Genomic DNA, 230,686 nt, shown 5'->3' on the forward strand with positions numbered 1-230,686 from the left:
TTTTGGTTGGCTGGATAACGAATCAAGCAGAACTTGCTATTCAATTGGTCAGCGCAGTTCTTTTGGTTAATGGACTTCTGTTTGGTGTTATCGTGATGTTGTTGGTCCGGCATGGTCGACGCCGTCATCACGTGTCACAAACATCTCGAAATATCGATTCGGCACTTCAGCTTTACGAAACAGGAATCTATTTTGAGGGCCGCATCAAGAATCCGGATCGTCAGCGGGAAAAGAACCCATTATTCCTCTATTGGCACCCTATTTACATTTTTATCTGTGCTGTTGCTTTTACTGGTGTAAGTCTTTTGATCGCCAGTATCTATCTGGTTTGACGGTGATTTATCGTTTCCCCTATATAAGAGATAATGGTTTCCTTCGCGGTCGACCTTTTTCGCACTAATATTGTTTTTCTATAATAGCGTGTGTCGTATAGTATGATTTTGTGAAGGTCAGTCCCTTCTGGCCAAGGCCCTTGCCAGTCTGGGATCAGGGATATGCCAAGGCCAGAGTTCACGAGTACGGTAATCGCTTCCAAGGCATCAAGCTCGCAAAACTCTTGAACCGTGATCTTGCTGTCGCGCAAAAATTTAGTAACAAGTTTTCCTCCCCAGGCATTGTGGTCATACCGGATAAAGGGTTTTTGCCGAAGTTGCTTAAGAAGATCGGATGAGAATTTTGTTGCCTTCTTATTTTCCGCTTTAAAGCAATCCTCTGGTAAAAGGTCTTTTGTAGAAATCAGGCAGAGTGGCTCCTGACTTATGATTTCAAATTTGAGCTCTTTTGGTAAAGAGAAAGGAGGTGCACTGATGATGACTGCATCGAGATCATCTGAGAGCATGCGGTTATATAACTGCTTTGATGTTCCCGGATGTAACTTTACTTCCAAGTCGTGTTTATCCTTCTGAAGGAAGCTCAGGGTTTTGGGGATTATGCCCGTCATTGCCGTTGAGATGGCTCCTAGCTCTAAACGACCAGACACCTGCCCCTTGTTTAAAGTACTTAACAGGTCGCGTTCAACTTCCAGCAATTGCTTTGCTTGGGGTAGAATGCGGTGTCCAGCTTCAGTTAAATGAACCGTTTTCCCTGACCGTATAGTCAGGGAAAACCCAACCTGTTCTTCCAGCGCTTTTATGCGTTGGCTTACTGCTGTGGCTGTCAGTCCTTGTGATTGTGCTGCCCGCGCAATCGAGCCTTCTTTGGATAAAGCGATTAGGCTTTTGAGAAAATCACTATTCAAAGCAAAGATATTCCTATGTCTAAAGTAACAATAATAAAGTAATTGTTATTTATTGTTTGTGCTAGAGAGTTCTCAAGACCATGATTTTATAAGTTTTTATCAGGAGTGTTTTCGATGAAAAGCCTTTTTCACCTAGCCTACAATGTACGCAACTTGTCCGACGCACGTTCTTTTTATGGTGAGATACTTGGTTGTGAAGAGGGGCGATCATCTGACAGTTGGGTCGATTATAATTTTTTTGGGCACGAAATTTCTCTGCACCTTGGCACGCCTTTTGAGGTTCAAGCTACGGGCAAGGTCGGGGGACATATGGTGCCGATGCCGCATTTAGGGGTAATTCTTGAATATGAGGATTGGATTGGTGTCGCAGAGAAACTCAAAGCGGCCAAAGTTGAGTTTGTGTTAGAGCCCATGGTGCGATTCGAAGGCGAACCTGGCGAGCAATGGACAATGTTTTTCTTTGATCCATCTGGAAATCCGATAGAGATTAAAGGCTTTAAATCAATGGATAGGGTTTTTGCATCATGAGCATTCTTTTGCTGACATCAGTTTCAACTGAAGAAGAAACTATGTGGTTAAAACAGCTCAGATCTGCATTGCCAGAAGAAGATATTAGGTTGTTGGCTGATCTCGATGACATAACAGATGTCGATATAGCGATTGTAGCTAATCCCCCACAAGAGGTGTTGCGTACTCTACCAAAGTTAAAATTGATTCAAAGTTTATGGGCTGGTGTTGATGCGTTGTTGGGGGATCCAACCTTACCTGAAAACGTTCCTCTTGTTCGTTTGATTGATCCAACCTTATCTGCGTCTATGGCTGAAGCAACCGCAACGCATGTTCTGGCCCTGCATCGTGATTTACCTCGTTATGCCCAACAACAACAACGTCAGGAATGGCAGCAGCATGAATTACTGCGGTCGTCTGATCGTACGGTTGGTATTCTCGGTTTGGGGGAGATGGGGATTGCCTCTGCTCAACAGCTACGGGCCTTGGGTTTTAACGTTCGTGGGTGGAGCCGATCATTAAAAGAGGTGGACGGCGTTGAGTGTTTTGCTGGGCAAGGCGGTCTCGAGACGTTTCTTAAGGGGCTTGATATGTTGGTAAACCTTCTACCTCTGACATTTGAAACAAAGGGAATTCTATCAGAGAACTTATTCTCTCAGCTTCCAAAAAGGACAGGATTGATCAACTTTGGACGTGGCGGTCACCAGATTGAGGGAGATGTGATCACTGCGTTGGATGACGGGCAGTTATCCCATGCGGTGTTGGACGTCTTTTCACAAGAACCGCTTTCGGCTGATAATCCGTTGTGGCGTCATCCGAAGATCACGCTTTTGCCGCATGTCGCGGCGCCGACTAATCCCGGAACGGCTGTTGAGATTGTTGCTGGCAATATTAGAAAATACAGAAAAACAGGACAGCTACCAAAACAGGTCGAGAGATCTGTCGGGTATTAATGATGATCTAAACGGCTTGGCCCGCTGCGTGGCCTGATGCCCATGCCCATTGAAAATTAAAACCGCCCAGATGTCCGGTTACATCGACCACCTCGCCGATGAAGAAGATACCTGGATGGGTTTTACTTTCCATAGTGTTGGATGAAAGGTTCTTTGTGTTTACCCCACCAAGTGTGACTTCGGCCTTGGCGTATCCTTCATCCCCCGATGGTGTAATGACCCATTTGTGGATTACCTCGGCCACAGCACGTAATTTTTTGCTGCCCATATCTGCGGGCGTTCTGTTTTCGCTGAATCTATCGACCCATTCCTGCGCAAAGCGTTTGCTCATAAAGGGGGCCAGAACATTGGTCAGGGTCTTTTTTTTGTTTGCGTCTGCGGTGAGCTCTTCTTCAATGTTCTGGCCAGGTAACAAGTCAATGGAAAGTGATTTTCCCGGTTCCAGATAGGACGAGATTTGTAGTATCGCTGGGCCACTAAGACCGCGATGGGTGAACAGCAAGTTTTCGCGAAAGCCCTGCTTTTTAACTGAGGCGATACAGTTCTGTGAAACACCACTAAGTGTTTTGCAAAAGGCTTTGTCACCAGCGTTGAGGGTCAGAGGGACAAGCGCAGGCCGGATTGGTGTAACGGGAATATCGAACTGTCGGGCAATTCTATGGCCGAAATCTGTAGCCCCGATCTTTGGTATGGAAAGCCCCCCCGTTGCAATGACCAACGATTGACATGTGACAGCACCCTTACTGGTTTCGAGAGTAAACTTAAGGCCATTGGGGCTTTCTGGTATAGGGCGAACACCATTAACGGATACTGGATTGTGAATCTCGACGCCTGCGTCACGGCATTCTGCTAGCAGCATATCAATAATATCCTGTGCAGAGTTGTCGCAGAAAAGCTGTCCAAGTGTTTTTTCATGATACTTGATTTCGTGTTTGGCCATCAAATCAAGAAAATCATAGGGGGTGTAGCGTGCCAATGCAGATTTGCAGAAGTGTTTGTTCCCGGAAATAAAGTCGTTAGATGTGGTGTGTATATTGGTGAAATTACAACGCCCGCCGCCTGATATACGAATTTTCTCGCAGAGTTTTTTTGCATGGTCGATGACCTGAACGCGCCGCCCTCTTTTCCCAGCCTCAATTGCACACATAAGGCCCGCAGCACCTGCGCCAACAATAATGACATCCCACTTTTCTGGTTCTTTATATGGGGAGGTATTTTGCATGGATCTCTCTTTTGTCCGTGTACCGGTTCATGTGCAACAACTTTGTCGGAACTTTAAACGGGGTAATACCCGAATTGAGAAAAAACGCCAAGCTGTAACAATATTTTGAAATAGCTTTGAATAAGATGTCAGGCATGACCAATCTATATAAAGCTTTAATTTGCAAAGCAGTGAGCGATTAGTGAACGATGCTCTTCGGTGTTGCAATCATGATACTAGAGGAATAGGGCTTGAAGCAGGGCGCTGGATAAATGGGGATGAAATGGCGATTTATATGATTATTGGCGGGCTTGGCCTGTTTTCTTTGTTACATTTGCTAACAGCGACACGAAAGGTAAGATCGGCAATAGTCACGCAGATAGGGGAGTTGCAATATAAGGGGCTTTTTTCTTTTGCGTCTTTGGTGGTCTTCGGTACCGCTGTTTATGGCTATGTCCAAGGTTCTTATGTTGAATACTGGGTGGCAGGAAGTGCGGTTATCCTCCTGCAAAGTTTTCTTTTGATGCCCGTGGCAATCATTTTGATTGTTAGCTCGTATATTTCAAAAGGGACACAAAGATTGACCCGACACCCAATGCTGATGGGGGTAACAATTGCCTGTTTCAGCCATGTGCTTGTGAACGGGGATCTTGCCTTTATTCTCTTTTTTGGCGGATTAGGGGGGTATGGGGTTCTTGCAATGCTTTGGTCTGATCATCAGCGCCGTATTTCCAGGGATACAGAGGATCAGTTATTTCTAGAGCAGACAGGGTACTTTCCTGTTTCTGGACGGTTACATCAAAATAATGGCGATCTCTTGCCTAGATTAGGAACCTTGGGGCCTGTTATCGGCACGGCGTGCTATGGGCTTGCCATTACATATCATGGACAGCTTTTGGGCGTATCGCCCCTTTCTTCCATACTGACGCCTTAGGATGAGGGGTGGTTCGTGAACGGGAACTTCGTGGCTTTCATTTGAGTGGAGTTGATAATGCCTTTTATTCAGGAAAACCTTTCAAGTCTCCCTGAACTGCTTGTTGCTATCGGTTTCTTGCTGACGTTTGTTGCTTTTGTTGTCAGTGATATTTTATGGCTTCGAATTTTTACCATTGTAGCTAAGCTCGCGATGGCGATTGCTGCTCTCTTGCCTGAGAATGGTCCGGTGTGGCTATCTTTTTCTGGAAATATGATTCTTATTACCGTGAACTTGTTTCACTCGACGGTTCTTATTTTGGAAAAACGTCGCTCTAACTTATCAGATCAAGAGCAATCTCTGAAAGATAAAGCATTTCCGATGATGGATAGAGTTCTTGTTAAGCGACTTTTTCGGGCGGCATGTTGGTCTGAATTTGAGCAAGGTGAAACAATTCTTTTCGAAGGGGAGTGCCCGGATAGATTATTTCTTTTGTTTGAGGGAAAAGCTTTTGTATCTGTCGGTCATAAGCGTGTTGGTGAAATTGAGGCCGGACAATTTGCCGGCGAAATGTCTTTTTTGACAATGGAAAAAGCCGGCGCGACAGTAACGACGCGCGAAAGGACCAAGTGTCTGGTTTGGGAACGGTCTGATTTGGAAAAGCTCTATCATAAAGACAGGGATCTTCAGTCTGTTCTGGTGGCAGCGATAGGGGCAGATTTGGTGACAAAAATCCTTTCGCAAAATAGAAGAGTTACGAAATTCGCTTAGGTGCTATGTTTAGTAGAATTGACAACTATGCTTGCATTTCGTGATCAGAAGGTTACCTAGGTGCCAGAATTTATTTAAGAACGGAAAGATTGATGATCAAAGTCTACGGTATTAAGAACTGCGATACATGCAGAAAGGCACTCAAAACATTGTCTGCTGCAGGTCTCGATCATCAGTATCATGATTTCCGTGCGGACGGTTTGTCTGCAGAAGACCTTGATAAATGGATCGCTGTGGCGGGATGGGAAAAGCTTCTTAATAAGCGAGGCACGACGTGGCGAAATTTATCAGATGATATTAAAGAGTCGGTGAATGAGGCTGTGGCCCGGAACTTGATGATGGAAAATCCTACGCTCATTAAACGCCCGGTTTTTGATGCGCCACAAGGTGTCATCGTTGGGTTTACAAAAAAGGAACAAGCCCTTTTGGGGCTTTAGGAGCGTATCGTGGCTGATCAATTTAATGATAAAAAATCTGCTGACGGTAAGTCTGGCGCTGGAAAACAACAGGTGCGCAAGGAAAGATTCCTCGCGCAAAAACACGGAAAAGATGCAGAGCAGACACGCTACGTCGATCATCAAAATAAGCGACAGCATGGTAGAACGCGCGATGATCGTGTGAACGATCGAAATTCCTCAGGTGAGGACAATTTTTATACAAAGCGATCAGATGTCGAGCCTGTTAAAAGTGGGGCACGGCTGGCGCGTGGCGCAGAACGTGTTGACTTGCCTATGGGACGTTTATTGTTTCATGTTCTGGCGGTTCTGGAAGAAGCAACGAATTCCGACAGCCCCATAGATCGGGCGTTGGCAGCCCACTTTTCAAACATAAAGGGGCGTTTGACCCCGCGTGATCATACACGTATTCGCGATATGGTGTGGGGCGTTGTCCGTCGTTATCGCCGTTTGTTATGGTGGCTGGAAATCAATGGTCAGACACCACAAGTACGTAAACTTCTTCTTGCGGATCTCGTTCTTACCCATGGCAAGAACGTTCAGGATATTACGCACTTTTGCAAAGGCGGCGGCGGTTATCTTAAGCGACTAACTGATTCAGAAGCGCGTGTGTTGAGCGCGATGGATGGAAAGCAACTTGCTGATGAAACCATGCCCGAGGCTGTGACGTTGGAGTGCCCATCTTGGGCGGAAAAAGGGTTGCGCGAAGTCTTTGGAGATCGTTTTCCTGAAGAAGTCGATGCTTTGCGCGAAGCAGCACCGTTGGATATCCGGGTTAATCCGTTTAAAGGTAATCGCGACGACCTGATTCCAAGATTGGAAAAGGCGGGGTGTAAGGTTGAAAAGCTAGATTGGCTGCCGCATGGCCTGAGGATTACGGACGCAGGTCGTAAAGCGCATTTACCTTTCTACGAGCGTGGTGAATTTGAAATTCAAGATGCCGGATCACAAGTTTTGGCGGCAATGGTTGCGGTTGAACCCGGACAACGGGTTATTGATTTTTGTGCAGGGGCAGGTGGTAAAACGCTTGCTCTGGCTGCTGACATGGATAATCGCGGGCAGCTGATCGCGGCGGATGTTCACAACAAGCGTTTGAACCGTGCGGCACAGCGATTGAAGCGAGCCGGTGTTTTTAATGCCGAACGAAAAGTCTTGGAGAGTGAACGTGATCCTTGGGTTAAAAAGAACAAAGGCAAGTTTGATCGTGTTCTCGTCGATGCCCCATGTAGTGGTACTGGTTCTTGGCGCCGAGCGCCTGATTCGAAATGGCGCAGAGATGAAAAGGATTTAGAGGAACTGGTCGCATTACAGGAAAATATTCTGACGTCTGCTGCACGTTTGGTGAAGCCAGGTGGACGTTTGGTTTATGCTACTTGTTCTCTCTTGCCTGTTGAAAACGAAGATCAGGTGGCTAAATTGCTTCGTTCCCGTCCTGATTTCAAATTGGTGCCAGTCAAAGATGTTTGGGAAGAAAGAATGCCGTCGTCTATGCCAGAGACAATAGGCGACATGCTTCGTTTAAGTCCGGCAACAAATGATACGGATGGTTTTTTTGCTGCAGTTCTCGAAAGAGAAGCGGAATAGGACGCTGGCTTATTAATTTACCCAGACCAGCTTGCTCAGGCCAGTTTTCTCAGACCAACTGACCAGGCCGCATTTGTGGTGGTTTTTGTTCTAAAGGTCTTATTTGTAGAATAACCTGTTCTGGGTTTTGGGGATTACGACAGCTTGCCGCCTAATTTGGACTTTGCTCTGGGGGCAGAAGTTTTTGTCCTTGAATCTCTTTCAGAGCCTCGGGTTCGGGAACTTCTTTGATTGCGTGATAGCTGCGGATGACTGATGTCGTGCCGTAAGCCTTGAAAAATCGGGATTCTCCGGGCTTTATGAGTATTAAAACCGGTTTGTCAATATCAGACGAAATCTTGATCTCATAGTTACCCGGCTGTGCGTCGCGGTACAGAACCTGATTGATTTTAGCAGATCCCACAGACTTGCCATTCACAAGGAACTCAGGCTCGATAGCTGCGAGAAAAGGAACCTGAGAACGATAAAAATATATACGGGCACCTTCTGGCGAAATGGAGGGCAGGTTGCCAGTTATTGGTTTTGCCTGCTTATTTGCCCCACAAGCTGTGAGCATCAGCAGAGCGGAGATAATGGCAAACGTTTTTGGGAATGAGAGCACTGGATCAGCCTTTATATAAAACGAACTCCTAATCTTAAATCACTTTTCAAAAAATGCCAAAGATGGTTTGTCGGGTATATCAGTGTATGCTGCGGTGCAAAATAACACTTGTTTGCAGATGCGAAACAACGTAATTTTCGTGAAGTTATCCAAAAATTGATTTTTGAGAAAGAATAATACAAATCTCGGGATCATCTAAATAATAATAAACTGAAAAAATAAATCTGCGGCGGAGGGAAGAGCTTATGTTCGGGCAACAAGGGTATTATATCGAAGATCTGAATGAGGGAATGGAAGCATCATTCTCGAAGACAGTAACCGAAGCCGACATTGTTTTGTTTGCAGGTATTTCAGGTGACACCAATCCTGTACATATTGATGAAGAAGCTGCGAAAAAAAGTGTTTTCGAAGGGCGTATTGCCCATGGCATGCTAACAGCATCCTATCTGTCGACAGTTTTGGGAACGCGACTTCCGGGACCAGGATGCATTTACCTTTCCCAGTCACTGAGGTTTAAAGGGCCTGTACGTATTGGTGATACTGTTACGGCGATCGTGCGGGTGAAGGAAGTTATGTCGTCTAAAAAACGTGTGGTTTTAGAGACACTTTGCCAAGTAAGGGGCAAGGATGTGTTGGATGGCGAGGCAATGGTTATGGTGTCTTCACGAGATCAATAAGTCTCTCATCGTTAAATCTTTTGATAAAAAAGCCATAAGGCTGTTTTCAAGCTGCCTTTGACCTAGTATTCATAGGCCTTTGAGGGTTGTTTTATGATGCGTCTGCTAATATCGGAAACGCATTAAATGTTTTTACAGCCTGACGCATAGAATATTTCAGGAGCTTACAGGCTATAAGCCTAGGTTAATAAATGGCAGTTTTTCATAACTTTACCAATCTACCGGATGACGCACGGGGAGCTGTCGTTGCAATTGGCAACTTTGATGGTGTTCATCTGGGGCATCAGGCCGTGATTCGTCAGGCAAGAGAGATTGCGGAAAAATTGAACCGCCCTTTGGCGGTTTTAACCTTTGAGCCTCATCCCCGATCGCTGTTTAAACCAAATCAACCTTGTTTTCGTTTGACACCAATGATCGCAAAAGCACATGCCTTGAAAAAGGTTGGCGTTGATCATGTTTATATTCAGGATTTCACTCTCGATTTTGCCAAGCAGTCAGCTGAATCATTTGTCCTGGAGACTTTGGTACGTGATCTTGGTGCGAAACATTTAGTTATTGGGGGGGATTTTTGTTTTGGTAAAGACCGCCAGGGCAATGCAAATCTTCTCGAAGCCATGGGAAAAGAGCACGACTTCGGGGTGACGGCAGCTACATTGGTTGAAGATAAAAACGATGTTGTTTTATCGTCATCGCGAATCCGGGAATATCTCAAATCAGGCAAACCAGCTGATGCAGCAAGAATTTTGGGGCGTTACTGGGAAATTGACGGCACAGTCATGCATGGGTTTAAGCGCGGAAGAACGATTGGCTTTCCGACCGCGAATCTATCCATGAAAAATTATCTTGTTCCGAGTCTGGGCGTTTATGCTGTGCGTGTTGCCAAGGCCGGGGTTGAAGGTTTTGGATTAACCCATTGGTACAATGGTGTAGCAAATATTGGTGCACGCCCGACAATGGATGGCGAAGGTGTAAACCTTGAAGTTTTCATCTTTGATTTTGACGAAGATATTTATGATATGGACCTTCGTGTACAAATCGTGGAATATCTGCGCCCTGAAAAGAAATTTGATGGCCTGACGGCTTTGACGGAACAGATCAAAATAGACGGTGACCAAGCACGTAAGTTGTTACTGGAATTATCTGATCATCCAATCGACCCCGTTGTTTCGGCAACAGATGAACACCAAGCATAATTGTTAAAACGACATAATTGTTAAAATGGAAGAGTGGCTCCATGAGCACGGACTATAAAGATACTGTTTTTCTCCCCAAGACTGATTTCCCTATGCGCGCTGGCTTGCCTAAAAAAGAGCCTGAGATTTTGCAGCGTTGGGCAGATATTGGGTTATTTGAAAAACTGCGTGCACAGAGCAAAGGCCGCGAAAAATTTACACTTCATGATGGCCCGCCCTATGCTAACGGTCATCTTCATATGGGACACGCCCTTAATAAGGTACTGAAAGATGTGATCAATCGTTCTCAACAGATGTTGGGTAAAGATGCGCACTATGTACCTGGTTGGGATTGCCACGGCCTGCCGATTGAATGGAAGGTCGAAGAAGGCTATCGCGAGCGCGGTCAGGATAAAGACGAAGTTCCTGTTGTAGAGTTCCGTAAGGAATGTCGTGAGTTTGCCGATAAATGGATCAAAATTCAGATTGAAGAATTCAAGCGTCTTGGAATCGAAGCTGATTGGGAACAACCTTATAAAACCATGAACTATCAATCAGAATCCCTGATTGTGAAGGAAATGGGTAAGTTCTTGATGAATAAAGGTCTCTACATGGGGACCAAAGCCGTTCTGTGGTCGGTTGTAGAGAAGACAGCCTTGGCCGATGCTGAAGTTGAATATCATGAACTTAAGTCACCAACGATATGGGTTCGTTTTCCGATTGCCAGCAGTAATGACAAGCTGCTCGACGGCGCATCGATCATCATCTGGACAACTACACCGTGGACCATTCCTGCTAACAGGGCAGTGGCTTGTGGCGAAGAGTTCGAATATGTGGTTTACGAAGTCACTGAGTTGGGTGAAAACAGCATTGCCAAAGTTGGTGAACGTCTTGTTCTAAACCGTGAATTGTCTGAACAGGTTCGAATCGATGCAAAGATCGAAGCATGGACCGAAGTTGGCGTGGTTTCTGACCTCTCTGATGTTAAGGTCAAACACCCCCTTAACGGGTTAGAGGGTGCTGATGGCGGCTATGATTACGAAGTACCGTTGTTGAACGCAGACTTTGTAACAAACGACGCTGGTACGGGATTTGTTCATATCGCACCAAGTCATGGTGCGGATGATAATGAACTCGGCCGTCAGCGGGGACTGGAAGTCCCTATGATGATTGACGAAGCTGGCGTTTATTACGACCATGTTCCGTTCTTTGCTGGTGCTTGTGTTTATACCCAAGAAGGTAAAGCAGGTGACGCCAATGGTCGTGTGATCAAGGCTCTGATTGAATCAGGCTCTTTGTTGGCCAAAGGATCCATGCGTCATAGTTACCCCCACTCTTGGCGCTCCAAAGCACCATTGGTGTTCCGTGCTACGCCTCAATGGTTTATTTCGATGGAAACCAATGAGCTTAGGGATAAAGCGCTTAAAGCTATCGATGAAACCCGCTTCATTCCCGAGAAGGGATCTACCCGCCTTTACAAGATGATTGAAGGTCGTCCGGATTGGTGTGTATCTCGCCAACGAGTTTGGGGTGTTCCTCTGCCGATCTTTATGGAAAAGAAAACGGGTGAACCCCTTCGTGATCAGAAGGTTCTCGATCGTATTGTTGATGCTTTCGAACAAGAAGGTGGTGATGCCTGGTTTAACAGCCCGCCAGCTCGCTTCCTTGGTAACGAGTATAACCCGGATGATTACGAGCAAATCCAGGACGTTATCGAGGTCTGGTTCGATTCAGGGTCAACTCACAGCTTTGTACTGGAAGCACGTCCAGAATTGAAATGGCCGGCTGATCTTTACCTTGAGGGATCGGACCAGCATCGTGGCTGGTTCCATACTTCACTACTGGAATCTGCCGGGACACGTGGTCGCGCACCATACGATGCCGTTCTGACCCATGGCTTTGTACTTGATAACAAAGGCCGCAAGATGTCCAAATCTTTGGGTAACATCACGGCGCCTGCGGAAATCAATGCCAAATACGGTGCAGATATCCTGCGTCTTTGGGTGGTTGCTTCTGACTACTCGCAAGATTTACGTGTTGGTGATGAAATTTTGAAGTATCAAGCCGATGCTTATCGTCGTTTAAGAAACACGCTACGGTTCTTATTGGGAAGCCTTGATGGATTTAGCGACGCAGAGCGTTTGCCTGTAGAGGAAATGCCTGAGCTCGAGAAGTGGGTTCTGCATCGTTTGACCGAGCTGGATACTATCGTTCGCAAGTCCTGTGACGATTATGATTATCACGCAATGTTCCAAGCTCTACATAATTTCTGTGCGCTTGATCTGTCTGCCTTCTATCTCGATATCCGCAAAGATACACTGTATTGCGACGGTAAAGATACTTTGGAACGTCGTGCATGTCGTACTGTTATCGATACGCTTTTTGATGCCTTGACGGCATGGCTGGCACCAATTTTATGCTTTACGACAGAGGAAGCATGGTTGGCTCGTGGGAAAACAGACGAAGCTGAGTCTGTGCATTTGCGTACCTTCCCTGAAATTCCAGCTGTCTGGAATAATGGCACTCTGGCTGAGCGCTGGGATAATGTGCGTGAAGTTCGTCGTGTTGTTACCGGGGCAATTGAAGTTTTAAGAGCTGAGAAAAAAATTGGTTCTAGCCTTCAGGCGCGGCCAGCAGTGTATATAAACCGTCCAGAGCTACTTTCTGCGATTGGTGATCTTAATATGGCTGATATCTGTATTACATCTCAGATCGAATTGGTCCAAGCTGATGCACCACAAGAAGCTTATCGTTTGAATGATGTTGACGGCGTTGGTGTTGTGGTCGATGGTGCCGAAGGAAATAAGTGCGAGCGGTGCTGGAAAGTACTTCCCGATGTCGGAAGCCATCCGCATGCGGGCACTTGTAGCCGTTGTGCCAGCGTTTTAGCTGCTAGTGCCTAAAGTGTCAGCTAAGCTGCACCTCTAGAGTAAAGGTAATTTGATGGTACTCCGCGCTTTAATACTGGCTTTATTGATTGCCGGGATTGATCAAGCCAGTAAGTGGTATGTACTGCTAGAGATCATGACCCCACCAAAAATTATCGAGGTCACAAGTTTTTTTGATCTCGTTCTGGCTTATAATCCAGGGGTAAGCTTTGGCCTGTTTGGTAGCGCTTCTGAATGGCGCCCCTTCTTATTAGCTGGGGTTGCCATTGCTATTGTGGTGGCTCTGTTTGTCTGGCTTTACAAAGAGCCGGGTAAGCTGATCGCTGTGTCTGTCGGGCTGATAAGTGGCGGTGCGGTCGGAAATGTAATTGATAGATTTATTCACATTGGTGTGGTTGATTTCCTGAGTTTCAGTATCCCGGTCTTGCCGTGGCGGATCTTTAATCCCTGGCCTGCATTTAATCTCGCAGACAGCTTTATTTTTATCGGGGTAATGGTTTTGCTCTATGACGGCTTGTTCTTGACGCCATCTAAGGGTAATAAGTAAGGACCTTGAAAAAGGATGCGGATTGAAAGCATGAATAAGATCAAATTTTTTGGATTAATTGTTGTCGCCTTAGCGGTCACTGGTTGTAGTGATGGCTTGAAAGAACAAATTGGATTAGGAAAGCGTGCTCCCGACGAATTTAAAGTCGTGTCCAGAGCACCTCTTAGCCTTCCACCTGATTACAACCTTGCGCCTCCTCGTCCGGGGGCTTTGCGTCCTCAAGAAGGATCGGCACAGGGGCAAGCGAAGCGTGCTGTGTTTAATCTTGACGGCACTGCTGGACCAGAAAAAAGTTCGTCACTGGATCAAGCTGGACGTAGCGATGGCGAAATGGCGCTCTTACAGTCGGCGGGCGCAAATGAGGCTCCTGATGATATCCGCCTTCTTATTGACCGGGAAACACGTCAGCTTAATTCTGAAAGTGAACAGGTTGTTGATGCGTTGATTTTCTGGAAAGATCAACCTAATCCCAATAGCTTGGTTGATCCGGTAAAAGAGGCAAAACGTATTCAGCAAAATGCTGCCCTCGGTACGCGTGGTCAAGGCGAAACCGAGATTATTGTGATCGAACGGGAAGCACCACTCGAGGGTGTGTTTGATAACTTGTTCTAGGTGTTAATTGATAACATTTTGAAAAAGCTCCGATTTTGTCGGAGCTTTTTTTGTTTTGTTAAGGCGGTTTGAAATTTGGCATCTTGCCCTAGTTTTGCCAGATTAATGGGTCATGAAGAACACGAATGATCATGTGAGCATTGATTGTCGCGATCATGCCGTGTGTAATTTTTAAAACTATCAAGCCAAAATTACGAAGATTGCTTTAAAATGTTTTGTAAATTCAAATCGATTGTTCCCTTATTTACGTTTGTTATCAGCTTTGCCTTACCGTTTTCGCCGTTACAAAGTGCCGTATTTAATCCTGAAGTTTTTACCCTTGATAATGGGCTCGAGGTTGTTGTTATACCCAATAATAGAGCGCCAATTGTAACCCAAATGCTTTGGTATAAAGTTGGAGCCGCCGATGAAGATACTGGTGAATCTGGGAATGCCCATTTTCTTGAGCACTTGATGTTTAAGGGAGCTGAACGTTTCAAGTCGGGCGAATTTTCAGCGTTGGTTGCTAAAAATGGGGGACAGGAAAATGCATTTACGTCTTGGGATTACACGGCCTATCACCAAACAGTAGCCAAAGATCGCCTTGAATTGGTGATGGAACTAGAAGCCGACAGAATGACAGGGCTTGTCCTCGATGATGAAAAGGTTTTGCCAGAACGAGAAGTCGTGCGCGAAGAAAGGCGAAGCCGTGTTGGAAACAGCCCGGGCGCACAGTTGGGTGAAGTTATGAGAGCCAGTCAGTTTCTCAATCATCCTTACCGGATACCAATTATCGGTTGGGATCATGAAATAGAAGCATTGAATACAGAGACAGCTCTGTCTTTTTATCGAAAATGGTATGCGCCGAACAATGCTGTCCTTGTTATTTCAGGCGATGTTACCGTTGACGAAGTAAAGCCTCTTGCTGAGAAATACTATGGCATTATTCCCTACAAGGAAGTGCCCGAGCGAAAGAGGATTTCAGAACCCCCGCAAAATGCTGCACGAAGGGTTGTGAAGGAAAGTCATTTGATCACTAATCCATCTGTTACGATACGATATCTTGCCCCGAGTTATCGGACCGCCGGTAATAATGATCCTTACGCATTACAGGTGTTAGACGAGATTATCGGCTCAGGAGCGACCAGCAAGTTATATAAAAAGTTGGCTATTGAAGAAAAACTGGCAGCATCTGTTGGTACATCCTATAGCCCCAATGCTTATGACCTGAGTACCTTTACTCTCTATATTTCTCCTCGTCCAGGGGTGGGTATTGATGAGGTAGAAAAACGGTTACGGGAAGAACTCTCTGATTTGATAGAGGAGGGGGTAACGCAGGCTGAAGTGGATAAAGCTATAACCCGGATGGTTGATGCTGCCGTTTTTGCTCGTGATTCTCTTGCCGCGGCACCTAATGTGATTGGGCGTGCGATAACTACAGGTGGGAGTGTCGAGGACGTAGAAGCTTGGCCAGACAGGATTTCTGCAGTTACATCAGACAAGATCAACGATCTGTTGAAAAAAACGTTTGTTGATAACCAGTCGGTTACAGGTGTTTTGTTGCCAGAAAAGAGAGCCGAATAATGAAGTCTTTTGCCAAACTCGGACTTGCCATATGGCTGACAATTCTGTTGAGCTTGTATAATCTTTCTTCGGCGTTTGCTGTTGATATTGTTCAGGTTACCAGCCCCGGCGGAATACACGCCTGGCTTATCGAAGATCGTAGTAACCCCATTATTTCGATGAAGTTTGCTTTCTCGGGAGGATCATCTGTCGATCCGGAGGGTAAAGAAGGTCTCGCCAACCTCGTTGCCGCGACAATTGATGAGGGGGCAGGGGATCTTGATTCGCAAGCTTTCCAGGCCAAATTAAATGATTTGTCTATCTCGTTGGGCTTTGATGCCGGGCGTGAATTTTTTAGTGGTGAGCTTGTCACGTTAACAAAAAACAAGGCGATAGCTTTTGAGTTGCTTGGGCTATCTTTGACGGGGCCAAGGTTTGACCGTGAGCCAATTGAACGAATTCGATCACAGATTTCTCTTGCTCTTAAACAGCGAGCGGATGATCCGGGATACAAAGCGCAAAGTACTTTGCGTACCCTTTATTATCCCAACCATGTTTATGGTCGTGCAAACGATGGAACGTTAGAAAGCCTGAAAAACATAACTATTTCTGATTTGAAAAGTTATCTGGCAGAGAACATTGTCCAAAATAACCTGACCATTGCAGTTGTTGGGGATGTGGATGGTGTTGAACTTGGGACATTGTTGGATCAGACCTTTGGTGGTCTTACACAAAAATCAAAACCATTTCGGGTATCTGGTGCGTCACCTGCGATAAAAGGGGGAACGATCATTCTGGACGAGGATATTCCCCAGAGCGAAGTTATAATGGCCCATAGAGGTATTTCCCGGGATGATCCTGATTATTATGCCGCCTTTATTGTGAATCATATTCTAGGCGGAGGAAGCTTTTCTTCTCGGTTGTATCAGGAGGTTCGAGAAAAAAGAGGTTTGACTTATTCTGTAGGTAGCTACCTCTCTTTGTTGGATCAGGCACCGCTTGTGATGGCTTCGGTCGCCACACAAAATGAACGCGTTGCTGAAACAATCCGGATTATGAAAGAGCAATGGTCATTAATGGCTGAAGAAGGACCAAGCGAACAGGAATTGATCGATGCCAAAACCTATTTGACGGGTTCTTTTCCGTTAAGTTTTACCAGCACGGGGCGGGTTGCAAATATCTTGTTGGCGATGCAGTTGAATGATTTGGGGATTGATTACCTAGATCAGCGGAATAAGTACCTTGAGGCCGTGACATTGGAAGACGCAAAACGGGTTGCCAAAGAATTATTTAAGCCAGATTCGTTGACCGTTGTTATTGCTGGGCGCCCGGTCGGGCTTGAGGAAGAAGCACCTTTGCCATTTGAGCAATAACATTTTATCTGCAAGAGAAGAAGCGATTCCCACGGTTTTATGGGATGAAAGCTTTCGTCATCAGCGACAAATCGGTAATACTACAAGTATATTCTTAGATAGATAAAAGAGACAATGTCTTACACACACGATGCAGAGTTTTGCCTTGCCAGTACACTTGGCGAAGGTGGATTGGAACAGAAAATATTTGAAGAACAGCTTCAAGGCTGTAAGTCCAGTCTCGCCCGTCTTAAAGATGATAAAGACAGTGGACGGTTGCCGTTTCTGATGATCCCGAGCGAGCGCGATGACCTCGTTTCTTGCCAAGCGCTAGTGTCTTCTTACCGGGAAAATTGTGACGATATTATTGTTTTGGGGACAGGGGGGTCCTCGCTTGGTGGACGCACGCTGTATGGTCTAGCTACGAGTGCCTTTGGGCCAATTAACGGTGGACCGCATCTTCATTTTATCGACAATATTGACCCACATAGTTTTGATGTTCTCTTAAAGCATCTTGATATTTCTCGTACAGGTCTAATTGTTGTTTCTAAATCAGGATCAACTGCGGAAACTGTTTCTCAGTTTATGGCTTTATTACCAATCTTTCAGAAGGAATACGGCGCGGATAAATTATCAGAACGAGTTACCGTTATTACAGAACCACGTCCTAATCCTCTTCGCAAACTTGCCAGAGATTTAGGGCTTGAATGTCTTGATCAAAATCCGTTGATTGGGGGGCGATTTTGTATTCTTACCTTGGTCGGGTTGCTTCCGGCAATGATTGCTGGTTTGGATGCGGCTGCTTTGAGAGACGGTGCCCAAAAAGTTGTTGATCAGGCTTTTTCGGGTGCCTCAATGGAAGACATTCCCGCGGCAGTTGGCGCAGCCATTGCGACGGGATTACAGCGTCAACGTGGTATCCGGCAAACCGTTATCATGCCCTATGAAGACCGACTTGCTGATCTTGGTCTCTGGTATAACCAGTTATGGGCAGAGAGCTTGGGTAAAGAGGGTAAGGGAACGACGCCAATTCGAGCACTTGGAACCGTTGATCAGCATAGCCAGTTACAACTGTATCTGGATGGACCTCAGGACAAGATGTTCACAATGATTTATCATGATGCCAAAGGCATGGGGTTGCCAGTTGATACAGTGCTTCCAAAAGGTGAAGATTCGCTGAGTTATCTCCGGGGGCGTACTTTGGGGGATCTGCTCACTGTTTCTGCCGAGGCGACAATGCAGACTTTGGCCAAAAATGGCCGTCCGGTGAGAAAGTTCCTATTAGACAAAATCGATGAAGAAACGTTGGGGGCTTTGACCATGCACTTTATGCTGGAGACAGTCATTACGGCTGATCTGTTGGGGGTGAACCCTTATGATCAGCCCGCCGTTGAGCAAGGCAAGGTACTCGCCCGCCGTATGTTAAAAGATCTTTAATCAGGAGCCTTTTAAGTGCTAATTCGCCGTCTACCCAACACCCTTGTTAATCAAATCGCTGCTGGTGAAGTTATCGAACGCCCCGCTGCGGCAATTAAAGAGTTGGTGGAGAACGCACTGGACGCAGGATCGCGTAACATTGACGTTGTCATGCGTGATGGTGGACGCAGCTATATCTCTGTTACCGATGATGGCTGTGGGATGAGCCGTGAAGGACTTGGCATTTGTATCGAACGCCATGCAACTTCAAAGCTCCCCAGTGATGACCTTGTTCATATTAAAACCCTCGGGTTCAGGGGCGAGGCGCTTCCGTCTATCGGGGCGGTGGCTCGTTTGCAGATTACAAGCCGTGAATTAGGGGCTGAAGATGCTTGGACAATTAAGGTAGAAGGCGGTGTTGTAACTGATCCACAGCCTGCAGCATGTAACGCCGGGACGCGGGTTGAAATCAGGGACTTGTTTTTTGCGACACCAGCCCGATTAAAATTTTTGAAAGCAGCCCGAACTGAAGTCAGTCATGCAGAAGATGTTTTAAAACGTCTTGCTATGGCAAATCCGGAAGTGGGTTTTTCACTCTCTGACGAGAAAAGAACTATCCTTCGGTTGCCAGCGAGTAGTGGTGACTTATTTGAAGTGCGCTTGAAACGCCTTTCATCTGTTATGGCCCGAGAATTTGAAGAAAATGCGCTGCCTATTGAAGCCGAACGTGAATATTTGAAGCTTACAGGTTATATAGGATTGCCAACTCTCAATCGTGGGAATGCACAGCACCAGTATCTTTTTGTAAACGGGCGTCCAGTAAAGGATCGGTTGTTACAAGGTGCTGTTAGAGGCGCGTATCAGGATTTTCTTGCACGTGACCGACATCCGCTTCTTGCGTTGTTTTTGGATCTCCCACCTGAAATGGTTGATGTGAATGTGCATCCGGCAAAGACCGAAGTTCGGTTTCGGGATGCCGCCTTGGTGCGTGGCCTAATTGTTGGTGCTTGTAAGCATGCATTGGCAGAGGCAGGGCATCGGGCCTCGACATCTGTTGGAAATGCAGCCTTGGGCATGTTGGAGGCCGCGCGGGCAAGGGGTGAGCAAAACGGTGGGTATACGACGCTACGTCCAAGCACCGATTATACGTGGCAATCAAAGTCCTCGGTTAATTATCCTTCCGGGCGTCTGTCTGACGCAGTGATGGACTATCACGCCCCCTTATCCGATGAGCAAATGAGATCTGCTCAATCTGGTTTACCCGGCGCAGAAAACTTCATTCCACATGCACGGCAAGAACATTTCCCGTCTGGACTTTCGGAGGGTCCGATGGAATGGGGCGGGGAGTCTTCTGTTCCCCAAAGTCACTCTACTGATGCTGATAATTTTGACCACGCATCTCATCCCCTAGGGGCTGCACGGGCACAGTTCCATGAGAACTATATTATTACACAGACTGCAGACGGTATTGTTGTCGTTGATCAACATGCAGCCCATGAGAGACTTGTTCTGGAAAAAATGAAGGCACAAATGGCTGAACAGGGGGTGAAAACCCAGATGCTGCTTTTGCCTGAAGTTGTTGAGCTTGACGAAGATGCGGCACACCGATTGGTGAAACGGGCGGATGAGTTATCAGAACTGGGACTGGTTCTTGAAGGTTTTGGTGCTGGGGCCGTTGTTGTACGCGAGGTTCCCGCAATCTTGGGGGAACGTGCAAATGCAGCCGCGTTGGTAACGGATCTTGCGGATGAACTTGCTGAGTTGGGTGAAACCCTTGCCCTCAAAGAACAAATTGAACGCGTTCTGGGGACGATGGCCTGTCATGGATCGGTCCGGTCTGGACGCCGCCTCAATGGGGAGGAAATGAACGCCCTTTTACGTCAGATGGAAGTGACCCCGCATTCTGGGCAATGTAACCATGGACGCCCGACCTATATTGAATTGAAGCTAGCAGATATAGAAAAGCTCTTTTCCAGAAGATAATCGTTCCTATCTATAAGCTGTGCTATTTTACGACTTAATCGTTCGAGTGTTGATTACTGGGAAGTATTCAAAAGCTTTTCTGGAGCGCATCACACGGGGAGAACTTCTTGAGTTTTGACTTTTTGAGCCTGAAGCCTGCGACACGATTCTTCCATGCCTTTAGTGATGAGTATTATCATGAAGCTCCCGATGACTGGTGGGTAATCGTCACGGATGTTGTCAGCTCTACCAAAGCTATAGAAGCCGGGCGCTATAAAGATATTAACATGCTGGGGGCTGCGTGTATTACAGCGGTTTTTAATACGGTTGGTGGCGCAAAAATTCCCTTTGTTTTTGGTGGAGACGGGGCATCTTTGCTCTGTTCATCAGATGATCTCGATACATTGATTGACGAATTGCTTGCTGTAAAAAGCTTTGGCCAGGATTTTTACGATTTGGAACTAAGGGTCGGGTGTGTGCCCGTTTCACACATCAAAGAGTGTGGTAAAAATATTCAAGTTGCTCGATTAGAGTTATCACCCGGCAATAGTCTCGCATTATTCAATGGTGGCGGATTGGCCTTGGCTGATTCTATTATAAAGGCAGATGAAACCGGGGAGTTTTGTAAGCTGCATGCTGTAACACGCTTACCTAATCTGGAAGGGCTTTCCTGTCACTGGCAACCTTTAAAGTCTGTTAATGGGCAGATTATTACATTGTTAGTGCATGCGGTTCATGATCACGAATATCCATACATTGTTGATAATATAGAACAAATTTTGAACAAGAAAAATTCAGATATAAACCCTGTGAAAATTCAGCATATGAAACTTAGAGGGCTTTTTGAGAACTTTTTTTTGGAAAAATTTGCTGCAAGTAAAGGAAGAGGAACGAACATCTGGCCTACCTTGAAAACGCTCTTTGAAAAAATCTATTTGCGGTTTGCTAATTTTGTAAATTTAAAATCAGGTCCTTATCAACCAGAAACCTATCTGACAGAGTTACGCAATAATTCTGATTTCAGAAAATTTGATGACATGGTTCGGATGGTTTTGGATTGTGATTTGGAAGTTATCCAGGAGCTCCATATGTATTTGGAAAAAGAGCAAGCCGCAGGTAAAATAACTTATGGCACGCATGTTTCTAACGAAGCTTTGATGACTTGCCTACTGCTTGATCTACACCATGCGCAACATATCCACTTTATCGATGGAGCCGACGGTGGTTACGCAATGGCTGCAAAAAGCTTAAAAGCACAGATGAAGTCTCTTTAACCTTCGAGTGATGCCCGTAAAAAAAAGAAAATTCTGGCTTTACCGTATTTACGGTTATCGACTTCTTCGAAGCCAAGGGGAGGCGTGACTTTTTCTTTGGCATCACATTCGGCAGCGATGAGTGCTGTCTCTGCAATCCAGCCTGCTTTGTCCAGTGCCGAGATTGACGGACCTGTTAGGTCCTGATTGTAGGGCGCATCCATAAGAACAAGAGAACAGGCTTCCCGAGCTTTCGGTGGAATTAAAGCGTCGCCTTGAATAACTTGGGTGGTCTGTTGTGCTTTCAGACTTTTGATATTGTCTCGGAGGGCTGAGAGGCTATCCGGGGCTTTTTCTATAAAGGTTACTTTTTGCGCCCCTCTTGAAAGTGCTTCCAGACCTAAAGCGCCAGTCCCGGCAAAAACATCCAGAATATGTTGGCCGATGAGCAAGGATTTTGTCCCTGTTGGCAGCAGGCCTTTACTGACATCGCCTTGCAAAAGAATGTTGAAGAGCGATTCGCGCGTTCTATCAAGTGTTGGACGCGCGGTTTTCCCCGTTGGACAGGTTAAAGGTCGCCCTCTGTGTTTACCGCCGACAATCCTCATACGAACACCATTACCTAGAGATCATTTTAGGAGCGTTTGCCACGTGGACCTAATGTTGATTTTCCACGAGAAGGAACTGTTTTTTTGCCCGTTGACTTCGTCGATGGCTTATCCGTAGGTTTTCGGCTTGTTCTACCTTGTGGTTTTTTTCCGAATGGACCTTGTCTACTCGTTTTGTCTTTTTGTGCACCTGATTTTCCCTCAAGACCGAATTGATCCTGGATAAGTTTTGCAGGTAGTTCTACAATATCACCGGGTTCAATTTCGCCAAGTTGGAAGGGGCCATAGGAAACTCTGATTAGCCGGTTAACGATCAGTCCCAAGTGTTCACAAACACGACGGATCTCACGGTTCTTTCCCTCTTTCAAAGACATCAACATCCATGCGTTTGTCTTGGCTTGATGGGAAATACTGGCTTCGATAGGGGCGTAGTGAACGCCATCAATGGTAATACCTTCGGCAAGGGTTTTGATGTGTCTTTCATCAACCTGACCATGCACCCTGACACGATAGCGTCGGGTCCAGCCTGTGGCTGGCAATTCCATTTTACGCTTCAGTCCACCATCATTGGTGAATAGCAGCAGACCTTCCGAATTATAATCCAGTCGTCCAACAGGCTGAAGACGCGGAAGATCTTTGGGAAGGTGGTCAAAAACAGTGTCTCGACCTTCTGGGTCGCGTGCTGCTGTTATTTGTCCCTTTGGCTTGTGATATTTCCACAGGCGTGGACGTTCCGGTAAAGGAAGTGGTTCGCCATTTACTTCGATAGCATTGTCCGGCCCAACAACAATTGCTGGTGTCTCCAGCACTTTGCCATCAAGTTTGACACGACCTTCTGCAATCCAGCGTTCGGCATCGCGTCTGGAACACAGCCCAGCACGTGCGATCACCTTTGCAATGCGCTCTTTCTTATCCGAAAGTTCGATTGTTTCAACAGCAGGTTTTGTATCTTGCTGAGTGCTTTTCCCAGAAGGCTTCCCTTTGTAAGGGCGATTGACCCCCTTAGCCTTAAAGGCGTTGCCTTTTGTGCTTGGGCCTTTGGCACTCGAACCTTTGGTGTTCGAACTGGGTTTTTGGCGATTTGGTCGTGTCGATTTTGAGTTTGTCATGGCCGGAATGTATGCTCGACTTTGGCTTCTGTCTACTGTGAATAAAACAAACGTCCTATGCAGTGGCGATCTTTAGGTGGTCTTTTGCTCTTCTACTTGACCAATTCATGTTTTCCAATGAGAGTCCCTGGCTATGGAAAAAAAACAGAAATCACAGGTTTGCAAAAAACCGGGCGAAGCTATGGCGCTTGCTTTGAAGGAAGCAAAAAAGGCGGCTGAGGCAGGCGAAGTACCAGTTGGGGCTGTGATTGTGGATCGGGACAGCGGGCGAGTATTGGCACAGGCGCATAACCGCGTCGAACGGGATCGTGACCCGACTGCACATGCTGAAGTACTCGCAATAAGAGCTGTTGGAAAGCTCCAGAACAGTGCCCGGCTGGAAAGCTGCGACCTCTACGTTACGCTAGAGCCATGTCCTATGTGTGCGACGGCAATCTCTTTCGCACGTATCCAACGGGTTTATTACGGTGCATATGATCCCAAGGGTGGCGGTGTGGATCATGGTCCCAGAGTTTACGAGCACCCAACCTGCCATCATGCGCCCGAGGTATATGGTGGTATTCGGGAAGCGGAGTGTGCCGAAATTCTTAAAACCTTCTTTCAGGAGCGTCGATAAACTGTCTAGTCCAAGGACTTTACTGGTACTACCTTAATATTGCCTTGAGGCGTTAATCAGGCGTTACGTGCCAATTCCCGCCACCCGATATCACGACGGCAAAAGCCTTGGTCCCATGTAATTTTATCCACGGCCTGATAGGCTTTGTTCTGTGCTTCTTTGATATCAGATCCCAAAGCGGTTACACCCAGAACCCGTCCTCCGACAGCTTGTAAACTGTCGTCTTCGCCTCTGACTGTGCCAGCATGAAAGATTGTGACCGCTGGGTCGGTACCTGCGTTATCAACACCTTCTATGACAGTATTCTTTTCGTAAGCTGCGGGATAACCTTTTGCAGCCATGACAACCAGTAATGCGGTTTCATCATGCCATTCGAGCTTGATATCCTCTATGCCGCCCTGTGCAGAAGCCAAAAGTGCAGGAAGGATATCAGACTTTAAGCGCAAGCAAAGCGCTTGACATTCCGGATCGCCAAAACGGACATTGTATTCGATCAATCTTGGGCCAGTTTCGGTCAGCATAAGTCCGGCAAACAGAACACCTTTATAAATATGGCCCTCAGATTTCATGCCTTCGATTGTTGGTTTGATGCATTGCTCAAGAACCTGTTGCTCCAACTCTGGCGTCAGGATTGTTGCCGGAGAGTAAACACCCATGCCACCTGTGTTCGGGCCGGTATCACCTTCGCCAACACATTTGTGATCCTGTGCAGATGCCAAGGGAAGATAGCTTTCGCCATCAGTCAAAACAAAGAAGCTGACCTCTTCACCCTGCATAAATTCTTCGATTACAACTTCCGCACCCGCAGCACCAAAGGCGCGCCCGGAAAGGGCTTCTTCAACGGCGGTGTGTGCCTCTTCCAATGTCATGGCGACGGTAACGCCTTTACCCGCGGCAAGACCATCGGTTTTGATAACAATTGGTGCCCCTTGTTCGTCGAGGTATTTTTTTGCAGCGTTAAGGCCCGTGAAGCGCTGATAGCTGGCTGTTGGTACATTGTACTTTGCACAGATATCTTTCATGAAGCCTTTCGAGCCTTCCAATTCTGCTGCGGCAGCTGAAGGACCAAAGGCGGGAATGTTAATGGCGTTCATGCGATCGACGAGACCATCGACAAGCTGAGCTTCTGGGCCAACCACAACAAATCCGATGTCATTCTGTTGTACAAAAGCAACCAGACCATCCAGATCGTCTGCCTTTATGGGCAGGCATTCTGCAACGTCAGAAATTCCGGCGTTGCCCGGGGCACAATAAAGTTTTTCGCACAAGGGAGATTTGACAATAGACCAACACAGGGCGTGTTCACGGCCACCAGATCCAACGACGAGAATTTTCATTTTGTGCTCCCGAATATTAGGGTCAATTAATCTGGCAAGCTTATGCCCTATCCACTCTCAGAATACCAGAACTAGTGCAGAAAAGTTTTGTCAAAAATCTCGTATGTGTCATTGGTTTTATGGAGAAGATTTGTTTTTTGAATAGAAGTAAGAAAATAGCGCGTAAACAGCGATTGGTCTGTCGACTTTGCTGGGACGGATGTTTAGGATGACCGCATGAATGATTTGTTTTCTACACCCCAACCAAAAAAAACAGCGTCTAAATCAGCACCGTCTAAATCTGCTGATACGCGTGGTAATCCGGCAGAAGCACGTGGAAATAACGCGCCAGCACTGAGCGTTAGCGAGATTTCTAACTCTATCAAGCGGGAACTTGAAACCCGGTTTGACCGTGTTCGTGTGCGTGGCGAAATTTCTGGTCTTAAGCGCGCTGCATCAGGGCATATTTATATGTCACTGAAAGATGAAAATGCAGTTTTGAGCGTGATCTGTTGGCGGGGGCAGGCAAGTAAACTGGCTGTTGAGCCTCAAGATGGTCTTGAAGTCATTGTAACGGGGCGCATTACAAGTTATCCGGGGCGATCCAACTATCAAATTGTTATTGATAGTATGGAAATTGCCGGCGAAGGCGCTTTGCTCAAACTTTTGGAAGAGCGTAAAAAGAAGCTTGCTTCAGAAGGATTGTTTTCTGACGAACGTAAGAGAGCTATTCCCTTCCTGCCAGAGGTAATTGGCGTTGTAACGTCGCCTACAGGGGCGGTAATTCGTGATATCATGCATCGATTATCTGATCGATTTCCGCGTCACGTTCTTGTCTGGCCTGTACTGGTCCAGGGTGAAGGCGCGGCAGAGCAAATTGCCAGAGCGATTGATGGCTTTAATGCACTTGATCCGAATGGAGACATTCCCCGACCTGATACGCTGATCGTTGCGCGTGGGGGCGGAAGTCTCGAAGATCTATGGGCCTTTAACGAAGAAGTTGTGGTTCGCGCTGCGGCCAATTCTAAAATTCCACTGATTTCCGCGGTTGGTCATGAAACGGATACAACGTTGATTGATTTTGCCTCTGACAGACGCGCGCCTACACCAACTGCGGCAGCTGAGATGGCAGTACCTGTGCGGGCTGAGCTGATTGGTGAAGTTCAGAATATAGGCCGACGGATTTATGCCGGTGCAAACCGTTTAATGGGCGAGCGTCGGATGCAGATAGAGGCTCTAGCAAGAGGCCTCCCAGATCCTAGACGTTTGATCGAAGAAAAAGCCCAACGGCTGGATGATCGTGTAGAACGCATGCGTAATGCGATGAAGGGTTATTTGCGCCATCAAACATCAGAATTATCTGAACTTTCAGCGCGGTTACCGCATCCTAAGCAACAAATCCTGCTTGCTTCACATCACCTGTCGTCATTAAGTGATCGATTTGAGGGAGTAGGGGAACAGATTGTTCCGGTGCGTCAGTTCGAGATGGATAAACTTGATTCCGGGCGTCGTATGGCATCTGCGGCTGCTTTGCGTTTGGAGCGTACCAAGAATGAGCTGACTTCGTTGGATCGTGTTCTTGAGGGTGTTTCTTATAAAAACGTTTTGAAACGTGGTTTCTCTGTTGTTCGAAGTTCTGATGGTAATGTTCTGACGGCCTCTGAAATCAGAGATGGATCGAAGCTGAATATCGAGTTTGCTGATAATGCATTCATTGAAGCCGTTGTTGGTGGAGACAACGGCGAGGGAGCATTCGGAGATCCGCTGAAGAAAACGCAGAAAAAAAAGAAACTTGATTCCACAAATACTGCCCAAGGAAGTTTACTATGATGAAGCCTTTATTTGTGTGTTTTATCGCGCTTTCGACATTGGTTTCTTCAGCATTGGCAGATGATAATATTTCTGTGCAGGGAGAATTTATTCAAGGCGGGATCATCATCGGTAAAGCGCCAAGCGGAACAAAGGTTTTTCTTAATAAAGAGGTTATAAAACTTTCCGAGCAAGGCGATTTTGTTTTTGGATTTGGGCGTGATGCCGAAGGTGTTATTGAGTTAATTATTCAAAAGCCGGACGGCGAAATTCAAACCCGGAATTATGAAATTAAAAAACGGGTTTATGCAATTCAGCGTATAGAGGGGGTTGCGAAAAAATATGTATCTCCCCCCAAAGAAGTCTCGGATCGTATCAGTCGTGATGCAGCGGTAGTTGCCAAAGCAAGAACATCAAATTTTGATGAACCCATGTATGCGTCTGGTTTTATCTGGCCAGCCCATGGCCGTATCTCCGGCGTATATGGCAGTCAGCGGGTCTTTAATGGGGTTCCTAAACGACCACACTATGGTGTGGATGTAGCGGCACCTGTGGGAACACCTATTCTTGCTCCGGCACCGGGCATTGTCACCTTAGCCGAGCCAGATCTTTATTATTCCGGTGGGACTGTGATTCTTGATCATGGGCACGGCTTGTCATCGACATTCCTGCATATGGATAGAGTGACAGCTAAAGTTGGTGATTTTCTCACTCAAGGGGATCAACTGGGAACACTTGGCGCAACCGGGCGTGTGACCGGTCCGCATTTGGATTGGCGCATGAATTGGTTTAAAGAACGGGTCGATCCGGTAACCCTTGTTGGTCAAATGCCTAAATAAGGTGTTCAGGAGTTTTCTTTGAGGTTTCTATAAGCTTCTTTGGGCCAACGACGATGTAGCCAGAGCCAATCTCCTGGCTTTTCCCTGATCCAGCTCTCTATGATGCTGTTAAGCTCTGTCATGCCCTCTAATCCTGCTTGGTCTCGGCGGACATTATTGGGGAAATCAATTGCAGAATGACACACGAGATGAAAGCTTGCTGGGCCAGTTCTTATACATTGGATAGGGAAAACAACAGCGTTTGGTTTACTCCCAAGTAATGCAGGGGCCGCTGGTGTCATAGAAGGAATGCCAAAAAAGGGTGCTTCAATGCCGTCGTTCATTTTTTGATCGGCAAGAATTCCGATAGCAGACTTATTTTTGATGGCTTTCAGAGATGCTCTGGCACCTTCGACGCCTTTGGCTGCGGAAATATTCCCGGTAGAGGTGCGGATATTATCAATGGCATTGGCAACAAGGGGGTTATTGGGCTGGCGCACAATGATTGTTTGCGGATAACCACGCAGTGCGGCAGTCATCGGAAGAACTTCCCAGTTACCGATATGGGCACCTACAAAAATTAAAGCCTTATCTTTTACTTCTGGCGCTTCGAACCTTTCAATACCTTCGACGGTTATATAGCCACGATCTGTTCGCACGATTTCTTGTAGGTGAGGGTATTCAAAAATAACACGACCTAGATTATCCCACATATCATGGATAATTTGTTTGCGGCCTTTTTTAGACAGCTCGGGCATTGCAAGGCGCAGGTTGAGATCTGCTTTACGTGATATACCAAGTCGGGGGCCAATTGTTCGCCCTAAGAAACCCCCAAAGTTAGAGCAGGCTTTTACAGGAAACAGGCCAACCAGACATAGCAAAAATCGAAAGCCGACGGCTTCAACTTTATGTCGAAAAGAGACATCGCTTGTCATGTGTTTCCTGTTAATTTATGCAAAAGAGAATTTATAAATTGTGGATTATCCCAAACGGCGTGAATGGGCAAGCAGGAGATTTTGTCTTTATATGTTTCAGGAATTTTTACGAAGTCTTTTTCTGTCGTAAAAATAGCATCCGCGTCAGATCCACGGGCAAGAGACATAATCTGTTTTAGATCAGATTCGGTATATTGATGGTGGTCTGGAAAATCCTTGGTTCCGCAGATTTTTGCAGAATAATCTTTCAGTGTGCTGTAAAATTTTTGCGGATACCCAATCCCTGCAAAAGCAAAAATATTCTTCTGTTTCAGTGTTGCCTGAATGGTTTTATCAGCAGGTGTTATTGTTACATTCGAAACGTCTTTCCCGTCGAAAATGTCAGCTAATTCTGGATTGATAGTCTCATCAGGCTGCTTGATGATAAAAATAGCGTCGGCACGCTTTAGGCCATCGGTTATGTTTTCTCGCAGAGGACCAGAAGGGATCAGACGATTGTTAGAAAAACCAATTTTGTTATCTACGACGATAATCGATAAATCTTTTTGAAGGGCAGGGTTCTGAAAACCGTCATCGAGAAGAATGACGTTTGCGCCCTCTTTTATCGCTGCTCTTGCGCCGTCGATCCTTTTTTTACTGACCCAAACCGGTGTTGTTTGTGAATTCGCAAGGGCCATCATCAACGGTTCATCGCCCACTTCACGTGCAGAGTGCTGTGATGGTAATACGCGCAGCGGACCTTCTTGTGAGCCGCCATACCCACTTGAAACGATGTGTGGGTTTTTCCCCATCTGTTGAAGTGTATTAGCTAATGAAAGAGTAATGGGAGTTTTCCCGCTACCACCTGCCGTTAGATTACCAATGCAAATGACGGGAACATCGACCTTCGTCGGAGAGGCTAGTTTTTGGCGTAGGATACTGCCTAGATAATAAAAGCCGGACAAGGGCAGCAGCAAAGTACTGATAAGGCCACGATGGTTCCAAAACTCAGGTGTTCGCATCTGAAGTCTCTGATGCAGGTAGAGGATCTGGTTGGATTAGATCTTGACCAAATGACTGGTCAGCCATGTGCGTTAGTTCGTTTAGCTGATTTTCTAGTTCCAAGCGATATGCTTCCTGTTGTTCTTTAGAAGCATTTCTTTCAACATAAATTGGTGTGCCCCAAATAATAATACCCTTTGTAAAGGGGGCGGGTAAAACAAAACGATCCCAAGAATTAAAGACTTTACGATTTGCGACGGTTCCTGTGACAGGAAGTATCGGTCTTCCGGTCATCTGCGCAGCCTTGATGGCCCCGATTTTTGCACGCATCCTGGGACCTTTGGGGCCGTCTGGGGTTATGCCTATTGCACAGCCTTTTTCTAGGGTACGCTTAAGGTTAACCAATGCAGTTGCGCCACCTCTTCTGCTGGAGCCTTCAACTGTGTTAAAGCCGAGATTTTCAATGGATTTTGCGATAACACGGCCATCTCTATGAGCCGAGATAAGCATATGGAACTTGCTACGGTCACTGTCTTTCCAAGCATTGAACATCATGATCATACGTGCATGCCAGAAGCAGCCGATTATGTTCGAATCGCCATCCAGATATTTTCGGGTTTCGTCAGGAATGACTTCCTGCCAACGAACCGTATTACGTACAAAGGATATGTAGCTAGAAATCAATCTGGCGATAAGGTTTTGGGAAAAGGTTGAGCGGAGTATCCGTTTTGATAGCTTCATAATCTTTTTCGGGCAGATTCCTTTAGTAGCCTTTAAACTGGCTGTGAAGCCTCATTGATTTTTCCGGCTTCTTCGGCAAATTGTAACGCGTACAGCTTTGCATAGGTCCCAGATTTTTTCAGTAGCTGGGTGTGCGTACCTTCTTCGATAATTTTCCCTTTATCCATTACATAGATCATGTCTGCGTCAATCACGGTTGAAAGGCGGTGGGCAATGACAAAGGTGGTTCGACCTTTCATCAAGGTATTGAGTGCGGTTTGAACGTGCCGTTCTGATTCCGTATCCAAAGCGGAAGTTGCTTCGTCCAATAGTAGAACAGGTGCGTCTTTCACCATTGCGCGGGCAATAGCAACACGTTGTCGTTGCCCGCCGGATAGTCTTGATCCCCGGGGACCAACTTGGGTGTCATAACCTTCAGGCAGGGAAAGAATAAAATCATGGGCATGCGCATTTTTGGCTGCTTCGATTATTTCTTCCTCGCTGGCATCAGTTTTCCCATAAGCGATGTTGGATCTGACAGTATCGTCAAATAACTGGATTTCCTGACTAACCAACGCTGTTGCCTGCCTGAGGCTGCTCAAGTTCACATCGCGGATATCTTGACCATCAAAGGTAATTTTACCTTTGGTAACATCATAAAATCTAGGGATGAGGTTGAGAATGGATGTTTTTCCTGCACCTGAAGCCCCGACAAGGGCAATAGTCTTGTTGGCTTTTGCTGTCAGGTTTATGGCTTCGAGCGCTGATGTATTGTCGTCGTAATTGAAATAAACATCTTTAAAAACCACGTCGCCTTTCGTGATTTCAAGCTCTTTGGCGTCAGCGGGATCTTTGATGTTTGGCTGGCTATCAAGGATAGAATAGACCCGATGGGCCGCAGCTAATCCAGTTTGCATGTTTGCATTAAGCTTGGACAGCTTCTTAATTGGCTCATAAGCGAGTAAAAGCGCTGTGATAAAGGCAAAGAAAGAGCCTGGATCTTTGGTGCCCTGAATGACTTCGTTACCGCCGTAGAGAATAACAATCGCAATGGCAATGCCGCCGAGTGTCTCCATGATGGGGGACAAGATAGAACTGGTTCTTGCCGCTTTGAGGTTTAGGCGTAAGACGGTCAAGATTGTTTCGGAAACGCGCTTGGTTTCGTGATCTTCCATATTATAGGCTTTGACGTGACGAATACCTTGGAAGGCTTCGTCCAGTCGTGTTGTTAAAAGCCCCATTGATTCCTGAGTGTTTGTGGAAACCTTACGTATTCTTTTTCCTGTTTTTGCTATCGGCAAAATTGCGGTTGGAAAGGCTGCAAAGGCAATGGTTGCTAAAAACCAGTCCTGATAGAACATCATGCCGATGAGCCCGACAGCAGTTAAGGTGTCTTTACCTATGGATGTCAGGGTATTCGACACCACACCTTTGAGCATGTTGGCATCGTTCATAAATCTGGAAACCAGATTACCTGGGGATTCTTCGTGAAAGTAGGCGAGGTCGGCACGCATCAATTTTCTGAAGAGCTGTTCTTGGATTGTCGCTATAATCTCTAAGCCGACGTGTTGCATCAACATGGATTGGGCGTAGGTCGCAGCACCTTTTACAAAGAAAATGCCTATAACACCCAGCGCGATTGGTAGTAATAAATCTTCCTGTCGTTTCAGAAAGATATCATTGATTATGGGTTCCATCTGTTTGGCAAGCATCACTGTTGAGCCGGCAACAAATGCCATTGCAATCAAAGAGAAGGCTATTTTGACGAGCTGTCCTGAGACATAGTCTTTGAAGAGGCGTTTAATTAGAAATTGTGTGGAGGCATCTCCTAATTTCATTTTGTTCGATTTTGTGCTCGACATTTTCGCCTGTATCAATCTGAGAAGAACATTCTTATGGGGATGGTGATTTGTTAGTTACCTGCGACGGTCATGCCATCAATACGGATTGTTGGGGCATTGCTACCATAGCGGAAAACAAGATCACTTGCGGGGGTAAGGTTCAAGAACATGTCTTTGAGATTACCTGCAATTGTTGCTTCCGATACGGGGTAGGCAATCTCGCCATTCTCAATCCAGTAACCACCTGCACCACGGCTATAATCGCCTGTGAGACCGTTTACACTTGATCCCATCATCTCGGTGACGAAGAAGCCTTGTTTAATATCTTTGATTAACTCTACTGGGGACAGTTTGCCTGCTTCCATATAGAGATTGGTTGGAGAAGGAGACGGATTTCCAGATGTTCCCCGTGATGCATGTCCGGTGCTTTGTAATCCTAGCTGCCTAGCAGAAGAAAGGCTGAGGAGCCAAGTGAGCAGAACACCATCTTCAATGATGTTTTGTTTTCTATTTCCCAGACCTTCGCCATCAAAGGGTTTGGATCTAAGGCCGCGATGAAGATGAGGATCATCAACGATATTGATGCCATCAGCAAAGATTTTTTTGTTTAGAGATTCTTTGAGAAAGCTAGTGCCGCGTGCGATTGCTGGGCCCGTTATGGCACCTATCATATGCCCCATGATGCTGGATGAAACTCGTGGATCATAAACAACACTGATATCATTTAGTGTGTCTGGCTTACGAGGGTTTAGGCGTTTTATTGCTTTGTCGGCTGCATTTTTACCGATCTCTGTGGGGTTGGTCAGATCGCCACCATACACAGCGCTAGAAAAATCATAGTCTCTTTCCATGGTCTCTTTCTCTCCTGCGAGAACAGAGACTGAAATAGAATGTCCTGATGAATTATAGGACCCGGAAAACCCATTGGACGCGGCAAGAACGATTGAGGCTTCTCCCCATGAAGCTTCTGCTCCACCGGAATTTGTAATACCTTCAACACTAAGAGCGGCTTCTTCGCATTCTTTGGCGCGGTTGATGAGTTTATCCGCAGAAGGCTCTACCGAATCATAAATATCGAGTTCAGGAAAAGACTTGGTAATTTGTTCTGCGTCTGCAATTCCGGCATAGGGATCTTCGGGAACGACGCGTGCCATAGAAATAACGCGCTCTACTAACTCATCAATAGCAGCTGGTGACGAATCACTGGACGAAACGACAGCATTTCTTTTTCCAATAAAAACCCGCAAGCCGAGATCATTGCTTTCTTCACGCTCCAGTTTCTCCATCTTCCCAAGTCGCTGAGCATGGGAAACAGATACTGATCTGAACATCAGCGCATCAGCGGAGTCTGCTCCGGCCGCTTTTGCTTTTTTGATCAGATCTTCCAACAGGTTCTGTGAGTCACTGGACGAAGGCATAAATATTCCTAGCTTTGAAAAAGTTACGCTACATATATAGGCTACCAACAAGCAGTGATAAAGCCGCAGAGCTTGGATTATTTCGTTTTAATACTATAAAAATGTTGTCATGTGCTTCGTGCGCAATCTGAAGAAACTCCATTCATCAACAAATAATGGAGTAAAAATAAAAACAGCGCCAGAAAATCTGACGCTGTTTGATGGGGAAACAAACTCTAATAAAGAACTTAATTTTCCAATATTTGATTAGTTGCTGAAACAATGGCCTTGATTGACGCGACTGTTGTATTGGAATCAATTCCAACACCCCATACCGTTTCACCTTCGGAAGTTTTCAGTTCCAGATAAGCGACAGCCTTGGCATCTGATCCATGGGTCAGAGAATGCTGGTGGTAATCTTCGACGCTCAGGCGTACGCCCAGGTTTTCTGCGATGGCATCTGTGAAGCCAGCAATAGGACCATTTCCTTTGCCGGAAATCTCTTTGGCTTCACCAAAATGATTAATCTTTGCCGTGAGATGACGGATCTCGGCGGCATGAGTATCTGGTACCGTTGTGTGGGAAAGAAATTCGACAGGAGATGTCGAGCACAAATATGACTTTTCGAAGCTGTCCCAGATGATTTGAGGTGTGATTTCTTTGCCTGTTGTTTCTGCAATATTTTGGATTTTTTTCGAGAAATTCACTTGCAGATCACGTGGAAGATCCATGTGGTAATCATTCTGCATGATATAGGCGACACCGCCTTTACCTGATTGACTGTTAATTCGGATGATGGCTTCGTAACTCCGACCAATATCCTGAGGATCAATTGGCAAGTAAGGTACTTCCCATTGATCCGAGTTATTTGCTTTTAGAGCCACCATCCCTTTTTTGATTGCGTCCTGATGAGACCCTGAGAAGGCTGTGTAAACCAGCTCACCAACCCAAGGATGTCGCTGGTGAACGGGAAGTTGGTTACAGTATTCTGCGGTTTCTTTGATGTTGTTGATATCAGAAATATCCAGATTTGGATCAACGCCCTGGGTCATCATATTGACGGCAAGTGTGACCAAGTCAACGTTGCCTGTACGCTCTCCATTACCAAAAAGGGTGCCTTCTACGCGATCTGCGCCAGCTAATAAGCCTAATTCAGTAGCCGCAATACCCGTTCCTCTATCGTTATGCGGGTGAAGAGAAATAATGACTGAATCACGATTTTTGACGTTGTTGCAGAACCACTCAATCTGGTCTGCATGGACGTTTGGCGTGGACATTTCCACGGTTGCTGGCAGGTTCAGGATAACTTTATTTTCCGGGCTGGCTTCCCATACGTCCATTACCGCTTCACAGATATCCCGTGCGAAAGGCATTTCTGTGCCGGTAAAGCTTTCGGGTGAGTATTGGTGCGTAATTTTTGTTTCAGGAACTGTTGGGATAAGCTCTTTTATCAACTTGGCACCAGCTACTGCGATATCGATAATTCCCTGTTTGTCTTGCCTGAAGACAACGCGGCGCTGTAGTTCTGATGTGGAGTTATATAAATGTACGATGACATTTTTGGCCCCGCGAATACTTTCAAAGGTTCTGCGAATCAGGTGTTCTCTTGATTGGGTCAAAACCTGAATGCTGACATCATCGGGGATCATGTCTTCTTCGATAAGGGTTCTTAAAAAATCATAATCGGTTTGGGATGCAGAGGGGAAACCAACTTCGATTTCCTTGAATCCCATATCCAAAAGCAGCTTGTACATTTTCAATTTGCGCGTGGTATCCATTGGCTCGATAAGAGCCTGGTTACCGTCACGTAAATCGACAGAGCACCATATTGGTGCTTTTTCAATTGTCTTTCCGGGCCAAGTACGATTGTCCAACTTGACGGTTTCAAAGGGTTGATAACGTTCAAATGGCATCTTGTTCATTGTTTTATTCTTTCTTTTTTTCGGGGCGCTCTCAATTTTGGGCGCAGCATCCGAGTAATTAAGCTCTATAATAATATCGTGATGTTTTTAGCGGCAATAAGTACGATCACCGAGGGCCGCTTAATGGCCGCGATGATCGTCAATAAGTCGTAGGTTGCCGAGGAGTGAGCTGCAGAAATTGCGCTCTAACTGCTTTAGTTGAGATTGTTGTGTTGCAGAATTTACTTGGCCCATGGTTGGGCAGTCTGTTTTATTGTTTGATGAAGTAAACATATTGCGGTTCCAGTTAATTCCGAGCTGCGAATAGCATAAACCCCGGCACTCTCATTCAGGAGGCCGGGTTAATAAGTCGCTCTAGTAGGCTCAGAATTTTTCCGCTTTTTGTCATAGGCATTAAGATGCTTTGCATTTTATCCGGGGTCAAGTGAAGAATTGGAAATCAGCTTGTCAGTGTAACTTGCTGTGGTCTTTCAAAAAATCAACACCGATGAAAAGCATATTGACGTTTTTACTATCAGCAGACAGTGGCAGAATAATATCTTCGATAAATTTAAACTCTTTATATTGCCCAAGATAAGGTGGGTTAGCGATGACGGGATGCTTGTTGGTGGCAGCGTCTTCAAGGAAGCTCCAGAGCTTGCTAGGTTTTTTCTGATGCGGTATTTGCGACATCCAGGTCCCTGTCGGGTTCTGGTTTATATGACGGACAATTTCTGAACCAACCAATCTGTATCTGAAATCCAGAGGCTCGGCCTGAACCTCGTGAATTAGAATGTTTGGCAATAAGTGACTGAGATCAGCGGGGTCCAGATCAGCCCGCGCAGGCATTAACTTGTCGCCTTTTTGTTGGTTCCAGTACTGATAGATTTCAAAATTTTTAACAGATTTTAATTTCTGTGGATCAAACACTTAATTTTCTTTCAGTACGTTATTTTTTCCAGATGGCTTTGCCAGAACCAGGAAGGCCTAGATCGGCCCACATATCATCGACCTTATCGATAACATCTTGATCCATTCTGATCTCTTCGCCCCATTCGCGTTTTGTTTCAGGCTCCCATTTGTCTGTTGCATCCAGACCAATTTTGGATCCCAAGCCGCTTTCAGGTGAGGCAAAGTCGAGATAATCGATTGGAGTTCCTTCGATAACCGTGATGTCCCGCGCAGGGTCCATTTTGGTTGATACCGCCCACATTACATCTTTCCAATCGCGTGCATTAATGTCGTCATCAACAACAATAACCCACTTTGTATACATGAATTGGCGTAGATACGACCAAACACCAAGCATGACACGTTTGGCATGCCCGGGGTATGCTTTCTTCATGGAAACGACGGCAATCCGATAGCTACATCCTTCAGGCGGGAGCCAAAAGTCGGTGATTTCCGGAAATTGTTGCTGAATGAGCGGGATGAAGACTTCGTTCAATGCTTCACCTAAAACAGATGGCTCGTCCGGTGGGCGCCCTGTAAAGGTCGAAAGGTAAATTGGGTTTTTCCGCATGGTGATGGCAGTGACGGTGAAAACGGGGAAGGGTTCCACAGAATTATAATACCCTGTGTGATCACCGTATGGGCCTTCATCTCCGTATTCATCGAGACTAACAAAACCTTCCAGAATTATTTCTGCATTCGCAGGAACCTTCAGGGGAACTGTTTTACAATCGACCAGCTCAACTTTTTTTCCGCGCAACAGACCCGCGAATTGATATTCCGAGAGCGTATCTGGAACAGGCGTTACAGCGGCAATGATTGTTCCGGGATCTGAACCGAGAACAACTGCGGCTGGCAAGGGATCGGGCTTCTGGTTTTTCCAACGAGCATAGTGTTGTGCGCCGCCCCGATGTTTGAGCCAGCGCATAAGTGTTTTGTCTTTGCCCAGAACCTGCATTCTATATATGCCCAGGTTATAGACATCTGTTTTTTCGTCACCGGGGCCTTTTGTTACAACAAGTGGCCAGGTAATCAGCGGCGCGGGTTCCCCGGGCCAACAGGTCTGGATAGGCAATTTTGCGAGATCAATGTCATCGCCAGTGAGAACAACTTCCTGACAAGGGGCGGAAGAAACACTTTTGGGCTTCATTGCCATTACTGTTTTCAGTAGCGGTAAATTGCTCCACGCTTCTTTCAAACTTGCAGGTGGTTCCGGTTGGCGAAGAAAAGCAAGGGTTTCGCCTACTTCTCTTAACTGTTCTGGTGTTCGTTCCATGCCAAGAGCGACACGTTCGACCGTTCCAAAAAGATTGACCAGGACGGGCATGCCATAGGGCGTTCCGTCCTGGTGCACGACGTTTTCAAAAAGGACCGCGGGTCCTTTTTCTGCCAACAACCTTGTTTGTATCTCGGTCATTTCCAGTTCTGGAGATACCGGATGTGAGACTCTGACTAAGCGACCTTGGTTTTCAAGGTGAGAGATAAAATCCCGTAACGAGGCGTATGGCATTAGATGAAATCATGCTTCTTCTGGTTCAACGATTAAGGCTGTGCCTTCAACGCTGGTTATACTCACCTTCGTACCCTCAGGTAAATCCCTACCTTTGATTTTCCAAAGAACACCATTGACTGTTTCCCGACCCATGCCGTTTTTCAGACTGGCTGTAAGGGTGAAGCTGTATCCAATAAGATCTGAACCGCGTTTGTTGAGGTTTGGATTATCTGACGCAGGCGGATTTTTGCGTGCATAGATACGCCAAACGGCAACGGAAACAACGGAAAGAACCGCGAAGATAATAATCTGCTTTTCCCAAAGTAAATCAGGAAAAATGTAGAGTAATCCGCCGACAATCCCCGCTGAGATTCCCATCCACAGCGCAATAGCTCCGGGGGCAAAAACTTCAACGGCCAATAGGAACAGGGCAAACACCCACCAGTACCAGAATTCTACGCCAGATAAATCGACCATCTGATTTATGCTCCGCCTTTGCTGTCAGTGGACCAAGGCGATTTGGATGATGTTGTGCTGTCATCGCCAAGAGCTGCTTTTGCCAGTTCAGCAACACCTGCGATCGAACCAAGAATGCCTGTCGCTTCCATTGGCAAAATCATTGTTTTCTGGTTTGGAGAATCTGCGAACTTGCCAAAGGCCTCGACATATTTTTGGGCGACAAAATAATTGATGGCCTGGATGTCCCCCTCGGCGATTGACCTGGATACTGATTCAGCCGCTTTTGCTTCGGCTTCGGCTTCACGCTCACGGGCTTCGGCATCGCGGAAAGCCGATTCTTTACGCCCTTCAGCCTCCAGAATGGCGGATTGTTTAAGGCCTTCGGCTCGAAGAATTTGTGCCTGACGTACGCCTTCTGCTTCGAGAATGTTAGCCCGTTTGTCACGTTCTGCCTTCATCTGACGGGCCATGGATTCAATCAAATCAGCCGGCGGTGTAATATCTTTGATATCAATACGTGTGACCTTCACGCCCCAAGGCGCGGTTGCTTCGTCGACAACAGTAATTAGCTCGGCGTTGATTTTGTCTCGTTGTGATAAAAGTGCATCGAGGTCCATAGATCCCATAACGGTACGTATGTTTGTCATGGTCAGGTTCAGTATAGCACGCTCAAGATTCCTGACTTCATACGCAGCCATTGCCGCATCGAGAATTTGATAAAAGACAACACCATCAACTTGAACAGAGGCGTTATCCTTGGTGATAACTTCCTGTGATGGAACATCCATAACGGTTTCCATCATGTTAAGTTCGGCACCAACGCGGTCAACGATTGGAACAATCAAATTCAATCCGGGAGATAATGTTTTGGTGTATCTGCCAAATCTTTCAATCGTGTATTCAGTTCCCTGAGGTACGGACTTTACCCCCATAAGAACGAGTATGACCGCGAGCACGACGACTGCGATAGCAAAAATGGAAAAAGCCGAAAGCATGTTAACCCCTTGAATGAATTTTTAAAATTTATACAACCTGTGCGATGAGTATAGCGTAAAAAAACAGAAACTGAATTCTTAAATATTCGTATCGTTTATATTGGTGTTTTAATCTTAAGTTATTGTTTTGCAAGGGTTCTGCTATATGTGTGATTTGTCTTTGATACTTTTTTACGCATTTTTCTGAATTTTTTTCTATTACTCTTTTGTTAAGGGGCCTATAGTACCCAGAAGTGCGTATGTACCGAGACAATTTCGGCGATTAGTATAGAGTAACAGTAATGGCACAACAGTTTTTTGTGGTAGGCGGCGAATATGCAGATACATCTTTCTGCGAAGCCGTTGGGGGGGACGAAGAGTGGATCGGCCCGTTTGCAGATTATGAATCCGCAAAAAAAGAGTGGTCACGTAGAGCGTGGCTGACGGTCGATGAGTGCACAACGCGTTTCCGGATTGAGAGAGTCGATAAAGACGCTCCTCCGCCCTGTACCGACTAAATAATGTAATCTTATGCCTTGGGAACTTCCGCGTGACCAGAGTAGCAGGCTTCGCTTGGCAAAGGGATATCCCTTTATTGCCCCTGAAACGTCATATCTATTTGTAGATGGGCGAAGTGAAGACTTCTCTAAAGTTACTGAGTACGGGATCAAACTTTCAGATCGAAAAGCTGTTATTGCACATGGCTCAAACCGTGCGCCAGAACAGTTGTCGCGAAAGTTTGTTGGGCATCCTTCGGGGCAAGATCCGATTCCCTTAACGGCTATTTGGCTGCATGATCACGATGTGGTCTATTCCGCACATGTTGCGCGCTATGGGGCCGTTGCTGCCGAACTGGTATATTGTCCTGGAACCAGTGTTCAGGTTTTTCTGACATGGTTAACCGATGATCAGCTCGTCCGTATGCATGAAACCGAGCTGCCGGGTGGCAACTATTCTTATGGACATGTTCAATGCCAATGGGAATCGTCAGAAAATCATGATTTGCCGACTGATCCCAATCGTCTCGCCGTTTATCGTAGCTCGTTTGGGGCGTTCAATTTTCATGGCAAGCCTCTTGCCTTAAGTGCCATACCAGCAATAAATCGCAGGTATGATGCTCTTGGGCAGGAAGAAGTATTAAGGTTGGTTCACAAAGGCCATGGGACTGACCAAGATCTTGATGATGCAATCTTGAAATTTATCGAAGCATCGCAATATAGAAGCAAGGTTGTGGAAGCTGTCAGAAAACAATCATTGGATGTTTTTCATCCTTCCTATAGTATATCCCGTTAATATACCTATTCAGTGCAGGTGAGTTTTTTCCTTGCATTTGAAAACGAGGTTCTTTAAGACCGCGCAACATCGTGGCTTTACAGGGGTTTTTTGCATTCGGCATTAAACCGCGATTGAGCCAAAGTCATCTACTGGTTGGGGAGGACGCTAAGTGTCGACTGCACACGCCCTCTTCCAATTGGGGATGGACTTGAATCAAGGTTCAAGCACCACCCAAACGGAAGAAAACGGATCCGCTTGTCGGACTGGTATTGAAACTAAAAATGTCGAAGCTTCGAATGTCGTTGCCTTGGATGAAGAGCAAAAGGATTTCTTCATTGAACGTGATGGCGAGAGGTTTGCCGGCACCCATTTGATCATTGATCTTAAAGGGGCTCGTCGGTTAGATGATTTAAAGTTTGTCGAAAATACCCTTATCGAATGTGTTGAAAGGTCCAAAGCGACCTTGCTGCATATACATTTACATCACTTTACCCCTAACGGCGGCGTTTCTGGTGTCGCGGTTTTGGCTGAATCACATATTTCCATTCATACATGGCCCGAAAAAGGCTATGCGGCATTGGATGTGTTTATGTGTGGTGATTCAGAGCCTCACAATTCAATTGATGTTCTGAAAGAAGCTTTTAGCCCTGACGAAGTTCTGGTTGAAGAAATTCGCCGTGGAAAAGAAATTAGGACTCAAGAAATGGGCAGGACCGAAACAGAATGAAGAACTGGGTGACAGAGGAACTGCACGCAGATATTCATTCGAGTTTTCGTGTCAAAGAAGTTCTTTTCGATAATAAAACAGAACATCAGAACCTCGTTATTTATGAAAACGAGGTCTATGGTCGGGTTATGGCCTTGGATGGTGTAACCCAAATTACGGAACGGGACGAGTTCATATACCATGAAATGCTTGCCCATCTTCCGATCTTCGCCCACGGAGCCGTTAAAAAGGTTCTTATTGTTGGTGGCGGTGACGGGGGCATGCTGGAAGAGGTGCTAAAACATCAAACTGTTGAGAAGGTAACAATGGTCGAGCTTGACCGAACAGTTATCGAACTTAGCAAAAAGCATCTTCCTATGATTTGTGGAAATGCGTTTGAGGATCCGCGATTAGATCTTGTGATCAAAGATGGCTGCCTTTTCATGAAGGAATGTTCGGGAAAATACGATCTTATCATCGTTGATTCGACAGACCCGATTGGCCCCGGCGAGGTTCTCTTTACAGATAACTTCTACACAGATTGCAAATCATGTCTTGAAGAGGGCGGCATTCTTGTCACCCAGAACGGGGTCCCGTTTTTGCAGGCTGATGAGCTGAAATCCACATTGACGTTCTTTAAGCCGATCTTTGCCGAGGCGACATGCTATCTGGCCACAGTGCCAACTTATGTTGGTGGCCCGATGGCTTTTGGTTGGGGAACGGATCAAAAGGGTTTGAAGGATATGTCACTGGATCAATTAGAAGCACGTTATAAGGCAGCTGCTATTGAAACCAGATACTACACGCCAGAGATTCACCGAGCAGCCTTTGCTCTTCCTGGATATGTTCAGAAACTGGTTGCATAATCTAACGGATTAGCCTGTTTCAAGGCGTTCGGTTTATATACGAAGGGAGCTTCTATGCTCCCTTTTCTATTTCCTGCGAAATGCACTGAGCGCGCATTAGATTACGAACCGAATTTCCAAAGAAAACGGTGTCTGCTACTGCAAGATCATCAAGTGTTAGAACTTTTTCTGTGATGTCTTTGTAGCCTGTTTTGAGCAGGTACGTTCTAAATGTACCATTTAAGACGCCACTGGAAATAGGTGGTGTGAACAGCTTGCCATCAATTTCGATAAAGACATTGGTGCGTGCGCCTTCTGTAATCTCACCATGTTCGTTGGTGAATAAGACTTCTGTGCAACCTGTGAGCTGATTTTGTCTGGCAAGTTCGTCTTCGTAAAACTCTCGACGGGTTGTTTTATGGTAAAAGAATATATCACTGCTATCGGCAGTCTTTTCTGAGACGACATAGCCTATAGGCTTTTGAGGATCGGGTTGCTCTATTGATGTGGCTGTGACTGTTGTCGAGCCATCTTTATGCAGTAAAAGCCTGACGCGCTGTGTACCCTTGAGCTCTATGCTTTGCAAAGCCGAACATATATTTTCTTTCTCAAAAGGATAAGCGAAGAAACCTGCAGAATTTTCAAGACGTTCAAGATGTTCTTCAAGAAGGAAATACCCCGTTTCTTCTTCCCATCGTAGTGTTTCTATCAGATCAAAAAGGGGTTTTGCGTATCCAGCCAAATTGCCTGATAGGAACTGTCCTTTGAGAAGGCATTCTTGGTATTCTGCTTCAGGACTGGAATCGTACACAATGCCACTACCAATACCCATTTCACCTTTGCCCATTTTGTCCATCATCAGGGTGCGAATGGCGACATTAAATCTGGTATCGCCGTTGGGTGCGATATGTCCGATACTTCCTGTATAGACGCCACGGGGCTGTTCTTCCAACTCGGAAATGATTTCCATGGTGCGCACTTTGGGGGCGCCGGTTATTGAGCCACAAGGGAAAAGCTGCGTGATAAGGTCAATGGGGCTTACTTCGGATCGAAGCTTCCCGACGATATTCGACGTCATTTGGTGCAGAGAACGATAAGTTTCGACCGTAAAGAGTTCAGTAACCTCTATGGAACCAACTTCGCATACGCGTCCCATATCGTTTCTCAAAAGATCAACAATCATCAGGTTCTCAGCACGTGATTTTTCGTCTTTTGTGAGCCAGACTTTATTTTCGTTGTCTTCTTTGGGGCTTTTTCCGCGCTGGACAGTCCCTTTCATTGGTCGGGTTCGTGCTTTGGGCCCTTGCGTTGACAGGAATATTTCAGGGGATAAAGAGAGAATAGAATGGTGACCTGTTTCAATATAGGCACCATTGCTGACATTCTGTCGCTGCCTGAGTTCCTGAAATAAGGCTATTGGGTCGCCGGATATATCAAAATGATGTTTGAACGTGTAGTTAACCTGATAGGTGTCGCCGGCTGCGATATAATCCTGAACTTTGTGAATGGCGGTGCAATAGCTTTGCTCATCCATTGAAGGCTTCAGGTTTGTAAGATTATAATCACCGGACCGTTGTTTTGCGAGGAACTTATGTGCTTCTGCCGGATTAAGGGAGATTGCTTCTTCGAAGGATCCAAACCACAGTAAAGGAACATTACGGCTTGTGTCCGGTGGTAATAAACACGAAAGCTTGTCTTCGAGAAGGTAGCCTAACTCATAAGATAAAAAGCCAGCTAAGTGCTTTCCAGCTTGTCTTTCCTGGTCCATCAAAGCGAAAGTCGCATTCAGCTTCTCGGGACTATTACAGCTAATGATATTACTTGGATTGATGAACAAAACCGAACCTTTGCCAGAGAGCGTGTCATCCAGCAGTACAAATGGTTTTGTTTGCTTCTGTAAGTACTCGTTCATCAGGCCAACAGTCGGTTCAATTTAACAGGAGAGCTTTAGCGTGCTCTTACACTTAGGTCCAGTTTTAAGCTTACTTGTCAGAGGTTATCGTCAAAAAAACAAGGTGTAATCTTATTCCAAGCTTAGCAGCAGTCAGATAGCGTCTTGTTATAATGAGAAACCGTAGTCAGAAAAAGATTAATGCGCTTTTTATGAAGGTTGTTCATCCCGAGGGAATTCCCAAACACAGGCATTTCGTACATCGGTATCTTCCAAGGCAGAGGATGTCTGTACACCATAAGAGATTAATTTCTTTAATCCAGACTTTGGAAGGTAGGTTCTTCCCGGGTCCCCCATCAGAACGATCACGCCTGTCTTGGAAAGTTGCCAAAGCCAGGATGTGATTTCTTTGGCCATTGGCCCTTCATAACAAACATCACCTGCGAGGATCACGTCCCAACCCTGGTTGTCTTTTCCCACCAAATTCTCTGTCGTCGTTGCGAGACTTACTTTGTTGTTTTCAGCATTCAATTCTGTGGCGGCGATGGCAAAGGGATCAATATCAGTAGCAAGGACTGTCTTTGCCCCTGACATCTTTGCAGCTATGGCTTGTATGCCACATCCACAAGCAAAATCGAGAACGCGTTTGCCTCGGACAATGTCAGGGTTATCTCGAATGTATTGAGATAGAGCTTGGCCGCCAGCCCAAGCAAAAGCCCAGAAGGGCGTGGGAAGTTGTAGTTTATCTAGCTCTTCTTCGCCCAGTTGCCATAGCGGTAGATCCTGACAGGCCAGATAAAGTTCTATTTCATCTCCAAGAAGCGGCGTCCCCGTTGATCGAGTGTTTTGGGTGATGAAATTCTTGGGGTTGGAAATTGGCGTCATTTAAGGTTGGGCTATTTGATTGTAGCGGCAAGGTAGATCCCAGCCAGAAAAATCCATCCAATATTTCTATTGGATTTGAACTTGTTTAAGCAGTCGGCTGGATCATCAATCTGAACGGTGGTTACTTGCCAAAAGAAATGAGAGGCCAAACCTGCAACTCCAAGCCAAAAAGGCCATTGTAATCCCATAATAAATCCTGCTGCGGCAAAGCAGAGCGTACAAATGCTGTAAAAGAGCACGAGCCAATGCTTTGTTTTGTCCCCCAGTTTCAATGCTGTGGATTTTACACCGACCAATGCATCGTCCTCTTTATCCTGATGTGCATAAATAGTGTCGTACCCAAGTGTCCAAGCAATCCCGCCGATATAAATGAGAAGAGGGGGGAGGCTGAGGTCGCCTCGTACAGCGGCCCACCCAACCAAGGCACCCCAGTTGAAGGTCAGGCCAAGCCATGCTTGGGGCCAATAGGTTATACGCTTCATAAAGGGATAGCAGATTACCAGCAATATGGCTGATGCGGCTAAAATAATGGTGTAGGTGTTGAACTGAGATAATACCGCGAGCCCAATGGCAAGTTGAAGGGCAAGGAAGGCCACGGCTTGTTTCATGGATAACTCGCCACTGGCCAGAGGACGTGTGGCAGTGCGCGCTACCTTCTTGTCATACTCTCGATCAGCCATATCGTTTATAGTGCAGCCCGCGCCCCTCATTGTAAGGGCGCCGATTGCAAAGAGTGCCATGAAATAGAGCGGCGCAAAGGGACTGCCGATTTGATAACCGGGCGCACTGGTTGCCAATAACATCGACCACCAGCAGGGAAAGAGTAATAGCCAGGTTCCAATCGGCCTATCCAGTCTTGCCAGACGCAGATATGGTCGGGTCCATGCGGGGGATATTCTAATGATTAAACGATCATTCGCGATGTCACTAGCATTGTCGCTGGCATTATTGGTCATATCGGCGTTGTGTTATCTCTTTTGTGGGTGTTATCTACTTGTTTAATTATGAGTGATACACCTGAAGTACTGCTTTGTGAAGGTAGGTTCGAGAGATGGAACGTGTTGTAACCAGACTCTATGTTGAAGAATGCTTGAGCCAAGGGGCTACTGTTGGCCTTGATGCCGCGGGTGCGCATTACCTGCGGTCTGTCTTGCGACTTAACACGGGCGCACGAATCGGTCTTTTTAATGAGCGAGACGGCGAATGGCTTGGTGTGATCGAGGGATTGGGCAAGGGATGGTGTTCGCTACATATTCAAGAGCAGCGCCGTAAACCTGCACCGGAACCTGATATTTGGCTGGTATTTGCGCCAATTAAGCGTTCGAGGATAGACTTCCTTGCCGAAAAAGCCGGAGAACTTGGTTGTTCACGCATCTTACCTGTTTTTACCCGTTACACAGATGTTAAGCGAATTAACCGTGATCGGCTTGCTGCACATGCAAAGGAATCAGCCGAACAATGTGAACGCTTGTCGGTAACAGAAGTTGATGATGCCGTATCATTGGACAAACTCATCGATAAATGGCCTGATGACAGGCGTTTAATGGTTTGTGCGGAATTTGGGGATGCAAAGCCTATTGCAGAAACCCTAACAGAAATACTGGTTAAAGAACCAGATGCCGGTCAACGCCCTTGGGCAGTATTAATCGGTCCGGAAGGCGGTTTTGCTGAAGAAGAGCTTGAAGCTCTTCGTCGCCTTCCTTATGTGACACCAATAGGTCTTGGTCCAAGGGTACTTCGGGCTGATACCGCTGCTGTTGCAGCCCTGTCATGTTGGCAGGCAATATTAGGAGATGGGGGTATGCGCCCACCAAAAGGTACAACGCCGGTCACGGTTGCCTGAATTCAGGCAATTCTGAGTTTTTATTTTAAACGACGACCGAATAAATGGAATGTAAATATGTCCGACGCTTCTTCCTCATCAACCGTAATTACGGATAAAGCCCAACTGATTTCCTATCTGGAAAGCGGTAATAAACCTAAAGATCAATGGCGCATTGGGACAGAGCATGAAAAGTTCGCTTTTTGTGATGAGACTTTTAAATCGCTGAAATTCGATGGTGAAAAATCAATCAAGATGATCCTTGAAGGTCTTGCCAATCGGTTTGGTTGGACCCCGGGTTATGAAGGCGACAATATTATTGCGCTAACAGATAGCGGCGCTTCGGTCACATTGGAACCCGGTGGACAGCTTGAGCTTTCTGGTGCTCCTTTGGAGACAGTGCACGATACCTGCCGTGAAGTGCACTCTCACCTGCATCAGGTTAAGGAAATTACCGAACCGCTTGGCATTCATATGCTTGGAATGGGGTTCAATCCGAAATGGGGGCAGGAAGGCGTCAACTGGATGCCAAAGGGCCGATACAAGATTATGCGCGAATATATGCCAAAACGCGGTAATCTTGGTCTGGATATGATGACGCTAAGCTGTACTGTTCAGGTTAATCTGGATTTTTCCAGCGAACAGGACATGATCCACAAATTTCGTACCAGCTTGGCATTGCAGCCTATTGCAACGGCCCTTTTTGCGAATTCTCCCTTTAGCTATGGTAAACCCAACGGGTTCTTGAGCTATCGTAGCCATCTGTGGACTGATACTGATCCTGACCGCTGTGGCATGCTTTCTTTTGTGTTCGAAGATGGTATGAGCTTTGAGCGCTATGTGGATTACGTTCTCGATGTGCCAATGTATTTTGTTTATCGCGATGGTAAATATTTGGATGCCAGCGGTGAATCGTTCCGTGATTTTATGCAGGGAAAATTGAAAATACTCCCCGGCGAATTGCCAACGTTAAAAGATTGGGATGACCATATTACGACGGCTTTCCCCGAAGTGCGAATGAAAAAATTCCTGGAAATGCGCGGTGCTGATGGTGGTCCGTGGAAATCTCTGTGTGCTTTACCTGCTTTGTGGGTTGGTCTGCTTTATGATCAATCGGCGTTGGATGCCGCATGGGATCTGGTGAAAGACTGGACCGATGAAGAACGCCAATTGTTGAGAGCGGAAGTCCCGGCCAAGGGTTTGTCTGCGGTCGTCCGTGGCCAGAAACTTCAAGGTTTGGCAGAGGAAGTCGTAAAAATAGCAGCCAGCGGTCTGGAGAACAGAGGACGTATTGATGGCCAAGGACGTGATGAAGTTCACTTCCTTAATACGTTGATGGAGACAGCTGAAAGCGGAGTTACCCCAGCTGAAGAAAAGCTCAAAGCTTATTATGAACGCTGGAACGAGTCCGTTGACCCTGCATTTATTGAGTATGCTTATTAAGTAAGCCCTCACGGCTAAGTGAGGTACTCGACGCAGTTAAGTGACTTAATTTAAAAGCTGATTACTCTTTATGTGGGTGATCAGCTTTTTTTGAAAAGATCGCAAAAAAAGCCCCGGAATTAACCGGGGCATTAAAATATCGATACAAGGGTCGATAGGAGGTTGCATTTAGAATACTACTTTGAATTGAATTAAGGAAGTATTAATTTACAACCCAAATGTTCTTTGGTTTAGGCCGTGCCGCCAACAGTAATGCCATTGATCAAAAGAGTGGGCTGTCCAACACCAACGGGAACGCCTTGGCCGTTTTTGCCGCAAGTGCCAACGCCATCATCCATTTCCATATCATTACCAACCATGGAAATTTTTTGCATGGCATCAGGACCGTTTCCTATCAAAGTGGCACCTTTTACAGCTTCCGCGACAATACCGTCTTTGACTTTATAAGCTTCCGTGCAGGCAAAAACGAATTTACCTGACGTAATGTCGACCTGACCACCGCCAAAATTCACAGCGTAAATGCCATCCTTCACAGATTTAAGCATTTCCTTGGGGTCGTGTTCGCCGTTCAGCATCACTGTGTTTGTCATGCGTGGCATTGGAATGTGGGCATAGCTTTGTCGACGACCGTTGCCTGTAGAATTCTCGCCCATTAGTCGAGCATTTTGACGATCCTGCATGTAGCCAACAAGAATACCGTCTTCAATCAGGGTTGTGCATTGAGACGGCGTGCCTTCATCATCAACCGAGATTGATCCCCGGCGATCCGCGATGGTGCCGTCATCAACAACGGTAACGCCTTTAGAGGCAACGCGTTCACCAATACGATCACTAAAGGTTGATGTTTTTTTACGGTTGAAATCGCCTTCCAGACCATGACCAACGGCTTCGTGCAGTAGAATCCCAGGCCACCCAGGACCAAGAATGACCTGCATTTCACCAGCAGGTGCGGGAACAGCATCCAAATTAACAAGAGCTCGCCGAATGGCCTCGTCAGTTCCCTTTTGCCAATAAGCTGGATCAAGCAGGCTGTCATAAACAAAGCGGCCACCGCCACCATAAGACCCGCTTTCCATTTTGTTGCCCTGTGCAACAGTGACTGAAATGTTTAGGCGTACCAATGGGCGGATATCAGCAACTTTGTGGGCGTCAGCGCGAATAATCTGTACCGCTTGCCATTCGCCGGAAATAGATGCGCTAACCTGAACTACTCGAGAATCCTTTGCGCGGGCATAGGCATCAATATCACTGAGCACTTTGATTTTGGTTTCAAAAGCACAGGCAGATAGGGGGTTGTCTTCGGTGTAAAGCGCTGAGTTTGTTCCCTGTGGTGAACCTGCCATAGTGCCGGAATGTCCGCTGTGAACGGCTTGAACTGTATTCACCGCGCGCTTAATGGCTTCTTCACTAAGATCGCTTGCATGGGCATAGCCTGCACTGTCCCCCGCGATTGCACGAAGTCCAAATCCCTGAGATGTGTCAAAGCTGGCATTTTTCAGACGACCGTCATCGAAAACCATCCCTTCGGATTGGCGGTATTCAAGATAGAGCTCACCATCGTCGGCACCTGTTAGTGCATTATTGACAATGTTTTCCAGCCGTTTTTGATCCAAATTGGTGTGGTTGAAAAAAAGATCGTCGGTTGTGGCAATGTAGCTCATAAATGGATTCCTTCAATATACCTATGAAGACAATATACGTGCTCAAAGTGAGAAGGCCAATGATCTTGGCTTCCAAATTAAAGGGAATCTTGTCAAACTTCATTTTGTCAAAAGGCAAAAAAACGCTTCTACGGAAGAAAGCGGACTAAAAGAGCTCTGTTAAAAAACAGAAATAAGGTCGATATAAGGAACAAAAATGTTGCGCGATCACCCCTTGCGGGTTGAGCTTTGTAATGAATTACATGCAAGGCCATTTACCCAGCTGACTGGTCCAGAAACTATCACTCACATAGGAATGTTATCAGGAGAAAACAAAGCCGAAGAAGAAAGAGCCCATGTTGGGTTGTTATGCCAACGTTTTAACGTGGCAGCACCAGCCCCGGGAACGAAACATTTTATGGCTGACCTAGGTCACTTCTATGTGGTTTGGGAACGTCATACAGAATTTTCCACATACACTTTTTTTCGCAACAGAAAAGACCCGGATCGAAAGCAGTACGATACGGCACCAAGTGTTCAAAAGCCAAAACAGGTATATCATAAACCTTTCTCAAAGACGGCAATAGAGCTGGTACCTGAGGATTGGCTTAATGCTGTACCGGGTCAAAGGCTGGTCGGCGTGCATCTTGAACTCGAAGGTCATGATGCACCGGAGCGCACGATGCAGGAGCAAGTTTCTTTCTTTCCTACGGGGCATCTATCTGCCTGTACACTACGTGGCGGACTTGCCGGTGTTTGGATGGATTTTAGCATTAACGAGGATGGGTATGGCCGCATCCTTATTAAAGATTACGGTTTGAAACCAAGGCAAATAGGGCGTGCTGTTCAGCGGTTGCTCGAAATTGATACCTATCGAATGATGGCCCTTCTCTCTCTTCCTCTGGCACAGCAATATGGTGATCGTCTGGCAAAGGCAGGGCGCGTGCTAAAGGATATTACAACGCGTATGACCGATCGCCGGGATGTGGATAACGAAAAGCAGTTGCTGAGCGAGTTGACAGAGTTGTCTGCTGAAATTGAACAAGCTGCTGCTGCTACCAACTATCGATTTTCTGCTTCAAAGGCGTACCACGAGTTGGTTAAACAACGTATTTTGAAGTTGAAAGAAGGAAACATGGATGGCTTTCAACGGATGGAAAGTTTCTTGGATCGACGTCTGACCCCGGCAATGCGAACCTGTGAGGCAATGGCATTACGTTTGGATACACTGTCCAAAAGGGTTGCCCGGGCGGGGCAGTTATTGAGAACGCGTGTTGATATCCAGTTGGAAGAACAGAACTCTGCACTTCTGAAGTCTATGGATAAAAGAGCAAGTATTCAGCTAAGATTACAGGAGACAGTAGAAGGTCTTTCTGTGGCGGCGATTAGTTACTATGTCGTTAGTTTGATTTACTATTTAGCAAAAGGGGTTAAGACAGCTGGAGTCGATGTAAACGCGTCTATTGTTGCGGCTGTATCTATCCCGTTTGTCGTTACTGCGTTATGGTTAGGTGTACGCCGTGTCCGTAAAATAGTTGAGCAAGAAAGTCAGATTTCACACTAAGAATTAAATGTAAAAGGCGCAGATTTGTGAGGCAAATGGGGTTCTGCGTCATAAGGTCGCAACCAGGGGACGGGCTTCTTAGGAAGGGCTATAGTTCGCTTAATGTTTATCTTTTGGTAGCTTAAAGCATCTACTATACGTAATTCTTGTGTATCTGGGGCTTGTCCTCTCGGGTTTCAATAGGGTAGGTTGCGCCAGAATAACTTTGGAGTCCGGCTAGTGTCAGAATCATCCATTCTGTATATTAGTCTTGGAATCGGGAAAGATACTTTGATCCTGATCAATTCAGGAACAAAAGTTGATATAAAAAAACAGGATGTTGAGTACATGACGTTTCTGAAACGGATTGCCTATCTAATTAGTGCTGTTGCACTGTTCGGCGGTTTGGCTGCTACTGGTCACGCCTCTCAGCCAGTCGAATGGGGTCTTGGTCTCCAAGATGCCGCTTCTCCGACTGCTGTAGCATTGGAAGAATTTCACGAGCTACTGCTTTATATTATTGTCGCGGTTTGTGTCGTTGTTTTGGTTCTGATGCTTTATGTGATGTTCCGTTTTTCTGAAAAACGGAACCCTGTCCCATCAAAGACAAGCCATAACACGCTGCTTGAAATTATCTGGACTGCTGTTCCGGTAATTATTTTGGTGATTATTGCTATACCTTCGTTCAAAATTCTTTATGCGGCGGACAGTAATCCTGATACCGAGATGACGATCAAAGCGATCGGAAAACAGTGGTATTGGTCTTATGAATATCCTGACCAAGGCGATTTCACATTTGACGCTTATATGAAGTCAGAAGATGAATTGGAAGCTGGTGAGCCACGTTTGTTGACAACAGATAACGCGATTGTGGTTCCTGTTAACACGAAAGTTCGTCTCTTGGTGACCGGTGATGACGTTATTCACTCTTTTGCAATGCCTTCTATGGGCTTGAAGCTTGATGGCGTACCTGGGCGTATCAATGAGACTTGGTTCGAAGTGAACGCAGAAGGTACATACTACGGTCAGTGTTCAGAGATTTGTGGCACAGGCCACTCCTATATGCCGATCATGATCAAAGCCGTTTCCAAGGAAGAGTTCGACAAATGGGTTGAATTCGCCAAGGAAGAATTTGCTGCGATTGAAGATGATCGTTCCGTACAGGTTGCTCAGCTTAACTGAGAAGCTTCGATAGATTTCGCCGTTCAATCGGTTATAGCGCCAAGAGAAGCGCTTAAAGAAACGAAATGAGGATTTGAGATATGGGTACTGCTGCTGAAGCCCATCACGACCATGATCACATGCCGGGATTCTTTACCCGTTGGTTCTGTTCAACCAACCATAAAGACATCGGTATTTTGTATCTGGTCTTTTCAGTAATCGCTGCTTTGATCGGTGGCGCATTTTCCGTTTACATGCGTTTGGAGCTTCAAGAGCCAGGCGTACAATACTTTTTGACTGATGGTGAACCAAACGGTCAGTGGTGGAACGTTGTTGTTACGGCACACGGTTTCATCATGGTGTTCTTTGTGGTTATGCCTGCGATGATCGGTGGTTTCGGGAACTACTTTGTTCCTTTGATGATCGGTGCACCGGATATGGCCTTCCCACGTATGAACAACATTTCCTTCTGGTTGATTGTTCCTGCGTTCCTTCTGCTGCTTGGCTCTGCGTTGGTCGGAGAAGGTGCGGGTACCGGGTGGACGGTTTATCCACCGCTCTCATCTTTTGGGCAATCGGGACCGTCGGTTGATATGGCGATTTTTGCCCTCCATCTGGCGGGTGCATCATCCATTCTTGGTGCGGTGAATTTTATCACAACAATCTTTAACATGCGTGCGCCAGGCATGACCCTGCACAAGATGCCTCTTTTTGTATGGTCCATGCTTGTGACGGCTTTCTTGTTGCTTTTGGCGGTTCCTGTTCTTGGTGGTGCGATCACTATGTTGCTGACAGATCGTAACTTCGGAACATCTTTCTTCGATCCGGCCAAAGGTGGTGATCCGATCCTGTATCAGCATCTGTTCTGGTTCTTTGGCCACCCCGAAGTGTACATTATGATCCTGCCTGGATTTGGTATCATTTCTCACATCATTTCGACCTTTAGCCGTAAACCTGTGTTTGGTTATCTCGGCATGGCCTATGCGATGTGTGCGATTGGCTTCGTTGGCTTCGTTGTTTGGGCACACCACATGTACACCGTTGGTTTGGACGTAAATACACGTGCTTACTTTACAACGGCTACGCTGGTTATTGCTGTACCTACCGGGATTAAGATCTTCTCTTGGATTGCTACAATGTGGGGTGGTTCACTCCGCTTCTCTGTACCTATGGTCTGGGCGCTTGGTTTCATCTTCCTCTTTACCGTTGGTGGTGTAACCGGGGTTGTTCTTGCGAACTCTGGTATGGATCTGGCGATGCATGACACCTACTATGTTGTGGCGCACTTCCACTACGTTCTCAGCCTTGGTGCTGTCTTTGGCATTATCGCAGGTATGTATTACTGGATGGGTAAGATGTCTGGGCGTGACTATCCGGCTTGGGCAGGTTATCTGCACTTTGTCCTGACGTTTGTTGGGGTGAACATGATTTTCTTCCCTCAGCACTTCCTCGGGCTACAGGGAATGCCGCGCCGTTATGTTGATTACCCTGATGCCTATGCTGGGTTCAATGCGATTTCATCATATGGTGCGTACATTACCTTTGCTGCGACGATATTCTTTGTTCTACTAACTATCTGGACAATGAAATTCGGTCGTCGTGTTGAAGCTAATCCATGGGGAGAAAGTGCAACGACGCTAGAGTGGACAGTATCTTCTCCTCCACCGTTCCACTGCTTTAACGAGCTGCCAAAAATAAAATAACGGTAGTTAAGTATAGATCCGGCCATTTCATCGCATTATTCGATGTTAATGGCCGGATTTAATCAGGAGTAAATTGTGACCGATACATCTATGGAAAATACAACAACAACAGATACTGCTTCTTTAAGCGGTGTTGCGCAGGTTGCTGACTTCTGGGCTTTGATGAAGCCGGGTGTCATGTATCTTGTTGTGTTCACTGGATTCTCCGGTTTGATGGTTGCTCCGGGCAATATTCATCCCTTCCTTGGAATTATTGCCCTGTTCTGCATTGCGATTGCATCTGGTGGCGCCGGAGCAATTAACATGTGGTATGACCGCGATATTGACGCGATCATGACACGCACGAAAAAACGCCCGATCCCGGCTGGTCGTATGGCACCGGACGTTGCCTTGAGCTTTGGAGTGATCCTCAGCCTGTTTTCAGTGATGATCATGGGCTTAGCGGTTAATTGGACCGCTGCAGCACTTCTGGCTTTAGCCAACGGTTTTTATGTTTTTGTATACACACTGTTCCTGAAACGCCGCACGCCACAAAATATTGTCATTGGTGGGGCTGCGGGTGCGTTTCCTCCGATGATTGGCTGGGCGGCTGTAACAGGAACTGTCTCTATTGAATCTATTGTTCTGTTCTTGGTTATCTTTATGTGGACGCCGCCTCATTTTTGGGCCTTGGCGCTTTATAAAGATGGCGATTACGCTGCTGCTAAAGTGCCGATGTTGCCAGTTGTTTCTGGCCGTGAGAATACTAAGTGGCAAATGCTGGTTTATACCATTGCCCTTTTCCCAGTTGTTTTGGCGCCAGTATACTTCAATGTTGCTGGTCTGCTGTATGGGGCTGTCGCGCTGATCGCGAGTTCGTATTTTCTATGGCTGAACATCAAGGTGCTGCGTTCCGACGAAGATCGTCATGCTCGCAAGATGTTCTTTTATTCTATTCTATATCTCTTTGTTCTCTTTGCCGTTCTTATTATTGATCGAACGCCAGGTATTTTGAGTTTGATTGGTGGTTAATATGTCTGAAGACAAAACAAAAAAATATGAAACTGTGGAAAATTCGGAAGAAATCCATAAACAGAGAAAACGCCGCAACTGGGCTATTTTGGGTGTTTTACTTGGTTTCATTGCACTTGTGTATGCGGTCACTATCGTAAAGATGGGAATGAAGTAGCATGTCTGTCGCTGGCGATAAAAATGCGCGCGTTGCTATCATTCTAGGCGGTGTTGTCTGTGGAATGGTGGCGTTGGCTTTTGCATCCGTGCCACTGTATAAGTTGTTTTGTCAGGTCACGGGCTATGGTGGCACAACACAGGTTTCTGAAGCTGGTGCAACGGACGATCTGGTTGTTAGTGATCGTGATGTGACTATTCGATTTGATTCTTCGGTGAATGGAGATTTGCCTTGGCACTTTAAGCCTGCGCAGCGCGCGGTTGATCTTAAAGTCGGGGAAGAAGGAATTGCGTTTTATCGCGCAAAAAATACGTCTGATGATAAGGTCAAAGGTGTTGCCACATTCAATGTGACACCGCTAAAGGCTGGTCAGTATTTCGTAAAAGTAGATTGTTTCTGTTTTTCAGAGCAGACTTTGTTGCCGGGACAAGAAGTTGACATGCCTGTCACTTTCTATGTTGATCCGGAAATAGAGAATGATCCGAATCTCAGTGACGTAAAAACAATCACTCTGTCATATACTTTCTTCCGGGATACTGAAGAAGAAGATAGTGTGGATGTGGGTGATTTGGGTAATGACACCGGAAATAAACCGGTTGTAGAGGTCAATTAACAATACGCAATAGCGTCTGGTTAAGAGGGATATCATGAGTGCAGGGCACGACGAAGTAAAACATCCGTATCATTTGGTTGATCCAAGCCCTTGGCCTTTGCTGACAGCTTTTGCTGCTGGCTTGATGGCAACAGGTCTTGTTTTGATGATGCACGACTATACAAATATAGTTCTTTTTGCGGGTATCGCATCGGTTCTTATTTGTACGTATGGCTGGTGGCGTGACGTGGTGAACGAAGCTTATGTTCGTCACCTTCATACCCCTGTGGTTCGTATTGGTCTGCGGTACGGGATGGTGCTATTCATCGCTTCTGAAGTAATGTTCTTTGTTGCATTTTTCTGGGCATATTTCACGGCGGCGTTCTATCCGAGTGACGTTATAGGGGGCGTTTGGCCGCCAGCTGATGTTGTGACGTTCGATGCATTTGATCTGCCGTTTTTGAACACGCTGATCCTACTGCTGTCTGGTTGTTCCGTGACTTGGGCGCATCATGCGATTTTGAACAGTCAACAGAAACAAGCGGTACATGCTTTGATGATTACTGTCGGTCTTGGCGTGATTTTTACAGCACTTCAGGCTTTCGAATACAGCCACGCTGCATTTGGTTTCACAGATAATATTTATTCTTCTACCTTCTACATGGCGACTGGTTTCCACGGTTTCCACGTTATCGTTGGTACCATTTTCCTTTTTGTATGTTTGATTCGTACGAAAAAAGGTCACTTCACACCTGAAGCCCATGTTGGCTTTGAGGCGGCTGCTTGGTACTGGCATTTCGTGGACGTTGTCTGGTTGTTCCTATTTGTTGCTGTTTACTGGTGGGGTGGCTAAGTCCAGCCTATCAGGGCAACCTGAAACAGTATCGGTTTGAAAGAAGGCCGTGCCTGAAACGCAAGTGAAATTCACTTTTCACCCGTTAAGGCACGGCCTTCTTCTTTCTATCTTTCCAAATATGCCCTAGGGGATGTCTTCTACATTTTACATTCGCACTATGGTTAAGAGATTTTCTTGTCAGAGGGCCTCAATCGCTTTGCTCTGTTCTTGCAAAGGCCTTATGGTGGCGCTCGAATATTATTAAAAGCAAGCGACACAGGATTTGTCGATTATGACCAAAGGCACTTTACGCCGTTTCCAGCCAACTTTTTGGCCTACGATGTTTACTATTCCCGTAGTTTTGATTGCGATTGCTCTGGGCACTTGGCAGTTATCACGCATGGAATGGAAAAAAGATCAAATTGCGTTACGAACGGATCGCGCTTCTGCTGTGGCTATTTCTTTTTCAGAAACATATCCCGGCGAAGTTGCTGACCCGCAGGCTGATGAGTTTATCAATGTCTGGGTAGAGGGTGAGTTCCTGCATGATAAAGAGCTTATCATGGGGGCACGTTCACTGGATCGGCAGTTAGGCATCCAGATTATTACTCCTTTTGTGATGACGGATGGGCGACAAATTCTGATCAACCGTGGTTTTGTTCCTTCTGAGTTTAAAGCGCCTGCCTCTCGGCCTGAAGGTCAGGTTGATGGGCCCGTTAAAATAGAAGGTCTTCTTCGCGTTGGTGGATGGAAGGGGTATGAATTTGTTCGCCCAGTTAATGATCCCGAAGATAACTTCTGGTTTTATACGGATATCAAAGAAATGAGCCAGAAAACAGATCTGTCTAACCCGGTGATGAGTGTCTATCTTGATGCAGGCCCTGCGGCTAATCCGGGGGGATATCCTCTTGGCGGGCAAACGCGTATAGCTTTGGTGAATAATCATCTGGAATACGTTATTACTTGGTATGCTATGGCTTTGATCCTTGCTGTGATTTATTTCATCTATCATTATCGCCCTGTTGAAAAACGGGAAGACGACTAAATTACAATCGCTCGTCTTGTGAATGGTTTGTTGCCTGATTGGGAATGTAAAATGTCAGCTTATCTTGCTCTTGAAAAAAAATTCCGCCGGATGAACGCTATTGGTGAAGCCAGCGGTGTATTAGGTTGGGATATGTCCACAGTCATGCCTGCCGGCGGTGCCGAAGCCAGAATGGAACAACTTGCTGCTCTTAGTGGTGTTCAGCATGAAATCTTGACCAGCAGTGAAGTGGAAGACTTGTTTGCGCAAGCTCTGGAAAGCAAAGGGGATCTTGGTAGTTGGCAGTTAGCTAATCTGCGCGAGATGCAGCGGATCTGGCGACATGCGACAGCACTTGATGGTGATTTTGTCGAAGCGCAAACCAAAGCTGGTAAACGCTGTGAGATGATCTGGCGTGAAGCACGCCCAAATAATGATTTTGCTTCAATTTTGCCTGCGATGAAAGAAGTGCTTAATCTCACGCAACAAGAAGCCAAGATCAAAGCCGAACTTTTTAAATGTGATACCTATGACGCCCTGTTGGATCATTTCGAACCGGGGGGGAAGTCAATTCGCATTGATGCGATCTTTGATGATCTGGCTGCGTTCTTACCAGACTTTACACAGGCTGTATTGGAAAAGCAGGCATCAGAGCCAGCTGCAGAAATGCCTGGCGGTCCATTTTCTTTAAAAGCACAAGAAACGTTGGGGCGCGAAATGATCAAGGCTGTAGGCTTTGATTTCAATTATGGTCGTCTTGATGTGAGCTTGCATCCTTTCTGTGGCGGTGTGCCGGATGATATCCGGATAACAACACGGTACGATGAAACTGATTTTATGACGTCGCTGATGGGCGTCCTTCATGAAACTGGTCATGCAATGTACGAACGGAATTTGCCTAAGGATTGGCGTCTTCAGCCTGTTGGGGCTGCACGTGGAATGACGATGCATGAGAGCCAATCGCTTATCATCGAGATGCAAGCGAGCCGAAGCGAAGAATTTGTTTCGTTTGTTGCCGAAAAAGCGAAAGCAGCCTTTGGTGGAAAAGGATCTTCTTGGGGCCCCGAGAACATGCAGCGTATCTATAACAAAGTTAAGCCTGATTTTATACGGGTTGATGCCGATGAAGTTACCTATCCATCGCACGTTATTCTGCGCTACCGTCTGGAAAAAGAACTCATTAAAGGATCCATGGGGCTTGAAGATTTACCTCAGGCGTGGAATGACGGGTTAGAAAAGTTGCTGGGTATTCGCCCACCCAACGATACGCTTGGTTGTCTTCAGGATATTCACTGGTATGACGGTGCTTGGGGATATTTCCCGACCTATACTTTGGGTGCCATGGCTGCGGCCCAGTTGTTTGCAGCGGCAAAGGCGGCGGTACCTGAAATTCCATCCGCGTTAGCCCAAGGAAACTTTAAACCACTTATGGGCTGGCTGAATGAGAATGTACACGCTTGGGGATCTTTCCTCTCCACAGATGAATTACTAACAACAGTTACAGGGCATCCTCTTGATCCACAGGTATTCAAAGCGCATTTGAAAGCCCGTTATCTTGACGTTTAATCTTGATGCTTGATCTTGGTACAGGAAAACCATAGTAAAATTGATCTTACTTGCTGCTACGATAAAGGCGCAGTAAGGTTTTTGGCTTTAGCCCGATGGGCTTGTTTCGTTGCAAAAGTGACGGTCTAGGAAATCATGAAATACATCAGCACTCGTGGGCAGGCAGAAGCCCTTAACTTCGACGACGTACTCCTTGCTGGATTGGCCCGGGACGGTGGACTTTATCTTCCGGAAAGCTGGCCCCAGTTTTCTGCAGAAGAAATCCGCGACATGGCTGGTCAGCCCTATACGGAAATTGTCTTTCGCGTTGTGAAGCCATTTGTTGCCGGTGTTATCCCTGATCAGGATCTAAAGACGATCGTCGAAGACAGCTACGCTGACTTCAGACATTCCGCTGTTGCTCCTTTAAAACAGATAAATGGGCGCATCTGGGTCATGGAGCTTTTCCACGGGCCGACGCTTGCGTTTAAAGATTTTGCCTTGCAGATGCTCGGGCGTCTTTTTGATTATGTTCTTAAACAACGTGGTGAGCGTATCACGATTGTTGGGGCGACTTCGGGTGATACGGGTTCTGCGGCGATTGAAGCATGTCGGGATCGGGATCAAATTGATATTTATATTCTGCATCCTCATGGGCGTGTTTCTGAAGTGCAGCGACGCCAGATGACAACTGTCACCTCGCACAACGTAATCAATATCGCCCTTGAGGGAACATTTGATGATTGCCAAGACCATGTGAAGGCAATGTTCAATGATCAGAATTTCCGGGATTCGGTAAATCTATCTGCGGTAAATTCCATTAACTGGGCACGGATTATGTCCCAGATTGCCTATTATTTTGCTGCTGGGGTTGCCCTTGGTGCTCCGGATCGTCCCGTGGGCTTCTCTGTCCCCACAGGTAATTTTGGTAATGTTTTTGCGGCCTATGCTGCAGGACGAATGGGACTCCCGGTATCCCAGTTAATTGTTGGCTCTAACCGCAATGATATTCTCACCCGGTTCTTTGAAACGGGTTCAATGACCATGAACCCTGTTGAACCAAGCCTGTCCCCATCTATGGATATTCAGGTTTCCAGTAATTTTGAACGGCTGTTGTTTGATTTACTTGATCAAGATGGTCCAGCTGTTGAAGCTGCGCTGACATCGTTCCGTGAAAGTGGAAACTTTGATTTGGAACCTGCACGTCATCAACGGGCTCTCAGATTGTTTGATGCCTATCGTCTTGATGACGAGCAAACGCTTGCTGAAATTAAAAAATATTATGAACAGACGGGTGAATTGTTTGACCCACATTCTGTGATTGCTGTGGCTGCTGCGGTAGCCAATGTGCGCGAAGATGTTCCCGCGATGGTTTGTATGGCAACGGCTCATCCTGCTAAATTCCCTGATGCCGTTCATAAAGCTTCTGGTGTTACACCTGAGTTGCCGGAACATATGGCCGATCTTTTTGATCGGGAAGAACAATATAAAGTAATGGAAAACGATTTGGGTAAATTAAAAGACATGGTGCTGTCTCGTCGGAGAAACAGTTAAATAATGACAATTGAAATTTCAACACTGTCAAATGGATTGCGCGTTGCCACAGATCAACAGAACGCAGTAGAATCCGTCTCCTTAGGGGCTTGGATTGGTGTTGGTGCCCGACATGAAGGCGCTAATGTAAATGGTGTCGCCCACTTGCTTGAGCATATGGTGTTCAAAGGGACAGAGAAACGAACGTCATTTGATATTGCAGAAGAGATCGAAGCCGTAGGCGGGCAACTGAATGCCTATACGTCTCGGGAAAATACGGCCTTCTATGCAAAAGTGCTTAAAGATGACGTTCCACTCGCGCTGGATACGGTTGCTGATATTTTGCAGAAGCCTCTGTTTGATGAAAGTGAACTCAAAAAAGAGCGTCATGTTGTCTTGCAGGAAATTGGCCAAGCAAATGATACACCAGATGATATCGTCTTTGACCACTTTCAGGAAACGGCCTTTGCTGCACAAGCACTTGGGCGCCCGGTTCTTGGACGAGGAGAGATTGTCAGCCGATTAAGTGCTGAGGATCTTCGCAGCTACCTTTCTGGTAACTACGGTAGTGATACTATGGTGGTTTGTGCATCTGGGAATGTGGATCACAAGGCCTTCGTTAAGCTTGCCGAAGAGCACTTCAGTGGCCTGGGAAAAGTTAATCTGGCTCCCTTACCACAGTCTGAATATACTGGGGGGGAATTCAGGGAAGATAGAGATCTGGAACAAGTTCACCTACTCCTTGGGTTTAAAGGCGCTGAGTTTGCGAGCGAAGATTATTACGCTGCTAACGTTCTCTCTACCTTGTTTGGCGGGGGGATGTCGTCACGACTATTTCAGGAAATTCGCGAAAAGCGGGGGCTTGTTTATACGATCTATTCTTTTGCATCCAGCTTTATGGATAATGGTCTTTTTGGTATTTATGCAGGAACTGGAGAGAAAGAGATAGATGAACTTGTGCCTGTCGTTTCAGATATGCTGATGGATCTTTCCTCAAGCGTTACCGAGGAAGAAATTGTCAGAGCAAGAACACAGTTAAAAGCGTCTATTCTGATGGGGCGGGAAAGCACTGGCGTCCGCTGTGAACAGCTTGCTCAGCAACTTTTGATTTTTGATCGGGTTATCTCTGTTGAGGAAACGGTTGCGAAGATTGATGCCGTTGATGTGGAGATGGTCCAGGGTTTTGCTCAACAGCTTTTGAAAAGCCCTATGACGCTTGCTGCGATGGGGCCTCTTGGTAATCTGGAAAGCAAAGAACAGCTGCAAAAGAGGTTTGTTGCTTAATGTTTTTAAGTGGGATGAGCCATTGGGATATGCGGAAATTACGCTTGATGAACGAGCGGATTTACCTGCGTGCCCCCCAGTCTGGGGATTGGAAAGAATGGTCTAACCTACGCCGAGAAAGCCGTGATTTTTTATCGCCCTGGGAACCTGCCTGGGGTAGTGATAATCTGACGAGATCGTCGTTTCGGGACAAACTTAGGGCATATAAATTCGATTGGCGTAATGATGCTGGTTATACTTTTTATGCCTTTTCTCGGGATAACCACACAATGCTTGGCGGGATCACCTTGGGGAATATACGCCGTGGCGCGGCCTATATGGGGACGATCGGCTATTGGATGGGCGAAGTACATGCAGGTAAGGGCTACATGACAGAGATCTTATCTGCACTGATTGATTATGCATTTGATGAATTGGGCTTGCATCGTTTGGAAGCGGCCTGTCTGGAACATAATGGTCCAAGCCAGTCAGTATTGAAGAAGGTCGGATTTTTGGAAGAGGGGAAAGCTCGGGGGTATTTGAAGATCAATGCGATGTGGCAGGATCATATAACCTTTGCTCTCTTAGAAAATGACCCGCGCCTTTCTCGCCGTGGGTGGATTAATCTGCCTCCTGTTGCCGAGGTCAAAGCCTAATCAGCAAACGATTAATTTAGGCGTGTCCGGCTTCGCCGGATAGTAAGGCGGGATCTATTCCAATCTTGGACATGGCAAGGTTCCATTTATCCATCAGATTTGACCCGAAAAGTATTTCGTCATCCTGATCGGCGACCAGCCAACCATTCTGGTGCAGTTCGTCATTCAATTGACCGGGACCCCATCCGGCATACCCCAGAGCAAGCAGGCTTTTTTCTGGGCCTCTGTTGTTGGCGAGGTCGCTTAGAATATCAACCGTTGCTGTCATCGAGACTGTTTTTGCAACCAGCATTGTTCCGTCCTGTTGGTAATCATTACTATGTAGAACAAAACCGCGACCAGATTCTACAGGGCCGCCAAAATGTACCTTGATCTGGGATGATACTTCTGTTGATGGTATTTCCAATTGCTCCAAGAGATCGATAAAAGAGAAGCTTTCGATAATCTGGTTCAACACAAGCCCCATTGCGCCATCTTCATTATGAGCACAAATATAAATGACCGACTTTACGAAGCGTGAATCTGTCATCTGTGGCATGGCTATCAGTAACTTTCCGGTCAAATAACCGTTACTCTGAAAGCTTGTCATTGATATTTCATCCCTCCTGAGCAGATATTGATATGTTGATCATTGCGTTGCTTCAAGGTCTTATGGTGATTATAAGCCGAGGCATTCCGTCACATCGTCACAATTCGTTTATAGTATATAGGTTTACATCTTAATATTTAGAAAAGAGTAAGTCTAAAGCAAAAATTACAGCGTCGCTTTGGTGATGTTGGTTAAGGTCAGAAACTAGGAATATATGCGTTTTTTACAGCAAAAGATAAACGGCAATCTGTATCGAGCCCTGCAGGGAATGGTTCTTGTTTTCTTTGGATTGTTTTCTTTGCCTTATACGGCCCTTGGTTCTTCATCCCCTTGGGTTGATGAAGAGTTTTCGCGGGTTCGTCTGGTGACGGGACAAGAAACTCTCGGCGATGCTGGCAAGGTGATGCTTGGGCTTCAGTTTGAACTAAAAGAAGGCTGGAAGACCTATTGGCGCTCACCTGGTGATGCTGGTTTTCCGGTCTCTCTCGATCTGGCTGGAAGCGATAATTTGAAGTCTTGGCAGTTTTTCTGGCCGGTTCCTCATCGTTTTACTCTCTTTGGTTTACAAACATTTGGCTATAGCAATGAGGTTGTTTTTCCGTTTGAAGTTCAGGCGGAAGATCCGACGCGGGATGTAACCTTGAGAGGGACAGCGAGTTATTTGCTTTGTAAGGAAATCTGTATTCCTTTTGATGCCGAAGTGGCTATCCGTATTCCGGCCGGAGACGCGTTTCCTTCTTTGGAAGCCGGTATCATCGATACTTATATTCAACAAGTTCCCGGACTTGGAACTGAAACTAATTTTGGCATTACGGACAGTTTTCTCGAAGGCGAAAATGAAGACCTTATTCTCAAGGTCTATGCAACTGCCAAGAACCACGAATTTCGAAACCCTGATATGATTGTCGAGGGACCTCCTGGTTTTTCGTTCTCTGCACCTGACGTTGTTATCCTTGATGGTGGCGGCAAAGCTGAATTCATCATTCCGGTTTCGATTGCGAAGGAAACCAAGGGTGTTTTAGAAGGCAAGCAGATTACCTTGTCGCTTGTTGAGGGTACTAAGGGCACAGAACTTAAAACCGTTTCCAGATATAAAGAAATTCCAGCAGGGACAAGTATTGGGATCTTGGAATTTTTGCCATTTCTTGGGATAGCGTTATTAGGTGGGTTCATTCTCAACCTAATGCCCTGTGTCCTGCCAGTGCTTTCTTTGAAGCTGATGTCGGTGATCAAGCATGAAAAGACAGATCAACAGGGCATTCGCAAGAGCTTTGTCGCAACAAGTTTGGGTATTCTGACCTCCTTCTGGATATTGGCTGCGGCGGCATCATTGTTGAAGGTTACTGGGTTTTCAGTGGGATGGGGGATACAGTTTCAGCAACCTCTATTTCTCATTGCGATGAGCGGGATTGTTTCCTTGTTCGCAGCAAATCTTTTTGGCTGGTTTGAGTTCCTGGCTCCGGGTGGGGTGATGAACCGCGCGGTGAGTGCAAGTGAAAAGCAGGGGGCCAGTGGCGATTTTCTCAAAGGAATGTTCGCCACGCTTTTGGCTACACCTTGTTCCGCGCCATTCCTTGGGACTGCGGTTGGTTTTGCTTTGGCACGGGGAACCTGGGAAATCTTTGCGATTTTTACCTTCCTCGGAATTGGTATGTCATTGCCTTATTTGATCGTTGCTGCAAAACCAAGGCTTGCCACTTTTCTACCTAAGCCGGGAACTTGGATGGTTTGGTTGAAAGGTGTCCTTGGAATCCTTTTGCTGGGGACAGTTGCGTGGCTTCTATCTGTTCTCTTTGTTCAGGTCGGCTGGCTGGCAACAGTCCTTGTCACAGGGCTTTTAGCTCTTGGTATGGCTGTTTTGGCGGTTAAATCGCTTGCGCTTGGAAAGCGTTTGTTTGCTGTTTCTTTGTTTTCTATTCTCGCCTTGGCAGTTCCCTACAAATTTTCTGTCTCTGCTGATAAGGTATCTATTTCGGATTACTGGATACCCTTTGCTCAGGAACAGATAGCTTCAGAAGTCGGTAACGGTAAAGTGGTCTTTGTTGATGTCACAGCTGACTGGTGTATTACCTGTCAGGTAAACAAGAAGCTTGTTTTGGAACAGGAAGAAATCCAGTCCTTGTTATTAAGGAAAAATGTTTTGGCAATGCAAGCCGATTGGACCCTGCCAAGTGATGTGATTACCGCATATTTAGAAAGCTATAACCGCTATGGTATTCCATTTAATATTATTTATGGTCCCGGTGCACCAGAAGGGATAGTGTTATCCGAGTTGTTGACCATAGATGAAATCTTAGGTGCTTTTGAACAAGCATCGAATAAATAAATTTAACATATTGATTGGAAATAAGATGACGATTTCAGTTGGAGACAAAGTTCCCTCTGCTTCCGTTTGGAATAAGAATGCCGAGGGGATTGATAAAATTGATTTTGCTGAATTTTGCGCGGGTAAAACGGTTGCTTTTTTCGCGGTTCCGGGGGCGTTTACACCGACTTGTCAGGAACAACATTTTCCAAGCTATAAAGAAAACGCACAAAAATTACGTGATAAAGGTGTCGATATTATCGCCTGTATGTCAGTGAATGATCCTTTTGTGATGAAGGCTTGGGGGGATTTGCTTGATCCAGAGGGAGATATCATGATGTTGGCTGATGGATTGGGCGAGCTAGCCGAAGGTGTTGGGTTGACTATCGATGCGTCAGGGGTTGGTCTTGGCCAACGCGCAGCCAGATTTTCCATGCTGATCAAGGATGGTGTCGTGGCATCGCTCCATGTTGAAGATGCCGGCGCTTATGAAGCATCAGCGGCAGAGGTTCTGTTAGAAGATCTCTAAAAAGTATTCTGAACAATGGGCAGGGGGGCTATTTCCCGGACAAGCTTTTTTTGAATGGCATATTCATAGGCCTCGTAAGAATTGGCTTTTATAACAAAGCTTCCCTGTCCACCGATAACAGCATTTCGAAAGTAGTGATGTAGGGTCGGCGTTTCGTTGATGATGGCAAGGCCATTAACTGTTACTCCTTTTTTGATGGCAACATCGCGCAAAAAATGGGCGGGCACACCATCGTTATTCCGTCCATCTCCGGATATATCCAGCACTTTTCTATAAGATCGATAGGGGGTGTTGTTGAACATATGAAGTGACTTGGCAATTACCGCAGAGATAGATGTAGACCCAAGAGCAACGTGTCTGGGGAGTTTACTCACCCGCAAGGCAAGATTGTTTATAGAAATGGGGGAACCTATAACTGTCCAGGGAATTGAAACAATCTGATTATTTGTGCCTGACCATTGAATTAACGCAATAGATATTCTTTTGTAATGTCCTGATTGTATGGCTGTATTCACTGCGGATGAACGAAGGGCGCGTGCCAGCCCGTTCATCTGTAATAGATACTCTGCTTGGCTAACACTATAAGAACAATCCACAGCCAATATGAGTTCCATATCTACTGCTAATCCCTCAGCTTGGCTGGGATTTGATGTTCTCGTTGTTATAACAATGACCATTAGTATCACTGATATTAACGGGAGGAATTTTTTTTGAATTATATTCAAAGGTATATCGCCCCTGTTAAAAGTGTATTTGGCATCTTATCTCAAAATGCACTTTTATGTTTCTTTTTGTGATTTTTTCAACTTTGCGCAGACATATGATGTGTGGCGACTCTGAGGATTTGTGCGAATGAGGAAAAAAATAGGTGGATAGCTTTGGTTGTTGTGATCAAGCAAGTCGCTGAAAAATTGGATTTTTTACAGGTAGCATAAAAACGGTTTAAAATTTTATTTAAATACAAGGTGCTTTGGATACGTAAGTTATTGATTTTTTTTCTTATCAGGCTCAAAATAGGGTCACTAGTAATGGTGCACTGCGCAGGTATGCGCGTAACACTCTCTAAGTATTGGAGACGGTCAAATGCCTACCGTTAATGGCGCGTCGATTAATGCGACGTCACTGCAAAATTCACGTTTGCAGCAAAATAGTATCAATAAATTAGCAAGTGGTTCTAATATTCCAAGGGCTTCCGATGCGGCAGCTTCTTTGGCTATTTCAACTGTTTTGCAATCAGACACGGTTGTTCTCAATCAAAATGCAGCCACTGCTGCGCAAGGCGCAAGTATCGGGCAAATTGCAGATGGAGGACTTGCCAGAATTTCTGATGGCTTGATGCGAATGAAAGAGCTTGCAGCACAAGCTTTGGGTGGGACACAAGATCCTGCCAGTCTTCAGGCGATAAATGCAGAGTTTGTTCAGATTAGAGACGACGTCTCTGAAATAGCAAACCAGACCACTTTTAATGGTCGAGGGCTTCTCGATAACACAGATAGTTCTGATTTTCTTGTTGGAACAGATGTCGGGGATACAATTTCTCTTGATGGTGTCGATGTTACGGGAGCAGCCCTAGGTATATCGGGTTTAACTGTAGATAGCGCAGCGAATGCGACGACAGCAATTGGGGCAATTGATAGTGCGATCAATCAAGTAAGCACTGCCCGAGCAGAAATTGGAGCAACAGTCTCACGTTTTGAAGTTGCAGGTGAAAATATTGCCAGTCAGATAGAAAACGTATCTGCTGCAAATTCAGCTTTGGCTGATGCAGATATTGCTGCGCAGGTAACTAGCCTGGTCACTTCGAAGGTGTTAAATGAAGCTGAACTTGCTGTTCAGGCTCAGGCCAATAAAAACCCACAAGCATTGCTTAAAATCCTAGAAGGCTAGGATTCTCTTTGCTGATCGATTAAAGGCATGGCCCTATTTGAATTCGGCCATGCCTTTACGTGCGAGTTCATCAGCACGCTCATTTTCGGGGTGCCCAGCATGACCTTTCACCCAACGCCACTCTACATCATGAGGTTTCAGGGCTTGAACTAGGTCTTGCCATAGTTCTGCATTTTTCACTGGCTTTTTATTTGCCGTTTTCCAACCGTTCTTTTGCCAGTTAAAAATCCATTTTGTAATGCCGTCTTTTACGTACACGCTGTCAGTTGTCAAAACAATATAGGATGGTTTTTTAAGGGCGTTCAGCGCTGATATCGCACCTTGAAGCTCCATACGGTTATTAGTGGTTTCTGCGTCACCACCACACAGCTCTTTTTCTGTGTCTTTATACCTTAACAAGGCGCCCCAACCACCTGGTCCCGGATTACCTGAACAAGCCCCGTCAGTGAAGATTTCTACAGGTGTTCTTTGGTTCATAGGGTTATTCCATAATCAGAAATGCTTTTAACGGATTGGTGAAACTTCAACTTGTTCAAATATTCGATAGGATCTTTTGGTTTCACAAAGGCGCCTTCAGGATGATTGATCCAGTCATAGAGCCGCGTCAGTAAAAATCGAAGGGATGCGCCACGAGCGAGTATGGGGAGAGCATTAAGTTCTTCATCGTTAAGTGGTCGAACTTCTTGATATGCTCGAAGCATAAGTTGTGCTTTTGTAATGTTAAAGGAATTATCCTGTTCAAAACACCAGGCATTCAAGCAGATCGCGAGTTCATAAGCCAAGATGTCATTACAGGCGAAGTAGAAGTCAATAACTCCTGAGAGCTTTTCATGAATAAAAAAGACATTATCCTGAAACATATCGGCGTGAATAACCCCTTTGGGCAAGTTTGTTGGCCAATGTTTTTCTAAAAATTCGTATTCTTTGTTTAGGATGCCTGTCAGGCCAGCTTTAACCTGGTCACCTTTACCCTCACAAGCGTCCAGTACTTCTTTCCAGCCTTTGACTGATAGAGCATTTGGCCTTTGGATAGCGAAATCCTGTCCTGCGAGATGCATCTCTGCCATGGTTTTACCCAATGCTCGGCAATGAAAGGGCTGGATACGTCTTGGCCACATACCGTCAAGGAAAGTGGTAATAGCAGCTGGGCGTCCGCAGAGTTCTCTCAGATTGTTCCCATCTTTACCTGCAACGGGTACGGGGCATGAAATGCCATTGTTCGCCAAGTGTTGCATATATCCCAGAAAAAAGGGGAGGTCAGCTTTTTCTACCCGTTTTTCATAAAGCGTCAGAATATAATGGCCCGTGGTCGTGTGAAGAATGTAGTTTGAGTTCTCTACGCCTTCCGCAATTCCTTTGAGGGACAGGACCTCACCGATGTCATATTCGGTGAGGAAGCTTTCAACTTCGTCATTTGGAACTTCTGTGTAAACGGCCATTCTTGTCTCAATGAAAATTGGTGTCTTGGAAAAATAATATCTAGATTAGATCAAGTTATTGATGTTCAACGAATATCTTTTGTCGCTGGTGTATCTAGCAGGGTTTTGGGCACTTTAAAAATAACGTTTTCATCCCGGATATTGATCTCTTCGATTGATACATTGTAATGGTCTTTGAATGCATCAATTACTTCTTCTACCAGAATTTCAGGGGCGGATGCCCCGGCTGTTATGCCCAGTGTTTTTACGCCATCAAGTGCATCCCATTTGATGTCTGTTGCCCGTTGTACCAATGCTGCTTTTTCACAGCCTTGTTTGTAAGCGACTTCAACTAAGCGTTTTGAATTTGATGAATTGGGGGCACCGATGACCAGAAGAGCATCGCATCTTGTTGCGATTGCTTTAACGGCTTCTTGCCGATTGGTTGTGGCGTAACAGATATCTTCTTTTTTGGGTTCCAACATATTCGGAAACCGACGCATCAATATTCTGACAATGGAGGCAGTATCATCCACGGATAAAGTTGTCTGAGTGACAAATGCAAGATTATCTGGGTCTTCGACAGTCAAATTCTCAGCATCTTCTTCCGTCTCAACAAGAACAATAGACCCATCGCTGAGCTGCCCCATTGTTCCAATCACTTCTGGATGTCCAGCATGCCCAATGAGAATAACTTGACGGCCGTCTTTTTCGTGACGCTCAGCTTCTCTATGGACTTTGCTTACCAAAGGGCAGGTCGCGTCAAAATATAACAGCTCACGAGCTTGAGCCGCGGCGGGTACCGATTTAGGTACGCCGTGGGCCGAGAAAATGACAGGAAGTCCTTCGGGAACCTGATCCAGTTCTTGAACAAAAACCGCACCTTTTTGTTCAAGAGATTCTACAACGTATCTGTTGTGAACAATTTCATGCCGAACATAAACGGGTGCGCCGTGCTTGACGAGGGCGCGTTCCACAATCTCAATGGCACGATCGACACCGGCGCAAAAGCCCCGCGGGCTGGCAAGTAGTATCGTGAGATCGTTTTTGTTCATATCATCCGTCCGTAAAGCTTTTGATGAGAATAGCCCATCTATATAATAACCGCGAAACTAATACAGTGCGGATGCCGAGAAAAGGGCTAATCAGTGTGATCTTAAACATCGGGTGCTTGCTTCTGCCTTGGTATCTTTGTATTTAGGAATAATCGTATGAAAGATATTCATCTGTGGCTGAACTATGATATCGTGGGTTGGCTAACTTAAGTTATTTTAATCCTTGTCAGATTAAGGGATAGAACATTTTATGGGTCGCCTGTTCTCTAAAGTATTATCGCGCATTTCTTTTCGGTCAGGCGCAGTTGTTTTTCCATCCCCTGTTCTCTCTGGCCTTATTCTCTCTGGCCTTGTTCTTTCCGGGTGCGGTTTGATTGAGCTGGAAAAAGCCCCCCCTGCATGTCCTGAGATTATTGTGCTTAAAGAAGCGGAAGAAATGACGCGCTTCCAAGGGCAGGGACGTGATTTAACTGACGTGACATTTGAAGCTTCGATCAATAATTTTGCGAATGTCTGTGTTCTTGATGAAGAAACAAATAACCTGAGTAATCAAGTTGTTGTTCGGTTTGAATTGACACAGGGACCGGCCAGTGATGGCGCGGCAAAATTCAATTATTTTGTCGCCGTCGCGACACATGATCGCAAGATTTTGAGCCGTGAATCTTTTGATCTTGTTGCCCCATTTGAAGGCAACAGAACGTCAGTTGCTTTGGTGGACAATATTTTCCCGACGATACCATTACGTGATGGTAAAACAGGTGATGATTATATTATTTTCATTGGTTTCGAGCTCACGCGTAGTGAGCTTTATTATAACCGCACAAAAATATAATCGGCTCTATCATTAAAGATTCTCGGGTTTATCACGAGATTAAGCTTTCTTCATAGCGCCGCGGTAATTGTTACCTACAGAATTAACACGGCTGTAACTAAGGGCTATCACCCTTGTACCTGATTATGGGAATCTGTTGGTGGAAAAATTTCCTTTAGGAAATAAGTGATTGTATTTGTTTGATATTTGTCGTGTTCACTGGAATTTGTGTCGTCTGCGGTTGACTTTTTTCCAGAAGAGGGTAAATCTCTAGCTAAGTTAGGTTGTTGTGAGACAATCTGACTATTGCTGAAATACCTCTCGCGGGAGAGATTGTCGTGGAGTTTCTTAAGCGAAACAATACGGACAGCGCCGAAGGAGCAACCGCCCCGGAAACTCTCAGGCACATGGACCGCAAGAGGCAGGCAACTCTGGAAAGTTTTGCGTACCGCGAAACACCGACGGAGTAAGCAAAAAATGCGAAACATTTTTTGTGAATCTCTCAGGTCCTAAGACAGAGGGGGATGCAACGGCTGATAGCTGTTGTGTTTTACCTTTTGTGCTCTGGAGCTTGGTTATGTCGGAAGACCTGAAAAAAACACCTCTTTATGATCTGCATGTAGAACTTGGTGCCAAAATGGTTCCTTTCGCAGGGTATTCTATGCCTGTTCAGTATCCGGCTGGGATTATGACAGAGCATAAACATACGCGTGCGTCTGCAGCGATTTTCGATGTATCCCATATGGGTATTGTGCGCCTCATGGGTGAGAATGCAATTCCCGCACTTGAAAGCCTTCTTCCTGCTGATCTGGAAAATTTGTCAGAAAATTCTATTCGGTATAGCTTTTTCACCAACGATGAAGGCGGTATTCTTGACGACTTGATGATAACAAAGGTTCCTGGTGGACTGAGCTTAGTTATCAATGCAGCTTGTAAAGATGCTGATATCGCACACATTAAATCCAAAATTGGCGATCAAGTTACGGTCGAAGTCGAGTATGACAACGCGCTGATTGCCTTGCAGGGGCCGAAATCCGTTGATGTACTGGCGCGTTTTGATGCCCGTTGTGCTGATATGAAGTTCATGACCTTTATGACGTTGGAAATCGATGGTGTTAACTGCCAAGTTAGCCGTTCAGGCTATACGGGTGAAGATGGTTATGAAATTGCTATTCCGGCGGATAAGGCCGTGGCAATCGTTCGTCGCCTTCTAGATGAACCCGAAGTCGAAGTTTCTGGACTGGGCGCGCGCGATTCTCTACGTATGGAAGCAGGTCTTTGCCTGTATGGAAACGATATCGATACAACAACAACACCAATCGAAGCTGGCTTGTTGTGGGCTATTCAAAAACGCCGCCGCGCTGAAGGTGGCTTTCCGGGTGATGACATTATTCTGAAACAGATAGCTGATGGTGCCCCAAGACGCTTGGTTGGTATCCTCCCCGAAGGACGTGCGCCTTTGCGTCCTGGCGTTGAAATTGCCAATGCTGAAGGTGATGTCGTTGGTAAGGTAACCAGCGGTGGTTTTGGCCCGTCTGTTGGTGGTCCTATAGCGATTGCTTATGTGGCATCTGATTACAAAACACCAGAAACAGCATTGAACGCACTGGTACGTGGCAAGGAAATGCCGTGTAAAGTTGTGAAAATGCCGTTTGAACAAAAGAGTTATTTCCGAGGATAGTTTCGAAAAATCGAAACATTCGGGAAATAAGAATAGTGGGTAGTGCCCACGAGAATGCAGAGCAACGTCCCAATTTCGAGGCTCTGAATAAAAACAATTTATTAGAGGATCAGGATTATGAGCGAACTTAAATTCAGTGAAGACCACGAATGGATTCTAATCGACGGTGATGTCGGCACTGTTGGAATCACAGAATTTGCTCAAGAACAGCTTGGTGATGTTGTGTTCGTTGAAGTTCCAGACGAAGGCAAAGATCTGGAAAAAGGTGATGAAGCAGCTGTTGTCGAATCTGTGAAAGCTGCCAGTGAAGTTTACGCTATCTGTGATGGCGAAGTTATTGCTGGTAACGAAGCTTTGGCTGATGAGCCAAGTTTGGTGAACTCTGACCCAATGGGTGAGGGCTGGTTCTATAAAGCCAAAATTACAGATGCATCACAGCTTGAAGAGTTGATGGACGAAGCCGGATATAAAACCTTTATCGAAGGTCAGGGTTAATCCTCGCTCAAGTACCTGTAAATTCTGAGTCTTTGTAATCTCAGTTAAGTACGTTTGATTGATGCCAGCTTCTGTCAAAGAAGCTGTGCATTGGTTTACCAATTAAGGAATTCGCCATGTCTGATACAAATGTGTCTCTAAAAGACCTAGAACAAAAAACAGATTTTGTTCGCCGTCATATTGGGCCAAATGATGCTGAGCAAACTGAAATGCTTGCGCTCTTGGGTCTTGGTTCTTTGGAAGAGCTTTCTGATAAAACTGTACCAGAGGCCATTCGTGAGACCACCCCGCTTTCTATGGCTGAGAGCCAGACAGAAGTTGATGTGCTAGCACATGCTAAATCACTCGCGTCAAAGAATAAGGTTTTTAAATCATTCATTGGTATGGGCTACTACGGCACCCACGTTCCCAAAGTGATTCTTAGAAACGTGCTGGAAAATCCGGGTTGGTATACATCTTATACACCGTATCAGGCTGAAATTTCTCAAGGTCGCTTGGAAGCTATCCTGAATTACCAGACAATGATCAGTGACCTTACAGGCATGGAACTGGCGAATTCCTCTATGCTTGACGAAGGGACCGCCGCTGCTGAAGCGATGACCTTCTGTCGTCGTGTTGCCAAAAGCAAAGCAGAAGCTTTCTTTGTTGATGAGGATCTTTTGCCGCAAAGTATTTCTGTTATCAAAACGCGTGCAGAGGCTTTGGGCTATGACGTTGTGATCGGTGATCCTCGTAAGGATTTAGATCCTGCGGCTGTTTATGGTGCCCTATTCCAGTATCCCGGTACTTCCGGTCGTATCGAAGATTACAGTGACTTGATTACGGCTGTTCAAGAGAACAAAGGTCTTGCAGGTGTTGCTGCGGATATCCTTGCTCTGACACTCATCAAAAGCCCGGGTGAGCTTGGCGCTGATTTTGCAATTGGTTCTGCACAGCGTTTTGGTGTTCCAATGGGCTTTGGTGGACCGCACGCTGGTTACTTTGCTACACACGATAAATTTAAGCGTTCTATTCCTGCGCGCCTTGTTGGTATGTCTGTTGATTCGCATGGCGAGCCTGCTCTGCGTATGGCACTTCAAACTCGAGAACAGCACATCCGTCGTGAAAAAGCGACGAGTAATATCTGTACTGCACAGGCCCTCTTGGCAAACATGGCTGGCTTCTACGCGACCTATCACGGTCCAGAAGGTCTGAAGACAATTGCACGCAGAGTATCGCGCCTTGCTTCAATTCTGGCAGCGGGGCTGAAAGCTGGTGGTATCGAAGTTGTACACGATGCTTTCTTTGATACCTTGACCCTCAATGTGAAGGGGAAAGCAGAAGCGATTGCTGCGAAAGCACGTGAGCACAAAATGAACCTTCGGGTTGTTGATGCTGACACGTTGGGTGTTTCTATTGATGAAACCACGACACGTGATGATATCGCAACTCTTTGGACTGCTTTTGGTGTTACTGATCAAAATGTAGATAGTCTCGATCAATCTACACCGAGTAACCTTCCGGAAGTTCTTGCTCGACGCACTGACTTCCTGACTCATCCGACTTTCAATAGCTATCATTCTGAAACAGAAATGATGCGCTATCTACGTAAGCTTTGTGACAAGGATATCGGTCTCGATCGTGCGATGATTCCGTTGGGATCTTGTACGATGAAGCTGAATGCCGCGACGGAAATGATTCCCGTTACATGGCCTGAGTTTGGTGAGATTCATCCCTTTGTTCCTCTGGATCAAGCCGAAGGATATCTTGAGCTGATTAAAGATTTGGAAGATATGCTTGTTGAAGTGACCGGATATGATGCGGTTTCTCTACAGCCTAACTCTGGATCTCAAGGGGAGTATGCGGGTCTTCTGGCTATTCGTAAGTACCATGAAAGCCGTGGTGATACACAGCGTGATATCTGTTTGATTCCGGCATCTGCACATGGAACCAATCCTGCTTCTGCGGCTTTGGCTGGTATGAAGGTTGTTGTGGTTAACTGTGATGATGAAGGTTACATTGATAACGAAGATCTGTATGCGAAAGCTGAAAAGCATCAGGAAAACCTTGCTGCGATTATGATTACTTATCCTTCAACACACGGCGTGTTTGAGGAGGAAGTTCGTAAAACCTGTGGCATTGTTCACGACTTTGGTGGGCAGGTTTACGTCGATGGCGCAAACATGAATGCGATGGTTGGTTTGGCTAAGCCGGGCAAGTTCGGTGGTGATGTATCACACCTTAATCTTCATAAAACATTCTGTATCCCACATGGTGGTGGGGGACCGGGTGTTGGACCGATCGGTGTTGGTAAGCATCTTGCGCCTTTCTTGCCAAACCACTCTCTCGTTGCTGAGGCTGGACCAGAAACAGGGCAAGGTGCTGTGACATCTGCACCCTGGGGGTCAGCAAGCATTCTTCCGATTACCTGGACCTATCTGAAGTTGATGGGAGCCTCTGGTCTGAAGAAGGCAACTCAGATGGCTATCTTAAATGCGAACTATCTGGCGAAGCGGCTTTCTGATCATTATCCGGTTCTTTACACTTCAAAGAACGGTATGGTTGCGCATGAATGTATTATTGATGTGCGTCCTCTCAAAGATGACATCGGGGTTACAGTTGATGATATTGCCAAGCGTTTGATCGACTATGGCTTCCACGCGCCGACAATGTCATTCCCTGTACCAGGAACCTTGATGATTGAGCCGACTGAATCTGAATCCAAATATGAAATTGATCGTCTTGCCGACGCTATGATTTCTATCCGGAAAGAAATCGGTCGTGTTGCATCTGGCGAATTACCTTTGGAAGACAACATGCTTTGTAATGCCCCACATACGGCAGCATCAATGTTATCTGAAAGTTGGGATCATCCTTATACCCGTGAAGAAGCAGCTTATCCTGTTGAAGGACTTCGTGATGGTAAATATTGGGCGCCAGTTGGACGGGTTGACAACGTATATGGTGATCGTAACCTAATTTGCTCTTGCCCTTCGGTAGAGAGCTATCGGGATGCGGCTGAATAGGCCGCTAAAGCGGAGAGACCAGATGGGACCATTGCTGGGTGTCTCATTTAATCTGATCTCTCCGTCCTCATAGGGCGTGTATGTTAGGCAAGGGACGGCCTGACATACTTGGGATAGGGCCGCACCCTGTTCCCGTCCAATGCTGGGACTGGAGTTCGTGTGCAAACACGAACTCCTTTTTTTATTTTATTATAAGCAAGATGTCTATTGCTGATGTATTGATTGTGAGTAACATAAGGTACTTCTTTTGATATATTGCCCGTACTCTTTTGGGATTCATAAGAAAATTTGCATAGTCCTTTTTAATTTGGAGCAATTTAATGTGCCGTTGGCTGGCCTATTCCGGACAAGAAATCTTCTTGGAAGAGTTACTTTTTAAACCGCAGCATTCTCTAGTTGAGCAATCTCAGCATGCGACGGAAGCCAAAGTTGCAACGAATGGAGACGGTTTCGGTGTCGGTTGGTATGGGCAAAGGCATGAACCTGGCCTGTATAGGGAAACGATGCCTGCTTGGAATGACTGCAACCTGCAGCATCTTGCATCTCAAATAAGATCATCACATTTTTTTGCTCATGTAAGAGCGTCTACAGGGACAGCAACATCCAGAGCTAACTGCCATCCTTTTTCTTATAAAAACTGGATGGGGATGCATAATGGTCAGGTTGGGGGCTATGAGCAATTCAGACGCGCTCTGGAAACTTACATAACCGATGAACATTATATTAAACGTATGGGGACGACAGACAGTGAAGCACTGTTTTATATGTTGTTTAATTTTGGATTGGAATCTGATCCGGTAAATGCAATTCGAAAAATGGTATCGACAGTCGAAACATTACAGGCAGACAGAAATATTACAGAGCCATTCCGCTGTACAATGGCAATAACGGACGGTGACGATCTTTATTGCCTCAGGCATTCGAATGATCGTTTTGCACCATCTTTGTACTGGCGTCATAAAGATGGCGATCTGGTAGTCGTTTCCGAGCCATTAACGGAAGATCACGAAGGGTGGAACAAGGTTCCTGCATCACATGTCCTTATTGCAAGTAAATCCGAAGTTAAAGAGATTGTTGCTCTAAAGATCTAGTGAGTGTTTATGATGGAAAAAAGTCTTGATACATAGATACAAAAAAACCGGCTCAGATGAGCCGGTTTTTTTGTGCATGATCATAAGAAAGATCAATGAAATTTTTCGCCAAGTGAACTGATGGAATCATCCATCAGTGTTTTGGCTTTTGCCTTGGTCATGCTGCCAGCCAGAATGTTTCTGGTCGCAGTGATTGCAACATCAACGGCCTGATCACGAACTTCGTTCAGTGCGGCGGTTTCTGCCTGAGCAATTTTGTCCATGGCTTGCTGTTCACGACGCTTAAGTGACTCTTCTAAATCAGTAGCAGCATCTTCTTGAACGCGTTTAGCTTCTTGCTTTGCGTGTTCAATGATTGCTTCCGCTTCTTTCAGAGCATCACGTTGTTTGCGTTTGTATTCAGCCAGTGTTTTCTGCGCTTCTTCCCGAAGATTTTGAGCTTCTTCGAGTGTTTTGCGAATGGCTTCACCGCGTGCGTCCAATCCAGCTACAATACCTTTACCGCCTTTAGTGACGACAAGAAGTACAAATATAGCAAAAGCTACGCCAACCCAAAATGTAGGATTTTGAAGTAATTCCATGATTAGTTCTGCTCCCCTAGTGCTTCGTCAACAGCTTTGTTGAGTTTAGCGTCGGTTATATCAGTACCAAGCAATTTACTTGTCGCGGCAGCGGCAACGTCTTTGGCAACATCCTTAATGTGTCCCATAGCTTCGCTACGAGCAGCATTAATTTTGTCTTCGGCAATCTGAACCTTTTCTGAAAGCTGGGTGTCAAACTCAGCCTGGCGCTTGGCGCTTGTGGCTGCGATTTCATCCGCAGATTCTTTCAGAGCGGCAACAGCAGAAGCGCGCGCATCAGCAATAGCTTTCTGATAGTCCGAAAGGACTTCTTCAGCTTCTTGCTTCAAGCGTTCTGCTTTTTCCAGATCACCAGAAACTCTATTTTCGCGCTCTTCCAAAATCGAGGCCAGACGTGGCAAAGCAACCTTGGCCATCAGGAAGTAGAGCACACCGAAGGTAACGACAAGCCAAAAGATTTGGCCTACGAACGTATCGATTTGTTCAAATTGTGGCATCGTGCTACACGCCTTGTTCAGTTATCAAAATCGGATCAGATAAAAGTCTGATAGGCCGACATACCATCCAATACCATAAAGATATTCGAGAACATCGGCCTAACAATCTGTTCCAATTAAGCTACGAACAGAAGGATCAGAGCAACTAGTAGAGAGAACAGTGCGATCGCTTCAGTAACAGCAAAGCCAATCCAGATGTTCGCACCAATTTCGTCTTTAGACGCTGGGTTGCGAGCGATGGACTGGAAGTAGCTAGCCCATACGTTACCAACACCAACACCTGCACCAATCATACCTAGAGTAGCTAGACCAGCACCAATCAGTTTTGCAGCTTCTGCTTCCATAATTCTCGAGCTCCTTGTAACGCTTGTGCGTTAGATAGATAAAAAAGTTACGATTTCCGAAAAGATCTTAGTGCAGATGGATCGCATCATGCAGGTAGATACAAGTCAGAATGGTGAAGACATACGCTTGTAACGCCGCCACCAGGAATTCCAAAGCTGTAATACCAACAAGCACGCCGAGTGGGATAAACCCAAACACACCGAGCATGATGACAAAGCCAGCGATGACCTTCAAAAGAACGTGGCCAACAACCATGTTCGCAAACAAACGAACAGAAAGGCTGATGGGTCGTGAAAGGTAAGAAACCAGTTCGATCGGGATAAGGATCACAGCCGTCCACAATGGCGCACCATGTGGGAAGAAGAGGCGAAGGAAGCCTGCTCCGTGGCGAGCGAACCCGATTACTGTTACCGCCAAGAAAATAATAATTGCCATCGCAAAGGTAACGACAATGTGGCTAGTAAAAGTAAAGGTACCCGGTACGAGACCGATCACGTTTCCAAAGAGGATGAACATGAACAGAGTGAAGACAAACGGGAAGTACTGACGTCCGGCTGAACCGACGTTATCCCGGAGAAGGTTGGCAACCATCTCATAGCTCATCTCTGCCATGCTTTGCCAACGACCGGGAACGAGTGCACGCCCACGTGTTGATCCCACAAGGAAGATTGTTACGAGTAGAACGCTCAGCGACATAAACAGCGCTGAGTTGGTAAAGGAGATATCGTAATTACCTAGTTGGATTGGTAAAAGAGTTGTTACCTCAAACTGGTGCATTGGGTCGATTGAACCACCTGATGCCACGAGCTTTCCCCTCTAATTTTACTCTGCGCGATCTTCGCGATTATCGCGAAAACGCTTTTTGTTTTCTAACTGTTTAGCAACCCTAACCACATTGGCAAAGGCTGCCCCGATACCAAGGAAGAAGAATATAATCATCAACCAAGGTTTAGTCCCCAATAAGTGATCGAGATAGTACCCTATCCCAAACCCCATTATCAGGGCTGCAACTATTTCCACGGATATGCGGAAACCTACCGCCATACCGCTTGCTGCATCAGCTCGGTTACTGGATTCAGGCTTAGTACCCTGATTTTGACGCTCGCGAGCCGCGCGCAGTCTTTTATCCAGGTCCGTCAGAGACGAACGATCTTCAGGTTCCGGCATTTAATTAAGCCTTCCTGATGGCTACCATTTGAGCTGAAGTAGCACCTGTTAAACGCGGGCGCAACATACGTGGAGCATCATAGTTATGTCAAGAAAGAATCAGCCATGATTTTGACCTAATTCCAATGCGTCCCCGTTCTTATCCTCTCAGAGCTAAATGGATCAAGGTTTTTGTTCCCGATTGTGCAGGGGTAATATTTTGAAAGAGAAGTGCTTTATTGTGCGGACGCGAAAGAAGAGAGCATAAGAAAGAGATTTTAACTTTAAGGTTTCTTTTCGATTAGGTCATCTGCAGCTTCCAGATTAACCGATACGAGTTGACTGACGCCGCGTTCGCTCATGGTAACACCAAACAAGCGCCGAACCCGAGCCATGGTCATGCGGTGGTGCGAGATTATGAGAAAACGGGTTGATGTACTGTGAACCAGTTCCTCGACCAATTTGCAAAAACGATCCACGTTGGCGTCATCGAGCGGAGCATCAACTTCATCCAAAACGCAAATGGGAGCCGGATTGGTTAGGAATACAGCGAAAAGCAAAGACAAAGCTGTAAGAGCTTGTTCTCCACCAGACAAAAGTGACATGACCTGCAGTCGCTTTCCCGGGGGGCTGGCCATAATTTCTAGACCAGCCTGCAAAGGGTCTTCTGCTTCTGTAAGCGTCAGGTGTGCGCGGCCACCACCAAAGAGCCTGACGAAAAGATCGGAGAAATGAGCGTTTACGAGATCAAAAGCTTTCAGTAGGCGTTCCCGCCCCTCTTTATTTAAGTTGGCGATGCCCTGCCTTAGTTTACCAATCGCGAGCAAAAGGTCTTCTTTGTCGTTCAACATGCCTTTTATTTGTTTGTCCAGTTCTTCGGCTTCTTGCTCCGCGCGAAGATTAACGGGACCCATATTGTTCCGTTCGTTTGTCAGGCGCTCGTGTTTTCGGGTGACATCATCGCGGGGGGGCAAATCTTCGCCGATTTGAATATCTGCGATAGAAAGTGCTTTTTCCAAAGAGCATCCCAAACGTTCCCGCACGCGATCGATTAAAATCGCCATGGCTTGTTTATTTTGTTCAACAGTAGATTCTGCTCGGATCATGGCTTCTCTTGCTTGGGCGAGAAGTTGTTCTGATTCTCTCAGTTGTCTGTCTGCTTCGGCTTGTTCCAGTTCAGCAGAACGCAGTTTTTCCGAGGCTTGATTCTTCGATGCTTCAGATTGGGTGATAACCGTGGTTAGAGCTTCTTTCTGTTTTTTGATCTCTTCAGGCTTGGTTTTCCATACTTCTATTTCTGCTTCTGTACGTTTTATCCTGATATCAATTTCGCCCAGATACTGTTTGGCTTCTTTCGTACGACGTGACCAAGAATTCAATTCATTCTCGATACTGACGAGGCGCTCGCGTCGGGTTGTGACATCCCGTTTGATTTGTTCAAGCTTGCCGCGCTGCGAGCCCAGGAGGTTTCTTTCTTTAGACAGCTTTTCCTTTAAATCGGCTAGCTGCACTTTTTCCTGTTTTTGATCCGGTAGAGCTTCTATTTCGATTACCGTTGCTTTTTGCTGTTCGTTGGTTTCAAGGTTCTCGCGAATTAACCGTTGTAAATTTTCTTCGGCGGCTGACAGCTGTGATGCGAGCTTGGTGTGTTTTTGGGCTAAAGTTGTATGATAGTTTTTGGCTGCGGAAACGTCGTTGTGGGCATTATTCAGGGTTTGCCGGGCAAGTTTTTCGTCTTCGAGGCTTTTATCAAGTGCCTGCTTTGCTGCGATGAAATACTCTTTTGCTTTTATACTATGTGATTCAATTTTTGCTTTTTCTTTCTCAAGCCCTTTCAGACGGTTTTTATATTCCAGCTTCACGGCTGCTGTTGAGGGTGCATCGTCTCTGACGGTCAGGCCATCCCACCGCCACAAGGTACCTTCTTTTGATACCAGTCTTTGACCCGGAGCCAGTTGGGCGTAGAGTTCTTCGCTAATGGTGCGGGTCTCTACAATGCCGATCTGCGACAGTCTTGCATGAAGGCGGTCGGGCGATTGCACAAAATTGAGAAGAGGGTCTATTCCTTCGGGAAGTGGGGGGAGGTCTGTGCGCATGGGGATATCGTGCCAGTGAGCAACCGCTTCTTCTTGGGACCCTGCATTTAGATCTTCACCCAGGGCAGCCCCCAATGCTTTCTCATAGCCTGACTTAACCGAAAGCTCATCAAGGATTGGGTCCGACACAGAGGAGGGTGCTCCTTTTAAGAGCTCATTCAGGGCGCGAATTTCAGCGTTGATTTGATTGAGTTCACTTTGCGCATCTTGATTAGCGTCACGGGTCTGTTCCTCTACAAGGCGCTTGTTTTGTACATCCTTTTCTAAGGTATTCGAGGTTTCTTTTGCGTTAAGAAGTGCTTTCTCAGCGGTTTCTAATTCTCGTTCTGCTTCGATAAGGCTTGCGCGGCTTTCTTGCTGAGAAACAAGATGTTTGTGCTGGGCCTCTTGTTGGCGCAGTTGTGATGATTGTCGGGTGATCAGGTCTTTTAGCTCGTTTTGACGTCTTCTCAGGGCAGTTGATTGCGCTTCGTTTGCTGCGATTTGGCTGTTGATGTTTGAGATGGCGTGATCAATTTCAGATATCGTTTGTGCGTGCTTTTTACAGACGTTCTCCAGATCTTGTTGATCAGTGTGAACAGTCTTGTTTTTCTCTTTGATGAACTCGCGTTCTTGCTTGAGTCGTTCCTCAGCCTCTAGAGCATCAGCATTAATGTTTATTGCGCGTTCTCTGTCTTTTTTGAGCTGGGATAATAGGTCTGTTGATTTGTTAAGCGCGTCAATCGCTTGTTCTTCTTCTCTTTGCAGGGTTTCTTGGTTGATCAATAATCTTTGATGTTTTGATGACTGCGATGTTTCCGCTTCTCGCAAGGCGGGTAAACTGGCCGTAACCTCGACCTGGGTACGGGATTTTTGTGCCGTGATAGCTGTTTTTTCAGAAACGTCTTTCTGGGTGGCTTTTAAAACATCAAGTGCATCGCTTTGAGCTTTTTTTGCATCTACTGATTCATAGTGTAGTAGGATTGCTTCATGTTGCCGAATAAGCTGAGCAAGATTTCGGTAGCGATTCGCCTGCCTTGCTTGCTTTTTTAAACCTTGAAGCTGGGTGTCGAGCGTTGTGATGACATCTTCAAGCCGTTCAAGGTTTGTTTCGGCAGCCCTTAGTCGCAACTCTGCTTCGTGTCGGCGTGAATGTAAGCCGGTTATCCCTGCGGCTTCTTCCAGTAGACCACGTCTACTCGTGGGTTTTGCATTGATAATCTCGCCAATCCGCCCTTGACTGACCAGTGCGGTGGATTGTGATCCGCTTGCTGCATCGGCAAATAAAAGCTGAACGTCACGTGCGCGTACATCCTTGCCATTCACTTTGTAGTTTGAGCCGCTTCCACGAGATATTCGGCGAACAACTTCGATATCATCGTATTGATTAAAAGCGGCAGGGGCCGTTCTGTCGCGATTATCGAGCAATAGAGAGACTTCGGCGATATTTCTGGCCGGACGAGTGGCTGATCCGGCGAATATGACATCATCCATCTCACTGCCACGCATCCGTTTGGCTGATGTTTCACCCATGACCCAGCGCAGGGCTTCGACCAGATTGGATTTTCCACACCCGTTTGGGCCGACAATTCCGGTCATGCCTGAAGAGATCAGGAGTTCGGTCTGATCAACAAAAGATTTAAATCCGCTGAGGCGTAGCTTATTAAACTGTACCAATGCCCACGAATCCCTGATTTTGTTTGTAGTCCCCCTGCAAGATCAGGTTTGTCGTGGAAATAAATGCCCTGAATCTTTGAGTAAGCACCGTTTTTTCGGATGTCATAGAGAAAACTGTAACTCTATGAATGATCTTCTGCAACAGTATCGGGGCAGCGGTAAAACAAAAGGCCTCATGAAGATCATGAGGCCTTTGTTCTTAAGGAAGCTTATTTCCGATTATAGAGCGTCTTCCAGAATATCGTTCATCGCATCATAGTCGCGGCCACCAGCGAATACCTCGCCATTAATGACAAAGCTTGGTGTTGAACTGATACCAAAAGAGGTTTTGCCTTCTTGCGCCTGAGTCACAATACGACGCAGAGTTGCTTCGTCATTAAAACATTCTTCGAAACGCTCATTATTCATGCCTGCAAGAAGAGCCATTTTCTGAAGACCTTCTTTTGCCGCGCCGCCAAAGGCCCAAGTCTGTTGTTGCTGAAAAAGTAAACCAAGGAAAGAGAAGTATCGATCGCCTTCCAGGCATTCAGCAACGGCTGCGCCGCGCAGAGCAACACCATCCAGCGGCATATGACGATAGACCAAGCGGGCTTTGCCGGTATCAATCCAGTTTTTCTTTACCTCTGGCAAGGTACCGGTGTGGAAATCTGCGCAATGCGGACAGGTGAGGGATGCGTATTCTATTATGGTAATAGGTGCATTTGTATCACCGAGAATGCGGTCATTTTCTGTTACTTCGCCAGCGGCTTGGGCTGAAGAAATGTTGGTAAGAGAAGCGGCAAGCGGAAAGCTGAACGCAAAAGCCGCTGCGTTGCGGATAAAAAGCCGTCTGTTCATAGTCTGTAATATTCCTGAACTGCGAAGTCTGTGTCGAAATCGATATAAATTTGTCCCTACCCTAGTCTAGAGATAACTATGGCGGCAATAGGGCAATGTGTCCTGTTCACTATTTGTTGATCTTGCCTTTAGCTCGTGTTGTTGCGGCCAACCTTTCAAGAGATGTTCTTAGCGCTTCATTTCCAACATTGGAGAACTCTTTCTTTATGTCCTGTTGTTCTTGGAGGGATAGTTTGGGAATTTCTGGCGCCTGTTTTTTATCTGGTTTGTATAAGGGGCCTTGCTGAAGGGATATACGGGAAATCGCGCGATAGCCAAAGTGGCTGTTCACACGTTCGATTATCTGCGGCGTTTGTTGTTGAATTGCCAGCGCAAAAGCCGGGTCCGCTTTAATGAGCAGGGTGCCGTCATTCCTGATACCTTGGCTTGGATAGCGTAGTTTTACTGGCAAGCACTGGTTGGCCAGTTCTTTGCCCACAATTATACCCCAGTCTTCAATAAGCCCAGCTTCGGCAAAACCTCGTTTCCCAGTAATGCGTTTTGTCAGCATGGGCAAGGTGGCTGCTATCGGTTGTATAGATTTGCGCCGACGGCTTGGGATCTCCGGAATTTTAGTGTCTTTAGGCGTTGATTTTTTGTTCTGGGTGCCTTTTGTTTTTCGAGACTTGGTGGTTTTTGCCATGGCTCATCAGGGTGCTTTGCTCTCGGGGTTGTTTGGCTTTCTTGCGAGGGTGCGTTCTTCTTTAGTTGATCTGACTGTATATGGGAAGGAGTATAGCGGGGCGGTCGGTGAAAACAGAACCGATTCGTAAAATTTAAGTTTAAAATCTGTGCTCGGAACATCGTTGACCGAGCGGGAAATGAAGAGAATACAGGTTGCTGTTTTGGTTCAGATGATCGCAGAAGAATTATTATCGTGGTATGATAGGCATGCTCGTGAGTTGCCATGGCGCCTATCTCCTCGGCAAAAACGTAGTAATCCTGATTTACTTTTCGCTGACCCTTACCGTGTATGGTTGAGTGAAATCATGCTCCAGCAGACGACGGTGGCGACGGTTAAAGGTTATTACGAAAAGTTTTTGATGGCCTGGCCATCAGTACATAACCTAGCCTCAGAAGAGCTGGACAATATTCTGAGTGCGTGGGCGGGGTTGGGGTATTACGCTCGAGCACGAAATTTACACAAATGTGCCAAGGTTGTTGCCGAACAGCTGGGCGGAATTTTTCCTGATACAGAAGAAGGCTTACTCAAGCTCCCTGGTGTTGGCCCGTATACTGCCGCTGCGATTGCGGCTATTTCCTTTGATCGTCCGACGACCGTTGTCGATGGTAATGTTGAGCGTGTGATTGCTCGGTACTATGCACTCGAAGATCCATTGCCGGGCGTAAAACCTCAAATGAAAGAGTGTGCCCAAAAACAAACGCCGAATGAACGAGCCGGTGACTATGCGCAAGCGATGATGGATCTGGGGGCAACTATATGTACACCGCGATCACCGGGGTGCGTAATCTGCCCAATTCAAACTGATTGTTTAGGCCGAAAGTCCGGTATTGCTGAAGATTTACCCAAGAAAGCACCAAAAAAAGAAAAGCCTACTCGCCGTGCCTATGCTTATCTTTTCTTGTCAGAGGAAAGAGGCGCCTTATTAAGACGGCGACCGGAAAAGGGGTTGCTGGGGGGGATGACAGAAGTACCAACAGGGAATTGGATCGTGCAGGGAAACGCAGAGCGAGAACCCGGGCTTGACCAGTTGTCACAATGGACCGAGTTAGATGGCATAGTGAAGCATACCTTCACTCATTTTCATTTCGAGATCACGGTTTTGACCGCAAAGGTATCTCGGGATCATGATGAGGTGGCAAAAGCGGTACAAGGAAAGTGGGCGCATAAATCAGATTTTGCAGCGCTGGCCCTGCCAACGGTCATGAAAAAAATCCTCCATCATGCTGGTTATACCTAGCTCTATCTTGCCCTGATCAATGATATTATAGATGGCTCTGGAATTTTATTGTTCTGAAGCAAAGTATTCACTTCAAAAATAACAAAAGCCCATTGAAGAGGGCTTTTGTTATTGTATCGGAATAATGTCTAGTTAGTCATTTCAGCGCGGACTTGTTGGCGGAGGACGTCGATACAGACTTCCCGGCCTTCGGCGTCCATGTGCCAATAGGTCCAGCCGTTACAGGCTGATGCGCCTTGCACCATGGCACCTACTTTGTGGATCGAACCTTGGAATTCATTTGATATCAGGCTACCGTCTGCGCGTACTTTTGCCGAGTATTTCTTTTTCGGGCCGTAAAGTGTTGTACCTGGCTCAAGCAGGCCGCGTTCAATAAGTGTTCCGAAAGGAATACGGGGTTGTTCGCGTTTTTGTTCGATGGAGACAAGGTTGATGTCATCCAACTGCTTAACCTGAGAAATACGTTTTTTCGCAATTTTGACGTATTCCTGATCTTGCTCAATGCCAATGAATTGTCTGCCGAGTTTTTTTGCTACAGCACCTGTCGTACCTGTGCCAAAGAAGGGGTCGAGAATAACATCACCGGGCTTTGTCGAAGAAAGAATAACGCGATGAAGAAGAGATTCTGGCTTCTGAGTAGGATGCGCTTTGTCACCTTCGCTATTTTTCAAGCGTTCGCCGCCATTACAAATTGGCAATAACCAGTCGCTGCGCATTTGAATGTCGTCGTTCAGAGCCTTCATGGATTCATAATTGAAAGTGTATTTTGAACTCTTGTTCTTGGCGACCCAGATCATTGTCTCGTGCGCGTTGGTAAAGCGTCTGCCACGGAAATTCGGCATCGGGTTCGATTTGCGCCAAATCACGTCGTTCAGCATCCAGTAGTCGAGATTTTGGAGGAGCGCACCAACGCGGTATATGTTGTGGTAACTGCCAATAACCCAAAGTGTTCCGTTTTCCTTTAGAACACGACGTGCAGCTTTGAGCCAATTCCACGTGAATTCGTCATAAGCACGAAAACTGTCGAACTTGTCCCAGTCATTGTTGACGGCGTCAACTTTGGAGTTGTCCGGACGTGTTAGCTCACCCGCCAATTGCAGGTTATACGGGGGATCCGCAAAGATCACATCAACAGACTTTTCGGGTAGACTGTTCATGATCTCGACGCACTCACCGAGATGGACAACATTCTTCTTCACTAAAGCAGACTCCTCTTGACTCGAGTCCCCTATCTTGAGTCACTGTGGAGTCGCGGTCAAGTATTTTTTGTCGGAAGAGTCAAGTAAAGAGTCATTGGAGTCAGTCGTTTAGCTCGAGTCGCTCTCTTATTGGACGAAATGTGCGGCGGTGTGCAGGAGTAACCCCAAGATCTAGTAGTGCGGCCCTATGTTGGGCCGTTCCATAGCCCTGATTTTTTTCCCACCCGTAACCCGGGTACTGAATCGATAATTCAAACATCTGATGGTCCCGATTCACTTTTGCGATGACAGATGCGGCCGCAATGGACAGGCTAATACTGTCGCCTTTGATCACCGCTTTTGCAGGGCAGGGGAGTTCTGGAATTTTGTTGCCATCGACCAAAATGGCCTGTGGTGTGATCGTGAGGTTTGCGACAGCTCGTTGCATTGCCAGCATGGATGCCTGAAGGATATTCAGTTTGTCGATTTCTTCACAGCTGGCTTCGCCTAGGGCGAGATTTATGCTGCCTTGTTGATGTAAATCATAAAGCTGGTCATTTATGTCTTCTCGTTTTTTGGCGGAAAGCTTTTTGGAATCGTCGAGCTTTGAAATTAAATCATCCGATACTTTTTGGCGGTCTAACCATGCGGCCCCGGCCACCACTGGGCCGGCCCATGGGCCACGCCCTACTTCATCAACGCCAACGATTATGGCGTTGTTTGTGCCGAACTCTTGATCAAATTCTTGTTCTCTCGAAAAGTCAGGCATGAACGCTTACTTTTTGTTGGTTTGCTTGTTATTGCCTGTTTCGGGCTCGTCTTTTGACGAATCAGGCATGGTTTCAGGTTCTGGTGCCGGAATGCTGTCCTGACTTGGAGTGGGACTTGAAGTTTGGCCATCATCACTGGGCTTTGGGCGGAGTAAGCGTTCTTGAAGCTTAGGAAACCATTTCATCAAAACGCTCTGCCCTGTGCGCAGTAGTATTTTCTCTGCAAGGCTTGATGTCCGAATGATGGCACCAACTTCTGGGCCATATGTTAGGCGCATGGTTTCGGCACCAGAGGTGATTCCAAGCTGGGTGATTCGGTGTAGCCTTCGGGCTGTAAAGAGCCAGAAGGGACTGGTGAAAAGAGAGATCACGGTAACGGAGACAACCAGTCGATAGTTTTCATCATCCAGAACACCAGCGCCGACCCCAAGGGCTGCGAGGATAAATGAGAACTCACCCAATTGTGCAAGGATAGAGCCAGATAGGAAAGCACGTGGCCAGGTTTCGCCAAGGAACCTGATCAAGGTAATGTTGAGGGCGGTTTTAAAGAGCGCAACAAACAGCACGAGGAAGAACACAAGTCCGAGATTGTCCCATATGTATTGGGCATCGAGAAGCATGCCGATGGAGAGGAAAAAGACCATCAACAGGATGCTTTGAATCGGTGCTACCTGTCGGGACATGACTTTTTGGCTCGCCGAATTTCCAAGAATAAGCCCTGCTAAAAATGCCCCATAGGCGGCGGATAACCCAATCAGGCCAGAAAAGGCAGAGGCACCAAAACAAAAGGCCATTCCCGCAAGGGGGGTGAGGTCTTCATTATCGCCAATTGAACGGGCAAAGGGGATTTGTAATCCTCGTTTTTTACTCAAGAAGATAAACAGGAGAATGAGGATTCCTATAGAGACGCCCACCTTTACAAAGACAGAGGTCCCGATACCACCCTCTGAACCAAAAGAGCTAACAAAAAGCATCATGGGAACCACGGCAAGATCCTGTGCAATCAGAATGCCAATGGTTACTTGACCAATTCGGGTACCGTATTCATTGATTTCCTGAAGCATCTTCACGGCAACAGCTGTACTAGAGAGCGCAAAAACAAACCCGAAAAAGAGGATTAGTTCGAAGCTCCATCCCATATACTGACCAAGCAGCCACATCCCGCCGACACCGACGCCGATCTGTGCCGCGGTGGTTATAACGGCGACTTGCCATACTTCTTTGATGCCGCGTAAGGACAGGTTCATGCCGATAACAAAAAGCAGCATTAAAACGCCAAGCTCTGCTAGGGTAGAGATATTATCTCTGTCTTCTACAAGCGCCAGTCCTGAGGGGCCTAAAAAGACACCCGCCAGAATATAACCGAGCACAGGCGGCTGTTTGAATTTTCGCATGGCAATGCCACAGGCAAGTGCCGCAACAACAACTATCGCCAGACCTGTTAAACTACCGCTGTGATGTTCCATGATACTCTTTTATTCTTATGTGCACTTCTGTGTCGGGGATAAACACAGCTTAACATAGGATGTCAGCTTCACTTGATTTGATGTTCCGCCGTTGGACGAAATCAATTCTTAGGGAGCAGGTGTTCTTGTAACCGTGGCATCAATTCAACCAGATTACAGGGGCGATGACGGTTATCCAACTGTGAGCGCAGGATTTCTCCCCAGCCATCTTTACAGGCTGAAGGGGACCCGGGAAGGGCAAAAAGGTACGTACCTTTTGCGACACCGCCAATAGCTCTACTTTGCATTGTTGATGTGCCGATTTTGCTATAGCTGATCCATCGGAACAGTTCGCCAAATCCTTCGATTTCTTTTTCCATAACGGCTTTGAACGCTTCTGGGGTCGTGTCACGCCCTGTTACGCCTGTTCCGCCCGTCGTGATGATAACATCTATTTCTGGGTTGGTAATATGATGTTGAAGTTGTGTCGTAATGGCGTCGATATCATCTTTGATGATAGACCGTGCAGAAACCTTGTGGCCGTCTTCTTTAATCATCTTTTCCAGAATGTCGCCGGAACGATCATCTTCTTTTGTACGGGAATCCGAAATGGTCATGACCGCAATATTAACGGGTAAAAAGGGGCGGGTTTCATCTAACTTTGGCATTCTCTGCTACATCCGATTCAGAGGTTTTGTTGTAAGGGTCTTGAGCTTCATATCTGGGCCATTGACCAGCGGCAAGGGTATCCAGTGATGGCGAGTATTGGTCAAGTCTGGCGCGGTAAATCCAGAGGTTGGTCAGGACTCGTTCAATAAACAGTCGGGTTTCCCGTGACGGAAGGCTTTCTATGAAGAGAAGAGGGTCGTCATTATAGGTGATTTTTCTCTCCCATTTGCCTAGGTTCCCAGGGCCGCCGTTATAGGCTGTCGCTAATTTAAACAGGTCACCCTCGACATAGTTGTGGTTGAGTAGATAACCCAAATACTTCTGCCCCAAAGCCAGATTGAGAGAGGGGTCGAATAATTGATTTCGTGTTTTGCCGCGAAAGCTTTGTTCTTTGGATATATAGCTTGCAGTTTGAGGCATTAATTGCAACAGGCCGCGGGCACCATCAGGACTTTTTGCGTTTGGGTTGAACGAGGATTCTTGTCGCATAAAAGCAAAGACTAATGCGCGATCGATTTCAAAGCCACCTTCCGGCTCCCATTTGGGGATAGGGTAAAGGGCGGCATCTATGACGCCTCTGTTCTCAGCGGGGTTTTGCTTCTCCTGTTTTTCTTCTGCGGCCAATCTGGCGCCAAGGCGAAAGGCGAGTTCAGGCATGCCGGAATGTTCAGTGAGCTGTAGGAAGGCGGGTATTTCATTGCCTTCGATGCTGCCGATCAAACGGCTTAATTCTGATTTTGCTTCTTTCGTTTGTCCCAGTTGTAATAAAGCCAGAGCCCTTTTGCTGGGGGCGTGGCTCTGTAGTGTTTTGGCAGTGATCTCATTTAATTGGTGTGACTGGTAATCAAAGGCTAACTCAAGACCAAGGGCTCTGCGTGCGAGAATACCGTAGAACGTTCTTGGGTATTCTGCAGCTTGATAAAGGTATTTGCTGACATCTTGAGGCTGTTTTAGTTTCAAATTAGCGCGGGCGGCCCAGTAAGCGCCTGATGAACGCATCCAGCTATTACTACGCGAGGCCTTGGCAAGATATGCAAAATGGTCGCGGGCTTCTTTGGTTTTGTTCAAACGCCACGCGGCGAGACCCGCAATCCAGTCAGCAGAGGGGACATATTTTCTGGATTGAGTTGCCTTTTTTGCCAGCTGATAAGCTTTTTTGTCTTTCCCGTAGTAATACCAAGCTGCAGCTAACTGTGCGTAGGTTTCGTTTATTTCTATAGGGTCAAGAAGCCGTTTTGCCTTTGCAGATTTCAGAACGTCCTCGGTAATGGATAGGCGTGTGTTCAGAACATTCCGGCGGAGCTGCTTTTTTAAACGATTGGCTTTGGTCTTGTCAGATTTAGACAGTTTTTTGTTCGAGCGGTAATTGAAGTTTTTTCCGTAAGCGCGATAGGGTGCACTTTTAAAGCGGACGGGTTTTTGAGGGTAATTGTAATTTTTGGGGCGTCTTTGCAGGGCCAGTTTGTAGATGATATCAGCTTGCGGATGATCAGCATAGGTCGCAAGCCATGCTTTGAGTTCTTTGTATTTTGATCTGTAAGCTGTTGGGTGCAAATATCTCTGTGCCTGAACATGGCCGAGTAGAATTTTATTGTCGAGTTTAGTAATTAGTTTGTCAGCACCTTGCCAGCGTCCTTGTTCCTGCCGGGAAAAAATTCTTGTGTAGAGTTTGATGTCTTCGTCACTAAGAATTTCGGGCGCTACGAAATTTGGGGTTGCCTGGATATTGGATTTGGAAAATTGCTCATCAACCTTCGTTGATGCCGCTGCTGCATAGGAAAAGAGTAATAATAGACAACTGAGTTTTGCTGCTTTTACCCCTGTGTTGACTGTCCAGTGTAGTGCGCGCGTGAATATCGTCATAACGAAGTGAATTTCCCCCACTAGCCTCTTACCTCAGTCGATGAAACAGGCTTGGCTTTGCTTAATCGATGTCCCCATTAACCATAATACAAAGTAGTTAATTGTGGCTGTGGGGGCAATAGCTCTCAAATGCGTCGAAAATTTGTCTAGAATCTTATCTACACCAGTTTTTCTTTCGAAATGATGAAGAAATATCGCTTAATTTGTTGTTTTATAAAAGAAGTTGGCGGGGTTTAGGCAAGCTTTGCTTTTATGGCACGTAAATCTTGCCAAGCAAGAGCTTTTTGTCGGGGGGTGTTGAGAAGCATATGCGGCGCAAAAGTCGCTATTGTTGGGACTGCTTGACCATTTGGCGGTGTGTATTCAATCCATTTTCCTCTTTGTCGTAGCAAGCTGGCGTCAGGATCGATGAAGCCTCTTAGTGTGCTTTCCCCCATCAGAACGAGTGCTTTTGGGGCGATGAGTTCTATTTGACGATCGATAAAGGGTTTGCAACAGGCAAGGTCATTAACGGTTGGCTTTTTATCACCTGGAGGGCGCCAGAAAACACAGGAACTAAGGTATACGTCATCTATATTCAGGTCGATGGACTTGAGCATGTTAATTAGAAGCTTGCGGTTTGAGCCTGCAACAGTTTTCCCTTCCCGATCTTCATCGGCCCGGGGCGCCCCCATGATGATCATTAAATCTGCTTGAGAAGGGGTCGAATCAAAAACGGTATTGATAGCTGTTTTTTTCAATGAACAACCATCAAAAGAGGCAAGTGCAGTTGCCAAGTCTTCGATATTTTCTGCGTTACTTGCGAGGTTCTGTGCTTCGCTCAGTGTTTTTTGGAATGATTGAAGAACACGTTTTGCTGCAGCGGCTTTTTTGGGGGGTGGGGGAGCAGCCTGGGCACCAGGTTTTGCCGTTTGGGCTGAGGTCTTTGATGTGGATGTTTTTGGGGCGGTCTGAATTTGTTCCTGACTGAGTTGGTAGCTATCAACGGCAATGTCACTAATCGCCTCATCAGCTCCAGCGTCTAGTTGCCAGGTCAGAGCAGCCAACAATTCGTCACGCGTCCAGTCTTCGGCGGTCATGATTTTAATTAAATATCCCAATATTTTTTGCTCAATGCCTCGCAGGCATCACATACAGACTGACTTTTATTTAAAGCAAAGTTCTGTGTTGATCCATGGATGTTTGTAAAATAGGACACTTTTCTTCTTAGTCAGTCCACATGTTCAATCTATGACGGTGAAGGTTTCAGTTAGGCGATTGTTGAGCACGTCTATGGATTTTTGCAAATCCTTTTCGTAGTTTTTGATTGTTCTGTGTCGTTATTGTTAAATTGCTGCAGCGCGGAAATATCTATAAATTGGTGTTGAAAACGATGTGTGAATGGTAACGTCACAACTAACAAATAAAAATATGTGGTCATTTGTGGATTTTTGTTGAATCATGTGGCTTGTTGTAATTTGAGGGGAAGCGGCAAGATAAGCTGCAAAGCTCACGGCTCGAACTGGAGAGAGGGCTATGGAACGCGAATTTATGGAATATGACGTTGTTATTGTCGGGGCAGGACCAGCAGGGTTGTCCGCCGCAATTAAACTTCGTCAGTTGTCTGCTGAACAAGGGAAAGAAGTCTCAGTCTGTGTTTTGGAAAAAGGCTCAGAAGTTGGAGCGCATATTTTCTCTGGTGCTGTGTTTGAGCCCAGAGCATTGGATGAACTTATTCCAGACTGGAAAGAAAAAGGCGCTCCGCTTAATGCACCTGTTTCTGATGAGAAGTTTATGCTTCTTAGTGAAAAGGGATCTGTAAACCTTCCTGTCGCTCTGCTTCCAAGCCAAATGCATAATGATGGTAATTATGTCATTTCCTTGGGCAATCTATGCCGTTGGCTTGGTGAACGTGCAGAAGAACTTGGTGTGGAAATCTATCCCGGTTTTGCGGCTGCAGAAGTTGTTTATCATGACGATGGTCGTGTGAAAGGCGTTGCAACAGGTGATATGGGCATCAGTAAGGCTGGTGAACAAAAAGATTCCTATATGCCGGGCATGGAACTCCACGGTAAGTACACCTTTTTTGCCGAGGGGTGTCGTGGTTCGCTCAGCAAAGGTCTGATGGAAAAGTTTGATCTGAGAGAAAACTGTGATCCGCAGACTTACGGCATTGGTATGAAAGAGCTATGGGAGCTGGACCCGGCCAAGCATAAGCCTGGAACGGTTGTTCACACCGCTGGGTGGCCGATGAAAAGCGACACTTGGGGTGGATCGTTCATTTATCATCTTGAGAATGGCCAAGCTTATGTCGGGTATGTTGTGGGGCTGGATTATGAAAATCCACATCTGTTCCCGTTTGGTGAGTTTCAGCGTTTCAAAATGCATCCGGCAATCGCAGAAATGCTAGAGGGCGGTAAACGCATCTCATACGGTGCCCGCGCTTTGAACGAAGGCGGTTTGCAATCTGTCCCGGATCTTGCATTCCCTGGCGGAGCCTTGATCGGTTGTTCGGCTGGTTTCCTGAATGTTGCAAAAATTAAAGGAAGCCATAATGCGATGAAGACAGGCATGCTTGCTGCTGAAGCTGCGTTTGATGCGGTAACAGCTGGCGAAGAAACCGCGCCTGTTCTTTCGGCTTATCCCGAAGCATACAAAAAATCTTGGGTATATGAAGAGTTATATCAATCCCGAAACTTCAGACCCGCTTTCACTAAGTTTGGATTGTGGGGATCTATGCTTTATTCGGGTATTGATCTCAAAGTCTTTGGCGGTAAGTTACCATGGACATTCAGCCATAAACATTATGATCATGAATGCCTGAAGCCTGCGGCTGATATGCCTAAAATTGATTATCCGAAACCTGATGGAAAACTTTCCTTTGATCGGCTTTCTTCTGTCTTTGTTTCTGGAACGAATCATGAAGAAGATCAGCCTGTTCACCTGACGTTAAAAGATGCTTCAGTGCCGATTGCACACAATCTTGCGATCTATGATGCACCGGAACAGCGCTTTTGTCCGGCCGGGGTCTACGAAATTGTTCGTGATGACGATGGCAATAATCCTCAGTTGCAAATCAATGCACAAAACTGCGTGCATTGTAAAACCTGTGACATTAAGGATCCGACCCAGAATATTAACTGGGTAACGCCAGAAGGTGCTGGCGGCCCGAACTATCCAAACATGTAAGGGTACTATGCCAACATCTAGCGGATTCTTTCCGGGTGGATGATGAATTAACGAACGAAAAACTGACCGCTTTTATAGAGGAGGCGGTCAGTTTTTTATGTGGTCACTTTATATTGTGCAGCAGATACTTGGCGTTAAGCATTTAGAGAGTTAGACTGCTGGCATTTCTTGTCTGGTGAAGAGGAGGATAATTTGCCTCGCCACGGCTCTATGTTCGTAAAACAATATTTACAACGCTTTATTTTTTCTGCGGGGGCAGCGCTTATTCTAGGCGCGTGTACAGCAGCTCAAAGTGATTCTGAAGGTAAGCGAAGTTCAGCTGATCTCGGAACTGAATCTCCGTTTGTCCGGACAAGTAATTCTGCGTCGGGGTCTTATCTTGCCGGGTTGGTTGCTGGGCATAATCGTGATTATGCGATTGCAACCGAACTGATGCTTCATGCTTTAGAAGCTTCACCAGAAGACCCTCGGCTTCTTGCGCGTTCTTTTTTGCTAACGGCGAGTACCGGGCGAGATGATGAGGCGCTGGCATTGGCAAAGCGTCTGCTTGATATTTCTCCGGAACAGTCTATTGCGCACCTTGTTCTTGTCATTGATGCCGTTGAACGAAAAGATTGGGACGAGGTTCGCGAAAGAATTGAAGCAACGCCTGATGTCGGTGTTAATACAATACTAGAGCCAATGTTCTCTGCCTGGACGGATCTTGCTCAGAACGATCTGGATAAAGCGTTGGAAAATCTGGAACCTCTTTCAAAGAAAGAAGGATTTCAGTCGCTTTATGGAATTCAGATCGCACTTTTAAAAGATTTGGGTGGGCGCCCGGAAGATGCTCGCAAAGATTATTTGTCTTTGCTAGAAGCTTCGGAGCGGCCGACACTTCGGCAAGTAAATATTGTTGCTGATTTTTTAAGTCGCCAAGGTGATGAAGAAGCCGCTCGTGGGTTGATTTCAACATATCTGGAACAGGATCCAGAAAATGCGATTGCCAATCATGCGTTAACACGTCTGGATTCCGACGAGGGTTTGCAAAGAGTTATTTCTAAGCCGGGGGACGCGTTTGCTGAAATTCTCTTTGGGTTTGCCAGCTTGCATGCACAGGAAAAGGCTTATGATACCGGATTGATTTATGCCAATCAGGCTCTGAAGTTGCGACCTGACTATGAAGAAGCAAAAATCCTTGTGGGCGAGATTATGCAAACTCAAGGGCGTAGCCGGGCTGCGATTGAGCTTTATAAAACGATACCGCTGGATTCTCCTTATGCCTGGACGATTGGTCTCAGAATTGCGGATGAACTTGATGCTCAGGGCCTCGAAAACGAAATGTTGGAGACTTTGGCTCAATTGGAAGAACTACGGCCGGAACGCTTTGAGACCCATTTGCGTAAAGGTGATATGTTACGTGGTTCAGAACGTTTTAGCGAAGCAGCGGATGCCTATGGCGAAGCGATCAAAAGGATCGATGAAAACAGCAGCCGTTACTGGGCTTTGTTTTATTATCGTGGGATCGCCTTTGAGCGTCAAAAAAAGTGGCCAAAAGCAGAGGCCGATTTCTTGAAAGCTTTGGAATTGTCTCCTGATCAACCTCATGTGTTGAATTATCTTGCCTATTCTTGGGTTGAGTTGGAAAAAAACCTGGAACAAGCAGAGGAAATGTTGATCAAGGCTGTGGAACTTCGCCCTGATGACGGATATGTGGTCGATAGTCTGGGGTGGGTTTATTATCGCCTTGGTAAGTTTGAAGAGGCCGTAAAATACCTTGAGAGGGCGATTGAGCTTAAAGCTGAAGATCCTGTGATAAATGACCATTTAGGGGATGCATATTGGCAAGTTGGGCGCAAACATGAAGCGCGGTTCCAATGGCGGCGTGCTCTTAGTTTTGAGCCAGAAGAAGAACAGGTCGAATTGATTCGAACCAAGATTGATAAAGGCATTGTTGCTGATAGATCTGAAAGTTAATGGGATAGATCAGTTTCGATGCAACAGATTAGTGAATTCGCCCCTGCAAAGATAAATTTGTCTTTGCAGGTAACTGGGCGACGAAATGATGGGTACCATCTTCTGAAAAGTTTGGTGGTATTCGCCAATGTTGGTGATCGGTTGCTCTTCGAACCTGCGTCTGATTTTTCTCTTAAGGTTACGGGACCTTTTGGTGAATACTTGGTTGGGGCCCCTGATAATCCGGAAGATAATCTTGTGCTCAAAACAGGTCGAAAGTTCCAGAAGCTTTTGGGTGTTGATAAGGCTGCAACCGTTACGCTTGAGAAAAACCTTCCTGTTGCATCCGGTATCGGCGGGGGCTCTGCAGATGCAGCGGCGACACTAAGAGGGCTAATGCGCTTATGGAGAGTAGAGCCTGATCATATTACTGGTTTGCGTGATCTTGCTTTGCAAGTGGGGGCTGATGTTCCTGTCTGTCTTCAGGGAACGTGTTCTTGGATTGAAGGCATTGGTGAGCTTGTAAAGCCAGGGCCGCAGCTACCCGATCTTTACTGTGTTCTTATTAACCCGGGATGCCCAGTCTCTACCCCACACATTTTTCGGACACTGAAGGGGCAGTTCTCTCAAATTTTACCGGGGCCCGGACCAGAATGCAGCATGTCAGATCTGCTTGGATACCTGAATGACAGTGGCAATGATTTGGCCAAACCTGCCATGCAACTGGAACCCGTAATTATAGAGAGCATCAGGGCGTTAAAAGAGCGAACAGGATGTCTATTTGCGAGTATGTCTGGCAGTGGTGCAACTTGCTATGGTCTTTATGAAAGCCGGGATGCTGCTGAAAATGCAGCTGTTGAAATCGGGCAGACCAACAAGGAATGGTGGGTTCAGTTCGCAACCCTTTGCTGAGGGCGCCGATTATAAGAAAGCGGCGCTCTTTTGTTGGAAGAGAGCACCGCTTTTACACTTGACGATTGGCCTTAATTATTGCTGAGCATTTTGTCGACAGCTTTTAGCTCGGCTAGGAGCTCCTGTGTCGGTTTTCCATCTACTTGTAACCCAGAAATTTCTTGAAATAGGCTGATTGCGGCGACTGCCTCGTGATCAATATTGCCGTCGATCCTGCCGGGATCAAAATTCAAACTTGCGAGTAGCCCTTCAATTTCTTTTAGCTGTTCGACCCGCATTCCATAGGGCGAGCTGGCATTTGGATTAGGTTCATCCGTGGCCTGAGTCGCTGTCGCTTGAGAGCTGGTATCATCGACAGATATAATCGATTCATTACCAATCAGAAAAACAGCAAGTACCCCGAGAAATAGCACCGCGGCGACGGTAATCATTTTGGCCAAAGAGTACCCTTTTTTAGGGCGTGCAATCGCATCTTTGGATTCCGCGGATAATGATTTAGTTTTGTCTTTTACTTTTGCAGAGTCTTTCTTTGGTTTTGTGGCCTCAACTTTTTTGTCTGTACTTTTCTCCTGAAGCTTTTCAGATGGATTGGACCTCGTAACCGGCGCCTTTAGGGCGGACTTATTCGCACCTTCGCCTACGGGTTCAGACTTGTTTTTGTCCGTGACTCTTTTTGATGTTGCTGTAACTGTTTTTGCAACTGGCCCCGTCTTTTGGGGGCTGCTCTCGGTTTTCTCTGATGATGATGTATCAGAAGAAACACTGGTTTTACTCACTGCTTTTTTGGTGGTTGTTTTTTTTGCAGGAGTTTTTTTAGGTGTTGTTGAAGTACTCTTTTCTTCAGGTTTTGCCTTGGCAGAAGACTTTTTTGCAGCAGTTTTGCGCGTCGTCGGCTGGCGGGATTTGCGGCTGGTTGGCTTTTCGTCTTCAGACTTGAGCTTATCGTCGCTCATCAATTCCAGTTCCCTGTGTTTCTATATTTGGTGTTTTAGAGCAAGAATTGCCCCGGGTGGATGCCTTAATTGGCGTATTTCGTTTGATTACCACTCATTATTTACACAAGGATAATCAATATCTGGGTTAGGGGTAAAGCATTCAGGTTTAAAAGAGGTAAATATCCTTGAAGAATACTAAAAAAAATAATTAAAAAAATGTGATAAAAATTGCTTTTAAGCCATTGACTTCCTCGGAAGTAACGCTATTTTCTCTCCCACATCTGATGGGACGTCGCCAAGTGGTAAGGCACCGCTTTTTGGTAGCGGCATTCGCAGGTTCGAATCCTGCCGTCCCAGCCAATGAGAGAGGCCCCGAGATTATATCTTGGGGTCTTTTTCGTTTTATCCTGTAAATTAAGAATGACATGACTTCATTGGAATTTATGTTGAGTCTGTTTCTTTTCCCTAACTGTGTTAGCTTTTTCAAAAGTTATATTTCCAAAGAAACGCTCTAAAACACTTCTTGGAAAATAGTGCTAATCGGAATCGTTTCTAGCTCTTTATAAAAATAAGAACAGGGATAGTTGGTCATGTGAGCAGAATTTCGAGTCGTACCTTTTGAAGGATTGCCTAATTATACCGAGGATGAAAGACGCCGACGTTCACATGATTTCCATTGTTTGATGCAGAAGCGCCGAACAATTCGCGACTTTTCTTCGACACCAGTTGATCGGGCTATTATAGAAAATGCCTTACGCACGGCAGGGCTGGCACCTTCTGGAGCAAATAGGTAGCCGTGGTATTTTGCTATTGTATGCAATCCGGTCATCAAAACGAAAAACAGGGAAGCTGCTGAGATCGAAGAGGAAGAGTTCTATGCGGGGAAAGCGGGAGAGGTTTGGTTAAAAGATCTTATTCCTTTGGGGACAGACCCGAAGAAGCCTTTTTGGGAGATGGCCCCTTATCTTATTATCGTTTTTCAACAGAACTACGACACGAATCCCGATACTGGTGAGAAGATCAAACATTATTATATACAAGAATCCGTTGGACTGGCGTGTGGCTTATTTGATTACAGCATTGCACAACGCTGGTCTTGCAACACTGACTCATACGCCAAGCCCAATGGGTTTCTTCAGAAATTTGTAAGGGCGTCCTAAACACGAAAAACCCGTCATGATTATCGTTGCTGGTCACCCATCAAATTCAGCTTCCGTTCCTGAAGAGGTTTATAAACAAAAAAAGCTCTGAGTGTTATCTCTACCTAGTTTGAGTGAACAATAACCCGCTGAATTAGGCAACCAGTTCCTGCCTTATTTTCTGGGTGAAATCTGACAGGCTAGTAATCTGGCTACCGTCAGAGGTGAAGTTGCTTTTATCAAGCCAACGGGAAAACGCCAGTTCCATGACAGGCCATTCAGTATCAAGGATTGAGAACCAAGCCGTATCTCTGTTCCTTCCCTTTACGATACCAGTTTGTCTGAAGGTCCCTTCATAAGTAAAGCCTAGACGTTTTGCTGCTGATTTTGAGCCTTCGTTTAATGCGTTGCATTTCCATTCATATCGTCGATAGCCAAGATCCACAAAAACATGGCGCATCATTAGATACATGGCTTCTGTCGCGATAACAGTTCTTTGCAGGGCAGGTGAAAAATTTATATGGCCGACTTCTATTGAGCCTGCTGCTGGTGTGATACGTAGATAGCTTGCAACGCCGAGTGCCTTTTGTGTTCTTTTGTCAATGACAGCATAAAAAAGAGGGTCAGTTTGTTCAGACATCTCTTCGACCCATTTCTGATAGCTCTCAATCTGGGGAAAAGGACCATAAGGAAGGTATGTCCATATCTCATCTTCGTTGCTTTGAGAATTCGCGACGAAAAGATCTTTTGCGTGGTATTGAGGGTTTAATTTTTCTAATTTGCAATATTGGCCAGCGAGCGTTTTAACATCTGGGTGGCGAGGCTCTGCCCAATTGGGTACGATTGGGCCAATTGGCTGGCCAAGGGAATTCTTACACATTTTTATGTATCCGTATCGTGAGTTCACGCGTAGTTAGTCATAAAATGAGTCTGATTCGTAGGGCCATTTGTCTTATAATGATAGGGCCGCTTTGGTTGAGTTTTTTTCGACATGGTTAGTGAAAATTAATAGATCTCTACGCGTGCCTACTTTTTGATATCTTTCAGGGGTTTTATGGACTCTATGATTGTCCGGCACGGCATGCTTTACTATACATCGCTTATATATTTTTATGAATAGGACAGATCATTGGCAGATAAAATTGATTTTAGTACCTGGTGGCATGAAGATCCAGGCGCAATTGGCTTTACACATGCCATGAAAATGGAGCTTCTGCACAGTGAACAGAGCCCTTTCCAGAAGATTGAAATTTACGACCACAAGGACTTTGGTCGAGTTCTTGTCTTGGATGATCTTATTCAAGCATCCGAAGCAGATGAATTTATCTATCATGAAATGGCTGTTCATGTTCCTGTCCTTGGCCGCAAGCGAGAGAACTTGCGCGCGTTGATTGTGGGTGGTGGCGACGGCGGTCTTCTCAGAGAGCTTTTGGTTCATAACAACATTGAAAAGGTTGTTATGGCAGAGATTGATCGACGTGTTATTGAGCTTAGCAATGAATATCTCGCGATAAACGGAGATTATAATGATCCACGGGTTGAGCTGATTTGTAATGATGCGGCGCGTTACGTCATCGAAGCTTTGGATAGAAAAGAACAATTCGACCTTATCTTTATGGATATCACTGAACCAGTGGGGCCATCGGCTAGTTTATTTACCGAAGAATTTTTAGATAATCTGGTCGCTATCCTAAAAGACGATGGCGTCTGCATTGATTCGGATAGTATTTTTATTGGTAAAGACCGGATCAGGTTCTTGCAGGAAGCTTCCAGTGAAGAAGATCACAGCCTGTTAGAGATTATGCGTAGTGGTCGTTTCTTTCCTCATCTGGATGTCTATCGTTCAATTGTTCCTATGTATCCGGGCGCAGAGTTTGGCTTTTTCCTTTATACCAAGGATGGCTTTGATTATTCTGATCCTTATATAAAACATGATGGCAAACACTATAATGCAGCTGTTCACAAGGCTGCCTTTGCTTTACCGAACTGGTGGAAAAATGAACTTGGGTTCGGTAAAAAGAAGTGATGATTAAAAGAGTTGATCAAGTGGACACCCGCAAAACTGTTTATTTGTGTTGGTCATTGATCACGGGGCATTGATCAGGGCGAACATTCATAATGGAAGTTCAGAATGGAAATTTATGTAGATGGGGATGCTTGTCCGGTGAAGGATGAGGTCGTGAAGGTTGCGGAACGGCATAACCTAAAGGTTCATATGGTTAGTAATACCTGGCTCAGATATGGTCGGCATCCTTTGGTTACGTCTGTGGTCGTTCCCGAAGAGCCTGATGCTGCAGATATCTGGATTGCCGAGAATATAAAGCAGGGAGATATCGCCATCACTGCTGATATTCCGCTGGCGTCTCGCTGTGTGGCTGAAGGGGCGAAAGTTTTGGATCACAAAGGTAAAATTTTCACCGAAGATGCGATGGGTATGACCTTGGCGGTCAGGGACTTAATGACCAATTTACGTGAAAGTGGAGAAGTGAAAAGCTATTCACCTGCCTTCACGAAGCAAGATCGATCTCGATTTTTGTCTTCCTTGGATCAGCTTATACATAAAAAATAATGATAAGACGGTGGTGTCGGATCTGTTGAGCGATATTCCTCATAAAAGTGATGTCTTCGATGCCTAGAATCTCATGGAAAACCTTTTTGCTTTGGCTCAGTGGGCTGGGAGTAGGCATTGCCGTTGTGTACGGAGCTGGATACTGGGTTGGAGTTCTCACCGCACGAGATTTGTCGTTGGTTGGGCAAGAGAGGTTGTCTTTGTATCAAGGCACATTGCGGTCTGCCTTGGAAAAACATCGTTATCTCCCTTTTGTTCTTTCTAGAGATGAAGGAATTAAGAACTTACTGAGCGAAGATGACGGCAAAGAAGGCGTCGCAACTTTGGTCAATCGCTCATTGAGGGCCACAAATCAAAAAGCAGAGTCAGATGTTCTCTATGTTTTGAATAGTGATGGGACAACTCTTGCTGCTTCTAACTGGTTGGAAGAGCGTTCTTTTGTGGGGCACAATTATGCTTTCCGACCGTATTATAAGGATGCCATAGAAGGTCGCGAGTCAGGTTTCTTTGCTGTTGGTGCGACGACAGGTGTTCCCGGTTACTTTATGTCCCACGCTGTTCTGGACAAAGCAGGGATCAAAGGAGTGATCGTTGCCAAGGTCGATATGAGGCCGCTGCAAAAACAATGGCACAATGGCGGTGAGCATGTTTTTGTCACTGATAATAATGGTGTCATCTTTCTGTCCAGTCGAGATGAGTGGCGTTACCGGACTATTCTGCAAATTGATAACGTCGCCATGGCTAGAATCAGGAGTAATCGTCAATTTGGTGGGGCGGATTTGATGCCGCTTAATCTGCAACTTCACACGCTTTTTAGTCGAAATGTTTTTGAAATAGACGGGCAACGATACCTTTCTTTGAAAAGGGATTCCGTAAAGCCCGGCTGGGTAATGCATTTTTTAATCCCACTGAAGCTTGTCGAAGAGAAACAACAGACAGCTTGGATTATCGGTTCTGTTTTGTTGATGCTGTTTTTTCTTGGGGGGCTTTTCCTGCGCGAACGGCGCCAAAAATTACGTTCAGCACAGCGGGCGCGGCAGGCGGGCAGGTTCCAGAAAATTAACAAAAAATTACAGCTGGAGATTGACGAGCGAAAACGCACAGAAACGCAGCTGCTGAAAACACAGGAAGATCTGGTTCAGACGGGCAAACTTGCAGCTTTGGGGCAAATGTCCACAGCGATAGCTCATGAAATCAATCAGCCAATGGCGGCAATAAGGACTTTTGTTGCCAGTGCTCGTTTGTTGCTTGCCAAGGGAAAAAAAGACAGCGTGAAAGAGTCTTTGGTCGAAATATCTTCACTTACGGATCGTATGAGTAATATCACGGGGGAGCTGAATAGCTTTGCGCAAAAAGCTCCTGTTGAGTACGACGTTGTCAATCTCAGAGAAGCCCTGAAAAATGCTATAAACCTGATGGAAACAGTTTGGAAGCCAGGTGAGATCGAACTCCATTTCCAGGATTTGGGTACGCCTGTTTTTGTGAAGGGTGACCTTCTTCGCCTGGAGCAAATTTTTGTGAACTTGTTTCGTAATGCTGCGGATGCCATGGGCGGACAAAGGGAGAAGAAAATTTTCGTTTGCCTTCGTCAGATAGATCAGTGTGCAATTGTTGTTGTCGAAGATAGTGGGTCGGGTATTGATCCGAAGAATCTGGATCAAATTTTTGATCCCTTTTTTACGACAAAAGAGGTTGGTGAAGGTGTTGGGCTGGGATTGTCGATCAGCTATGGAATTATCAAAGATTTTGGGGGAAACATTCGAGTTGAAAACGTCAAAAAGTCCGGGGCCAGATTTGTTATTGAATTCGCGGCTGTTTTTAAACTCGATATTTAGGTTTTATGCGCGGAAAGTTGCCGATCCTAGATTTGCATATAGGCAAAAATTTGCCTTCAATTTTTTGTTTATTTTCTAATATCATTATTTTTCAAGGTGTTGGTGGGGTGCTTTGGTGGCATGTTTTTTGCTAATTTTAGCGGGATATGTTTTTATCTCTACGATGCTTGTTTTAAAAATCCCCGAATGGATACTGGCCTTGTTCCAGTGAAATGAGTAACGTGGAGCCAAATATGCTCAAACACGTAGTCTATAGAAAATAATAAATGTCTTAGGGAGGCTCTTATGAAAATGATGAAAGCAATTAAAGGTGTTGCTGCTGCTGCAACAATCTGTAGTGCATTGTCCGCTGGTGCCGTAGCACAAGCTGCGGAAGCTCGCGATTATCTTATGGCAACGGCCAGTACTGGCGGGACTTACTATCCTGTAGGTGTTGCGATTTCTACTCTTGTTAAAGTTAAATTGCAGCCAAAACAGAAAATTGGTCTCTCAGCAATTAACTCTGCTGGCTCAGGCGAGAATGTAAAACTACTCCGTGAAGACGAAGCGCAGTTTGCTATTCTTCAAGGGCTATACGGGTATTATGCCTGGAACGGTAAAGGTCCTGTAGAAAAAGACGGTCCACAAACAAAAATGCGTTCTGTCTCAATGCTATGGCAGAATGTGGAGCAGTTCACTGTTCTTACAGAACACGCGAAGACAGGTACAGTTGCTGATCTCGCTGCTATGAAGGGCCAGAGCATGGCCTTGGGTAAAAAGAACTCAGGTACCATTGGATCAAATACTGTTTTGCTGAAAAACTTGGGCGTTGATGCAAATGCAGATTACAGCTTGGTCCATGTTGGGTATGGACCATCTGCTGATGCGCTGCAAAACGGGCAGGTTGCTGGTATGGGAACGCCATCAGGTACGCCAACAGGTGCTGTAACCAAAGCGATGGCTGCAATGGGTGATAAAATCACTCTATTGAACTTCACCGCCGAGCAAGCAAAACAAGCTGATGGTGGTTTCGGTCTTTGGACACCATTCACTATTGCTGCTGGTACTTACCCTGGACAGACAAAGGATATTACGACCATTGCTCAGCCAAACTTCCTTGCTGTGCGTGATGACGTAGATGAAGATGCTGTTTATCAGATCACAAAAACGATCTATGAAAATCTTCCTTTCCTTAATGCAATTCACAAAGCAACCAAAGCAATGAGCACAGATGCAGCTCTGGCTGGTTTACCCGTGCCATTGCACCCTGGTGCTGTGCGTTATTACAAAGAAATTGGTATGGATATTCCTGCAAACTTGATTGCGAAATAATCAACCGAAGTCGTAATATTTCAATGCTTTATCGGGCGCTCGACATGTCGGGCGCCCGTCTTATTACTACGCTTTTCTTTCGGGGAAATCATGTCACAAGAAACAAACGCACCAGAAGTTGAATTGGGCGAACACGAAGCGATTGTCCGTGGTGATGAGGGATGGATCGGAAAGGTCGTTTTTGGCCTTGGGGTGATCATTTCTCTGATGCATATCTACTTCAACGTCTTTGCCGTGATACCGGGGCTTTGGCAGAACTCATTGCACTTTGCAGGTTTCGTCCTCATGGGGGCCTTAATTTATCCGATGATCGGGAATGGCAAAAACAGAGGGCTTCTTGTTTTCGATGTGGCCTTGGGTCTCTTGGGGGCTTTTGCTGCGCTTTACATGATCTCTATGGAAGACGCCATCTATGAACGTGGGGTTCGTTTAGAAACGCCAGAGTGGGTATTTGGAACTTTATTAATCATTATCGCCATTGAATTCACCCGCCGGACAACGGGATGGATTATTCCAATTCTTATCGTACTGGCCCTGACTTATATCGGGTGGTGGGGCGCCCTTATTGACGGTGTATTTAAATTTAAAGGCCTAAGTAACGAGACAATCCTTTTCAGAAGTGTTTATGGTGATGATGGGTTGTTTGGAAACATTGCTCGCATATCGTCCACCTTTGTCTTTATGTTTATTCTCTTCGGGGCTTTTCTTGTGCGTTCTGGTGCTGGAGATTTTATTATTGATCTCGCACGTGTCGTTGCAGGAAAAACAGTTGGTGGTCCTGGCTTAGTTGCTGTGTTTGCGTCTGGTCTTACAGGCACTATTTCTGGTTCAGCTGTGGCGAATACAGCATCGACGGGTGTAATAACTATTCCCTTGATGAAAAAGGCAGGATTTCCTGCCCGTTTTGCAGGTGGCGTTGAAGCAGCAGCGTCAACGGGCGGGCAGTTGATGCCGCCCATTATGGGGGCGGGTGCCTTTGTAATGGCAAGCTATACACAAATTCCATACACGACGATTATCGCCGTATCTTTTCTGCCGGCTATTCTCTATTTCGCAACGGTAGCTTTTTTTGTGCGTATGGAAGCAAAACGCAGCAATGTGCACGTTGTTGAAGTGGAAACGGAAAGTGCCTTTGAAGTTCTCAAAAGGGGTGGATTACCATTTCTTGTACCAATAACAGTCCTGATTGGTTTGTTGATCTATGGCTTTACCCCGACCTATGCAGCTGGCTTTTCAATTATCGGGGTCGTTGTCGCTTCGTGGTTGACGCCGAATAAAATGGGTCTACGTGCCATTCTCGATGCTCTGGCACTCGGCGCACGGAATATGGTCATGACAGGGATCTTACTCTGTACGGTCGGTTTGATTGTTAATGTTATTGCGACGGCCGGGATTGGGAATACATTTTCTTTGATGATTACCAATTGGGCAGGGGATAGCCTGATCATTGCGATGGTGCTTATCGGGCTAGCCTCGCTTGTTTTGGGAATGGGCTTGCCTGTTACAGCATCATATATTGTGTTGGGAACGCTTTCTGCCCCGGCTCTCTATTCACTTATTGCGGATGGTTTATTGGTTGAGGCTATTGCCGCGGGTAATCTGGCTGATGATGCCAAAGCCATCTTTATGTTGGCAGCTCCTGAACGTCTTGCCGAAATTGGTTTGCCGATGTCCACAGAGGCCGCAAAAGGAATTCTGGCGTTGGTTCCGCCAGATATGTCCGACACCCTGCGACAAATGGTGTTGGATAAAGATACTCAAATCTATGCGTTGTTATCCGCGCACATGATTATTTTTTGGTTATCACAGGATAGTAATGTAACGCCACCTGTTTGCTTGACTGCTTTCACGGCAGCTGCAATTGCCAAGACTCCGCCCATGGCAACAGGGTTACAGTCCTGGAAAGTAGCCAAAGGCCTTTATATTGTTCCGTTACTTTTTGCCTATACCCCATTCTTGGGTGGTGAGTGGCACGAGGTGCTTATGATATTTGGGTTCTCTCTTGTTGGTCTGTATGCTTTTACAGGGGCGTTGCAGGGGTACTTGGAAGAAAAACTGAGCTGGCTGGAACGAGGTGTCGTTTTTGCTCTCGGGGCTGGGTTGCTGTGGCCGCTGGGATGGCAAATTCATCTTGCTGTTTTAGCTGTTTTTATTGTCTTTTTCTTCTGGAACAAAAAAAGCGTTGCAACTGTCCAAATATAGGGGAAATACCGCTTTTAGGATAGGAAAGGCCGGTATCGGATACCGGCCTTTCGTTGTGGTTGGGGGCTTTGGTTTTGTTTATTGTGTTGTACTTTTCTTAATGATTTCCATCTGTTCGATGGCAATTTTCAATCCACCTTCGTGATGATACCAAACAATACGGCCGTCTTTATCCAGATCCTCCCCCGCAAAGAGTGCTTGGGTTAACTGCTTGAGATTTTGTACCATAGGGGCGGCGGTTTCGGGAGTTTTACTCGAAAGGATTTGCTTTGAAAGTTCGAGAGCTTCTCTGGCGCGGCGGGTTGTATTGCGACCAACTGATGCGACCATAATTCCGGAAACACGGACAATATCACTGGCATCTACTGAATCAGATGCCAGTTCAGCGTGAATTGCCACACCTTCTGATGCTCTTATTAAGCCGTAACCAAGTCCGGGTCCTTTTGCTTCCTGCGTAGGGTCTAAAGCGTGCAGAACATGACGAGTGTGTAGGTGCATAGAACCTAGGTCTGTTAGATTCGATGCCGCTAAACCAGCGTGAGTTCTGGCGACTTTGGCTTCCGCAGTAGCAACGGGAAGTAATCCCTGTTCTTGAGGTGTGTCCGCCCAATGGGTCATGACGTGGTCGACATGCTTTAGGGCTTCGTTTGCAGTCGCTGAAAAGTTTATTGCCGCGGCAAGAATAAAGACCGTCATGTAAAGGGATGAGCATTTTCGTTGAGATTTAAGCATCATTTCGTTCCGGCGTATCCAAAGGTTTCCATATCATTATATGACCCTATAGAAATGATTTGAAATGACGAGCTAACAGTACTCAAATTGTTGTGAGCGTGCACTGTAAATACCTACTGACACAATGCTGTCAGGAGGGGGGATGTAAAAGAAGATGCCAAGCAACCCATGAAAGCAAACAGGATTATTATGGAGCCCTTTAAAGAAGTTTTTAATCTGAAGTCAATATCCAAGATGGCTGAGCATCTTAAGGCACAACAAAGTGATTTTGACCGGGAAGGGTTTATTGCGTTTGCGACGAAAGATCTGAGTAAGCTTGAATTAAAGCAACGATCTGGAAGGATCACTGAGGCACTTTATAAATATCTGCCCGAAGATTTTTCCCGTGCTGCAAATATTTTACTGGGGATTTTGAACCCCGATGAAAATATATCGATAAGTGATCAGGGTACTTCAGATAAAGGTGTGTCCGGCTGGTTGGTTATGCCTATGTGTGATTATGTTGCGTTCTATGGCAAAGAGCATTTTCATCTATCCATGGAATTACTCAAGGAAATGACCAAGCGTTCGAGTTCTGAGTTTGCTATTCGACACTTTTTACTTTCTGCACCCGCGGTAACATTGGCAGAAATCATGAACTGGGCAGATGACAAAAATTATCATGTGCGTCGATTGGCTTCGGAAGGTTCTCGTCCTCGATTGCCTTGGGCGATGCAATTACCAGACTTTATCAAAAATCCTGCCCCTTTATTTCCTCTTCTGGAAAAGCTTCGGGATGATCCAGAAGAATATGTGCGGCGCTCTGTTGCCAATAATCTCAATGATATTGCAAAAGATCATCCTGATCTTGTGGCTGACATTGCGAAGAAATGGATGAAAGGGGCATCTAAAGAGCGGCAGAAACTTATTCGTCATGCCTGTCGTACCCTTATAAAATCAGGACATAAAAAGTGTTTAGAAGCTCTGGGGTATAAAGATGCGCAGGTTGAATTGATTGATTTTAGAGTGCTGACCCCATCCGTAATCTATGGGGAAGGGGTGGAATTTGAAGTGACAATGACCTCTGAAAGTGATGAGGATCAGGCGCTAATTCTTGATTATGTTGTTCACCACCGAAAAGCCAATGGCGGAACGTCTCCCAAGGTTTTTAAATGGAAAACATTTAAACTTGCCGCAGGGGAAAAGCACGAAACCAGAAAGCGTCACAATATTAAACCGATAACCACCCGCAGGTATTATCCGGGACTTCATCAGGTCGAGATCATCGCAAATGGTAAATCACTTGGGCGTAAAGACTTTGAATTGGTTATGGAAGAAGTCAGTGCATAGAAGATAAACTGTGAGTAAAGAAAAAGCCGAGCTTTTGGTAAGCTCGGCTTTTTTACCATTTAAACCCGATTTTGGGTTAATGACCTTTTAGTGATTACTGTGATCTTTGTCCTCACCGTCCATTTTCATCGCGCCACCTTTTTCAATATGCACCATAATATCGACGCTACCAGCTTTTTCAAAAGTCAGTGTTAGAGGAAACATTTTGCCTTCTTTCAATGGTGCTTCAAGCCCCATTAGCATGATGTGAAAACTACCCGGTTTTAGCTCAACCATTGATCCCGCAGTAACAGGAATACCACCTTCAACCTGGCGCATTTTCATGACGCCATCGACCATAGTGTGAGAATGCAGTTCAATACGTTTGGCTGCAGAACCCGCGGCTGCGACCAGTTTGTCATCTTCGGCGCCCATATTGTGTAGTGTCAGGAATGAAGCGCCGTTCTTCATTTGGCCAAGCGTAGCACGCGCCCAAGGTTGTTTAACCATGATGTCGCCGGCTTTAAAATCCTTCGCAGAGGCTAAACCAGAAAGTGTTAGGGCAAGAAGGGCTGTTAGGGTAACGAGAAATTTTTTCATGATAACCTCATGTTGTTTTTCAGGCCCAATGGCCAGAAAATAAAGAAAACATAGATGGAGTTTGTTCTACTTGGTGGGGGCTTTACTAAGCGCGCGGAGGCGCCCTTGAAGAATGGCGCTGATCATCAAGGGGTAGTTTGGCTTGATTTGAGCCTATGACCCGCCACGATAAGGTACTTTGCACCAACAGGGGTGCTGTTCGCTTATCAGTATTACGCTGAAGCGTATAAAAAGCACAGGTCAAACAATGATCACAATGATCCGTCAGAGTTGTTGAACTTGAATCATTTTGCTGGTTTTGATCTATGCCGCTCGAGGTGCAAATAAAGCCCAGAGATTTTTCCAGCGTGACCTGAGCGTCGTTTGAATCGGTAAGGGGAGAAGCCGTCGTTTGAATGGAGATAAAGAAGCTTATAAATATTGGCAGGAATAACTTGAAACAGAGCGCAAATATGGAAAGCGCCGCAATGCTTTGTTTGTCCTGTTTCGCTATCTGTTTATCTTGCCGGGGCATATTATGCTCAAGTATTTTAAAACTAGCCCTTAGAGCAGGGCATTATCATACTTGATCCTTACCTTCTTGGGAAACTCTTGGCAAGTTCTTCACCTTCAAGAACCTCTATCGAAGTCATTTTCGCGCTTATTTGTCGCAGAGATTGAGTGCCATAGGTGTTTCCTTGAAGAGATGAAGTTTTGTACCAAGCATAGGCCTTTATAAGATTTACTTGAAAGCCCCGACCTTTTTCGTAAAAACGTCCCAAGTTTCGCTGGGCAATAGGATGCCCTTGCATTGCTGCTTTGGTATACCAATAGGCTGCTTTGTCGTAATCAACGACGCGTCCAAGGCCATTCTTAAAGATTGCAGCCAAACTGTTTTGTGCCGCAGGGTCGCCTGCGTTTGCTGCTTTTTCTAGCCAGTGGACAGCGAGGTCAAAGTCCTGCCTAACGCCAATACCATCTGTATAGTATAGTCCAATAAAACTTTGGGCTTGGACGTGCCCCTGTTTTGCAGCTTTTAGATACCAGAAAGCTGATTGTCTATAATCCAAGCTCCCCTTAATGCCTTCGCGATAAATATGCCCCATATAGAGCTGCGCTGTTGTATCTCCGTTTGTTGCTGGTTCTCGAAATTCGGATAGGGCTGCTTCCAAGTCACCACGATTATAAGCTTCTAACCCGCGCGATGTCTCAGCAAAGGATTGAGACGTTATAAAGAAGAACAAAGCTGAAATAAAAAAGCGTAGCATTGGATCACTATCGATTTTTAAAGAGGCGAAAGCGGCTGAATATAATCACAGGGCGTAACGATACTTTAGCTTACAGGAAAAAATTAAATTCCGGAATGCTTTAAAGGCTGTTGCGCTTATATGTAAGGTAGAGTGTTTTATACGTCCGGTGCGATGATCAAGATATGATCATTGTCGTGATACAAAGTCATTCCATTTGCAAACTGACTATAGGTCAGCCCACCAACATCTGTGCCAGATGCTGTGATATGTGAATCTTCAACAACACCTGTTTCGATCAAGGGAGTGTTTGATTCGATTTTGAGCGGTTCATCGCGTGCAAACAGAACCACTTCCCCTGCGTCATCAGGAAGAAGGTCGCCTAGTTGCAAGACGAGTTCGTCGTCATTTTTAAAAAAATCGCTCATGCTTTAGTTTTATTCCTTTATGAATGTTGATGCAACGATTTTTTCTAGTGATTCCAGTGGCTTTTCTGTGACGATACCAAAATTAACCATATTGAACGGCGAATTGTAGATTATTATTCAACAGGCTTTTTCTTTTGAGGGGCAAAAATTTATCTAATTAGTTGAAAAAAATAGAATATATTTAATTTGATTATGAACTGATAGAAGAATTCTCTTTGCTAGCTTTGTAACTTTCTCTATATAAGCACAGAAAATTATAAAGTGGTCATATAAAAATCCCCAGCACGACAGACCCGAATTAAATCGGGAAACTAAATATAAAAAAATGACCATGAATTCGAAGGCATGAATGACGATCTAAGTCTGATGTGCCCTAAGTAGTGTCGTGAATGGGAAGGTCAAAATTAATGGCAAAATCTAAAGCCTCTAAAGGGCTCGCTTTGGACGCGTTGTTTTCTCAGGTTAAAGGTGAGAAGCGTTTTACGGAAGCTTGTGCACTGCGTGATGAATTGGAATCTCGCCTGATTACCATGCGGCAACAGACAACCAGCCATCCGCTGGGAAATCCGGTTCTGGAGCTTGCTCACGATCTTTCAGAGCGTCTTGCTGCAGGCGAGCTTTCCGTCGATCTACTTTCCCAGTTGGTGCAATATTTATCTGTCGAAGCCTTTGGAGGCAGAGCAAAGCGCGTTTCAGATTATGTTGGTGTCGAAAGTATTGCTGATAATAAATCCAGGTTGTCGGAGCTTTTCAAAGCGTTGGCTTTTGATGATGAGAATACTCAGCTTTCGTTCGAGGCTTTTAAAGACAAGCTGGAACGCGAGGCATTCGGGATTGTTATCACCGCGCATCCGACCTTTGGTTTGTCTAAAGAGCTATATCAGGCTCTGGCCCAGTTTACGGCGAATGAAAGTTCAGATGGACAAGCGCTTGATACCAAGGCGATTGATACACTTAATCAGCTTGTTATAGGTAACTCTCATGAGCCTGATCAGGCCATTGATTTACTTGCTGAACATGGACAGGCGATGGAGGCTATCGCTTCGATACAGCAAGCCTTAAGAGAAGTATACGACGTTGCTTTGGCCGTTGCAGAAGAACTTTATCCTGAAAAATGGACCGAGCTTTCTCCACGTGTTCTATCCGTGGCAAGTTGGGTCGGGTATGATTTGGATGGCAGGACCGATATTACATGGGCGAATACGCTCCACACCCGAATGAAGGTTCAGGTTGTTCAACTTGGCTACTATATTTCCAAACTGAACGAGATAACTACAGCTCATCAAGGTGAAAAGGATGAACTGGAAACCACGCTTGCCTTGATCAAGAGCCGGGTTACCCTTGCTTTGCATGTGGCTGAAAAAGAAACTGAATTTTTCAGTGATAACAGTGCATCAGAAGAAGCCTTAAAAGAAATATCCCGTTCAATTGTTGCAGACGATGGTGCACGTTTGGTGCATACTGCGGAATTGATTGAAGCAATTAACCGCGCCCTCAACTTAACTGATAATACTGAACTGAAACGCTCTCTGATTATTTTGAGATCTGAAATTGCAAACTATGGGCTGGCAACATCTCATATGCATGTCAGGCTCAATTCTGCACAACTCCATAACGCTATTCGCAAGAATATTGCTATGGAAGGTGAACCGGATGATCCCGGACGCCGCCGAGGGAATTTCCGCGCACTTTCCGGTTTGTTGGATGAGGTGCAACCAATTCGCATAAACTTTGGCTCGTTATCTGCTGAACACACGACCGCAAAACGCATGTTCATGTTGATTGCCCAGATGATCAAGTATGTTGATGCATCGCGCCCAATCCGCTTCTTAATTGCTGAGTGCGACACACCTTTTACCATTTTGACAGCCCTTTATTACGCAAAGCTGTTCGGTGTTGATGATCTGCTGGATATCTCTCCGCTCTTTGAAACGGGAACTGCGCTAGAACGTGGCAGTGAGGTTATTGCCGAGCTTCTGGAGAACGAACATTACCGTGCCTATGTCGAAAAGCGCGGTTGTTTGTGTATTCAAACCGGTTTCTCTGATGCCGGACGCTATTTAGGACAGGTTTCGGCGTCACTTGCTATCGAACGTCTGCATATGAAGCTGGCACGGTTGCTTGCTGATTATAAAGTCAAAGGCGTCGAGGTTGTTATTTTTGATACCCACGGCGAATCAATGGGGCGCGGGGCACATCCGTTGAGCTTTAATGATCGCCTTAAATATGTGTCTTCCCCGATGACACGTTCATTGTTTGCGGCGAACAATATTCCGTTGAAACAGGAAGTCAGCTTTCAGGGCGGGGACGGATATCTCTATTTCGGAACACCCAAGCTGGCCCTGACTACAGTAACCCGCTTGCTGGAGCATGCGCTGGGTAAGCCGACTGTGGATGACGAGGATGCTTTTTATACCAACACAGACTATTCACTAGATTTCTTTTTAACCCTGAAAGACTTCCACGAAAGTACGCTAGAGAACAAAGACTATGCAGCGCTTCTGGGGTCTTTTAGTACGAATCTTTTGTATCAGACAGGATCGCGAAAAAGCAAACGCCAGCACGACAAACATCACGGTATTGATCGGGGGCATCCGTCCCAGATCAGAGCGATCCCGCATAATGCGATCCTTCAGCAACTGGGGTATCTGACTAACACGGCGGGTGGTTTTGGTACGGCGATATCTAGAGACCTGGATGCCTTTGTGAAATTACACGGAGAATCAGATCGGGTTCGACGCTTTATGGATATGGTGTCCTATGCAAAAGGTCTTAGTAGTTTAAACACGCCAGAAGCTTATGCGGCACTTTTCAACCCCCGATACTGGCTTGCGAAGGCTTATGCCGTAAAGCATACAGAACGGGCTCGTGATCAGCTTCGGCTTTCTAATCTTGTTGGTGATACGCAGCGTTATGATGGCATGAACAGGATGTTACAGGTTTTCCGCCAAGATGCGATCCATCTCCACAGTGGGTTGGATGCGCTGGCTGCCGATGGTCAAGAGAAGGTCTTCCCTTTCGATACCCGTCGGCGAATCAATCTGATCATCCTTCATGTCGTTCGTTTGTGTCTCATTCAGGAAATTTTCTTGTTGGCGATGCGCATTCCTACTTTTGCCAACCGCGATGATTTAACGCTTGAGGATTTGATTCAAGATATTATTGCGATGGAAATTCCGGCAGCTTTAGAGGAACTGAAAGCGACTTTCCCCGTGCATGAAGGCAAGACGGTTTTTACCGAGAAAGAGTACGGCGAGCCCAGCGATTATAGCGATGATGAAACCCGCGATTATTCGGATGAACATATAAATATTTTTGAGCCAATCGAAGAGCTGTATGATCTTTGTCGCAGGATCTCGGTCGGTATTTCAAATAGTATTGGTGCGCACGGGTAAAGCATTGGTATAAAAAGGTTCAGAACCTGTGATTATTCATGGTTAGGACGTAGATTACAGGTTCTGTACTTTGATGAGTATAATACCTATTCCTGAGGGGAGTACACCGTGATCGATGATGTTTTGGGTTTTTGGTTAGCTGACGGTATGGACCGGAAGTGGTTCTTTAAAGATCCGGAATTCGATCGTGAAGTTGCCGAGAAACTCGGCCCTCTCTATCAGCAGGCAAGTGCAGGTGAGCTTGATCATTGGGCTGATACAGCCAAGGGCTGTTTGGCTCTTTGTATCTTGCTCGATCAAGCGCCGCGTAATCTGTTCCGAAATGATCCCAAGACCTTTGCGACGGATAAAAAAGCATTGGAGATTGCTAAAAAGGTCGTGAATAAAGGGTGGCACACAGAACTTCCGCAAAGAGAGCGAAATTTTATTCTTTTACCCTTTGAGCATAGCGAAGATCTTGCCATGCAGGAAAAGTCTTTAGAGCTTTATCAGCATATGGATGAAAATCCAGACTGGTTGAGTTATGCGCACAAGCACGAAGTTATTATTCGCCGATTTGGTCGTTTCCCGCATCGGAACGAAGTACTTGGACGAGAAAGTACACCAGAGGAAATTGAGTTTCTGAAGCAACCGGGATCTTCTTTTTAGTTCAGAGTGCTAAAAGGTTTCAATCGGTCGTGTACACCGGCTCTGGATTGAGCCGATATACACGGATGCTCGTTTTAAGCTATCTATTATGAGGCTGGTTGAAATTGATATCAGGTCCAGCAGGAATGACGCCCGTTGGGTTAATGGTCCCGTGGCTGCCGTAATAGTGGGCTTTGATGTGAGGGATGTTGACCGTTTCTGCGACACCTTCGTATTGGTAAAGCTCGCGTGTTAGAGCCCATAGATTTGGGTAGTCAACAAGACGTTTTTTGTTGCATTTGAAATGTCCATAATAGACGGGGTCAAAACGTAACAAGGTGGTGAAAAGACGCCAGTCAGCTTCCGTCAAGCGGTCTCCGGCCAGATATTTCTGTGAATTCAGTCTTTCTTCTAGATCGTCTATCATTTTGAAAAGCTCGAAGTAAGCTTCTTCATAGGCTTTTTGAGTTGTTGCAAAGCCGCTTTTGTAAACGCCATTGTTAATGCTGTGATAGACGAGCTCGTTCACATTATCGATGGCTTCACGCATATCTTCAGGATAAAAATCTGGAACATCATTTGTCGCAAAGGCATCAAAGGAGCTATTGAACATCCTGATGATTTCAGAAGACTCATTTGAGGTAATTGTCTGCTCTTTTTTGTCCCACAACACAGGAACGGTAACCCGGCCCGTATAGTTCGGATCAGCTTTTGTGTAGATTTGATAGAGATACTCAGACCCATAAAGATGATCTTCGGTAGAGCCAAGATCCCCGGGTTTGAATTCCCAGCCGTTTTCTTTCATTTCCCAGTGAACGACAGAGACTGAGATCACTTCTTCCAAACCTTTAAGACTTCTGAAAATCAGGGCTCGGTGTGCCCAAGGGCAAGCTAGATTTACATAGAGATGATAACGCCCGCTTTCGGCAGGATAGCCTTGTTCTCCGTTGGGGCCTTTGGATCCGTCCGCCGTCACCCAGTTTCTGAACTGGGCATCTTTGCGTTGAAATTTACCATTGCTGCTTTTGGTGTCATACCAGACATCATGCCATTGGCCATCTACGAGTTTTCCCATTTATCTGTTCCTTTCCTCTTGTCTTATTGAACCGTATCTGGCAGGTCCGCAAAAATTAACTCTGCGTTCCCGAGGGCTTTGATGTTTAAGTTTTCTTCGTTCGCGATCATTGCACCGTCTCGCTCATTCAGTTGCTGACCATTGAGTTCGATCGAACCTTTTGAAACCACAAGGTAGCCTAGTCGGTCTTTCTCTATGGGTTGGTTTATCTCTTCATTCTCTTTCAGGTGCGTCCCGTAAAGAGTAGCGTTTTGATTTATAGGTAACGCATTGGGATATTTTTTCTCTCCGGACGCCAGTGGTAGAAAACCACTCGCGTAATCAGCTTGGGAAAAGGTTTTTTGATCCCAATGAGGCTTAAGGTAGGTTTCTGAAGGTTGAATCCAGATTTGATAAAGTCCGGTTATTTCAGCTTCGTTATTATATTCGCTGTGAATGATGCCTTTGCCAGCCGTCATCACCTGAATATCGCCTGCGGGTGTTTGTCCTTTGTTTGAGAGGTGATCTTCATGAGAAATAGCACCATATCGTACATAGGTGATGATTTCCATGTTCCGGTGTCCATGCATTGGAAAACCGCCACCGGGTTGGATTTCATCATCATTCCAAACCAATAGAGGGCCAATGCCTGTTCTTTCAGGATTCATATAGTTTGCAAAGCTGAAATGATAATGGGCGTTTAACCATTCATTCTGAAATCGGCCCAAACTATCAAATGGTCTGATGTCAATCATCGGGGTCTCCAATACACTTAAAAATGACTATTAAGCTATAGATAGTTATATCACTTTTGTTTTATAATAGCTGAATTAAGAACAACATTGTTTCTTTGTGGAAACAGTGACTGGTAAGGGCAAGAGATGAATCTGAATGAAATGGCGGTTTTTGCTTCGGTTGTTCAACATGAAAGCTTTACAGCTGCAGCCCAGGCATTGGGCATTAGTAAGTCTGCAGTATCTAAACAGGTGAGCCGCCTTGAAGATCGCTTGGGAATCCGATTATTAAACCGTACAACTCGGCGTCTCTCTCTGACAGAAGCTGGCAGGTTGTTTTTTGAAAAGTGTCAAGCCGTTATGGATGTCGCCGAACAGGCAGAGTATGCAGTTTCTCGATTATCCGCGACACCCAGAGGGTTATTGAAAATCAATGCCCCGATGTCTTTTGGGATCAAGTGTATGGCCCCCATGCTTGCTGGCTTTAGAAAGGACTACCCCGAGATAGAGATAGATCTGGTTCTTAATGATCAAATGGTTGATCTGGTCGAAGATGGTTTTGATGTTGGCATTCGTATCGGGCGGATGATGGACTCAAGGCTGGTTGCCAAGAAAATATCTGATTGTGGAATGAGTATTATTGCTGCCCCATCCTATTTTGAAAAAAGATACAGGTCAGTAATCCCTTCAGAACTGACGGGGTATAACTTTCTGCATTATTCAAACCTGAATAGAATTACAGACTTAAAACTTACAGGAGAACAGGGGACTGTTAGGGTGTCGTTGAAGAGTAATCTGTCGGCGAACAATGGAGATTTTATTCTTTCTGCTGTCGAAGAGGGCATTGGTTTTGCCTGTATGCCAGATTTCATTTCTCGTGAAGCGATAAATCAAAAACGAGTGGTGAAACTATTTCCAGATTGGGAAGTGGATACAGATAACGCAATATATGTTGTCTATCCGATCAATCGCAATCTCTCGCCTAAAGCCCGTGTGTTTATAGACTTTATTGCAAATTTCTATGGGAATAAGTCAAATCTGAATCGTTGATTTTTTATGGGCGATTGTTATGGAAAAAGCATCTGCGATATTTTCTTGCTTTGACACGGTAAAAAATCGTGATATCGAAGATATGCAAATCGTATTTACTTTTTTAAGGCTTGGTCATTTAGATGCCCAACTGTTGTGAACACCTCCGACGACGACGCACCTGCCCTCGAATTTCTGTTCGCAGGGCTGTTAGTCTGTGTGTCGAGATGGACCGTTCAGCGACCTGAGTATCAGGTCAACCTGCACTACCAAAGACAGCAGTTAGCAAAAAAGATGTCTTTGATAAATAAAAGTACAGGCTCTTAGAGCTGGCACTAATGCAGGATGTACCATGTGTGACTATACGATTACCCTTCAAAATTCTACGGATGAAGCACAGATTGATAAACTATTGGATTTGACGTTTGGCACTGAACGTAAATCCCGTCCTTCCTATAACTTTCGGTCTGGTGTGCCTGCAGTAACTGACTTAAGTTTTTCAGTACGTTCTTTTTCTGACAAGCTACTTGGAACGCTTCGCTTCTGGCCTGTTCTTGTTGGCGGCGAAACCGCTCTCCTTTTGGGGCCGTTGGCTGTGCAACCAGATTTACAGGGCAAGGGTATCGGAAAGGCTTTGGTTAAACATGGTCTGAATGAAGCATGTAAAATGGGTTATCGTTTATGCTTTGTTGTGGGGGAGCAGCCTTATTACGCACCTTACGGATTTGAACTCGCTAAACCTCAAGGTTTTGATATGTCAGTTCCTGTAAGCGCGGATAAATTTCAGGTCCTATCACTTCAGAATATACCTCTTGCGGGCCTGCCAAAAGGTGACTTGCTGCCTTGGGAAGATACTTGTGCAGAGCGAATTATTCAAAAAGTTTAGCGGCCTTCGCGATACCAAGCCCCGAATGCGGTTAAAAGTAACAAGGATAAGAAAATCCAGGGCGAAAGGAGAGGATGTCTTGTCGATCCGATCAGCTTCTCGGCTTTTTGTGCCTGCAATCCGGCCCAATCTTTTCCAGTGACAGAGCTCTCTCCCCGAACCAGACGTAGCTTTGGGGTGCTATCAGTCAGGGGATATATTCCCCCTTTGCTGGTTTTTATGATTGGGGAGAGATGTGATGGATCCGCTCGTACTCTTTCATGTTCGGGGCCGCTGAGTGCTTGTTGGGCGACGACCGTATGGATATTATCGTTAATTGTATAGAGGCCAGGTTCAGTTGCCTCTATCCTTGTTGAGGCGTAGCCATGCGTATCGGCTTTGAGTGTGGTCTCAGTTACTTTTCCTGATGGGTTGGTTATAGAAAGTGTGGCTTCTTTCTCTGACATACTCTGGCGGGTGATCGTAAGCTGTTGATCTTTTAACCGGGCCTTTAATATTTCTTCTTCTAATTCAGGTTCTTTCATGAGCCAGTGGACCAAACGTCGAATTAGTTCTGTTTGTGGCCCCCCGCCTTCGATATTTCGTCCCCATAACCAGATGTGGTCACTGGTTATCTGTGCGACACGTCCTGCTTCGTAATGATCCAGAATAAGTAAAGGGAGCTGATTGTTCCCAGTCATAAGGGTTGATCCACCTGTCGTATCTGTTTCAACCTGTCTGAACCAACGTCCCCACTGTGGTTTTTCATCGTGTGAAAGATTGGCTTTAGGCAGGCGTGCTGTTACAGGGTGGCGTAGCCCCATTTGTGTGATCAGCGGCTGAAAAGCTTGTTCAGATACTTTGCCCAGTGGTTCAGCAGGAAGAATGCTGCCCAAAGCTGTGTTGTAGAGCGACGCAGGTGAGGCATAGCCAGGACCGCCAACTTCTAAAAGAGCCCCCCCTTGTTTAACGTATCTTACGATATTGGTCAGGTAATGACTGGGCAGGAAGCCTTGGCGCTGGTATTGATCAAAAATGATCAGGTCGAAGTCTGCCAGCTTCACCTCGAATAGTTCGTGTATCGGAAAGGCAATCAGGGAAAGTTCTCTGATAGGGGTGCCATCTTGTTTGCTGGGGTGTCGTAGAATCGTAAAGTGGATGAGATCGACAGAAGGATCTTCTTTGAGAATATTCCGCCATGCGCGCTCACCGGGGTGGGGCTCACCTGAAATCAAAAGAACTTTTAGTCTGTCTCGAACGCCATTTGCGGTAAAAACAGCCTGATTATTGATCGGGGTGATTTCTTCATCCAAGGTCTCTGCCGTGATATCGAAAGTTGCTTCGCCCCGATTTTCCAGTGTTAGCTCATGCGTAATTGTCTGGTTAATTGGGGTTTCAAACTCTGCAACAACCTCACCATTTTTTCGTAATGTAATTGTTGCTGGGGTACCTGTTTTATTAATATTTTCGTCGATGACTTTAAATGAAAGTTCGGTTTTTTGATTTATAATCCCAAAGGCAGGGGCCTGTTCAATGACAATACGGCGATCCCCTTTGTCGGGATCACCTGTTAAAAACAAATGAAGGGGAATGTCTTGTGGAAACTGTGTTCCTTCCAGTGTTTTTGGAATGTCATGAATTTGCCCGTCCGAGATAATAATAATACCGGCCAGACGTTCTTTATCTTCAGCAGTTAGGTATATTTCTTCGAATAATTTAGTACCGTTTTCAGCGTCACCGTTAATTTGGATCGTTTTAAGGATAAGATCTGACCGTTGATTAACTTGTTCATGCAGCGAGGTTAGCGCATTAGCAGCTTGGCTTTTTCGCTTGCCGTAGCTCATTGATTGACTGTTGTCTACAATGGCGAGAACGAGTTCTGGCAAAGCCTCACTGACTTCTTTGTGCAGGCTGGGATTTGCTAAAAAAACAGTAATAATCGCCAAGAAGAAAGCTCTGAATTCTCCGCCCTTACTTTTGAGGAAAAAGAGGGAAAGTATTGAAAACAGTGCAAAGCCGATGATCACATAGATCATCCAAAGGGGAACGAGAGGCTGCCATTCTATTCCGTAACTAGAGATCATTGACCTAACCTCTCTAGAATATGGGGAATGTGAACCTGATCCTCTTTGTAGTTACCCGTTAATGCGTACATAACCAGATTAATACCAAACCGATAGGCGAGTTCTCGTTGACGTTCCCCGCCTCGTACCATGGCATAGAGAGGGTGCCCCTGCCCATTTATGGCCCAGGCGCGGGACCAGTCATTTGATCCGATCAAAATTCTCGCAACACCGTCATTCCGATAGGGGTCCGTACTTTCCGTCCAAAAATCACGGTTATTATTACGGCCGGGGAAGCTTTCCAGAAGGTAAAAAGAACGTGTGATCACGTGACCAGCAGGCACAGGCTCCATTTGTGGGATATTTATCTCATCCGTCAGCATCTGCAGGTATTGGGCATTCCCCTGTGACCCCAATGCAGAGTTCAGGGTGTTTGAAGCTTCGCGCAGGTCAAACAAAATTAACCCGCCATTGCTGATGTACTCATTCAGTTGTCGTTTGCCCCGCGTAGTCAACGGTTCTTGAAGCGCAGTTATTGGCCAGTAGAGGAAGGGATAAGGTGAGATTTGGTCTCGGTCTAAATCCACGCCTGTAACTCTGACATTTTCAACGGCAGTACGTCTGTGCAATTGGAGTGAGAGACCGGCTAACCCAGAATGACTGTCAGAATCGACTTTGTTATCCCCAGTAATAATATAGGCAAGATAGGTGTTCAGTGTTGCTTCAATACCTTGTCTGTCTAATGGTTCTTTGACGTCTTGTGCTGTCGCCTTATGAGAAGGTGTCAGGATCATGGAAAGCAAAAGAAGCAGAATAACAGCGACAGGTCTGCCGATAGCGATATTTGAGAGCAATCCTCTGAGCCATAGGGTCAGCGCTTGATCTAAAAGGAATAGGGTAAGGGCGATGAAAAGCAAAGGAACTTGGAGCGAACTTTCTTTCCTGGATTCATAAATTTGCCGATCGTCGGCTTGAAAGTCATTTTTTTGAATGTTTGGCAAATTGCCTGCCAAGTTTACAGCTTTTTGCCTTTTGTCTTTGCCATAGTATCCAGGGGGCATTTTCGGACCAATATTCTGTGCTGAGATCTCTTTGTTTTGAGCTGCATCCAGTGTAAAGGAAGAATTTTCTATGGGAATAAGGTTGCCATAGGCATCTAGTATATCATGCATAGGAAGTTTACTGTCTGATGCATTGGTTGCGCCAACACCCTGACCAAACTGTAAGATACGCCTCAGAATATCAACAAATGAGCCCGACAAAGCCAGATTAGACCAGCGCGTGTTTGATGAGGTGTGTACCAATACTATCATGCCTTCCCCATGACTGTCTGCTGTGACAAGTGGAGTGCCATCCTGAAGTCTTGCCCATGTGTGGCTATCCAGTTCCGGCGTAGGTTGAGCTAGCAACTGGCCGGATACCGTTATTTCTGTGTTGTGAGGGAGGCCAAAAAACGGGCTGCTCTTGTCAAACGTTTCAAGGGTAAGTGGCTGTTCCCATGTTAAATTTCCTTCCAGGTTTCTATAGCCACTGCGGAGGGGTACGGGAATAAACTTGTCCCTTTTCTCTGCCAGATTAGGGCCGGAAAATCTTAAAAGAAGTCCGCCTTGGTTAATCCACTGATTGAGTGTTTCTTCGTCATCAGAAGGGATGCTTTCTTTATCTGTTAAAACAATGGTTGAAAGTTCTCGAGACAACAGTTCTTTCACAGATCCGTATCTGACGTCCGTAAACAGGCTTAAAGCCCGTTGAAGATAGTAGTGCTCACCAAGAAGGGATTTGTTATCCTTTTGGCCTGCCGCTGTAAGAATTCCGACAGGGAAACGATAATTACTCTGATCAAGCAAGAAGGTTGTTGCTGCGGTATTCTTTCCCACAATCATTACCTTTTGTGCCTTGTTATAAAGCTCATTGGGCATGTTAATGGTTACTGAAACAGCTTTCTCACTTTTAGCAAACGTAATATTTTCTGAAGCCAGTATTTCATTCTTGTCTGAAAGGACTGCTACCCGTTCTTTGGTTTCTGGACCCTCGAAGCCACGTTCTACGGTTATCTTCAATCCACTTCTGTCGGGGGTTATGTTCGTAATCCATAGTGGAAGATTCTCATCGGGCGGAAGATAAATCTCTGATGTGGCAAAAGGTATGTATCGTTCTAATGTTTCGTTTGTTTGTGATGTAGAGAGCAACCCGTTAGAAAGCCATAAAACTTTGAGAGGATGATAACGTTCAAGTTCTTCTTCGACTTGTTTTAGGGCGCCTTGCAGGTCAGATTGCCAGCTTTGGATTGACGAGAGCTGTTCAAAATTGGTTAAAAGATTTTCGGGATTTTTGAAACCTGAAAAATGATACTGTCCGGTCGTGTCTTTTGCGGTAGTCAAAACAGCTACTTGTTTATTGCTACCATTATTTTGTTCAAGAACAGAGCGCAACGTTGCAAGCTGTTTGGTCCAGCTGTTTGTTGAGGCCCAGTCATTATCCAACAAAACAAGTGTGTTGTAGTTGTTATCGGTTCGCTTTACAGGGGCATATATGGGTTCGGATAGGGCTAGAATAAGAATAACTAAAATCAATATTCTAAGGAGAATAAGCCACCAAGCTGTCTTTTGAGGTTTGGAGGTTGATCCTTGTAAACCCAAGAGAAGTCGCAATGCTGGAAATGTAATTTTTTTTGGCGCAGGTGGCGTTATACGTAGAATCAGCCAAACAACAGGGAGCGTGATGAGGCCAAGTAAGAGCCACGGATTTAAAAATCCTATGATTCCTAAATCAAGCATGCTCTGACCCCACATTTCCTCCGCTTGTTTCTGGTTCACTTTCGGTGTGGTTTGGGCTTTCTCCCCTAGTTTGTGTGGAAGCATTCTGACGCTCAGAGATGCTTCGGTAGAGGGTCAAAAGTGTTGATTCCGGTGATTTATCTGTTGTGTGGAGGATGTGGTTCCACCCCCATTTTTTGACGAGACGGGACAGGTCTTTGTTATGCGCCCTGATACGATCGATATAGAGATCACGGATAGATTCAACATCAGAATGTAAGAGCTCGCCGTCCCCATCCGGTTGTTGAAATTTCACTCGTCCTGTGTAGGGTAGGTTCATTTCTGCAGGGTCGAGAACTTGCACCAGCCAAACACGAAGGTTTTTGTGCGCAAGATTTGCAAAGACTTGCTTCTGTTCGGATAAGGGGGTGAGAAAATCTGAGAAACATACAACAGCAGCGTTTTGAGCAAAACGATGACCTTGAGGGAGTTCATATTCGGGATGCTTACCTTCGTTGTTTTTACGTTCTAAATTTTGATTTTCCAGCTGTTGCGCGATGGTATAAAGATTTTTTCTGGAATTTGAAGGGGGGATGCCCGCGCCGGCCAGTGCGACTTTTTCGCCACCTCGAATGAGAAGCTGTGCAAGTGCTAGGCTAAGAACTGAAGCTCGATGTTTTTTTGTTACCAGTTTTTTGTCAGAAGCCCAATCCATTCCAGGGGCAGTGTTATTCCATAGCCATAAGCTTTGGGCCGATTCCCATTCTTTTTGACGGATAAAAATACCTGCATTTTCAGAATTAGGGTCAGACTTGGCGGAACGACGCCAATCAATTTTACGCGGGGAATCCCCAGGACTATAGTGCCTGTATTGCCAGAACTCATCACCTTGTCCGACATGGCGTCTTCCATGCGCCCCTTGGAAAACTGTTGCGGCAACACGTTCTGCTTCAATCAGAAGAGGGGGAAGTGTTGCAGAAAGCTTCTCTGCAGAAGATTCTATTGATGGAGCCCGTTTGTACATATTAACCCTCTAGTTCAGGGGGGCGATAAGGCGCTTAATAATCTTTGATACGGTTATGCCTTCGGCTCTGGCTGTGAAGTCCAGATGAATTCTGTGTCTTAAAACCGGTGCAGCCAAAGCTATCACATCATCTAGTGAGGGGCTTAATCTTCCTTGTAACAGGCATCGCGCTTTACTGGCCATCATCAAGGCTTGACTGGCACGTGGTCCGGGCCCCCAAGCGACGAACTGTTTTACAAAATCATCTTCTGTTTCTTCAGGGCGGCCATTTCTAACCAGCGATAAAATTCCCTCTAAAACATCTTCGCCGACAGGAATTTCCCTGACCAGCTTTTGTGCCGCAAGAAGCTCACGTGCTGTTAAAATGCCTTCTGCTTGGGGTTCGCTTGTTCCGGTCGTGGCAAGAAGCATCTGTTTTTCAGCTTCTCTGTCAGGATAGCCGACATAGATCTCTAAAAGAAATCTATCAAGCTGCGCTTCTGGGAGAGGGTAGGTTCCTTCCTGCTCTAGGGGGTTCTGTGTTGCCAGAACGTGAAAAGGAGAGGGTAATTTGTGGCTTTGCCCGGCGACGGTGACAGTATGTTCTTGCATTGCTTGTAACAGGGCTGACTGAGTTCTGGGGCTGGCACGGTTGATTTCATCGGCCATTAGAAGTTGAGAGAAAACAGGCCCCTGAATAAAGCGGAAAGATCTTCGACCATCGTCGTCTTCTTCCAGGACCTCTGAACCAATGATATCTGATGGCATTAGGTCGGGTGTACATTGAATACGTTTTTCCTGTAAGCCAAAGACGATACCAAGATTTTCGACCAATCTGGTTTTCGCTAGTCCCGGTGCCCCGACGAGCAGGCCGTGACCTCCGGCTAATAAGGTGATTAAGACTTGCTCAATGACATCTTCTTGCCCGAAGACAACTTTTCCTAGATTTTCATTGAGTTGTGCAAGGCGAGTGCAGAGTTGATCTGCCTGTAAGGTTAGGTCTTCGGATAATGTTGTACTCGGATTTCTATCCGTAGTGTCCATTTTATTTCCTCTTTTGACTTAACTTCAAATATATCGCTGCCTAAGTGTTTGGACGATGCCCGTATCTGTGTTGTTGACCACAATCCTAGGCCATTGCCCAGATGTATCCTATGGTAGTATACATTTGTTCTTTGACGCATTCATTAACACCTTGGTTATAATGAACTTAAAACAAGCGTTTGCATAGTTATATCCGATCAATCAACAGTGATCTCTTGCTTATAGGGCCACAAAAAGATGACAGATTGTAGTGACTCGCCAGATAAAAGCGATTTAGCAGAAGCTGCTCGTAAGTTACCGATAACCAGTGATGTTGATATGCGTATAGACCGTAATGGCACTTGGTTTCATGAAGGCCGGGAAATTGAGCGGAAGGCCTTGGCGCGATTATTTTCGACTGTTCTTAAACGTGATGAGAGGGGCGAATATTGGTTGGTGACGCCAGCAGAAAAAGCCCAGATCGTTGTCGAAGACGTTCCCTTTACGATTGTTGAACTTAAAAATGGTGGTCAGGGTAAGGAACAGGTTCTCTCATTTCGAAGCAATATGGATCAGTGGTTTGATCTGGATAAGGATCATCCGATTCGAATTGATTATAAAGATGAAAGTGGCGAGCCCTCACCCTATATATTGGTAAGGCAGAATCTAGAGGCCCGTATCTTACGTGCCGTTTATTATCAGTTGATGGATTTAGCTGAAATAAAGGGCAGTGAAATCGGCGTATGGAGCTCAGGGGTATTTCATCTGCTGGGGAAGGTTGAATAACCGTACCCAATATCAGTCTATTATTATAGAAAAGGACGGTACAAAGCGTGGGTTTGAATTGGACATCTCAGAGATTGACACAGATTTTTGCACAGCAAAAAGCCGTGCCATCAGGGCAAGATAGCACGCGAGGTGATCATGACTTAAACCCGGGATTTTTTGATCCGACGCGGAATAAAACCGCCGCCGCTGTTGTTGTCCCTCTTGTCGAGAGAGAAGACGGGTTTACAGTTCTCCTAACAAAACGAACAGATCATCTTCATGATCATGCGGGGCAGGTCAGTTTCCCGGGGGGACGTGTTGATCCCACAGACAAAAACCATTGTGATACCGCCTTGCGAGAACTGGAGGAAGAGGTCGGTCTTCCCCGTAAACATGTTAGCATTATTGGGGAGCTGGATACTTATGTGACCCGTACAGGATTTGTGATCACACCTGTCGTTGGTCTTATTAAACCACCTTTTCCTGTTGAGCCGGACAGTTTTGAAGTTGCTGAAGTGTTTGAAGTTCCTTTGAATTTCTTTTTAGCCCCTGAAAGCCGCCAACGCCATTTTCGAGAATTTGAAGGTTATCGTCGATATTATTATGCTTTTCCCTTTAATGACTATTTTATTTGGGGGGCGACGGCGGGCATGTTGGTAAACTTGTGCGAGGTTCTAAGCCTTAATCAGAACAATAATTTTTCTAATAATCATATAACTTGTAATGGGGAATAACAGCAAATGCTGACCAGACTACTTCTAATCCTTTTGCCAATTCTGTTGCCGTTTGCTCTTTATCTTGCCTATTACCTTGTAACAAGAAGAGCCCGCTCTGAATCAGAAGGGGCAATGCGTGAAGAAGATTTGCCCTGGATAGAACGGGGGCCTTGGGCTTGGCTATTTTTAAGCGGTGTTGTTCTTGCAGGTATTGCGATGGGAATTTTCTTTTCAAATTCCGGCCCTGCCCCGGGGGACAATCTTGTGCCGCCGAGTTACCAGCCAAAAGTTCTGGATAATACAGATATTGATTGATGACAGTGACGTACAAGTTAGAGAATCAGCGGTGGATGCTGACAGAAGAAACTCAACAGGTGATGCAAGCCTTATCTGCTAAGGGGCAAGACGTTCGTTTTGTCGGCGGTTGTGTGCGCGATGCCATGCTGGGACGTGAAATCAAGGACATTGACATTGCAACACCTGATCACCCGGAAAGGGTAATCAAGCTATTAGAGGCCGCAAATATCAAAGCGATACCGACGGGGCTTGATCACGGAACGATTACGGCCGTCTGCAATCATCAGGCTTTTGAAATCACAACATTGCGGGTTGATGTCGAAACGGATGGCCGTCATGCAACTGTGGCCTTCACAGATAATTGGGAAGAAGATGCTGCCCGCCGCGATTTGACGATGAATGCCTTGTCTTGCCGCCTGGATGGGACGGTGTTTGACCCTTTTGGCGGGATTGAGGACCTCAAAGAACGTCGCGTTAGATTTGTTGGTGAGGCAGAAACTCGCATCGAAGAAGATGCACTCAGATTACTACGGTTTTTCCGATTTCAAGCGTGGTACGGTACGGATGTTTTTGATGAGGAAGGTGTAACGGCAACCAAGTCAAAAAAACATATGCTCGAAGGTTTGTCTGCGGAACGTATTCATAGCGAGTTAATGAGGCTTCTGTCGGCACCAAACCCCATACCCGTTATAAATGTTATGCTGGAAAATCAGATTTTTTCTCCCTTTCTACCCGAAGTTCTTTCCGGTGATTGTTTGGCACGGTTTATACCGCTGGAAGGTCGTAAAGATCCTCTTGTTCGGTTGGTTGCTTTATTAGAAGGGGGTGAGGTCAAAGATAAAGTTACCATTCCCGATCGGTTACGGTTTTCAACCGCAGAAAAACAACATTTTATCTCTTTGATAAAGCCTGAGTACGAAATTGATTCTGTTACGGATGAAATGCTGTTTAAAGAAGCTCTCTATCGTATTGGTGCTGGGCTGGTCTCGGACCTTCTCCGTTTGCAAATGGCAAGAGATGGCGAAGATTTCAAAAGTGAAAGTGCTCTGTACCGTGCAAAGGTTGTCGAGGGCTGGCGCCCGGTTTTCTTCCCTCTACAAGGGCGCGACCTTATTCAAGCAGGGGTCGAGCCGGGACCAAAAATGGGGCGGCTGCTAAAGACGACGGAAGACTGGTGGATTGGACAATCGTTTCAGCCTGATCAAGACGAGTGTTTGGCTTACGCTTTGAAGGTTTAGCCTAGATTATAAGGTTGTTTTTCTCGATATATAGTATTTGGTTTCCGGCAGGTCTTCAGACACCTTGATTATTTTTTCAAATACCAGACCAATTTTTTCAAGTACTTTGGCTGACCCTACATTATCGGGATTAACGATGCCGACAATTTTCTCTATTCCTAACTGAGTTTGCCCGTACTCTAGAACAGCGCTAGCTGCTTCGACGGCGTACCCTTTTGAGCAATATTCTGGAAGAAGGGCATAGCCAATATCGGGGTCATCGAGCCCATCGCGTTTGACCAGTCCGCACATACCGATTGAAGCTTTGCCCTCTTTCAAGACAACCACGTAGAGGCCAAAGCCGTTTTCGCGATAACTGGTGACGGGGCCTGAATTAATGTAATCGCAAGCTTGGTCCAGTGTTCTGACTTCTTTGTCGACAATGTTTTTAATAAAAGCAGGATCATTCAAAAGACGTAGAATAAACGGAGCGTCAGCTTCGCCAATTTCCCTAACGATCAGACGATCTGTTTCCAATATAATCTTTTGCGGTACCGATAACATAAGAAGGTTCCTTCAAATGATTTGATATTTTCTTTTGGTCTTAATTTCAGGTGGCAGGCTTAGCTATTCCCGGGCTTCAAAGGGGGCGGTACTTCAGAGGATGCTATGGCCAAGCTGCCTCTGGTGGCATAGACATCAGGATTGCTTCGACATTTCCGCCCGTCTTGAGGCCAAACATGGTGCCGCGATCGTAAAGCAGGTTGAATTCTGCATAGCGCCCTCGGCGGAAAAGTTGATGTTTTCGTTGCTCGTCGTTCCAATCCTTATGCATATGACGGCGCACAATCTGTGGATATATATCCAAGAATGCTCGGCCCACATCCTGTGTAAAGGCAAAGTCTGCATCCCAATTTCCGGTATTCAGGTAATCATAGAAAATACCACCGACACCACGGGCTTCATTCCTGTGGGGAATATAGAAATATTCGTCACACCATTCTTTGAATACAGGGAAGAAACCCGGATTGTGTTTGTCACAGGCATCTTTGTAAGCCCTGTGAAAGTCATGGGTGTCATGATCGACGGGATACATAGGATTTAAATCGCCGCCACCGCCAAACCAGCTGGTGGTCGTGACGATATGGCGCGTGTTCATGTGCACTGCTGGCACGAGTGGGGAGTGCATATGGGCAACAAGGGATATACCACTGGCCCAGAATCTCGGATCTTTATCTGCGCCGGGAATACGTTTGGAAAACTCGTCGCTGAATTCCCCCATGACCGTGGATATATTGACGCCGACCTTTTCAAATACGCGCCCATGCATGATGGACATTTCACCACCGCCACCACCGTCGCGATCCCACTGCTTTCTTTCAAAACGGCCTGCATCAGGCTCGCCAAGCTTTGCCAGTACCGTACCGGAGAGTTCGTCCTCCAGCCGTTCGAACTCGGCACAAATGCTATCCCTGAGTTGTCTGAACCAACGCTGAGCCTGCTCTTTATGATCTTCGGGCGCGTTGTGATTCGGGAAAGGACATGTCGGATCTTGCCGTTGGTACATCTGTTGCTCTTACGGTTACGGTGTTTTTGGGCGAGGCTGTAATAAGATAGTAATAACGTTATACGGTGCTTGGGACTGGAAATCCACCTGTCTGTCGCAGAGCTTCACCCAGAACCATCGCAGCCGATACAGCAATGTTCAGGGAACGAACGCCAGTCGCCATCGGGATGAGAACAGAATGGTCAACCGCCTGATGCACATCGTCAGGAACGCCGGCTGATTCTCTGCCAAGCATAAGTATATCGTCGGGTTGGAAGCTAAAATTTGTGTAAGGCTTGGCGGCTTTCGTTGATAGTAGGATCAAACGCTTTGGTTGTGTGCTTTCCAGTCGACTATGATTAAAAGCATCCCAGGATGTGTGGCGAACAAGTTCGGTTTGATCCAGATAGTCCATGCCGGATCGTTTCATGCGTTTGTCATTGAGAACAAAACCACAGGGTTCGATAATGTCGACTGCGACATCAAGGCAGGCAGCCATTCGAAGCATTGTTCCTGTGTTTTGTGGAATGTCCGGTTGGTAAAGAGCAAGACGCATGCTGTTCATCTCTATAATGAGGTAAAGATATAGCTATAAATGTGGGCCATAAATACGGAAGTGACGGAAAAAACGTTATTTTCCTGTCCGACTCACACTTAGAGTCTTTGCCTTTCTATGACAAATCCTTTATATCCCTGTCACTAAATATAGGACTAGTCCTAAGTGCGACAGGATGTCACATCCGTTCTTGCATCCTGCGATGCTTAGATGGGGGCGCAATTAGGGTTGGACAAGGGCAATGGCCCAAAAATCCTGTATCGTATCGCAGCTCTTTGTTTTAGAGTTGTAAGCTTGAGAGATGAAAATAGGGATTACACAAATGGCAGACGGCGCGAATCCTGAAAGTTCCGCCCAAGGGTCCGGTGAGACCCGGCGTGAATTTCTGTACCTGACGGCCGGGGCTATGACCGTTGTCGGGGCTGCTGGTGCAATATGGCCGATGATTGATTCTATGAATCCTTCGGCGGATGTTCTGGCTCTATCTTCTACTGAGGTAGATTTGTCACCGATCGAAGAAGGTCAGTCCGTAACCATTACCTGGCGCGGTAAACCTGTGTTTATCAGACGTCGTGGAGCTGAGGAAATTGCCGGTGCTGAGGAAACTCCGCTAGCTGATCTTCCTGATCCACAGACGGATGAAGATCGTGTGGAAAAACCTGAGTGGCTTATTCTAGTTGGTGTTTGTACGCACCTTGGATGTGTTCCACTTGGTCAGAAGACTGGTGAATCACGGGGTGATTATGGCGGATGGTTCTGTCCTTGCCATGGTTCACACTATGATACATCCGGGCGTATTCGTAAGGGGCCAGCTCCGAAGAACTTGGAAGTGCCGCCTTATGTCTTCTTGACTGACAACTCTATCAAGATCGGCTAGGGGGAACAGGTCATGAGTTTTAAAACAAATAATAAAGTCGTCCAGTGGGTTGAGGATCGTCTGCCTCTAATCTCTATGGGACATCACACCCTTTATGAATACCCAATGCCAAAGAACTTGAATTATCTTTGGAACTTTGGGTCACTAGCCGGATTTGCTCTGGTTACAATGATCGTAACGGGTATCATTCTCGCGATGCAATACACCGCACATGTTGATATGGCGTTCAATTCTGTTGAACGTATCATGCGCGATGTGAATAACGGTTGGTTGATCCGTTATATTCATATGAACATGGCATCGTTTTTCTTTATTGCTGTGTATATCCACATGATGCGTGGACTGTACTACGGATCTTATAAAGCGCCACGCGAACTTCTTTGGCAGCTGGGTGTTGTTATCTTCTTGTTGATGATGGCCACTGCGTTCATGGGATACGTTCTTCCATGGGGGCAAATGAGCTTCTGGGGTGCGACAGTTATTACGAACCTTTTCTCAGCTATTCCGGTTGTTGGTGAAAATATCGTTACCTGGCTTTGGGGTGGTTTCTCTGTTGATAATCCAACACTGAACCGTTTCTTTGCGCTGCATTATCTGTTGCCATTCATTATCGTTGCTGTTGTTGTTCTTCACATTGTTGCCCTTCACACTGTGACATCGAACAACCCGCTCGGTATCGATATGAAAGGTCCACAGGACAGCCTGACATTCCAGCCTTATTACACCATTAAAGATCTGTTCGGTCTTGGTGTTTTCTTGATACTGTTTGCTGGGTTCTTATTCTGGGCACCAAACTATATGGGGCACCCGGATAACTACATTCCTGCGAACCCGCTATCGACACCTGCGCATATTGTTCCAGAATGGTACTTCCTGCCTTTCTACGCAATTTTGCGTGCGGTTCCTGATAAGCTTGGTGGCGTTCTTGCCATGTTCGGTGCGATTGCCGTTCTGTTTGTTTTACCGTGGTTGGATCGTTCCAAAATTCGTAGCTGTAAGTTCCGTCCTGTTGCTCGGGTCTTCTTCTGGATCTTCCTTATCAATGGCCTCTTCCTTGGTTACCTTGGTGGTAAGCCCGCTGAAGGTTGGTACGTTGTTGCAAGTCAGATCGCGACTGCCTACTACTTCTTCCACTTCTTGATATTGCTGCCTGTTATTCTGCCGATGATTGAACGTCCGCGCGAATTACCAAGCTCTATCCATGAAGCTGTATTGAAATCTTGAGAGAGGAACGACTAATGAAGAAAATTCTGTCTGGCCTCTTTGCTGCGGCCCTTGGCTTTGCAACAGTTCCTGCTAATGCAGCAGGAGATGCTGTTCCATTGCCAGATTATGAATGGAGCTTTGATGGTGTTTTTGGCACTTATGACAAAGCTTCGCTGCAACGTGGATTCCAAGTTTACAAAGAAGTTTGCTCTGGATGTCATTCACTTGACTTGATCGCGTTCCGTAACTTGACTGATCTCGGGTACAATGTTGATGAGATCAAAGCAATTGCGTCTGAATATACAGTTGAAGACGGGCCGAATGACGAAGGCGAAATGTTTGAACGCAACGCAATTGCGTCCGATTATTTCCCGTCACCATTCCCTAACGAAAAAGCTGCGGCGGCATCAAACGGCGGTAAAGCCCCACCTGATCTTTCGCTAATGGCAAAAGCTCGTGTCGGCGGTCCAAGTTTTGTGCGTGCGTTGTTGACAGGCTATGAAGATGCGCCAGAAGGTTTCGAGACTGGTGATCTGAGCTACAACAAGTATTTCCCTGGTCATCTGATTGCAATGGCACCGCCACTTTCAGAAGATGCTGTGGAATATGGCGATGGCACTACGGCGACTGTTGATCAAATGGCAGCGGATGTCAGCCACTTCTTGATGTGGGCGGCTGAACCAAAGCTTGAAGCGCGTAAGAATACAGGCGTGAAAGTTATGATCTTTCTGATTATTTTCACACTGGTTATGTATGCTGCAAAGCGTAAGGTATTTGCTAAAGTTCACTAAGACATCGTCTTGGTTTGCAAAAAAGGCTGCTCAGTTAGAGCAGCCTTTTTTGTGTCGTTCCTGGTGTTTCCTTGATGAATGTATCAGTGTGAAAATAACAGATGGAATATATCTGGCAGATAAGGAAGATTCCTATATCGTTGTGAATGGAGTAGGCTAAAGCAGCCGAGTAATACCTGCTGAATAATCTTAAGGAAAATTGAATGCTATTCAGTTCGTCTCTCAAGGGGATTGATCACCTGTTGATTGGTGTGCAGCAGTTGGAAGAGGCACGTCATCATTACCTTCGTCTAGGGTTTCGGCTAACACCCCGGGGGCGTCATATTGGTTGGGGAACGGCCAACTACTGCATTATGTTCCCGGATGATTATCTGGAACTCATTGGTATCGTGGATAAAAATCAGGATACCAATGGACTGGATGTTTTTCTTGAAAATGGTGAGGGTGGATTAGGCCTTGCATTTAGAAGTGAAGATATAGGGCAGACGGCTGCTTGTTTAAAAGAAGAGGGGGTTCCTATTGACGGCCCCAAGGATTTGAAACGCATACTCGAACTTGAACACGGTGATGTCATGCCTGCCTTTGAGATTTTGCGATATGATAATCAGGTTAGTCCTAAAATATCTTCTTTTGTTTGTGACCACAAAACACCAGATGTGGTGTGGCAAAGCCAGTGGCTTTCACATGCAAATGGTGCCCGTGGTATCAAACGGGTGGTTTATGTAACCCCAAACCCGAGCGATGTGATTACCAAGTATTCCGAGTTTTTTGGTGCAGACGCGGTTGTTGTTACAGATGGGTGTATTGATGTTTATGTTGGTGAGCGTAAACAAGTTTTACGGTTTATTGCGCCTGAAGATATTAGCCGCTTTTATCCGGGTGTAGAGCCAAACGATGGCGCAGCTGACGGCTATATGATTGCCTTTCATCTTTGGGCAGAGGATTTAAAGGTCACACAGGCTTATTTTGATCAATATAGGGTAAGTTACCAAAGAGAAGGTGGTTCGCGTGTCAGGCTACAGAAAAATGATGCTTGTGGGGTTGTTCTCGCCTTCGATGCACTCTAATAACATTCTTTCTTTTTAGATTATCGTTTCAATTCGTAAATCTGATGATGCGATAACAATATAAAAATAGAACGATCGGTACACTTTCCTTATATCCAACACTGGATAAAATTTGGGTCTATGTGATGAAAAATTACCTTACGAAGTATCGGGGAAGGGGAGCTGCCGTTCCTGCAATTCCCACTGTTAGTCATATCTGGTGGAGCTGGCTTGGGGCTATGGTTGCAATTGGTGCTATTGCTTGGCTAACTGATCAGGCTGGCGCTTTGTTTTTCATGGCACCATTTGGAGCAAGCTGTGTATTGGTTTTTGGCGTGCCTAATAGCCCTTTGGCTCAACCGCGTAGTCTTATTCTTGGTCATCTGATTGCAGCATTAATAGGGTTGCTTGTTCTTGACGCGCTTGGGGCGAACTGGTTTTCGATGGGAGTCGCTGTTGCAACTGCAATTGCCTTCATGCAGCTAACGCGAACGTTGCACGCTCCAGCTGGTGCAACGCCGCTTGTGATTATGCTTGAAGGGGCCGATTGGTCGTTTGTTTTTACACCAGTACTAAGTGGTGCATTTATAATTCTGTTTGTCGGTTTGATCACTAACAATTTATCGCGAAACAGGTCTTATCCTGAATACTGGTAGTTGCGTGGATGTTATAGGGTGTTTCCAGCAATTTCAGGCATAAAAAAAAGGCGGTATTTTCTACCGCCTTTTTTTATTCATCAATTGCTAAAATAGCAATTAGCTACACGTTAAAACGGAAGTGGAATATATCACCATCTTTAGTGATATATTCTTTTCCTTCAGCGCGCATTTTTCCTGCATCTTTAGCGCCTTGCTCACCATTACAATCAATATAATCGTCATAAGCAATGGTTTCGGCACGAATAAAGCCACGTTCAAAGTCCGTGTGAATAGCGCCTGCTGCATTTGGGGCGGTTGACCCTTCGACAACAGTCCATGCCCGTGCTTCTTTGGGACCAACGGTAAAGAAGGTGAGAAGCCCAAGAAGGCCGTAACCTGCTGCGATAATTCTTTTTAAACCCGTTTCTTCCAAGCCTAGATCTGCGAGAAATTCAGCTTTTTCTTCTGGATCTGCAAGGGAGGCAACTTCAGCTTCAATTGCTGCAGAAATAATAACGCTCACACCGCCAGAGGCAGCGGCCATTTCTTCTACTTTCTTGGAATAATCATTTCCGGTTGCTGCATTTTCTTCTTCTACGTTTGCAACATAGAGAACTGGTTTTGCAGTCAGTAGCTGAAGTTGGTTATAAATGTCGCGTTGATCAGAAGAAATATCTGCTGTTCTTGCCGGGTTACCTTCTTGAAGAACGTCACCAACGATGGTGAGAACTTCAAGCTTGGCTTTGGCTTCTTTATCGCCGCCTTTCGCCCGCTTTGCATTCGATGTGATTTGTTTTTCAACAGATTCAAGATCGGCAATAAGAAGCTCGGTCTCGACTGTTTCGGCATCCCGTACGGGATCAACAGATCCGTCTACGTGGGTTACTTCACCGTCAAAACAGCGCAGAACATGGACAATGGCATCAACCGAACGAATGTTGCCAAGAAACTCATTTCCCATGCCTTCGCCCTTGGATGCCCCTCGAACCAAGCCGGCGATGTCAACAAATTCAAGTTGAGTCGGAATGATTTTTTGGGAACTGGCAATGGTTGCAATCTTATCTAAACGGGGATCAGGTACAGAGACCCGACCGACGTTTGGTTCGATCGTACAGAAAGGATAGTTGGCCGCTTCGGCTGCTGCTGTTTCAGTTAGCGCATTAAAAAGCGTGGATTTGCCTACGTTCGGCAAGCCGACGATGCCGCAGTTGAAACCCATGGGTGTTCCCTTTCAATATGGTTCTCGCGAAGGCGTGGTGTACGATGTCGAGAACAGTTGTTTGTTTAATCAGCCAATGACTAAAAGTATCATTAATCTTGGGGGGTTTTACTATTACTGAACCAGTTAGCCAAGGTCGATTGCCATCCGTCGTTGCTATTTTTGATGTCCGAGTCAGCTTTACTTGTTTCTGGTTTTGCTGTTTTAAGCGTGTTTTGGTCTCTTGTGGTGGATGCAGAAGATGCTTTTTGTGCGGGTATTTTTTTTGATTTCGGTGGTGTAATATCTTGGGCGACCTTTGACATAAATCCTGGGCTGTCACCCTTCACAAGAAGATCTATGTGTCGTGAAATGGCATCAATCTCTTTGCTGAGCCAATCTTGATCAGTCTTTGAAAAGTCGCCAAGGACATGACCGGTAACACGTTCTTTGTGCCCGGGGTGACCAATGCCCATGCGCAAGCGCCAGTATTCTTTACCAATGTGAGCATCTATTGACTTAATGCCATTGTGGCCACCAGATCCACCCGCTTTTTTGATGCGGAGCTTACCCGGTGCAAGATCAAGTTCGTCATAAAAGACAAAGACATCTTCGGGGTTAATTTTGAAGAAGCGGATTGCTTCGCCAACAGCTCGACCAGATTCGTTCATATAGGTTTCTGGTTTGAGAATCAGAACTTTTTCTGTACCGATCCTGCCGTCAGAAGTTTTGCCCTGAAAACGCGAACGCCAGGGCGAAAAATTATGGCGGTGGACAATATCGTCCACCGCCATAAAACCGATATTGTGTCGGTTATTCTCGTACTTCTGACCTGGATTACCGAGACCTACAAACAATAGCATGTCAGTTTAACCTCTAGCTTCAGATCAAAAGAGAGATATCTTACTCTTCAGTAGCTGCTGCAGCTTCTTCATCAGCAACTTCTTCTGCATCGCCTTCGTCATCAGCTTTCGCAGATTTAACAGAGCTAGGTACAGCAATCGTTGCAATTGTGAAGTCACGATCAGAGATTACTGGCTCTGTACCGTCTGGAAGTGTAACGGAAGAAATGTGAACGCTGTCACCCAGTTCAATACCAGCCATATCAACTTCGATATTTTCTGGAATATGATCTGCGCGGCAAGAAAGTTCGATGTCGTAACGTACAACGTTAAGAACGCCGCCCTGCTTAAGGCCAGGACAATTTTCTTCGTTGATAAAGTGTACAGGAATCATAACGTTTACGGACGTCTTCGCAGAAACGCGAAGGAAGTCAACGTGTTCAACCATGTCTGTTACGGGATGCAATTGAATGTCACGTGGAAGTGTACGCTCTTTTTTGCCATTAACTTCGATTTCCCAAAGGCGGGTACCAAAGTGACCAGAGTTGTACTCTTTAGTGATTGGACGAGGGTCCAAGTTGATCATGACAGGGTCTTTTTTTGCACCGTAGATGACGGCAGGAACAAGGCCTGCACGACGAGCGGCACGAGCGGGCCCCTTGCCGGCTCTATCGCGAGCTTCTGCGCTCACTTTTGTGATATCACTCATTTATAAGTCTCCAAAAGTAAAATGACAGCGGCAGAGCATTTGCTCCGCCGTTGCAGTAACTGGCCAGCCTCCAGGGGTGCTGAGCCAGAGAATTCGCCCGTGTTGTATACGGACGAAAGCTATTCGTCAAATCAATCCGCAGTAATCAGCGGTATTCAGTCAAATAGACAGGATACCGATTGCTCATCACTTATACGGCGCATTGCTTCGCCCATAAGTGGAGCAACAGAAATCTGACGCATGTTGTGTGCAACACGAACAGCTTCTGTCGCTTGGATTGAGTCTGTTGTTACAAGTTCTTCAAGTGGAGAAGCCGTAACACGTGCAACGGCACCGCCAGATAGAACTCCATGAGAAATGTAAGCTGATACAGTTGTGGCGCCGGCATCTTTAAGAGCACCAGCAGCATTACAGAGGGTTCCAGCCGAATCCACGATGTCATCGATAAGAATACAACGTTGACCTTTTACATCGCCAATGATGTTCATAACTTCTGAAACGCCAGCTTTTTCACGACGCTTGTCGATGATCGCGAGATCAGCATCAAGGCGTTTGGCAATGGCTCTGGCTCGGACAACACCACCGACATCAGGCGATACAATGGTCAAAGGCCCTTTGGACATACGTTCCTGAATATCTTTTATGAAGACTGGTGCTGCAAAAAGATTATCAGTCGGAATGTCAAAGAAACCTTGAATCTGTCCTGCATGGAGATCCATGGTTAGAACGCGATCCGCGCCGGCAGTTTGAATTAGGTTCGCAACAAGCTTGGCCGAAATCGGTGTACGGGGGCTGGATTTACGATCCTGCCTCGCGTAGCCATAGTATGGCATTACGGCTGTTATACGGCTCGCTGAGCTGCGTTTTAAAGCATCTATCGTTACCAAGAGTTCCATAAGGTTGTCATTGGTGGGATAGGATGTCGGTTGAATAATAAATACATCTTCACCGCGCACGTTTTCATGGATCTCCACAAAAACTTCTTCATCAGAAAACCGTCGCACTGATGCTTTGGTCAGTGGTAGATTTAAATATGCAGAAATGGCCTCGGCCAATGGTCGGTTGCTGTTACCCGTTAAGATCTTCACGCCAAAATCCCCGGCTAGGCTGGACAAGCCATAACATATGACTTGTCGGCAGTTTTCATATTGGACGGGCGGAACTTAGCAATCTCAGTCTTTTCTGTAAACGCCCATAAAGATTCATTTCTTTGTTATTTCAGAACAGTTTGATTTTGAAGACTCTTTTGTTTCAGTAGGTCCTTGATTCCTATGGATGTTCCCTCTGAAATTGCTTCCGAGGCAGGAATTAGTATTCGCGAAAGAGGAATGTTAGGTACCGGGTTCGTTTGGCTTATTTGCCCGATTTCTTCTCCGCTTGTACTATCTTCAAGAATCCAGAGTAAGGACAGTATTCCTTGTTCGGCTTGTTTCGAGAGTTCTATTTCCAAGCTAAGCTTGTAGGCAGAATCTTCTGTTGCCCTGCGGGTTAGATAGAGTTTTCTGAGCTGAAATGATGCTCTTAGTTCATTTTCCAGTATCTTCTTGGTTCTGTCGTCCAGGCGATCGGATAAAGAAAAAAGCTGAATGTGAACATAATCTGTAATTTGAGGCTGAGGGCCTGTTTCCTGATCAAGTTGCGAAATTTTGAGACTGACGTTTTGGGAGGCTCTTTTGATGATTTCCGCCAAAATAGACTTTGAGGCTTTTTTTAGATGTATCGAGGGGATCGTTGTCCGTTCCTCTGACTCTATCAAAAATTGGTTAGGATTGCTAGTTTCTGCAACACCTATTTTTAGACTGATAACAACTTGATCTTCACTGATGGTTTCTGCCTCAAAGCTGCTGTAAAGGTGTAAACTGTTTGAGGCAAAGGCGTAGTTTGCTGCGGGTAGATTTTGATCTCTGAGAGCTTGGCTCAAATTCTCCTGCGCCCAAATGGTTAGGTCTGTTAGCTCAATACCTGTTTCCTGTAATGCAAAAATTGGTGGTTCTACGGCAAGAGGGCGCGTGTTCTCTAATTTCAAAAGCGGATTACTATCTGGCTCCTGTGCCATGAAGGGACGCGGTAAGGGGCCGCAAGCCGTTATCAAGGCAATGAAAAGTAGAGGGAGAAGCTTTATCATATGATTGTGTTATGGGAAAAAAGCATGGATATCAGTGCCAGATAAGTAATCACATAAAGCTGCAAGTCGCGAGGATGCCGAGAATACACATTAAAAAGAAGAGAATAAGATGTGGCATCAGTTTGTTCTTTCCTGAGATATAATGGATATGCCCCTGCCATAGTCAGCTTCTTTTCGGTGGCAGGATCGGCGGTAACTGAAAAAGAGGTTTTCTTCGGAATAGGTGTCATTTTGGGAAATAGACACCTGTTTTACACCGTATTTCTTTAGCCTGTCCCCGACATACTGGCGAAGGTCAAAAAGAAATTTCCCTTCTCTTGGAGAGGGGATGAAGTAGGTCATGTTATCTTCGGTATCTTCAAAGAACCGGTTTGCAAACTCAGCGCCAACTTCATAAGAAGCTTGCGCAATACAGGGGCCAATTGCCGTGTAGATATTTGATTTGGTTGCACCCAGGCTTTCCATTGCATCAATTGTACTGTCGGTTACTCCCTTGATTGCACCCTGCCAGCCTGCATGTGCTGCACCGACAATCTGGGCATCAGGGTCTACAAATAGAACAGGGGCGCAATCTGCTGTCATGATGCCTAATGCGATTTCTGGCTGATCTGTGACCAAGGCATCGACCTGCGGGGCATCTTCGGGGCAATTCCACGGAGCCTTCACAATCTCCACCTTTGCGGAATGAATCTGATAACCCGTGACGAGTTTTGCGTGTGGAGAGCCCATGCGCTCAAGCGCAATGGTTCTGTTCTTCGTTACATTTTCTTTCGCTTCATCTGCACCATACCCACAGTTAAGCGACGAATAGAGGCCTTGGCTGACCCCATCCTGTCGAGTGAGAAAACCATGTTTGATGCCCTTGTATTGATCAAGTGCGGGGCTTTTTATCATGTTGCTTCCTCTGGCTCTGGAAATGCGGCGGGTATTGCTTGATCCGGGTTTGTGAGGGCCATCACTTTAAAGAGGTTCCCCATCTGACTGGGATCAGTCAAACGATGTTCGGCTGCTGTGATATCAATCGCCTGCTTATCATCTGCATTTAGACGCAACATTTCGGCGCGTTGTTCTATTCCAAGGCTTCGTAAAAAATCCCCTTGGCTTATTGTGCCATGGACAGAAGCCCCATTTGCTTCTGCGGACTTTTTCAGTGTAGGAAAATCAACAAAAGCTGAAAGGTCGGCTGTGCCGGGTTCTTGTAAGACATCATGCTTTTTGTGATTACGGACTGCCTGTAAGCTTGGCTTTGCAGTTGGTGTTGCCCAGCCGTAGTCAATAAAAAGGCCTGCCCCGCCGTGTTGGGTAATATGGCTCGATATTTGGGTTGAAATATTGGCGGCTATGGATGAAAGCTCAACAACGGCGCCCTCATGACTATCAATTAACTCTTTGGGGATAATCGTTTCAATGGATTTTGAGGGAGGGGAAAGGGTGAAGACTAGGTCTGTTTCATCTTCGTTCAAGGTTATTAATCGCTCGGACCAACCTTTGGGTGAGCGTTCGAATTGACGAATAGGGAGGGCATCAAAAAATTCATTGGCTATGAATATGCTGGGTCCGTTGGGAAGATCGGTTAAGTCATCATACCAATTGACATCATATCCACTTAAGGCTTCTTTTTGTTTTTTCCGAAGCTTTGGGCTGACTTCAATCAGGTGGATTTTTACCGCTTGCTGAAAACCAGGCACCATTGCAACAGCGCGCATGACATCGCTCATGAGCGTGCCGCGCCCTGGTCCCATCTCAATCAAGTGGATTTTAGTCGGGCCACCCATGTTGTACCAGGTATCTGCGCACCAAAAGCCGATGAGTTCACCGAACATTTGACTTATTTCAGGGGCGGTTATGAAATCTCCGTCTGTGCCAAAGGGCTCATTCGACATATAATACCCATGGGTTGGGGCAATAAGAACATCAGTCATATAGTCGGCAACAGTTATCGCACCTTCGAGTTTTATGCGCCGGCGAAAGCTTTCAAAAAGTGACTTTTTATCTGGTGCTGTACTCATTTTTTATTCGATGAAGCTTTCTTTTTTGCTGCCTTATCCGCTTCTTTAGGGGAAATGTCTTCAGGTTTGAACTCTGGCCCAGTTGGTTGGAAAGGTTGGCGAAGAGCGAAAGCAACAAGACCAATGCCGATTAGTATCATGGGAGAGGATAAAAGCTGACCAATTGTTATTTCAGCAAAGAGAAAGCCGATATGGGCATCTGGTTCTCTAAAGAATTCGACAATTGTTCGTGACAAGCCGTATCCAACTAAGAACAATCCTGCTGTGAGCCCCCGGCGACGAAGACCGCCAGCGCGGGCAACAAGATAGAGAATTAAAAGTAAGGTAAGCCCCTCAAGGCCCGCTTCATAAAGTTGGCTTGGGTGACGAGGTAGAGGTCCTCCGTTCGGAAACACCATGCCAATTTCAGCGGTCGTAACGCGCCCAAAAAGCTCGCCATTGATAAAGTTTGCCAGACGGCCAAAGAACAGACCGATTGGTGTCGCACAGGCAATAATATCGGCAAGGGCAAGGAAATGTACTTTTTCTTTCCGCGCGAACAGTACCATTGCCGTGATGACGCCGAGCAGACCGCCATGAAAGCTCATCCCGCCTTGCCAAACAGCAAAAATTTCAAGCGGATTATAGAGGAAATACGTGAAGTTATAAAAAAGAACGTACCCTAGTCTGCCCCCAAGGATGATGCCGAGTGTTGCCCAGACGATAAAATCATCCATGGCAATTGGCCGTAATTGCCTTGGGGCCTGAAAGCAGAGCCAGCGGCAATAGCGCCAGCCAAGAATGATACCGAATATATAAGCGAGCGAATACCAGCGGATTGCCAAGGGACCCAAGCTGATTGCGATGGGATCTATTTCTGGATAGGTGAGAGCCGCGAAGACCAGTTCTTGTGTCATTTGTAGGCGTCGTCCTGTGCAAGAAATTCTGTGACGTACCGCTGAACGCCGTCTTCTAGTGATGTGAAGGGATGATCGTACCCTGCTTCTTTAAGTTTACTCATGCGAGCTTCGGTAAAGTATTGATACTTATCACGAATATTTTCAGGCGTTGGGACATATTTTATATTTTCATTACGGCCCATGGCCGAAAATACAGCCCGGGCCAAATCTACAAAAGATCTTGCCTGACCCGTTCCAACATTAAACAAGCCGCTTGCTGTTGGGTTGTCTTTTAACCACATCATGACCCGAACACAGTCTTCCACGGCAATAAAATCACGCAATTGGCCGCCATCAGAATAGTCTGGGTGGTGTGATTGAAACAGCTTTGCAGCTTCTCCGGACGTGACTTGATTAAAAAGATGGAAAGCAACGCTTGCTTGCCCGCCTTTATGGTATTCGTTTGGTCCGTAGACATTAAAGAATTTCAGGCCAGCCCATTGTGGCGGTTGTCGGTCTTTATTCGCCACACGGCGGGCAACCCAGCGATCAAAGAGCTGCTTACTCCAACCATAGCCGTTCAGGGGCTGGAGTTTGGCCAGATGCGCGATATCTTCTTCGTCATCAAAACCGTGTTCTCCGCCGCCATAGGTCGCTGCTGATGACGCATATATATAAGGCACGCTATGTTTTGCGCAGACATGCCAAAGATCTTTACTGAGTTTAAAGTTGTTTTCCATAAGGGCATCACCGTCGGTTTCGGTGGTCGCCGAAATGGCTCCCATATGAAAAATACCTTCGAGCTTATCAGCATTTTCAGCTAAAAACGCAGGTAGTGCTTCGGGCTTTATAATATCTTCAAGCTCATGTTTTGCCAGATTACGCCATTTGTCGTCATGACCAAGCCAGTCGCTGACGACAACGGATTTACCTTGTTCGACAAGGGATGCAACGAGGTTTGAACCAATAAAACCAGCGCCGCCAGTAACGAGAAACATGCTTGAAGCCTTTCGTGATATATCTTCTGCCTCCCTATATATGCTTTTGAGAAGGCATAGAGAAGCTTTTGCATCGATATTTTAAGTATATTTTTTGATAACTTTGTTTAAAGGATAATGAACAAGGTTGAAGCCGGACGATCAAAGAGCCATATTAGGCTCAAATAAAGTCAAAAATGTGAGTCGTTTTGAGGTCTTTTGACCTGACTTACAGTATGAAAGGCAGAAACATGCAAACTCAAAATCGTATCCTTGATGATCTGGCCAAAGTTGCTAGTAGCGCTATGGGGGCGGCCGCTGGAATGAGAGGGGAAGTCGAAGCGCGGATTCGTGAACAGTTTGAACGCATTATCTCTCAAATGGATGTTGTGCCCCGCGAAGAATTTGATGTCATGAAAGCCGTTGCTGTCAAGGCACGAGAAGAAAGTGAAGATTTGGCCGAAAAGGTTACGGCACTGGAAGCTCGGTTGGCAAAGTTGGAAGGGGCGACAAAAACGACCCCCAAATCGACGACAGCTAAAAAGGCTGCCCCTAAGAAATTTGATTAACTTCATCGTTATCTAGAATTCTTGGGCCAGAATCTCCTTAGGTCTGAATCTCATGGATCCGGAATAAATATATTTCTGAGTAATCTGTGAGTTCGAATAAAGTATGAGAAAGGCCCGGACAATGTTCGGGCTTTTATTTTATCTTTTTTCTTGATCCCAAGATTCGTTCTGTGTCACACTATATTTGGTAGTATTCTGTCACATTAATTCAATATATGGATTGTGGCGGTAGCTATTGTATCTTGCTCAACTATACTTAGTGAGGGGTTAGTGCAATGAACTCAGAAACTACGAATGAGCGACTACCTTTCAATCCCATTGATGCTATTGAAGAGTGGATCCTAGACTATAACTGGGATTTCGAGCGCGAAAGTGATTTCGAGCTGTTAGCTGTGATTGAAGGACATTGGGGGCCTCTTCATCTTCATTTTCAGTGGCAAAGTGAATTACAGGCGATGTTTTTTGCCTGTCATGGTGAAATTATTATCCCGCAGTTGGCCAAAAGCCGTATTTGCGAGTTGTTGATTTCTGTCAACAATCAATTATGGCTTGGGCATTTTGATCTCGTACCTGAAACTGGGGGGCCTGCGTATCGACATACAGTACCGCTAAGAGGCCAAGATGGTTTCTCTCAGGATCAAACGGAAGATCTGGTCGCGACCGCAGTTGCAGAGTGGGATCGTCTTATCCCTGCGATCCAGTTGGTATCCTCTGGGGGGGATTCCGAACTAAATGCCGTAGATCTTGCCTTGATGGATGCGGCAGGAGAAGCGTAGAGTTCTACTCCTAAAGCTTTATGGAATAGGACGCTTAATATGCTTAACGATGGTACCTTGCTGCTTGTTGGTTGTGGCAAGATGGGTGGGGCAATGCTGCAAGGCTGGTTGGACCGTGGCTTGGTTGGATCTCAAGTTGCTATCATTGACCCTTCGGCAAAGGCCGCTTACATGCAGCCATTTGTCAAACAGGGGGTTCAGGCTGTTGAGACGCTTGAAGAACTTAGTGGATCCTTCAACCCAGATTATATCCTTTTTGCTGTTAAGCCACAGATGATCGACGCGACAATTACGAGCTATCATCCCTATGCAGAACAGGGAGCTGTAATCCTTTCGGTTATTGCCGGAAAACAAATTTCATTTTTTGAGAAACATTTAGGTGCTGATACTGCTATCGTGCGGACGATGCCAAATACGCCAGCTGCCGTATCTCGCGGGATGACAGTGCTTTATGCAAATCAAAATGTCAGTGAAGAACAAGCGATTGTATGCGAACAACTTATGGCAGCTGTAGGTGGAACCGCTTGGCTTGAAGATGAAAGCCAGATTGATGCAGTTACCGGGGTTTCTGGCAGTGGCCCTGCTTATATTTTTTATCTTGCAGAATGCTTGGCGCAAGCTGGTGTTGATGCTGGGTTGCCGAAAGAGTTGGCGCAGAAACTGGCGGATACAACTGTATCTGGCGCAGGAGAACTTCTCAGGCTTTCTAATGATAGCCCTAGTCAGTTACGTATCAATGTCACCAGCCCGAACGGTACAACTCAAGCGGGCCTGAATGTTCTTATGGCTGATGATGGTTTACAACCTGTGATGAGCAAAACTGTAGCTGCTGCTGCAAAAAGAAGTAAAGAGCTGTCTTGAACATTGAAACCTGCCTTTGAGTTCAGGGTTTGCGCTTAGGTCAGCTGCCTTTTAATTTTACCTTTCTTCCCTATATATTAGACGTATCTTCATTGTGGGGAGAGTAGTGATGAAAAAATCAGAAATACCCCAACATATCGTTTCGACAGCGATGTCTTTAGCTGTCGAAACGGGGTGGGCCACGTTATCTCTTGCTGAAATCGCAGTTGTCTCAAAAGTGTCGCTATCTGATCTGCATCAGATTTTTCCTTCGAAGAACTCTATATTGCGGTTTATATCTGAACAGGCAGATCAAGGTGTTCTCGACGAATGCGATACCGACGACTTGCAGCAGCCCGCGAAAGATAGGTTGTTTGAGATTTGTATGAACAGGTTTGATGCACTGGCGCCTTTCAAAGAAGGCATCAAAGCTATTGCCAAAGATAGCCTTAGAGATCCGGTGGCAGCACTGTTGTTCCTTTGTAACCTTCGGCGCTCAATGCCTTTGATGTTGGAAGCCGCGGGGATATCGACATCAGGGATCAGGGGTGTTGTGAGGGTGAAAGCCTTTTCAATCGCCTATCTTACTGCCCTTCAATCCTGGTTACATGACGACAGCGACGACTTGGGCAAAACGATGGTCAAACTAGATAAAGTTCTGGGGCGGCTGGATACGATGGCGAGACGTTGTACAAGATCGGGCGTTTTGAGGAATAAAGAGAAAGCGGCCTAGTGTTTTTTTTACTGAGTCTTTCTTGCTTTTCAATGCGTTGCGTATAATTATTTCTCTCCATCTATTGAGGGAATAAGTTGTATGAGTAACGAATTGACATTTGATGATTTTCTTAAAGTTGATATTCGAGCCGGGACTGTTGTTGATGCCCAGCCTTATCCAGAGGCTCGTCGGCCAGCGATCAAGCTGTGGGTGGATTTTGGGGATGAGATCGGTGTTCGTAAATCATCTGCTCAAATCACTGATCACTATACGCCAGAAACGCTCATTGGGCGGCAGGTTATGGCCGTTGTGAACTTTCCTCCACGCCAGATTGGCAAATTTATGTCGGAAATTCTTGTGCTAGGAGCTTCTGATGACAAGGGAGGCATTGTTTTGCTCGCCCCCGATCACAAGGTGCCAAACGGTAGCCGAATGCACTAAGCATTGTCCTGCTGTGAGAAAAAAGAAAACGGGCTTAAAATGGAAGAGAAATTCTGGCCCGTAGTCCACCACCTGGAGCGTCTTCCAAGGAAAGATCACCGCCGTGGTTACTAATAATGTCGTTGGCGATAGAAAGGCCTAAGCCAACACCGCCTGTTGCCTGATTTCGGGACTGTTCCAGACGAAAGAAGGGCTTGAGAACATCTCTCCTGTGTTCTTCTGGAATTCCCGGGCCGTCATCATCAATTGTTATTTCCAGAAGCTCGTCCGCATCTTTTGATCTTTTCCTGACACAAACCATAACGTGGCTTCCGTAACGTTGTGCGTTTGTGACAAGATTGCTGATGGCGCGTTTAAAGTTTTCTTGGCGGAGCTGAATATTGATTTCCTGTTCAATATGCAGATCGATGGGGTTGTTGCTAAAACTCAGCTGTTGCATCAGTCCTTTTAGAAGGGCTGATACATTACATGAGGCTGTTTGTTCGTGCCCTTCGCCTCTTGCAAAGGCAAGATAGCCTTCGATCATTTTTTCCATTTCGGCAACGTCGGTCTGAAGGTTCTTTGTATCTTCTGATTGCCCGGACATAGCCAACTGTAACTTCATTCTGGTAAGTGGGGTTCGTAGATCATGGCTGACACCGGCCAACATCGCCATGCGGTGTTCGACTTGCCTTTTGATCCGCGATCTCATCCGAATAAAGGCCCCTGATGCCTGTCTGACTTCTGTTGCTCCTTCGGGCTTAAAGCCTTTAACGTCTCTGCCTTTGCCAAAGCTTTCCGCGGCCCGGGCAAGGCGCTGTATCGGCCGAACCTGATTTCGCATGAAGATCACGGCAACACCAAAGGTTATGACAGATGATCCAACCATCCACAGAATCACAAGATAAGTTGTCGATGAGAAAAGGCGTTTACTTGGCACGAGGACCAATAATACTGCGTTTTCAATCTCGATCTGTATTTTTACCTGATCAACTAGACTTGTTGTATCTATGTCGTATCGATAATTTTCATTCAGGTTTTTAAGAAGTTGATCGTGAATAGCCTGATCAAGTCGGCGTTCTAAAACTGACCAGCCAGGTTTCCAATTGACTGGTGGCAGTTCGATACCTTGGTGCAGCGTGAGGGATAGCCCTGCAGTTTTTTGCATAAGCTGAAAAATATTCGCTTTGTCGTAGGGTGTTTCTGTTTCTTTCAATAGAAGGATAGAGGTTGCGATATCACCTGCAATGCCTTGTGCCAGACGTTTCGTTACTGTTTCGTAGTGCCTATCATAAAACACCCAGACCGAAATGGCCTGAACAAGTAGTAGCGGTGTAACAATAATGATTAAAGAACGCCCAAGAAGTGATTTGGGAAGATACCGCTTTAAAAAAAAAGGGCGTTTCTTTTTTTGGGGAAGCGCGTCTTCTTCATCCATATATGATTCTTTGGCGGGCGTACTGGTCATTTAATCCGTTTTCAAAATGTATCCGACACCGCGGATTGTTTGAAGAAACCTCGGGTATTTCGGATCTTGTTCTATTTTTCGCCGTAAGCGGGTTACTTGAACATCGACACTTCGTGTATTGGCAAGTTCGGATCCATCCTCGATAAGCTCATCGCGACCCACAGCTATCCCGGCTTGCTGGGCCAAGGTTTTTAGAAGAGCCGCCTCGACGTCTGTTAGGTGGATGTACTCGTCATTGTTCCACAGCTGAGATTTCCGAACATCAAACCTGAACGATCCAAAAATAACATTTTCTGTCGGGAGTTCTGTGGCCGGCGCAGCGGTTTGTATGCGTTTTAGAATTGCATTTATGCGCAGAACAAGTTCCCTCGGCTCAAAAGGTTTGGAAAGATAGTCGTCGGCCCCGACTTCAAGTCCGCTAATTCTATCGTTTGTTTCGCCCATTGCGGTCAAGAGAAGTATCGGGACATCATCCTTTTTCCTGAGGGATTTTGTAAGTTCTAACCCACTTTCCCCCGGCATCATGATGTCCAGTATCAAGAGGTCGAATGATAAAGATGCCAGCTTTGATCTGGCTTCTTCTGCGCTAGAGGCTGCGGTGACCATAAAACCTTGGTCCGTCAGAAATTTCTGAAGGAGCTCCCGAAGCCGGGTGTCATCATCTACGACCAATAAATGTGGGTTAAAATCATTCATGTATTACAGTATAGCGCGTCGAAATTGTATTCACAGATCTTAATTTGGAGCCAAGTGTATATTGAGATTGAATTATTGGGCAGCCTTTTAGCGTCGGCTAGATGGACGCTTTGGTTTTGGGGTGAAACGAGGGCGATCACTTTCTTCCATCATGTTCATTAGAACTGATCTGAATCCAGCAACAGCTTCTGCACCGGATTCTTTATAAGCTTTGACGATCCGTTGCCGTTGGACATTAAAAAGCTTCTCATCTAATTCGGCCCCTTTTTCCGTCAATTCAAGAAGTCGTTGCCGACGGTCTATTTCCCCAGGTGTTTGTTTGATGAAACCTTCTGCAACCAATTGGGAAAGTACACGGGATAAAGATTGCTTCGTAATTTGAAGAATCGAGAGCAGTTCACTAACGGTTATGCCGGGGTGGCGTCCAACAAAATGTATTACCCTATGGTGGGCACGTCCAAAGCCATATTCTGCAAGTAGTTCATCGGGCTCCCCTGTGAAATCTCTATATGCAAAAAACAGCAATTCAATTGCCTGCATGATTTCATCTGTACGAAGAAAAAGGGGATTAGGTTCGGATTTTATGTCAGTCATGTTGACTTATCTATCGAATTAGTATTATTTGTTTCTCAATATGAATGGTCGAAAATATCGATTATTCATGTTTAATTGTCATAATATTACGTTGATGCCATTGCTTCACTCAACGATATTGCGAGTAAGTAGTGGAAACAACGTAAAAAATGAACTTTATACCACCTTTAACACGAAAGCTATGGCTATGCTTCCATTTGATGATCGCGACGGTTCTATCTGGTACAACGGTGAAATTATTCCTTGGCGGGATGCCAAAGTTCATATTCTAAGCCATGGTCTTCATTATGGTAGCAGTGTCTTTGAGGGGGAGCGTTCTTATAATGGCCGCATCTTCAAACGGCAGGAGCATCATGAACGCCTGATCAATTCAGGAAAACTTCTCGGATTTGATATTCCTTATACCGTTGAAGAGCTTCATCAAGCTGCGCAAGAAGTCATGGATACCAATAATATTGTTGATGGCTACTTCCGTCCTGTTGCATGGCGCGGAAGTGAGATGATGGCTGTTTCAGCCCAAAAATCCCGGATACATGTTGCAATTGCAGCCTGGGAGTGGCCATCTTATTTCTCTCCTGAAGATCGTCTGAAAGGTATTCGTCTGGATTTCGCAGAGTGGCGTCGTCCTGATCCGGTTACCGCACCTATTCATTCCAAAGCTGCTGGCCTTTATATGATTGCAACGCTCTCAAAGCATGCTGCAGAAGAAAAGGGGTACAATGATGCCTTGATGCTTGATTATCGGGGACAAATAGCCGAGGCAACAGGGGCTAATGTTTTTTTGGTACAGGATGGGAAAATTCATACACCAATACCAGATTGTTTCCTTGATGGGATTACGCGACGTACCGTGATCGATCTGGCAAAGCAAAAAGGCTATGACGTTATTGAGCGCGCTATTATGCCGGAAGAGTTGGCGAAAACCCAGGAGGTCTTTTTGACCGGTACGGCGGTTGAAGTGACGCCTGTTTCTGAAATTGGCGGCTATAAATTTACGCCGGGGGATGTCACAAAGGATCTTTTACTGGCTTATGATCAATTGGTTCGTGAGCCTACTGTATAAATCTATCTGATTGACCATAAAAAAACAGTCCTGCGCTTCATTGGCGCGGTGCTGTTTTTTTTGTTACTGAGGTTGAGAATTTATATCTCTATCCAGCGAGATGCTGCTGTGTCATCACTATCACGAGCATCAACCCATTTGCCACCTTCGGATGTTTCTTCTAATTTCCAAAAGGGGGCTTTTGTCTTCAGATAGTCCATCAAAAACTCGCAACTTTCAAAAGCTGCTTTGCGATGCTTGCTACAGGTGATGACCAAGACAATCTGCTCACCGGGTTCCATGCGTCCATAACGATGAATGATCAGGCTCGCATCAAGTTCCCAACGACGATTTGCTTCGGCCTCTATTTCAGCAAGCATTTTCTCTGTCATTCCGGGATAATGCTCAAGAGTCATGGCAGAAATCTCTTCGTTGCTGGCAATATCCCTGACAAGGCCGAGAAAAGAAGCAACACCTCCAATAGCATGATTCTCTTGGGTTAGATTTTTAATCTCTTGCCCAACATCGAAGTCTTCTTCTTGCACTTTGATCATACTATCCACCCGTTACTGGCGGAAAGAGTGCGACTTCATCATCCGGTTTAATTACGTGTTCTGGATCTGCGTATTCCTGATTGATGGCAATCCGAAGCAGGTCTCTTTTTTCAAGGGCAGAAGAATAGTTCTCGCCAAGAGAAGGCATCCAATCAAGTAGGTCGCTCACTGTTTTAACAGTTTCTGGCGGTGTAATCTCTTCGGTGGATTTGCCGATAGTAGTTCTTAACCATGCAAAATAGAGAATTTTCATAACGCGATCTCGTTAAAAGGTAAGTAGGAGATTGTGTCTCCGGGTTTTATAGATAATAGGTCTTCATCAAGAACGGCAAAACCATCTGAATGGCAGACTGATGAAAGAATGCCAGCGCCCTCTTTGGGGTATTTATGTGCTTCCCAATGGCCTTCAAGGTTTTCTTTCAGATGAACCCGCACCCATTCTTTGCGATCCTTCTTTTTTTTATGAGAAAAAGCCACAACAACAGGGAAGGTTTTGGGGGGCGTATTTTCTGCTCCGGACAACAGGTTGATCAAAGGGCGAACAAAGTTTGAGAAAGTGACTATGACAGCCACAGGGTTTCCGGGAAGCCCGACAAATGCCGTTGATCCTATTTGTCCAAGAGCAACTGGCCTGCCGGGTTTGATCGCCAACCGCCAGGCGTGGAGTGAGCCCAAAGATTCGACAACTTGCTTTACATGATCTTCCTCACCCACAGAGACACCGCCTGATGTCAGAACAAGGTCATAGCGGTTCACGGTGCTTTCCAAGGCTTTGTGGATCAGGTCGGCTTTATCCGGAAGTATGCCAAGATCAGTTACGTTGCAGCCAAGATTTTTTAACAAGCCGTTTATTGTATAGCGATTTGAATCATAAACCTGACCGCTGTCTAATGGCGTGCCGGGATTTCTAAGCTCATCCCCCGTCGAGAAAAAGGCAACGCGAAGTAATTCGTGGACCTTGATTTTTGATATGCCAACCGCAGAGATAAGGCCCATGTCTTGGGGGCGCATTGTGCGACCGGCATGAAGAATGACAGAGTTTTTTTCGACATCTTCACCCGCAAAACGCCTGTTCGATCCCGGCTTGATACCAAGGGGTATTGAGACTTCATCGGTTCCTACGAGGCGACAGTCTTCCTGCATCAGTACTGTATCTGCACCCAGCGGCATAGGGGCACCTGTAAAAATTCTTGCTGCGGTGCCTTTGCGAAGTGTTTCCCGAACGTGACTTCCGGCAGTTATCCGATCACTGATTGGTAGGATGGTTTCTGATGTTGTGTTTAAATCATCAAAATACACCGCATAGCCATCAACGGCCGAATTGTCATGTGGTGGTACATTGCAAGGTGAGATAACATCTTCGGCCAATACCCGCCCCAAAGATTCAACAACGGAAATTGTTTCTGTTTCTGTAATACACTGAAGCTTCTCTTCTAACAGGGCGAGAGCATCGGCCGTTGTCATTAACTTGCCGCCGTGAGCAAAACAATCATCCGAGAGTTGGGCCATTAGTTCGCGGCCTTTCTGGCCTTGTGATGAAGGTCGCATGATATGCAGATGAAGTCAGCGATAGCTTCTATATCGTTGAGATTGATTTTGGGCAGAGATGTATCCATTTCGTCGTCATCGGTTGCGACCCCGATAATGTTAGGGTCGTCTTTGTGAAGCATGCGTTTTCCAAGGGCGGGGCGGAAAACTTCTAGCTTTTTATGCCTCTCCTTTTTGAAGCCTTCAATCAAAAGAATGTCCACGGGTGTCATATGAGGGATTAGTTCTTCAAGTGTTGGTTCTTTTTCATCCCGCAACTCATGCATCAAGGCCCACCGGTTCCCAGATGAAATCATCACTTCACTGGCCCCGGCCTCACGATGTTCATAGGAATCTTTACCGGGTTTATCAACGTCAAATTTGTGATGCGCATGCTTTAGTGTCGAGACTTTTAAGCCCCGCTTGACCAAAGTCGGGATCACCTGCTTGAGAAGAGTTGTCTTGCCGCTACCACTCCAACCTGCAAGGCCAAAAACCTTCATGATAAATCCTCTAACGTGTTGGTAAGTTTCTACAAGCTGTATAACGCCCAGATAAGGCTGTTGCTATGTTATAGATCAAATGAGGTGATGGCGACTATGGAATAAAAAGTTGTGGAATAGAAAATTGAGGGACAGAAATCATTCAGTGTTGAAATGATCATAAATTGACTGTGCGACAACGCGGCTGATGCCTTCGACCGCTGCCAAATCTTCAACCCCTGCGCGGGCAACAGCATCTGCTGAACCAAAGCGGAACAACAGCGCCTTTTTACGTTTTGCTCCAATCCCGGGAACACTATCAAGGGCAGATTTTAAACGCGCATTGGTTCGGCCTTTGCGATGTGTCTCAATGGCATAGCGGTGTGCTTCATCCCGTAGCCGTTGGATGAAGTATAAGACAGGATCTTTAGGGTCGACGAGAAAGGAAGGGCGATTGGGAAGAAATATTCTCTCTCGGCCAGCATTTCGGTCTTGCCCTTTCGCAATCGCAACGATGGGAATATCCGTCAGGCCGAGATCTTCAAGTACTTCAATGCCGACTGTTAGCTGTCCTTGCCCCCCGTCGAGAATTAGAAGATCTGGCCATTGATCAGTCTGTCGATCGGGATCTTCCTTTAGGCTTCTTGATAGCCTGCGGGTTAAAACCTCTCGCATCATGGCATAGTCGTCGCCTGCCTGATAAGCTGCTGGTGTTTTCTCTTCTTGACCGTCTTGGGGCTTGTCGCCGCGAATTTTAAACTTTCGATAAGCTTTTTTCATAAAGCCTTCGGGGCCTGCGACGATCATTCCGCCGTAAGCCTCTGATCCTTGGGTGTGAGAGTTATCATAAACCTCAACCCGCTCTGGTGTCGCTTCCAGAAACAACATATCCGACATGCCTTCAAGTAATCGGCGTTGGCTTGCACTTTCAGCCATCCGTCGGGCAAGGGCTTCGCGGGCATTGACGGTCGCATTTTCGACCAGCTTTCTTTTGGCACCTCGTGATGGGTGTGCAACGTCAACGCGTCGCCCTGCTTTTGTTCCCAATGCCTCTGCAAGGACGGGAGCCTCGGGTAGTTTGTGGCTGACCATTACTAACTTTGGAACGGGCTTGTTCGCATAAAACTGGGCAATAAACGAGGTTAGTACGGTCTCAGCCTCAATAGTTTTATCGTGCTTGGGGAAGTAAGAACGATTTCCGTAATTTCGACCGGCCCGAAAGAAAAACACCTGAATACAGGATTGTCCCGCTTTTTCAAAAAGGGCGAATACATCCGCATCATCTAAGTCAGCAATGTTAATTTCCTGTTTGGATTGAATTGCGGTAAGGGCGCGAATGCGATCCCGATAAACTGCTGCTTGTTCATAATCTTGTTCTTCAGCGGCAGTCTGCATCTTTTCAGCCATTTTTTTCTGAAAATTAGACGATGAACCACTTAGGTAACTTTCGGCCTCTTGTACATGAGATGCATAGTTGGACAAAGAGACGCGACCAACACAGGGCGCTGAGCAACGTTTGATTTGGTACATCAGACAAGGGCGGGTACGGTTTGTATACACGCCGTCACTGCAAGAACGGAGCAAGAATGCTTTTTCCAGCGCTGTTATTGTCTGGTTCACAGACCTGGCATCAGCAAATGGGCCGTAATATCTCCCCTCTCTTTTTTGTGCGCCGCGATGTTTCGTTATTTGCGGTGCTTCGTGATCGCTTGTGATCAGAATGTAGGGAAATGATTTATCATCTCTGAGCAATACATTGTAGCGTGGGGCTAAACGCTTGATCAGGTTGCTTTCCAGTAAAAGAGCTTCCGCTTCGGTGTTCGTTCGCACGATTTCCATGGATCGTGTTTCGGAAACCATACGTGTTATCCGATAGGGAAGCTGGTCAACCCGAGTATAAGAGATAACACGTTTTTTGAGGTTTTTTGCTTTTCCGACATAGAGAGGATTTCCCTCACTATCCATCATTCTGTAAACGCCGGGTGAGCCTGGCAGGGTTTTCACGACACTAAGTATTATACCGGTCCCGATTTCGATGTTGCTTGCCCCTGCGGACTGTTGGGTATCTGATTGTGACCCCGCTTCCCAGCTGATGGTGTCTTCGGACAATCCTGAAACAGCATCAAGTTGATTATCAGGGATTGTCAGATCCAAATCTTCACGCGCAGCCATCGCCGATCGTTTTCCGCCTTGCGACGGATCTTTTTTTCTTGCTTTGTGTGAAGGTACTTTTGTCATTTTCTGACTTAAACGGGTCCGGTTTAACTGTTCAAGAGAATTAAAATATTGAGATCTTAATATATCAGGTTACGTCTGCCCTAAGAAGAGTGTCTTGTACCACTTTAGATGACGTTTAATGTGGAACAGGTCAAGAACACTTTCTTAATGTGTAGATGGGACTCTTAAGAAGACATAGGATTCGTCACATCTACTGATTTCTCGCTGTGAAACCGTATAAAATTATATCCACGGATCCTGTGGATAACTTTGTGGCTATCTTGTGAGCCTACGCGTATACCCCTTGAAAACACTAGCATTACAATAAGGTGCTTAAAAAATAGGCATATTTTATAGGGCATTGATATTGCTATTGAATTTAAAGTCAACGTTCTAATGTATAAAAAAAATTCTTTTTTATGGCTTGACGATTACAGAAAGATTTCTCCTGTGTACAAGTTAGGGATTCTCGAAATAAAATTTCTTTGATTCTTAAAGGTTTTATTCGCTCGTCCCTCGATAAAAGATCGAATCTTGGCGATATTTTATCGATAACGAGTCGTTATCAAATATTAAGTTTTGGGGGAATTGTTTATACGAAGAAGGCCAGAGATTACTCTGGCCTTTGGTGCTTGCGGGTGATTAAAAAGGGAGGTTCTTATTAAGCGCGGTGTCTAGTGATTTCGATACCAACCCCAGCCACATCGGGATAACGATCAAGTTTTTCTATGCGCATGTGAACGGTCTTTATCCTATCGTCAAAGAAGCATGTTTCAGAGATGTCATTGGCAAGAGTTTCCAAAAGCTTCACTTTGGTTTGCAGGCAAACGTTTCTGACTTTCTTGACCAATATTCCGTAATTGATTGTTTCATCAATCTCGTCATTAAGAACAGGAAGAGGGCTCAGTGTAAGTTCAAGGTTTACCTTTAACCGCTGTGGGCGAAGTCTCTCTTCTTCAGTCAAGCCAATATTGCAGCTGAGTGTGAGGTCTCGGACCATTAATTTTTGTTCAATTAACTGGCTTCCGGAAATAGCGGATTTTTCGGATGTCATCTCGACATTCCTTTTCTTTTAAACAGTCTTGTTCAAGCCCTGATTAGCTGGGTAACTAATCGGGCGCTAATCTACGCTTTGATCTTGGGAAGGTCAAAAGCATTCCAAAGGTACTTACAGTATTAATCTTTAGGCGACAAAGAGCTTATCTTTGAACTGGTAAAGAATGTAAGCTGCGTAAAGAGCAATAAAGAACACGCCTTTCGAACGGCATATTTGACCAGCGTGAATCATGGTCGGAACGATCAGTAGACTTACGCCTGCCATTACCCACATATCAAATTCGATGACGGCCGGAGAAACTGTGAAAGGCGATACAATTGCGAGCACACCGAGGATCAGGAGCAAGTTGAAGATATTTGACCCCAGCGCGTTGCCAAGCGCAACATCTGTATGCCCTCGAATACCCGCAACTACGGCTGTTGCAAGCTCAGGAAGCGAGGTCCCCAAGGCGACAAGGGTCACACCAATAACTGTTTCTGAGATGCCTGCAGCACGGGCAATTGTTTCAGCACCATCGACCAGAAGCTCAGAGCCGTAGATGAGGCCTGCCACGCCGATGAGAAGGAGTAAGATTGAAACAGGGATAGAGCCGGGTGCTGCTTCTAGTTCTTCTGCCAGTTCTGGGTCGGCTTCTTCCTTTGGATTGCATTTTTTCTCGCGATAATAGCTGCGCCAGATGTAGAAGGTAAGGGTGGTGAGCATGAATACGCCGTGCCAGACGGTAAAAGTACCTAAAAGCGCAAAGGCAATAAAAATTGCAGTAGCAATTAACATGGCGATGGTGTCGCGCATTACATCGCAAGGTTTGGTTGCGAGTGGCGAAATAAGGGCGCCTACACCCAAAATTAAAAGGATATTTGCGATATTTGATCCGATGACATTACCAACACCAATGTCTGTTGCGCCATCAAGTCCAGCAACTAGGGTTACCATTAATTCTGGCATTGATGTTGCGCAGGCCACGATGGTCAGGCCAATAAGCATTGGTGAAATACCAAGCTTCCGAGCAATTCCAAGTGCGCCACGGAGGAGGATTTCACCGCCTACTGCTAATAGGACGAGGCCCCCGCCTGCTGCCAGAAATGCTGTTGCTGTCATATGTATTTCACTCTTTACTGTGTTCGCACCGGGCCTCTCTGTTGTTACAGAGAGAGAATACAGGCCATTAAATGCTCCTCATCGGGGCGTATTTCAATAGCCTATCGGAATGATTGTCAAATTTTGGCCTTATTTTCGAATTTTTGCTGCATTTTAAGTTTTTAAGAGGGGAAATGATAAGGCGTCCTTGGGAATTGATAACGGATCTCTTTATTGTGGGTTCTGTTACTCATTCTTATGAAACTCAAAATTACAAAACTATCTATAATGAGACCGCTTGCTCATATACAAATCATGCTGTGAAAGACGTTATTGCGAAGGTCCTCTTCTTTCTGCATCTTTTGTATGTGAGGTGGGGAAAGGAAAAATCAATTAATTGTTTTCTTGCCGGAGAAAAATTCTGCGTTTTGTTCGATCGCTATCCGAGAACAGACAAAAGGAATCTAATTTCGCTGGACGTTTAAGTCTTCTTTAGGCGGTTATGGGGAATCAAAACCGTCACGTTTGTTCCCTGATTGACTTTGCTTGAGATAGCTAGTGTTCCACCATGGGCGTCGATTAACCGCGATGCTATGTAAAGCCCCAAACCGACACCTTTTCCTGCTGCCCATGAAGAAGAAGCTACTTGTGTGAAGGCTTTGCAAATGTCTGGTAAACGTGTCTCTTCGATACCAATTCCAGTGTCTTGGACTTGGAAAAGCAAATTGTCGTCGTTATCGTAATCAATGAGTAGTGAAACGGTTCCGCCGTCTGGTGTGTATTTAAAAGCATTGCCCAGTAAATTGATCAGTATCTGTCTAAACCGCCTGGAATCACCTTTGATCAGGATATCTTTTGCTTTGTTTTCGACGACAAGCGTTTGGTCCTTTTTCATTGCTTCCAGTTCAAAAGTGGCGTGGCAATAATCAACGATGTCATCGTGTTGGAAATATTCTTCAAACAGTTTTAGTTCGCCACTATCAATAGTAGAGGCATCAAGTAGCTCGTTTATTAACTCCAAAAGATGCTGTGCACTGGAATGTATGTCTCTGATTGCAGCTGTTTGTTTTTCGTTTATTGGACCGTAGATCTGGTGTCCGAGCATGTCCGAAAAGCCAATAATTGCATTCAAAGGGGTTCGGAGTTCGTGGCTCATTGTTGCCAGAAAATTACCTTTGGATTTATTTGCATTCTCGGCTTCCTGTCTGGCGATGGTTAGCTTATGGGTACGTTCCGCGACACGTTGTTCTAGGTTAAGGTTGAGCCGTCTTAATTCTTCCTGGGCTTTGACCCGTTCCGTAATATCTTCCTCTGTTGCAACAATTACTTGTCGGCCTGAAACCGGATCCCGTCCTATTTCGGCTATCAGTGTGTGCCAGCGTTCGCCAAAGGCAGTGTCTACTTTTATGTCTCTTTTGAAGCGTTTCGGTGTGTCGTGTTGGTCCAGAATACGTTTGCGGATTTCAGGGTCATTATAACGATCTTCAATCGTTGTTGATTTCTCTTGAACATTATAAGCATTCGCGGCGGCCGGATTTTGCGCTAATAGGCTACCGTCACCATCAAACGTGGTAATCATCAAAGGAGTATGCCTGACGGCTTCTAAAATCCTTTTGGTTCTGTGGTCCAGTTCGTCTTTTATTTGTGGCGTCGCCTCAATAAGGAGAGCTTTTCTACCACTTTCTATTAAAATTGGTGTGAAGGTGAGAATCGCCATTTGTGGCTGACTATTCGGATAGAGAGTCCAGTTTTCTTCTACCCGATCACCCTGGGCAGACGTTTGGAACATTTCATGGAGGCGTCGTCTTACTGAGCTGGAATCAGTTGAAAAATCTCTTTTTACAAGGTTATCAAGGGTATCGGCGTTCCAGAATTTGAGCGCAGATTCATTTCCCCACCAGATATTATGGTCTTCTATGTCGAAGATCCAGATGGCTGTACTTAGCCTGTTAAAGGCTGATAAATCCTGCCAAAAATGAAACTCTGGCAAGTTTTCAGTCTGAGACGAAGTCATATGTTCTTCCTAGAAGTTAAGCGCAGGATATCATTGAGCGAAGAAGTTGGGAAGTTTAACCCGCATATAAAGTAATGATTACTCTATATCTTGTTTCCGACCTCAAGCTCTTTTCCCCTTGCGATATTTCTTGCTCTTTGACTTGGCTTCAGCCATCGCCATACGGTCAGATAAATTATTGCCAGAATTGTTTGTAAGGCCAAGTTCATCGTCTTGTAGTTTTTTAATCTCATCTCTGATTCTGGCTGCTTCTTCGAATTCCAAATCAGCTGCAGCTTCATGCATGCGTTTGGTCAGATCGTCGATGTAGGATTTGAGATTATGTCCAACACGATGGCTGTCACTTGTGTCTTTGAGATCTACGGTAACATGATCGCTTTCATATACTGAACCGAGTATGTCACCGATTTGCTTGCGGATTGTCTCGGGAGTGATACCGTATTTTTCATTGTATTCCTGTTGTTTTTCTCTGCGGCGGTTGGTTTCATCAAGTGCTCTGGTCAGAGAAGGAGTCATCTTGTCGGCGTAAAGAATAACTTTACCATCCACATTACGCGCTGCGCGACCGATGGTCTGTACCAATGCAGTTGTCGATCGCAAGAAGCCTTCCTTGTCCGCATCCAGAATACAGACAAGACCACATTCGGGAATATCAAGCCCCTCACGTAACAGGTTGATGCCGACAAGGACGTCAAACACACCTTTACGCAGGTCTCGTATAATCTCCATTCTTTCGAGGGTATCGATATCCGAATGAATATATCTGACTTTTAGATGTGCTTCGTGAAGATATTCGGTCAGATCCTCCGCCATACGTTTTGTTAGCGTGGTAACAAGAATACGCATATTGCGGCTGACGACGTCCTTACATTCTTTGATAAGGTCATCAACCTGTGTTTCCGTCGGTCTTATCTCGCAAATGGGATCTAGTAGTCCTGTCGGGCGAATAACCTGTTCGGCAAAGACGCCTCCTGTTTCATTCAATTCCCATGGCCCGGGCGTGGCGGAGACAAAGATGCTTTGCGGACGCATAGCTTCCCACTCTTGGAATTTAAGAGGGCGGTTGTCTATGCATGACGGAAGTCTGAAACCATATTCTGAAAGATTGGACTTTCTTGCAAAGTCACCATTATACATGCCATTAAGCTGCCCGATTGTAACGTGGCTCTCATCCACGAATAAAAGGGCGTTGTCTGGCAAGTATTCAAAAAGTGTGGGAGGTGGCTCACCGGGGGCGCGTCCGGTAAGATATCTGGAATAGTTTTCAATGCCTGCGCAAGCACCCGTAGCTTCGATCATCTCCAGATCAAAAATAGTGCGCTGTTCAAGGCGCTGAGCTTCTAGGAGCTTATTTTCCTGATTGAATTTTTCCAGTTGGACTTTGAGATCTGCTTTAATCCCTTTCGCCGCCTGCAACAAGGTTGGTCGTGGGGTTACATAGTGGCTGTTGGCGTAAACCCTGACACCTTCCAGATCAGCGGTTTTTTCACCAGTTAGCGGATCAAATTCTTGTACTGATTCGATTTCATCGCCAAAGAAAGATATCCGCCAGGCACGGTCTTCGTAGTGTGCTGGGAAAATCTCTAGTGTGTCACCACGTACTCTGAATGTGCCGCGACCAAAAGCAATGTCGTTACGGGTATATTGAAGCTCTACCAAGGATTTCAGGATGTCGCGCATGTCGACGTCCTGTTCGACCTTTAGGCTTAGCGTCATTTGTGCGTAGGTTTCAGGAGAACCAATACCGTATATACAAGAAACTGAAGCAACGATAATCACATCATCCCGTTCGAATAGTGCACGGGTCGCTGAATGTCGCATGCGATCAATCTGCTCATTGATTGAGCTATCTTTTTCTATGTATGTGTCTGTTCGGGCGACATAAGCTTCGGGCTGATAATAGTCATAATAAGAGACAAAGTACTCGACTGCATTATCCGGAAAAAAGCCTTTCATCTCTGAATAGAGCTGGGCGGCGAGTGTTTTGTTGTGGGCTAAGATAAGGGCTGGTCTCTGTAGTTTTTGAATAGTTTGCGCCATTGTAAAGGTTTTACCAGATCCTGTTACGCCCAATAGAACCTGGCTGCGCTCTCCTTGGTTTAATCCATCGCAAAGCTCTTTGATAGCTTGAGGTTGATCCCCTGAGGGCGAGAACTCTGAATCAAGGCGGAAGGGTCTAGAGTCGTCTTTGAAAAAACTGTCTGATGCGCGTTCAATCAATGGAGAGGTCATATGTGTTCTGTGCCCTGAAGATTAAGAAAATTATTGAGGATCAGCTAACTTAGTCTGCAACGACCAACTTTTGGAACAAAGACTGATCCATAATACCTTCGCTATTAATTAGAAGAATACGTGAATCCGGCGATAAGCCAAGGACTTCGCGCGTATCTTCGTGTGTTGCTGTCATGATCAAAGCTGCCAGCCCGGCAATACTTGATTCACCCGCTTTCAAGGCATGGTCATCAAAAGGAGATTCCGCGATCAACTTCATTGTTGGGCCTGTGATCGCATCAGGTATCCTTATAAAGAAATCTGCCCCACGAGATAGTATTTCCCAAGCGATAGGGGATGCTTCCCCACAATCTAATCCGGCCATAATTGTGTGAACATTGCCGGTTTCTTTGTCTCCGCTTGCTTTGGTTAGTTTCCCTTCAGCGGCAGAGGCATATAAGCAGGCTGCGTTCTCAGGTTCTACAATAACGATTTTGGGGCGTCTTTCCCCTAAATGTGCCCAAAAATAACCCGTTAATGCAGCGGCTAATCCGCCCACGCCAGCTTGGATAAATATATGCGACGGGGGGATTGCTTGACGAAAGGGTCGTGTGAAATATTCTTTCAAGGTTTCTTCGGCAATAATGCTATAACCTTGCATTATTTGGGCGGGAATGTCGTGGTAATCATCCCATGATGTATCAGAGATGATCTGATAATTGTTTTCTTCTGCTTCTTTTATGCAATGTCTGACGGTTTCGTCGTAATCCAACGGCATCTGGAGTACTGTTGCGCCGTATTCTTCGATGGCTGCGATACGCGATTGGCTGCAACTGGCAGGAACATAAATAATAGCGTTGCAGCCGAAGATCTGGGCACCCCAAGCGACAGACCGTCCGTGATTGCCATCCGTCGCCGTCGCGACCGTCAATTCCGATGTAATGTCCCTATAGATGCCTTTACGTAAGTCATCTGAATTGATTGCGATCTCTTTTGTTTGTTCTATAAAATTTTTCAGAAATCTAGAAACAGCATAGGCACCGCCGAGTGCTTTAAAGGAGCCGAGATTAAATCTTTCGCTTTCGTCCTTGAAACTGATGTCAACGAGATTAAGTTTCTTTGAAAGATTAGGGAGAGAGACAAGAGGACTGATTTGATATTCGGGCCAAGCCTTTATTTCGTCATAGGCTTTCTGGCAGCTTTCTTTGGAGAGAATGTGTTCGAGTTCTTCTCCATAAGTCAGTGATCTAGATGCATCAGGATTAGGAAGCAGGTTGAATTGTGATCTTTTCCAGATTGAGAAATAGCGGTCCATTTGACTTAATCTTAAGTGTCCTGACGAATGTAACTGTATCCAGTTAAGCTTTTTTTTCGTGTAAGGAAAAGAGGTGAAAAAATTAAAACCAGTTGTTAATTAGAATTATTCTAAAAAAATCTTGACTTCAGGAATTTCTACAGATTAAGTAGGGCCTGAAAATACCTTCTGCGCAGGGCCATGCGCAATTAAATTTCGCAATTAAATTTTGCATTAATACCGGCGCTCACATTGTGGGCATAATTATGAGGACGTGTAAGCATGCTTACGATTGGTGATAAGTTTCCAGAATACGCTTTGACAGCGGTTGTATCTAATAACCCAACGGATGGCTTTGTTGAAATCACAGACAAAAGCTACGAAGGAAAATGGAAAGTTGTTTTCTTCTGGCCAAAAGATTTCACATTTATTTGCCCAACTGAAATTGCTGCTTTTGGCGCAATGAACGAAGAGTTCGAAGATCGCGACGCGCAGATTCTTGGTGTTTCTACGGATAGTGATTTTGTTCACATGGCTTGGCGTAAGGATCACGAAGATCTTAACGATCTTCCTTTCCCAATGGTTTCTGATATCAAGCGTGAGCTTTGCGAAGGTCTAGGTATCCTCGACGCTGAAGCTGGCGTTGCCCTTCGTGCCACGTTTGTCGTTGATCCAGACGGCATCATTCAACATGTTGGCGTAAACGGTTTGAACGTTGGTCGTAATCCACAGGAAACGTTACGTATTCTTGATGCGCTACAGACTGATGAACTGTGCCCATGTAATTGGAACAAAGGCGACGACGTTCTTAAAGTTGCTTAAGAACCAAGAGCTTTGACAAAAGGGCGGGATCGGGAAACTGAACCCGCCCTTTTTCAGTTAAGTGTGTTGTTTGTCAACGTTTGTCATAACCCCTTTGATTTTTTTTCTTCGTTCCACCGTTCTGTTTTCTGGCGTTCTGTGTTGAAGAATAAAAATCTTTTACTAAGCCTGAGATAAAGTGAGAACGAGATAGTGTCTATTAGTGACTTGAAGTCAGCAGTGCCTGATTATGCAAAAGATCTTAAGCTGAATATTACGAATGTTTTGACATCAACATCCCTGAATGATCAGCAAATTTGGGGAACGGCCCTGTCATCCGCCCTTGCAAGTCGAAATGCTTTTGTCATCAAGGCGATTAATGCTGAAGCAAAAGAAAAGCTATCTGCCGAGGCTTATTCAGCGGCTAAGTCCGCTGCGTCGATTATGGGAATGAATAATATTTATTACCGCTTTGCCCATCTCAGCGGAAATGAAGATTACTTAAAGCTACCCGCCAGATTGCGTATGAACATCATTGGTCGACCCGGTGTAGATAAAGTGGATTTCGAATTATGGTCGTTGGCTGTGTCATCTATTAATGGCTGTGGCATGTGCATTGAATCTCACGAAAAGCAAGTTGCCGCAGGTGGAATTTCGAAAGAAGGCATTCAGGATGCAATTCGTATCGCGTCTGTGATGCATGCGCTTGCCGCGACATTTGATGGGGAAGATGCTTTAGCCGATTAGGATAAGTAATCTGACTATTTATGATCTTGTTTAAGTAAGAGGCTCTCGGGCCTCTTACTTAATAACGGCTTTCTTTTGTTCTGTCATCCGTTGAGCAAGGAAGGTTTCCGGGGACAGGATTGCGGCTAGGGAAACGGAAACTGTAGAAAGGGATATTAACAAGACCAAAAGAGCTGTAAGGCTAACGAAACCTGTTTTTGTCTCGCTTTTTTTGTCTGAATTGCGGACATATCCTGTTTGATGCATCTCTCTTATTCCTCGTGTTGGATTGAAACGACCTAACATCGTCAGGAATCGTATCTAATGTTGGCGTTTTATTTAAAAACTCGGCTAGTTAAGCTTTCTAGAGATCAAGTGTGACCGCTATTTAGAAGAAATGCGGCAATTTGGTGTTTTATAAATTTGAGAACTAATAGCCTTCTGGTCTGATGCGACAACGTCTCTCCTTTTCTGGTCTATCTCATTGATTAATTAATCGTATAAAATGGTTTTAAACTGCGATTCACTGTTGCGGTGTCTGTGTTGGTTATATTACGGTGCCCGCTGTGCAACACCCCGTCTTGAAACTCGTAAGCCCGATCAGACTTAATCTTGTTTAGATCCGGCGAAACAACAGGAGCATAAGGTCATGCCGCAACTCGCGGATCGCCTCTCGCGAATCAAACCCTCTCCGACTATTGCTGTAACAACTAAAGCCCGTGAGCTAAAAGCTGCTGGGCGTGACGTCATTGGCCTTGGCGCTGGTGAGCCGGATTTTGACACGCCGGATAACATCAAAGCAGCCGCTATAACCGCCATCAATGGTGGAGACACACGTTATACAGCAGTTGATGGGACGCCAGAACTCAAAGCTGCAATTTGTGAAAAATTCAAACGAGATAATGGTCTGGAGTACAAACCAGAACAGATCACCGTCGGTACTGGTGGAAAACAGATTCTTTACAATGCTTTCATGGCTACATTGAATCCGGGGGATGAAGTTATCATTCCGGCCCCTTTCTGGGTTTCATATCCTGATATGGTTCTTCTTGCTGATGGCGAGCCGGTTGCAGTGCCTTGTATGCAAAGCAACGGGTTTAAGCTACAGGCCGAAGATTTGGAAGAAGCAATCACCGATAAAACTAAATGGGTATTGTTGAACAGTCCTTCAAATCCAACAGGTGCTGCTTATTCTTATGACGAAATGAAAGCGCTGACAGATGTGCTTAAGCGTCATGAGCATGTGATGATCCTGACAGACGATATGTATGAAAAGCTCGTCTACGATGACTTTGAATTCGTCACGCCGGCACAGGTTGAACCATCCCTTTATGATCGTACATTGACCATGAACGGTGTTTCCAAAGCCTATTGTATGACAGGCTGGCGTATTGGTTTTGCTGGTGGTCCTGTGCCGCTTATAAAAGCCATGGCCAAAATTCAGTCTCAAAGCACATCCAATCCCTGTTCTATCAGCCAGGCCGCGGCTGTTGAAGCCCTTCGTGGTGATCAGGGCTTCATCCCCAAGCACAATGAAGTCTTCAAAGCGCGTCGTGACATGGTTGTTGATTTGCTCAACGACTGCCCGGGCATTAATTGTTCTAAGCCCGAAGGCGCTTTTTATGTGTATCCTTCTTGCGAAGGCACCATTGGCAAGACAACTCCGGATGGAAAACAGATTTCATCTGACGGTGATTTTGTGACCTATCTTCTTGAAGGTTTCGATGTTGCTGCGGTGCAGGGTGAGGCTTTTGGCCTGTCTCCTTATTTCCGTATTTCCTATGCGACTTCAACCGAAGCTTTGAAAGAAGCCTGTGAGCGTATCAAGCGTGCTTGTGAGGCCCTGAGCTAGAGCTGAGCTAAAAAATACGATCAATTCGCGGGAGGTATCTGTGTAAGATATCCGGGCGAGAGGATCTGGTGTAAAACTAAAAGGGCGCATCATTAGATGTGCCCTTTTAGTTTGTGCGGTCGTTTTAGCCCCTGTCACACGGGGTGTTAACGCAGCAGTGATTTGTTTGTGAGAAGGACAAGGAGTATCTCTGTAGCTGCAACATGACAGAGGATTTAGAATGTTATTGAAATTTCGCAAACCCTGGGAGCTGAAAGAAAGTCAGTTGACCGAGGAAAGTGTATATTTGAATCGTCGCCATTTTATGAAACGGGCAGCTTTGGGATCAGCTGTTTTGTCTGTTGGTCTTGTAACTGGTTGTGATGAACCCTCTGCAGAAGCAACTGCGCCATCCCAAAGTACGACACAGACATCCGGCCTAGATCCAAGTGCCAAGTATTATCCGGCGAAAAGAAACGATTACTATAAATTGGATCGTGATCTCAGCTTTGAAGAGCTGACGACAACATATAACAATTTTTATGAATTTGGGTCTTCAAAGAATATTCACGAAAAAGCACAGGCATTACCTTTGCGTCCTTGGTCAATCGCCATCGATGGAATGGTTGAAAAAGAGATGCAGTTGGACGTCGATGATCTTTTTGCCAAAATTGAGCTTGAAGAGCGTCTTTATCGCCATCGATGTGTTGAAGCTTGGTCAATGGCTGTTCCCTGGACAGGGTTTCCGCTTCGAAAGCTGGTTGAGCTTGCTCGTCCGCTGTCTAGCGCAAAATATATTCGCATGGAAACTTTTAATCTGCCCGATATCGCAAGTGGACAAAAAGCACATTGGTATCCATGGCCTTATATTGAGGGGCTAACGATTGAAGAGGCGTCCCATGATCTTGCGTTTATCGCGACAGGTATTTATGGCAAGCCGATGCCCAAACAAAACGGGGCACCGCTGCGGTTGGTGACGCCTTGGAAGTATGGTTTTAAGTCGACCAAATCAATTGTGAAATTTACCTTCACAGATAAAAAACCGGTTTCTTTCTGGGAAGAAATTCAAGGGTCTGAATATGGTTTTTGGGCAAATGTGAACCCGGAAGTTGCGCATGCACGTTGGAGCCAAGCCACGGAGCAACCTCTTGGGAAAAGTGAAAGAGTGCCCACTTTGTTGTTCAATGGGTATGCGGATGAGGTGGCTGAGCTTTACAAAGATATAAAGGGTGAACGCCTTTATACCTAAGTAGAAACTTGCTTGATAAAAATTATAAGGCAGAGCGTAAATATAAATCGCTCTGCCTTTATTTGTTCGCAGTGATTAAAGTTGTTAGATCAATAATCCTTAAGTTTACTTCAGTTTTTCTCGAGTAATTTTGGGTATATTAAATTTGACTGAAGCTTTGTTCGAAAGTTACAGTAGTGTTTGTGTGACGACATCAAAAATAAAGAAATACTTCAGTGTCGTTTATCTGTTTGAACTCTATGAAATAGTGCTTGGACTTTCTGCAAAGACATAAATAGATAATAATAATACAAAAATACTTCGGTGTACTCGGTTACACCCGTTTTTGCTTCATATTGTTTTGAGTAATCAGAGTTTTAAAGCTGTTACACAAAGAACGATAATAAAAATCGAAACGGGGAAACATAATGTCAATCAAACCACCATTCACTGATCTTGAGATCAGGACGGCTACGGGCGGCTTTTATGAGGGACACAGCATCCCCATTGCCTTGATCAGTAAAGGCAGTATGACTTTGCTGGTATTGTGGGCGTTGATCTGGCCAGGTAATGCCAATAGCGTCTTATCTGCTCTTAATTCCAATGTTCTGAACAGCTTTAACACCTTTTATATCATCGCTGTTGGTGGCTTTGCTTTTTTCTTGTTTATCATTGCCTTGATACCGGCAACAGGCAGGAAGAAACTAGGGGCAGAAGGTGTCGAACCCGAATTTTCCAACTTCTCTTGGTTCTCTATGATGTTTGGGGCTGGGCTAGGCGTTGGCTTAATGGTCTTTGCGACAGCAGAACCCCTCGGTCTCTGGGGATCTAATCCGGTAATCATCGACGGTACTGTGGCACCAAATACTGAAGAAGCCGTACAATCTGGCTATCGTTACACATTCCTGCATTATGGTTTTCATGCTTGGGCTATTTATGTGACCACAGGTCTGTCTCTGGCTTATTACGCCTATACACGGGATATGCCGTTAACAATCCGTTCTGCCCTTACGCCGCTTTTTGGCAGAATGATCAATGGACCTTTTGGTCATATTGTTGATGTTCTAGGTGTTGTTGCGACCATTCTTGGTGTTTCTGTAACCATTGGTTTTGGTGTTAGTCAGTTTGTTGATGGAGTTTATGCGGTTACCGACATGAGTTGGCTTATGAACGGTGATGCTGAAGCACCGAAACCAAGCGTTGTCGGACTTCTAGCTGCGCTGTTCATCATTATGGGGCTTTCAATTCTGTCTGCGGTTTCTGGTGTTGGTCGGGGTATTAAGTATCTCTCTAACCTCAATCTGGTACTGTCAATCATCTTGCTTTTGACGTTTGTTTTCTCTGGTTCATTTGCCTTTGCAATGACGACTTTTGGTGCAAGTCTGGTTGATTATATCATTCATTTCACTCAAATGTCATTTGGGGCTTATGGGCCGCTATCTGCCGAAGAGTTTGCCATGGCGATTCCTGATGCAGCCAAGGCTCTGTCAGCGGAAGACATAGCCTCTGTTTATGGTAATGCGACCAATGCCTGGGGATCTCTGGATGGATTTAAGGAAACCTTGCCGGCATCTGTGACCGCGTTGGAAAATTCAGACGAGGTCGCTGCCGCTCTTTACGCTGCGGGTACGGAAGGACGTCAGTTTGGGTGGCAAGCTGGGTGGACGACTTTCTACTGGGCATGGTGGATTGCGTTCTCGCCGTTTGTTGGTCTTTTCCTCGCGCGGATTTCAAAAGGTCGCTCTGTTCGTGAGTTTATCTTTGGGTGCGTTATTGCGCCAGCAATCGTGTGTTTCCTTTGGATGACCATTCTTGGTGGCACAGCAATTGATCTGGAGCTAACGGGTGGTGCTGATGGTGCAATTCTTGGTGCAAGTAATACCGCAAAGCTGTTTGTGACCCTTGGTCAGATGCTGTCTGGTGGTGCACTGTCGGGTCTGACGATCATGTGTGTGGTCCTGATTATGACCTTCCTGGTGACATCTGCTGATTCTGGTATTCTGGTAATGAATACAATCATGTCTGGTGGCGAGCAGGAAACTGACATCAAACACCGCATTATTTGGGGTGTCATTCTCACCAGCGTGATTGGTGCTTTGATTATTGCAGGTAACAGTGGCGCAGAAGCAAACCCGTTTGGTGCGCTTCAAAATGCGATGATCATTGGGGCGTTGCCCTTTACAATGGTGATGGTTCTAATGGTGATCTCTCTTGCCAAAGCTCTTTACAGAGATAATCACAGAGAGAAGATTGCAGAGACGGAGGCAGCTAAATAAGTATTTCAGCCTCAAACAAAAAAGCCACGTAGAGATGCGTGGCTTTTTTACTGCGTTGCAAAATATGCGGCAGGTGGTTTACCTAGAGTGCGTTTGAACATGGCGATAAAGGCGCTGGGGCTGTCATACCCAAGATCAATGGCGACAGTCGTCACGGGTTCGCCAAGGGCTAGGCGCTCCAGCGAGGCCATTAAACGGCATTGGCTACGCCACTGTCGAAAGGTCATGCCGAGTTCCTTGGAAAACAGTCTGGCAAGCGTCCGGCTGCTGGCCCCGGCATCACAGGCGAGGTCTTCGAGCCTCCGTGGGTCTGAAGGCGTATGAATCAAAAGCTCGGTAACGCGGCGCAATCTGGCATCTTGTGGGAGAGGGAGATGTAGCGGGACGGTTTTGGCTGCCCGGATTTGATCCATAAGAACCTGCATCAGTCGCCCGTCTGCACCCTGTTCATCATATTCCACCGGTAGGATGGCAGCATGGATTAGCATTTCCCGTAACAGCTTTGAGACAGAGATAACACAACAGCTATCAGGCATGCCTTGGGAAAATTCTTTATCAAGGTGCAGCGCGCGCCATTTAGAGCCATGAGGTGAATAGACCTCATGCTCTGTTTCGTGCGGTATCCAGACGGCACGTTGCGGAGGCACAACCCAACTGCCTTGATTGGTGTAAATGGCAAGAACCCCTTCGGAAGCATAGGCCAGCTGACACCAAGCATGGCTGTGCGGCAAGACACGTCTGCCGGGGCGCATATTGGCAGCACGCACCATGACGGGACGCACCAGTTCCGCAGGGACATCATTTGGCTTTGACACCAGTGGCTGGTTAAGAGGCGGCTCAATTCTCATGATATAATAAATATTTTGTCTGTTTGTCGATATCGTATGGCATGATAACGCAAGACAGTCTTGCTTTCTATCCCTATTGTAGCGACAACCAATAGAAGTCTTGATGGAAAATAACATATGAAACCCTTCGGTCATTATCTTAAACCGGAAGTCTGGCGTACGCCTGAAGGCTGTCTGATCATTCTCTCTGCCGCGATGCCGTTGGCTTTTGCGACATGGATGAGCCTTCTGAATAACTTTGTTGTGGAAAAGGCCGATTTTGGTTTGGCTGAAATTGGTATCTTGCAGTCCGTACGCGAAATTCCAGGGCTGTTGGTGGTCAGTGCTTTATTATTCCTACTCTTTATTAAAGAACGCACCTTCGGTCTGATGGCTTTGATTCTGTTGGGTGTGGGGGTTGCTGTCACGGGGTTTTACCCCAGTGCCTTTGGTCTCTATGTGACCACGGTGATCATGTCGTTCGGGTTTCATTATTACGAAACGGTCCAGATGTCGTTAACCCTGCAATGGGTTGATAAAGAAAGAGCGCCTTTATCAATGGGGCGGCAGCTTTCTGCGCGGTCCATCGCGTCGATCATCGCATACGGTATGATATGGGTGATCTTCACCTTCTTTGGTCTTGATTACAAATGGGTCTATTTGGCGGGTGGTGTTATGACCATTCTAATGGTGCTGTTTGTTGTGCTTGCTTTCCCGTCCTATTCGCCAAAGGAAGTGCAACACAAGAAGATGATTTTGCGCAAGCGTTATTGGCTCTTTTACGCGTTGACCTTTATGGGGGGCGCGCGTCGTCAGATTTTTGTCGCTTTTGCCAGCTTTATGATGGTCGTGAAGTTCGACTTTTCCGTTGCCGAAATCACCATGCTCTATTTGGTGAACCAAGCGATTAACTTCTGGCTTGCGCCCAAGATCGGCAAGTTTATTTCGCGCTGGGGTGAACGTCGCGCCCTGATCTGTGAATATATCGGGCTCATTTTGGTGTTTTCCGGTTATGCCCTCGTCGGAGAGGCTTGGGTTGCTGCTGTTCTATATGTACTCGATCACTTGTTCTTTTCCTTTGCCATTGCTCAAAAAAGCTATTTGCAGAAGATCGCTGACTACAAGGATATCGCCGCGACCTCTGGCGTTAGCTTTTCCATCAACCACATCCCGGCGGTTTTTATCCCGGTGCTGTTCGGGCACGCCTTCCCCGATGAAGCCATGTGGATGGTCTTTGCCGCTGGCGCAGGCATGGCAGTGATATCCCTGATCCTCGCCTTCAACGTGCCGAGAGACCCTAGGCCGGGTAATGAGGTTGTTATCGGAGGAACGAAACCTTTGCCTCAAGCGGCGGAGTAGGTTTTCTCTCAAAGATTAGGATTTAAGAGCGCTGGTATTTACTATCAGCGCTCTTTTCTGTTTGGCTAGAGCTCTCATGCCTCTTGGGTAGTGGATTCAAGTCTCAGTAAAATAAGTCCCAGAGCGTCTTTTAAGAATCGATTAGGCAAAAAAAACCTCCAAGCACGAAGCTTGGAGGCAAGTTGAACAGGGAGGCTTCACGTCTGGGAGACGTGGGGTCCGAAGACCCCCAGGCCGAAGCCTGGAAACAGACCAACCGGAGCAAGCTCAACAGTCAGTCAAAGTAGATATTGCAACGCAACATCTGATGACAACCAATGTAGCATTTTTTTTTAGGTTGTCGATTTACATTATTACAGTGCCGATATGCATTAGGCGCATACCTAGTAAGTTTTTGTAATAAAAGCGTAATCTAGAGTATTTTACTCTAGAATTTTGATTCTGCGACCTTGCGTAATAGGAAATCCCGGAAAATGGCAATTCGCTTGGATGATCGCATTTCTTCGGCATAGGCAAAGTAGGCATCGAACTGTGGGCCTTCAACTTCGGGTAATACCTGTACCAGATCGCTTGATTCCTGTGTCATAAAATCAGGAAGTGCGCCGAGGCCCGCGCCAGAGCGCACAGCCTTCATGATGGCATAGATGTTGTTGATGGCCAGAGATGCACGTCGCAAGCCGGTATTTTCGGTGCCAACGTGCAGTAGCCAGTTGATATCTGGAAGGGGTGGTTTCGTATCATCCCCATATACAACAAGCCTGTGATCAGAAATTTCTTTCACAGAACGTGGCATACCGAATTTTTTGATATAGCCCACAGACGCATAGATATGCATTTGAGCTGTTAGCAGGTGGCGTTGAACCAAATCTGCTTGTCTTGGCGGGTGCAGACGTACGGCGACATCGGCCTCGCGCATGGAAAGATCCAGCTCTTTGTCCGATAGAATAAGCTGTACTTCTACATCAGGATAAAGGTCGATAAATTCGTGCAAGCGTGGAGCAAGCCATGTTGAGCCAAGGGCAACTGTTGTGGTGATTTTAAGGGGGCCTTTGGGACGATCTTTACTTTCAGTCAACTGTGCCTCTGTCATGGCAAGCTTACCAAAAACATCGTGAGCGGTTCTGTAAAGAAGTTCGCCCTGTTCGGTCAGTATCAATCCGCGCGCATGACGGTGGAAAAGAGAGACCTTCAGGCTTTCTTCCAAAGCAGAGATTTGACGACTGACGGCAGATTGACTGAGGTTGAGTTGTTCCCCCGCGTGGGTAAAGCTTCCGGCTTCGGCAACGGCGTGAAAAATACGCAGCTTATCCCAGTCCATGATAGACGCTTTCAGGCCACTCCGGCGTTTTGTGCCCTCTGACAAACCACTTCTCCCTTAGTCTGCGCGTTGAATTCGCGGCAGCGATTCGTAAATTATGGATATCCTACTGTAATTACAGCTTCTTAACAAATTGTGCGTAAGCGTATATTTTTTTGAAAAGCTCAAATCAAATGAAATTTGGTCAAATAAAAAGCGAAGCCCTTACAAGCTTCGCTTTTTATCTTGGTTAGGTGACTGTTCTAGTCATTCATTTCCGTCAGATAGCGTTCGGCTTCCAGTGCTGCCATGCAGCCCATACCTGCTGCTGTCACGGCCTGTCTGTAGATTTTGTCAACGCAGTCACCCGCAGCAAAAACGCCGGGAATGTTGGTTGTAGCTGTGCCGGGTGTCGCCAGAATGTAGTTTTCATCATCCAGATTCAGCTTGCCTTTGAATATTGCTGTTGCGGGGTCGTGTCCAATAGCCACGAACATGCCGCTGGTCTCAAGTTCAGAGAAAGAGCCATCTTGAGTATCTTTTAGTTTTAGGCCAGTAACGCCATCTGTCGGTGTGCCCAAGACATCATCGACAACTTTGTTCCACTGAATGTCGATCTTTTCATTCTTTAACAAACGATCTTCGAGGATTTTTTCACAGCGCAAAGCGTCTCTTCTGTGTACCAGTGTCACCTTAGAGCAGATGTTTGCCAGATAGAGAGCTTCTTCGACAGCTGTGTTACCGCCTCCGATAACTGCAACCTCTTTGCCACGATAGAAGAAACCATCACAGGTCGCACAGGCTGAAACACCACGTCCGTTGTATGTCTCTTCGCCTTTTAGTCCTAACCAGCGTGCCTGGGCGCCTGTGGCTATGATCACTGTGTCGGCAACATAGCTATTGCCGCTGTCGCCTGTACAGACAAAAGGACGTTCATCAAAATTGACTTCGTTGATGATATCAAAATGCATTTTCGTGCCAACGTGTTCGGCTTGCTTTTGCATCTGTTCCATCAACCATGGACCTTGAATGACGTCCGCAAATCCCGGATAGTTTTCGACCTCTGTGGTGATGGTCAGCTGGCCGCCGGGTTGGAGGCCTTGAACCAATATTGGTTCAAGGTTCGCGCGCGCGGCATAGATAGCGGCGGTATAGCCTGCGGGGCCAGAACCGATAATCAGTACTTTGGTACGGTGGGTTTCGGACATGCTCTTTGTATCTTTCTCGTTTGTGTCTTTATCGGATCGACATTATTCCGAGACACCATAACAACACCAAAGTTGATCAATAATTGATCTAAGTGGTGAGAAACGAGGTGGAAATCCCTGTAGTAATCTTGGGGAAATCTCGGTGAAAATCACGATAGAATCGTCTTATGCTTGAGTGAAAAATAGAGTGCCTAGACGTTCTCTACAAGGGGCAGATCAATATCTTTTGGGCTTTATCTAAAGGCTTTTGTGTTTCTGTTATCGACGCCCGGAATTATCAAGCTTTTTCAATATGATCTTGGCTATCCGCTGTGATTCGCAAAGCGGAGGATAGGGCCATGTCTCTAACGTACCGTTAAAGGGGCGGATGATACCGTCATCTCTAAGCTTTTGGTGAAAGCGATCAAATTTTTTGGTGCCCCCTGCCAAATCGACGGTAAAGACTGGCCGGCCAGTACTTGCAGCCTCTGTAACCATATTCACGGAATCACTGGTGACAATGATGGCGTCGGCTGATCCTAAAAAACCAAAATAAGGGTTCGGGGACTGTCCATCCCATACAAAAGCCGGAATGTCTTTCAGGTAGCCGGATAATAAGGCCGCGTTTTTCTGTCCGGTTCGTCTTGATGTTGTTAGCAGAAACCCACATCCAGTTTGTTGATGCAGATTTTGAAGCTGATTGCCAAGTTGATGAATAATGTTTTCTGTTAAATCGTAGGCTTTGCTTTTTCCGCCGATCAAAACAGCAACTAACGGTCTTGGCAGGCCTGAGATGCGTGGGGCGAGTTCTTTTTTACTAACCTCAAGCAGATCTGGTGTGATTTTATTAAGGGCTCCACAGGTGGTTAGGACATTAGAGCCTCTTAATTTATCGTGTTCTGGTGTTACGACCAGATCATAAAGGTCTGGCGATATCTTGGAATCCTGAATCTGAATGGCAAAGGTTTTGCCCTTACTCAGTTTGCGCACCAGTGCGGTAAAAAGCGCGGCTTGCCGTCCACAGCCGATTATAACGTCTGGCCAGCTTTCTTCGTGCGCGTCTTGTGGGGGAAAGAGAGATGCATCGTAAATACCGGTATGCAGCGGGATGAGAGCTGGTGGTAGCCACTTCCAAGGAAATTTCATCTGCACATGGTGAATGACAGGAGCAACCCCCATTGCTGCTGCCAGGCCCAGACAATTGGCTTCTATACCGGCGCGTCCATCGCTAACAGCCCAGCAAACAAGGTTTTTCTTAATTTCTGTCATTGTTCAGGGAATATCGCGCGACAAGAGGATTTAGACAAGGAAAAGACCACTATTGTGACAGTTACCTAATAGAATTTGTTTGTTGGATCTTGAAAAGATGGAGGTCACGAGTAATATTGTTACTCAAAATTACTCGATTCGCTCTAATTGTTTATCATGTGACCGCATGAAGGCTTAGGGTGTTACCGGAAACACTGTACAGGACGTTTGCATGCGCCGCGTAAAGTTAGATCGTATAGATCTTCGTATACTTCAGGATCTTCAGGAAGATGGACGTGTTACGAACGTCGAACTCGCCCGCCGGGCAGGTATTTCTGCACCCCCTTGCCTAAGACGGGTAAGGGCTTTGGAAGAGGCTGGCTTTATCAAGGGGTATCACGCAGAGCTAGAGGCCGAAGCCTTGGGCTATGAAGTGACTTTCTATGCCCTTGTTGGCCTTTCTGGTCAGTCCGAGCAGGTGTTGACTGAATTTGAAAGCTTTATGAATGAGTGGCCGGAAGTGCGCGAAAGCAGCATGACCCGTGGCTCTAATGATTTTGTTTTAAAGCTGGTTGCCCGCAATACCAGTCATGAAAACGAATTAACAGAAAAGCTAACGGCTGCGCCTCATGTGGCGACAGTACAGACCATTCAAGTCATCAGAACCTCCAAGCATATTCCTGGGGTTCCAATTGATGATAATGATGCGCTTCTTTTGGGGGGCGGACAGGAATAAGCCCAGTATTCACTATTAAGCACTGGTAAGATAAATAAAAAGAAGCTCTGTATCTCTTATGAAATCAGAGCTTCTTTTTTTTGGGAAGGGCATTTACATGTCGATCACACAGTTCCTGCCCTTATCTTTTGCTTTGTAAAGGGCACGGTCTGCTTTTTTCATGACATCCATCGGGTCTTCGTGCTTTTCAGTTCGTTCTGACACACCAATGGATACGGTGACTTTAACTTTTTTATTACTGCTACTCTTCTTTGATTTTGACGGTTTTTTCGCGGGTCGATCTGATCCCCTGATAACAAAAACAGTTCCTTGAATACGTTCCCTGACTTCTTCCAGATAGTCGAAAGCTTCGTCAACGGTCTTTCCGGGGAAAAGTAAGGTGAATTCTTCCCCTCCGTATCGGTAGGCGCGGCATCCACCGCCCGTCTGGTTAAGACGGGAAGAGACCATGCGTAAAACCTGGTCGCCGACATCATGCCCGTAGGTATCATTAAATTTTTTAAAGAAATCTATATCGACCATCGCCAGTGTGTAGCGACGCCCCAGTTTTTTCATGTCTGCAAGCAATGCCCGCCGGGCTGGAATACGGGTCAACTCGTCCAGAAAAGCCATACGGTGTGATTCTTGGAAAAGGCTGAGAATAAGTAACAGAGATGCGAGGGTTATAAATATGGGAGTGGCGGGAAAATCTCCAAATCGAAGGGCGGCACCCAATAGTGCGATGAGCCCCCCAAGATAACCTGCATCCATTGGCCTTTGGTAGATGATTAGACGAACGGTCAAAACCAGAGCAGCGAAACTGAATGCGCCAAAGGCCAAAGCAGGCAGAGGCATCCAGAGGCCCCAGGTGGGACGCCATTGCATGGCGTAGTTCAAATCAATCCACAGGTTGGAAAAGATGCCCAGGTCATTGGCTGGATACCCAAGTGTCGCAATCATCCCGGCTGCGGCGAAGAGTGATAATCCTTTCGTGAAACCCGAAGGGGTTAAAAGCCCGCGTTCTTCACTAATCGCTAGCCCCACCCACATAAGGGGGATCAATATAAATGCGGCTGAATACTGTGTCTCAGACATCTCACCACTGAAATAGGAAAGACCAACAGCAATGGCGAAACAAAAAACAGGATTGATTTTTCTAAACCAAAGACAAAGCCCAGCCCCCAAAATCGACAAGGTTGTCGGTGCAATAGCGAGCAGCAGATCTATCGGTGCGGGATAGCTTTGCGGATAGGCCACCAGATAAATAGCTCCTGTGACGAGCAGAATCGGGGGGAGGTATAATTTTAAGTAGTCCGAAATCACGGGTAGGGATGCTTTTCGAATAAGAAAGATGTTTTGATTGGCATTAAAGTAAGGTCATTTCTCGGGAAAATAAAATCGGAATTTTATAGATAAATCTCCCTTTTTTATTCGCTCTGTGAAAGTGCCTGTTTTGAAATGCGCTCCATTATATCTTCGATTTCTGGGGTGCCTGGTTTCTCTTCTTCATCAGCGTTTTCATCTAGGAAACTGTCAATATCGGTGTCTTCGCTCAAAGGGATATCTTCTGCGACTGTTGAGCTTTCGTCTGTGGTACTTTCCTGAGACAGGATTTGGTCTTCGAGAGGGTCTTCCAACCCTTCTAAGGGGGTATCTACGTCGCCTGTGTCAGAGGTCTCCATCCCGGAATCCTCGGTATCTGTGTCATCCATGATTTGTTCTTCAGCACTGTTTTCTTCAGTGGGAAGTACTTCTTCCAGATTGTCTGCGATTTCAGCGATAATATCGTCTTCTGTTGCATCGGCCATTTCTTCTGATGCAGCTTCGTCTTCTGAGCCTGATTCAAGAGAATCGAGGGCACCGTCGGATTCGGAGACATCTTCCATAGAAATGTCGTCTGCTTCATCCTCAGAGCTATCGCACAAATCGTCCGCCGCTAGATCGGCTTCGTCCGCAGGCATGGCATTATTGTCATCATCAGATTCAAGATCAAAGACAAGTTCTTCGATTTCGTCGAGATCGCCTTCTTCGTTGCTTTCTGTTGAGCCAGAGCTATGGAGTTCTGGCGTACCTACCTCTAGGTTGATGGCTTCTTCTTCATCATTGGCCTCTGCCTCGGGGACGGGAAGAGAAAGATCGTCATCTACCGATTTGTTTTCAATTCCAACAACTTCGCTCGTCATTGCTGAGATGCGTACATCCATGTCCTGCAAGGTATTTGTCGTATCTCCCTTTTCGATAGATTGCAAAAGAGAGAACAGCATCGTGCGTAGCTGCTCGTTTTCATATTCGAGTTTGCCGATGGTCTGATCCTTCTGCTCGGTAATATTGAGCAGGGCAATCAAGCGTTGGCTATAACCTTTTTGTTGATCAGCTATAAGACCAAAATGTTCTTCTGCTGCTTCGACCCGGGTGCGAAGTTCTTCTAAATCAGACATGCCTGAATCCTATTTCAAAAGTATTTGAATAAAGTATTTGATGAAAAAGGTTTTAAAATCCCTAATTCTCAATATTAATAAGCGCCATTAACCAATTGTCTGGCACAAATGGAGATCAGAATGGAACAACAATACGCAGGTGATGTCTCGGTAGAGCAAGCTTGGGATGTCTTGGAAAAGGACCCGAATGCTGTTTTACTTGATGTGCGAACAGTTCCGGAATTCCAGTTCGTCGGTGTGCCTGACCTGTCACCATTAGGGAAAGATGCGCAACTCCTTTCTTGGCAGGTTTATCCGCAGATGCAGGTTAATCCTGATTTTGTGACGACGATAAAGCAGTTGGGAATACATGAAGAACAGTCCCTTTATATACTGTGTCGGTCAGGAGTGCGGTCCGTTTCAGCGGCGATCGCGTTAACGTCACTCGGTTATAAATACTGTTTCAACATTTTGCATGGCTTCGAAGGGCCTGTGGATGAAAGCGGCCATCGGGGGAAAGTAGCGGGCTGGAAAGCCGCAGGTATTCCCTGGAAACAAAATTAACCGTAATTAATAAGTGTTCCTTTCGGAGAAATATCCCTCAGGGCATAATAAAGTAAATGGATTAGGAAAGATGACGAACAGCAAATCAAATGCTTCAGCACAAAAGCTTCGCCCCCAGACAGAACTGGTGCGCGGCGGGCTCATGCGTAGCGGCTTTGATGAAACGAGTGAGGCGCTGTATCTGAATTCTGGTTACGTTTACAGCTCTGCTGAAGAGGCAGAAGAAGCCTTTAACGGGGGTCGCGAACGTTATGTCTATTCTCGGTACGCGAATCCAACACTTTCCATGTTTGAAGAACGTATGCGGTTGCTTGAGGGCGCTGAAGTCTGTCGTGGAACAGCAAGTGGTATGGCTGCGGTGAATGCAGCTCTTCTTTGTCAGGTGAAGGCAGGGGATCGCGTTGTCGGTGCCAAAGCACTCTTTGGTTCTTGCCTGTTTATCCTGAACGAGCTTCTGCCTCGGTATGGTGTTGAGACAGAGGTTGTTGATGGAACCGACTTGAAAGCTTGGGAAACAGCACTTGCCAAAGGTGCCAAAGCTGTTTTGTTGGAAACACCGTCAAACCCTGCGCTAGATATTATTGATCTAAAAGCCGTTTGTGAAATGGCGCATGCAGCAGGTGCATTGGTGATTGTCGATAATGTTTTTGCGACACCGATGTTGCAAAAGCCGTTGGAATTTGGCGCAGATATTGTTGTCTATTCAACAACCAAACATATCGACGGACAGGGGCGTTGCATGGGCGGTGCTATTCTCTGTTCCCAGGAATTTGACACTGATCATCTTAAGGATTTCCTCCGTCACACAGGACCATCCATGAGCCCCTTTAACGCTTGGACAATGGTTAAGGGGCTTGAGACGCTTGCCCTGCGCGTTGATCGGATGAGCGATAATGCCTTGGCGCTGGCACACCATATGGAAGGGCTGCCGGATCTGAAGAAAGTGATTTATCCCGGTCTGAAATCGCATCCACAATATGATCTTGCTATGGCACAGATGTCTGGCAAGGGAAGTACGTTGATTGGTCTTGAATTAGAGGGAGGTAAAGAAGCTGCCTTTAAAGTTCTAAACCGTCTTCGTGTTGCGGATATTTCAAATAACCTTGGCGATTCCAAGACTTTGATTACCCACCCCTCCTCGACGACGCATCAACGCTTGAGTGAAGAAGAACGTTTGGCTGTTGGTATTACGCAGGGCTTCTTGAGAATTTCAGTCGGCCTTGAAGATGCGGATGATTTGAAAGAAGATTTGGAACAGGCTATTCGAGCTTTATAATTTTACTGTTCTCGGATGTAAGTATAAAAGGTCACCAATTATGGTGGCCTTTTATGGTTTAAAGGTAATCCTATTTTTGAAAATGGGTTTTTAAAATGGTCGACGTCGATACTTCACTAACTTCTGGATAGTTTGAAACAAGCTCTCTGATCTCGTTGGCTTCTTGGGTGGTTTCCAGAGCAAGCTCTATGACTATATCGATTGAGCCACCCAAAGAATGGCAAGCTGTAACGGATGGAATTCTTTCTAAGCGAGGCGCAATGATTTCGCAGGACGGTAGATGTGTCTTAACCATGAGGTAGAGCCTGATTTTTGTTTTTTTGCTCGCCGGCTTGAGAGTATAACCCGTTATTTCACCATCTTTTTCTAATCGTTTAATTCGCTCTACCAACGCGGTTCTTGATAAATCAATGCCTGCAGCGAGCTCTTTTATTGATGCGCGAGCATTTTGTCTTAGTAGCAGCAAAAGTTTTTGATCTTTGGTGTCCAAAAGGTCCTCATATATCGGTCAATCATAGTTATAATAACAGGCTGTACAACACATCATGCCTATTTAGATATCAGAGGCCAGCTTTAAAATAGTGGCTATGGAATTGATATTTATTAGGAGGTTAAAATGAATTTTCTCAACGCGAGTGATTTTGCCGGAGAAAAGGCTTGGGATGCATTGGACTTGGCAGTTGTCGAAGGGGCATCCATACGTTTGCATTGGACGGATAAGCCTTATAAATGGCACGTAAATGATGGCAAGGAAGTATTTGTTGTTTTAGAGGGGAAGGTGAAGATGTTTTATAGAGAGTGTGGTGAAACGCGCCACTATATGATGGGTGAAGGTTCACTCTTTATTGCAGAAGAAGGGGAAGAACATGTTGCTCATCCTCAGGGGATGGCCAGAGTTTTAGTCATAGAGAAAATGGGAAGTATTTGAAAGACGGTGTAAATTTATTTGGGGCTGACCCATTTATTTTACTGCGCAATACATCCAAAGGTTAACCTATATGTAATTTTTTACTGCAATAGTTGAACGCCAAACTCCGTTATTTAGTTGCTAAGGGCGATTTAGTGGTTGGTTGTTTTAAACGTATAGGCTTTCTCTTTTTTCTGTTTTTTGTATTTTTGGTTAAGTTGCCATCCCTAGGGTATGCGCAAAGTGCACAAGAATATTGGTTGTTGAGTAAATACCTGAAGATACACCCGGATCAGGTCGCGATTTCCGAACAGTTCTTTGAACAGGTACGGGGTATTGCAAAGACTTTCGGAGAGAAGAAATTTCCTCCGGTTAAAGTTTTGATCGTGTATCCAGGTCTTCAATTTTCTGATTACTGGCGGCGTTCTATAGCTTCGTTCGAAGGCAGGATGAAGGAGCTTAATATTTCCTATGAGCTGTCGTCTCATTTTACCAAGGCAGGTACAGAAGTCGCGCTTCAGGGAAAACTGCTTGGGCAAAGTGTTAATGATCCAGCAGATTTTTTAGTTTTTACGCTGGATGCAACGAGACATAAGGGGATGATTGATCGTATAATCTCGGCTGGTAAGACCCGTGTACTGCTGCAAAATATCACATCACCGATTAAAGCATTCGAGAAAAAGCAACCTTTACTCTACGTCGGTTTTGATCATGGTGTCGGGGCACAGATTTTAGCTGATCGCTATAAGAGTGAGTATCCTGATGGCGCCAATTATGCTATTCTTTATGGTACGCAGGGTTATGTAAGCAGCCTACGCGGGGGTGTCTTCCATAGAGAAATGTCTCAACATAAAAGCTCAAAACTTCTGGGGTCTTACTATGTTGATTTTAATCGTGAAAAGGCTTACCGGGCAACAATGGAGCTCTTAAATGAAAATGCGGATCTCGATTTTATCTATGCCTGCTCTACTGATATTGCCATAGGTGTAATTGATGCGTTGAGAGAGACAAAGCGATTGGGGCAGGTCAAGGTCAATGGTTGGGGCGGAGGAAGTAGCGAGCTTGCCGCAATAAGTCGTGGGGAAATGGATTTTACTGTTATGCGTATGAATGACGATAACGGGGTGGCAATGGCCGAAGCCATAAAGTTGGTACTGGCTGGAAAAGAAAAACAGGTTCCGACCGTTTTTTCTGGTGACTTTAAGGTTGTTGATCAGTCAACTACCTCGGAACAGCTTTTGATATGGAAAAAAGATGCCTTCCGGTACTCGGACTAATATTTCAAAAGGAAGGTATGTCTTCAGGCTGTCGACAGTCATTGCCGCAGCATTTTTGTGCTTGATGCTGGCGGTCTCAGGGGTTGTTAGTTTTGCCGGTTATTGGGGGGCCCGTGACGCGGTTCAGACTGATATCAGTAGCTTGGGGGAGAAAAGTAAAACTATTGGCCGACTTCTCTTTGATGCACATTTACAGGTATCCAAAAGTGTTCTGGATTTAACTGTTATTAATGAAAAAGTTACAACGGGTTTGCAGTCGGGGAATCATGAGCTTGTCGCAGAAGCGTTGAACGAGGCGTATTATTCGCAACAAGATGGAGACCTTGATGTCTTGTTTGTCCAAATTGGGCAGGGAACTGAAACGATTGATGTAAGCGCATCCCTCTTTGAAACAGGTCGTTTGTTGGAACAGGCGCTCGCCAACAATCGAATGCGTTTTATTAACGAGATGTTTGTGACGGTTGAACAAGAGCAAACGCTTTATTCTATTCTGCATAAAAAGGAAATCTTGCACCTTAATTCGGGTAAGGTACTGGGGTATTTATATGCCGGGGTTATTCTTAATGACGCGACATCTGTTCTTAATAAAATTAACAATAATGTTGATAGCTCATCTTTGGCTTTAGTGTCTGGGGATATTATTGTTTCTCAACTTAATAATAGATCAACTGAAACTTATGCTGTGTCAGACGCACTGGCGGATTCTGAAGATGTGCTTGCTCTTTCTCTTCCTTTAGATATCGAAAGTTCTGACAGTCAGTTTCTTGAGCTCAAAATATTTTATCCTCAAGAAACGGTAAAAAACTTGGGTCAAAATTATCTCGATATTGTTCTGACAATGGCCGTGATTACTTTTATATTATCGTTGTTGTCTGTTTGGGTTGTTCGTCGGTTTAGCCGGACAGCTATTCATAACTTAAAGGAATATGCTGCGTATATTTCCCTCGGAAAGAACCAAAAACAGTATGCCCCTTCAAGAATTAAGGAATTCAACGAAATAGGCGAAGTTTTGCATCAGGTTGTCCTGGATCTTGAAGAAACGGAAGCTCGTGCAGAAGCTATTCTCGATAACGCAAGTGCCGTAATTTATTATAAGGATGTTGAGGGGCGATATCTTTTTGTAAATAAAAGCTATGAAGATCTTTTTCAGGTCAAAAAAGACCAACTTATTGGTCGAAAAGGTATGGAACATATACCTGCTGATTTCTCAGAAGAAATGACAGGGAATGATCTGGAAGTTCTGAAACAGAATAAAGCGATGACTTTCGAGGAGCAGGCCCGTCACGATGATGGCATTCATACTTATTTGAGTGTGAAGTTTCCGTTAAAGTCAGGGGCTGGTGAAACCGTCGGTATTTGCGGTTTTGCGACTGATATTACGGATCGAATCAAGGCGGAAAAAGCTCTGAGGTCAGCCAAGGAACAGGCTGAATATGCAAATCGTAGCAAACTAGAGTTCCTTGCTAATATGAGCCATGAACTTCGGACGCCGTTGAATGCTGTGATTGGATTTTCTGATCTTCTGTCGATGCAGTTGAAGGAAACGCTGGATGAAAAGAAACTTCAATATATTGAGGATATCAATCAGTCAGGCATTTATTTACTAAGTCTGATTAATGATATTTTGGATGTTTCTCGGCTAGAGCTTCACAAAGTAAATATAGACGAGGACTATTTTGATCTGAACAAAACGCTAAAAGATGCGTGTCGCATGCTCAAGGCGAGAGCTGAAGATGCAAGAGTTGACCTTAAGATAGAGCCTTTTGAGGCTTTACCCGAGATGATCGGGGATCAAAGGCGTGTGAAGCAAATAGTATTGAACCTTGTTAGTAATGCGATAAAGTTTACGCCAGAACTCGGGATGGTACGGGCGAGTACTTTGCTCAATGAGAAGAGTGAAATTGTTCTTCGGGTGTCTGATACAGGGGTGGGTATTGCAGAGGGCGATTTAGCCCGTGTCCTTGACCCATTTGCTCAAGTTGAAAATAGCATGACGCGAACACGAGAAGGATCTGGCTTGGGCTTGTCCTTGGTGCGGTCGCTCACCGATCTGCATAATGGTGATTTACGTATACACAGTGAGCTGGGAAAAGGCACTGAAATAACGATTTCATTCCCAGCTTCCCGAACGACAGGTGATACCGTTTCCAATGGGGATCAGACAACGATCCACTAAAGTTGACCTCCACTAAAACCGGCCCGGAATTATAGGGTTATAGGCTTAGTTTCATGCCCTCGTGGCTAGCTTTGAAGCCTAACTTTTCATAAAAATTGAGGGCTTCAGGGCGTGCCTTGTCTGTTGTTAGCTGGACGAGTTCGCAACCACGCTTTCGACACTCAGTGATGGCCCATTCAAACATTTGTCGACCAAGGCCAGAGCCTCGATGACCGGAAGCAATGCGGACACTTTCTATCTGTCCTCGCCACATGCCAAGGCGAGAAAGGCCGGGGATGAAGGTTAGTTGGAGGCAGCCGATAATCTCATTTGCCTGTTCAACCACGGTAAGGTACTGGTTCTGATCTTTATCAATGGCTTCGAAGGCTGCTCGATATTTTTGATTCACCGGCAGAGAAGCATCTTCGCGTGTTGAGCCGAGGTCGTCATCTGCCAGCATGGAGATGATTACCGGAAGATCATCTTCTTGTACCTGTCTGAAAGTTATATTTGTCATGGGTGCAGAATAGGAGTGATCATATTTCTCCGCAATACGTTAATCCAGAAGTGGCAATAATCTCGTTAGAAAGAGAGCGTTCATTGATATCCCAGCTTTATCTCGACTTCTGCAAGACAGGCATCAATGATATCCATGGCATTTTCCATTTCTTGTTGCGTTGTGACCAGAGAAGGGGTGAAGGTCAGAACATTCCCCATGGTGGTTTTGAAGCTAAGGCCTTTATCTAGAGCTGCATATAAAACCATATCGGCTGCGTCATTGGCTGGTTCTCTCGTGTCTCTGTCTGTCACAAGCTCCGCGCCGAATAGACATCCACGTCCCCGCACGTCACCAATCAGAGGATGACGTTGTTGCATTTCCTGCAGGCGTTCAAGTGCATAAGCGCCAACCTTTGCGGCATTTTCAACCAAGCCTTCGTCTTCGATGATTTGTAAGGTAGTTAGTGCAGCCCGGGTCGTGACGGGGTTTTTTTCGTGTGTGTAATGCCCATAGGCATAGCGATCTGCAATATCCAGTTCTGGCCGACAAATGGTTGCGGCGATAGGAAGAATGCCACCGCCAAGACTTTTGCCAACGACCAGAATATCAGGAATGACATCGTCGTATTCGCAAGAAAACATCTTCCCGGTTTTACCTAGCCCTGTTGGAATTTCATCAAAAATGAGAAGTGCGCCAAAGTCGTTACAGGCTTCGCGAACTTTCTTCCAAAATCCTGGTGGCGCAACATAAGGTACAGCACGTGTTGGCTCGGCAATGACGGCGGCAACATCCCCTTCCTTTTCCAGAACGTAACGAATGGTATTGGCGCAGAGTTCCGCAGAACCTTCTGTTACGCCCCATGCATTGCGATAATCACCGAACGGCGGCACGTGTTCTGTTCCGGGCAACAGAGGGCCTATGGGGCCTGAGCGGAACATCTCTTCGCCGCCGATAGAGCGCGCCCCAAATCCTGCCCCGTGGAATGAGTCCCAGAAAGAAATGGTTTTGAAGCGTCCTGTCTTGGCGCGGGCATAGGCAAGGGCAATTTCGATGGCATCTGATCCTCCGGTTGCGAAGAGAACCTTGTTTAAATCACCGGGGGCGAGACTAGTTATCTTTTCGGCAAGCTCTACGGCAGGATCACAGGTAAAGCGTCGTGGTGCAAAGGACAGATCATCTAGCTGTTGTTTGATTGCTTGTTTTAAACGGGGATGACCATAGCCAATGTGATGCACATTGTTGCCATGAAAATCCATGAATCGATGTCCACGGTTGTCTTCGATCCAAATACCCTCGGCTTTTTTGATGACCGAGAGACAAGGCGTGGAAACGGATTGATGAAGAAAAACTTTCTCATCTCTACGAAGGAGTTCCTCTGCTTCCTTATCAATATTTTTGTCATGCCAGACTTTGCGACGTGGAGAGTGATTAACGTCACCCTCGGCCCCTTGGGGCGTTTTAGCGGAGGATGAGATATGACTGTTCATAGGGCTAAGGCCTTCGCAGGTTTCGTTGATTTGTTCTGAACTATGAAATATATAAAGGCATAAATCTAATTGTATATCTTTATCTTAGGTATAATGAAAAGTTATGAGTGTGTGATGAACTTATCTCAGTTAAGGGCCTTTAACGTTGTCGCGCGCGAAGGAAGTTTGACGAAGGCTGCAGAACATCTGTCCATAAGCCAGCCAGCGGTAACAGCGCATATCAGGGCATTAGAGGAGAGATACGAACTTAGCCTTTTCCGCCGAAACAGCCGCGGCGTGACCTTGACCGAAGTTGGCGAGGATCTCTTAAAAATTTCAGCTCAAATCTTTGCACTTGAAAGCGAGGCAGCAGAGCTTTTGGGCGCGACAAAGGAACTGCGTCGCGGTACATGTCGGATAGCTGCGGGAAGTCCATATTTCATCGTACCAATTATTGCTGCCTTTCAGGAGAGATACCCGGAAGTGCATATCGGTTTGAATATTGGAAATTCGCAAAAAGTAACCGCAGATCTCTTGGCCGAAAAAGTTGATATTGCTTTGCAGACAGGGTGGGAAGAAAATCCGTTGGTTGAAGCAATCCCTTTCTATCTGCATCGCGTAGTGGTTTTCTGTTGCCATACTCATCCTTGGGCGCAATCGGATAAGAAACAAATCAAGCTTTCTGAGTTAAATACGGAGAAAATGATTTGGCGTGAACCCCAATCAATAACGCGTCAGGTTTTTGAAAAAGCCTGTCAGGAAAAATCACTCGATATTAAACCCACCATGGAAATCGCAAGCCGGGAAAGCCTTTTCGAGGCAGTTGCTGCGGGTTTAGGCATTGGGATAGTATCGTCCCATGAGTTGCCGAAAGATCAACGTGTCCACATTTTAAAGGTCGTAGATGCTGATTTGGAAACCACAGAGTATCTCCTGACCCTTAAACGCCGAAGAGAGCTCCGGATTGTTAAAGCTTTTCATGAAATCGCGGAGAGGTTTCGAAGTGGCTTGTGAATAACTAAGATATAATCCTCAGTGATGTCGGTTTATCGTGATGTTGTTATTAAGCGCGTTTGCGTTTATAGAAATATCTTTGTCGCCTTAAAATTGAACTTAGGCTTTGTTCGTTAGAGAAATTCTCAATGAAATTTTACATACTAATTATCTTCACACTGATTATGTCTTCAGGCCAAATGCTTTTTAAAAAGGCATCTCTGGATATTAACTGGGATGAAGGTATCTATGGTCTTGTTAACCCATGGCTAATCGCGGCTGTTGCTCTTTATGCCGCTGCGACATTACTTTGGGTTTGGATTTTACGGAGCGTGCCGCTAAGTTTTGCTTATTCTTTTTCTGCCTTGGCCTTTGTTATCGTCCCTGTTGCCGCGTCTTTTCTTTTTAAGGAAAGTATAGGGTGGCAGAATATTCTTGGCACAATTTTGATTGTCTTAGGGATTTCTATTATTTCTCTGAAAGAGATTTAGGTTGTTAAATTATGACAGAAAAGACAAAAAAAAATTCTATTGCTGTTGTAATCCCCTGTTATCAGGTTCGGGATCATATCGAAGGGGTTCTTGACGCAATTCCTGCTGAAGTTGATGGTATTTTTTGCGTTGATGATGCCTGCCCTGATAAATCGGGAGATTTCATTGAAGAGATTTCTAAAGGAAAAAAAGTAACTGTTCTTAGGCATCGCAATAATAAAGGGGTTGGCGGTGCTATGATTACCGGGTTCGATGCCGCATCCAGGGCTGGGTATGATATAGCGGTAAAGATAGATGGTGATGGTCAGATGGACCCCCAGCTTCTTTGTAAATTTGTCGATCCGATCACTTCCGGTGAAGCGGATTACACAAAAGGGAACCGTTTTTGGGATAGTAGAAGTGTCGCCGAGATGCCTAAAGTTCGTCTTTTTGGAAATGCGATACTTGGATTTATGACAAAATTTTCATCTGGGTATTGGCGGGTTATGGACCCTACAAATGGGTTTTTGGCTATTCATTTGTCCGTTTTTGACCTTTTGGATGCATCTAAGATTGCCCCGAGTTATTTTTTTGAAAGTGATATGCTTTTTCGACTAAATCTAGTGCGTGCAGTTGTTCAAGATATTCCGATGCAAGCAAAATATGGGGATGAAGTTTCTAACTTGAAGATCCACAAAATTTTACTGCCTTTTCTTTTAGGGCATGGAAAGAACGCTTTTAAGCGGTTCGTTTATAACTATTTTTTACGTGATTTTAGTCTTGCGTCATTGGAATTTGTTCTCGGGCCAATATTGATTTGTTTCGGTTCTTTTTTTGGGGCTTGGCATTGGTATTTGTCTGTGGTTGAAGGGCAGCCAGCAACATCAGGACAGGTCATGCTTGCGGCATTGCCAATGATTGTCGGTTTACAATTAATTCTGTCAGCACTTAATTTTGATATTAATAATGAACCTAGAGTTCCTGTTCATCGTTTTATTAAGCGAAGTTCTAGAGATTTTTAACCTTACATCTAATTAATTATGGTGAAATATTTAATGTTTTCATTGTCTAAGAAAACCAATTTATATCTCCTGCCTTTATGTTTTTGTATTTTGGGACTTTTTATTCAAGCATGGCTTGTTGGTTTTCAAGAGCCTGTTTTTGACGCTTTAAGTTATGCAGATCGCGCAACAAGCTTTTCTTTTATTCCTGCAAAAGAAACTCAAGGATCTGGAATTATTTTTGCTCCATTGTATCCTGGGTTTCTTCACTTCATGATGTCAATTGACTCTGGGGTTGAGCAAGCAATGCTTTGTTATGTCGAGCGTCAGGGAGGGTGTGATGTTACCGGGTTGGCTTCTGTCTATGCTGTACAGACGATACTGATAGCTTTGGTCGTGTATTTTTGCTACTTGGCCTGTTATTTTTTCACAAAACGTTTCTGGTTGTCTTTATCAGCGATGATGTTGGTTCTTTTCGCAGGGCGTATGTCAGAATACTCAACCTGGTTAATTACAGAATCGTGGGCTTTTTTTGGTTTTATAAGTTTTGCGGTGTGTTTGGCCTATGCCCTTAAGGTTAAAGATAATTTATGTGTTTTTCTGTTGATGGGAACCGGACTCTCTATTGCTGTCTTAACACGTCCATCATATCTGTACTTGGTGTATTTTCTTATTCTGGTCATCCCTCTTTATTGGCTTCTAATCAAAAAAGAAGGGCTAAAAGAGGCTGTGTTTAAGGCAGGTGCTTTTTTGTTGCCATTTATCTTGTTTGTCCTTCCTTGGATGCTCCGTAACTACTCTTATCATGGCGTATTTGGGGTTAGTGCTGGGTATGGGCCTTATATCCTCTCAGAGAGAGTGGCATACAATATGATGAGTTGGGCAGAATATGCTGTTAGCTTTATTTATTGGTTGCCTGATTTTGGTGATTCTCTTAGTAAGAATCTATTCCCTGTTGAGCTTTATCAAAAACTGGATTTTGGCCATTCTGAGGGTTATTACAGGTATGGTAACTCTGTTATGAGGTCTGAAATCTATGAGCAGGCCACTAGCGAAAAAGCACGTATTAGCCTCTTGCTTAATGGTTACATTCTACCCGATATTGTGAAACATATTATGGTAACATTTTCACTCTCGTTACGAGGAATGTGGGTGGCAAAGTACTTTGGTTTGATTGGCGTATTTGCCTTAATACCAGGGTTTATACAGCTGAAAAAAATAGCTGGTACAGCGCCAATATTATTTTTTGCATTCCCGTTTTTCTTTATGGTCGGATTTAATGCATTCGTTTCTGTTAGTATCCCAAGGTACAATGTTCCACTAGTTATGATCTATTCAATTGCGATTGTTTTGACAGGGTACGCGCTCTGGAAGTTAGTACGGCCCCGTTTAGTATCTGTTGGATTTAATAAAAACTAAGCAGGTGGTTAGCTGAGCTTTTCAAACCGTTTTAAAAAGCCCTCTTTCGCTTTTTGTGGAGGGATGCCAGTGATGCGGATATTTGGCATCGCCCTGAGTTTACCAAATATCTTGCTGGCTTCCTTGTCGCTAAATCCAGCCAGCTGTGTGGCTTCGAGGTACGCCGCCATACGGTCTGCACGTTTAATCAGCGTGTTGATTGTGTCTGGTAAATTGGCGGGCAGTCCAAAGCGGACGTGAATTGCTTGCATCAATCTGTTTTCCAGATCTTTGTAGCCACTGCCAATTGCATATTTAAAAGGGGTAATCAAGTCGCCGATGACGTATTCTGGTGCGTCGTGAAGGAGGGCCGCCAAGCGAATCTCGGGTTTAGTATCCGGCTTAAGCAGAGTGACAATTTCTTCGACTAGAAGGGAATGTTCCGCAATTGTATAGCCCCATTCGCCAATTGTTTGGCCATTCCAGCGGACTTCGCGTGATAGGCCAAGCGCGATATCTTCTATTTCTATGTCGAGGGGGGATGGGTCGAGGAGGTCTAGTCTTCGTCCACTCAACATACGCTGCCATGCGCGAGGGGCGGGTATAGGTTTTTCTTTTTTGTGTGTACTCATAAATCAGGTCTGTTTCTCGTTATGAGCCACAGACCTGATTGGGTAAATCGTCTGCAGCGGGTTAGCGTCTGCGGGCCATCGTTGGAATGACGAGGCGTTCAATCCAGTTTTTAACTTCGGCTTGGCGAATGTCGGCGTTCATGATGTCATGATCAATACCAAGCAACCACCATAGATCTTTTCTGCTGGGATCTTGATGAAGTGCTTCGAGCATGTCCACAAATTTCTGGGCATCTTCAAGGTTTGTAAAAAAGCCTTTATCTACTAGCTTTTGTTTGCGGCAATAACAAAGTCGTGCCATTTCATGAAGGTCATATTCCGGGTGGTATTGAACGGACCAGAATACACCGCCCTTATGGGTTACAGATACGGCTTGAACTGATGTCCAATCGTTAGAAGCCAATATCTGACCATTGGGGGGCAGGTGAGTGATTTCGTCATCATGACTAATAAAAGCATCAAAGACAGATTTTTTGCCCTCGAAAAGGGGATGGGCACGGCCTTCGGGTGTTAGAGAGATTTTTCGAGCAAAACCCATTTCCCTGTCTTTGGGGTTAACTGCGCAGGCACCACCCGCGGCGACGACAGAGATTTGTGCTGCCCAGCAGCTACCAAAACTTGGGACTTGTGCTTCATAGGCAGCTTTCGCAAATTCAATCTGCGGAACAACTTTGGGATCATCAGAGTGAACGGTTAAGCTTGACCCTGTCCAGGCAATGCCATCGTATTGCTCTAGACTTGCGCCCATAGGAAGGGTTGCCCCGGGATCGGCGGGGTAAACGATGTCACACTCCGCGTCTGGGCTTTGCGTTTTCAGCATCTTGACGTAAAGATCGCCCGCAGTAGACGCGCCACCTTCTTTTAGACCATCACGCCCTTCTTTGGCATAGCCATCGACGACGAGGAAACGTGGATTTTTAGACATGTCGTCTTTCTCCGGTTTGATAGAGGTATTATTTACTTATTATTTGTTGGCATCCGCGAGATCATCAATTGCAGTTGGTAAATCTGCGTAGCTGTCGACAATAGCGTCGGCTGTCGTGTGAGCTTTGTCAGCATCGCGGGTTGCGGTGAATAGTATGGCTTTCATTCCCAATGCATGCGGGCCTTTGATGTCGTTGTGGTCACGGTCACCTATATGCAACATTTCTTCGACCTTCACGCCGAGTTGCTCTGCGGCAGTATCAAACATGCTACGGTGCGGTTTGGAATGACCGACTTCATCAGAAAAGGCAAAGCCGCTGAAGTACTGTTTAAGATCATAATCTTCGAGAATTTGTCGAAGGCCTGTTCCCGGTGTGACAATGGCATCGGAAACAATACAGAGTTTATAACGGCTTGAAAGATCAGCTAAAGCCGCCTTCACGCCGTCGATTGCATTTGGGGGAATATTGACCTCCATATCGCCTGTCTCTTTGACAACGCGATCAAAAAGGTCTTTTGGAAGGCTGCGATCCAGACCATTTAAAATAGCGCGAATGCGCTGTTCGACGGTCCAGTTTATAAAGAGTTCTTTCCAGACAACATTGAAAGAAGCATCCGCGACATCGTATGCAAGTGTCACTGCATCCATCTCGATAGGTTCGACTTCGTTCAGGGCTTTCCATACAATGTGGCGACGTTCTTCTTTTTTGCTTCTTAAACCCTGGGCAGCGCGCTTGGGTTCGTCTGAATCGTCATCAACGATTGTATCCCATAGGTCAAAGGTGATGGCCTTGATCATTGTGGGCTTCCTCTTTCAATTAAGTGCGTGGTTTCGAACGCATCGTTAGTAAGGTGTTTGTGTCATTTTTGACTTATGGTCGAGATCATAAAATGGAAAATTATTTTGGACAAGATAAAAGTGGGATAAAAGTGACTATTGGTTGTTTTATGTGGGTTATTTGCGAATAATTTGTCATGCATAGAGGATTGGACTGTGAGAAAAAAGGTTTTTGTGGTGCTTAGTGGTCTGATTCTGTGCGAAAGTAACTCGTCTTTTATTGGTTCTTGTTGATTTAGGAGGGGAGCTTTAGTTTGTATTTAGCCTTAATACTGGTCGCTTGAGGGGGGCAGGTGCTTTCCTCACAGATGCTTTACCGCCAACTATGGTTTGATGTTTGTGCTATAGCTGTTAAAAGCCCTTTGGAATGCTGTTTGGGTATCATTTGTCGAATATACTGGATGGGGCTTACACTAAGTTGATGGAAAAGAAGACGTTGAACAGGAAAGTATGCGTAGCCCCGATGCTCGATTGGACTGATCGACATGAACGGTCTTTTTTGCGTATGATTTCGCAGCATACCGTCCTTTATACGGAAATGGTGACAACGGGTGCCTTGCTTCACGGTAAAGATCCAGAACGGTTTTTACAGTTTGATGAAAAAGAACATCCGATAGCGTTGCAGCTTGGCGGCAGTGACCCTGAAGCGATCAAAACGTGCGCTTTGAAAGCGGCAGAATTTGGGTACGATGAGGTCAATCTTAATGTCGGATGCCCAAGTGATCGTGTCCAGAAAGGGCGATTTGGCGCTTGCTTGATGGCAGAGCCAGATTTGGTTGCAGAATGCGTTTCTGCCATGGCTGCATCCGGATTATTTGCAACGGTTAAAACACGTATCGGCATTGATGATCAGGATTCATATGAGTTTTTGCACGCGCTTGTATCTAAAGTGAAAAACGCAGGCTGCAAAACATTGATTGTTCATGCACGTAAAGCGTGGCTAGAAGGATTGAGCCCGAAACAGAACAGGGAAATTCCGCCTTTGAGGTATGATGTCGTGTATCGGGTTAAACAGGACTTCCCGGATCTGGAGATCATCCTTAATGGCGGTGTGCAAACACTTGAGCAGATTGAGGGCCATCTGGAAAAAGTTGATGGCGTGATGATTGGTCGGGAAGCCTATCAAAATCCTTATATCTTAGCAGAAGTCGATCAGAAGTTTTATGGTGGAATTAAGATCAAAGAGCGTGGTGAAATTGTCGATCAACTCTGCGATTATGCAGCCGTGCAGGTGGCCGAAGGGGTGCCTGTAAAATCAATAACGCGGCATGTCCTCGGGCTTTTTAATGGGTTGCCAGGGGCGCGGGCTTGGCGACGGAGCTTAAGCCAGAATGCATTTAAACCGGGTTCTGATGAGGGTGTTATTCGACGGGCTTATGAAGACTTCTTATTGTCGGGACAGACCCGTGATGTTGCTTGATATGGTTTTCTGGCTTGCAGTGATGTAGGATTGTTCTGGCAAATTGATAAGGGAAGGGGACTTTTTGTGACTGAAACTATTGCTAAGTATCTTACACTGGGAATGTTTATGTGGGGGATAAGTCTTTCTCCTGCACTGTCTAGCCAAGTTGATTGTTCAAGACCTGTTGACCAAAGTCCGTTAGTGAAAAAAATTATTTATTTTGAGGTTGGTCAATCGGGCCTTTCGAAGGAGGCTCAAAAAAAGATAGATGATCTTTTTGATGTTGTTGATGGTCATCCTTCACTAAAGATTTGTGCAATTGGTCAGGCAGATAAACAGGGCGATCCCGAAGCGAATAAAAAGCTCTCTCTTAAACGCGCGCAGAGCGCCAAGAATTACCTGATAGAAAAAGGCATCCCCAATAAAAGAATTGAAACGGTTTTCCGCGGTGAAGCCTATGGAAGTTTTTCTTTGTGGGGGACGGGTGATAAAGCAGATGAAGATCGTCGAGTAGAGGTCATTGCTTATAGCGAATGACGTTGATTTATTTTGCCTTTGTTTGAAGCTCTGGGCGCGTCACGTTTTATTCGGAAGGCCTAAGTAGGAAGAATTAATTGTCGGCTAAATATCAGGGTGGCCACATCCTCTTATATCACGGTGTTTTCGAAAGTATTCCGACGGGGCTGGAGAGCAGGTTACATAATGTCTGTCCAGATGAGTTCAGGCGACAGATAAAGTGGCTGCGTAATCAGTTTGAAATTGTTTCTTTAGATGACTTTGTTAACGCGCAAGACAGGCGTGGCCTAGCAACAATTACCTTTGATGATGCCTATGCCGATTTATTTAACCATGCGATCCCATGGTTGATTGAAGAAAAATTACCATCCACAGTTTTCCTCAATAGTAATCTTGTCGGTGGCCGTATTTTTTGGCGGGATAAGGTGCGTTTTATTCTGTCGCGTCAACTTGAAAAAGATTTTTTGATCTTCTTTGAAAAGGAAGAATGGGCGAAACAAATAAGAGCAGAACGATTTTACAAGGATAGTAAAAGGCCAGGATTAAGTAGTAAGCGTGTAGATCAGGCGTTGGATGTTTTTTTTGCTGCGCAGCAGCTGGACGGGCTGTTAAACTCTTTTACAAAAGTAATCGCTGGTGAATCAGAACTAGTAAATGACGCTCTGGTTTGCTATGGAAACCACAGTGCTTCTCATTACGTTTTATCTTCTTTACCGCCAGAACAACAATGCGAAGAAATCAGATCGTGCCAAACGTGGCTTAGAGAGAGAGAGTATTTTTGTACATCTTCATTTGCAGCTCCTTTTGGGGGGACAAATGATATAGATGAAAGTACTTTTCTCTTTGCAAAGAAAGCAGGTTGTACCGCTGTACTGATGAGCAGACAGGCCGTGAATAAAGTGGTGCAGAAAGATACTGTGACAGCACTCCCTATATTTGAACGGTATATGGCACCACCGACGTTGGAAGAGTTAGTACACCTGTCTCGTGAACTGGATCAGATTGTATAGGGGCTTTATCTATTAAGTGAGATTATCGGTCACTTCGGAAGCTTCTGCAGGATCTCACCAGCTACGTCATTAATTTCCTGTCCGCGATCTTTTACATATGCGGCTGCTTTTTGTGCCAGCTTCTGCTGGAAAGACTTATCACTTAAAAGCACTTCTAGTTGTTCGGTGATGTCTTCTGGCTCTGATAGCTTAACGACGGCATGATTATCAAGCATCTCATTGCAAATTTCTTCAAAATTTTGCATCTCTGGTCCACAGATAATCGCGCAGTTTTGCCTCGCAGGTTCTAAGAGGTTTTGTCCACCTTTACGTAATAGAGAACCGCCGATAATAACAACAGGCGATAGTGCATAAAAAAGGCCGAGTTCACCCAAGGTGTCAGCCAGATATATTGAGGTGTCTTCTGTTATGCCTGTGCCTTCACTTCTGAGGCTAACGGTCAGGTCTTTTCCTTGAAACTCATTGAGAATTTCGGGGCCTCGTTCCGGGTGTCTAGGGGCAATAATGCAAAGAAGATTGGGGAATTTTGATCTAAGCTTTTCGTGGGTCTCTGCAAGAAACGCTTCTTCACCTCGATGTGTCGAGCTTGCGAACCAAACGGGACGCGCGCCTATGGATGAAGATAGCTCTTCAAAATGATCTTGATTGTATGTCAGAGGGGCTGCTGCAAACTTTAAGTTACTTTGTTTCTTGACGTGGGGAGCTCCTAATTCTGAAAACCGTCGTGCGTCTGTAGAAGATTGGGCCAGAATCAGGTCAAATTGTTTGAGAAGATCCCGAATGAAAAATGATGCTCTTGTCCATGATTTAGCTGATTTTTGTGACATTCTACCATTAAGAAGAATCAGGGGGATACCATGAGATTTCGTTCGAAAAATCATATTGGGCCATAGTTCTGATTCAATAATTAAGGCAATATCCGGACGCCAGTTTTTTAAAAAACGTTCAATAGAAAGCGGTAGGTCAAGGGGCACAAACTGATGCATCGCGTATGCTGGAAGCCGTTCTTCCATCAGTCGCGCAGATGTGGCTGTTCCTGTTGTTACAAGGAATTTCAAATCGGGTTGTAATTTGTGAAAAGTTTCGAGTAAGGGTAACATCGACAGAGACTCTCCAACCGATGCCCCGTGTATCCACATCAACTTTTCTTTAGGTTTCGCCAAAGAGGCGTGGCCAAGTTTTTCTGTGTAGCGTGTCGGATGCTCTTTACCGCGGGTTATGCGTTTTGTCAGATGATATTTGACAAGCGGTGTCATAACTGTCGAAACAGAAGAATATAAACCCATAGCTATTTTTGTGCGGAGTGTTGTCATGCACGATGCCCTAACTCAGGTTTAATGTCTTAAGCTGGGTTTTTATTATCTTCTGCTCGTCGTAGAGTGCAAGCGCGCGCTCCCGGCTGGCAGAACCCATTGATTCGCGAAGCTTCGGACTGTTTACTAGCTTGCAGAGCGCGTCCGATAGCTTGGCGGGTTCATTTACTGGCACTAATATGCCGGTTTTCCCATCATCAACTTCTTCTCTTGATCCGCGAATATTTGTTGCCACCACAGGAAGGCCAGTCATCATTGCCTCTATGATCGATCTGGGCATACCCTCACGATGGGATGGAAGGGTGAAGATATCTGCAGCACGCATGATTTGGTTCACGTCATCCCGGTAGCCTAAAAAACGAATGCGTTTTTTTAGTTTCTCATCTGATTTGGCCTGATCCATGGCATCGTCAATGTTGCTAGCATGATCACTTTCAAGTCGGTCACCGACAATCCAGAGGGTTGCGTTGACTTTTTTCATCGCCTCAATCAGTTCAACATAACCTTTTTCCCGGACCAAACGACCAACCATCAGGATAACAGTCTCTTCATCCCTAGCACCAAGTTCTGTTCTAAGGGCTTTTCTGTATGATTTTGGGGCCGCGGGGTAAAACTTGTTTACATCGATACCATTGCCGATGGCGATAATTGTTCCATTCTTACACAGCTTGTGTTTCTTGGCTGTTTCTGCATCTTCCTGTGCTTGTGTGAACAATGTGTCGGTAAAACGGCCAGCCAACCATTCCAGCCCAATGAAGACATTTTTTTTCATCGTTGGCATGTTTTCATGAAAATAAAAACCGTGCGCGGTATAGGCTATTCGAGGAACACCAGCTGCACGGGCTGCAAAGCGAGCTATGAGGGATGCTACTGGTGTGTGTGTGTGAACCAGATCAAAGTTTTCGTTTTTGAAAAAACGAGTCAGATTCTTGAATGATTTTGTGTGTGAGAGCAAATTGAGCGATCGCTCAATTTCTATGGTTTCGACCCTAAAGCCTTCCGCGCGAATTTTTTCAACCAATGGGCCATCGCTGCAGACACCGACAACTTCGTGGCCTGCATCTCGCATTCCCTTCATAAGGGGAAGAAGCATGTGGTAAAGCGAGAAATCGACAGCGCAAATTTGGCAGATTTTCATTCGGTTCCTGCTTATTAATTTCTGAGATAATAGATCCCGGACTAGGGCATCATATAGTTGTCGGGCTCGTACGGAAATGGATTAGTGTAATTATTTCCAAAATTGAGTATCTGACATACCGACTTATTTTAACTGGTGCAATGGTTGAGGGTACTAATTTTGCAAGCTTTTCTTCTTGGGCATTTATAAAAAATTGTTATGTACGACGAGGAATCCTTTAAATTGACACTTTTGCAGGTTTATAAAGACTTACTTAGTTAGGGTGTCTTTTGATCGTCTTACGGGTTTTTGCCATTTAAGATTGTATTGGCAGCTTACTGTATTCCAATATTCTACGGAAGAATTTGCCAGATTTCGTAGAGCAAGGAGCGGTGGTTACTTTGTTTTCGGGCAACTTTTATTGTTTAGGCTTTGTTAATTATGGCATTGTCTAGGCGTTGACCACAAAATAAACACAAGCCTTGCAGGGTTTGTGTCGATAAGGGATAGGCAGCGTTCGCGCTACGAGACAATTATGTTGGGATGTCATCTAGGAATGTACAGGATCGGAGGTTCACTTCGTTATCCATTTTTCTTTGTAACGGCACTTCTTTTAGCTGGATGTAGTAATTTTCCAGGAAAAGACGGGTTCTTTGCAAACAAAAATACTGCGAGCGATACACAGATGCCTGCTGAACCTCAGATTGCTGCGCGCGGCAGTAAAAGGCACGAACCGCAAGTGGTTGCCGAGCTAGAAGTGCCGAAGCCAAACTGGAAGCCGGAAAAAATACCGGATAGACCAGTGCCTTCAGAAAACCTGTTGGCATTGCAAACAGATAGAGATCTCTCTGACAAATCATTATTGGTTACGCCGGAAATTAGCGTCCTACTTGGCATGTCTTTTATTCAGGTTCGTGAAAAATTGGGACAACCCGTATGGATAAGGGACGTCTATCCGGCACGTGTTTGGGGATATGATATCGAAAGCTGTAGTTTACAGATTTTTTTCTATCCGAAACTGGACCAGGCTGGTGATTACAGAGTTCTGGCCTATGAAAGCGGTCTTAATGGTGATGGGTTATCAAAGGTTACGTCGCTCAAAGCCGATGATGAAAAATCGGCTGGTAGCAAGTCCCCTTTGAAGCCGGGTACAATCAGCGAAGAAGATCATGCTGTCGTTCAGGCTTGTTTTCAGAAGATAATGGAAGAAACCAGATCATTAAAAAAAGATGGGGCTGACAATTTGGTGCCTGATTCATGAGGCAGATTGATATCAGCAGAGAAATTTATTTAATGAATTTATGATGTGTGTGACACACTCAAAAGTAATGGAAGTGAAGGCAGGAGATAAAAATGATGGCAGCGACGACGATAGTTGAGACAGCAAGTCCGCGCGTTATTTTGGTTGATGACGACGATCTTTTCCGGGAATCATTGGGATTAAACCTATCTGAAGAGGGATTTAATGTCATTGACTTCGATAACGGTGCTGATGTTCTGAGTTACTTATTAAATGAACCGTCACTTGATCCCATTCTTCTGGATTGGCGTATGCCTGGGTTGGATGGTCTCGCCGTTTTGAGGCGTTTGCGCGAAGCAAGAATGAATAATCCGGTTATTTTCCTCACGATGTTAAGTGATGAAATCTATGAAGAAGCAGCACTTCGTTGGGGCGCGGTTGATTTTATCGATAAATCCAGACGTTTGCCGATCATATTACAGCGTTTGCGATTAATTGCCGAAGGCACAAAGGGGAGTTCATCCTCTCAGGAAGAAGGAAAGGATTCCGGGAACCCATTATCTTCGCGTATCGGTGATCTTGAAATTCGCGAAGACATCATGCGGGCCTATTGGAAAGGTGAACAGCTGGACCTGACGCTAACTGAATTTGCGATTGTTTGTTTCTTGGCAACGGGAATTGGTAACGACGTAAGTTATCGTCAGATATACGATCTTGTGCATGGTAAAGATTTTGTCGCGGGGTATGGTACCGATGGCTACAAGGCTAATGTCCGTTCTTTTATTAAGCGCATACGTAAAAAATTCCGGGAAATAGATGATAGCTTTGAGCATATTGAAAACTATCCCGGTTTTGGTTATCGCTGGCGGAATGATGGTCCGTCAGGTACGGCTTAACTGGTTCGAAGGTTAAATCGTGAAGCACCAAGGCGTGATTATAAACGAAAGCGAACAGAAAGTGCGGCGGTCTGGGGTGAGCCGGGCTGCACATTCCCTGTTTGCGAAATTCGTTATCATGCTTCTGGTGTTTCTTGCTGTTCCGGCCTTATTGTATCAAGAGTTTCGGCAGGCAGATCTTGACCGACAAAATATCGTTCTGACCGCAGTGCGTGAACAAGGGCGGCTTATGGCCGAGAGCTTACGGCCTATGCTGGAAAGCGCCAACCCTTCGATTCTGTTGGATTTACCTGAAGAAATCGAACGTATAGCAACCAAGGGAAATGGCATAAAAGTTTTGTTCCGTCCTGCTGGGGAAGAGGGCGTGCAAGGGGTCTTTTTTGTTGCTTCGGAACCACGCCTCTCGGCAGATGAATTGCGTAAAGAGCGTGAAACGCTGGTTGCTCAGGGTGTCTTTGATAATTTGACGGCCAGCTGTTTGATTGAACGGCCAATGGCGATAAGGCACCTACGGCCCAGTGGTATCGAAGAACTATTGACCTCTATGACAGCGATTAGGACCGATGCCGGATGTTGGGCGGTTATCGCGACGCAATCGGCAGAGGTTTTTCTGGGCTCTTCCATTGGACAACCTTATTGGAAGACACTGGAAGTTCAGATTGCAGCCGCAATTTATTTAGGTATGGCGCTTATTCTTACCATTCTTGTTTTTACCGTTTGGCGTGATTTGATGCGCTTTAGAGATCTTGCTCGTGGAATCCGCGAAGGTAGTGTCGATAAAAGCAGCTTTATGATGAGCAACAAGGTACCTGAACTGGAACCTGTTGCACATGAATTCGATCGGATGACCCATACTTTGCGCGAGTCATCTGATTCTATCCGACGTGCGGCCGAAGACAATGCACATGCTTTTAAGACACCATTGGCGATTATCAGACAAGCGCTTGAGCCCTTGAACAAGACGGTAGAAATAGAAAACAAAAGAGGACGCCGTGCCCTGCAGGTTGTTGAAGAAGCTCTGGATCGCCTGGAAAACCTGGTTTCCACTGCGCGACACCTTGAACATACGTCTGCTGAACTTCTGAATCCGCCCAGAGAAAACATTGATCTTTCCGCACTTCTTCTACGGATGCTTGAGGCTTATAATGTGAGCTTCTCTCAGCAAGGGGTTATCCTGCAAAGCTCAATAGATCATGAAATTTCGGTGCTTGCCGGCGAAGATATGCTGGAAACCATCCTTGAGAATATTATCGATAATGCACTTGAGGTTTCCCCTCGCGGTACGACGGTCACAGTTGATTTGATTAACGGCAAGAAAACGGCTGAACTGGCTGTGCGTGACCGTGGGCCGGGCGTACCTGAAAGTGAGATTGAGCGTATTTTTGAGAGATATGTTTCTTATCGACCGAAAAAAACAGGTCATGATTCTAACAGTGATACAGAGCAGATTAAGGGAGGAAGTTCCTCTCATCACATGGGGATCGGTCTTTGGATCGTCCGTAGAAACGTTGAAGCGATTGGCGGTTATGTTCGGGCTGAAAATCGCCAAGATGGCGGTCTCTCTATTATTGTTTCTCTTCCGCAAAGCGGTGAATAAATAAAGCACCTTCCGAACAAATGTTGCGGCTACTAAGTCGCTTGCTCTATGGATTTTGCCTCACCAGACGTTGCCCCAATGGAATTTGCAAGGGCTGGGTAATATCTGAATAAGGTTAACCCGCGCGTTGCCATATACAGCATCATCGACAACCATAATCCGTGATTTCCCCACATAGGTACTAGAAACCATGCACTGATCAGAAAGATGAGCAGTGATTGTATCATGGCATTCCGTAAAGCAACCGTTCGTGTTGTTCCGATAAATATGCCGTCAAACTGAAATCCTGCCACGCTTATCAGTGGCATAAGTATGGGCCAGTAAATGAACTCTGTGGCGGTTGATCTGACGCTTGATATGTCGGTGAATAAACCGACAATTAACGGCCCAAACAGATAAAAGGTGATAACGAATAGAATGGATGTCAGGAAAGCCATGGCGCTGCTGGCCTTAACTGCGTTTCTGAATTCAATGTTATCGTTTCGCCCTTTTGCGTGCCCGGTTGTGATTTCAGCGGCATGGGCGAAGCCATCTAAGCCATATGCTGAAAAATAGAGGAACTGCATTAACACGGCATTGGCCGCGAGGATCTCATCCCCCATGCCTGCGCCTAATTTTGTGAAATATGCAAACGCAAATATAAGACATAGCGTACGAATAAAGATATCCCGGTTTACGGTGAACAAGGCAAAAATATGAGAACGAAGCCAAACATTCTGCCAGTCAATTTTGTAGGTGAAGAAATTGGACTTCTGTAGAATGATCCACAAACCTACAGTGAAGCCGACACCTTCTGCGATCACTGTTGCTAGCGCGACACCCTCTACCCCCCAGTCAAGTTGTACGACAAAAAACAAATCCAACAGAATGTTCACAGAATTTATTATGACTTGAAGGATAAATGTTAATTTTGGCTCCCCCTTACCAATAAGCCAGCCAATAATGACGTAGTTAGACAGGGCAATAGGCGCACTCCATATCCGTATGGTGCTGTACTGAAAGGCTAGGTTCTGAACCTCTTCACTGCCATCGATCAACGTGATGCACAATTGTAACAGAGGTGTTTGCAAGGCGATGAGGAGGAGCCCAAATAATAACGCAAGGAGTATGGGGCGCAGAAAGGACGCCTGCTGCTCCGGGAAGTTTTGAGCCCCAAAGGCCTGAGATGTAAAACCGACCGTCCCCATTTTCAAAAAGCCAAATCCCCAAAAGAGAAAGCTGAAAATTGTTCCCCCTACGGCCACGCCGCCGATATAAGCAGGGTCTGGTAAATGACCCATAACAGCGGTGTCGACAGCACCCAGTAGGGGGACTGTCAAATTTGATAGAATTAGCGGAACCGCTAAGGCCAGAATGTGTGTGTAATGGGAAGGCAGCTTGGTCAAGAGTTCAGTACTTTGATGTGGAGAGAACGGGATAAAGGAATTGACTTATATCCCATGCTCTATCGTTATCGTACTTTTATTTTAGGCCAAGACAAATTAGTGCATTCAAATATGAGTATTTGAATGGCGGGTTCCCAGACAAATTTTAGACAATCAGGAATGTAATCTGCGCCGGTATTTTGATCCCCGGCGTGTGGTTGCTGCCAGCCGTGATCTTGGAAACTCAGCTGTTTGCTTCAGAAACATAATAGTTTTTGCAGAGCTGTTGTTTGTCTGATCAACAATGTCTTCATAGTGTGACAATAACTGGATGGCTGCTAAAGCAGGGTCGATCTCATTTGGGAGACTCAAAACCCAAGCGAGAATAATGTCTTCGGGTGGCGTGCTGGTTTCTTCATCCATCATAAGCATCTGATGAATGATAGATTTAGGATCATTTGTGGAATTAGAAGGAACTGTCGCAGAAGCGAAAGATAGTGTAGAGGCGTGACTCGTCATTGCATTTTCTCCTCCGGTGCACCCCGCCCGGGTTAATGGTTGATAAATGCGATGGCAGGTCTCCTGGCTCGTGGATCAACGATATCTATCCGTCCTTCCCAGCCTTATCTAGGCCAGTGGGTCATAAGATAATATCTCATCACTTACAGTTGCGGGGGCAGCTTTGGAGTCAGTCTTACAGACTTCACCAAATTCCCTTTTCATCCCATAGGGGGAACCTCGCGATTTAAAGTAAAGCTACTTTACTGGAATGGGGTATGTCAATTGATTGAATTTGGTGTTCCTGTCGCCATTAAGTTTGGCAGGATTTCTATGAATTGGTTTCAAATTTTTTAAAAAGAATCCTCGTGGCTATTGAGCGCCCGATTATTTTTGTTGTAACGGGTTTTTGCGAAGCACTTTCCACATTTTCTGTTAGGGCAAGCTTTTCTGATGAGGGTGCTGCCGAGGTTGTTTTTTTACGCGAACTCGTTTTGGGAAGGTTACCGCCGAGTGTCGGCGTCGATCCTGTTGGCTTCAAATGGGACACTTCAACGCCGCCAGGATTTCTAGCGTGATTTTTTTCGGATTGAGTATTTTTCTTTTGTTGTCGAGCAATCTTTTCTTGAGCTCGTTTTTCAAGAGATGCGAGGCGAAGTTCTTTATTTATACGGTGTTTTTCGTCGCGCCAGGCGGTTAATACCTTGCGGCGATAAGGTGTGCTGTATTTCTGGTTGTAAGAATGATACCTGCCAACAGCTGATGTCCATGACGGGGATTTTCCGCGCAGTTCAACAAGAAACTTGGCCGCGTAGGCAATGTTTGTGGGGGGATCGAAAGCGGCCTCCAATGATTTGAAAGCTTTGGCATGGTGGTACAAATTAACCTGCATGCAGCCGACGTCGATATTCTTGACTCCTTTAGCCTTGAGTTTTTTTACCTCAGCAATCGCGGCTTGTTTGGTCGGAAGATATCGTCCTTTCCCTTCAGCCATAACAGTCCAGGGCCATGCCACTCGGCTACCTTTTTCTTTGTCCCATTTGCCCGATTCAACCAAAGAAATAGCACGTAACAAATGCAGGGGAATTCTTTTTTTGATCTCTGTTTCTGTAATGATATCGGCACAAATATCGCTATTGTTTTTCGCACTCAAGGATTGAGCAAAAGCGTTGGTTGATAGAAGGATACCAACAGCCAAGGCTAGATAGTATAGCGGATTACTTGGCATGATCTTTTGCTCCTTTCCTTGTTTTATTCAATTTGTCTGGTGATCGTTTGCTTTATGCAATTTTCGCCAGGTTCGTTTTTAGTCAGTTTGAATGGGCAGCATTCTCGGTAGAATCTCCCAACGTTCATTTGGAAATTTACGTGTTATGCGATTGATAAATTTACCGACATTCTCTTCTTTCAGGGCCAAAATTTTAACGGGCTCTTGGTTCTTGCGAATTAGAAAGTCCTGACGTCTCTCATGATCGGACATTTTCTCCTCCAGTTTTTATTCCTCTTGGAATTATAATAAGCAATTCTGAGGCCAGTTATGTTTTGACAGGTTGGACCTGACCCAAGTTCATCGCTTGGAAGTGGGGAAACTACTATTTTTCAGGATGAGATAAACTCTGTTATCGGAATTGTATGATATATAACAGTATCTTGGATGGTTCATGGTTGTTCTTGGCCGTGGGGCAAAGTCTTTATTTTTTTAGTGGAGGTCCAGTTCATAAATATATGCTTAACCATACTAACTTACAGAGCGGCAATATTTACCTGAACATTTTTACCTTTGCAGGTATGGCCTTAAGCTACTTTAGAGCTACTGTTATTTGAAAGGTTTCCCGCTTTCAGCGTTGGGATGAAAAATAACAAGTTCTAATAATCAAGTTCGTTCTGTTTGATCGAGCCGACAGCAATAATAAGATCGTCCATTAATGAGGCGATATCATCAAATTCTTGCCTGCGTTCAATCTTCTCTTCGTCCATGTATAGGGTACGGGATATCTCTATCTGAAGACAGTTAATACCCAGAGCAGGTTCGCCATAATGCTGGGTGATGAACCCACCGGGGTAGGGATTGTTATTAAGAACGCGGTATGAATTCTGTTCCAGAATATCCTCAACGGTTTTTGTGATAATTCTTGATCCGGCTTTGCCGAAGCGATCGCCCAGAACAAAATGAACGGATGATGGGCGTGAACTGATTGCATTGGCCTGTGTTGTCAGTTTGGGCATGGAATGGCAATCAATCAGAATGCAGTACCCAAATTTGCGCTTTGTCGCATCCACGAGCTGACGGAGTACCTTATGATAAGGCCAGTAAAATCGTTCTATACGTTCTTTCGCCTCGGCAAAGGTCAGTTTGTCTTTGTAAATTTGTGTTTCGCTGGTGACGTTGCGGGCAATGGTTCCCAATCCAACGGCAACGCGGGGCGAGTTTGTATTTACATAACTGGGTAGCTCATCTTCGAACATATGTGGGTCAAGTTCAAAGGGTTCTCTATTTGCGTCTACGAAAGCACGCGGGAAAAGTGCACAAAGTAACGGCGCCCCGAGTTTAGGGGCGTTTTGAAATAGTTCGTCAACAAAAGAGTCTTCCGAGCGGCGCAGGTTATGAATATCCAGCCTAGAGCCTTCTACAAAAGCTTCCGGATAGTGGTTCCCGCTGTGAGGTGAAGACAAAACGACTGGCAAAGTATGCTGTTTTGGAAGGTGCAAACGATAGGATTCTGTTTCTCTGGTCGAGCCTTGTTCGTCATTCGTAATTCTATTGTTTTGCGGTGTCGAATTTTTGTCACCCATTTCATTCACATCATAGGTCATGATATCGTCGTCAATAGTCCAATGAATAACATGGTTGAAGATTTATTGGTGTGACGGATCGTTCTCATAACGCTCTTTTGATTGTGGGCTGTGAAATGATGTATAAGCTTATACCTATTCTTGATGCTATGATAATGAAGTGTCGAGCATTTTTTTGAACTTTATTCGATTGATTTACCGTTTCTGATGGCTGACATTCTTCTTGCAGAAGATGACGATAACCTACGTTATTACCTGTGCCGCGCATTGGAGCGGGCGGGGCATAATGTAATTTCGGCCTCGAATGGGCAAGAAGCAGAAGAAACATTATCTTTTCATCGGTTTGATTTGGTTTTGACTGATGTTGTCATGCCGGAAAAAGGGGGGGTGGCGCTAGCTAAAATCGCCCGTTACCATCAGCCAGAGATCAAGATTATGTTTATTACAGGTTTTTCTGGAATTTTGATGGAGGAAAAAGACCCTTCATTCAAAAGTGATATTGTTTTGTCCAAGCCATTTCATCTCAGAGATTTGATTGATGAAGTAAATAAAGTGGTTTTGTGAGTGAAAACTTTTGCGAAAGGGCTTGTCAAACATTTGGCAGTTTGATACTTCCCTGTCTCACCGAATATTGCGTATTTATCAAACGATTTTTCGGGTATAGGGCGTATAGCTCAGCGGGAGAGCACTTCGTTGACATCGAAGGGGTCACTGGTTCAATCCCAGTTACGCCCACCATGAAAACCTCAAGGGAAACCTTGGGGTTTTCTTTTGCCTGCTTCTTAAGAGAGCTATTTAAATAACAAAGTTATAGCAGAGAAAACGAGGATAATAGACAGACCATGTTTATATCTTTGGTCTTCAATTTTGCCAATTAGCTTCCTACCTGCCAAAGCTGACAATATGGCGATCATTATCAAGGCTATACCAATAGGATAATGTTCTGGTCGCAGAATGTTATTACTGGAATAGCTGATTAGCTTTATAAGGTTTACCCCTAGGGCGGTCGCCGCCATAACACCGATAAAAGACTGTTTTTCAAATCCCATGCGATCCAGCGCTAACGCTTTGATGGGATTTCCACTGCTAAGTAATCCTGAGATATATCCATAAAAAGCAGCAACGATCAGGGCGATAGATGTTCTTTGTGGAAGGGATAATTTAAGACCAAGAGCGCTAATAATAACGCTTAGGATGATAAAACCAGCGAGAAGAGGCCGCAGAGGTTCCGGATCAATAGAAGAGAGCGTCTCTGCTCCTAGCCAGGAAAAGGGAATGCTTCCGATAGCTATAGTTGCTGAAAGCCGCCAGTTTATATGCTGACGGTACAGGATTGTTTTTGTGAAGGTCGAGGCCATGAACAGGATCGTTGTCAGGGCAATGCAGTCTTTGATGGGAATAAATAGTGAGCCGATGGAAAGGGCAATGAAGCCGCTTCCTAGTCCAAAGACGGCTGATACTAAAGAGCCAGCAAGGGCGATGATAAGAAAGAGATAAAGTTCCATCAGAGAAGTCGTTGTTTGTTTCTCATACCTTATTAGGGGAATGTGCTTGGAAATGCATCGGGTATTTCGTGTTGTATTACGCAGGCTGAAAATAATTGCCGTTGAAATTTAATTTCAAAAAAATTGCTTTTGTTCGGTAGAGGCTTGTTATTATAGAGTTTATTTTTAAATAGAAATAAATCTCAAATTTTATCTAAATTATTGTTTCTTTATAATGGGTTAGCGTTAATCTTTTTTTAATTGTAACTTGGTAGAAGTGCATGGTGAGCTAATTAAATTTTAGTGGAACGAGCGATGGCATCAAAAGAGGTGCAGGTAATCGCACGGGGCTCAAATCATTAGGGTGAGCTAGTAATGACATCTTTTTCAGCGCCAATAATAAGACTTGTGAAGCTTGCTCTGCATATCAAGCAGGTGGTTGGTGCATGCTATGCCTGTGAAAAGGGGTCTATATTTGTAAATTTTGGTGTGGTTGTTGTGCCGCTCATTGCCATGGTTGGTTTGGGGGTAGATGTCGGGCGCGGTTATGTGGTCAAAGCGCGTTTAAGCCAAGCTCTGGATGCGTCAGCATTGGCTGCTGCACCTTACGCAGACAACGTTGTTAAGCTACAAGCTGAATTTACCAAGTACTTTGATGCCAATTTTCCAAGTGATTTTATGAATGTTGATATTACGCTGGCAACACCTATCATTAGTGACAATGGCACCAAAGTGACGGTCTCAGCATCTGCTGTTCTGAATACAACATTAATGAGTGTTCTGGGTGAAGAGACAATGTCTGTGGCAGCCAGTTCAGAGGTCACGCGGCTTATTACGCCTTTGGATGTGGTGGTTTCCATTGACACAACAGGATCAATGGGAAGTTCCGACGGGTCTGGTACCCGGTTGAGCTCGGCTAAGGATGCCGCTGAAATCCTTGTTAATAAGTTATTTGGCAATGAGACCGAGAGTGAGAACCTTCAGGTTGGATTGGTGCCTTGGTCTGCTGCTGTGAATGTAGCAGAACGTGGCGTGAGCTACGATTCTGCTTTGAACACATTTACGGGTGGGTACTGGTATACCAATAACTCTCCCGTTCCATTTATCTCAGAGCCTGACAGTGACTGGCGTGGTTGTGCCTATGCCCGCTATACAGATAACAGCAACGACGATGATGCTGATCACCTTTTATATGATGCTGATGTTGGGGGGGTGACCTGGGAAGCTTGGGAACCAATGCCCCGCAGGGTTGTGAACCCCAGTAATGGTTATTTGTATACTGTCCGCTGTCCTGCGTGGGGTATTTCAAAGCTATCCGGAACAAAAAGTCATGCGATAGCTGCTATTGATGAACTGTCTAGCCCCACAGGCACAACGACAATTGCTCAAGGTCTGGTCTGGGCGTGGCGCGCCTTGATGCCGGGTGAACCTTATAACCAAGCAAGCACAAAAAGTAATCTTCGTCGTGCGATTGTGATTATGACTGACGGTCTGAATACCAGTTCATACCGCGATGCATACAAGGGGGATCTTAATGTATCCGAGATGGATGATCGATTGTCAGCCGTTGCTGCACAGATAAAGGCAACGGGGGTTGATATATATGTGGTCGAATATCACGTTGAAACTAACCTGATGAAAAGTGTCGCGAGTGCTACCACCGCACCCTATTATTTCAAGGCTGATAGTGCCGCTGAGCTGGAAAAAGCTTTTGAAAAAATTGGCACTGAACTATCTGAACTCAGAATATCAAAATGACCCTTATTCGATCTCTTTTTGGGAAATGCCGCTTTAAAAAATTCAGGAGGTGTGACAAGGGCGCAGTTGCTTTGGAATATGCCCTTGGGTTGCCCATTTTCCTGACGCTTGTTTTGGGCGTCTTTGATCTGGGAGGGGTGTATTTTGCAACAATCCTGTTAGAGGGCGGATTACGAGAAGCTGCACGATACGGCGTTACTGGTAATTTAGAACCTGGCGTGACCAAAGAAGAAAAGATACTTGAAACTATCAACATTCATGGCGCTGGTTTTGTTCAGGTGAAAGCGGACGAGCTCACAACCCTAGTTTATGAAGATTTTGACGCGATTGGTGATCCGGAACCTTATGTGGATGCCAATGGTAATAATGCTTATGATGGTGGAGAAATTTTTACTGATTTGAATTGTAATGGGGCTTGGGATTCAGATGCTGGGTTCGACGGCGCAGGAAACGGGTCAGAGGTTGTTCTCTACACTGTTGTTCATGAAACCCAATTGATTACGGGGTATGTCGCTAACTTAATTGGTGAAAACGGCAAGGTTAAATTACGTGCAAGCGTCGCGGTCAGAAACGAGCCCTATGGCGGAGGTGCATCGTGTTGATGTCCTTACGATCAACGTTACTGAATAGTCGTTGCGTTTTTTTTCGATGCTTCAAATTCTTCCGGCGCTTCAAAAAATGTGACGGGGGGGTCGCGCTTGTTGAGCTCGCCCTTATCCTCCCCATTTTATTGTTGATTTTATCCGGCGCCATTGAAATGAGCCGTTATATCTGGATACAGCATAAAGTGCTGAGACTTACTGCGGAAATCAGTGACTTGGTGACGCAGTCCAGAAATATGTCCGCGACTGAGATGGATGTGATTTTTACTGCCGCAGACTATATTATCCATCCATTTGATTTGGGGGCAAACGGAATTATTATCGTTTCCTCTGTCAGCGGAACAGGGGCAAACCCACCTGAGGTGAATTGGAAGCAGTGTGGGGCAGGGAACTTGGCTGTTTCCGGGTCTGTGGGACTTACCGGGACAACAGCAACTGTACCGAACGGGCTGATTGTTGATCCATTGGACAACATTATCATCGCAGAAGTTTTCTATGATTATGAACCGTTGATTTTCGATAATATCGTAGACAGTACTCAGATAACGCGGACTGCTATTCATACACCTCGGATATCGGCTTTGATATCAATTCAACGTGAACCTGGACAAACAGACGGTTGCCCATAATCCAGAAATATTGTTATTAATGTTTACATAAATATTTATTGTAATAATGAATTTCATATAAAGAACGATGCGTGAGCTAATCACGTCAAAAAAACATCTTTGGGGGACGGCCACGAATACGGTGGTTAAATAAGAGATGAGGGTGTTCGCGTTTGTGGTTAAAGTATAAGTACGTTAGTCTTCTGGGCATGAGGAGCGCTGCTTAGATGGCAAAATCAGCCAACACACAGGTCATGAAGGGCCAGATATCATTATTTGATAGGTTGAAGGCTTGGTGGTTTGGGTATGAATTACGTATCGTGCCAAAAGCGCCACCCATGCCTGCCATAAAAGAACATGACGTTCGTGCAGATAGTCATGAGTGGGAAAATTTACGTATTCAGCTTATTCAAGATGTATGGGGGGAAGGAAACGCTACCCCCGGTGATGAAGAATATATTGAAGAACTTATTAAGCCTTTCGGTTTAGACCCATCCAAAAACGTTTTGGATATTGGTGCTGGACTTGGTGGTGTTGGCCGGACAATGTCCGATAAGTTTGGTGTTTGGGTGACCTGCATGGAACGCGAACACGAAATGGTCGAAGCCGGGATGGAAATCTCGACTATGGCAGGGATGGCAAAAAAAGCACCCGTTCTTGCCTTTGATCCTGAGCAGTTTGAGTTCAAGCCAAAGTCTTTTGACTGCATCTTTTCGAAAGAATCTCTCTATACAATTCAAAATAAAGAACAATTTTTTAAAGACACTTGTCGTGCACTGAAAGATGGCGGGCAGTTTCTTTTTACTGATTTTATCGTAGATGATGAACCCGACGAAGAAATCTTGAAGTCCTGGAAGGATGGTGAAGGAAGCGGTCTTCAGGTCTGGACAAAGCTTCAATATGAACAAGGCTTTACGGCGGGTAATGTGCAAAGCCGAATTTTTGAAGATATGACAGACCGTTATCTTGAAATGGTCAAACGCGGTTGGGCTGATTACTTGAGCCAGATGAAAGAAAACGGAGCTGACAGGAAAATGGAAGAAGTCTTGGTCAGCGAAATGGAGCTGTGGGCACGACGTACGCATGCGTTGGAATCGGGTACCATAAGGCTCTATCGTTTTCTCGCAATTAGACAATCCCAAACGCAAATGCTGTCTGATTGGTAAAGAATCCAAAAAAAGAGTCTCTTTTCTCTTTTGTTTATCTGAAAAGTTGCGTATAGAAGCGCTCAGTTTTCACACTGCTTGATCAGGCGGTTGACATCTATGAAGTCCTTACATATTGTCCGGGCTTCTCGACAGCCCGATCAGCGGGCACATTTTTTGCCAAAGGTAGGACCATGAAAGTTGTAAACTCTCTGAAGACTGCCAAGCTGCGCGATAAGAACTGCCGTGTTGTTCGTCGTCGCGGCCGGGTTTATGTCATCAACAAGAAGAACCCTCGCTTTAAAGCGCGTCAGGGCTAATCTTGTTCATTCTGACTATTTGGTCAGAGTGAAGTTAAGAAAAAAAACCGCCTCTCGAAAGAGAGAGCGGTTTTTTCTTTTTTTGATCGCTAAATTTCAAATATTCCGATCTGTCGCAAATATTGTGACGTAAACTCTTTATCTCCAGACTTGTTCTTGACGCAAAGTTAAGCGAGGCTATGGGCCTAATAATAAATCTGGAGAAACCTGATGAAGATGCCTGATCCTGATCAGTCGATCGTGGCGAAAAGAGATGAAATTGCGGAAGCCTTAAGGGAAATAGTTCCCGGCGAAGGCGTGATTTTAAGTGATCGGGAATTACAGGCATACGAATCAGACGGGCTTACGGCCTATCGCCAACCTCCTTTAATGGCTGTTCTGCCGCAAACCGTTGATCAGGTAAGTCAGGTGCTGGCGTATTGTCATGCCGAGGGCATTAAAGTTGTACCACGCGGATCAGGGACCTCTCTGTCTGGGGGGGCTTTGCCTTTGGCTGACGCAATTTTATTGTGTATGGGCAAATTTAATAAAATTGTTGACGTTGATTATGATAACCGTTGTGCAGTGGTTCAGCCGGGGGTCACGAACCTAGGCATTACAAAAGCTGTAGAGGGCAACGGGTTCTATTATGCCCCGGATCCTTCCAGCCAGATTGCCTGTTCTATTGGCGGCAACGTTGCTGAAAATGCTGGCGGCGTCCATTGCTTGAAATACGGACTTACCACCAACAATCTTTTGGGCATTGAAATGGTTTTGATTGACGGAACTGTTTTAAGGTTTGGAGGGAAACATCTGGATAGTCCCGGCTATGATCTCCTTGGGTTAATGACAGGTTCGGAGGGGCTTCTCGGGGTTGTGACGGAAGTAACGGTTCGTATTCTGCCCCAACCTGAAACAGCAAGAGCGCTCTTGCTTGGATTTTCCAGCTCGGAAAGTGCGGGGGATTGCGTTGCAGCCATCATATCTGATGGTATTATTCCTGGCGGCATGGAGATGATGGATAAACCAGCTATTAAAGCCGCGGAAGCATTCGTCAATGCAGGATATCCACTGGACGTTGAAGCGCTGCTTATTGTTGAGCTGGATGGCCCGCAGGCTGAAGTGGATTATTTGATTGATCAGGTATCCGCGATTGCTGAAAAATGCGGGGCGATCACCAGTCGTATTAGCCAGAATGAAGAAGAGCGACAACTCTTCTGGGCGGGTCGTAAAGCCGCTTTCCCAGCGGTGGGGCGTCTGACACCGGATTATTACTGTATGGATGGAACAATCCCCCGTAATAAGCTTCCCCTTGTCTTAAAGCGCATGCGAGAAATGAGTGAGCACTACGATCTACGCGTGGCGAACGTCTTCCATGCAGGAGATGGCAATCTTCACCCCTTAATTATGTACGATGCGAATAATCCTGGAGAGTTGGAAAAAGCCGAAGATTTCGGGTCTGATATTTTAAAACTCTGTGTTGAAGTGGGCGGTGTACTGACAGGTGAACACGGCGTAGGTGTAGAAAAACGGGACCTTATGCCGGAAATGTTTAATGAGATCGACTTGAAACAACAGCTGCGAGTGAAGTGTGCTTTCGACAGTAAGGCGCTTTTGAACCCGGGGAAGGTTTTTCCTGAACTGCACCGTTGTGCTGAACTGGGACGCATGCACATTCATAAAGGAAAGCTACCCTTTCCTGATATCCCACGCTTCTAGAGTTGTTCTGGAGTCATCCTGCTAGAAATAAAATCAGACGATCAGAAACGAATAATAAAAAACGTCACGAGAGTTTTTATGAGTCATATCAAGCCTGAAAATGCAGACCAATTAGAAGAAGCCATTAAATGGGTTTTATCCGAAGAAGAGAGTGTGGAAATCATCGGCTCTGGGAGTAAACAGAGGCTTGGGCGTTCTGTGGAAACCAGCCATCAACTGGATTTGTCTGCCTTAACCGGTATTACACTGTATGAACCAGAAGAACTCGTGTTATCGGCACGGGCAGGGACACCGTTGGTCGAGATTCAAGAAGAGTTGATCAAGAATAAACAGTACATGGCTTTTGAACCAATGGATTATGGCTCTCTTTTGAAGGGAGAACCCGATCCCGGAACGCTCGGTGGAATGGTTTCTTGTAATCTATCTGGCTCGCGTCGGCTAAAGGCCGGTGCTGCGAGAGATCATTTTCTGGGTTTTTCCGGAGTTTCTGGTCGGGGGGAAACATTTAAGTCGGGTGGTCGGGTGGTCAAGAATGTGACAGGCTATGACCTTATGAAGCTCATGGCGGGATCTTATGGGACCCTTGCTGTGATGAGTGATATTACAATTAAGGTATTGCCAGCCCCACCAGAAGAAAAAAGCTATGTCCTTTACGGCCTTACTGACGAGCAGGCAAACTGGGCGATGTCGGCTGCCTTGAACTCTTCGTGCGAGGTCTCTTCGGCAGCACATATTCCGCAGTCTATTTCCTCGAAAATTTCTTTTGAGGCAAAACCCCGAGCGATAACGGTGTTGAGGCTAGAAGGGCATGGACCATCAGTCACCTATAGGGCGGACAAATTGTCATCGCTTTTGGCAGATTTTGACACGGGAAGTTTAATTGCTGAGCGGGAAAGCAAGTCTTTGTGGCAAAAGCTACGTGATGCAGAAGTTTTTACAATTTCACCGGAGAGATCCGTTTGGCGAGTATCCTTGCCGCCTGCACAAGGCAGTATCTTTGTCGACAGTTTAAAACTAAGCGATCAGGCCGAGTACTACTATGACTGGGCTGGTGGGCTTATTTGGTTGTCCCTGACCGGAGATCATAATGCTTCTGTGCTTAGGGATAGATTAAAGAGCATGGGCGGACATGCCACTCTGGTAAGATCGGTTGAGGGAACGGACGACGCTGGATGCCCTCAGGATCCTCTTGCCCCAGGAGAGCATGCCCTAATGAAGCGCATAAAGGATAACTTTGATCCCAAAGCTATTCTAAACCCCGGCCGTTTATACGCAGATCTGTAGGAGAGACAAATGCAAACCAATTTTTCTCTCGCACAGTTGGCAGACCCTAATATTGAAGAAGCCGAAAGCATTCTGCGTAAGTGTGTGCACTGTGGATTTTGCACAGCAACCTGTCCCACTTATGTTCTGCTTGGGGACGAGTTAGATAGTCCTCGTGGGCGGATCTATTTGATTAAGGGTATGTTGGAAAAAGGTGAAGCAGCAACAGCAGAGGTGACAAAACATCTGGATCGTTGCTTATCTTGTCTATCCTGTATGACGACTTGCCCGTCAGGGGTGAACTATATGCATCTGGTGGATCATGCCCGAAACCACGTCGAGCATACCTATAAACGCCCTTTGTTTGAAAAGCTCCTCCGGAATCTTCTCAGCCATCTTATCCCTCGACCCTTTTGGTTTCGCGGGGCGTTGAACATTGCCTCTTTGACAAAACCGCTTGTGAAGAACTTTGTTTCGGGGCGAATAAAAGCATTGATTGACCTTGCGCCCAAAGACTTGCCCGCGGCAAGTGTTGTCGACCAACCTCAGACTTTCAAAGCGATTGCGGCGAAGAAAGGTCGCGTAGCATTGCTATCTGGTTGTGCGCAGACCGTTCTTGCCCCTTCGATCAATGAGGCAACGGTCAGGCTTTTAACAAGGCACGGTATCGAAATTGTCGTCGCCAAAGGCGTAGGTTGTTGCGGCTCACTTGTTCATCATATGGGCAAAGAGGAAATGGCGGAACAGCAGATGAAAGCTGCTATTCAAGGTTGGATGGCCGAAATTGAAAGTGAAGGGCTGGATGCTATTATTACGAATGCGTCTGGGTGCGGAACAACCATAAAAGATTACGGCTTTATGCTTCGGAATGATCCCAATTGGGCAGAGCGTGCAGCGAAGATCTCTGATCTTGCAAAGGATATCACTGAATATCTTGCTGAACTTGAACCTTTGGCGCTGGCGGATAAGGAGGACGATCAACCGGCAAAGATAGTTGCCTACCACGCACCTTGTTCAATTCAGCATGGTCAAAAGATCACCAAGCAACCAAAAGAACTTTTAACCGGGGCGGGTTTTGTCGTGCGCGATGTACCCGAGGGGCATCTGTGCTGTGGGTCGGCTGGGACTTATAATATAATGCAGCCAGAACTGGCTGAGAAGCTCCGTGATCGAAAAGTCAAAAACATCGAAACGCTTGCACCAGATATCATTGCGACGGGCAATATAGGGTGTCAGTGCCAGATTTCTTCGGGAACAGATATTCCCGTTGTTCATAACGTCGAACTCCTTGATTGGGCTACTGGCGGTCCTAAACCGGAAGTTCTGGATTGATAACGCTTAAGGTGACAAAGGGCTGGGTTGTAATTTATCAAGGGTTATCTAGATAAATCGCGAACCGGGAAGACGTGGTCCTCGAAGGGGACATGTCGTCTTCGAAAGCTTGTGCCTTCCAGATATTCCGGTTTGCTGATGCGGTCCATACGAAAATGGCGGAAATCTTCGCGCGCGGGATCCCAGGCTACCAAATACCACAGTGGTGGTAAGATCAGCATAGCTTGAGGTTCAACAATTCGGGTTGTTATGGCCCCTTTTGCATCGCGGTATCGGAAACTTAGTTGCAGCCGTTGAAGAAATGCGGTCTCGAATGCGGGCAACAGCCCAGGTTCTATAGTTTTCATATTTGATATGTCGACTTGGGGTGAAAGCTGTCCGACGTACAAACAATCCAGGAAACGGCGCAAGTCGCGTGCCTTGTCCGATGGCAGGGCTTTTTCTATCTTAGCAAGCCCTGCATCAGCGAGGGCTGAAAAGGGTAAGTTCCCGGCCGCTCGCATGGATGCGACGCTGATAAGAAGGGCAAAAATCTCAGTAACTGAGAGCCGCGCGGTGGTCTGAATTGATTGTGGATCAAGTTGCAAACCACCCCCGCGACCAGGCTCGGAATGAATGACAAAGCCTTCGTCGCGCAGCGCACTGATATCGCGCAATATTGTCCGCCTTGATGCACCAACCTCTTCTGCTAACTCAGCGATTGTCGAGGTGCCGTTGCGGCGAAGGCTACGCACAATGGCATCATGTCTGGGGCGAATATTCATTTTATAAGTTTATCAATAAATAGTGCCAGTATTTGTCACCATTTGGCTTTAGTCAATGATCATTCAAGTCACAAGGAGGTTTGCGATTGTAATGCACATCCCTAAATCTCTGAGACAAAAGCTAAAAGGAAATACAATGTCTATCTCAACCGATTTTCCAAACGCCACCTTTGTTTCCGTCAATGGCGTGGAACTGGAAGTCTTTGAAGCCGGCCAACAAAATACAGGAACCCCGATTGTCCTGTGTCATGGATGGCCAGAGCATGCTTTCTCTTGGCGTTATCAGATGCCCGCGCTTGCGGCAGCTGGTTACCATGTCATTGTTCCTAACCAACGAGGTTATGGCAATTCATCCAGTCCAAGCGAAGTAACAGACTATGACATTGAACACTTATCCGGTGATCTCGTAGCCCTCCTTGATCACTATGGATACGAAGATGCGACCTTTGTTGGTCATGATTGGGGGGCAATGGTCGTCTGGGGGGTGACTTTGTTGCACCCCGATCGAGTAAACAAAGTCATAAACCTGTCCTTGCCTTACCAAGAGCGCGGAGAAAAGCCTTGGATCGAGTTTATGGAAGAGTTTTTTGGTGACGACTTCTATTTTGTCCACTTTAACCGACAGCCGGGTGTTGCGGACGCAGTGTTGGATAAAAACACATCCCGGTTTCTTCGTAATATGTTCCGCAAAAATGTCCTCCCAGCTCCGCCTCAACCAGGTATGATGATGATCAATCTTGCTGAAACAAAAATGCCTCTGGGTGAGCCGATCATGGGTGACAGTGATCTTGCCGTTTTTGTCGCTGCTTTTAAAGGAACAGGTTTCACAGGCAGCATAAATTGGTACAGGAACCTTGATCGTAACTGGCACCAGTTGGCAGATGTAGATCCCGTCATTCAACAGCCTGCACTGATGATTTATGGTGACCGGGACCCCATCGCGAAGTCTGAAAATCTATCCGATTTTGTGCCTAATGTTGACGTGGTTAATCTGGACTGTGGTCATTGGATCCAGCAAGAGAAACCGGAAGAAGTGAACCAAACGATTTTAAACTGGCTGGCACAACAAAATCAGAGCTAATACGAAGAGTGTTGCGATAGGAAAATAAAGAAGTATCTGAGAACATTGGTAATTATTTTATAGCATATTTTATAAAATAATTGAACTTGAGCTGTAATCGGTCTGGCAAAGTTAATTTACCCAGAGTAGTCTGAGTTTCTCTGGTTAGGATTTCCAAAATGACACGTGACACTCTTCAGGGCGTACTTCTGGCTCTGGCCGCATTTTTATGGTGGGGGCTGACACCACTATATTTCAAACAGATAGAGGCGGCTGGACCTCTGGAGGTTCTGAGCCATCGTGTGATTTGGTCTTTAGTTCTTCTTGCTATCTTGCTGTTCGCACGGAAAAGATGGCCTGAGATTAAAGCAGTTTTCAGTTCGCCAAAGATTTGGGTCTGGCTGCTATTGACAGCGGTACTTATTGCGGTGAATTGGCTGGTCTTCATCTGGTCGATTTCAAATGGACACTTGGTCGAAGCAAGTCTTGGGTATTATATCAATCCTTTGGTTAACGTCCTTCTTGGTGTTGTCATACTTGGGGAGCGGCTAAAGTTATTACAGGGAATCGCAGTGGGGTTAGCGGCTGTCGCCGTAGGCTATTTGACTTATATAGGGGGCGAATTTCCCTGGATTTCTTTAATATTAGCAATGTCATTCGGGTTTTACGGGTTGATTAGAAAGCGTTTGCCTGTCGGGGCCCAAGTCGGGCTTTTTGCGGAAACGATAATGGTTACACCGATTGCGTTGGGCTACCTGATCTGGATTGGAGGGCAAAATGAGATGGTCTATATTGCTGGTGGTGTCGATATCAGCTTGTTGTTGATGTTGGCGGGTGTTGTAACAACTGTACCTCTTGTGTGCTTTGCCGCAGCAGCCAGACGTTTGAACTATTCAACAATTGGGATGATTCAATATGTTGGACCCACGGTTAATCTACTCTTGGCAGTATTACTTTTTGGCGAAGCCTTTACAGAAGTGCATGCCATATCTTTCGGATTGATCTGGTTTGCCGTCTTCTTGTTTAGTGCACAGTCATTTATGGATATGAAACGGACAAAAAAGCAGGTTGCACTTTAGGCAACCTGCTTCGTTTCGTGTGTATAGCGCTGTTCGGTGGTCTTAGCCTTTTGGCATAATGACAATTGCACGGAAATCGTTGACGTTTGTCCGTGTCGGTCCGGTGATGATAAGATCATCAAGGGCTTGAAAAAAGCTATACCCGTCATTATTGGCAAGATGTTCTTTCGCGCTGATACCAATTTTTTCAGCACGTTCAAGCGTATCAGGGCTCAAGATAGCGCCAGCATTGTCTTCACTGCCGTCGATCCCGTCTGTGTCACAGGCAAGGGCATAAATATCTGCCATGCCGTTTAATTCTACCGCTAGTGCGAGCAGGAATTCTGCATTCCGGCCCCCGCGACCGTTGCCTTTGACTGTCACGGTTGTCTCACCACCAGATAGCAGAACACAAGGTGCCTGTGCGGGTTGATCGTGGTTTGCGACCTGTCTGGAAATCGCGGCCATAACCTTGGCAACTTCCCGTGCTTCCCCTTCGATTGAATCGCCAAGGATCACAGGGGTAAAACCATGCTTTTCAGCAACAATTTTTGCCGCATTAAGGGAATCCTGAGGACGGGAAATCATGTGCATTGAACAGTTGGCAAAAATCGGGTCGTTTGGCTTGGGCGTTTCGTTAGTCGCCTTTTCCAAATGTGTGGCAACCGATGCAGGTGGTGTAATGTCGTATTTGGCCAGAATAGCGCGGGTATCTGCAAAGGTGCTAGGATCTGGAACTGTTGGGCCGGATGCGATGACATCGGGATCATCACCGGGCACGTCAGAGATCAAAAGACTAACCATCTGTGCCGGGGCCGCAGCGGCGGCAAGTTGACCGCCTTTAATGGCAGACAGGTGTTTACGCACCGTGTTCATTTCGATGATGTTTGCGCCGGATTTCAGCAAGGCTTTGTTGATTGTCTGCTTGGCTTCAAGGGGCAGGCCGTCAGCGGGCAGAGCCAACAAAGATGAGCCTCCGCCGGATATAAGGCAGAGAACAAGGTCATCTTCACTGAGGCCCTGCACCATTTTATAGATCCGCTTTGCTGCTTCACGACCAGCTGCATCCGGTACAGGATGGGCGGCTTCGACGACTTCGATGCGGGTGCATTTTTCGCCCTCGGGCATGTCGTGGTCATAGCGAGTTACGACAAGGCCTTCGATCGGCCCGGCCCAATTTTCTTCGACAGCTTTGGCCATGGCAGCAGCGGCTTTGCCGGCGCCTATCACCACGGTTTTTCCTTTGGGTGGTTTGGGCAAATAATCAGGCACAGCCAATCGGGGATCTGCCGCATCCAGACCAGCCTGAAAGAGATCACGTAGGAACTTTTTAGGGGATATCGCGTTCATCTACAGGGCCTTCGCTTAACAAGTGTCATAAACCAGAGATGCCTTTATGGAAATGAACAGGGGTATTCGTCAAGAGAAGCCTTCGGAATAACTGTTATTCCTGCCTTTCTTTGACGTTGTGATGAAAAAACTGGTCGGTTTTTGTCTTTGATGCTAGATAGCTTACCTAACTTTGCACGCAAAAGCTTTCAGCTGTGATGGGGAAGTAATCTCTGATGTTCGTGGGCTGGTGATGCGATGGCAAAAATTCCTCTGGAAATCACACCAAGCTAATACAATATTGAGGAAGGCATAAAAGCCTTGAGTTCAGTGGTATTGGGCATAGAGTATCGGCGTAAAATCAGGGCCTCATCATAAGGCCTGAATTAAGGTAAAAGTAATAGGAAGATAATGGATATCCAAATTCTGGCTTCGGATGAACCAAGTCCGGTGAGCGTTATTAATGAATATGCTGAAACCCCTTTTGTTTTTCTCTGTGATCACGCGACATCTTTTATTCCAAAATCCCGCAAGAACCTTGGCGTCGAAGATCACCATCTGACCCGGCATGTGGCCTATGATATCGGTATCAAAGGTGTGACCGAGGGGGTCGCTAATCATTTCAAATCTCGGGCAATCTTTAGTAACTTTTCTCGCCTTCTGGTCGATCCGAACCGCAAGCTGGATAACGATGCCCTGATGCCTTTGGTTAGCGACGGATGTCATGTTCCTGCAAATCAGGATATGCCAGAGGCAGAGCGAGAAGCCCGCTTAAACGCTTTTTATTGGCCCTATCACAATCAAATTCAGACGACGCTGGATAACATGATTGAACAAGGGCAGGTGCCAATCATCGTGTCCATGCACAGTATGACCCATGAAATGGCGGGTGTTGCCCGTCCGTGGCCTGTCTGCGTGTTGTGGAACCAAGATCCTCGCATTCCGGTGCCTTTGATTGAAACTTTTACGCAACAAGGCTTTAACTGTGGGGACAACGTGCCCTACACTGGACGGGATGGTCATGGCTATACAATGGAGATGCACGCGGATCGACGGGGACTACCCAATGTCCTGATTGAAATTCGTCAGGATCTAATTTCAGATCAGGCGGGCATAGATCAATGGACGACCCATATGATCAATGCCTTTGAAGAGGTTTTGCATTGCCCGTCGCTTAAAGAAATAAAGTGCTATCTATAAAAATAAGCACAAAAAGAAATACCTTGTTTTGGGAGAAGAAAAATCATGAACGAGCAAACCAAGCTGGAGCTGGAAGCAGCGGCGTTCAGACGCCTTGTTTCGCACTTGCAAGATCGAACAGACGTTCAGAATATTGATATGATGAACCTCGCCGGATTTTGTCGAAACTGTTTGTCTAAATGGTATATGGCCGCCGCCGAAGAAAAAGGCGAGGCCATGGACTACGGGCAGGCGCGCGAAATTGTCTATGGTATGCCTTATGACGAATGGAAATCGAAGCACCAGTTGGAAGCAACGGCTGAACAAAAAGCGGCCTTTGAGAAAAGCAAACCCGCGCACGATTAATCTTGCAAGTCAGTTAAGGCAACCATTAAGCAGACTGTGGTAAGCGAGAGACATCTTGTTAAAAAAGTCTCCTTGGCTACTGCGGGGCATTGCCAAAGTAGAAGCAGGGCGCTAATTTCCGCACAGACAATTTATGAGACAACTCATTACACGTGATTTTATAAAAGGGCCCCGGGCATGAGCGATTTCGAATCAAGCTACGAAGAAAATACTTCTGACGAAAGCCAGTCAGATGATATGGCAACAGAAACAACAAGTTCCTCTAGCGCAGCGCCCGTGCCAGGTGAAATCGCTGGTGTAACGGCGGACCGTCTTCGCGGATTTATCGAGCGCGTTGAGCGTCTGGAAGAAGAGAAAAAAGGCATCGCTGACGACATCAAAGAAGTCTATGCCGAATCTAAAGCGCTTGGTTTCGACACCAAAATTATGCGCAAGATCGTCTCTCTCCGCAAACTGGAACAGCAAGAGCGCATGGAGCAAGAAGAGCTTATTGATGTTTATAAGCATGCTCTTGGTATGGTGTAATCTCACCGCACATCGTTGAAGAAAAAGCCCGCCAATCGGCGGGTTTTTTTGTGAGATTTGAATAGGGGAGCTTTTAGGTTCTACCGATTGTTATACCTGTTCAGAGTAGAAATGCTAATTGTCTCCTAAATGTTGTTGTGCCATACACTTGAGATTACATGTTATGCGTGAGTTTTTTGTATGATTTTAGTGGTGAAATTCTGTGAAAAATATCGGTTATAGTTATTTATTTATGATTGTTTTTAGCTGTTTGGCTGTCCCACTAAGAGCTCATGCAGATTCTGGCTTTACAAACGACATATCAAGAGAAGAGTATTGTCGCGAGTTTAAGAAACTCGTCTTCCCAAATGATGATGCTTATTTTTCGCGTTGGAATAGCCATGAACTTAAGGTTTTTCTTGATGGCGAAGATGCAGAAGTAGCTTATGCAAAAGAACTGTTCGCAAAATTTGAACAGTTAACCAATGTTAAAATTGTTTATACATCGAAAAAAGTAAGTATTGCTCTTGTTTTTTGGGAAGACATATATCGCTATGCGCTGGTTACTGGCGAGAAGTTGTTTAAAAACAGGTATCCTAAAAAATTAGATTTATACGAATACTATAAGGAAAATGCTGAAATAGGTCATTGGAATTTTTTCCTTCAGGATAAAACCCCGACAAGTAAGCAGATGGTTTATAATGTTGGAATATTTGAAACTTCTATTAGTACAAAATCTATAGAAATTTTTGAAGAAAATAAAAAAACTATAGAACTTGCCGTTACTGCATCCTTGTTCCCTTATAATAGCGATGATGTCACTATCAACCTTACCGATGTTGAGGCAGAAGAATTTTCCCCACTAATCAATTCGTCTCATACGCCTTTGATTCAATATTGGTATGGCCTCAATGCGATGGTGCCTGGTATTCAAGAAGAACAAGTTGTTTGTATAGAATGATTTTTACTCAAACCTCCTCAGGCACAAGTGTCTTCTGCAATGTCTGATAATCTGTTTTACCTGTGCCTAGGACGGGGATTTTATCCATAATTTCGATTTCGCGGGGGATCATCAGTTCGCTGATACCTTGTTCTTGTGCTTCTTTTAACAGAATGGCGCGGGTAGCGTCCGGGCATTCTGTGGCGAGGATCAGTTGTTCACCTTTTTTGATATCCGGGCGTGCGATGACGGCGTGCATAAAGCCGGGCCAGATTTTACCCGCGAGATCTTCTGCTGCCGTCAACGAGACCATTTCGCCTGCGATTTTGGCAAAGCGTTTGGCGCGGCCCTGAATGGTGATAAAGCCATCAATGTCCATGACGACAATGTCCCCGGTGTCGTACCAGCCGTCTTCGGGTGGTTGAAGCTGTCCGGGGGCTTCGGCGCGCAGATATCCCTTCATGACGTTGGGGCCTTTGACAAAGAGGCGTCCGCCCGTGGGGATACCGGGAACAGGTTCCAGCCTGCTTTCAATGCCGGGCAAGAAGCGCCCGACGGTGCCCGCTTTGTATTGCAGTGGCGTGTTGGTAGACAGGACCGGAGAGGTCTCTGTCGCGCCGTAGCCTTCCAAAATTCTCAGGCCGAACTTCTCTGACCAGGTTTTTCTGGTGCTGTCCTTAACCTTTTCCGCCCCGGCAAAGATATGCCGTACTGAGTAGAAGTCGTAAGGGTGGGCAACGCGGGCATAACCTGTCAGGAAGGTATCTGTGCCAAAGACAATGGTCGCGTTGGTGTCGTAGACAAGGGCTGGAACGATACGATAGTGGAGCGGCGAGGGATAGAGGAAGGTTTTAATGCCCGAGAGGATCGGCAGCAGAAGACCGCCTGTTAAGCCAAATGAGTGGAAAATGGGTAGGGCATTGAAAACGGTGTCCGTCGAGTTGAAATCGACCACGGCGGCAAGCTGGTTTCTGTTAGAGAGAAGGTTGTTGTGACTGAGCATGACGCCCTTTGGCACACCTTCTGATCCTGATGTGAACAGAAGGACAGCTGCATCGTTACTCTCTGGTACAGATTTATTGTGGAATGATCTGGCGAAGTGGCTTTTTACCCAACCGCAAAGCTTGTTGCCGAGAGAGATTTCCTCTTTGAGATCTTCGAGATAAACAATCTTGTGTTCACGACCCAGCGCATCAGCCAGATCATCAAGCCGTCCGAGTTCAATGAACTTACGGGATGTGATGATGGTTTTGATCTCTGCTGTTTTACAACAGGACAACAGGTTCTTTTCGCCCATGGTAAAGTTGAGCATGGCCCCGACGCGTCCGATAGCCTGTATCGCAAAGAATGATACTGCGGCTGCCGAGGAGTTGGGCAGCAACAGACCAACAATCTCCTGCGGTTTTGTAAGGTTGGCAAACTTGTCGCCGAGAACAAAACTGGATGTGATGAGTTTGTCGTAAGAAAGCGGCGAACGTTGAATGTCTTCGACAACAGCGGCGTCACCACCGTGAATATCACGGGCATCCAACAGGCTCTTGAACAGGCCGCCTTCTGGTGGGCACGAGGTAAACGCGGTTTCGCTCATCAAATCGTGGAGCCCCACGCTGATGGCTGAACGACGTTCTCTGCCGCGAATATCTTCACTGAGGCGAAGTTTTTTGGGTGGATGGATGGTGATAATAACTTTGGGGAACCAGCGTTGGCGTATTTTACCTTTGAGACGTGAGAAGGGGGTGTATTGCGCACCTTCGATATTAACGGGCAACAAAGGGGCATCTGCGTGATCCGCAATCATGCCAGGACCTTCGAATATCTTCATCATGCCCCCGGTGACAGTAATACGTCCTTCGGGGAAGATCACACAGCGCTTGCCAGATTTGACCACATTAATCATGGTCTTGGTTGCCATGGGATTGGTCGGGTCGATCGGATAGGAATCAACGACGGATAGGAAAGGTTTTACCCACCAACGCTGAGCGACATAGGTATCTATCGCAAAGGTGGGACGGCCGGGTAAGAAAGCGGCAAGAAGAATACCATCGAGAAAAGAAACATGGTTGATGACGATAACGGCCTTGGGGCCAAGATCCTTGAGATTTTCTTCGCCTCTGACTTCCACGCGGAAACAGATTTTTAGTATGAGTCTGAAGAAAAGTTTTGTCGGAACTTCGGGCAGGAGTTTGCAGACATAGAGAGCGACGAAAAGGTTGAGTATCCCAACGATCAGGAATATTTCAGGAATAGTAAAGCCAAGCATGAACAGGCCCGTTGCCCCAATGGCTGAGACAACCATAAACAGGGCATTGACGATATTGTTGCTGGCAATATTCCTTGCCCGGTGACTTTCGCTACTTTCATGTTGAAGGATGGCATAGAGCGGCACGATATAGAGGCCACCGCTAATAGAGATAAGCAGCAGATCAATCAGAACTCGGATTAATTCGGGGCGTTGGAAGTATTCTGCGAGGCCAATCAACGAGGATGACGCGGGTGTTATGGTGTTAGATGCGAGATACAGGTCAAAGCTGAAAAGCGATAGCCCCAGAGCGCCAAAGGGAACGTAACGTGCTGTGATTTCACCTTTGAGCAGCTTGTTGCATATTAGCGAGCCGAGAGCGATACCGATAGAAAACATGGTGAGAAAGAGAACGCTGATCAACTCGTTTCCACCAATAATTTGCTTTGCCAATGGCGTGAATAGAGAAAGAAACGTTGCACCAAAAAACCAGAACCAAGAAATTCCCATGATAGAGAGAAAGACCGGGCGATTGCCCGCGCTGTGTTTAACCAGATTATAGGTTTCTGCAAGAAAGTTTGGGTTGATTTTTAGGGAAGGTTCAGAGGCTTCGGCTCTGGGAATGAAGTAGCTCGTGACAAGGCCGATCATGGACAGAGCTATGATGAGGAGGGAGACAGTCATCAAGCCATCCTCTGTCATAATAACAATGCCGCCGATGATTGTGCCGATCAAAATGGATAAGAATGTTCCTGCTTCGACCAGCCCGTTTGCACCGATAAGCTCTTCATCACGCATGTGATCAGGAAGAATACTGTATTTAAGGGGACCAAAGAAGGCTGACTGTGTTCCCATTAAGAACAAGACGACCATCAGATAGACGGGGGAGTTCGTCAAAAAGCCATAACTGGCAAGCCCCATAATGATTATTTCAAGGTACTTTGTAAGGCGAATTAAACGTGATTTTTCAAACTTGTCTGCAATTTGACCTGCGATAGCAGAGAAGAGAAAGAAGGGAAGAATAAAGATGCCCGCAGCCTGGGTGACCATTGCCTTTGCTTCTTCCGGGGACAGGTGGAGCATCTTGTATGTAATCAAGACAACGAGGGCATTTTTAAAGAGGTTATCGTTTAAAGCCCCCAATGCCTGAGTGAGGAAAAGAGGCAGAAAA

The 230,686-nt window shown here is 45.8% G+C and carries 214 protein-coding genes, 2 tRNA genes and 2 riboswitches (2 of these 218 cut by a window edge); of the genes, 115 read left to right on the forward strand and 101 right to left on the reverse strand.

Translation table 11 applies throughout. The features are described 5' to 3' along the window. Positions 1–332 carry the 3' portion of a hypothetical protein gene (locus tag ACN0QW_RS01135; protein ID WP_417428018.1) on the forward strand. The gene continues 127 nt to the left of window position 1, outside the view, so the window shows 332 of its 459 coding nt (coding positions 128–459); the start codon falls outside the window, past its left edge; it ends in the stop codon at positions 330–332. On the opposite strand, the gene ACN0QW_RS01140 is transcribed toward ACN0QW_RS01135, so the two are convergent. Beyond that, entirely contained in the window at positions 320–1,237 is a 918-nt protein-coding gene (locus ACN0QW_RS01140) for a LysR family transcriptional regulator (protein ID WP_417428020.1), read from the reverse strand. The two genes, ACN0QW_RS01135 and ACN0QW_RS01140, sit on opposite strands and share 13 nt — an antisense overlap. A gap of 114 nt (positions 1,238–1,351) precedes the next feature. On the opposite strand from ACN0QW_RS01140, the gene ACN0QW_RS01145 reads away from it, so the two are divergent. Beyond that, the gene (locus tag ACN0QW_RS01145) at positions 1,352–1,765 is read left to right on the forward strand and encodes a VOC family protein (protein WP_299371465.1); all 414 of its coding nucleotides are present in this window, start codon (positions 1,352–1,354) and stop codon (positions 1,763–1,765) included. Further along, positions 1,762–2,697, forward strand: a complete 936-nt coding sequence (locus ACN0QW_RS01150) for a 2-hydroxyacid dehydrogenase (protein WP_417428022.1) — start codon at positions 1,762–1,764, stop codon at positions 2,695–2,697. The genes ACN0QW_RS01145 and ACN0QW_RS01150 overlap by 4 nt, the downstream gene beginning before the upstream one ends. Before the next feature lie 7 nt (positions 2,698–2,704). On the opposite strand, the gene ACN0QW_RS01155 is transcribed toward ACN0QW_RS01150, so the two are convergent. Continuing rightward, entirely contained in the window at positions 2,705–3,919 is a 1,215-nt protein-coding gene (locus ACN0QW_RS01155; protein WP_417428024.1) for an NAD(P)/FAD-dependent oxidoreductase, read from the reverse strand. A gap of 181 nt (positions 3,920–4,100) precedes the next feature. Between ACN0QW_RS01155 and ACN0QW_RS01160 the strand changes: the two genes are divergently transcribed. From ACN0QW_RS01160 to ACN0QW_RS01175, 4 genes are all read left to right on the forward strand, one after another. Further along, on the forward strand, positions 4,101–4,832 hold the full coding sequence (locus ACN0QW_RS01160) for an NnrU family protein (protein WP_417428026.1): 732 nt from the start codon (positions 4,101–4,103) through the stop codon (positions 4,830–4,832). Positions 4,833–4,889: 57 nt separating this feature from the next. Next, complete coding sequence (locus ACN0QW_RS01165; protein ID WP_417428028.1) at positions 4,890–5,582, forward strand: cyclic nucleotide-binding domain-containing protein; 693 nt, start codon at positions 4,890–4,892, stop codon at positions 5,580–5,582. Between the two features lie 92 nt (positions 5,583–5,674). Further along, on the forward strand, positions 5,675–6,019 hold the full coding sequence (locus tag ACN0QW_RS01170) for an ArsC family reductase (protein WP_417428030.1): 345 nt from the start codon (positions 5,675–5,677) through the stop codon (positions 6,017–6,019). 9 nt (positions 6,020–6,028) lie between these two features. Further along, the gene (locus ACN0QW_RS01175; protein WP_417428032.1) at positions 6,029–7,621 is read left to right on the forward strand and encodes an RsmB/NOP family class I SAM-dependent RNA methyltransferase; all 1,593 of its coding nucleotides are present in this window, start codon (positions 6,029–6,031) and stop codon (positions 7,619–7,621) included. A 151-nt stretch (positions 7,622–7,772) separates the two neighbouring features. Here ACN0QW_RS01175 and ACN0QW_RS01180 read toward each other — a convergent pair whose 3' ends face one another. After that, positions 7,773–8,222 carry a DUF2846 domain-containing protein gene (locus ACN0QW_RS01180; protein WP_417428034.1) on the reverse strand — a complete coding sequence of 150 codons (450 nt, stop codon included), beginning with the start codon at positions 8,220–8,222 and terminating at the stop codon, positions 7,773–7,775. A 245-nt stretch (positions 8,223–8,467) separates the two neighbouring features. On the opposite strand from ACN0QW_RS01180, the gene ACN0QW_RS01185 reads away from it, so the two are divergent. From ACN0QW_RS01185 to ACN0QW_RS01230, 10 genes are all read left to right on the forward strand, one after another. After that, entirely contained in the window at positions 8,468–8,899 is a 432-nt protein-coding gene (locus ACN0QW_RS01185; RefSeq protein ID WP_417428036.1) for a MaoC family dehydratase, read from the forward strand. A 191-nt stretch (positions 8,900–9,090) separates the two neighbouring features. Continuing rightward, positions 9,091–10,092: a bifunctional riboflavin kinase/FAD synthetase gene (locus ACN0QW_RS01190; RefSeq protein ID WP_417428038.1), complete on the forward strand. Its 1,002-nt coding sequence runs from the start codon at positions 9,091–9,093 to the stop codon at positions 10,090–10,092. 41 nt (positions 10,093–10,133) lie between these two features. Continuing rightward, complete coding sequence (gene ileS, locus ACN0QW_RS01195) at positions 10,134–12,974, forward strand: isoleucine--tRNA ligase (RefSeq protein WP_417428040.1); 2,841 nt, start codon at positions 10,134–10,136, stop codon at positions 12,972–12,974. 40 nt (positions 12,975–13,014) lie between these two features. Then, a complete protein-coding gene (gene lspA, locus ACN0QW_RS01200) occupies positions 13,015–13,506 on the forward strand; it encodes a signal peptidase II (RefSeq protein WP_417428042.1) in 492 nt (163 codons plus the stop codon). 30 nt (positions 13,507–13,536) lie between these two features. Continuing rightward, the gene (locus ACN0QW_RS01205; protein ID WP_299371503.1) at positions 13,537–14,118 is read left to right on the forward strand and encodes a DUF3035 domain-containing protein; all 582 of its coding nucleotides are present in this window, start codon (positions 13,537–13,539) and stop codon (positions 14,116–14,118) included. A gap of 210 nt (positions 14,119–14,328) precedes the next feature. Continuing rightward, the gene (locus ACN0QW_RS01210) at positions 14,329–15,681 is read left to right on the forward strand and encodes a M16 family metallopeptidase (protein WP_417428045.1); all 1,353 of its coding nucleotides are present in this window, start codon (positions 14,329–14,331) and stop codon (positions 15,679–15,681) included. Continuing rightward, positions 15,681–17,033 carry a M16 family metallopeptidase gene (locus ACN0QW_RS01215; RefSeq protein WP_417428047.1) on the forward strand — a complete coding sequence of 451 codons (1,353 nt, stop codon included), beginning with the start codon at positions 15,681–15,683 and terminating at the stop codon, positions 17,031–17,033. The genes ACN0QW_RS01210 and ACN0QW_RS01215 overlap by 1 nt, the downstream gene beginning before the upstream one ends. 114 nt (positions 17,034–17,147) lie before the next feature. Next, positions 17,148–18,449 carry a glucose-6-phosphate isomerase gene (locus ACN0QW_RS01220; RefSeq protein ID WP_417428049.1) on the forward strand — a complete coding sequence of 434 codons (1,302 nt, stop codon included), beginning with the start codon at positions 17,148–17,150 and terminating at the stop codon, positions 18,447–18,449. 15 nt (positions 18,450–18,464) lie between these two features. Then, positions 18,465–20,411 (forward strand): DNA mismatch repair endonuclease MutL, encoded by a 1,947-nt coding sequence (mutL, locus tag ACN0QW_RS01225; protein WP_417428051.1) that lies wholly within the window; start codon positions 18,465–18,467, stop codon positions 20,409–20,411. 107 nt (positions 20,412–20,518) lie between these two features. Beyond that, a complete protein-coding gene (locus ACN0QW_RS01230; protein ID WP_417428053.1) occupies positions 20,519–21,664 on the forward strand; it encodes a DUF3095 domain-containing protein in 1,146 nt (381 codons plus the stop codon). On the opposite strand, the gene rsmD is transcribed toward ACN0QW_RS01230, so the two are convergent. Then, the gene (rsmD, locus tag ACN0QW_RS01235; protein ID WP_417428055.1) at positions 21,661–22,251 is read right to left on the reverse strand and encodes a 16S rRNA (guanine(966)-N(2))-methyltransferase RsmD; all 591 of its coding nucleotides are present in this window, start codon (positions 22,249–22,251) and stop codon (positions 21,661–21,663) included. The genes ACN0QW_RS01230 and rsmD overlap by 4 nt on opposite strands. A gap of 26 nt (positions 22,252–22,277) precedes the next feature. Continuing rightward, positions 22,278–23,360: a pseudouridine synthase gene (locus tag ACN0QW_RS01240; protein WP_417428057.1), complete on the reverse strand. Its 1,083-nt coding sequence runs from the start codon at positions 23,358–23,360 to the stop codon at positions 22,278–22,280. A gap of 133 nt (positions 23,361–23,493) precedes the next feature. Here ACN0QW_RS01240 and ACN0QW_RS01245 point away from each other — a divergent pair, with 133 nt between their 5' ends. After that, positions 23,494–23,976 carry a nucleoside deaminase gene (locus ACN0QW_RS01245; RefSeq protein WP_417428059.1) on the forward strand — a complete coding sequence of 161 codons (483 nt, stop codon included), beginning with the start codon at positions 23,494–23,496 and terminating at the stop codon, positions 23,974–23,976. 56 nt (positions 23,977–24,032) lie between these two features. Here ACN0QW_RS01245 and purD read toward each other — a convergent pair whose 3' ends face one another. Further along, positions 24,033–25,313 (reverse strand): phosphoribosylamine--glycine ligase, encoded by a 1,281-nt coding sequence (purD, locus tag ACN0QW_RS01250; RefSeq protein WP_417428061.1) that lies wholly within the window; start codon positions 25,311–25,313, stop codon positions 24,033–24,035. 216 nt (positions 25,314–25,529) lie between these two features. Here purD and xseA point away from each other — a divergent pair, with 216 nt between their 5' ends. After that, the gene (gene xseA / locus ACN0QW_RS01255; RefSeq protein ID WP_417428063.1) at positions 25,530–27,122 is read left to right on the forward strand and encodes an exodeoxyribonuclease VII large subunit; all 1,593 of its coding nucleotides are present in this window, start codon (positions 25,530–25,532) and stop codon (positions 27,120–27,122) included. Continuing rightward, positions 27,119–27,940, forward strand: coding sequence for a M23 family metallopeptidase (locus ACN0QW_RS01260; RefSeq protein ID WP_417428065.1), 822 nt, complete (start codon positions 27,119–27,121; stop codon positions 27,938–27,940). The genes xseA and ACN0QW_RS01260 overlap by 4 nt, the downstream gene beginning before the upstream one ends. Before the next feature lie 5 nt (positions 27,941–27,945). Here ACN0QW_RS01260 and ACN0QW_RS01265 read toward each other — a convergent pair whose 3' ends face one another. The 10 genes from ACN0QW_RS01265 to ACN0QW_RS01310 form a co-directional block, all read right to left on the reverse strand. Beyond that, complete coding sequence (locus tag ACN0QW_RS01265; RefSeq protein ID WP_417428067.1) at positions 27,946–28,854, reverse strand: lysophospholipid acyltransferase family protein; 909 nt, start codon at positions 28,852–28,854, stop codon at positions 27,946–27,948. Beyond that, the gene (lpxK, locus tag ACN0QW_RS01270) at positions 28,851–29,855 is read right to left on the reverse strand and encodes a tetraacyldisaccharide 4'-kinase (protein WP_417428069.1); all 1,005 of its coding nucleotides are present in this window, start codon (positions 29,853–29,855) and stop codon (positions 28,851–28,853) included. The genes ACN0QW_RS01265 and lpxK overlap by 4 nt, the downstream gene beginning before the upstream one ends. Beyond that, on the reverse strand, positions 29,842–30,576 hold the full coding sequence (locus ACN0QW_RS01275) for a lysophospholipid acyltransferase family protein (protein ID WP_417428071.1): 735 nt from the start codon (positions 30,574–30,576) through the stop codon (positions 29,842–29,844). The genes lpxK and ACN0QW_RS01275 overlap by 14 nt, the downstream gene beginning before the upstream one ends. A gap of 32 nt (positions 30,577–30,608) precedes the next feature. Continuing rightward, positions 30,609–32,417 carry an ABC transporter ATP-binding protein gene (locus ACN0QW_RS01280; RefSeq protein ID WP_417428073.1) on the reverse strand — a complete coding sequence of 603 codons (1,809 nt, stop codon included), beginning with the start codon at positions 32,415–32,417 and terminating at the stop codon, positions 30,609–30,611. Between the two features lie 50 nt (positions 32,418–32,467). Beyond that, positions 32,468–33,814 (reverse strand): TldD/PmbA family protein, encoded by a 1,347-nt coding sequence (locus ACN0QW_RS01285; protein ID WP_417428075.1) that lies wholly within the window; start codon positions 33,812–33,814, stop codon positions 32,468–32,470. A 227-nt stretch (positions 33,815–34,041) separates the two neighbouring features. Next, positions 34,042–35,715, reverse strand: coding sequence for a 2-isopropylmalate synthase (gene leuA / locus ACN0QW_RS01290; RefSeq protein WP_299378368.1), 1,674 nt, complete (start codon positions 35,713–35,715; stop codon positions 34,042–34,044). A gap of 447 nt (positions 35,716–36,162) precedes the next feature. After that, positions 36,163–36,624, reverse strand: coding sequence for a PAS domain-containing protein (locus ACN0QW_RS01295; protein ID WP_417428077.1), 462 nt, complete (start codon positions 36,622–36,624; stop codon positions 36,163–36,165). A gap of 19 nt (positions 36,625–36,643) precedes the next feature. Then, the gene (locus tag ACN0QW_RS01300; RefSeq protein WP_417428079.1) at positions 36,644–38,155 is read right to left on the reverse strand and encodes a UbiD family decarboxylase; all 1,512 of its coding nucleotides are present in this window, start codon (positions 38,153–38,155) and stop codon (positions 36,644–36,646) included. A 9-nt stretch (positions 38,156–38,164) separates the two neighbouring features. Continuing rightward, positions 38,165–38,614, reverse strand: a complete 450-nt coding sequence (locus ACN0QW_RS01305; RefSeq protein WP_299378364.1) for an NfeD family protein — start codon at positions 38,612–38,614, stop codon at positions 38,165–38,167. Between the two features lie 5 nt (positions 38,615–38,619). Continuing rightward, entirely contained in the window at positions 38,620–39,591 is a 972-nt protein-coding gene (locus ACN0QW_RS01310; protein WP_417428082.1) for an SPFH domain-containing protein, read from the reverse strand. A gap of 299 nt (positions 39,592–39,890) precedes the next feature. Here ACN0QW_RS01310 and ACN0QW_RS01315 point away from each other — a divergent pair, with 299 nt between their 5' ends. The 4 genes from ACN0QW_RS01315 (at position 39,891) to speE (ending at position 42,417) form a co-directional block, all read left to right on the forward strand. Next, on the forward strand, positions 39,891–40,088 hold the full coding sequence (locus ACN0QW_RS01315; RefSeq protein ID WP_162200100.1) for a DUF4170 domain-containing protein: 198 nt from the start codon (positions 39,891–39,893) through the stop codon (positions 40,086–40,088). A 13-nt stretch (positions 40,089–40,101) separates the two neighbouring features. Further along, positions 40,102–40,863: a hypothetical protein gene (locus tag ACN0QW_RS01320; protein WP_417428084.1), complete on the forward strand. Its 762-nt coding sequence runs from the start codon at positions 40,102–40,104 to the stop codon at positions 40,861–40,863. A 151-nt stretch (positions 40,864–41,014) separates the two neighbouring features. Then, complete coding sequence (gene speD / locus ACN0QW_RS01325) at positions 41,015–41,572, forward strand: adenosylmethionine decarboxylase (protein ID WP_417428086.1); 558 nt, start codon at positions 41,015–41,017, stop codon at positions 41,570–41,572. Then, a complete protein-coding gene (gene speE / locus ACN0QW_RS01330) occupies positions 41,569–42,417 on the forward strand; it encodes a polyamine aminopropyltransferase (protein WP_417428088.1) in 849 nt (282 codons plus the stop codon). Before speD ends, speE begins: the two co-directional genes overlap by 4 nt. Positions 42,418–42,469: 52 nt before the next feature. Here the strand turns inward: speE and pabB are convergent, their stop codons facing one another. The 3 genes from pabB to ubiA form a co-directional block, all read right to left on the reverse strand. Beyond that, positions 42,470–44,308, reverse strand: coding sequence for an aminodeoxychorismate synthase component I (gene pabB, locus ACN0QW_RS01335; protein ID WP_417428090.1), 1,839 nt, complete (start codon positions 44,306–44,308; stop codon positions 42,470–42,472). 189 nt (positions 44,309–44,497) lie between these two features. Continuing rightward, complete coding sequence (locus tag ACN0QW_RS01340) at positions 44,498–45,172, reverse strand: class I SAM-dependent methyltransferase (RefSeq protein WP_417428092.1); 675 nt, start codon at positions 45,170–45,172, stop codon at positions 44,498–44,500. 11 nt (positions 45,173–45,183) lie between these two features. Then, a complete protein-coding gene (gene ubiA, locus ACN0QW_RS01345) occupies positions 45,184–46,128 on the reverse strand; it encodes a 4-hydroxybenzoate octaprenyltransferase (protein ID WP_417428094.1) in 945 nt (314 codons plus the stop codon). Between the two features lie 95 nt (positions 46,129–46,223). On the opposite strand from ubiA, the gene ACN0QW_RS01350 reads away from it, so the two are divergent. After that, a complete protein-coding gene (locus ACN0QW_RS01350) occupies positions 46,224–47,015 on the forward strand; it encodes a 16S rRNA (uracil(1498)-N(3))-methyltransferase (RefSeq protein WP_417428096.1) in 792 nt (263 codons plus the stop codon). A 57-nt stretch (positions 47,016–47,072) separates the two neighbouring features. Further along, complete coding sequence (locus ACN0QW_RS01355; RefSeq protein WP_417428098.1) at positions 47,073–48,437, forward strand: glutamate--cysteine ligase; 1,365 nt, start codon at positions 47,073–47,075, stop codon at positions 48,435–48,437. Between the two features lie 230 nt (positions 48,438–48,667). On the opposite strand, the gene tldD is transcribed toward ACN0QW_RS01355, so the two are convergent. Continuing rightward, entirely contained in the window at positions 48,668–50,098 is a 1,431-nt protein-coding gene (gene tldD, locus ACN0QW_RS01360; RefSeq protein ID WP_417428100.1) for a metalloprotease TldD, read from the reverse strand. Positions 50,099–50,294: 196 nt separating this feature from the next. Between tldD and ACN0QW_RS01365 the strand changes: the two genes are divergently transcribed. The 12 genes from ACN0QW_RS01365 to ACN0QW_RS01420 all read left to right on the forward strand — a co-directional run bounded on the left by ACN0QW_RS01365 (position 50,295) and on the right by ACN0QW_RS01420 (position 63,100). Next, a complete protein-coding gene (locus ACN0QW_RS01365; RefSeq protein WP_417428102.1) occupies positions 50,295–51,641 on the forward strand; it encodes a DUF3422 family protein in 1,347 nt (448 codons plus the stop codon). Between the two features lie 219 nt (positions 51,642–51,860). After that, positions 51,861–52,802: a cytochrome c oxidase subunit II gene (coxB, locus tag ACN0QW_RS01370; RefSeq protein WP_417428104.1), complete on the forward strand. Its 942-nt coding sequence runs from the start codon at positions 51,861–51,863 to the stop codon at positions 52,800–52,802. 80 nt (positions 52,803–52,882) lie between these two features. Then, the gene (ctaD, locus tag ACN0QW_RS01375; protein ID WP_299378342.1) at positions 52,883–54,484 is read left to right on the forward strand and encodes a cytochrome c oxidase subunit I; all 1,602 of its coding nucleotides are present in this window, start codon (positions 52,883–52,885) and stop codon (positions 54,482–54,484) included. 90 nt (positions 54,485–54,574) lie between these two features. Then, on the forward strand, positions 54,575–55,495 hold the full coding sequence (gene cyoE / locus ACN0QW_RS01380) for a heme o synthase (protein ID WP_417428714.1): 921 nt from the start codon (positions 54,575–54,577) through the stop codon (positions 55,493–55,495). Between the two features lies 1 nt (position 55,496). After that, positions 55,497–55,652, forward strand: coding sequence for a hypothetical protein (locus ACN0QW_RS01385; protein ID WP_299378340.1), 156 nt, complete (start codon positions 55,497–55,499; stop codon positions 55,650–55,652). A 1-nt stretch (position 55,653) separates the two neighbouring features. Further along, positions 55,654–56,265, forward strand: a complete 612-nt coding sequence (locus ACN0QW_RS01390) for a cytochrome c oxidase assembly protein (protein ID WP_299378337.1) — start codon at positions 55,654–55,656, stop codon at positions 56,263–56,265. A gap of 34 nt (positions 56,266–56,299) precedes the next feature. Then, on the forward strand, positions 56,300–57,097 hold the full coding sequence (locus tag ACN0QW_RS01395; protein WP_417428107.1) for a cytochrome c oxidase subunit 3: 798 nt from the start codon (positions 56,300–56,302) through the stop codon (positions 57,095–57,097). 274 nt (positions 57,098–57,371) lie between these two features. Continuing rightward, positions 57,372–58,124 carry an SURF1 family protein gene (locus tag ACN0QW_RS01400; RefSeq protein ID WP_417428109.1) on the forward strand — a complete coding sequence of 251 codons (753 nt, stop codon included), beginning with the start codon at positions 57,372–57,374 and terminating at the stop codon, positions 58,122–58,124. A gap of 51 nt (positions 58,125–58,175) precedes the next feature. Further along, on the forward strand, positions 58,176–59,669 hold the full coding sequence (locus tag ACN0QW_RS01405; protein ID WP_417428111.1) for a carboxypeptidase M32: 1,494 nt from the start codon (positions 58,176–58,178) through the stop codon (positions 59,667–59,669). A 135-nt stretch (positions 59,670–59,804) separates the two neighbouring features. Next, positions 59,805–61,202 (forward strand): threonine synthase, encoded by a 1,398-nt coding sequence (gene thrC, locus ACN0QW_RS01410; protein ID WP_417428114.1) that lies wholly within the window; start codon positions 59,805–59,807, stop codon positions 61,200–61,202. 3 nt (positions 61,203–61,205) lie between these two features. After that, positions 61,206–62,465 carry a M16 family metallopeptidase gene (locus tag ACN0QW_RS01415; protein WP_417428116.1) on the forward strand — a complete coding sequence of 420 codons (1,260 nt, stop codon included), beginning with the start codon at positions 61,206–61,208 and terminating at the stop codon, positions 62,463–62,465. Continuing rightward, positions 62,465–63,100: a GNAT family N-acetyltransferase gene (locus tag ACN0QW_RS01420; RefSeq protein WP_417428118.1), complete on the forward strand. Its 636-nt coding sequence runs from the start codon at positions 62,465–62,467 to the stop codon at positions 63,098–63,100. The genes ACN0QW_RS01415 and ACN0QW_RS01420 overlap by 1 nt, the downstream gene beginning before the upstream one ends. Positions 63,101–63,116: 16 nt before the next feature. Here ACN0QW_RS01420 and ACN0QW_RS01425 read toward each other — a convergent pair whose 3' ends face one another. Then, the gene (locus ACN0QW_RS01425; RefSeq protein ID WP_417428120.1) at positions 63,117–63,689 is read right to left on the reverse strand and encodes a YqgE/AlgH family protein; all 573 of its coding nucleotides are present in this window, start codon (positions 63,687–63,689) and stop codon (positions 63,117–63,119) included. Positions 63,690–63,903: 214 nt separating this feature from the next. Here ACN0QW_RS01425 and ACN0QW_RS01430 point away from each other — a divergent pair, with 214 nt between their 5' ends. Continuing rightward, the gene (locus ACN0QW_RS01430; protein ID WP_417428122.1) at positions 63,904–66,015 is read left to right on the forward strand and encodes a protein-disulfide reductase DsbD family protein; all 2,112 of its coding nucleotides are present in this window, start codon (positions 63,904–63,906) and stop codon (positions 66,013–66,015) included. 25 nt (positions 66,016–66,040) lie between these two features. After that, a complete protein-coding gene (locus ACN0QW_RS01435; RefSeq protein WP_299374875.1) occupies positions 66,041–66,523 on the forward strand; it encodes a peroxiredoxin in 483 nt (160 codons plus the stop codon). Here ACN0QW_RS01435 and ACN0QW_RS01440 read toward each other — a convergent pair. Continuing rightward, a complete protein-coding gene (locus tag ACN0QW_RS01440; RefSeq protein WP_417428125.1) occupies positions 66,520–67,137 on the reverse strand; it encodes a DUF1194 domain-containing protein in 618 nt (205 codons plus the stop codon). The two genes, ACN0QW_RS01435 and ACN0QW_RS01440, sit on opposite strands and share 4 nt — an antisense overlap. Before the next feature lie 469 nt (positions 67,138–67,606). On the opposite strand from ACN0QW_RS01440, the gene ACN0QW_RS01445 reads away from it, so the two are divergent. Beyond that, complete coding sequence (locus tag ACN0QW_RS01445; protein ID WP_417428127.1) at positions 67,607–68,410, forward strand: flagellin; 804 nt, start codon at positions 67,607–67,609, stop codon at positions 68,408–68,410. A 33-nt stretch (positions 68,411–68,443) separates the two neighbouring features. On the opposite strand, the gene rnhA is transcribed toward ACN0QW_RS01445, so the two are convergent. The 3 genes from rnhA to ispH form a co-directional block, all read right to left on the reverse strand. Beyond that, a complete protein-coding gene (rnhA, locus tag ACN0QW_RS01450; RefSeq protein ID WP_417428129.1) occupies positions 68,444–68,887 on the reverse strand; it encodes a ribonuclease HI in 444 nt (147 codons plus the stop codon). Further along, positions 68,884–69,849, reverse strand: a complete 966-nt coding sequence (locus tag ACN0QW_RS01455; RefSeq protein ID WP_417428131.1) for a homoserine kinase — start codon at positions 69,847–69,849, stop codon at positions 68,884–68,886. Before ACN0QW_RS01455 ends, rnhA begins: the two co-directional genes overlap by 4 nt. Before the next feature lie 65 nt (positions 69,850–69,914). Continuing rightward, a complete protein-coding gene (ispH, locus tag ACN0QW_RS01460) occupies positions 69,915–70,883 on the reverse strand; it encodes a 4-hydroxy-3-methylbut-2-enyl diphosphate reductase (protein WP_417428133.1) in 969 nt (322 codons plus the stop codon). 250 nt (positions 70,884–71,133) lie between these two features. On the opposite strand from ispH, the gene ACN0QW_RS01465 reads away from it, so the two are divergent. From ACN0QW_RS01465 to ACN0QW_RS01485, 5 genes are all read left to right on the forward strand, one after another. Beyond that, positions 71,134–71,715, forward strand: a complete 582-nt coding sequence (locus tag ACN0QW_RS01465) for a hypothetical protein (RefSeq protein ID WP_417428135.1) — start codon at positions 71,134–71,136, stop codon at positions 71,713–71,715. Between the two features lie 293 nt (positions 71,716–72,008). Further along, positions 72,009–72,119: riboswitch (glycine riboswitch) on the forward strand. Positions 72,120–72,271: 152 nt separating this feature from the next. Then, the gene (gene gcvT / locus ACN0QW_RS01470; protein ID WP_299374855.1) at positions 72,272–73,375 is read left to right on the forward strand and encodes a glycine cleavage system aminomethyltransferase GcvT; all 1,104 of its coding nucleotides are present in this window, start codon (positions 72,272–72,274) and stop codon (positions 73,373–73,375) included. 117 nt (positions 73,376–73,492) lie between these two features. Beyond that, positions 73,493–73,870, forward strand: coding sequence for a glycine cleavage system protein GcvH (gcvH, locus tag ACN0QW_RS01475; RefSeq protein ID WP_299374852.1), 378 nt, complete (start codon positions 73,493–73,495; stop codon positions 73,868–73,870). Positions 73,871–73,986: 116 nt separating this feature from the next. Beyond that, a complete protein-coding gene (gcvP, locus tag ACN0QW_RS01480; RefSeq protein WP_417428137.1) occupies positions 73,987–76,875 on the forward strand; it encodes an aminomethyl-transferring glycine dehydrogenase in 2,889 nt (962 codons plus the stop codon). A 320-nt stretch (positions 76,876–77,195) separates the two neighbouring features. Further along, complete coding sequence (locus ACN0QW_RS01485) at positions 77,196–77,966, forward strand: class II glutamine amidotransferase (protein WP_417428139.1); 771 nt, start codon at positions 77,196–77,198, stop codon at positions 77,964–77,966. A 92-nt stretch (positions 77,967–78,058) separates the two neighbouring features. On the opposite strand, the gene ACN0QW_RS01490 is transcribed toward ACN0QW_RS01485, so the two are convergent. The 8 genes from ACN0QW_RS01490 to ACN0QW_RS01525 form a co-directional block, all read right to left on the reverse strand. After that, the gene (locus ACN0QW_RS01490; RefSeq protein WP_417428141.1) at positions 78,059–78,547 is read right to left on the reverse strand and encodes a F0F1 ATP synthase subunit B; all 489 of its coding nucleotides are present in this window, start codon (positions 78,545–78,547) and stop codon (positions 78,059–78,061) included. Between the two features lie 2 nt (positions 78,548–78,549). Further along, entirely contained in the window at positions 78,550–79,044 is a 495-nt protein-coding gene (locus ACN0QW_RS01495) for a F0F1 ATP synthase subunit B' (protein ID WP_417428143.1), read from the reverse strand. A gap of 116 nt (positions 79,045–79,160) precedes the next feature. After that, positions 79,161–79,388: a F0F1 ATP synthase subunit C gene (locus tag ACN0QW_RS01500; RefSeq protein WP_046503712.1), complete on the reverse strand. Its 228-nt coding sequence runs from the start codon at positions 79,386–79,388 to the stop codon at positions 79,161–79,163. Between the two features lie 67 nt (positions 79,389–79,455). Then, positions 79,456–80,166, reverse strand: a complete 711-nt coding sequence (locus ACN0QW_RS01505) for a F0F1 ATP synthase subunit A (protein WP_085901471.1) — start codon at positions 80,164–80,166, stop codon at positions 79,456–79,458. A 45-nt stretch (positions 80,167–80,211) separates the two neighbouring features. Next, positions 80,212–80,556, reverse strand: coding sequence for an AtpZ/AtpI family protein (locus ACN0QW_RS01510; RefSeq protein ID WP_299377718.1), 345 nt, complete (start codon positions 80,554–80,556; stop codon positions 80,212–80,214). 263 nt (positions 80,557–80,819) lie between these two features. Further along, entirely contained in the window at positions 80,820–84,287 is a 3,468-nt protein-coding gene (locus ACN0QW_RS01515) for an AAA family ATPase (protein ID WP_417428146.1), read from the reverse strand. 219 nt (positions 84,288–84,506) lie between these two features. Further along, positions 84,507–85,124: a DsbA family protein gene (locus tag ACN0QW_RS01520; protein ID WP_299379734.1), complete on the reverse strand. Its 618-nt coding sequence runs from the start codon at positions 85,122–85,124 to the stop codon at positions 84,507–84,509. 109 nt (positions 85,125–85,233) lie between these two features. Continuing rightward, positions 85,234–85,806, reverse strand: coding sequence for a DUF721 domain-containing protein (locus tag ACN0QW_RS01525; RefSeq protein ID WP_417428148.1), 573 nt, complete (start codon positions 85,804–85,806; stop codon positions 85,234–85,236). A gap of 178 nt (positions 85,807–85,984) precedes the next feature. Here ACN0QW_RS01525 and mutY point away from each other — a divergent pair, with 178 nt between their 5' ends. Beyond that, positions 85,985–87,085, forward strand: a complete 1,101-nt coding sequence (mutY, locus tag ACN0QW_RS01530; RefSeq protein ID WP_417428150.1) for an A/G-specific adenine glycosylase — start codon at positions 85,985–85,987, stop codon at positions 87,083–87,085. 128 nt (positions 87,086–87,213) lie between these two features. On the opposite strand, the gene ACN0QW_RS01535 is transcribed toward mutY, so the two are convergent. The 6 genes from ACN0QW_RS01535 to ACN0QW_RS01560 all read right to left on the reverse strand — a co-directional run bounded on the left by ACN0QW_RS01535 (position 87,214) and on the right by ACN0QW_RS01560 (position 94,089). Next, positions 87,214–88,242 carry a site-specific DNA-methyltransferase gene (locus tag ACN0QW_RS01535; RefSeq protein WP_299379740.1) on the reverse strand — a complete coding sequence of 343 codons (1,029 nt, stop codon included), beginning with the start codon at positions 88,240–88,242 and terminating at the stop codon, positions 87,214–87,216. Between the two features lie 142 nt (positions 88,243–88,384). Next, positions 88,385–89,032 (reverse strand): ribonuclease HII, encoded by a 648-nt coding sequence (locus tag ACN0QW_RS01540; RefSeq protein WP_417428152.1) that lies wholly within the window; start codon positions 89,030–89,032, stop codon positions 88,385–88,387. Between the two features lie 6 nt (positions 89,033–89,038). Then, positions 89,039–90,499: a cation:proton antiporter gene (locus ACN0QW_RS01545; RefSeq protein ID WP_417428154.1), complete on the reverse strand. Its 1,461-nt coding sequence runs from the start codon at positions 90,497–90,499 to the stop codon at positions 89,039–89,041. A gap of 101 nt (positions 90,500–90,600) precedes the next feature. Beyond that, entirely contained in the window at positions 90,601–91,146 is a 546-nt protein-coding gene (moaB, locus tag ACN0QW_RS01550; protein WP_417428156.1) for a molybdenum cofactor biosynthesis protein B, read from the reverse strand. Next, on the reverse strand, positions 91,130–93,010 hold the full coding sequence (locus ACN0QW_RS01555; protein ID WP_417428158.1) for a lytic transglycosylase domain-containing protein: 1,881 nt from the start codon (positions 93,008–93,010) through the stop codon (positions 91,130–91,132). Before ACN0QW_RS01555 ends, moaB begins: the two co-directional genes overlap by 17 nt. Positions 93,011–93,243: 233 nt before the next feature. Then, entirely contained in the window at positions 93,244–94,089 is an 846-nt protein-coding gene (locus ACN0QW_RS01560; RefSeq protein ID WP_417428160.1) for a uracil-DNA glycosylase, read from the reverse strand. Between the two features lie 436 nt (positions 94,090–94,525). Between ACN0QW_RS01560 and ACN0QW_RS01565 the strand changes: the two genes are divergently transcribed. The 3 genes from ACN0QW_RS01565 (at position 94,526) to ACN0QW_RS01575 (ending at position 99,025) form a co-directional block, all read left to right on the forward strand. Next, positions 94,526–96,178: an electron transfer flavoprotein-ubiquinone oxidoreductase gene (locus ACN0QW_RS01565; protein ID WP_417428162.1), complete on the forward strand. Its 1,653-nt coding sequence runs from the start codon at positions 94,526–94,528 to the stop codon at positions 96,176–96,178. A 192-nt stretch (positions 96,179–96,370) separates the two neighbouring features. Then, a complete protein-coding gene (locus ACN0QW_RS01570) occupies positions 96,371–98,134 on the forward strand; it encodes a tetratricopeptide repeat protein (protein WP_417428164.1) in 1,764 nt (587 codons plus the stop codon). An 18-nt stretch (positions 98,135–98,152) separates the two neighbouring features. Then, on the forward strand, positions 98,153–99,025 hold the full coding sequence (locus ACN0QW_RS01575; protein ID WP_417428166.1) for a 4-(cytidine 5'-diphospho)-2-C-methyl-D-erythritol kinase: 873 nt from the start codon (positions 98,153–98,155) through the stop codon (positions 99,023–99,025). Positions 99,026–99,096: 71 nt separating this feature from the next. Here ACN0QW_RS01575 and ACN0QW_RS01580 read toward each other — a convergent pair whose 3' ends face one another. Next, on the reverse strand, positions 99,097–99,978 hold the full coding sequence (locus tag ACN0QW_RS01580) for a peptidoglycan-binding domain-containing protein (RefSeq protein ID WP_417428168.1): 882 nt from the start codon (positions 99,976–99,978) through the stop codon (positions 99,097–99,099). 267 nt (positions 99,979–100,245) lie between these two features. Here ACN0QW_RS01580 and ACN0QW_RS01585 point away from each other — a divergent pair. Beyond that, positions 100,246–100,320: transfer RNA gene (locus tag ACN0QW_RS01585), tRNA-Gln, on the forward strand. Positions 100,321–100,643: 323 nt separating this feature from the next. After that, complete coding sequence (locus tag ACN0QW_RS01590; protein ID WP_417428170.1) at positions 100,644–100,754, forward strand: nitroreductase family protein; 111 nt, start codon at positions 100,644–100,646, stop codon at positions 100,752–100,754. A gap of 499 nt (positions 100,755–101,253) precedes the next feature. On the opposite strand, the gene ACN0QW_RS01595 is transcribed toward ACN0QW_RS01590, so the two are convergent. Continuing rightward, complete coding sequence (locus tag ACN0QW_RS01595) at positions 101,254–101,979, reverse strand: GNAT family N-acetyltransferase (RefSeq protein WP_417428172.1); 726 nt, start codon at positions 101,977–101,979, stop codon at positions 101,254–101,256. Between the two features lie 249 nt (positions 101,980–102,228). On the opposite strand from ACN0QW_RS01595, the gene ACN0QW_RS01600 reads away from it, so the two are divergent. The 5 genes from ACN0QW_RS01600 to ACN0QW_RS01620 all read left to right on the forward strand — a co-directional run bounded on the left by ACN0QW_RS01600 (position 102,229) and on the right by ACN0QW_RS01620 (position 109,016). Further along, positions 102,229–103,125 carry a fused MFS/spermidine synthase gene (locus ACN0QW_RS01600; protein WP_417428174.1) on the forward strand — a complete coding sequence of 299 codons (897 nt, stop codon included), beginning with the start codon at positions 102,229–102,231 and terminating at the stop codon, positions 103,123–103,125. 105 nt (positions 103,126–103,230) lie between these two features. Next, entirely contained in the window at positions 103,231–103,668 is a 438-nt protein-coding gene (locus tag ACN0QW_RS01605) for a YaiI/YqxD family protein (protein ID WP_299373758.1), read from the forward strand. Between the two features lie 59 nt (positions 103,669–103,727). Further along, positions 103,728–105,503 carry a sensor histidine kinase gene (locus ACN0QW_RS01610; protein ID WP_417428177.1) on the forward strand — a complete coding sequence of 592 codons (1,776 nt, stop codon included), beginning with the start codon at positions 103,728–103,730 and terminating at the stop codon, positions 105,501–105,503. Positions 105,504–105,788: 285 nt separating this feature from the next. Then, a complete protein-coding gene (locus tag ACN0QW_RS01615) occupies positions 105,789–106,814 on the forward strand; it encodes a TAXI family TRAP transporter solute-binding subunit (RefSeq protein WP_417428179.1) in 1,026 nt (341 codons plus the stop codon). A 90-nt stretch (positions 106,815–106,904) separates the two neighbouring features. Beyond that, positions 106,905–109,016 (forward strand): TRAP transporter permease, encoded by a 2,112-nt coding sequence (locus ACN0QW_RS01620; protein WP_417428181.1) that lies wholly within the window; start codon positions 106,905–106,907, stop codon positions 109,014–109,016. A gap of 78 nt (positions 109,017–109,094) precedes the next feature. Here ACN0QW_RS01620 and ACN0QW_RS01625 read toward each other — a convergent pair whose 3' ends face one another. Beyond that, positions 109,095–109,751 (reverse strand): hypothetical protein, encoded by a 657-nt coding sequence (locus ACN0QW_RS01625; RefSeq protein ID WP_417428183.1) that lies wholly within the window; start codon positions 109,749–109,751, stop codon positions 109,095–109,097. 186 nt (positions 109,752–109,937) lie between these two features. Here ACN0QW_RS01625 and ACN0QW_RS01630 point away from each other — a divergent pair, with 186 nt between their 5' ends. Further along, positions 109,938–111,077 carry a DNA alkylation repair protein gene (locus ACN0QW_RS01630; protein ID WP_417428185.1) on the forward strand — a complete coding sequence of 380 codons (1,140 nt, stop codon included), beginning with the start codon at positions 109,938–109,940 and terminating at the stop codon, positions 111,075–111,077. 87 nt (positions 111,078–111,164) lie between these two features. Here ACN0QW_RS01630 and ACN0QW_RS01635 read toward each other — a convergent pair whose 3' ends face one another. From ACN0QW_RS01635 to ACN0QW_RS01650, 4 genes are all read right to left on the reverse strand, one after another. Next, positions 111,165–111,656 carry a copper chaperone PCu(A)C gene (locus ACN0QW_RS01635; protein WP_417428187.1) on the reverse strand — a complete coding sequence of 164 codons (492 nt, stop codon included), beginning with the start codon at positions 111,654–111,656 and terminating at the stop codon, positions 111,165–111,167. Positions 111,657–111,741: 85 nt separating this feature from the next. Beyond that, positions 111,742–112,170, reverse strand: coding sequence for a DUF2946 family protein (locus ACN0QW_RS01640; protein ID WP_417428189.1), 429 nt, complete (start codon positions 112,168–112,170; stop codon positions 111,742–111,744). Between the two features lie 58 nt (positions 112,171–112,228). Further along, complete coding sequence (locus tag ACN0QW_RS01645) at positions 112,229–112,903, reverse strand: tetratricopeptide repeat protein (protein WP_417428191.1); 675 nt, start codon at positions 112,901–112,903, stop codon at positions 112,229–112,231. A 137-nt stretch (positions 112,904–113,040) separates the two neighbouring features. After that, positions 113,041–113,310, reverse strand: a complete 270-nt coding sequence (locus ACN0QW_RS01650) for a hypothetical protein (protein WP_417428192.1) — start codon at positions 113,308–113,310, stop codon at positions 113,041–113,043. Between the two features lie 407 nt (positions 113,311–113,717). Here ACN0QW_RS01650 and ACN0QW_RS01655 point away from each other — a divergent pair, with 407 nt between their 5' ends. Together ACN0QW_RS01655 and ACN0QW_RS01660 are read left to right on the forward strand one after the other, a co-directional pair. Then, the gene (locus ACN0QW_RS01655) at positions 113,718–116,705 is read left to right on the forward strand and encodes a phosphoenolpyruvate carboxylase (protein WP_417428194.1); all 2,988 of its coding nucleotides are present in this window, start codon (positions 113,718–113,720) and stop codon (positions 116,703–116,705) included. A gap of 108 nt (positions 116,706–116,813) precedes the next feature. Next, the gene (locus tag ACN0QW_RS01660; RefSeq protein WP_417428196.1) at positions 116,814–117,353 is read left to right on the forward strand and encodes a DUF924 family protein; all 540 of its coding nucleotides are present in this window, start codon (positions 116,814–116,816) and stop codon (positions 117,351–117,353) included. 79 nt (positions 117,354–117,432) lie between these two features. Here ACN0QW_RS01660 and ACN0QW_RS01665 read toward each other — a convergent pair whose 3' ends face one another. Beyond that, entirely contained in the window at positions 117,433–118,407 is a 975-nt protein-coding gene (locus ACN0QW_RS01665) for a glutathione S-transferase family protein (RefSeq protein WP_417428198.1), read from the reverse strand. Between the two features lie 23 nt (positions 118,408–118,430). Further along, complete coding sequence (locus ACN0QW_RS01670) at positions 118,431–119,141, reverse strand: pirin family protein (protein WP_417428200.1); 711 nt, start codon at positions 119,139–119,141, stop codon at positions 118,431–118,433. 126 nt (positions 119,142–119,267) lie between these two features. Here ACN0QW_RS01670 and ACN0QW_RS01675 point away from each other — a divergent pair, with 126 nt between their 5' ends. Next, positions 119,268–120,170, forward strand: a complete 903-nt coding sequence (locus tag ACN0QW_RS01675; protein WP_299372111.1) for a LysR family transcriptional regulator — start codon at positions 119,268–119,270, stop codon at positions 120,168–120,170. A 331-nt stretch (positions 120,171–120,501) separates the two neighbouring features. Further along, complete coding sequence (locus ACN0QW_RS01680; protein ID WP_417428203.1) at positions 120,502–121,035, forward strand: GNAT family N-acetyltransferase; 534 nt, start codon at positions 120,502–120,504, stop codon at positions 121,033–121,035. Here ACN0QW_RS01680 and ACN0QW_RS01685 read toward each other — a convergent pair. The 4 genes from ACN0QW_RS01685 to ACN0QW_RS01700 are packed head-to-tail and all read right to left on the reverse strand — an operon-like array spanning position 121,032 to position 127,880. Beyond that, entirely contained in the window at positions 121,032–123,098 is a 2,067-nt protein-coding gene (locus tag ACN0QW_RS01685) for a hypothetical protein (RefSeq protein ID WP_417428205.1), read from the reverse strand. The genes ACN0QW_RS01680 and ACN0QW_RS01685 overlap by 4 nt on opposite strands. Next, entirely contained in the window at positions 123,095–125,854 is a 2,760-nt protein-coding gene (locus ACN0QW_RS01690; RefSeq protein WP_417428207.1) for a DUF4159 domain-containing protein, read from the reverse strand. Before ACN0QW_RS01690 ends, ACN0QW_RS01685 begins: the two co-directional genes overlap by 4 nt. Continuing rightward, a complete protein-coding gene (locus ACN0QW_RS01695) occupies positions 125,847–126,857 on the reverse strand; it encodes a DUF58 domain-containing protein (protein ID WP_417428209.1) in 1,011 nt (336 codons plus the stop codon). The genes ACN0QW_RS01690 and ACN0QW_RS01695 overlap by 8 nt, the downstream gene beginning before the upstream one ends. 9 nt (positions 126,858–126,866) lie before the next feature. Continuing rightward, positions 126,867–127,880, reverse strand: coding sequence for an AAA family ATPase (locus ACN0QW_RS01700; RefSeq protein ID WP_299372274.1), 1,014 nt, complete (start codon positions 127,878–127,880; stop codon positions 126,867–126,869). 237 nt (positions 127,881–128,117) lie between these two features. Here ACN0QW_RS01700 and ACN0QW_RS01705 point away from each other — a divergent pair, with 237 nt between their 5' ends. The 4 genes from ACN0QW_RS01705 (at position 128,118) to ACN0QW_RS01720 (ending at position 130,878) form a co-directional block, all read left to right on the forward strand. Continuing rightward, the gene (locus tag ACN0QW_RS01705; protein WP_417428211.1) at positions 128,118–128,645 is read left to right on the forward strand and encodes a DUF1285 domain-containing protein; all 528 of its coding nucleotides are present in this window, start codon (positions 128,118–128,120) and stop codon (positions 128,643–128,645) included. Positions 128,646–128,719: 74 nt separating this feature from the next. Further along, complete coding sequence (locus ACN0QW_RS01710; protein ID WP_299372280.1) at positions 128,720–129,361, forward strand: CoA pyrophosphatase; 642 nt, start codon at positions 128,720–128,722, stop codon at positions 129,359–129,361. A 6-nt stretch (positions 129,362–129,367) separates the two neighbouring features. After that, positions 129,368–129,658 (forward strand): hypothetical protein, encoded by a 291-nt coding sequence (locus ACN0QW_RS01715; RefSeq protein WP_417428213.1) that lies wholly within the window; start codon positions 129,368–129,370, stop codon positions 129,656–129,658. Then, on the forward strand, positions 129,658–130,878 hold the full coding sequence (locus ACN0QW_RS01720; protein WP_417428215.1) for a CCA tRNA nucleotidyltransferase: 1,221 nt from the start codon (positions 129,658–129,660) through the stop codon (positions 130,876–130,878). The genes ACN0QW_RS01715 and ACN0QW_RS01720 overlap by 1 nt, the downstream gene beginning before the upstream one ends. Before the next feature lie 6 nt (positions 130,879–130,884). Here the strand turns inward: ACN0QW_RS01720 and ACN0QW_RS01725 are convergent, their stop codons facing one another. From ACN0QW_RS01725 to ACN0QW_RS01735, 3 genes are all read right to left on the reverse strand, one after another. Beyond that, complete coding sequence (locus ACN0QW_RS01725) at positions 130,885–131,421, reverse strand: GNAT family N-acetyltransferase (protein ID WP_417428217.1); 537 nt, start codon at positions 131,419–131,421, stop codon at positions 130,885–130,887. A 103-nt stretch (positions 131,422–131,524) separates the two neighbouring features. Beyond that, positions 131,525–132,424 (reverse strand): oxygen-dependent coproporphyrinogen oxidase, encoded by a 900-nt coding sequence (hemF, locus tag ACN0QW_RS01730; RefSeq protein WP_299372292.1) that lies wholly within the window; start codon positions 132,422–132,424, stop codon positions 131,525–131,527. 58 nt (positions 132,425–132,482) lie between these two features. Next, the gene (locus tag ACN0QW_RS01735) at positions 132,483–132,959 is read right to left on the reverse strand and encodes a tRNA (cytidine(34)-2'-O)-methyltransferase (RefSeq protein WP_299372295.1); all 477 of its coding nucleotides are present in this window, start codon (positions 132,957–132,959) and stop codon (positions 132,483–132,485) included. Between the two features lie 322 nt (positions 132,960–133,281). On the opposite strand from ACN0QW_RS01735, the gene petA reads away from it, so the two are divergent. The 5 genes from petA to ACN0QW_RS01760 all read left to right on the forward strand — a co-directional run bounded on the left by petA (position 133,282) and on the right by ACN0QW_RS01760 (position 137,535). After that, entirely contained in the window at positions 133,282–133,836 is a 555-nt protein-coding gene (gene petA, locus ACN0QW_RS01740; RefSeq protein ID WP_299372298.1) for a ubiquinol-cytochrome c reductase iron-sulfur subunit, read from the forward strand. A 12-nt stretch (positions 133,837–133,848) separates the two neighbouring features. After that, positions 133,849–135,060, forward strand: coding sequence for a cytochrome b (locus ACN0QW_RS01745; protein ID WP_417428221.1), 1,212 nt, complete (start codon positions 133,849–133,851; stop codon positions 135,058–135,060). A 14-nt stretch (positions 135,061–135,074) separates the two neighbouring features. Beyond that, positions 135,075–135,833: a cytochrome c1 gene (locus ACN0QW_RS01750; protein WP_417428223.1), complete on the forward strand. Its 759-nt coding sequence runs from the start codon at positions 135,075–135,077 to the stop codon at positions 135,831–135,833. 203 nt (positions 135,834–136,036) lie between these two features. Then, positions 136,037–136,900: a VOC family protein gene (locus ACN0QW_RS01755; RefSeq protein WP_417428225.1), complete on the forward strand. Its 864-nt coding sequence runs from the start codon at positions 136,037–136,039 to the stop codon at positions 136,898–136,900. A 125-nt stretch (positions 136,901–137,025) separates the two neighbouring features. Then, positions 137,026–137,535, forward strand: coding sequence for an HPP family protein (locus ACN0QW_RS01760; protein WP_417428227.1), 510 nt, complete (start codon positions 137,026–137,028; stop codon positions 137,533–137,535). A 103-nt stretch (positions 137,536–137,638) separates the two neighbouring features. Here the strand turns inward: ACN0QW_RS01760 and ychF are convergent, their stop codons facing one another. The 9 genes from ychF to rfaD all read right to left on the reverse strand — a co-directional run bounded on the left by ychF (position 137,639) and on the right by rfaD (position 146,276). Further along, positions 137,639–138,736, reverse strand: coding sequence for a redox-regulated ATPase YchF (gene ychF / locus ACN0QW_RS01765; RefSeq protein WP_417428229.1), 1,098 nt, complete (start codon positions 138,734–138,736; stop codon positions 137,639–137,641). Between the two features lie 92 nt (positions 138,737–138,828). Continuing rightward, entirely contained in the window at positions 138,829–139,578 is a 750-nt protein-coding gene (gene pth / locus ACN0QW_RS01770) for an aminoacyl-tRNA hydrolase (RefSeq protein ID WP_417428231.1), read from the reverse strand. Between the two features lie 40 nt (positions 139,579–139,618). Then, positions 139,619–140,266: a 50S ribosomal protein L25/general stress protein Ctc gene (locus tag ACN0QW_RS01775; protein ID WP_417428233.1), complete on the reverse strand. Its 648-nt coding sequence runs from the start codon at positions 140,264–140,266 to the stop codon at positions 139,619–139,621. 155 nt (positions 140,267–140,421) lie between these two features. Next, a complete protein-coding gene (locus ACN0QW_RS01780; protein WP_417428235.1) occupies positions 140,422–141,354 on the reverse strand; it encodes a ribose-phosphate pyrophosphokinase in 933 nt (310 codons plus the stop codon). A 125-nt stretch (positions 141,355–141,479) separates the two neighbouring features. Further along, entirely contained in the window at positions 141,480–142,391 is a 912-nt protein-coding gene (locus tag ACN0QW_RS01785) for a hypothetical protein (RefSeq protein WP_417428237.1), read from the reverse strand. A 117-nt stretch (positions 142,392–142,508) separates the two neighbouring features. Continuing rightward, positions 142,509–143,285, reverse strand: a complete 777-nt coding sequence (pgeF, locus tag ACN0QW_RS01790) for a peptidoglycan editing factor PgeF (RefSeq protein ID WP_417428239.1) — start codon at positions 143,283–143,285, stop codon at positions 142,509–142,511. After that, a complete protein-coding gene (locus ACN0QW_RS01795) occupies positions 143,282–144,400 on the reverse strand; it encodes a class I SAM-dependent methyltransferase (protein ID WP_417428241.1) in 1,119 nt (372 codons plus the stop codon). The genes pgeF and ACN0QW_RS01795 overlap by 4 nt, the downstream gene beginning before the upstream one ends. Beyond that, a complete protein-coding gene (gene lgt, locus ACN0QW_RS01800) occupies positions 144,397–145,296 on the reverse strand; it encodes a prolipoprotein diacylglyceryl transferase (RefSeq protein ID WP_417428243.1) in 900 nt (299 codons plus the stop codon). Before lgt ends, ACN0QW_RS01795 begins: the two co-directional genes overlap by 4 nt. Then, positions 145,293–146,276 (reverse strand): ADP-glyceromanno-heptose 6-epimerase, encoded by a 984-nt coding sequence (rfaD, locus tag ACN0QW_RS01805; RefSeq protein ID WP_417428245.1) that lies wholly within the window; start codon positions 146,274–146,276, stop codon positions 145,293–145,295. The genes lgt and rfaD overlap by 4 nt, the downstream gene beginning before the upstream one ends. A 230-nt stretch (positions 146,277–146,506) precedes the next feature. On the opposite strand from rfaD, the gene ACN0QW_RS01810 reads away from it, so the two are divergent. The 5 genes from ACN0QW_RS01810 to ACN0QW_RS01830 all read left to right on the forward strand — a co-directional run bounded on the left by ACN0QW_RS01810 (position 146,507) and on the right by ACN0QW_RS01830 (position 149,596). Next, positions 146,507–146,824: an accessory factor UbiK family protein gene (locus ACN0QW_RS01810; protein WP_417428247.1), complete on the forward strand. Its 318-nt coding sequence runs from the start codon at positions 146,507–146,509 to the stop codon at positions 146,822–146,824. A gap of 275 nt (positions 146,825–147,099) precedes the next feature. Continuing rightward, positions 147,100–147,600 (forward strand): YbjN domain-containing protein, encoded by a 501-nt coding sequence (locus ACN0QW_RS01815; RefSeq protein WP_417428249.1) that lies wholly within the window; start codon positions 147,100–147,102, stop codon positions 147,598–147,600. A 39-nt stretch (positions 147,601–147,639) separates the two neighbouring features. After that, entirely contained in the window at positions 147,640–148,461 is an 822-nt protein-coding gene (gene proC, locus ACN0QW_RS01820) for a pyrroline-5-carboxylate reductase (protein WP_417428251.1), read from the forward strand. A gap of 109 nt (positions 148,462–148,570) precedes the next feature. Further along, positions 148,571–149,173, forward strand: coding sequence for a hypothetical protein (locus ACN0QW_RS01825; RefSeq protein ID WP_417428253.1), 603 nt, complete (start codon positions 148,571–148,573; stop codon positions 149,171–149,173). 81 nt (positions 149,174–149,254) lie between these two features. Next, positions 149,255–149,596 carry a tRNA-binding protein gene (locus ACN0QW_RS01830; RefSeq protein WP_417428255.1) on the forward strand — a complete coding sequence of 114 codons (342 nt, stop codon included), beginning with the start codon at positions 149,255–149,257 and terminating at the stop codon, positions 149,594–149,596. A gap of 34 nt (positions 149,597–149,630) precedes the next feature. Here ACN0QW_RS01830 and ACN0QW_RS01835 read toward each other — a convergent pair whose 3' ends face one another. The 3 genes from ACN0QW_RS01835 to ACN0QW_RS01845 form a co-directional block, all read right to left on the reverse strand. Continuing rightward, on the reverse strand, positions 149,631–151,043 hold the full coding sequence (locus tag ACN0QW_RS01835; RefSeq protein ID WP_417428257.1) for an ATP-binding protein: 1,413 nt from the start codon (positions 151,041–151,043) through the stop codon (positions 149,631–149,633). Further along, complete coding sequence (locus ACN0QW_RS01840) at positions 151,044–151,739, reverse strand: response regulator (protein WP_299380183.1); 696 nt, start codon at positions 151,737–151,739, stop codon at positions 151,044–151,046. It abuts the gene before it with no gap. An 87-nt stretch (positions 151,740–151,826) separates the two neighbouring features. Next, complete coding sequence (locus tag ACN0QW_RS01845; protein ID WP_417428259.1) at positions 151,827–152,333, reverse strand: MarR family winged helix-turn-helix transcriptional regulator; 507 nt, start codon at positions 152,331–152,333, stop codon at positions 151,827–151,829. Between the two features lie 181 nt (positions 152,334–152,514). Between ACN0QW_RS01845 and ACN0QW_RS01850 the strand changes: the two genes are divergently transcribed. Continuing rightward, positions 152,515–153,396, forward strand: a complete 882-nt coding sequence (locus ACN0QW_RS01850) for a branched-chain amino acid aminotransferase (protein ID WP_417428261.1) — start codon at positions 152,515–152,517, stop codon at positions 153,394–153,396. A gap of 80 nt (positions 153,397–153,476) precedes the next feature. On the opposite strand, the gene ACN0QW_RS01855 is transcribed toward ACN0QW_RS01850, so the two are convergent. The 10 genes from ACN0QW_RS01855 to ACN0QW_RS01900 form a co-directional block, all read right to left on the reverse strand. Beyond that, entirely contained in the window at positions 153,477–153,929 is a 453-nt protein-coding gene (locus tag ACN0QW_RS01855; protein WP_417428263.1) for a molybdenum cofactor biosynthesis protein MoaE, read from the reverse strand. A gap of 1 nt (position 153,930) precedes the next feature. After that, a complete protein-coding gene (gene moaD / locus ACN0QW_RS01860) occupies positions 153,931–154,182 on the reverse strand; it encodes a molybdopterin converting factor subunit 1 (RefSeq protein WP_299380194.1) in 252 nt (83 codons plus the stop codon). After that, complete coding sequence (gene glp, locus ACN0QW_RS01865) at positions 154,179–155,438, reverse strand: gephyrin-like molybdotransferase Glp (RefSeq protein ID WP_417428265.1); 1,260 nt, start codon at positions 155,436–155,438, stop codon at positions 154,179–154,181. The genes moaD and glp overlap by 4 nt, the downstream gene beginning before the upstream one ends. Beyond that, positions 155,438–155,959, reverse strand: coding sequence for a molybdopterin-guanine dinucleotide biosynthesis protein B (gene mobB, locus ACN0QW_RS01870; RefSeq protein ID WP_417428267.1), 522 nt, complete (start codon positions 155,957–155,959; stop codon positions 155,438–155,440). The genes glp and mobB overlap by 1 nt, the downstream gene beginning before the upstream one ends. A gap of 138 nt (positions 155,960–156,097) precedes the next feature. Further along, positions 156,098–158,176 (reverse strand): excinuclease ABC subunit UvrC, encoded by a 2,079-nt coding sequence (uvrC, locus tag ACN0QW_RS01875; protein WP_417428269.1) that lies wholly within the window; start codon positions 158,174–158,176, stop codon positions 156,098–156,100. A gap of 640 nt (positions 158,177–158,816) precedes the next feature. Then, positions 158,817–159,209, reverse strand: a complete 393-nt coding sequence (locus tag ACN0QW_RS01880; protein ID WP_417428271.1) for a dihydroneopterin aldolase — start codon at positions 159,207–159,209, stop codon at positions 158,817–158,819. A 129-nt stretch (positions 159,210–159,338) separates the two neighbouring features. Then, positions 159,339–160,310, reverse strand: a complete 972-nt coding sequence (locus ACN0QW_RS01885; RefSeq protein ID WP_417428273.1) for a calcium/sodium antiporter — start codon at positions 160,308–160,310, stop codon at positions 159,339–159,341. Positions 160,311–160,770: 460 nt separating this feature from the next. Then, positions 160,771–162,303 (reverse strand): ATP-binding protein, encoded by a 1,533-nt coding sequence (locus ACN0QW_RS01890; RefSeq protein WP_417428275.1) that lies wholly within the window; start codon positions 162,301–162,303, stop codon positions 160,771–160,773. A gap of 102 nt (positions 162,304–162,405) precedes the next feature. Continuing rightward, a complete protein-coding gene (gene uvrB / locus ACN0QW_RS01895; protein WP_417428277.1) occupies positions 162,406–164,535 on the reverse strand; it encodes an excinuclease ABC subunit UvrB in 2,130 nt (709 codons plus the stop codon). Positions 164,536–164,584: 49 nt separating this feature from the next. Next, positions 164,585–165,829 carry a diaminopropionate ammonia-lyase gene (locus ACN0QW_RS01900; RefSeq protein WP_417428279.1) on the reverse strand — a complete coding sequence of 415 codons (1,245 nt, stop codon included), beginning with the start codon at positions 165,827–165,829 and terminating at the stop codon, positions 164,585–164,587. 261 nt (positions 165,830–166,090) lie between these two features. On the opposite strand from ACN0QW_RS01900, the gene ACN0QW_RS01905 reads away from it, so the two are divergent. Beyond that, positions 166,091–166,630 (forward strand): peroxiredoxin, encoded by a 540-nt coding sequence (locus tag ACN0QW_RS01905; protein WP_085901129.1) that lies wholly within the window; start codon positions 166,091–166,093, stop codon positions 166,628–166,630. Between the two features lie 192 nt (positions 166,631–166,822). Continuing rightward, positions 166,823–167,356, forward strand: coding sequence for a carboxymuconolactone decarboxylase family protein (locus ACN0QW_RS01910; protein WP_417428282.1), 534 nt, complete (start codon positions 166,823–166,825; stop codon positions 167,354–167,356). 54 nt (positions 167,357–167,410) lie between these two features. Here ACN0QW_RS01910 and ACN0QW_RS01915 read toward each other — a convergent pair whose 3' ends face one another. Beyond that, complete coding sequence (locus ACN0QW_RS01915) at positions 167,411–167,602, reverse strand: hypothetical protein (protein WP_417428284.1); 192 nt, start codon at positions 167,600–167,602, stop codon at positions 167,411–167,413. 382 nt (positions 167,603–167,984) lie between these two features. On the opposite strand from ACN0QW_RS01915, the gene ACN0QW_RS01920 reads away from it, so the two are divergent. The 3 genes from ACN0QW_RS01920 to ACN0QW_RS01930 all read left to right on the forward strand — a co-directional run bounded on the left by ACN0QW_RS01920 (position 167,985) and on the right by ACN0QW_RS01930 (position 172,670). After that, on the forward strand, positions 167,985–169,187 hold the full coding sequence (locus tag ACN0QW_RS01920) for a pyridoxal phosphate-dependent aminotransferase (RefSeq protein ID WP_299372353.1): 1,203 nt from the start codon (positions 167,985–167,987) through the stop codon (positions 169,185–169,187). 220 nt (positions 169,188–169,407) lie between these two features. After that, complete coding sequence (gene msrP, locus ACN0QW_RS01925) at positions 169,408–170,415, forward strand: protein-methionine-sulfoxide reductase catalytic subunit MsrP (protein WP_417428286.1); 1,008 nt, start codon at positions 169,408–169,410, stop codon at positions 170,413–170,415. Between the two features lie 407 nt (positions 170,416–170,822). After that, entirely contained in the window at positions 170,823–172,670 is a 1,848-nt protein-coding gene (locus tag ACN0QW_RS01930; RefSeq protein WP_417428288.1) for a BCCT family transporter, read from the forward strand. 47 nt (positions 172,671–172,717) lie between these two features. Here ACN0QW_RS01930 and ACN0QW_RS01935 read toward each other — a convergent pair whose 3' ends face one another. Beyond that, the gene (locus tag ACN0QW_RS01935; RefSeq protein ID WP_417428290.1) at positions 172,718–173,518 is read right to left on the reverse strand and encodes an AraC family transcriptional regulator; all 801 of its coding nucleotides are present in this window, start codon (positions 173,516–173,518) and stop codon (positions 172,718–172,720) included. Positions 173,519–173,635: 117 nt separating this feature from the next. Between ACN0QW_RS01935 and ACN0QW_RS01940 the strand changes: the two genes are divergently transcribed. Continuing rightward, positions 173,636–174,856, forward strand: coding sequence for an MFS transporter (locus tag ACN0QW_RS01940; protein ID WP_417428292.1), 1,221 nt, complete (start codon positions 173,636–173,638; stop codon positions 174,854–174,856). Between the two features lie 427 nt (positions 174,857–175,283). On the opposite strand, the gene ACN0QW_RS01945 is transcribed toward ACN0QW_RS01940, so the two are convergent. The 3 genes from ACN0QW_RS01945 to ACN0QW_RS01955 form a co-directional block, all read right to left on the reverse strand. Beyond that, positions 175,284–176,174, reverse strand: a complete 891-nt coding sequence (locus ACN0QW_RS01945) for a LysR family transcriptional regulator (protein WP_299378588.1) — start codon at positions 176,172–176,174, stop codon at positions 175,284–175,286. Between the two features lie 242 nt (positions 176,175–176,416). Continuing rightward, complete coding sequence (trxB, locus tag ACN0QW_RS01950; protein ID WP_417428294.1) at positions 176,417–177,361, reverse strand: thioredoxin-disulfide reductase; 945 nt, start codon at positions 177,359–177,361, stop codon at positions 176,417–176,419. Between the two features lie 258 nt (positions 177,362–177,619). Further along, positions 177,620–178,609 (reverse strand): mitochondrial fission ELM1 family protein, encoded by a 990-nt coding sequence (locus ACN0QW_RS01955; protein ID WP_417428296.1) that lies wholly within the window; start codon positions 178,607–178,609, stop codon positions 177,620–177,622. Positions 178,610–178,820: 211 nt separating this feature from the next. On the opposite strand from ACN0QW_RS01955, the gene ACN0QW_RS01960 reads away from it, so the two are divergent. Beyond that, complete coding sequence (locus ACN0QW_RS01960; protein ID WP_417428298.1) at positions 178,821–179,324, forward strand: Lrp/AsnC family transcriptional regulator; 504 nt, start codon at positions 178,821–178,823, stop codon at positions 179,322–179,324. A 93-nt stretch (positions 179,325–179,417) separates the two neighbouring features. Here ACN0QW_RS01960 and ACN0QW_RS01965 read toward each other — a convergent pair whose 3' ends face one another. Together ACN0QW_RS01965 and ACN0QW_RS01970 are read right to left on the reverse strand one after the other, a co-directional pair. Continuing rightward, positions 179,418–180,560, reverse strand: a complete 1,143-nt coding sequence (locus ACN0QW_RS01965) for a sensor domain-containing diguanylate cyclase (protein ID WP_299378574.1) — start codon at positions 180,558–180,560, stop codon at positions 179,418–179,420. A gap of 170 nt (positions 180,561–180,730) precedes the next feature. Then, positions 180,731–181,741 (reverse strand): hypothetical protein, encoded by a 1,011-nt coding sequence (locus ACN0QW_RS01970; RefSeq protein WP_417428301.1) that lies wholly within the window; start codon positions 181,739–181,741, stop codon positions 180,731–180,733. A gap of 120 nt (positions 181,742–181,861) precedes the next feature. On the opposite strand from ACN0QW_RS01970, the gene ACN0QW_RS01975 reads away from it, so the two are divergent. Both ACN0QW_RS01975 and metZ read left to right on the forward strand, forming a co-directional pair. Next, a complete protein-coding gene (locus ACN0QW_RS01975; RefSeq protein WP_417428303.1) occupies positions 181,862–182,284 on the forward strand; it encodes a rhodanese-like domain-containing protein in 423 nt (140 codons plus the stop codon). 70 nt (positions 182,285–182,354) lie between these two features. Next, on the forward strand, positions 182,355–183,560 hold the full coding sequence (metZ, locus tag ACN0QW_RS01980; protein ID WP_417428305.1) for an O-succinylhomoserine sulfhydrylase: 1,206 nt from the start codon (positions 182,355–182,357) through the stop codon (positions 183,558–183,560). Positions 183,561–183,630: 70 nt separating this feature from the next. Here the strand turns inward: metZ and ACN0QW_RS01985 are convergent, their stop codons facing one another. After that, a complete protein-coding gene (locus ACN0QW_RS01985; protein WP_417428307.1) occupies positions 183,631–184,050 on the reverse strand; it encodes an Lrp/AsnC family transcriptional regulator in 420 nt (139 codons plus the stop codon). A gap of 126 nt (positions 184,051–184,176) precedes the next feature. Here ACN0QW_RS01985 and ACN0QW_RS01990 point away from each other — a divergent pair, with 126 nt between their 5' ends. The 3 genes from ACN0QW_RS01990 (at position 184,177) to ACN0QW_RS02000 (ending at position 187,920) form a co-directional block, all read left to right on the forward strand. Further along, positions 184,177–184,488 (forward strand): hypothetical protein, encoded by a 312-nt coding sequence (locus tag ACN0QW_RS01990; protein WP_417428309.1) that lies wholly within the window; start codon positions 184,177–184,179, stop codon positions 184,486–184,488. A gap of 134 nt (positions 184,489–184,622) precedes the next feature. Beyond that, on the forward strand, positions 184,623–185,744 hold the full coding sequence (locus ACN0QW_RS01995) for a substrate-binding domain-containing protein (RefSeq protein WP_417428311.1): 1,122 nt from the start codon (positions 184,623–184,625) through the stop codon (positions 185,742–185,744). Then, complete coding sequence (locus ACN0QW_RS02000) at positions 185,722–187,920, forward strand: ATP-binding protein (protein ID WP_417428313.1); 2,199 nt, start codon at positions 185,722–185,724, stop codon at positions 187,918–187,920. Before ACN0QW_RS01995 ends, ACN0QW_RS02000 begins: the two co-directional genes overlap by 23 nt. 37 nt (positions 187,921–187,957) lie before the next feature. On the opposite strand, the gene ACN0QW_RS02005 is transcribed toward ACN0QW_RS02000, so the two are convergent. Further along, the gene (locus ACN0QW_RS02005; protein ID WP_417428315.1) at positions 187,958–188,416 is read right to left on the reverse strand and encodes a GNAT family N-acetyltransferase; all 459 of its coding nucleotides are present in this window, start codon (positions 188,414–188,416) and stop codon (positions 187,958–187,960) included. 80 nt (positions 188,417–188,496) lie between these two features. Next, a complete protein-coding gene (locus tag ACN0QW_RS02010) occupies positions 188,497–189,885 on the reverse strand; it encodes an aspartate aminotransferase family protein (protein WP_417428317.1) in 1,389 nt (462 codons plus the stop codon). 114 nt (positions 189,886–189,999) lie between these two features. Here ACN0QW_RS02010 and ACN0QW_RS02015 point away from each other — a divergent pair, with 114 nt between their 5' ends. The 4 genes from ACN0QW_RS02015 to ACN0QW_RS02030 all read left to right on the forward strand — a co-directional run bounded on the left by ACN0QW_RS02015 (position 190,000) and on the right by ACN0QW_RS02030 (position 193,747). Then, positions 190,000–190,878: a LysR substrate-binding domain-containing protein gene (locus ACN0QW_RS02015; RefSeq protein ID WP_417428319.1), complete on the forward strand. Its 879-nt coding sequence runs from the start codon at positions 190,000–190,002 to the stop codon at positions 190,876–190,878. A gap of 92 nt (positions 190,879–190,970) precedes the next feature. Further along, positions 190,971–191,348 carry an EamA family transporter gene (locus ACN0QW_RS02020; protein ID WP_417428717.1) on the forward strand — a complete coding sequence of 126 codons (378 nt, stop codon included), beginning with the start codon at positions 190,971–190,973 and terminating at the stop codon, positions 191,346–191,348. 11 nt (positions 191,349–191,359) lie between these two features. Beyond that, positions 191,360–192,349 (forward strand): glycosyltransferase family 2 protein, encoded by a 990-nt coding sequence (locus ACN0QW_RS02025; protein ID WP_417428321.1) that lies wholly within the window; start codon positions 191,360–191,362, stop codon positions 192,347–192,349. Between the two features lie 33 nt (positions 192,350–192,382). Then, complete coding sequence (locus tag ACN0QW_RS02030; RefSeq protein WP_417428323.1) at positions 192,383–193,747, forward strand: hypothetical protein; 1,365 nt, start codon at positions 192,383–192,385, stop codon at positions 193,745–193,747. Between the two features lie 8 nt (positions 193,748–193,755). Here the strand turns inward: ACN0QW_RS02030 and ACN0QW_RS02035 are convergent, their stop codons facing one another. The 3 genes from ACN0QW_RS02035 to ACN0QW_RS02045 form a co-directional block, all read right to left on the reverse strand. Next, on the reverse strand, positions 193,756–194,358 hold the full coding sequence (locus tag ACN0QW_RS02035; protein WP_417428325.1) for a YfbR-like 5'-deoxynucleotidase: 603 nt from the start codon (positions 194,356–194,358) through the stop codon (positions 193,756–193,758). A 61-nt stretch (positions 194,359–194,419) separates the two neighbouring features. Then, positions 194,420–195,283 carry a type 1 glutamine amidotransferase gene (locus tag ACN0QW_RS02040; RefSeq protein WP_417428327.1) on the reverse strand — a complete coding sequence of 288 codons (864 nt, stop codon included), beginning with the start codon at positions 195,281–195,283 and terminating at the stop codon, positions 194,420–194,422. A gap of 39 nt (positions 195,284–195,322) precedes the next feature. Beyond that, a complete protein-coding gene (locus tag ACN0QW_RS02045; RefSeq protein WP_417428329.1) occupies positions 195,323–196,081 on the reverse strand; it encodes an HAD family hydrolase in 759 nt (252 codons plus the stop codon). Between the two features lie 460 nt (positions 196,082–196,541). Between ACN0QW_RS02045 and dusA the strand changes: the two genes are divergently transcribed. The 3 genes from dusA (at position 196,542) to ACN0QW_RS02060 (ending at position 199,048) form a co-directional block, all read left to right on the forward strand. After that, on the forward strand, positions 196,542–197,540 hold the full coding sequence (gene dusA / locus ACN0QW_RS02050) for a tRNA dihydrouridine(20/20a) synthase DusA (RefSeq protein ID WP_417428719.1): 999 nt from the start codon (positions 196,542–196,544) through the stop codon (positions 197,538–197,540). A 66-nt stretch (positions 197,541–197,606) separates the two neighbouring features. After that, positions 197,607–198,059 carry an OmpA family protein gene (locus tag ACN0QW_RS02055; protein WP_417428331.1) on the forward strand — a complete coding sequence of 151 codons (453 nt, stop codon included), beginning with the start codon at positions 197,607–197,609 and terminating at the stop codon, positions 198,057–198,059. A 77-nt stretch (positions 198,060–198,136) separates the two neighbouring features. Continuing rightward, positions 198,137–199,048: a polysaccharide deacetylase family protein gene (locus ACN0QW_RS02060; RefSeq protein WP_417428333.1), complete on the forward strand. Its 912-nt coding sequence runs from the start codon at positions 198,137–198,139 to the stop codon at positions 199,046–199,048. A 29-nt stretch (positions 199,049–199,077) separates the two neighbouring features. On the opposite strand, the gene ACN0QW_RS02065 is transcribed toward ACN0QW_RS02060, so the two are convergent. Both ACN0QW_RS02065 and ACN0QW_RS02070 read right to left on the reverse strand, forming a co-directional pair. Then, entirely contained in the window at positions 199,078–200,361 is a 1,284-nt protein-coding gene (locus ACN0QW_RS02065; RefSeq protein ID WP_417428335.1) for a 3-deoxy-D-manno-octulosonic acid transferase, read from the reverse strand. Positions 200,362–200,371: 10 nt separating this feature from the next. Then, positions 200,372–201,499, reverse strand: a complete 1,128-nt coding sequence (locus ACN0QW_RS02070; RefSeq protein ID WP_417428337.1) for a glycosyltransferase family 4 protein — start codon at positions 201,497–201,499, stop codon at positions 200,372–200,374. 535 nt (positions 201,500–202,034) lie between these two features. On the opposite strand from ACN0QW_RS02070, the gene ACN0QW_RS02075 reads away from it, so the two are divergent. The 3 genes from ACN0QW_RS02075 to ACN0QW_RS02085 all read left to right on the forward strand — a co-directional run bounded on the left by ACN0QW_RS02075 (position 202,035) and on the right by ACN0QW_RS02085 (position 205,211). Beyond that, positions 202,035–202,739: a hypothetical protein gene (locus tag ACN0QW_RS02075; protein ID WP_417428339.1), complete on the forward strand. Its 705-nt coding sequence runs from the start codon at positions 202,035–202,037 to the stop codon at positions 202,737–202,739. 92 nt (positions 202,740–202,831) lie between these two features. Continuing rightward, positions 202,832–203,614, forward strand: coding sequence for a response regulator transcription factor (locus ACN0QW_RS02080; RefSeq protein WP_299373438.1), 783 nt, complete (start codon positions 202,832–202,834; stop codon positions 203,612–203,614). A 19-nt stretch (positions 203,615–203,633) separates the two neighbouring features. Beyond that, on the forward strand, positions 203,634–205,211 hold the full coding sequence (locus ACN0QW_RS02085; protein ID WP_417428342.1) for a sensor histidine kinase: 1,578 nt from the start codon (positions 203,634–203,636) through the stop codon (positions 205,209–205,211). A 32-nt stretch (positions 205,212–205,243) separates the two neighbouring features. Here the strand turns inward: ACN0QW_RS02085 and ACN0QW_RS02090 are convergent, their stop codons facing one another. The 5 genes from ACN0QW_RS02090 to ACN0QW_RS02110 form a co-directional block, all read right to left on the reverse strand. Next, positions 205,244–206,596 carry an MATE family efflux transporter gene (locus ACN0QW_RS02090; protein WP_417428344.1) on the reverse strand — a complete coding sequence of 451 codons (1,353 nt, stop codon included), beginning with the start codon at positions 206,594–206,596 and terminating at the stop codon, positions 205,244–205,246. Between the two features lie 153 nt (positions 206,597–206,749). Then, the gene (locus ACN0QW_RS02095; protein ID WP_417428345.1) at positions 206,750–207,094 is read right to left on the reverse strand and encodes a hypothetical protein; all 345 of its coding nucleotides are present in this window, start codon (positions 207,092–207,094) and stop codon (positions 206,750–206,752) included. Between the two features lie 35 nt (positions 207,095–207,129). Beyond that, positions 207,130–207,330, reverse strand: a riboswitch (cobalamin riboswitch). A 74-nt stretch (positions 207,331–207,404) separates the two neighbouring features. Then, entirely contained in the window at positions 207,405–208,301 is an 897-nt protein-coding gene (locus ACN0QW_RS02100) for a transglycosylase SLT domain-containing protein (protein ID WP_417428347.1), read from the reverse strand. Between the two features lie 78 nt (positions 208,302–208,379). Next, positions 208,380–208,553 (reverse strand): hypothetical protein, encoded by a 174-nt coding sequence (locus ACN0QW_RS02105; RefSeq protein ID WP_417428349.1) that lies wholly within the window; start codon positions 208,551–208,553, stop codon positions 208,380–208,382. Between the two features lie 386 nt (positions 208,554–208,939). Continuing rightward, positions 208,940–209,887, reverse strand: a complete 948-nt coding sequence (locus ACN0QW_RS02110; RefSeq protein ID WP_417428351.1) for an N-formylglutamate amidohydrolase — start codon at positions 209,885–209,887, stop codon at positions 208,940–208,942. A gap of 186 nt (positions 209,888–210,073) precedes the next feature. Between ACN0QW_RS02110 and ACN0QW_RS02115 the strand changes: the two genes are divergently transcribed. Both ACN0QW_RS02115 and ACN0QW_RS02120 read left to right on the forward strand, forming a co-directional pair. Further along, entirely contained in the window at positions 210,074–210,430 is a 357-nt protein-coding gene (locus ACN0QW_RS02115; RefSeq protein WP_417428353.1) for a response regulator, read from the forward strand. Between the two features lie 99 nt (positions 210,431–210,529). Continuing rightward, positions 210,530–210,604: transfer RNA gene (locus ACN0QW_RS02120), tRNA-Val, on the forward strand. Positions 210,605–210,657: 53 nt separating this feature from the next. Here the strand turns inward: ACN0QW_RS02120 and ACN0QW_RS02125 are convergent. Further along, positions 210,658–211,371 (reverse strand): sulfite exporter TauE/SafE family protein, encoded by a 714-nt coding sequence (locus ACN0QW_RS02125; protein ID WP_417428355.1) that lies wholly within the window; start codon positions 211,369–211,371, stop codon positions 210,658–210,660. Positions 211,372–211,725: 354 nt separating this feature from the next. Between ACN0QW_RS02125 and ACN0QW_RS02130 the strand changes: the two genes are divergently transcribed. The 8 genes from ACN0QW_RS02130 (at position 211,726) to glcF (ending at position 220,076) form a co-directional block, all read left to right on the forward strand. Next, positions 211,726–213,108, forward strand: a complete 1,383-nt coding sequence (locus ACN0QW_RS02130) for a pilus assembly protein TadG-related protein (protein WP_417428357.1) — start codon at positions 211,726–211,728, stop codon at positions 213,106–213,108. Continuing rightward, positions 213,105–213,710 carry a TadE/TadG family type IV pilus assembly protein gene (locus tag ACN0QW_RS02135; protein WP_417428359.1) on the forward strand — a complete coding sequence of 202 codons (606 nt, stop codon included), beginning with the start codon at positions 213,105–213,107 and terminating at the stop codon, positions 213,708–213,710. The genes ACN0QW_RS02130 and ACN0QW_RS02135 overlap by 4 nt, the downstream gene beginning before the upstream one ends. Then, positions 213,710–214,339 (forward strand): TadE/TadG family type IV pilus assembly protein, encoded by a 630-nt coding sequence (locus tag ACN0QW_RS02140; protein WP_417428361.1) that lies wholly within the window; start codon positions 213,710–213,712, stop codon positions 214,337–214,339. Before ACN0QW_RS02135 ends, ACN0QW_RS02140 begins: the two co-directional genes overlap by 1 nt. A 206-nt stretch (positions 214,340–214,545) precedes the next feature. Further along, positions 214,546–215,484, forward strand: coding sequence for a class I SAM-dependent methyltransferase (locus tag ACN0QW_RS02145; protein ID WP_417428363.1), 939 nt, complete (start codon positions 214,546–214,548; stop codon positions 215,482–215,484). Between the two features lie 173 nt (positions 215,485–215,657). Further along, positions 215,658–215,783, forward strand: coding sequence for a type B 50S ribosomal protein L36 (gene ykgO, locus ACN0QW_RS02150; protein ID WP_046503444.1), 126 nt, complete (start codon positions 215,658–215,660; stop codon positions 215,781–215,783). Between the two features lie 210 nt (positions 215,784–215,993). Next, on the forward strand, positions 215,994–217,481 hold the full coding sequence (locus tag ACN0QW_RS02155; RefSeq protein WP_417428365.1) for an FAD-linked oxidase C-terminal domain-containing protein: 1,488 nt from the start codon (positions 215,994–215,996) through the stop codon (positions 217,479–217,481). Positions 217,482–217,559: 78 nt separating this feature from the next. Further along, on the forward strand, positions 217,560–218,765 hold the full coding sequence (locus ACN0QW_RS02160) for an FAD-binding protein (RefSeq protein WP_417428367.1): 1,206 nt from the start codon (positions 217,560–217,562) through the stop codon (positions 218,763–218,765). Between the two features lie 9 nt (positions 218,766–218,774). Continuing rightward, the gene (glcF, locus tag ACN0QW_RS02165) at positions 218,775–220,076 is read left to right on the forward strand and encodes a glycolate oxidase subunit GlcF (RefSeq protein ID WP_417428369.1); all 1,302 of its coding nucleotides are present in this window, start codon (positions 218,775–218,777) and stop codon (positions 220,074–220,076) included. A gap of 44 nt (positions 220,077–220,120) precedes the next feature. On the opposite strand, the gene ACN0QW_RS02170 is transcribed toward glcF, so the two are convergent. Continuing rightward, positions 220,121–220,840, reverse strand: coding sequence for a helix-turn-helix transcriptional regulator (locus ACN0QW_RS02170; RefSeq protein WP_417428371.1), 720 nt, complete (start codon positions 220,838–220,840; stop codon positions 220,121–220,123). 136 nt (positions 220,841–220,976) lie between these two features. Here ACN0QW_RS02170 and ACN0QW_RS02175 point away from each other — a divergent pair, with 136 nt between their 5' ends. Together ACN0QW_RS02175 and rarD are read left to right on the forward strand one after the other, a co-directional pair. Then, positions 220,977–221,921 carry an alpha/beta fold hydrolase gene (locus ACN0QW_RS02175; protein ID WP_417428373.1) on the forward strand — a complete coding sequence of 315 codons (945 nt, stop codon included), beginning with the start codon at positions 220,977–220,979 and terminating at the stop codon, positions 221,919–221,921. A gap of 158 nt (positions 221,922–222,079) precedes the next feature. Further along, on the forward strand, positions 222,080–222,979 hold the full coding sequence (gene rarD / locus ACN0QW_RS02180) for an EamA family transporter RarD (RefSeq protein ID WP_417428375.1): 900 nt from the start codon (positions 222,080–222,082) through the stop codon (positions 222,977–222,979). A 42-nt stretch (positions 222,980–223,021) separates the two neighbouring features. Here rarD and ACN0QW_RS02185 read toward each other — a convergent pair whose 3' ends face one another. Continuing rightward, the gene (locus ACN0QW_RS02185; protein ID WP_417428377.1) at positions 223,022–224,308 is read right to left on the reverse strand and encodes a glycerate kinase type-2 family protein; all 1,287 of its coding nucleotides are present in this window, start codon (positions 224,306–224,308) and stop codon (positions 223,022–223,024) included. 390 nt (positions 224,309–224,698) lie between these two features. On the opposite strand from ACN0QW_RS02185, the gene ACN0QW_RS02190 reads away from it, so the two are divergent. The 4 genes from ACN0QW_RS02190 to ACN0QW_RS02205 all read left to right on the forward strand — a co-directional run bounded on the left by ACN0QW_RS02190 (position 224,699) and on the right by ACN0QW_RS02205 (position 227,297). After that, positions 224,699–225,487: an N-formylglutamate amidohydrolase gene (locus tag ACN0QW_RS02190; RefSeq protein ID WP_417428379.1), complete on the forward strand. Its 789-nt coding sequence runs from the start codon at positions 224,699–224,701 to the stop codon at positions 225,485–225,487. A gap of 45 nt (positions 225,488–225,532) precedes the next feature. Beyond that, the gene (locus tag ACN0QW_RS02195; protein ID WP_417428381.1) at positions 225,533–225,832 is read left to right on the forward strand and encodes a DUF1244 domain-containing protein; all 300 of its coding nucleotides are present in this window, start codon (positions 225,533–225,535) and stop codon (positions 225,830–225,832) included. A 177-nt stretch (positions 225,833–226,009) separates the two neighbouring features. Beyond that, on the forward strand, positions 226,010–226,357 hold the full coding sequence (locus ACN0QW_RS02200) for a DUF2312 domain-containing protein (protein ID WP_299380525.1): 348 nt from the start codon (positions 226,010–226,012) through the stop codon (positions 226,355–226,357). A gap of 202 nt (positions 226,358–226,559) precedes the next feature. Next, positions 226,560–227,297 carry a hypothetical protein gene (locus ACN0QW_RS02205; RefSeq protein WP_299380527.1) on the forward strand — a complete coding sequence of 246 codons (738 nt, stop codon included), beginning with the start codon at positions 226,560–226,562 and terminating at the stop codon, positions 227,295–227,297. Between the two features lie 7 nt (positions 227,298–227,304). Here ACN0QW_RS02205 and ACN0QW_RS02210 read toward each other — a convergent pair whose 3' ends face one another. After that, positions 227,305–230,686, reverse strand: partial view of an acyl-[ACP]--phospholipid O-acyltransferase gene (locus ACN0QW_RS02210; protein ID WP_417428383.1) — the 3' portion only. The gene runs 104 nt beyond the window's last position; the window shows 3,382 of its 3,486 coding nt (coding positions 105–3,486); its start codon lies beyond the right edge, outside the window; it ends in the stop codon at positions 227,305–227,307.

Source organism: Kiloniella sp., from assembly GCF_048259265.1.
Classification (GTDB): Bacteria; Pseudomonadota; Alphaproteobacteria; order Kiloniellales; family Kiloniellaceae; genus Kiloniella.

Excerpts from the sequence above, each read along its gene's own strand:
- ACN0QW_RS01395 (WP_417428107.1), top strand. The coding sequence starts at position 56,300 with ATGAGTGCAGGGCACGACGAAGTAAAACATCCGTATCATTTGGTTGAT.
- ACN0QW_RS01825 (WP_417428253.1), top strand. The coding sequence starts at position 148,571 with ATGAAAAAATCAGAAATACCCCAACATATCGTTTCGACAGCGATGTCT.
- ACN0QW_RS01485 (WP_417428139.1), top strand. The coding sequence starts at position 77,196 with ATGTGCCGTTGGCTGGCCTATTCCGGACAAGAAATCTTCTTGGAAGAG.
- ACN0QW_RS01785 (WP_417428237.1), bottom strand. The coding sequence starts at position 142,391 with ATGATAAAGCTTCTCCCTCTACTTTTCATTGCCTTGATAACGGCTTGC.
- ACN0QW_RS01545 (WP_417428154.1), bottom strand. The coding sequence starts at position 90,499 with ATGGAACATCACAGCGGTAGTTTAACAGGTCTGGCGATAGTTGTTGTT.
- ACN0QW_RS01560 (WP_417428160.1), bottom strand. The coding sequence starts at position 94,089 with ATGACCGCCGAAGACTGGACGCGTGACGAATTGTTGGCTGCTCTGACC.
- ACN0QW_RS01690 (WP_417428207.1), bottom strand. The coding sequence starts at position 125,854 with ATGCTTGATTTAGGAATCATAGGATTTTTAAATCCGTGGCTCTTACTT.
- ACN0QW_RS01715 (WP_417428213.1), top strand. The coding sequence starts at position 129,368 with ATGCTGACCAGACTACTTCTAATCCTTTTGCCAATTCTGTTGCCGTTT.
- ACN0QW_RS01940 (WP_417428292.1), top strand. The coding sequence starts at position 173,636 with ATGAAACCCTTCGGTCATTATCTTAAACCGGAAGTCTGGCGTACGCCT.
- ACN0QW_RS02140 (WP_417428361.1), top strand. The coding sequence starts at position 213,710 with ATGTCCTTACGATCAACGTTACTGAATAGTCGTTGCGTTTTTTTTCGA.
- lspA (WP_417428042.1), top strand. The coding sequence starts at position 13,015 with ATGGTACTCCGCGCTTTAATACTGGCTTTATTGATTGCCGGGATTGAT.
- ACN0QW_RS01885 (WP_417428273.1), bottom strand. The coding sequence starts at position 160,310 with ATGACAGCAACAGCATTTCTGGCAGCAGGCGGGGGCCTCGTCCTATTA.
- ACN0QW_RS01630 (WP_417428185.1), top strand. The coding sequence starts at position 109,938 with ATGGAGCCCTTTAAAGAAGTTTTTAATCTGAAGTCAATATCCAAGATG.
- gcvH (WP_299374852.1), top strand. The coding sequence starts at position 73,493 with ATGAGCGAACTTAAATTCAGTGAAGACCACGAATGGATTCTAATCGAC.
- ACN0QW_RS02075 (WP_417428339.1), top strand. The coding sequence starts at position 202,035 with ATGTACAGGATCGGAGGTTCACTTCGTTATCCATTTTTCTTTGTAACG.
- ACN0QW_RS01750 (WP_417428223.1), top strand. The coding sequence starts at position 135,075 with ATGAAGAAAATTCTGTCTGGCCTCTTTGCTGCGGCCCTTGGCTTTGCA.
- ACN0QW_RS02190 (WP_417428379.1), top strand. The coding sequence starts at position 224,699 with ATGGATATCCAAATTCTGGCTTCGGATGAACCAAGTCCGGTGAGCGTT.
- ACN0QW_RS01625 (WP_417428183.1), bottom strand. The coding sequence starts at position 109,751 with ATGATGCTTAAATCTCAACGAAAATGCTCATCCCTTTACATGACGGTC.
- ACN0QW_RS01540 (WP_417428152.1), bottom strand. The coding sequence starts at position 89,032 with ATGCCTGACTTTTCGAGAGAACAAGAATTTGATCAAGAGTTCGGCACA.
- gcvP (WP_417428137.1), top strand. The coding sequence starts at position 73,987 with ATGTCTGATACAAATGTGTCTCTAAAAGACCTAGAACAAAAAACAGAT.
- ACN0QW_RS01575 (WP_417428166.1), top strand. The coding sequence starts at position 98,153 with ATGCAACAGATTAGTGAATTCGCCCCTGCAAAGATAAATTTGTCTTTG.
- ACN0QW_RS01535 (WP_299379740.1), bottom strand. The coding sequence starts at position 88,242 with ATGAACAGTCTACCCGAAAAGTCTGTTGATGTGATCTTTGCGGATCCC.
- ACN0QW_RS01675 (WP_299372111.1), top strand. The coding sequence starts at position 119,268 with ATGAATCTGAATGAAATGGCGGTTTTTGCTTCGGTTGTTCAACATGAA.
- gcvT (WP_299374855.1), top strand. The coding sequence starts at position 72,272 with ATGTCGGAAGACCTGAAAAAAACACCTCTTTATGATCTGCATGTAGAA.
- ACN0QW_RS01150 (WP_417428022.1), top strand. The coding sequence starts at position 1,762 with ATGAGCATTCTTTTGCTGACATCAGTTTCAACTGAAGAAGAAACTATG.
- dusA (WP_417428719.1), top strand. The coding sequence starts at position 196,542 with ATGGAAAAGAAGACGTTGAACAGGAAAGTATGCGTAGCCCCGATGCTC.
- ACN0QW_RS01700 (WP_299372274.1), bottom strand. The coding sequence starts at position 127,880 with ATGGACACTACGGATAGAAATCCGAGTACAACATTATCCGAAGACCTA.
- ACN0QW_RS01685 (WP_417428205.1), bottom strand. The coding sequence starts at position 123,098 with ATGATCTCTAGTTACGGAATAGAATGGCAGCCTCTCGTTCCCCTTTGG.
- ACN0QW_RS01590 (WP_417428170.1), top strand. The coding sequence starts at position 100,644 with ATGCAGAAGCGCCGAACAATTCGCGACTTTTCTTCGACACCAGTTGAT.
- ACN0QW_RS02010 (WP_417428317.1), bottom strand. The coding sequence starts at position 189,885 with ATGAACAGTCATATCTCATCCTCCGCTAAAACGCCCCAAGGGGCCGAG.
- ACN0QW_RS02100 (WP_417428347.1), bottom strand. The coding sequence starts at position 208,301 with ATGCCAAGTAATCCGCTATACTATCTAGCCTTGGCTGTTGGTATCCTT.
- ACN0QW_RS01440 (WP_417428125.1), bottom strand. The coding sequence starts at position 67,137 with ATGGAACTCATATTGGCTGTGGATTGTTCTTATAGTGTTAGCCAAGCA.
- ACN0QW_RS02115 (WP_417428353.1), top strand. The coding sequence starts at position 210,074 with ATGGCTGACATTCTTCTTGCAGAAGATGACGATAACCTACGTTATTAC.
- ACN0QW_RS01220 (WP_417428049.1), top strand. The coding sequence starts at position 17,148 with ATGTCTTACACACACGATGCAGAGTTTTGCCTTGCCAGTACACTTGGC.
- ACN0QW_RS01145 (WP_299371465.1), top strand. The coding sequence starts at position 1,352 with ATGAAAAGCCTTTTTCACCTAGCCTACAATGTACGCAACTTGTCCGAC.
- ACN0QW_RS01520 (WP_299379734.1), bottom strand. The coding sequence starts at position 85,124 with ATGAACAGACGGCTTTTTATCCGCAACGCAGCGGCTTTTGCGTTCAGC.
- ACN0QW_RS01165 (WP_417428028.1), top strand. The coding sequence starts at position 4,890 with ATGCCTTTTATTCAGGAAAACCTTTCAAGTCTCCCTGAACTGCTTGTT.
- ACN0QW_RS01285 (WP_417428075.1), bottom strand. The coding sequence starts at position 33,814 with ATGCCTTCGTCCAGTGACTCACAGAACCTGTTGGAAGATCTGATCAAA.
- ispH (WP_417428133.1), bottom strand. The coding sequence starts at position 70,883 with ATGAACAAAAACGATCTCACGATACTACTTGCCAGCCCGCGGGGCTTT.
- ACN0QW_RS01900 (WP_417428279.1), bottom strand. The coding sequence starts at position 165,829 with ATGGACCGCTATTTCTCAATCTGGAAAAGATCACAATTCAACCTGCTT.
- ACN0QW_RS02135 (WP_417428359.1), top strand. The coding sequence starts at position 213,105 with ATGACCCTTATTCGATCTCTTTTTGGGAAATGCCGCTTTAAAAAATTC.
- ychF (WP_417428229.1), bottom strand. The coding sequence starts at position 138,736 with ATGGGTTTCAACTGCGGCATCGTCGGCTTGCCGAACGTAGGCAAATCC.
- mutY (WP_417428150.1), top strand. The coding sequence starts at position 85,985 with ATGAAGAGAATACAGGTTGCTGTTTTGGTTCAGATGATCGCAGAAGAA.
- ACN0QW_RS01890 (WP_417428275.1), bottom strand. The coding sequence starts at position 162,303 with ATGACTTCGTCTCAGACTGAAAACTTGCCAGAGTTTCATTTTTGGCAG.
- ACN0QW_RS02005 (WP_417428315.1), bottom strand. The coding sequence starts at position 188,416 with ATGACAAATATAACTTTCAGACAGGTACAAGAAGATGATCTTCCGGTA.
- trxB (WP_417428294.1), bottom strand. The coding sequence starts at position 177,361 with ATGTCCGAAACCCACCGTACCAAAGTACTGATTATCGGTTCTGGCCCC.
- ACN0QW_RS02095 (WP_417428345.1), bottom strand. The coding sequence starts at position 207,094 with ATGACGAGTCACGCCTCTACACTATCTTTCGCTTCTGCGACAGTTCCT.
- ACN0QW_RS02200 (WP_299380525.1), top strand. The coding sequence starts at position 226,010 with ATGAGCGATTTCGAATCAAGCTACGAAGAAAATACTTCTGACGAAAGC.
- ACN0QW_RS01620 (WP_417428181.1), top strand. The coding sequence starts at position 106,905 with ATGTCACAAGAAACAAACGCACCAGAAGTTGAATTGGGCGAACACGAA.
- ACN0QW_RS01840 (WP_299380183.1), bottom strand. The coding sequence starts at position 151,739 with ATGAATGATTTTAACCCACATTTATTGGTCGTAGATGATGACACCCGG.
- ACN0QW_RS01390 (WP_299378337.1), top strand. The coding sequence starts at position 55,654 with ATGTCTGTCGCTGGCGATAAAAATGCGCGCGTTGCTATCATTCTAGGC.
- ACN0QW_RS01670 (WP_417428200.1), bottom strand. The coding sequence starts at position 119,141 with ATGATTGACATCAGACCATTTGATAGTTTGGGCCGATTTCAGAATGAA.
- ACN0QW_RS01775 (WP_417428233.1), bottom strand. The coding sequence starts at position 140,266 with ATGAGTGATATCACAAAAGTGAGCGCAGAAGCTCGCGATAGAGCCGGC.
- ctaD (WP_299378342.1), top strand. The coding sequence starts at position 52,883 with ATGGGTACTGCTGCTGAAGCCCATCACGACCATGATCACATGCCGGGA.
- ACN0QW_RS01655 (WP_417428194.1), top strand. The coding sequence starts at position 113,718 with ATGGCAAAATCTAAAGCCTCTAAAGGGCTCGCTTTGGACGCGTTGTTT.
- ACN0QW_RS01400 (WP_417428109.1), top strand. The coding sequence starts at position 57,372 with ATGACCAAAGGCACTTTACGCCGTTTCCAGCCAACTTTTTGGCCTACG.
- leuA (WP_299378368.1), bottom strand. The coding sequence starts at position 35,715 with ATGAACAAGATGCCATTTGAACGTTATCAACCCTTTGAAACCGTCAAG.
- ACN0QW_RS02030 (WP_417428323.1), top strand. The coding sequence starts at position 192,383 with ATGTTTTCATTGTCTAAGAAAACCAATTTATATCTCCTGCCTTTATGT.
- moaD (WP_299380194.1), bottom strand. The coding sequence starts at position 154,182 with ATGAAAATTCTCTATTTTGCATGGTTAAGAACTACTATCGGCAAATCC.
- ACN0QW_RS01465 (WP_417428135.1), top strand. The coding sequence starts at position 71,134 with ATGGGTCGCCTGTTCTCTAAAGTATTATCGCGCATTTCTTTTCGGTCA.
- pgeF (WP_417428239.1), bottom strand. The coding sequence starts at position 143,285 with ATGATAAAAAGCCCCGCACTTGATCAATACAAGGGCATCAAACATGGT.
- ACN0QW_RS01310 (WP_417428082.1), bottom strand. The coding sequence starts at position 39,591 with ATGCTTTCGGCTTTTTCCATTTTTGCTATCGCAGTCGTCGTGCTCGCG.
- ACN0QW_RS01170 (WP_417428030.1), top strand. The coding sequence starts at position 5,675 with ATGATCAAAGTCTACGGTATTAAGAACTGCGATACATGCAGAAAGGCA.
- ACN0QW_RS01930 (WP_417428288.1), top strand. The coding sequence starts at position 170,823 with ATGTCAATCAAACCACCATTCACTGATCTTGAGATCAGGACGGCTACG.
- ACN0QW_RS02160 (WP_417428367.1), top strand. The coding sequence starts at position 217,560 with ATGAGTCATATCAAGCCTGAAAATGCAGACCAATTAGAAGAAGCCATT.
- ACN0QW_RS01580 (WP_417428168.1), bottom strand. The coding sequence starts at position 99,978 with ATGAGCGACGATAAGCTCAAGTCTGAAGACGAAAAGCCAACCAGCCGC.
- ileS (WP_417428040.1), top strand. The coding sequence starts at position 10,134 with ATGAGCACGGACTATAAAGATACTGTTTTTCTCCCCAAGACTGATTTC.
- ACN0QW_RS02000 (WP_417428313.1), top strand. The coding sequence starts at position 185,722 with ATGCCTTCCGGTACTCGGACTAATATTTCAAAAGGAAGGTATGTCTTC.
- ACN0QW_RS01945 (WP_299378588.1), bottom strand. The coding sequence starts at position 176,174 with ATGGACTGGGATAAGCTGCGTATTTTTCACGCCGTTGCCGAAGCCGGA.
- ACN0QW_RS02045 (WP_417428329.1), bottom strand. The coding sequence starts at position 196,081 with ATGATCAAGGCCATCACCTTTGACCTATGGGATACAATCGTTGATGAC.
- ACN0QW_RS02195 (WP_417428381.1), top strand. The coding sequence starts at position 225,533 with ATGAACGAGCAAACCAAGCTGGAGCTGGAAGCAGCGGCGTTCAGACGC.
- purD (WP_417428061.1), bottom strand. The coding sequence starts at position 25,313 with ATGAAAATTCTCGTCGTTGGATCTGGTGGCCGTGAACACGCCCTGTGT.
- ubiA (WP_417428094.1), bottom strand. The coding sequence starts at position 46,128 with ATGACCAATAATGCCAGCGACAATGCTAGTGACATCGCGAATGATCGT.
- ACN0QW_RS01975 (WP_417428303.1), top strand. The coding sequence starts at position 181,862 with ATGGAACAACAATACGCAGGTGATGTCTCGGTAGAGCAAGCTTGGGAT.
- ACN0QW_RS01420 (WP_417428118.1), top strand. The coding sequence starts at position 62,465 with ATGTTTTTAAGTGGGATGAGCCATTGGGATATGCGGAAATTACGCTTG.
- ACN0QW_RS01605 (WP_299373758.1), top strand. The coding sequence starts at position 103,231 with ATGGAAATTTATGTAGATGGGGATGCTTGTCCGGTGAAGGATGAGGTC.
- ACN0QW_RS01915 (WP_417428284.1), bottom strand. The coding sequence starts at position 167,602 with ATGCATCAAACAGGATATGTCCGCAATTCAGACAAAAAAAGCGAGACA.
- ACN0QW_RS02065 (WP_417428335.1), bottom strand. The coding sequence starts at position 200,361 with ATGACAACACTCCGCACAAAAATAGCTATGGGTTTATATTCTTCTGTT.
- ACN0QW_RS01640 (WP_417428189.1), bottom strand. The coding sequence starts at position 112,170 with ATGCCCCGGCAAGATAAACAGATAGCGAAACAGGACAAACAAAGCATT.
- ACN0QW_RS01955 (WP_417428296.1), bottom strand. The coding sequence starts at position 178,609 with ATGACAGAAATTAAGAAAAACCTTGTTTGCTGGGCTGTTAGCGATGGA.
- ACN0QW_RS01695 (WP_417428209.1), bottom strand. The coding sequence starts at position 126,857 with ATGTACAAACGGGCTCCATCAATAGAATCTTCTGCAGAGAAGCTTTCT.
- ACN0QW_RS01340 (WP_417428092.1), bottom strand. The coding sequence starts at position 45,172 with ATGACGCCAATTTCCAACCCCAAGAATTTCATCACCCAAAACACTCGA.
- ACN0QW_RS01430 (WP_417428122.1), top strand. The coding sequence starts at position 63,904 with ATGCGTTTTTTACAGCAAAAGATAAACGGCAATCTGTATCGAGCCCTG.
- ACN0QW_RS01185 (WP_417428036.1), top strand. The coding sequence starts at position 8,468 with ATGTTCGGGCAACAAGGGTATTATATCGAAGATCTGAATGAGGGAATG.
- thrC (WP_417428114.1), top strand. The coding sequence starts at position 59,805 with ATGAAATACATCAGCACTCGTGGGCAGGCAGAAGCCCTTAACTTCGAC.
- ACN0QW_RS02070 (WP_417428337.1), bottom strand. The coding sequence starts at position 201,499 with ATGAAAATCTGCCAAATTTGCGCTGTCGATTTCTCGCTTTACCACATG.
- rsmD (WP_417428055.1), bottom strand. The coding sequence starts at position 22,251 with ATGAGGATTGTCGGCGGTAAACACAGAGGGCGACCTTTAACCTGTCCA.
- ACN0QW_RS01745 (WP_417428221.1), top strand. The coding sequence starts at position 133,849 with ATGAGTTTTAAAACAAATAATAAAGTCGTCCAGTGGGTTGAGGATCGT.
- ACN0QW_RS01835 (WP_417428257.1), bottom strand. The coding sequence starts at position 151,043 with ATGACCAGTACGCCCGCCAAAGAATCATATATGGATGAAGAAGACGCG.
- ACN0QW_RS02155 (WP_417428365.1), top strand. The coding sequence starts at position 215,994 with ATGAAGATGCCTGATCCTGATCAGTCGATCGTGGCGAAAAGAGATGAA.
- ACN0QW_RS02175 (WP_417428373.1), top strand. The coding sequence starts at position 220,977 with ATGTCTATCTCAACCGATTTTCCAAACGCCACCTTTGTTTCCGTCAAT.
- ACN0QW_RS01595 (WP_417428172.1), bottom strand. The coding sequence starts at position 101,979 with ATGTGTAAGAATTCCCTTGGCCAGCCAATTGGCCCAATCGTACCCAAT.
- ACN0QW_RS01905 (WP_085901129.1), top strand. The coding sequence starts at position 166,091 with ATGCTTACGATTGGTGATAAGTTTCCAGAATACGCTTTGACAGCGGTT.
- ACN0QW_RS01300 (WP_417428079.1), bottom strand. The coding sequence starts at position 38,155 with ATGCCATACGCCTCGTTACGGGATTTTATCTCTCACCTTGAAAACCAA.
- ACN0QW_RS01680 (WP_417428203.1), top strand. The coding sequence starts at position 120,502 with ATGTGTGACTATACGATTACCCTTCAAAATTCTACGGATGAAGCACAG.
- ACN0QW_RS01555 (WP_417428158.1), bottom strand. The coding sequence starts at position 93,010 with ATGACGATATTCACGCGCGCACTACACTGGACAGTCAACACAGGGGTA.
- ACN0QW_RS01500 (WP_046503712.1), bottom strand. The coding sequence starts at position 79,388 with ATGGAAGCAGAAGCTGCAAAACTGATTGGTGCTGGTCTAGCTACTCTA.
- pabB (WP_417428090.1), bottom strand. The coding sequence starts at position 44,308 with ATGAACGAGTACTTACAGAAGCAAACAAAACCATTTGTACTGCTGGAT.
- ACN0QW_RS02040 (WP_417428327.1), bottom strand. The coding sequence starts at position 195,283 with ATGTCTAAAAATCCACGTTTCCTCGTCGTCGATGGCTATGCCAAAGAA.
- ACN0QW_RS02170 (WP_417428371.1), bottom strand. The coding sequence starts at position 220,840 with ATGAATATTCGCCCCAGACATGATGCCATTGTGCGTAGCCTTCGCCGC.
- ACN0QW_RS01705 (WP_417428211.1), top strand. The coding sequence starts at position 128,118 with ATGACAGATTGTAGTGACTCGCCAGATAAAAGCGATTTAGCAGAAGCT.
- ACN0QW_RS01350 (WP_417428096.1), top strand. The coding sequence starts at position 46,224 with ATGGAACGTGTTGTAACCAGACTCTATGTTGAAGAATGCTTGAGCCAA.
- ACN0QW_RS01845 (WP_417428259.1), bottom strand. The coding sequence starts at position 152,333 with ATGACTGACATAAAATCCGAACCTAATCCCCTTTTTCTTCGTACAGAT.
- ACN0QW_RS01565 (WP_417428162.1), top strand. The coding sequence starts at position 94,526 with ATGGAACGCGAATTTATGGAATATGACGTTGTTATTGTCGGGGCAGGA.
- ACN0QW_RS01970 (WP_417428301.1), bottom strand. The coding sequence starts at position 181,741 with ATGTCTGATTTAGAAGAACTTCGCACCCGGGTCGAAGCAGCAGAAGAA.
- msrP (WP_417428286.1), top strand. The coding sequence starts at position 169,408 with ATGTTATTGAAATTTCGCAAACCCTGGGAGCTGAAAGAAAGTCAGTTG.
- uvrC (WP_417428269.1), bottom strand. The coding sequence starts at position 158,176 with ATGACAAAAGTACCTTCACACAAAGCAAGAAAAAAAGATCCGTCGCAA.
- ACN0QW_RS01830 (WP_417428255.1), top strand. The coding sequence starts at position 149,255 with ATGAGTAACGAATTGACATTTGATGATTTTCTTAAAGTTGATATTCGA.
- ykgO (WP_046503444.1), top strand. The coding sequence starts at position 215,658 with ATGAAAGTTGTAAACTCTCTGAAGACTGCCAAGCTGCGCGATAAGAAC.
- glp (WP_417428265.1), bottom strand. The coding sequence starts at position 155,438 with ATGGCCCAACTCTCGGATGATTGTTTTGCTCACGGCGGCAAGTTAATG.
- ACN0QW_RS01855 (WP_417428263.1), bottom strand. The coding sequence starts at position 153,929 with ATGATCAAAGTGCAAGAAGAAGACTTCGATGTTGGGCAAGAGATTAAA.
- ACN0QW_RS01960 (WP_417428298.1), top strand. The coding sequence starts at position 178,821 with ATGCGCCGCGTAAAGTTAGATCGTATAGATCTTCGTATACTTCAGGAT.
- ACN0QW_RS02130 (WP_417428357.1), top strand. The coding sequence starts at position 211,726 with ATGACATCTTTTTCAGCGCCAATAATAAGACTTGTGAAGCTTGCTCTG.
- speE (WP_417428088.1), top strand. The coding sequence starts at position 41,569 with ATGAAGAACTGGGTGACAGAGGAACTGCACGCAGATATTCATTCGAGT.
- ACN0QW_RS01435 (WP_299374875.1), top strand. The coding sequence starts at position 66,041 with ATGACGATTTCAGTTGGAGACAAAGTTCCCTCTGCTTCCGTTTGGAAT.
- ACN0QW_RS01245 (WP_417428059.1), top strand. The coding sequence starts at position 23,494 with ATGGAAAAAAAACAGAAATCACAGGTTTGCAAAAAACCGGGCGAAGCT.
- ACN0QW_RS01215 (WP_417428047.1), top strand. The coding sequence starts at position 15,681 with ATGAAGTCTTTTGCCAAACTCGGACTTGCCATATGGCTGACAATTCTG.
- ACN0QW_RS01275 (WP_417428071.1), bottom strand. The coding sequence starts at position 30,576 with ATGAAGCTATCAAAACGGATACTCCGCTCAACCTTTTCCCAAAACCTT.
- ACN0QW_RS01265 (WP_417428067.1), bottom strand. The coding sequence starts at position 28,854 with ATGACAAGCGATGTCTCTTTTCGACATAAAGTTGAAGCCGTCGGCTTT.
- ACN0QW_RS01505 (WP_085901471.1), bottom strand. The coding sequence starts at position 80,166 with ATGCACCAGTTTGAGGTAACAACTCTTTTACCAATCCAACTAGGTAAT.
- ACN0QW_RS01935 (WP_417428290.1), bottom strand. The coding sequence starts at position 173,518 with ATGAGAATTGAGCCGCCTCTTAACCAGCCACTGGTGTCAAAGCCAAAT.
- ACN0QW_RS01205 (WP_299371503.1), top strand. The coding sequence starts at position 13,537 with ATGAATAAGATCAAATTTTTTGGATTAATTGTTGTCGCCTTAGCGGTC.
- ACN0QW_RS01210 (WP_417428045.1), top strand. The coding sequence starts at position 14,329 with ATGTTTTGTAAATTCAAATCGATTGTTCCCTTATTTACGTTTGTTATC.
- ACN0QW_RS01415 (WP_417428116.1), top strand. The coding sequence starts at position 61,206 with ATGACAATTGAAATTTCAACACTGTCAAATGGATTGCGCGTTGCCACA.
- ACN0QW_RS01525 (WP_417428148.1), bottom strand. The coding sequence starts at position 85,806 with ATGGCAAAAACCACCAAGTCTCGAAAAACAAAAGGCACCCAGAACAAA.
- ACN0QW_RS01365 (WP_417428102.1), top strand. The coding sequence starts at position 50,295 with ATGTTGCGCGATCACCCCTTGCGGGTTGAGCTTTGTAATGAATTACAT.
- ACN0QW_RS01815 (WP_417428249.1), top strand. The coding sequence starts at position 147,100 with ATGAACTCAGAAACTACGAATGAGCGACTACCTTTCAATCCCATTGAT.
- ACN0QW_RS01445 (WP_417428127.1), top strand. The coding sequence starts at position 67,607 with ATGCCTACCGTTAATGGCGCGTCGATTAATGCGACGTCACTGCAAAAT.
- ACN0QW_RS01735 (WP_299372295.1), bottom strand. The coding sequence starts at position 132,959 with ATGCGTCTTGCTCTTTACCAACCGGACATTCCACAAAACACAGGAACA.
- ACN0QW_RS02035 (WP_417428325.1), bottom strand. The coding sequence starts at position 194,358 with ATGAGTACACACAAAAAAGAAAAACCTATACCCGCCCCTCGCGCATGG.
- ACN0QW_RS01490 (WP_417428141.1), bottom strand. The coding sequence starts at position 78,547 with ATGGAATTACTTCAAAATCCTACATTTTGGGTTGGCGTAGCTTTTGCT.
- ACN0QW_RS01240 (WP_417428057.1), bottom strand. The coding sequence starts at position 23,360 with ATGACAAACTCAAAATCGACACGACCAAATCGCCAAAAACCCAGTTCG.
- rfaD (WP_417428245.1), bottom strand. The coding sequence starts at position 146,276 with ATGTTTCTCGTTACTGGCGGCGCTGGTTTTATTGGTTCAAACCTCGTT.
- rarD (WP_417428375.1), top strand. The coding sequence starts at position 222,080 with ATGACACGTGACACTCTTCAGGGCGTACTTCTGGCTCTGGCCGCATTT.
- ACN0QW_RS01850 (WP_417428261.1), top strand. The coding sequence starts at position 152,515 with ATGGCTATGCTTCCATTTGATGATCGCGACGGTTCTATCTGGTACAAC.
- ACN0QW_RS01495 (WP_417428143.1), bottom strand. The coding sequence starts at position 79,044 with ATGCCACAATTTGAACAAATCGATACGTTCGTAGGCCAAATCTTTTGG.
- pth (WP_417428231.1), bottom strand. The coding sequence starts at position 139,578 with ATGCTATTGTTTGTAGGTCTCGGTAATCCAGGTCAGAAGTACGAGAAT.
- ACN0QW_RS01455 (WP_417428131.1), bottom strand. The coding sequence starts at position 69,849 with ATGGCCGTTTACACAGAAGTTCCAAATGACGAAGTTGAAAGCTTCCTC.
- ACN0QW_RS01425 (WP_417428120.1), bottom strand. The coding sequence starts at position 63,689 with ATGACAAGCTTTCAGAGTAACGGTTATTTGACCGGAAAGTTACTGATA.
- ACN0QW_RS01320 (WP_417428084.1), top strand. The coding sequence starts at position 40,102 with ATGCCTTGGGAACTTCCGCGTGACCAGAGTAGCAGGCTTCGCTTGGCA.
- ACN0QW_RS01810 (WP_417428247.1), top strand. The coding sequence starts at position 146,507 with ATGCAAACTCAAAATCGTATCCTTGATGATCTGGCCAAAGTTGCTAGT.
- mobB (WP_417428267.1), bottom strand. The coding sequence starts at position 155,959 with ATGAAGGTTTTTGGCCTTGCAGGTTGGAGTGGTAGCGGCAAGACAACT.
- lpxK (WP_417428069.1), bottom strand. The coding sequence starts at position 29,855 with ATGCGAACACCTGAGTTTTGGAACCATCGTGGCCTTATCAGTACTTTG.
- metZ (WP_417428305.1), top strand. The coding sequence starts at position 182,355 with ATGACGAACAGCAAATCAAATGCTTCAGCACAAAAGCTTCGCCCCCAG.
- ACN0QW_RS01405 (WP_417428111.1), top strand. The coding sequence starts at position 58,176 with ATGTCAGCTTATCTTGCTCTTGAAAAAAAATTCCGCCGGATGAACGCT.
- ACN0QW_RS01665 (WP_417428198.1), bottom strand. The coding sequence starts at position 118,407 with ATGGGAAAACTCGTAGATGGCCAATGGCATGATGTCTGGTATGACACC.
- hemF (WP_299372292.1), bottom strand. The coding sequence starts at position 132,424 with ATGTACCAACGGCAAGATCCGACATGTCCTTTCCCGAATCACAACGCG.
- ACN0QW_RS01155 (WP_417428024.1), bottom strand. The coding sequence starts at position 3,919 with ATGCAAAATACCTCCCCATATAAAGAACCAGAAAAGTGGGATGTCATT.
- ACN0QW_RS01355 (WP_417428098.1), top strand. The coding sequence starts at position 47,073 with ATGTCCGACGCTTCTTCCTCATCAACCGTAATTACGGATAAAGCCCAA.
- ACN0QW_RS02110 (WP_417428351.1), bottom strand. The coding sequence starts at position 209,887 with ATGACCTATGATGTGAATGAAATGGGTGACAAAAATTCGACACCGCAA.
- tldD (WP_417428100.1), bottom strand. The coding sequence starts at position 50,098 with ATGAGCTACATTGCCACAACCGACGATCTTTTTTTCAACCACACCAAT.
- ACN0QW_RS01510 (WP_299377718.1), bottom strand. The coding sequence starts at position 80,556 with ATGCCGGAACCTGAAGATCGTTCGTCTCTGACGGACCTGGATAAAAGA.
- ACN0QW_RS01385 (WP_299378340.1), top strand. The coding sequence starts at position 55,497 with ATGTCTGAAGACAAAACAAAAAAATATGAAACTGTGGAAAATTCGGAA.
- proC (WP_417428251.1), top strand. The coding sequence starts at position 147,640 with ATGCTTAACGATGGTACCTTGCTGCTTGTTGGTTGTGGCAAGATGGGT.
- ACN0QW_RS02080 (WP_299373438.1), top strand. The coding sequence starts at position 202,832 with ATGATGGCAGCGACGACGATAGTTGAGACAGCAAGTCCGCGCGTTATT.
- petA (WP_299372298.1), top strand. The coding sequence starts at position 133,282 with ATGGCAGACGGCGCGAATCCTGAAAGTTCCGCCCAAGGGTCCGGTGAG.
- ACN0QW_RS01795 (WP_417428241.1), bottom strand. The coding sequence starts at position 144,400 with ATGAGTACAGCACCAGATAAAAAGTCACTTTTTGAAAGCTTTCGCCGG.
- ACN0QW_RS01190 (WP_417428038.1), top strand. The coding sequence starts at position 9,091 with ATGGCAGTTTTTCATAACTTTACCAATCTACCGGATGACGCACGGGGA.
- ACN0QW_RS01755 (WP_417428225.1), top strand. The coding sequence starts at position 136,037 with ATGCTATTCAGTTCGTCTCTCAAGGGGATTGATCACCTGTTGATTGGT.
- ACN0QW_RS01305 (WP_299378364.1), bottom strand. The coding sequence starts at position 38,614 with ATGGTCGATTTATCTGGCGTAGAATTCTGGTACTGGTGGGTGTTTGCC.
- ACN0QW_RS01615 (WP_417428179.1), top strand. The coding sequence starts at position 105,789 with ATGAAAATGATGAAAGCAATTAAAGGTGTTGCTGCTGCTGCAACAATC.
- ACN0QW_RS01760 (WP_417428227.1), top strand. The coding sequence starts at position 137,026 with ATGAAAAATTACCTTACGAAGTATCGGGGAAGGGGAGCTGCCGTTCCT.
- glcF (WP_417428369.1), top strand. The coding sequence starts at position 218,775 with ATGCAAACCAATTTTTCTCTCGCACAGTTGGCAGACCCTAATATTGAA.
- ACN0QW_RS01720 (WP_417428215.1), top strand. The coding sequence starts at position 129,658 with ATGACAGTGACGTACAAGTTAGAGAATCAGCGGTGGATGCTGACAGAA.
- ACN0QW_RS02145 (WP_417428363.1), top strand. The coding sequence starts at position 214,546 with ATGGCAAAATCAGCCAACACACAGGTCATGAAGGGCCAGATATCATTA.
- ACN0QW_RS01635 (WP_417428187.1), bottom strand. The coding sequence starts at position 111,656 with ATGAAAAAATTTCTCGTTACCCTAACAGCCCTTCTTGCCCTAACACTT.
- ACN0QW_RS01880 (WP_417428271.1), bottom strand. The coding sequence starts at position 159,209 with ATGACATCCGAAAAATCCGCTATTTCCGGAAGCCAGTTAATTGAACAA.
- ACN0QW_RS01610 (WP_417428177.1), top strand. The coding sequence starts at position 103,728 with ATGCCTAGAATCTCATGGAAAACCTTTTTGCTTTGGCTCAGTGGGCTG.
- ACN0QW_RS01645 (WP_417428191.1), bottom strand. The coding sequence starts at position 112,903 with ATGCTACGCTTTTTTATTTCAGCTTTGTTCTTCTTTATAACGTCTCAA.
- xseA (WP_417428063.1), top strand. The coding sequence starts at position 25,530 with ATGAATGATTTGTTTTCTACACCCCAACCAAAAAAAACAGCGTCTAAA.
- ACN0QW_RS02125 (WP_417428355.1), bottom strand. The coding sequence starts at position 211,371 with ATGGAACTTTATCTCTTTCTTATCATCGCCCTTGCTGGCTCTTTAGTA.
- rnhA (WP_417428129.1), bottom strand. The coding sequence starts at position 68,887 with ATGAACCAAAGAACACCTGTAGAAATCTTCACTGACGGGGCTTGTTCA.
- moaB (WP_417428156.1), bottom strand. The coding sequence starts at position 91,146 with ATGCCAAAGTTAGATGAAACCCGCCCCTTTTTACCCGTTAATATTGCG.
- ACN0QW_RS02185 (WP_417428377.1), bottom strand. The coding sequence starts at position 224,308 with ATGAACGCGATATCCCCTAAAAAGTTCCTACGTGATCTCTTTCAGGCT.
- ACN0QW_RS01280 (WP_417428073.1), bottom strand. The coding sequence starts at position 32,417 with ATGTCGAGCACAAAATCGAACAAAATGAAATTAGGAGATGCCTCCACA.
- ACN0QW_RS01990 (WP_417428309.1), top strand. The coding sequence starts at position 184,177 with ATGAATTTTCTCAACGCGAGTGATTTTGCCGGAGAAAAGGCTTGGGAT.
- ACN0QW_RS02025 (WP_417428321.1), top strand. The coding sequence starts at position 191,360 with ATGACAGAAAAGACAAAAAAAAATTCTATTGCTGTTGTAATCCCCTGT.
- uvrB (WP_417428277.1), bottom strand. The coding sequence starts at position 164,535 with ATGACCTCTCCATTGATTGAACGCGCATCAGACAGTTTTTTCAAAGAC.
- lgt (WP_417428243.1), bottom strand. The coding sequence starts at position 145,296 with ATGACACAAGAACTGGTCTTCGCGGCTCTCACCTATCCAGAAATAGAT.
- cyoE (WP_417428714.1), top strand. The coding sequence starts at position 54,575 with ATGGAAAATACAACAACAACAGATACTGCTTCTTTAAGCGGTGTTGCG.
- ACN0QW_RS01920 (WP_299372353.1), top strand. The coding sequence starts at position 167,985 with ATGCCGCAACTCGCGGATCGCCTCTCGCGAATCAAACCCTCTCCGACT.
- ACN0QW_RS02105 (WP_417428349.1), bottom strand. The coding sequence starts at position 208,553 with ATGTCCGATCATGAGAGACGTCAGGACTTTCTAATTCGCAAGAACCAA.
- ACN0QW_RS01260 (WP_417428065.1), top strand. The coding sequence starts at position 27,119 with ATGATGAAGCCTTTATTTGTGTGTTTTATCGCGCTTTCGACATTGGTT.
- ACN0QW_RS02015 (WP_417428319.1), top strand. The coding sequence starts at position 190,000 with ATGAACTTATCTCAGTTAAGGGCCTTTAACGTTGTCGCGCGCGAAGGA.
- ACN0QW_RS01650 (WP_417428192.1), bottom strand. The coding sequence starts at position 113,310 with ATGAGCGATTTTTTTAAAAATGACGACGAACTCGTCTTGCAACTAGGC.
- ACN0QW_RS01725 (WP_417428217.1), bottom strand. The coding sequence starts at position 131,421 with ATGTTATCGGTACCGCAAAAGATTATATTGGAAACAGATCGTCTGATC.